Here is a 229,551-nt window from a genome sequence, read left to right on the forward strand (position 1 = left end):
CTTGAATACTTCATTACCTGCCATGGTGAGGTAAATGGAGTTATCAGGATTAACGCGATCGGCGTTAGGCAGCGTTAACAGCTCGCCGTAGCGGCCATCGGCATGCAAGTGCGTGGAGATGATGCCCGGTTCTTCGGACTGCCCCAGCAGCACCGCGCCCGCGCCATCGCCAAAAATAATGATCGTGCCGCGATCGGTTGGATCGCAGGTACGCGCCAGCACATCAGCGCCGATCACCAGCGCATATTTTACGGCGCCCGATTTTACATACTGATCGGCGATGCTCAGCGCATAGGTGAAACCCGCGCACGCTGCTGCAACATCAAATGCCGGGCAGCCTTTGATGCCGAGCATGTTCTGCACCTGGCACGCTGCGCTTGGGAAGGCATGCGTGGCAGAGGTTGTCGCCACCACAATAAGCCCGATCTGTTCTTTATCAATGCCAGCCATCTCAAGCGCTCGCTGAGCGGCTTCGTAGCCCATGGTGGACACAGTTTCGTCTGGCGCGGCGATACGACGTTCACGGATACCTGTGCGCGTGACAATCCACTCGTCAGACGTATCTACCATTTTTTCAAGATCGGCGTTGGTACGCACTTGTTTTGGCAGGTAGCTGCCGGTACCTAAAATCTTCGTATACATGTACGCTCAGTCACTTTTAGCTAATACAGATCCCAGGCGAGCGGCAATCCTCTGAGGGACTTGTCGCTGCACCGCCTGCACTGCCTGTTCAATCGCGACGGTAAATGCTCGCTGATTGGCGGCGCCATGACTCTTAATCACGATGCCGCGCAATCCTAACAGACAGGCGCCATTATACTGGTCGGGGTTGAGGTGACTGAATCGCCGCGTCAGGCTTTTTTGTAACCAACGCTTTAATAAAATCAGCCACCAGGACCTTTTTTTACCTTCTCCCTGCGATTTCAGCAGAGAAAGGAACATTCGTACGACCCCTTCCATGGTCTTCAACGTCACGTTTCCGGTGAAGCCATCACACACTAATACATCCGTTTTGCCCGTCAGCAACTCATTGGCTTCGAGATAACCAATATAGTTGATGGAGGGGACCTGTTTGAGTATTTCCGCAGCGTCGCGGATACTGTCCAGGCCTTTAGTCTCTTCTTCACCAATATTCAGTAAAGCAACGCGGGGATTATTAATCCCGACCACGTCTTCAGCCAGCACCGACCCCATAACGGCAAACTGAGCCAGCATTGTACTATCACAATCCACGTTAGCGCCCAGATCCAGCACCACCGTTTTGCCCTTCTGCTGATGCGGTAATACCGTCACCAGCGCCGGACGCTCAATGCCCTCAATCGGCTTGAGCAATAATTTCGACAGCCCCATCAGCGCGCCAGTATTTCCCGCGCTGACGCAAGCCTGCGCTCGCCCTTCTTTCACCAGCTCCAGCGCCATTCGCATAGAGCTGCCGCGGCTATTACGAATAGCCTGCGATGGCCGGGCATCACTGGCAATAACTGACTGCGCAGGAATAATCTGCAGACGCGAACGTTGTTCAAAGTCAGCTTTTGCAAGTAATGGCGTGATTGTGTCGGGATTACCGACTAAAAGAAGTGTGAGTTGCGAATTAGAATTCAGTGCCTGCAATGCTGCAGGCACTGTCACGGTAGGGCCAAAATCTCCCCCCATGACATCTAACGCCAGGGTTAGACGTGTCAAGGTATCGTCGCAGCCTGGTTCGGTAAACTCCCCGTTTGCACGGGAAAGTTCCTCACTAAGCCTAATCACGCTGACGCGTGATTACTTAGTGATAACCTTGCGGCCGCGGTAGAAACCGTCAGCGGTGATGTGGTGACGCAGGTGTTTCTCACCAGAAGTCTTGTCTACAGACAGGCTGGTAACTGCGGTCAGCGCGTCATGGGAACGACGCATGCCACGTTTGGAACGGGTTGGTTTATTCTGTTGTACGGCCATGGACCTTACTCCTCAATTACTTACGCTTTAAGCTGGCTAATACGGCAAATGGGTTTGGTTTTTGCGCTTCATCAGGCAGTTCCCCAAAGACCATGTCCGCCTCGGACACTTCACAGTGTTCAGAATCATGCACCGGAACGACTGGCAGGGAGAGGATGACTTCATCTTCAACCAGCGCCAGAAGATCGATTTCACCGAATTCGTTAACCTCAATCGGCTCATACGCTTCCGGGAGTGCTTCAGCCTGTTCGTCAGAACGAACCGGACTAAAACAATACGTTGTGTGAACATGCTGTACAAACGGTTTCCCGCAACGCTGACATTCGAGCGTTACCGTCACCTTTGCATCACCGGTTAACACGGCGAGACGCTGGTTGTCGATAGCGAACGACATGGAGCATTCTACATCACTGTCCACACTGACTACAGATTCGGCAATACGCTCAGCCTGATCGGAAGAATAGATTCCTTCGTAATCGAGGCGTTTTTGAGCCGTACGAACCGGATCAAGAGTCAGGGGTAATTTTACCTTTTGCATAGGGCGCGCATATTAACTTTGTAACGTCATAGAGTCAAAGAAAAAGGCAACCAGAGCTGCCTTTTGCCAATTATTCGCACACATTGCGGCCTGTAGTTTAAAATGGCTGGCATCGATACGCTATATCTGGTGATAAAAATATGCCAAATCTCGTCCTTGCTTCCACTTCACCTTATCGCCGAATGCTGCTGGAAAAGCTCGGGATCCCGTTTGAATGCGCTGCGCCGGAGGTGGATGAAACGCCACAGCCGGGCGAGTCACCGCGTCATCTGGTGACCCGTCTCGCGAAAGAGAAAGCACAGTCGCTGGCCGTACGTTACCCCGCACATCTGATTATAGGCTCCGATCAGGTTTGTGTGCTGGACGGCGAAATCACCGGCAAACCGCATACGGAAGAAAACGCCTGCCAGCAGCTGTTGCGTGCGCGAGGCGGTATCGTGACCTTTTATACCGGCCTGGCGCTTTATAATTCGGCTTCCGGTCATCTGCAAACCGAGTGCGAGCCGTTTGATGTGCACTTCCGTCATCTTAGCGAGCAGGAGATTATGGATTATGTGCGTCGGGAACGTCCGCTAAACTGTGCAGGGAGCTTTAAAAGTGAAGGACTAGGGATTGCGTTGTTCGACAAGCTCGATGGCCGCGATCCCAACACGCTGGTGGGGTTGCCGCTGATTGCGCTGTGCCAGATGTTGAGGCGAGAAGAGTGTAATCCGCTGACGATGTGATCCCTGCGGCCTGATGCCCTCACCCCGGCCCTCTCCCACAGGGAGAGGGGGCAAACATAAAAAACGGCAATATACATTGCCGTTTTACATTTACCTTAGCCGCGCAGAACTTTCAGACAGCGTTTGAGCTGCTCATCCAGCGGCGCTTCAATACGGATAACTTCGCCGGTATTAGGATGGGTAAATTTCAGCGCTGCCGCGTGCAGGAACAGACGCGACAGCCCTGTTCCCGCCAGCTGCTTATCAAATTCGCGATCGCCATAGCGGTCATCAAACGCAATCGGATGGCCCGCAAACTGGGTATGGACGCGAATCTGGTGGGTACGCCCCGTCACCGGACTACAGCGCACCAGCGTGGCGAATTCGTAGCGCTCTTCAACTTTAAAGCGCGTCTCAGACGGTTTCCCTTCCTGATTAACACGAACAATGCGCTCGCCGCTTTGCAGAATATTTTTCAGCAGCGGCGCCTGCACCACTTTCACGTGGGACTGCCACTGGCCGCGCACCAGCGCCAGGTAATCTTTCTGCATCCCTTTTTCGCGCAGCTGTTCATGCAGTGAACGCAGCGCAGAACGTTTTTTCGCCACCAGCAGCACGCCAGAGGTATCGCGGTCAAGACGGTGAACCAGTTCGAGGAAACGCGCTTCCGGGCGCAGCGCGCGTAACCCTTCAATCACGCCGAAGCTCAGACCGCTCCCCCCGTGTACCGCCGTTCCGGACGGTTTATTCAGCACCAGAATGTGGTCGTCCTCATAAAGGATAACGTCGCTCAGGGCCGCGACTTTTTGCAGCTTCGGAGAAACGACCTCTTCTTCACGCTCTGCAACACGTACCGGTGGGATCCGGACTTCATCGCCCGCCTCGAGCTTATACTCTGGCTTCACGCGTTTTTTGTTCACCCGCACCTCGCCCTTACGCAAGATGCGATAAATCATACTTTTTGGCACGCCCTTCAACTGGGTGCGCAAAAAATTATCGATACGTTGCCCCGCCTCGTCGTCGGCGATGGCAACCATTTTTACGGCTGGAGTCTCTGTTTTCATGGTTGGCGATTCTAAATAGCGTCAGACATTAGCGCCACTCATTTTTCTATGCTTATATTTACTTTTATCCGGACCACTCCCCTTTCGCGCAATCGATTTGGTGGTTATTAAACCAATCACCCCGTTGAAGTGAAGAAACTGTGAGTAACCGGGTGATAATTGGTAAAAGTCATCTTGCTATAACCCGGCGAGCAGTGGAATAATGAATCCGTTTTCCGCGTTAAATCCGGGTTTTGTAAGGATGTCGACGGAATGACCAATTTTGTCTGACCGATCATCCACGCAGCAATGGCGTAAGACGTATTGATCTTTCAGGCAGTTAGCGGGCTGCGGGTTGCAGTACTTCCCGGTATAAGGATTGTTCTCTGGAGAGTTTTCCCAGGCAATTCCCCTGATAATTGCGCTGTGTTTCCGTATGAAACACAGGCAACCGACACTCTGCGCCTCTTAAGCGAGCGACAACCGTGAGGTTGGCGACGTGAATAGACACGAGGCCATCGGTTCATACCCCGGAAAGCGTCACCTTGCCCGCAGCTTTGTCGTCAATGTAAGAATAACGAGTAAGTTACGATGAAAAGAATGTTAATCAACGCAACTCAGCAAGAAGAGTTGCGTGTCGCCCTTGTGGATGGGCAGCGCCTGTACGATCTGGATATCGAAAGTCCTGGACACGAACAGAAAAAAGCGAACATTTACAAAGGCAAAATCACCCGCATTGAACCAAGCCTTGAAGCTGCATTTGTCGATTACGGTGCTGAGCGTCACGGTTTCCTTCCTCTTAAAGAAATCGCCCGCGAATATTTTCCTGCAAACTACAACTCCCATGGCCGTCCGAACATTAAAGATGTTCTGCGTGAAGGTCAGGAAGTTATCGTCCAGATCGATAAAGAAGAGCGTGGCAACAAAGGCGCCGCACTGACCACCTTTATCAGTCTGGCAGGAAGCTATCTGGTATTGATGCCAAACAACCCGCGTGCGGGTGGCATCTCTCGCCGTATCGAAGGCGATGACCGTACCGAGCTGAAAGAAGCGCTGGCAAGTCTCGAGCTGCCAGACGGCATGGGCCTTATCGTGCGCACCGCAGGCGTCGGCAAATCTGCCGAAGCGTTGCAGTGGGACCTGAGCTTCCGTCTGAAGCACTGGGAAGCCATCAAGAAAGCGGCTGAGAGCCGTCCTGCTCCGTTCCTGATCCACCAGGAAAGCAACGTTATTGTGCGTGCCTTCCGTGATTATCTGCGTCAGGACATCGGTGAAATTCTGATTGATAACCCGAAAGTGCTTGAGCTGGCTCGCCAGCACATCGCCGCGCTGGGTCGCCCGGATTTCACCAGCAAAATTAAACTGTACACCGGTGAAATCCCGCTGTTCAGCCACTATCAGATCGAATCCCAGATCGAGTCTGCCTTCCAGCGTGAAGTGCGTCTGCCGTCCGGCGGTTCTATCGTAATTGATACCACCGAAGCGCTGACCGCTATCGACATCAACTCCGCGCGTGCAACCCGCGGCGGCGACATCGAAGAGACCGCCTTCAACACCAACCTTGAAGCCGCTGATGAAATCGCCCGCCAGCTCCGCCTGCGCGACCTGGGTGGTCTGATTGTTATCGACTTCATCGACATGACCCCGGTTCGCCACCAGCGTGCGGTTGAAAACCGTCTGCGTGAAGCGGTGCGCCAGGATCGCGCACGTATCCAGATTAGCCATATCTCGCGCTTCGGCCTGCTGGAAATGTCCCGTCAGCGTCTGAGCCCGTCACTCGGCGAGTCCAGCCATCACGTCTGCCCGCGCTGTTCCGGTACGGGTACCGTGCGTGACAATGAATCGCTCTCCCTCTCTATTCTGCGTCTGATTGAAGAAGAAGCGCTGAAAGAGAACACCAAAGAGGTTCACGCCATCGTTCCGGTGCCGATTGCCTCCTACCTGCTGAACGAAAAACGTGCAGCGGTAAGCGCAATCGAAGCGCGTCAGGGCGGTGTTCGCTGCATCATCGTGCCAAACGACGAGATGCAAACCCCGCACTATCACGTGCTGCGCGTGCGTAAAGGCGAAGAGACAAGCACCCTCAGCTACCTGCTGCCGAAGCTGCATGAAGAAGAAATGGCGCTGCCATCGGATGAAGAGCCTGCCGAGCGTAAACTGCCTGAGCAGCCTGCATTAGCAACCTTCATCATGCCGGAAGCCCCGCCGGAAGCGACGCTGGAAAAACCAGCGGCAAAACCTGCCGTGCAAAAGGCGGCCCCTGCCGCGCCAAAAGCGCAGCCTGAGCAGCCGGGTCTCCTGAGCCGCATCTTCGGCGCGTTGAAAAAAATATTTGCTGGCGAAGAAGTTCAGCCTGAGCAGCCGAAAGAAGCGCCAAAAGAAGCGAAACCAGAGCGTCAGCAGGACCGTCGTAAGCGTCAGAACAATCGTCGCGATCGTAATGACCGCAACGACCGTAGCGATCGTAACGAGCGCCGTGATAATCGTTCCGAGAACAACGAAGGTCGTGAACAACGCGAGGACAACCGTCGCAACCGTCGCGAGAAGCAACAGCAGAACGTTGAAGATCGTGAGATTCGCCAGCAGGCGGGCGATGAGTCCGAGAAGAGCAAACAGCGTGACGAGCAGCAACCTCGCCGCGAGCGTAACCGTCGTCGTAACGACGAGAAACGCCAGGCCCAGCAGGAAGTCAAAAACCTGAACCGCGAAGCGCCTGTTGAACAGCAGGACACGGAGCAGGAAGAGCGTACTCAGGTTATGCCGCGTCGTAAGCAGCGTCAGCTGACCCAGAAAGTACGTGTGGGTGCTGTTCAGACGGAAGAAAACGACGTTATCGCGGTTGAAGCAGCAGAAAGCACAACGGGTACCCAGGTTGCAAAAGTTGACCTGCCAGCCGTAGTGGAAAATCAGGTTGAGCAGGACGAAAGCAGCGAAAACCGTGACAACGCAGGTATGCCGCGTCGCTCCCGTCGTTCTCCGCGTCACCTGCGCGTGAGCGGCCAGCGTCGTCGTCGCTACCGTGACGAGCGTTACCCGACTCAGTCGCCAATGCCGCTGACCGTGGCGTGCGCGTCACCTGAGATGGCATCCGGTAAAGTCTGGATCCGTTATCCGGTTGCTCGCCCGGAGCAGGCTGTTGAAGAACAGGCTGTGACCGAAGAGGTGATTGCACCGGTAGCAGCGGTGGAAGACGTCGTGACTGAAGCGGCAACCGTGGTTGAACCGCAGGTTGTTGACACGGCGGCACCGCAGGCTGTGGAAGTTGAAACGACCCATCCTGAAGTGATTGCTGCGCCGGTTGATGCCGCCCCGCAGATCATTGCCGAAGAAGATACCGTGGTGGCTGAAGAAGTCGCGGAGGAAGCTGAACCAGTCTCCACAGCAGAAGAGCCCGCAGACGTTGCCGTCGAAACGGTGACGGAAGAGGTTGTTCAGGACGTCGAGATTCAGGTTGAGCCTGTTGTCGAAGAGGTCAAAGAGGCTGAAGTGAAATCCGAGCCGGTTGAGGTCGTTGCCGCTCCAGCGCCTGCTCACGTTGCTACCGCGCCGATGACTCGCGCCCCGGCACCTGAGTATGTACCTGAAGCGCCACGCCATAGCGACTGGGTTCGTCCGGCATTCAACTTCGAAGGCAAAGGTGCTGCCGGTGGTCACAGTGCAACGCACATGGCTACTGCGCCAGCTACTCGTCCTCAGCCTGTTGAATAACGCACGCTAAGACTGAAAGCCGACCTTCGGGTCGGCTTTTTTATGGCTGTTGCAGGGGCTTTCTCATTCCGGTGACCTCCGGCATTATCTGCCGCATCAGCTCCAGAAAACGCCGCAAGCGCGCCGGATAATAACGAGACCAGGGGTAAACCAGATGTACCGGTAACGCTGCCGGCTGCCACTCTGGCAGTAGATGCACCAGTCTTCCTTCCTGAATATCATCCTGTACTGTCCAGCTGGATACCACCGCCACGCCCAGCCCGGTGAGTGCCGTATTGCGCGCCACATACAGGCTGTCGGTACTCAGGCGTGGCGTAATGGTAACCCGCGCCGGGGCAGATGATGCATCGTGGAAAAGCTCCACATGGCGTTGATAAAAAGAGCTGATGGCAATCCAGGGAAGCTGCTGCAAATCTTCCGGCGTTTTAACCGCGGGATAACGGGCCAGTAATTCCGGTGAAGCCACCACCGAGTGCGGCACTTCAGCCAGCAGCACGGACACGGTTGCCGGATCGACTTCCACACCCACCCGAATAGCACAGTCAAGGTTGTCGCCGAGGAAATCAACCGAGCGATCGTTGAGCATCCACTCAACAGAAAGCTGGGGATAGCGCTGTAAAAATTCGGTTAACGGTTTCAGAAGCTGATCCTGGCCAAACGCGTGCGGGGCGCGCACCCTCAGCACCCCAACCGGTTCATCTTCCGTCTGCCCTACCTCGTCTTCTAGCGCCAGCCAGCTGTCAATCACCCGTCGGGCATGCTGATAGCAGCGTTCGCCGTCATCGGTCAGCCGGGTCGTATGGGTTGTGCGCAGCATCAGGCGTACTCCCAGCATGGTCTCAAGCGACTGCAACCGTCGGCTCACCGTGGCCTGGGTTGTTGCCAGCTGACGTGCCGCCGCAGAAAGAGACCCCGCCTCCACAATGCGAACAAACGTTCGCATCAGTTCTACCCGATCTATACGCTCAGACCTTTTCATACCATTTTTACCCATACGCCGTACGTATAAGCGTTTTACCACCGCGCCCGCTACCGTCGCAAGGCGTACTGATAAAAAATAGCCGCACACAACGAATGAGGAACATCTTATGAACACAACCACCACCCGGGCCGTAAGCCGCTGGGTAATCTTAATGCTGGCGCTCGGTGCGGGCTTTAGCGTGGCATCCATCTATTATGCCCAGCCTCTGCTGCCGCTGATGGGCTCAGACCTGCATCTGAGCATCGAAGGCATGGGCATGGTCCCGACGCTCACCCAGGCGGGTTATGCCCTGGGCATCCTGTTTCTGCTCCCGCTCGGCGATCGTCATGACCGCAGAACGCTGATCCTGATAAAAAGTGCGGCCCTGGCGCTGTTCCTGCTGGGTTGTAGCCTGACCGGACAACTGCACTCCCTGCTGCTCACCAGCCTGCTGATTGGCATGGCCGCCACCATGGCGCAGGATATTGTCCCGGCCGCAGCGATCCTCGCGCCGGAAGGTAAACAGGGAAAAACGGTCGGCACGGTGATGACCGGCCTGCTGCTGGGGATTTTGCTCTCCAGAAGCGTGAGCGGCGTGGTGGGTGAGGCCTTTGGCTGGCGGGTGATGTATCAGCTGGCCGCCGCAAGTATTGCCTTTATCGGCGTGGTGATGTGGGCCGTGCTTCCCCGCTTCGCCGTTCACTCCACGCTGAGCTACCCGGCGCTGATGCGCTCCATGGAACACCTCTGGCGCCGCTATCCGGCGCTGCGTCGGGCCGCGCTGGCCCAGGGCTTTCTGTCGATTGCCTTTAGCGCATTCTGGTCAACGCTGGCGGTCATGCTGCTGGAACGGTATCATCTTGGCAGTGCCATAGCGGGTGGATTTGGTATTGCCGGAGCCGCTGGTGCGCTGGCTGCACCGCTGGCAGGGGGTCTGGCAGATAAGCTGGGCGCCGGTAAAGTGACCCAGCTGGGTGCCGCGCTGGTGACCCTCTCGTTTGCCCTGATGTTCATGATGCCGGCACTGGGTGTACACGGTCAGTTGATCCTGATTGCCCTCTCCGCGGTCGGTTTCGATCTCGGCTTGCAGTCCAGCCTCGTGGCCCACCAGAACCTGGTCTACAGCCTTGAGCCGCAGGCCCGCGGACGCCTGAACGCCCTGCTGTTTACCGTCATTTTCATCGGAATGGCGCTGGGTTCGGCATTAGGCAGCAATATCTATACGCTGGCAGGCTGGTCTGGCGTGGTGGCTCTGGCAACCCTGTGTGGTGCCATTGCGCTGGCTATCAGAGTGATTGAAAGCGCCCGGGTGCTGTCCGCACAGGCAGAAAGTGTGTAAAAAAAATGCCCAACCCGGACGGGTTGGGCAGTCAAAACATGCCCAGTTTCAAGACATGTCAAACAGGTCAGAGTCTTATTTGTTCATCTGGAACAAAGACATACCCTGCATATCACTAAAGGCTTTATACGAGGCCTGCAACGCCGCCTGCTGCATGGTGTAGGACGAAATCACCGAGTTCCAGTCCACGTCAACCAGGTTACTCATCTGCTGCGTCTGACCCAGCGCGCGGTCTTCACCCAGAGCGTCCAGCTTGCCCAGCTCATCCAGCTTGATGCCGAGGTCAGCGCGCACGGTCAGCACGTTGTTGAGGGAGTTGCTCAGGCCACGGTTGGCTTTATCAATAGCCGCCGTAAACGCCTCGGCTTTCGTTTCATCCTCCCCAATCGGCGTATTCAGCGCTTCAATTGCGGAGTCGAGGATCTTGAACAAATTCGTTTCCGGCGCACTACCATCTGACTCTGGCTTGGCATTGCTGGTGAAGCTATCGAAAACTTCAGTGCCCGTATGGCTAATTTGCATCGTGCGCGCGGAGTCAACCTGCTGGCTGATTGGCGTTCCGCCGCCCTTATAATCACCCGTCGCCTGGTCGAAAGCCGCCGCTTCGGTCTTGTAACCGGAAAAAATATAGCGACCGTTACCGTCCGTGCTGTTAGCCAGGTTCATGAGCTGATCGCGAATACCTTGCAGGTTCGTGGCCAGCGAAGCGCGGTCATCGTCACTTAACGTACCGTTGCCCGCATTGACAATCTTTTCCTGAGCAGCCTGGATGGCGGTTGTCACTTGCGATAACACGTTCTCTTCCAGCGAGACTTTCGTCGTAGCGAAGGAGCGTGCCAGCGCATACTGGCTGTTTTGCGTTTGAGCCTGAGAGAGCACAACGGCCTGCGAGGCGGCAATCGGATCGTCAGACGGACGGTTGATACGCTTCCCCGTAGACATCTGCTCGCCGTAGCTGAGCCAGAGACTTTGGGAGTTCGTCACGCCGCGCATGCTTTGCTCATACATCATTTGAGTACTAATACGCATTTTTTATGCCTCAGCCTTAGCGGATATTGATCAATGCATCAAACAGCGTGCTCGCCGTTTGCAGCACCTGCGCATTCGCCAGATAGTACTGCTGATAGCGTTGCAGGTTGCCATACTCTTCATCCAGGTTAACCCCGGAGATTGACTGCTGTTGTTTGGTCAGCTGCGTCACCACGTTAACTTTGGTTTCGCTGCTGGTTTTCAGCGACGCCGTGGTGCTGCCCACCGTACTGACCAGCGCGGCATAAGCATCGTTAAAGGTTTTGTTCCCTCCCACCAATTTGGCGCTCTGTAAATCCAGCAGCTTCTGGCCATTGGTATTGTCGCTTTCGCCGCTTCCTTTCGCGGAGGCCATCGCCAGTTTGGATTCGTCGCTGATCGCTACGTCCATATTCACAATGACGTCATTCACCGGTTTGACGATGAAACTGTCTTTATTATCGGCTGAGCCGCTAATCTTAACGTTGAGACCATCAAACGACAGATTACCGCTGGCGTCAGGCTTGGCCGTGAAGCTGGTATTGTCCGACAGACGCGTGATTGTCCAGTCAGTACCGTTGTACTCAACTTTATAGTTTGTCGCCTGGACCTTTGTACTGTCCGTCATCGTGGCCGTAACGGACGCGCTTCCGGTGTTTTTACCGTTACTCAGCACTGCCGGAGAGCCAAAATCAAACAGCTTGCCGCCTGCATCCCCGTTGGCATCAAAGCCAGCCTGGTGCTGGGTATTCATGGCATCCGCAAACGCCAGCGCCATCTGGTTAAGGGTGTTTCGCGCCTGATCCAGATCCTGAGAACGGAACGTTAACAGCCCCCCAAGCGACCCCGTGGTGATCTGTTTTTCTGAGATCTCCACGTTGCCCGCTGCGGTATCCACATACGCAATTGTTGTGCGCGCTGGGTCCGCACTGGATTTCACCGCCGCCAGCTGGCTGGCGTTGCTGCCCTGTACCAGGGTGTAACCGTTGGCGATAGAGATGTTGTAGGTGCCGCCGTCCTGTACGGTGACGTCCACACCGACAATCTTGTTCAGTTCACTCACCAGCTGATCGCGCTGATCGAGCAGTTCATTCGGGGATGCGCCCGCACCGACGCCAGTCAGCCGGGAGATCTGATCGTTAAGATTGGCAATCTGTTTCGCGTAGTTATTGATCTGATCGACGCTGGTAGAAATCGCCGTATTGACCTGCGCATCCTGATCGCGGAGATATTGATCGTTGGTTTTAAACTGGTTTACCAGACCATCCGCCTTCCCGAGTACCGTCTGGCGAGCAGCCGGATCTTCTGCGTTACTCACCAGCGTTTGCAGGCTTTTAAAGAAATCCTGGAGGTTGGCAGAAAGCGAGTTCGTGGTATCAGAAAGCACGTCGTCAATTTTTGACATCTGCTGGTAGCGCGTGGTCAGCCCACTGCTCTGGTTCTGCGCCGCGCGCAGCTGGTTGGTGATAAACGCATCATATTCACGCTGAACACCGGAGACATAGACCCCGTTACCCACCCAGCCACCGCCGGTCAGGGTGCTGTTTGAAGCCCCCAGAATGGTGGTCTGGCGGGTATAACCTGCCACGTTGTAGCTTGAAATATTATTACTGACGGTATTGAGTGCCGACTGCGCAGCACTGAGGCCACTCATGGCGCTGTTAATCAAACTGGACATGGGGGTTCCTTTTATACGTTCAGACACGAGTCCTGATGAAGGTTATCGGCAACCTCCACCGGGACTTGAGAACTTTCAGAACAGATTTTCGAGATCTGTGCTATACGCTTTGCTGACCTTCTCAGACATGGATTTCAGCTGCTGGATCATGCTGGTTAGCTTGCGCGCATAGTTTGGATCGGTCGCGTAGCCAGCATTCTGCAATGCCTGAGCGCCCTGCTCTGGCGTGGCGGCCTGGGTCACGGCGGTGTAGCGCGGATTCCGGCTCAGCAGCCCGACATAATCCGACAACGCTTCCAGATACGAGCTGTAGACGCGGAATTTGGCTTTCACCTTCACTGCCGCACCGTTCTCATATTCGGTGGTGGTGATTTCCGTGGTCGGCCCTTTCCAGCTGGAGGTGGCCTTCACGCCAAAGATGTTGAAGCTCGGCTCGCCGTTCTCCCTGCGGATCTGACGTTGCCCCCAGCCCGACTCCAGCGCCGCCTGCGCCAGAATCAGATGGTGCGGCACGCCGCTCTCTTCACTGGCAAGACGCGCCGGGAGGGAGAGCTGCGCCAGGAAGTCTTTGCTGTCGCCGGAGAGCGGCTCGTCACGCGTTTCTGCCGGTTTCGGCATCGCCTTACGCACCATCTGCGTCAGCGCCTGATTTTGATAACTGGTCACCTTTTCCAGATCAAACTTCAGCGGCACCTGCTGCGGGGCCTCTTCAGGCGGGAGCCCCTGAGCGGCTGCGGTCTGCTTCACAATCATATCCGCCAGGCCGAGCCCCTTTCCGGCGGTCATTTGCTGGGCAATCTGCTGATCGTACATGCTGGTGTAAAGCCGCGTGGAATCACTGCTGAACATGCCATCTTTCGGCAGGGTTTCACGCATGCTTTTCAACATCATCTGTACGAACATGCCTTCCACCTGACGGGCCACCGGGCGGATATTCGCCGCCGGATCCTTGCCCGCTTTGGTTTTCAGCTCGTTGAGCGACTGGGCATCCCAGGCGGCACTGGTCAACAGTTTGCTATCGGTCAGCATTTAGATGATTTCCAGTCTGGCGCGCAGGCAGCCTGCACTTTGCATGGATTGCAGAATGGACATCAGATCCATTGGCGTTGCACCCAGCGCATTCAGAGCACGCACCACGCTGTTCAGGTTGGCGCTGGAGCGCACGCTCTGCAACGAACCGCCGCTCTGTCGCAAATCAATCTGCGTTTGCGGGGTCACTACCGTCTGACCGCCACCAAACGGGGTATCCGGTTGGCTGACGTTGGCCGAGCGGTTAACCGTGACGGAGAGATTGCCCTGCGCCACGGCGCAGCTGTCCAGCGTCACTTCGCGGTTCATCACCACCGAGCCGGTACGGGAGTTGATAATGACTTTCGCATCCTGCACCGGCACGTTCACTTCCATATTCTGGATATCGGCCAACAACCGCACCTGGTTGCTGCTGCCGGTTGACGTGCGGATCTGCACGGTACGGGCATCCAGCGCGGTGGCGCTGCCGTAGCCCCGGCTGCGGTTGATGGTGTCAGCGATCTGCTGCGCCATCGTAAAGTCTTCGTTATTCAGTTGCAGGTTAATGGTGTTGCCGGTGCCGAACTGGGTCGGCAGCTCACGTTCGATGATCGCGCCGTTGGTAATACGTCCCCCGTTCAGCTGGTTCACCTGCACGCTGCTGCCGCCCGCCGACGCGCCTGCTCCGCCAACCAGAATGTTGCCCTGCGCCAGAGCATACACCTGGCTGTCGACGCCTTTCAGCGGCGTCATCAGCAACGTACCGCCGCGCAGGCTTTTGGCGTTACCCATCGACGAGACAACCACGTCGATGGTCTGCCCCTGACGCGCAAAGGCCGGATAAGACGCGGTCACCATCACGGCCGCCACGTTTTTCAGCTGCATGTTGGTCCCGGCCGGTACGGTAATACCGAGCTGCGAGAGCATATTGTTCAGGCTCTGGGTGGTGAACGGCGTCTGGGTCGTCTGGTCACCCGTCCCATCCAGCCCCACCACCAGGCCGTAGCCAATCAGGGAGTTTTCGCGCACGCCCTGCACGCTGGTGAGATCGCGTATGCGATCGGCCTGCGCAACGGTAGCGACCAGCGACAGCGCCACGGCGAAGAGAAATTTATACATAGGTCACCTCGCTTACATCGGCGATAAGTTAAGGAAGAAGCGTTGCAGCCAGCCCATATTTTGCGCTTCGTTGATGTAGCCGTTGCCGACGTACTCAATGCGCGCATCCGCCACCTGGGTGGACGGTACGGTATTGGTGCCGCTGATGGTGCGAGGGTTAACCACACCGGAGAAGCGAATGAATTCCGTACCCTGGTTAATGGCGATCTGTTTTTCGCCCACCACGTGCAGGTTGCCGTTCACCAGAACCTGGTCAACCGTAACCGTCAGCGTTCCGCTGAAGGTGTTGCTGGCGTTCGCACCACCTTTACCGTTAAAGGTGTTGCCGCCGGAGGCTTCCACATCCGCACGGGCGTTGCCGAACAGCCCTTGCAGATAGCGCGGCACGGTGTCGAAGCCAAAATTGGTTTTGCCATCGCGGCTGGCGTTCGCCGACGAGCTCTTACTCGCACTGACGTTTTCCTGCAACACAATGGTCAGCGTATCGCCAACGTTACGCGGACGACGGTCTTCAAACAGCGGCTGATAACCGTAGTTAATCGGCTGCGCGGTCTGGAAAATAGAGCCGTTCACCACCGGCGCGGGGCCGGGAACGGGTTGGGCGGTAGTCGCACCCTGTACCAATGGTTTAGACGGGATCCAGGCACACCCGCTGAGGGTGACGGCCAGAACAGTCAGGATCGGATAACGAAACGCCGCGTTTTTTTGCATTGCCTTCATCTTCGAAAACAGGGAGCCGGTGCGACGTTTACCGCACCGGGCTACACCTTAGAGTTGCGTCAGTTTTTGCAGCATCTGGTCGGTCGTCGACACTGCTTTACTGTTAATTTCATAGGCGCGCTGGACCTGGATCATATTCACCAGCTCTTCCGCCACGTTAACGTTCGAGGTTTCCACATACCCCTGATACAGCAGCCCCGCCCCGTTCAGGCCCGGGGTACTTTCATTTGGCGTGCCGGAAGACTGCGTTTCGGTGTAGAGGTTCTCGCCGATGCTTTCCAGTCCGGTATCGTTCATGAAGGTGGTCAGGTTGAGCTGTCCAACCTGGACCGGCGCGGCCTGACCTTGCTGAGTGACGCTGACGATGCCGTCACGACCAATGGTGATACTCAGCGCGTTCGCCGGTATGGTGATCGCAGGCTGAACCTGGAAACCGCCCGCCGTCACCAGCTGGCCGTTCTGATCCACCTGGAACGAACCATCGCGGGTATAGGCGGAGGTCCCGTCAGGCAGCTGCACCTGGAAGAAACCCTGACCTTTAATGGCAACGTCTTTACTGTTGTTGGTCTGGGACAGGTTGCCCTGGCTGTGCAGACGCTCGGTGGCGACCGGGCGCACGCCGGTACCAATTTGCAGACCGGACGGCAGCGTGGTTTGCTCAGAAGACTGCGCCCCTGGCTGACGAATCGTTTGATAAAGCAAATCTTCGAAAACCGCACGCTGGCGCTTGAAACCATTGGTGCTGACGTTTGCCAGGTTGTTGGCAATCACATCCATATTGGTTTGCTGTGCGTCCAGACCGGTTTTCGCGATCCATAAAGAACTGATCATAGGGAGTCCTGTTAACTCATAGCCAGAAGTTGGTTAGCCTTGCCTGCGTTTTCATCGACGCTGCTGATGATTTTCATCTGCATTTCGAAGCGGCGGGCGCTGGCGATCATGTCGGTCATGGCTTCCACCGGTTTGACGTTACTGCCTTCCAGCACGCCGGACATCACGCGGATGGTCGGGTCGGCCTGTAACGTGGCGCCACGCGTGGCCTGCGCCGCCTGGGTCAGACGGAACATCCCGTCATCGCCACGCTGCACTTCGTTGCCTTCCGCTTTCACCAGCTTCAGACGACCGACAGGCGCAACGGTGTTCGCCGGGTCGCCCGGGTTTAACGCCGAGATCGTCCCGTCTGCCGCAATGGTCAGCTCGGACCCTTCCGGCACCGTCAACGGACCGGCTTCGCCCATCACCGGATGCCCCTGAATCGTCAGCTGCCCGGTGGCGCTTACCTGGATATTACCGTTGCGGGTATACCCTTCCCCGCCGTCCGCCGTTTGCACCGCCAGCCAGCCGTCCTGCTGAAGGGCAACGTCCAGCGGACGCGCGGTGTAATCCATCTGGCCTGGCGTCATGTCGGCGCCCGGCGTGGAGGCGGTGACCAGCGTACGCGTAGGCAATGACAGACCTTCTACCGGCACCGCACGCAGCGCGTTGAGCTGCGCACGAAAACCTGGCGTGGAGGCGTTTGCCAGGTTGCTGGCGGTAACAGCCTGCTGATTGAGCGTCTGGCTTGCTGCGCCCATCGCTGTATATATTGCGTGATCCATTGCGCTTTCCCGTCAGCTGCTTAACGCAGGTTAACCAGCGTGTTGAGGATCTGATCCTGGGTTTTGATGGTCTGCGCGTTGGACTGGTAGTTACGTTGCGCGACGATCATGTTCACCAGCTCTTTACTCAGATCGACGTTGGAGGCTTCCAGCGCGCCGTTAGTCAGCGTGCCGAAGTTACCGGAACCCGCGGTACCCAGCAGGGCAACACCGGAAGACTGCGTGGCAGACCAGACGTTATCCCCTTCGGATTTCAGGCCTTCGTTGTTGGCGAAGTTTGCCAGCACGATCTGGCCCAGCACCTGGGTCTGTTCGTTCGAATAGTTACCGACAACGGTACCGTCATCGTTGATCTGGTAGCTCACCAGATCGCCCGGCTTATAGCCGTTCTGGCTCGTCGCCACGATGTTGTTCGCACCGGTGTTTTGCTGCATGGAGCTCTGGAAACTCAGAGAGAACACGGCAGGATCCGCACCGCTAATGGTGCCTGTAGTGATATTGATAGCTGGGGTGGCATTTGGCGTAGCGCTTATTACGCCAGCAGCATTGTAGTTGTAAACTCCCGCCAGGTTACCGTTGCTGTCGAAGTTCATCTGTGCTGCTTTTCTTGCAGAAGCACCCGCTACGCTTCCATCCTGGGTATACACATCCCATTTGTTGTCAGCTGTTTTGACATAAAACAGGTTCATGTTGTGCGCATTACCCTGGCTGTCAAACACCGTCACGGTGCCTTTCTTGTTGTAAGAGTCAGGGTTGGACGGATCGAAGGCGACGGTTGGCGCGGTATCGGTGGAGTTCAGGTTGATCTGCTGAGAGGCCGTGGTGGTGGACTTCGCCGCCATCAGCGTCGTTGGGATGGAGATCGCCTGCGGATTCGCACCGGTTTGCACCGTAGGCGGCGTGCCGGCAACCGGATAACCGGTTAACTGAAGCCCCTGCATGTTCACCAGGTTACGGTTTTCATCCAGCTTGAACTGGCCGTTGCGGCTGTAGAACACGGAACCGTTGGCATCCACCATACGGAAGAAACCGTTCTGGCTGATGGCGACGTCCAGACCGCGACCGGTGTTGGTGGTCGTCCCGTCGGTGAAGTCCTGGGTGATACCCGCAACCTTCACGCCCAGGCCCACTTTAGAGCCTGCAAACATATCTGCAAAAGACGCAGAACCGGATTTAAAACCATAGGTCGCGGAGTTGGCGATGTTGTTGCCAATGACGTCCAGGTTGGTGGCCGCAGCATTCAGGCCGCTGACCGCTTGAGAAAAGGCCATGACTTACTCCTGATAAGTATTAAGGCTTAGATAATCTGCCGAACTTCGTCGAGTGTGGTGGTACCGGAGGTACCCAAATCCAGTTTGTTGCCATCGCTACCCTTGATGACGCCCTGAACCAGGGCAAACTGTAGCGGCTGAGCCACCAGCTGAGTGGTGCCGTTGCTGGCGCTAATCGCAACCTGATACGAGCCGTTAGGCGCTTTAGTGCCGTCGGTCAGGCTGCCATCCCAGGTAAAGGTATGAACGCCCGCTTTAAGCTCGCCAATCTCAATCGTGCGCACCACGTTGCCGCTGGCGTCTTTGATTGTGGCGGTGACTTTGTCGGCCGGCTGCTGCAACTCAACGCCAAACGGCGTCGTGGTGGTGGTGGACGTGCCATCGGTAGTGCTGGTGCCCGCCAGAATCGTGGTCCCCGGAATCATCACCCCGTGACCGATCAGGTTGGCGGCCTGCAAGGACTGGCTGTTATCGATTTGACCGGAGACCGAGCCGAGCGTGGTGTTCAGTTTCTCAATGCCGCTGACGGTACTGATCTGCGCAAGCTGCGTGGTCAGTTCGTTGTTCTGCATCGGATTGGTCGGGTCCTGATTTTTCAGCTGCGCCACCAGCAGGGTCAGAAAACTGCTCTGTAAATCGGAGGCATTGCTCCCGGTGAGAGAGCTGGAACCGGTCGCACTGCTGGTGCTGTTGACGCCGGTATTTGTCGGGTCATTCACGTTTACGGCGATGGACATGCGTGTCTCCTTTACTGGCCGAGAGTGAGTGTTTTGAGCATCATGCTCTTCACGGTATTAAGCACTTCGACGTTTGCCTGGTAGCTACGCGACGCGGACATGGAGTTCACCATCTCCCCGACCACATCCACGTTCGGCATTTTCACGTAGCCGCTGGCATCCGCGAGCGGGTTGCCTGGCTCGTAAACCAGCTTGTCGGGTGCCTGGCTCTCAACCACGTCCGCCACTTTTACGCCGCCCGTTGCCGCACCCGGTGCAGCATCAACCTGGAAGACAACCTGTTTAGCGCGATACGGTTGCCCGTCAGGGCCGGTCACGCTGTCGGCGTTGGCCAGGTTACTGGCGGCCACGTTCAGTCGTTTGGACTGCGCCGTTAATGCCGAACCGGCGATATCAAAAATATTCAGCAAGGCCATTTACTAATTGCCCCCCTGTAGGACGGTCATCATGCCTTTAATTTGCCCGCCGAGTAGCGTCAGACCTGTCTGGTATTGCAGGCTGTTATCGGCAAACTGTGTGCGCTCCCGGTCCATGTCGACGGTATTGCCATCAAGTGAGGGCTGATCGGGAATACGGTAAAGCAGGTCGGTCGTTGGCGCGGTCATCGCCTGAGCGGGAATATGACGTGAGGATGTCAGGGCCAGTGAGACACCCGTTCCTTCGGCACGTCCACGCTCCATCACTTTTTTGAGTTCACTGGAAAAATCAATATCGCGCGCCTGATACCCGGGGGTATCCGCGTTGGCGATATTGGCGGCTAAAATCTCCTGCCGCTGGGCGCGTAAATTGAGCGCTTCCTGCTGAAAACGTAACGCGGCGTCGAGTTTATCGAGCATGTCTCCTCCGCTGATGAGAAAATTTCAGTTCACAGCTTAAATCTCACCCCGTCTCCCCTATCGACGGAATAAGCGCAAAATGCGTCGCTATTTGTTGCGTTGATGGAAAACCACTGCGGGTAGAATTTGCTAAATTCTGGACATGGTGGAACGTGCGATGCGGACTTTTAAACGTGGCCTGGCGGCGACCCTACTGCTTTTAAGCCCTCTGGTGCAGGCTGAGGGGTTAGAGGACCAGCTCAATGCATTCTTTGCGCAGAAGCTGGCCGGTTTCAGCGATGACGTACGCGTGACCGTGCGCACCCCGCCTAACCTTTATCCTTCCTGCGAAGCCCCGTCATTTAGCGTGACCGGCAGCACCCGCTTATGGGGCAACGTGAACGTGCTGGCGCGTTGCGCCAATGAAAAACGCTACTTACAGGTTGCGGTTCAGGCGACGGGCAATTATGTTGTCGCCGCCGTTCCCATTCCCCGGGGCAGCCTGCTGCAACCTGACAGCGTAACGCTGAAGCGAGGCCGTCTGGATCAGCTTCCACCGCGGACGATGCTGGATATCAACCAGGCTCAGGAGGCGGTCAGCCTGCGCGATGTCGCTCCTGGACAGGCGATACAGCTATCCATGCTGCGCCAGGCGTGGCGGGTGAAAGCGGGACAACAGGTGATGGTGGTCGCCAATGGCGAAGGCTTTAGTATCAACAGTGAAGGAAAAGCGCTGAATAATGCCGCAGTGGCGCAAAATGCCCGGGTCAGAATGTCCTCAGGCCAGGTGGTCAGCGGCACGGTCGGTCCTGATGGGAATATTCTGATTAACCTGTAATCTTTTTAAAGATTTCGCGGCGACTGCCGATAAATATTCAACAAATGATGATGTCAGGCGCAAACGCCGCGAACCCTCGATGAGGACAACACTATGAGCATTGATCGTACATCAGCCCTGAAGCCGGTTAGCACTGTACAACCTCGCGAAACGAATGAGGCTGCCCCGCAAAAAACGCGTCTGGAAAAAACGTCGACGGCTAACAGCACCAGCGTCACGCTGAGCGATGCGCAGTCGAAGCTGATGCAGCCAGGCAGCAGCGATATCAATATGGAACGTGTTGAAGCGCTGAAAACGGCTATCCGTAACGGCGAACTGAAAATGGATACCAGCAAAATCGCTGATGCGCTGATTCAGGACGCACAGAGTTTCCTCCAGAGTAACTAACCGTATGAGTCGACTGTCAGAAATACTGGATCAGATGACGGTGGTCCTGAACGACCTGAAAACGGTGATGGATGCAGAACAGCACCACCTCTCTTCTGGTCAAATCAACGGCAGCGCGTTGCAACGCATAACTGAAGATAAAAGCTCGCTGCTGGCGACCCTGGATTATCTGGAAAAACAGCGACGCGCTGAGCAAGACGCGAAACGCAGCGCCAATGATGAGATCAACGAACGCTGGCAGACCATTACAGAAAAAACCCAGCATCTTCGCGATCTCAACCAGCATAACGGCTGGCTGCTGGAAGGACAGATTATCCGTAATCAGCAGGCGCTTGAAGTGTTAAAGCCCTATAAAGAGCCGGGGCTGTACGGTGCGGATGGTCAGACGGCCACGGCACGTATCACGGGTGGGAAAAAGATTTCGATTTGACGCAGTAGCGGCACGTCATGAAGCGGGGAGCACCTTCTGGTGAACTCCCCTTTTGGCGTTTATACCGTGCGGCGGGTGAACTCTTTCACTTTGAAGCCAAGCACCGCCAGCGTGGCAAAGTACGCCACCACACCGACCACCACCACGGCCATCAGACGCATCAGGCGGTAAGGCATGGTGCCCTGCGCCCACTCAGGCATGACATACAACATGCCAACCAGCGCGGCCGCCATCACCACTACCGCAATCGCCAGACGCAGCAGGAAGCTTGCCCAGCCCGGCTGCGGTGTGAAGATATCCTGCTTGCGCAGCTGCCAGTACAGCAGCCCGGCGTTCAGACAGGCCGCCAGACCAATCGACAATGACAGCCCCGCGTGTTTCAGCGGTCCAATAAACGCCAGGTTCATCAGCTGCGTCATGATCAGCGTCACAATGGCAATCTTAACCGGCGTTTTGATGTCCTGACGTGAATAGAAACCGGGCGCAAGCACCTTCACGACAATCAGCCCCATCAGCCCCACCGAGTAGGCTACGAGCGCACGCTGGGTCATAGCGGCATCAAAGGCGGTGAACTTTCCATACTGGAACAACGACACCGTCAGCGGTTTCGCCAGGATCCCCAGCGCCACCGCGCTTGGCAGCGCCAGCAGAAAACAGAGACGCAGGCCCCAGTCCATCAGGCGGCAGTATTCATCGTGGTTGCCGCTGGCGAAACTTTTCGACAGCGACGGCAGCAGAATAGTCCCCAGCGCCACGCCCAGCACCCCGGATGGAAACTCCATCAGACGATCGGCGTAGTACATCCAGGACACCGAGCCCGACACCAGGAAAGAGGCGAAGATGGTATTGATGATCAGAGAGATCTGGCTAACGGACACGCCGAGTATCGCCGGTCCCATCTGTTTGATAACGCGCATTGCGCCCGCATCTTTGAAATTAATGCGCGGCAGAACCAGCATGCCGATCTTTTTCAGGTGCGGAAGCTGGTAAGCAAGCTGTAACACGCCGCCGACGGTCACGGCCCAGGCCAGCGCCAGCACCGGTGGGTTAAAATGCGGCGCGGCGAACAGCGCAAAGCCAATCATGCTGACGTTGAGGAACGTGGGGGCAAAGGCCGGAACGGAGAAGCGGTTCCAGGTATTCAGGATGGCACCCACCAGCGACGCCAGCGAAATCAGCAGAATATAGGGGAAGGTTATACGCAGCAGTTGGGTGGTCAGGGTAAATTTATCCGCTGTGTCAGCAAAACCCGGCGCCGTCACCATGATCACCCAGGGCGCTGCCAGCATCCCCAGGACGGTCACGATCGCCAGCGCCAGCGTCAGTAATCCGGAAACGTAGGCCACAAAGACGCGGGTGGCATCTTCGCCCTGTTTGCTTTTATATTCTGCGAGGATCGGAACAAATGCCTGTGAAAAGGCCCCTTCGGCAAAAATACGGCGCAGCAGGTTTGGCAGCTTAAAGGCGACGAAAAAGGCGTCAGTCGCCATCCCGGCGCCAAAAACCCTAGCCACAATGGCATCGCGCGCAAAGCCAAGCACGCGGGAAAACATGGTCATCGAGCTGACGGCCGCCAGCGATTTTAATAAGTTCATTAACGTGAAGTTCCACAACCCTACGGATTTCCAGGACGGGCAAGCGTTAGCGCCACCCGGCAAAGCCAACAAGCGGCGCTTAGTCTAACCGGATTTCAACGAATTACTATCGGCAGATGTTACAACGCGTTATTCCGACATGGCTTCGCGCCAGAGTCGTTCCACAATGCGCTGCGCCAGAATAGCCTGCTCCCCGGACGTTTCAGGAACCGTCTGATTCTGCACGCAGGTGATGAAGTGACGCGCGCAGCCCACAAAGCCACGCTGCTCCAGGGTGCTTTGCCAGCCGGGAACCGGTAACGCGACCACGCCATTGCCCTTCTCTTCCCGCCACTCTCGCATATCGGTGACGTCATACAGCGCGCCATCCGTAACGGCCTGCACGGACTCGCGCTGGCTGCCCGCCCGACGATGCATGCTGGTCGTCACCTGCAAATGCTCAACGGCAAAATGATGTTCGGCGTAAACCATCTCACCCTGCTCGTTGGTCAGCAGCGTGCCGCTTTGCAGCTGGGCTTTTCCGTTACTCAGCCACAGGGCCGTATCCACGACGTGGAGATAATCATCCAGCAGCGTGAAGCGCAGGTCGTTAGGCCCCACGCTGTCGGTACGGTGCTTATCCATACGCAGAGAGGCGAACGAGCCGGACTGCGCTTTAAGCTGCTGATAGAGCGGCGCAAAACGGCGGTTGAAGCCGACCATCAGCGTCAGCTTTTTACGCGCGGCCAGCTCAATCAGTCGTTCAGCATCCTGTACATTTTCCGCCAGGGGTTTATCCACGCAGACGTGAACGCCTGCGTTCAGCAACTCGCTCACCACCTGGTAGTGCGTCGCGGTTGAGGTATGCACAAATATCGCATCACATTCACGGGCTAAATCCTGTAGCGAACCGGCATAAGGGATGCGCCAGGTTTTGCAGATGCGCTCTGCTTTCTCGCGGGTGGGCGACCACGCCCCTTGCAGCGTCCAGTCGGACGCGGCGCCTAAAACGGGCAGCCAGGCTTTTTGCGCGATCCCTCCCAGCCCCACAACACCAATGCGTAATGTTGTCACGATTAATCTCCCAGATGTGCGAGTAACGCATCCAGACGCTGCTTCAGCCCGGCAACCTCGTCTTCCAGGGCCGCCACGCGCGCGTTCAGGCTGTCGTTTGATGCTGGCGTGTCGGATTCTACGGCCAGCGCAGAGGGCTCAACGTCGCCGCTAAAAAGGTGCATGTAGCGGCTTTCACGCTTGCCCGGCTCGCGTGGCAGACGCACCACGTAAGGACCGTCCTCGCGTGAGGCTAATCGCTCCAGCGTCTGTTCAACGTCCTGCATATCCTGAAACTCATGCATGCGGGAGGCGCGCGTGCGCAGTTCACCCGGCGTCTGCGCCCCGCGCAGCAGCAGCGTGGTGATCACTGCCACTTCCGCGGCACTGAGTTTTAAATCGCCAAATTCGGAATTACAAAAGCGCTGTTCATATTTAGTGACGCGATTACCGAAGCCGCTGACGATGCGCAGGTAGTGGCGCTTCACCAGCTCATCAAGGATATCCTGCACCTCGTGCTCGCCAAGGTTCATCACCGGCTCACGGTTCGTCTTCTGGTTGCAGGCCATCGTGACGGAATTCACGGACAGAGGATACTGTTCCGGCGTGGTGACCTGCTTTTCCAGAAGGCAGCCGACCACGCGCGCTTCGGCGCCATTTAACTGATATTTCATTTTTTCTCCTTAACGACCCGCGGTCCACTCCTGGGTGGTGAGCGCGGTGAGCACATGGTCCCGCCACTCGCCGTCAATCAGCAGATAATCTTTGGCATAGCCCTCTTTCTCAAACCCCAGGCGGGCCAGCAGATCGCCGCTGCGCTTATTGTGCGGCATGTAGTTGGCCATAATGCGATGGATATGTTGCGTGCGCTGCATGTAGCGAATCGCCGCCGTCAGCGCCTCAAACATGAGCCCCTGCCCCTGCCATTTCTGACCGATGGAATACCCGAGGTAACAGGCGTGAAACGACCCGCGTACCACGTTTGAAAAATTGGCAATGCCAACGATCTCTTTCTCTTCCGGATCGAGAAGCGCGAAATAAAACGCACTTCCCTGTTTATGAAATTCCGCAATCATACTGAGGCGCGCCTGCCAGCCAGAGGGGTAGCAGTGGCTCTCGTCCCGAACGGGTTCCCAGGGTTTTAAAAACTGGCGATTCTCGGCGTAATAATCCGCCAGACGCCAGGCATCACGCTCATGCACCAGACGAACGACCAGCCTGTCCGTCGTCAGACGCACTTTTGGCACATTACTGCGATAGCCAAACATCGTTACCACTCCTTCCCGTCGCTTCTGCTCTGCCTGTTAGCTTTACTATACCTGCGCCTGTGCCTTCTGTGAAAACAGTGACATACCATTTTGATCGCTTTTCACATTTTTCGATGAGAACTCTCTATCAAAGCACCTTTTTGATAAAAAAATATTGTCGCCAGCGGGTATGGGAAAAAGCCCGGCGACACCGCAGAATGTTAGCGTGCTCACCTTTTATTTTCCCTGGAGGGAAAATGTCCCGCGTATCACAGGCCAGGAGCCTGGGTAAATATTTCCTGCTCGTCGATAACATGCTGGTCGTGCTCGGCTTTTTTGTCGTTTTTCCGCTTATATCGATTCGTTTTGTCGATCAAATGGGCTGGGCGGCATTGATGGTCGGGATCGCGCTGGGTCTACGCCAGTTTGTACAACAGGGTCTGGGCGTGTTTGGCGGCGCAATAGCCGACCGCTTCGGCGCGAAACCGATGATCGTCACCGGCATGCTGTTACGTGCGGCGGGATTCGCCACCATGGCAATCGCTCATGAACCCTGGCTGCTGTGGTTCTCCTGTTTCCTTTCCGGGATTGGCGGCACCCTTTTCGACCCACCGCGTACCGCGCTGGTGGTTAAGCTTATCCGTCCGCAACACCGGGGGCGCTTCTTCTCCATTTTGATGATGCAGGACAGCGCTGGCGCGGTGGTGGGCGCCCTGCTGGGAAGCTGGCTGCTGCAATACGATTTCCGCCTGGTCTGCGCCACCGGCGCGGTGTTGTTTATTCTCTGCGCGCTGTTTAACGGTCTGTTTCTGCCCGCGTGGAAGCTGTCGACGGTGAAGGCGCCTGTGCGGGAAGGGCTTGACCGCGTGCTGAGCGATAAACGCTTCGTCACCTATGTGTTAACCCTGACCGGCTACTACATGCTCGCCGTGCAGGTCATGCTGATGCTGCCCATTATGGTTAACGATATTGCCGGCACGCCGGCAGCGGTGAAATGGATGTATGCCATTGAGGCCAGCCTCTCTCTGACGCTGCTCTATCCGATTGCCCGCTGGAGCGAGCGCCGTTTCCGGCTTGAGCACCGTCTGATGGCCGGGCTGTTGCTGATGACGCTGAGCATGATGCCCATCGGCCTGGTGAGTTCGCTTCAGCAACTGTTTATGCTCATCTGCACCTTCTATATTGGCTCAATCATTGCCGAGCCAGCCCGTGAAACGCTGAGCGCGTCACTTGCCGACGCCCGGGCCCGCGGCAGCTACATGGGCTTCAGCCGTCTCGGGCTGGCGCTTGGCGGCGCACTGGGTTACACCGGTGGCGGCTGGCTGTTTGATGCCGGAAAAGCGCTCCATCAGCCGGAGCTGCCGTGGGTCATGCTCGGCATGGTCGGCTTTATGACGCTGATTGCCCTCTGGTGGCAGTTCAGTGATAAACGCAGCACCCGCGGGATGCTGGAGCCTGGCGCCTGACCCTCTTTCACTATCAGTTTTTTCTGCTGGTTTCTGTTGGATCACCCTGACATACTGGCGTATCAGGACAGATGCGCCGATTTTATGTTGAGGAACGCCATGAAAAAGATCGTTATTGCCGCTGCGTTAATTGTCAGTGGTCTGCTGGTGGGATGTAACCAGCTTACGCAGTACACCGTCAGTGAGCAGGAAATTAATCAGGCGCTGGAAAAACATAATAACTTTTCAAAAGATATCGGCGTGCCCGGCCTTGCGGATGCGCATATCGTCCTGACGAATCTCGCCAGCCAGATTGGGCGCGAGGAGCCTAACAAAGTCACCCTTTCCGGCGATGCCAGCCTCGATATGACCTCGCTCTTCGGCAATCAGAAAGCGGATATCAAGCTGAAGCTCAAGGCGCTGCCGGTCTTTAATAAAGAGAAAGGGGCCATTTTCCTGCAAGAGATGGAAATCGTCGATGCAGTTGTGACGCCGGAAAAAATGAAACCGGTGCTGCAAACGCTGATGCCGTATCTCAACCAGTCGTTGCAGAACTACTTTAACCAACAGCCTGCCTATGTTCTGAGCGAAGACAAGAGCAAAGGCGAATCTCTGGCGAAAAAATATGCCAAAGGGATAGAGGTGAAACCGGGTGAAATCATCATCCCTTTCACCGACTAAACACTCCGGGCGCTCAGGCGCCCGTTTTTTTTAACGGAATAGTGTGCAAACGAAAACGTTTCCGCTTATGATTTGTGTCCGGCAAAAACAGCCCTCTTATGACTGATCTCTTTCAAGCCGGAGCTTCCATGACTGTACAATCCCAGGTTCTCAAAATCCGCAGCCCAGACGACTGGCATATCCATCTTCGTGATGGCGACATGCTGAAAACCGTCGTGCCGTATACCAGCGAAATTTATGGCCGTGCGATTGTTATGCCTAACCTGGTTCCGCCAGTCACTACCGTCGAGGCCGCGATTGCCTATCGCCAGCGTATCCTTGACGCCGTTCCGGCCGGACACGATTTTACCCCATTGATGACCTGCTACCTGACGGACTCGCTGGATCCGAATGAAGTTGAGCGCGGGTTTAACGAAGGTGTATTCACCGCCGCGAAGCTCTACCCGGCGAATGCCACCACCAACTCCAGCCATGGGGTGACCAGTATTGATGCCATCATGCCTGTTCTGGAGCGTATGCAAAAACTGGGCATGCCGCTGCTGGTGCACGGGGAAGTGACCCACGCTGACATTGATATTTTCGATCGCGAAGCACGTTTTATCGAAACGGTCATGGAGCCGCTGCGCCAGCGTCTTCCGGGGCTGAAAGTGGTGTTTGAACACATTACGACTAAAGATGCCGCAGAGTATGTCCGGGATGGAAACGAGCTGATTGCCGCCACCATCACCCCGCAGCACCTGATGTTTAACCGTAACCACATGCTGGTGGGCGGCGTTCGCCCACATCTGTATTGTCTGCCGATCCTCAAGCGCAACATCCACCAGCAGGCGCTACGTGAGCTGGTCGCCAGCGGCTTCCCGCGCGCGTTCCTCGGCACGGATTCCGCCCCGCATGCCCGTCACCGTAAAGAGGCGAGCTGCGGCTGTGCAGGCTGTTTTAACGCCCCGACCGCCCTGGCAAGTTACGCAACCGTGTTTGAAGAGATGAATGCGTTAGACCATTTCGAAGCCTTCTGCTCCCTTAACGGCCCGCGTTTCTACGGTCTGCCGGTTAATGACACGTTCATTGAGCTGGAGCGCAAAGAAAGCCAGGTTGAAGCGTCGATTGCGCTCACCGACGATACGCTGATCCCCTTCCTGGCCGGTGAAACCGTAAACTGGACGGTAAAACGCTAAAAAAATCGCGCCCCCTGTTGTCAAACCGACAATATAACTGTATAAATAAACAGTATATTACACAGGGGGCATTTATGCGTATCGAAGTCACCATAGCCAAATCCACCGTCCTGCCTGCTGGCGCACTCGACGCTCTGGCGGGTGAACTATCCCGACGTATTAACAGCACTTTTCCTGAAAACGATGGTGCCGTAACGGTACGTTATGCGACAGCAAACCATCTTTCCGTCATCGGCGGCGCGAAAGAAGACAAAGAACGCATCAGCGAAATTTTGCAGGAAACATGGGAAAGCGCCGACGACTGGTTCATCACTGATTAAAATTTGCTCCCTCATTGTGTTTTTTTGCCGGGTCGCCCCGGCTTTTTTTCGTTTCGTCTCCTGAAAGTTCAAAATATTTCAGCATCTTCTTAGAAAATCGTGAACAAGATGGCGTTTTATTGTTCGAACAATCCTAAAAAGCATAAAAATGTGTTGCTACCCGTTTATTTTTTCCTTCTGAACCCTTATTAATTGATATACTGAAATTGCTTTCAGAAAAACATGCATTGAACCTCAAAGTCGTTGTCTTCTAACACGCATTAAGGGGGTTATAATGGAAAAGAATAGTGAAGTCATCCAGACCCATCCGCTTGTTGGCTGGGATATCAGCACCGTAGACAGCTACGATGCGCTGATGCTGCGTTTGCACTACCAGACCCCAAATCAGCAAAACCGTGATGAAGCGGAAGTTGGACAGACGCTGTGGCTTACAACAGACGTCGCCCGTCAGTTTATCTCTATTTTAGAAGCAGGCATCGCAAAAATAGAATCTGGCGACTATCAGGAAAATGAGTATAAACGGCATTGACCTTATGCCCCTTTTCACTCAACAGGCACCCTCGCGGTGCCTTATTTATTTCGCTCTTGTATAAGCCCACTTAGTTAATTACTCTGCTAACAAAGCGTTAGTAAAGAGAAGCCTATGAAATACGATTTAATCATTATCGGAAGCGGCTCCGTAGGATCTGCCGCCGGTTATTACGCCACGCAGGCGGGTCTGAAAGTGCTGATGATTGACGCCCACCTTCCCCCCCACTCTGAAGGAAGCCATCACGGCGATACCCGTCTGATCCGTCACGCTTACGGTGAAGGTGAACGTTATGTACCGCTGGTGCTTCGGGCTCAGACGCTGTGGGATGAGCTGACCGCCCTCACCGAAGATCGCATTTTTGAGCGCACCGGGGTCGTTAACCTGGGGCCAGCCAGCTCCACGTTTCTGGCGACCGTCGAGGAGAGCGCGAAAGCCTACCGCCTGGACGTCGAGCGTCTGGATGCAAACGGCATCATGGCGCGCTGGCCGGAAATTTCTGTCCCTGACGACTACATTGGGTTGTTTGAAGCCAACTCTGGCGTGCTGCACAGCGAAACGGCCATTAAGACCTGGATTGATCTCGCCGCCAAAGCGGGCTGCGCGCAGTTGTTCAACTGTCCGGTCACGGGCATCACCCACCATGCAGAGGGTTCAACCGTCACCACCTCTGAAGGTGAATATACCGCCACGCGTCTGCTGGTGAGTGCGGGAACGTGGGTGACGAAACTGCTGCCGGACCTGCCCATCCAGCCGGTGCGAAAAGTCTTCTCCTGGTTCCAGTCTGACGGGCGTTACAGCAGCCAGAACAAATTCCCGGCGTTTACAGGCGAGTTACCCAATGGCGACCAGTTCTACGGTTTTCCCTCGGAAAAAGACGCGCTCAAGATTGGCAAACATAACGGCGGGCAGGTAATTTCCTCTGCGGAAGAACGCAAGCCTTACGGTGCTTATCCGCAGGATGGTTCCGAAGCCTTCACATTCCTGCGTAATATCCTGCCGGGCGTAGGCGGGTTGCTTTACGGCGCAGCGTGCACCTACGACAACACCCCGGATGAAGATTTTATCATCGACACCCTGCCGGGACACGATAACACCCTGCTCGTAACCGGGCTCAGCGGTCACGGGTTTAAATTTGCCTCTGTGTTAGGTGAAATCGCCGCCCAGTTTGCGCAGGGGATCGCGCCTTCGTTTGATCTCAAGCCCTTCGCGCTCTCGCGCTTTAACCGATAATACCTCTACAGGCTCCGAATAACCGGGGCCTGTTTAGCGAGAGGGGCATGATGCGCAGACTGGTGAATTACCTTATCAATAACATCCGCGAGCATTTCATGCTCTACATTGTTCTTTGGTCGCTGCTGGCGATCATTGACGTTATCTATATTGTATTCTTCTGAAAATTCTCGCTGACGTTTATTGACACTCCTTTAAATTCATTTAACTTATATTTTTTAAAAAACGTCACCTCAAATTTATTGAACGAAGCGATTGAAATACATTGCGGAAACACATTCAAATTCGCTGAAATAAATTAAATAAAAAACATTATTCATTTTTTTCAGTTGCATTATTTATTTAACCCGTCCATTTTTATTGCTCAGTCATTTGAGAACGGAAATTCATATGCAATGGCGTAACTCCTCCCGTCGCTACGGAATAATATCCATGTGTTTACACTGGCTATTTGCACTTGCCGTCTATGCCATGTTTGGTCTCGGCCTGTGGATGGTGACATTAAGCTATTATGACGGTTGGTATCATCAGGCCCCCGAATTGCACAAAAGCATTGGGGTTCTGCTGATGATGGGTCTGGTTTTTCGCGTGATCTGGCGACATATCTCTCCGCCCCCTCCAGCACCCAAAAGCCATGGCCGACTTACCCGCATAAGCGCTGTTGGCGCACATATCGCACTCTATGCCCTGCTGTTTACCATTCTGATCAGCGGCTATCTTATTTCGACCGCAGACGGTAAACCGATCAGCGTGTTTGGGCTTTTTGACGTCCCAGCCACGCTGGCTGACGCCGGTTCACAGGCTGACACCGCAGGTGTGGTTCATCTGTGGCTGGCATGGAGCGTGGTGATCCTGTCTGTCCTGCATGGCCTTGCGGCCCTGAAACATCACTTTATTGATAAAGACGATACGCTGAAGCGCATGCTTGGCCGTTCGTCAGTTGACTCTGGAGCATAAAATGAAAAAACGCCTGTTGGGTATCGCATTAGGTTCGCTGCTATTTACCACCGGTTCGGCCATTGCCGCTGACTATAAAATTGATAAGGAGGGCCAGCATGCCTTTGTCAATTTCCGTATTCAGCATCTGGGTTACAGCTGGTTATATGGCACATTCAATGATTTCGATGGCACATTTACTTTCGACGAGAAAAACCCTGCTGCCGATAAAGTGAACGTCACCATTAATACCAACAGCGTCGACACTAATCACGCCGAGCGTGATAAACATCTGCGCAGCGCTGAATTTCTGAACGTGGGCAAATTCCCGCAAGCTACTTTCGCGTCGACAGAGGTGAAGAAAGACGGTGATAAGCTCGCTATTACCGGTAATCTGACGCTGAACGGCGTAACAAAACCGGTCACACTGGATGCCAAATTAATTGGACAGGGCGACGATCCGTGGGGTGGCAAACGTGCTGGCTTTGAAGCCGCAGGCAAAATTCATCTGAAAGATTTTAATATCACCACGGATTTAGGCCCGGCATCGCAGGATGTTGAGTTGATTATTTCGGTGGAAGGCGTTCAGCAGAAGTCATAAAACAGGCCCGGCAGGCTTTCGCGCCGCCGGGCAGTGTTTTACTCCGGGTCCGGAATACCCAGTTTGGTATTCAGTCGGCCCCGGGATTTATTAAAGATCTTATTCCCGTTCTCGCGTCCGGCACGGCGACGACGTTGCTCTTCTTCAGGCAAGATACTCTCTTCACTGCACAGCTCGCTACAGCAGCCATTAAACTTCTCGGCACATGCAGGGCACTGAATAAACAGCAGATGACATCCGTCGTTTTTGCAGTTGGTATGCGTATCGCACGGCGTACCGCACTGGTGGCAGTGCGCGATCACGTCCTCTGAAATTCGCTCGCCCATACGCTCGTCAAACACAAAGTTCTTACCGATAAAACGCACCGGTAAACCCTGCTCACGGGCGCGACGGGCATACTCAATGATCCCACCCTCAATGTGCCAGACTTTATTAAACCCGTTGTGCTTCATCCAGGCGCTGGCTTTTTCACAGCGGATCCCCCCGGTGCAGTACATAACGATCTTTTTGTCTTTATGCTCCTGCATCATCTCAACGGCTTTTGGCAGTTGCTCGCGGAAGGTGTCGGCAGGGATTTCCATCGCATTCTCGAAGTGCCCCACTTCATATTCGTAGTGGTTACGCATATCAATGAACACCGCATCCGGATCGTCGAGCATCGCGTTCACTTCAGCGGCCTTCAGGTACTCCCCCACATTAGCGGCATTGAAGCTCGGATCGTCAATGCCATCCGCCACAATACGCTCGCGCACCTTCATGCGCAGCACCCAGAATGATTTACCGTCATCATCCAGCGCAATGTTCAGGCGTAAGCCGTTAAGCGCCGGATCAAACCCGTAAAGGAGGTCGCGGAAGGCGCTGACCTTGCTTTCCGGCACGCTGATCTGCGCGTTAATCCCCTCACGCGCCAGATAGACGCGACCAAACACGTTCAGGGCGGTAAAAGCCTGGTAAAGCGCATCGCGGGTCGCCTGGGGATCATCGATGGTGAAATACTTATAGAAAGAGATCGTTGTGCGCGGTTCGGTTTCGGCCAACATACGCGCTTTCAACATCTCATTCGAAACGCGGTTGTGTAACACTGGCATGGTGTACAAGTCCTGCAATCGTTGAGAAATAAAAATCGGTCGGCATGATATAGCAAACAAAGACAATTTACATCCACACAATTTACGCTACATTTCAGTCAACCTGATTAATCAGACTTAACATTTGCATATTCTTTCATGTTTCGATGACAGACATTTTGGCTATGCCTTAAAAAATGAGACAATATCCTTTCAGGACGTTAGAACACAGGACAGACATGACCCAGTTACCGAAATTTACTGCCGCGCTTTTGCATCCCCGCTATTGGTTAACATGGTCAGGCATTGGCTTGTTGTGGCTAATTGTACAGCTGCCTTATCCCGTCATTTTCCGCATGGGTAAAGGACTGGGCCGCATTGCTCAGCAGTTTATGAAGCGTCGCGCCAGGATCGCGTATCGTAACCTTGAGCTTTGTTTTCCTCAGATGAGTGAATCTGAGCGCCACGACATGGTGATTAAAAACTTCGAATCTGTCGGCATGGGGCTGATGGAGACCGGTATGGCCTGGTTCTGGTCGGATAAACGCATGGCGCGCTGGACGGAAGTGGCCGGGACCGGCATGGAGCCGGTGCATACTCTTCAGGCCAACCAGACTGGCGTCCTGCTGATTGGCGTTCATTTCCTGACGCTCGAAATTGGCGCGCGCATGTTCGGCATGCAGGCGCCGGGTATAGGCGTTTATCGTCCTAACGATAATCCGGTGATCGATTTGATCCAGACCAACGGACGCATGCGCTCCAATAAAAGCATGATCGATCGCAAAGACCTGAAAGGGATGATCCGCGCCCTGAAAGCAGGTGAAGTGGTCTGGTATGCCCCGGATCATGACTATGGCCCGCAATCCAGCGTGTTTGTCCCGTTCTTTGCGGTGGAAGATGCAGCGACGACCACCGGGACCTGGATGCTGGCGCGGATGTCCAAAGCGGCTATCGTGCCGTTTGTGCCGCGCCGTAAACCAGACGGTTCAGGCTATCAGCTCATCATGCTGGAGCCGGAACTCGCGCCACCGCTGATTGATGCAGAAACCACCGCCCGCTGGATGAACGGCGTTGTCGAGAAATGCATTATGCTCGCGCCGGAGCAGTACATGTGGCTGCATCGCCGCTTTAAAACCCGGCCTCAGGGCGTCCCTTCCCGGTATTAACCTGCGTGCGGCCTTCCGGGCCGCATGTTGTTTTAGCTTTAAAAGCTCCCCGTCATTGCGGCAATCATACCCCGGGCGCATAATTAGCAGGCTTATTACCTCACTGTTCACGGTGCCCTGCACCTCATTATGCGGATAGTTATGTCCCCCACAGATGCTCCCATAAACTGGAAACGTAACCTGACGGTTGCGTGGCTGGGTTGTTTTCTTACTGGCGCCGCCTTTAGCCTGGTGATGCCCTTCCTGCCCCTCTACGTTGAACAGCTCGGCGTCACCGGACATAGCGCCCTGAATATGTGGTCCGGCCTGGTGTTCAGCATTACGTTCCTGTTCTCCGCCATTGCGTCGCCTTTCTGGGGTGGGCTGGCGGATCGCAAAGGCCGCAAAATTATGCTGCTGCGCTCCGCGCTCGGCATGGCGATCATTATGCTGCTGATGGGGGTGGCGCAGAATGTCTGGCAGTTCCTGATACTACGCGCGCTTCTGGGCCTGCTCGGGGGATTTATCCCTAACGCCAACGCCCTGATCGCCACCCAAATCCCGCGCCAGAAAAGCGGCTGGGCGTTGGGCACGCTATCCACTGGCGGCGTAAGCGGCGCACTGCTGGGCCCACTGGCGGGCGGGCTGCTGGCCGACCACTACGGACTGCGGCCGGTATTCTTCATTACCGCCAGCGTGCTGTTCCTCTGCTTCCTGGTGACGCTTATCTGTATCCGCGAGAATTTCACGCCCGTGGCCAAAAAAGAGATGCTGCACGCCCGGGATGTGCTGGCCTCGCTGAAAAACCCAAAGCTGGTGCTGAGCCTGTTTGTAACCACCATGATTATCCAGGTGGCCACCGGTTCAATCGCGCCTATACTGACGCTCTACGTACGCGACCTGGCGGGAAACGTCAGCAATATCGCCTTTATCAGCGGCCTAATCGCCTCTGTTCCCGGCGTGGCGGCGCTACTGAGCGCGCCGCGGCTCGGCAAGCTGGGAGACCGTATCGGCCCGGAAAAGATCCTGATCTGCGCCCTGATCGTCTCCGTCCTGCTGCTGATCCCCATGGCGTTGGTGCAGTCTCCGTGGCAGCTCGGCGTCCTGCGCTTCCTGCTGGGGGCTGCGGATGGTGCGCTACTCCCGGCTGTACAGACGCTGCTGGTCTATAACTCCACCAACCAGATAGCCGGTCGTATTTTCAGCTATAACCAGTCGTTTCGCGATCTGGGTAACGTCACCGGACCGCTGGTTGGCGCGGGGATTTCGGCCAGCTTCGGTTTCCGGGCGGTCTTTATCGTGACGGCAGGCGTCGTGCTGTTCAACGCCGTTTATTCGTGGCTCAGCTTATCCCGGGCGCTACGCCCGGCGCGAATAAGACCACATCGTGACGGCTAATTTTCGCATTCATACTTGCAAAATCACATAATCAGCTATTCTTTCCCTGAATACCTTCACGAAAAACAGGGAGACACCAATGACCATGTACGCCACGCTGGAAGAAGCAATTGATGCCGCTCGCGAAGAGTTCCTCGCCGATAATCCCGGCGTTGAGGAAGAAGATGCTGACGTGCAACAACTCAATATCCAAAAATACGTCCTACAGGACGGCGATATTATGTGGCAGGCCGAATTCTTTGCTGATGAAGGTGAAGATGGTGAATGTCTGCCGATACTCAGTGGTGAAGGTGCGCAGGCGGTATTCGACGGCGACTATGACGAAATTGAGTTACGTCAGGAGTGGCTGGAAGAAAATACGCTGCACGAATGGGACGAAGGTGAGTTTCAGCTCGAACCGCCGCTGGATACCGAAGAGGGTCAGGCCGCAGCGGACGAATGGGACGAGCGATAAGTCACCGCTACTCGTAGGGGCCGTGGCTGGCATCGATGGGCAGCAGTAGCGTGTCGAAAATCAGAGAAAACGGCAGATCGAGCACGGTGAGATAGCGCCATGCGGAATCACGGACATCCCACTGTACGCCGGGGTAGTACTGATTCCCGTGGCCCTGCCCGGGGATGGTGCGGCTGATAATGCTGCCGCAACCGCTGAGCAGGCATGCCATCATGACGACAATGATTACTTTCATTTCTGACCTCTAAAAAAATACCGGCGATTAAGCCGGTATTTTATTTGGCGGGTGGCGCTTCGCTTACCCGCCCTACTTAACAACTTACTTCGCCTTCAGGGCCAGCGGATTGTGCTTCACGTCCTTGTAGTAGTTCACCCACGAAGAGTATCTCTCCGGAGAGGACCACACGCGGTAGTGAAGCCGTGCCATCGTCACCGGATCGCTCAACAACACCAGACGACGGTCGCGGTTAAGCTTTTCTGGCGTCTCGTTCAGCGCCTGCTCAACGTGGCGATCGCGGGCGATCTCCAGCACCTGGCTGGCGCGGTGACGCGCCGTCGCCATCGCGGTTGCCAGCGCGTTGAATGACGGGTTAAACACGGCATGCATAAAGCCATCATCCAGCGTGCGTTTGCGGTTCTGCTCCAGATAGGTATCGGTATCCACCAGCACCTGCGGCGGAGAATACTCTTCCGGGATCAGGAACAGCTTCCAGCGTTTGGTACGCAGGCCCACCGTGGAACGGCTGGAGATCACCGATACAAACGGCGACAGGATCAGCGAGAACACAATCGGCGCAAGCCAGAACAGGAAACGCAGATCCAGCCAGGCCATACCAACGGCCCACACCAGGCCCAGCAGCAGCTGAGAGCCGTGGCGCATAAAGGCTTCACTCCACGGCGTAGAGTCATCGTCACGCTGCGGTGAATTCCACACCACTTCCCATCCCAGGAACGCGCTCACCACAAACACCGTATGGAACAGCATACGCACCGGCGCCAGCAGGACCGAGAACAGCACTTCCAGCAGCAGTGAAAGGGTCACGCGGCAGAAACCACCGTACTCCTTCGAACCTTTGCACCAGATCAGAATGATACTGAGCAGCTTAGGCAGGAACAGCAGCACCATGGTCGACGCGAACAGCGCGATCGCCAGCTCCGGACGCCACTGCGGCCACACCGGGAACAGCTGGCGCGGTTGCAGGAAATACTGCGGCTCCGTCAGGGCATGCACAACCTGCAACGCGGTTGAGAGCGCCAGGAACATAAACCACAGCGGCGCAGACAGATAGGACATAACGCCCGTCAGGAACACCGCACGGTGAACAGGGTGCATCCCTTTCACCAGGAACAGGCGGAAGTTCATCAGGTTACCGTGACACCAGCGGCGGTCGCGTTTGAGCTCATCCAGCAGGTTCGGCGGCAGCTCTTCATACGAGCCAGGCAGATCGTAGGCAATCCAGACTCCCCACCCTGCACGACGCATCAGCGCGGCTTCCACAAAGTCATGCGACAGAATGGACCCGGCAAACGACCCTTCACCCGGCAGCGGCGCCAGGGCGCAGTGCTCGATGAATGGCTTCACGCGGATAATGGCGTTGTGGCCCCAGTAGTGGGATTCACCCAGCTGCCAGAAGTGCAGACCGGCAGTAAACAGCGGCCCGTAGACGCGGGTCGCAAACTGCTGGCAGCGCGCATACAGCGTGTCCATACCGGACGCTTTTGGCGAGGACTGAATAATTCCCGCGTTCGGGTTGGCTTCCATCAGACGGACCAGCCCGCTCAGGCAGTCGCCGCTCATCACGGAGTCTGCATCCAGTACCACCATGTAGCTGTACTGGTTACCCCAGCGACGACAGAAGTCATCAATGTTTCCGCTCTTACGCTTAACACGACGACGACGACGACGGTAGAAGATCTGCCCTTCGCCCTGCACCTCGGCAATCAGTTCCATCCAGGCTTTTTGCTCCGCCACGCAGATATCCGGATTGTAGCTGTCGCTCAGGATATAGACGTCGAAATGCGCCGCGTTACCGGTCGCCTTCACGGACTCCCAGGTAGCACGCAGCCCGGCGAATACGCGGTCAACGTCTTCGTTACAGATAGGCATGATCAGCGCGGTACGATGCTCAGGATTGAGGGGCTCATCCCCGACCGTCGACGCGGAAATGCTGTATTTGTCACGCCCCATCAGCAGTTGCAGGAAGCCCATCAGCGCCGTCCAGAACCCGGCGGAGACCCAACAGAACAGCACCGCGAACAGCAGAAGAATGCCGCTCTGTAAAATATACGGCAGCAGCTGCATGAAGGAGACCCAGATATCCTGGCCAATCATGTCAGCAGGGTTAATCAACGCCCAGCCCTGGTACGGCAGAATGGTTTTCATGTACCAGGTGGCGACAACCGTCTGCGCCAGCGTCAGCAGCAGCAGAATGTAACGACGAATCGTTCCCACGGTACGCCATTTCTGCTCGGATGCCTGCTGTTCTTTGGTCAGACGTGACAGATAGCGCGGCGTCACGTCACGCCCACGCAGGCGATCCCAGAAGCGGCCCACCGGGTTGGTGCGCCACGGATCGGGGAACATGGAGGAACGCGTGGCCTTCGGCATCGCCTGTAGCTGGTCACGCCCTTCGTCATCCTTGATTAGCTGCCCTTCTGCCAGCGAGTCCGGCCATGCCTGCTCCAGACGTGCCTTCACTGACCCCAGCGGCGTATCATCATCACGGGAAAAGTGACGATGTTCACCATCCAGCGCGGTGTGAACCGCGCGGATGTCGCTCGCAGGGAGTGCCGCTTTTTCAATGTCCGTCAGCGGCATGGCATCAATATATTCAGATGTATTATTCATTGGCAGGTAGCTGATAGCTCCAGGTTTCACTCAGCGGCTTATCGTTACTGACCAGCGCGGCGCGCATTTCAGTGGTCTGTTTCGGATCTTTCACCTTCACGCGCAGGGTCAAACGCCACCCTTTGGTGACCGGGTTGTAACGCACGGCGTTCTCAACGATTTCACCGTTATCGCCAATGCTGGCCTGTGCCGTCACGGCAGTATCCGGGGCCAGTTTTTTCATATCCTGCCCGGTGAAGTCCACGATAAATGCCAGCGTGCCATCCGGCTGACGAATCAGGTTGGACTGCTTCACGTCACCCGTCGAACGACGCGTCTGCATTACATACGCGTTATCCGGTGCGTGCAGTTTGTCTTCGTCACGGCTGAAGATGATCGCATACTTGAAGTTCATCTCTTTACCGGCTTCCGGCAGCTGATCCGGTGTCCAGTACGCCACAATGTTATCGTTGGTTTCATCGTTAGTTGGAATTTCAACCAGCTCAACCTTGCCTTTACCCCAGTCGCCTTTCGGCGTAACCCAGGCGCTTGGACGCAGATCGTAGCGGTCATCCAGATCTTCAAAGCGGGAGAACTGACGGCCACGTTGCAGCAGACCAAAGCCCTGCGGGTTTTCCATCGCAAAGCTGCTGACGGCGAGGTGTTTCGGGTTGTTCAGCGGACGCCAGATCCACTCGCCGTTACCCGCATGAATGGAGAGGCCATTGGAATCATGCAGTTCAGGACGGAAATTGGTCGCCGGAGAGGGCTGGTTCGGCCCGAACAGGAACATGCTGGTCAGCGGCGCGACGCCCAGTTTGCCCACTTTATCGCGCAGGTAAACTTTAGACTGTACGTCAACCACCGTGTCACGCCCTGGCATGATCACGAAGCGATAAGCGCCTGTCGCACGAGGGGAGTCCAGCAGCGCATAAATTGTCAGACGTTTGTCGGTTGGTTTTGGACGTTCGATCCAGAACTCGCGAAAACGTGGAAATTCTTCACCTGATGGCAGCGCGGTATCAATTGCCAGACCGCGCGCAGAAAGCCCGTACACCTGCCCCGCGCCAATCACGCGGAAGTAGCTGGCGCCAAGCATGCTGACGATTTCGTCGTTTTTATCTTTGCTGTTAATCGGATAAAGCACCTTGAAGCCTGCGAAGCCGAGGTCTTTTACCGTGTCTTTATCGTGTTGCACATCGCCAAAATTGAAATAATCCGGGCTGTACTTGATTTTGCGTACCGCGGTCGCCGTCACTTCGTTGATGGCAACCGGCGTGTCGAAGTACATACCCTGGTGGTAAAATTCAAGCTTGAACGGGGTTTTAATATTGTTCCAGTACGCTTTATCGTGATTGAACTGGATCTGCTGATAGTCCGCGTATTTCATGTCGCGGAAAACGGAGGGCAGGTTACTTTTTGGCGCTTCGTAGCTCTTGCCCGCCATCGATTTAGCCTGTTTTGCGACATCATCGATGTTAAAGGCCAGTGCAGATGAGGTATACAGTGACAACAGCACTGCTACACCCAACCAACGCATTTTCATCATTTGTGGTTTATGTTTCATAATAAGTAAGCACTTCCCCCTTTGTGTGCTTATATCGATCCGATCCATTTTAATGGAAACTCAGGCAATCCGACAACATTATCACTGCTTTGTTCAGCTCGCTGGCTCATGGATTAAGCAAATGAAAGAACCCGCTTTTCACTTTGCGTGCTTATCCTGGAGACAGGGTGTCGGTCTTGGTGTAGGGTTGGCTCCGAATGTAACCATTATGAGCCTTAGGGATAAGGCGAAAAGTCTGAGAATGCGCAAAGTTATATGAGCACAACCCCTGTACAACGTGAATATTTCCTCGACTCGATCCGCGCATGGCTCATGCTATTGGGGATCCCTTTTCATATTTCACTGATCTATTCCAGCCACACCTGGCACGTGAACAGCCAGATGCCCTCCTGGTGGCTGACGCTGTTTAATGATTTTATCCATGCCTTCCGCATGCAGGTGTTTTTTGTCATTTCCGGTTATTTCTCTTACATGCTCTTCTTGCGCTATCCCCTCAAACGATGGTGGAAAGTGCGCGTGGAGCGCGTGGGCATACCGATGTTGACGGCCATTCCGCTGCTGACGCTGCCGCAGTTCATCATGTTGCAGCATGTTAAAGGCAAGGCGGAAAACTGGCCGAATCTCTCCTTCTATGAGAAATACAATACCCTGGTCTGGGAGCTGATTTCCCACCTCTGGTTCCTGCTGGTACTGGTGGTGCTAACCACGGTGAGTTTGTTGATCTTCAGCCAGCTGCGCCAGCGCGCGAGCACCGCATCCTCGACCTTCTTCGCCAACATCACCCTGGGCAAGCTGTCTCTGCTGTTTCTTGCGCTGGGGGTCGCGTATGCCGCCGTCAGGCGTACCCTGCTCATTGTCTACCCTCCCATTCTGAGCGATGGGCTGTTTAATTTCGTGGTGATGCAGACCCTGTTCTACATTCCCTTCTTCCTGATTGGGGCGCTGGCATTTATTCATCCCCGGCTTAAAGCGCTGTTTACCACCCCCTCCCCCTGGTGTGCGGTGGGTGCTGCGCTGGCCTTTGCCGCCTATCTTCTCAATCAGCGCTATGGCAGCGGGGACGCGTGGATGTATGAGACAGAGAGCGTGATAACGATGCTGATGGGCCTGTGGATGGTTAACGTGGTGTTCGCCCTTGGCCATCGTCTGCTGAATTTTAAATCCAGTCGCGTCACCTATTTCGTTAATGCTTCGCTGTTTATCTACCTGGTTCACCATCCGCTGACGCTGTTTTTCGGGGCGTACATAACGCCGCATATCGCCTCGAATGCGCTGGGCTTCTTCACCGGCCTGGTCTTTGTGGTTGGCATTGCCATCGTGTTGTATGAAATCCATCTGCGGATCCCGCTTTTGCGTTTCCTGTTCTCAGGCAAACCTCAGGTTAAAGCGGGATAACAAAACGGCGCCTCCAGGGCGCCGTTTTTGCACTTCAGACATCAAAATGCCTGGCTGCGCGCGGTCAAAATCCGCTGATACAGGTCGGCGGTGTGCTCATCGAAACAGACAAAAATGACTTTTTCCGGCATGGGTTTGAGGGAAAGGTAGTGATAAACGGTATTCACGGCGATTGTAGCTGCCGCTTCCTTTGGATAACCGTACACGCCGGTGCTAATGGCGGGGAACGCCATGGTCTTATACCCGTTATCCGCCGCAAGCCGCAGGCAGTTCCGATACGCCTGCTCCAGAATCTCAGCCTCATGGCGGTCGCCACCGTGCCAGACGGGTCCAACGGTATGGATCACCGCTTTGGCCGGGAGATCGCCTGCAAGCGTAATAACAGCATGCCCCGGCGGGCACTCTCCCTGCTGCTGACGCACGGTTTTGCATGCTTCAAGGAGTTGAGGGCCTGCGGCCCGGTGAATGGCACCGTCCACCCCGCCCCCACCCATCAGGGAGGAATTGGCTGCGTTGACGATCACGTCAACGTGTACCGTCGTGATATCGCCATGAATAACGTCGATTTGCGGTCTCATAAACACCCTCTGCAACCCGCCTTTTTCATCAGTGTATCGCAGAGGGAGAAGGAGAAAAACTGCCGTGAAAAAAACGTCGGTTATCGGTAATCGACCTGAACGACCGCAAGCGTTTTCTGTTCATTCAGGTATTTCATGCTGACAGCGGCCAGAGCTGAATGAGGATGATGGCCCCGGAGCGCCTCGTCATAACTGATGGTATGCGTTTTCATACGGTTATTTTCCGGACAGGAGATCGCAAACTGCTGATGCCGGGGCGTGACTTCGCACGGGTCAGCGACCACCGCGCCACGAAAATGAATCACCCCACCATTTTCTATAGTTGCTGAATAAGCCGGAGATAAAAAAGAGGACAGGATCAGTCCCAGACCAGAAATAATACACGCTGCGGATTTGAACATTATTTGTACTCCTCAATGAAATTCGTCCTTGAGGGGTAAAAACGCTCCGTTATGACGTATCAATTTAAGCAACCCGATGACTGGGTTCTTGATATCAGCATAGCTTACCTGTGCAGCGCCGCCACTTTATTAAATCATTGATTTCATGAATTATTAAAGCGTACTTACCGGTGCGTTCCACTGCTGTGATAAATGAAGCGATTTTCCATCGGAAACGGTGACGATTATTTTTACCGCATCCCCTGAACGAATATTTAAACTGATTCGCGTTAAATCAATCGGCTGATTAGCGGGTATAAAAAGAGTATTTTTCTGCCGCGATGTACTTTGTCCCGCTTGCCCCTGTCGGACAGATAACACCTCAACCTGACATTCGCAGGCGTCTGCCAGCGTGACCTGAGGAATAATGGTTGTCATATTTGCCTGCTGTGAGGTGCTGAACGTTATCTGGCTGGCAAGCGCAGCAAGGAGAATGAAGGTGCTCATGAGATCCTCCCGAAAAAAAACAGGGCACATGCCCTGTTTTTTGGTACAGAATTGAATCAGTACTGATGTGCGGTCGCGTTGTTGCCAAAGCCAACCTGGTGCACAGTCACCGTTGAGCCGGACGCTGTCTGGTCTACCGCCGCGCCGTTGCCGCCGCCGAACTGTTTCACGTTGATCACAGAGTCTTTGCTATTCCACTGGTCGATGGTGGCGCTGTTACCAAAGCCTTTTTGCAGCAGATCGATAGAACTGTCATCAGAGCCCTGACCAACATCTGCGCCGTTACCGCCACCGTGCTGGGTAATGGTCAATTCAGAATCTCGGGCGTCCGTCTGCAAAGCAAGCGCGGAGTTACCGCCGCCGTACTGGTAAATGCTCAGGGTTGAGTCAGGGCCGTTATTGCCGCCACCCCAGCCACCACCGTGGCCGCCGCCAAATTGTGGTACCGCACCTGCGAAAGCACTGCCAGAAACTACGATTGCTGCAATAACTGCCACTTTGAAAAGTTTCATGGTAAACCCCCATCGGATTGATTAAGGCGTCACACATCGCTAGCGTTGAATAACGCGAATAGCCATTTGCGACTGTCTCTGTACTACAACTGCTGTTTTCTGCGTACCATACTGCGTTATATTCGCCCTGTTACCCGAGCCTTTCTGGATAATCATGGCGGTGTTGCCAAAAGCGCCCTGCTTAATACTCGCATCGTTGCCGTTACCGGTCTGATCGATATAAGCAAGGTTATACGTCCCTGACTGATCAACATGCGCGCGGTTATTCCCGCCCTCTTGGGAAATAATGGACAGCAATTTAGAACCGCCCTGGCGTACATCAGCATTATTACCTGAGCCCTGTTGACCAATAATGGCTGCCTGATTGTATGAAGCTTTACTTAATTCATTTATCGCAAAATTATATTCAGAACTGGCTAAATCTGAATCACCTGCGATTACAAACCCAGGCGCACCCAGTAATGTAAACATCATAAACAACATTTTGTTTTTCATGCTGTCACCCTGGACCTGGCTATAAAATAGGTATGTCTTTACCCGTTAACGCGATTCGTTTTGTTAACGCCGCGTTACGGAAAAGAGTATGTCTGCCGAAACATATTTAATATCTCACCCGTGTGCCTTATTTTTATATGCTCATTCACCTCAAAGTCGTAAATCTCGCCTGAAACGACGCGACACACCACTAATGCAGAAATAAATTCTTGTCTGAGCGCCTGGACAACAGCGAGACAGGCTGTCCAACCTGTAGCGGCTTCTACAGACAAACATGGCAATGTCTTTTGCCCGGTGCGTGACACGAAGCAAGTTTTCTTAAGAAAAATTTCCAGCTTAGAGAAGTCTTAACTTTTTAGCTGAGTTCATACTTTTTACCGGCTGGCTTACAATAATTAAAAGCTCAATAATTCAATTCTTTATAATATATTGTATGACTTTCAAAATCTATGCACGTTTATACACCTGTACAACTTTCCCCTTATCTTAAAATCTATTCACCCTGCAAAATACACAACTTAATATCGAATTTTACATTCTGTTACATGATTAACACTTGCTTTAAAGTTTGCAATAGCTAGATTGAAAACAGCAGTACGTTATTTGTTTTTAATTTTACCGCCTCCTTTGGAGGAAGGTTTTTTAACTACACACAGCAGTGCCACACCTGTCAGTACTTCTGGTGCCTTTTTCAATAATACGAGGGCAGCTGCCGGGTGTCATAAATAACGTGGGGTTTCATCATGTTTAATGAAGTCCATAGCTTACCCGGTCATACATTATTGTTGATCACAAAACCTTCCCTACAAGCGACAGCGTTATTGCAGCATTTAAAACAATGTCTCTCGCTTAACGGGAAACTGCATAATATTCAACGTTCTTTTGATGATATCGCTCCTGGCAGCATCATTCTTCTCGATATGATGGAAGCGGATAAAAAACTGGTCCATTACTGGCAGGATAATTTAAGCAGGAAAAACAATAATATCCGCGTATTGTTATTAAATACGCCTGATGAGTATCCTTTCCGCGATATTGAGAGCTGGCCGCATATTAACGGCGTGTTTTACGTCACTGAAGAAGAAAACCGTGTCGTGGAGGGTTTGCAGGGCATATTGCGGGGGGAGTGTTATTTCTCGCAAAAACTGGCCAGCTACCTCATTACCCACTCCGGAAATTATCGCTATAACAGTTCAGAATCTGCACTTCTGACGCACCGTGAGAAAGAGATCCTGAACAAACTGCGTATTGGTGCTTCAAATATTGAAATCGCCCGTTCGTTATTTATCAGCGAAAATACGGTTAAGACGCATCTTTATAATCTTTTCAAAAAGATAGCTGTTAAAAATCGCACGCAGGCGGTGTCGTGGGCAAACGATAACCTCAGGCGTTAATAGCATGAAACGCACCCTAAGTTGGATTGCCGCCGCAGGCATTATGCTTGCTGCCGGAAACCTTCAGGCTGTTGAGGTGGAAGTTCCCGGACTGTTGACCGATCACACCGTCACCTCTGTCGGACACGATTTTTATCGTGCCTTCAGCGATAAGTGGGAAAGCGATTATCCGGGTAACTTAACCATCAACGAACGGCCCAGTGCGCGGTGGGGAAGCTGGATCACAATAACCGCTAATCAGGACGTTATTTACCAGACTTTTTTATTCCCAACGAAAAGAGACTTCGATCAGAACGTCGCTTTCGCGCTGGCACAAACAGAAGAAGCTATTAACCGCCTACAGTTAGACAAAGCCCTTTTGAGCACAGGCGATTTAGCAAAAGATGAGTTCTAGCAACGACACCTATTTCGGAGGCTGTAATGCGTCTCGCACACACAGTGATTTCGTTAATGCTCATTGCGCCGTTGAGCTGGGCCGGAAATATGACATTCCAGTTCCGCAACCCTAATTTTGGCGGCAACCCGAATAACGGAGCCTTTATGCTTAACCAGGCTCAGGCTCAAAACTCCTATAAAGACCCCAGCTATGACGATGATTTCGGTATCGAGACCCCGTCGGCCCTGGATAATTTCACTCAGGCCATCCAGTCGCAAATATTAGGTGGCTTATTAACCAACATTAATACCGGAAAACCCGGCCGGATGGTCACTAACGACTTTATCGTCGATATTGCCAATAAAGACGGGCAGCTTCAGTTAAATGTGACAGACCGAAAAACCGGTAAAACGTCGACAATCCAGGTTTCCGGTTTGCAGACCAGTTCAACTGATTTCTAAACAACCCCAAAATAAGGACAATTATTATGCAGCGCTTTTTTATTTTAGTTGCAGTGTGCTTATTAAGCGGTTGTTTAACTGCCCCGCCAAAAGAAGCCGCTAAACCCACCCTAATGCCTCGTGCCCAGAGCTACCGGGATCTGACACATCTGCCGGTCCCTACCGGGAAGATATTCGTCTCGGTCTATAACATTCAGGATGAGACGGGCCAGTTCAAACCGTATCCGGCCAGTAACTTCTCGACGGCCGTACCGCAGAGCGCCACCGCAATGCTGGTCACCGCCCTGAAAGATTCTCGCTGGTTTATCCCGCTGGAACGTCAGGGGCTGCAAAACCTGCTTAACGAACGAAAAATCATTCGTGCCGCGCAGGAGAATGGTACCGTTGGCGTCAATAACCGCATGCCGCTACAGTCTCTCACCGCAGCCAATATCATGGTGGAAGGCTCGATTATCGGCTACGAAAGTAACGTGAAATCGGGCGGCGCGGGTGCGCGTTACTTTGGCATCGGGGCCGACACGCAGTATCAGCTGGATCAGATTGCCGTCAACCTGCGCGTGGTTAACGTGAGCACGGGTGAGATATTATCCTCCGTGACCACCAGCAAAACGATTCTCTCTTATGAAGTGCAGGCCGGGGTGTTCCGCTTTATCGATTACCAGCGTCTGCTGGAGGGTGAAATTGGCTATACCTCTAACGAGCCGGTCATGCTGTGTCTGATGTCGGCCATCGAAACCGGCGTGATTTTCCTGATTAATGACGGTATCGATCGCGGCTTGTGGGATCTTCAGAACAAAAGTGACGTGAGTAATGCGGTGCTGGTGAAATACCGAGAGATGTCGGTGCCGCCAGAGTCATAATCGGCGGCGCATAAAAAAGGCGAGATTTCCGTCTCGCCTTTTTTTATTTACTTACCGCAGGAACGCTCTGGCTCTTCTCGCGTCGGGCCGCAAGCCAGAGGCCGCTGTTCTTCATGGCGTAGCCAAACAGTAATCCCAGCATGAGCGAAGGGACCACCAGCTTCCAGTCCCCCTGCCCCGCAAAGGTCGCGCAGGCACCCATGAACGTGCCGGGCACAAAGGACAACAGCAGATGTTTTGCCTGAACGCACATCAGGAAGGCCACAATGCCGGTGATGGCGTATCCCAGGATTTCCACATGCGGCGCCAGCGCGCTGCCTTTCATAATGACCAGCGCCCAAATCACACCGCTCATCAGAGTACAGCCGGAGATGAAGAGCCCTTTGAGACCACCCTGCGGGCAGGCGAAATAGGCCGTGCAGCCAAGAAAACCAGCCCAGCTCAACAAGCCGAGAGAAACAGCCACCCAACCCCAGAGGCCGGAGAGGATGCCAGTCGTGATTGCAATACAAAGTAGTATGTTCATGGTGCGCATCTTAGCAGATGCGCACCATAGAAATGAGATCAGAAGCACATTACGTGCAAGTTGAAATGTATCGTTGCAGGATTTTTGTGATTCAAATCACTCTTCGTTCTCTTCTTCCAGCTCGTCCCACATGGCAGCGATGGCGTCACGCGTCAGCGGAGCCAGCGCTCTCCAGAACGGCGAGGTGGCATGGGCTTCAACTTTACCCAGGAAGGTGCCAACCCACGGAAGCAAATACGTTTCGAACAGGGTTTCAATCGCCTCGTTCTCATCATCACCTGCATTATCTTCAATCCAGGAGGCCGCCAGCAGCAGGGTACCGATATGATCGGCAGGCATATCCGTCAGCGGCATGCCCCGTTCTGAAAGAAACGTCCGAACTTCCGCTTCGGTCGCACCTTCCTGCCAGGCAGAACGATACGGCGACACGCGACACTCTTCCCCCACAAACAGCGCGTTGTAATCCGTTGAAATCTGCTGCATATCGCAGCTTTTTTGCAAGCGTTCCAGCAACTCATCCTGTTCCAGCGGCCAGCTCTGCGCCAGTTTACCTTCACGAATCAGGGTAAACAGCGGAACCAGCAGCGGATCCTGCGGCTGGCGGTAATATAAGGTGCCCAGCACGCGGCAAAGGATGGAAAACTCATTCATGTTTTTATTCCGTTATTAATTAAAGATCGGCAAATTCATCAATCGGTGCCATGCCGCGCGACTCAAGGAAGTCGAGCATACGACGCGGCGTGACGTTCAGGATCTGTTCTTCCGGGAAATTCACGTCCCGCAATATTTTCAGGCACTCGCTGAAATCACCCAGCGTGAAGGCCGTGTGTGAATCAGAGCCCAGCGCCACCATGCCGCCCGCGTCACGCACGGCCGCCGCCACTTCGCGGCAGTTGGCTTCACTGCCCTTACGCGAGTGAACAAAGGAGGAGTTGTTAATCTCCAGCGCCACGCGGTGCTTCGCTGCCGCCTGCGCCACGGCCTGAATATCAATCGGGTATTTCGGATTTCCCGGGTGGCTAATAATGTGCACGTTGCCGCTGGCAATAGTGGCAATCATCGCTGCGGTGTTGGTCTCTTTATCCTGGGGCGCAAAGACCGGCTCGTGGAAGCCGGCGAGGATCAGATCTAACGAGGTCAGCATCGGGCCGGTGCAGTCAATCTCACCGTCAGTATTTTTGATGTTCGCTTCGATGCCGCGCAGTATCCCGATACCGTCCACCAGGCGTGGCCAGATACGCATATTCACAAAATGCCAGTAGTGCGGCGCATCCGCCATATCCGGACCGTGATCGGTTATCGCAAACAGTTTAATGCCTTTCAGCTTCGCCTGAGCGATATAATCATGGAGGTTACTGTAAGCGTGGGTACTGGCGACGGTGTGCATATGCAGGTCAACGGGATACATCTTTCTCTCCTCTGCGGTTTTTCCAAAGGATAGCAGTTATCAGCGGCGAATATTAGCAAAAACCCGGCGAACGCCGGGTTTCTCTCAGTAGCCTCGCTGTCTGTCGACCTGTCCGGTCACCGCGTTGCCCTTCTCTATTTCGCTGATGGTATGCGAGATGTACGCCACGGCCTCCGCCGGTCGCGTCACGGCCGCAATATGAGGCGTCATCGCCACGCGCGGATGTGCCCAGAGCGGGCTGTCTGTCGGCAGCGGTTCGCGGCTATAGACATCCAGCATTGCGCCTTTCAGTTTACCGCTATCCAGCGCTTTCAGCAGATCGTCTTCCACAACGTGTACCCCGCGCGCCAGGTTCATTAAGTAGCTGTCTTCTGCCAACTGGTTGAGGAGCGTGCCATTGATAATGCCGACCGTTTCCGCCGTATTCGGCAGCAGGTTAATGAGGACGCGAGTCCCTTTCAGGAACGCCGGGAGTTCGTCCGTTCCGGCAAAGCTCTCGACGCCTGGATAATCCTTACGGCTCCGGCTCCAGCAGCGCAGTGGGAAGCCCCACGGCGCGAGCGCTTCGGCGACTTTCGAACCCAGTACACCCGCGCCGAGGATGCCGATGGTGAAATCTTCATGCTGATAATCAGGAAGCGGTTCCCAGTGGGATTGCTGTTTAAACGCCTGATAATCGTCGAAACGTCGGAACCAGTGCAGCACCTGGCTCACGGCATATTCCTGCATCTGCTGCCCCATACCGGTATCTTCCAGACGAAACAGGGGAATATCCTCCGGCAGCATTTCAGGGTGTGCCTTCAGCTTACTGAGAATGGAATCCACACCCGCACCAAGAGCAAACACCGCCTTCAAACGTCGTCCCTGAAGCATTTCGACCGGGGGATGCCAGACCAGCGCGTAGTCAGCATGTTCCTTATCGCCCTGTTTCCATTCGCGAACGCGTGCGCCAGGCAGTGCCGCCGTAAGCGCGTTAATCCAGTAAGCCGTATCAAAAGTGGGGTGATAGAAGATAATATCCATAGTCATTGCCTTTTATTGCGCTGTTTTATTTTCATTTTCAACTGGCTTGCCAGCATAACAAATTTATCGCTAAACCGCGTTGCTGATAAAAGAGGCGCATTTCGCACATTTCGGAATCAGGTTGCCTGAAGTTTGTCTAAACACGCTAAATTACTGAAAAAGTGGGTTGACGGCAGTACGGCTTTTCCTTACATTAGCGCCCGTCCCGACAACAACGGGATGACAATATGGTGAGGTGTCCGAGTGGCTGAAGGAGCACGCCTGGAAAGTGTGTATACGGCAACGTATCGGGGGTTCGAATCCCCCCCTCACCGCCATATTCAAGACAAGAGCTCGTACGAAAGTACGGGCTTTTTTCTTTTATATTCTCCGTAAGGAGATTCGCTCCCTGCGTTCTTTATGTCGGGTGGCGCTACGCTTACCCGACCTACAAAAAGCTAGTCTTCAACCATCTTTGCATACTCTTCGGTGAGAAAATCCACCAGCGTCCTGACCGATGGCAGCAGGCCGCGCCGGGATGGATACACCGCGTGGATCACTTCCCGTCTGGGTTCCCAGGCATTCAGCACCCGAACAAGTTCACCTGAAGCCAGCTGATCCTTCACCATCAAAATGGGCAGCTGTACCACGCCCACGCCCGCCATCGCCGCCTCCCGCAGCGCCAGCATGTCGGTAGTCACCAGGCGCGGCGTGAAGTGAATTTCTGCCTTTGCGCCCTCCGGCCCGCTCAATTCCCACTTATGCAGGTGCTTGCCCGCCCCCATACTTAACCCCGGCCACTCGCTGAGTTCAGAGGGCATCGCCGGGTTGCCCATCCGTTCAATCAGTGCCGGCCCGGCAACCAGACAGTGCCCCCTGTCCGCCAGCACCCTTAATACCAGATCGCTGTCATCAAACGGGCGCGGACGAACGCGGATCGCCACATCCACCCCCTCCGCCACCAGATCGACCCGGCGATTGGTGGCTTCGAGCTGGAGGTTGATCCCTGGATAGCGCGCCATAAACCGCGCCAGCATGGGCCCCACGTGAACGTGCAGCAAGGTGACAGGACAGGTGATCCGGACCATACCGCGCGGCTCAGCCTGTAAAGCAGCCACCGCCTCCTCCGCAGCTTCAGCTTCCACCAGCATGGCTTTACAGTGCTGATAGAACGTCTGCCCCACCTCCGTCACCGCAAACTGCCGCGTGGTACGTTGGATCAACCGAACGCCCAGGCGTTCTTCCAGCTGCGCAATCCGACGGCTCAGTTTCGACTTAGGCTGATCGAGCGCCCGACCCGCCGCCGCAAAGCCACCATGCTCCACCACCTTCACAAACCATACGAAATCATTGAGATCCTGCATACGCCTCCATTGTTCCATTTAAGGAACAGTGAATGTCATTTTTGCTATCTACCGGGATATTAACCCTGAATATAAGCTAATTCCATCAACAGGACATCAGGAGTTAATCATGAAAAACGTAACAGGCGTGTATACCGCACCTCGGCCGCACTGGGTCGGTGACGGTTTTCCGGTTCGTTCGATGTTTTCTTACCAGACGCACGGCGAGCCCCTGAGCCCGTTCCTGCTGCTGGACTACGCCGGACCGCATACCTTCCCGGCGGACGGCGCGAAACGCGGCGTGGGCGAGCACCCTCATCGCGGTTTTGAAACGGTGACCATCGTCTACTCAGGCGAAGTGGAGCACCGTGATTCCACTGGCAGAGGCGGCGTTATTGGCCCAGGCGATGTGCAGTGGATGACGGCAGGCGCAGGCATTTTGCACGAGGAGTTCCACTCCAGCGCGTTTTCGCAGAAAGGCGGTGAACTGAAAATGATGCAGCTGTGGGTCAACCTGCCCGCTAAAGACAAAATGGCGACGCCTGGCTACCAGAGCATCACTCAGTCGGATATCCCGGTGGTCACCCTGCCGGATAACAGCGGAACATTGCGCGTGATTGCTGGCCGTTTTGGAGAGGTAACCGGCCCGGCGCATACCTTCTCACCGCTGAACGTGTGGGATCTCGCGCTGCGCCAGGGTAGCCATCTGACGCTCAATCAGCCCGAAGGCTGGAGCACGGCGCTGGTTGTCGTTGAAGGCAGCGTGACGGTGAACGGCACCACGCCTGCCGGTGAGGCGCAACTGGTCGTGCTGAGTCAGAGCGGTGACCAACTGCATCTCGAAGCCAGCAGCGATGCCAAAGTGCTGCTGATGGCCGGGGAGCCGCTGAATGAACCCATCGTGGGCTATGGCCCGTTTGTGATGAACAGTAAAACCGAAATTGCCGAGGCTATTCGCGATTTCAACTCCGGCCGCTTTGGCCAAATCTAAACGTAATAAGGAGCGCATTATGTCTACCCCTGCAAACTTCAACGGTGCACGTCCCGTTATTGACGTAAACGATGCCGTTATGCTGCTTATCGATCACCAGAGCGGGCTGTTCCAGACCGTAGGAGACATGCCAATGCCTGAGCTGCGCGCCCGTGCAGCAGCGCTGGCAAAAATCGCCTCGCTGGCGAAGATCCCGGTGATCACCACGGCGTCGGTTCCACAGGGACCGAACGGCCCGCTTATCCCGGAGATCCACGCCAACGCGCCGCACGCACAGTATGTGGCACGCAAGGGTGAGATCAACGCCTGGGATAACCCGGAGTTCGTGGCGGCGGTGAAAGCCACCGGGCGCAAAACGCTGATTATCGCGGGGACGATCACCAGCGTCTGCATGGCCTTCCCGTCCATCAGCGCGGTGGCGGACGGATATAAAGTGTTTGCGGTGATTGATGCCTCCGGCACCTACAGCAAAATGGCGCAGGAGATCACCCTGGCGCGCGTGGTGCAGGCAGGCGTGGTGCCGATGGACACGGCTGCTGTTGCTTCCGAAATTCAGCGCACGTGGAACCGTGAAGATGCGGGTGAATGGGCTGAGGTGTACACACACATCTTCCCGGCCTACCAGCTGCTGATCGAAAGCTACAGCAAAGCGCAGGACGTGGTGAAAAATAGCGAAGTGCTCGATTCGCAGCGTTAATCCTGCGCGCTGCGACATAAGCTGATTAAGGCTTAACCGAACAAGCACGAATGCTGAAAATCTGCTTGACCGTTTTAGCGCAACTCCCTATAGTAGCGCCCCGTTGCCCCCCAAGCGGTCAGGCAGCAAAACAATATGGTGAGGTGTCCGAGTGGCTGAAGGAGCACGCCTGGAAAGTGTGTATACGGCAACGTATCGGGGGTTCGAATCCCCCCCTCACCGCCATATTTGAAGAAGAGCTCGCATGAAAATGCGGGCTTTTTTTTCGCATGTCGCACGCCTTTGGGGGGGATGAGAACCCCCGACCGGGGTTCGACAACTGGCGCAGCCAGTTGGACAGACTGAGAGCGAAGCGAGTCAATCCCCCCGGTGCGACAGGAGCTGCCTCACCTACAAAAAAAGAAAGCCCGTACAAAAGCACGGGCCTGTCTCAACCATTCCTCAGCTATTCAACTTCCCTACCGACTCCTTTCCTTCAGGAGATGAAACCTGCTCAGGCTGAGCACCCGCTTCATCCTTACGCTCCTCCAGCCAGTAATCCGCATTTTTAATCCCCAGCCGAACCGGGTCAAAGTGTGGATCCAACCCCTGTGCATTCTGGATTTCATAATCCTTCAGGCTGGCAAACGCTTTTTTATGCAACAGAACGATGGCAATAATGTTGAGCCATGCCATCAGCCCTACGCCGATATCCCCTAATCCCCAGGCCAGATCCGCGGTGCGTACCGTGCCATATACCGTCGAAGCCATCAGACACAGCTTGAGCAGGAACGTCAGCCACGGGCGATGAATCTTACGGTTGATGTAGGCGATATTCGTTTCAGCGATGTAGTAGTAAGCAATGATCGTGGTGAAGGCAAAGAAGAACAGCGCGATGGCAACAAAGTAATTACCGAAGCCCGGCATCATACTTTCCATTGCCGTCTGGACATATCCCGGTCCTGCGGCCACGCCTGCTATTCCGGTATAGAGCGCTGCGCCGTCGACGCCCTGCACGTTATACAGCCCGGTGATCAACAGCATAAACCCGGTCGCGGAGCAGACAAACAGCGTGTCGATGTACACGGAGAACGCCTGAACCAGCCCCTGTTTCACCGGATGGCTTACGGCCGCCGCCGAGGAGGCATGTGGCCCGGTACCCTGCGCCGCCTCGTTGGAATAGACGCCACGCTTCACGCCCCACATGATGGCCTGGCCCAGAATAGCGCCAAACCCAGCTTCAAGGCCAAAAGCACTTTTCCAGATCAGCAATATAACTGAAGGAAGCTGATCAATATTGATAGCGATAATCACGCACGCCACAATAATATAGCCGAGCGCCATAAACGGAACCACCATGCTGCTAAAGCTGGCAATCCTTTTTACGCCACCAAAAATAATAAAACTCAACAGCACAGCAAGTAACGCCGCCGTGACATTTGGGCTCAGACCAAAAGCAATATCCAGGCTCGCACCAATAGAGTTTGCCTGCACACCTGGCAGTAATAATCCGCAGGAGAAAATCGTTACGATGGCAAATAACCATGCGTACCACTTCACGCCTAACCCTTTCTCAATATAAAAGGCAGGACCACCACGATATTCGCCGTTAATTTTCTCTTTATAAACCTGACCTAACGTAGATTCGACAAAAGCAGAGCTTGCCCCCAAAAATGCCACGATCCACATCCAGAAAAGCGCACCGGGTCCACCAAAGGTAATGGCGGTCGCTACACCGGCAATATTCCCTGTCCCCACGCGGCCCGCCAGCGTCATCGTCAGCGCCTGAAACGACGACACGCCTGCCTCGGTAGGACGCCCCTGAAACATGAGGGTAATCATAAGTTTTATATGCCGTAATTGCAGAAAGCGACTACGCAGCGAGAAATAGAGGCCGACACCCAGACATAAAAATATTAACGCCGGGCTCCAGATAACACCATTAATTGCACTAACCAGTTCGTTCATGTATGACCCTTAGCGTGATGTTCCAGAGGAAACGATCCCCTGGCGAGTTTCTTTTTAGAATTTTGTCTGAACAAGTACGAAACATAGATAATTACCCAAAAGACACCAACTTAATTTTTACTGCTTAGTCATGTTCTGTGACAACATTCACGTTTACTTTTAAACCAATAATTAGCATGATCATTATACTCATAGATATTTTGTGGGTATTATAAATACATATCACATTTCCGTGACCTGTATAAAAAGCGTTCGCAGCAAATTAACAGTAATATTATTATTACCGCAAAACGGGGCGTAAATCCCGTTGAATGCTATAGGAAATAAATATGATTTAAAAAAGCCACGCGTGCAGAGGGAATAAAGGAAGCTTCCCGGCATAACGCCGGGAAGAAATGACTTAAAATGTGAAATGATCTTAGTCGGAGTACACTTCCAGCGTTCGTTGGCACAGCGCTGAGCGGACGCAGTCCTCTTTTGTGAAGCGGACCACCCCTATCATCTCATCTTCCTCAAAACGTGACATGGCATCGCTCAGGCCGGACTTCACGCCCGACGGCAGGTCACACTGGGTAATATCGCCGTTGACGATAACCGTCACGTTCTCCCCGAGGCGCGTTAAAAACATCTTCATTTGCGCAGCGGTCACGTTCTGAGCCTCGTCAAGAATGACGACCGCATTTTCAAATGTACGTCCGCGCATATAGGCGAACGGCGCGATTTCCACCTTGCCAATCTCTGGTCGCAGGCAGTACTGCATAAAGGAAGCGCCCAACCGCTTCACCAGCACGTCATAGACGGGCCTGAAGTACGGGGCAAACTTCTCGGAAATATCGCCGGGCAGGAAGCCCAGATCTTCATCCGCTTGCAGTACCGGACGGGTAACGATGATCCTTTCCACGTCCTTATGAATCAGCGCCTCCGCCGCTTTGGCGGCGCTGATCCAGGTTTTCCCGCATCCGGCTTCCCCGGTTGCAAAGATGACCTGTTTACTCTCGATAGCATTCAGGTAGTGCGCCTGAGCTTCATTCCGCGCCACAATTGGCGATGCATCGCGGCTGTCCCGCGCCATGCCAATGGATTCTACGCCGCTCATCTGCACAAGCGAGGTGACCGATTCTTCTTCACGCTGCTTATGGCTACGTGAATCCCGTCTCAGCACACGTTTTGCTTCACGACGAGCTTTGATCACTGCTTTCTGTCTTCCCATGGATAGCACCTTGAGTTGTTGGTATTCATCACACGCGCCAGCATCGGCACGATTATGCGCACGAACATCAGAGGGTTGGCTTCCTTGTAAGCCATTGCTTGCATTACCGGATGACGATATACAACGGCTACGCGCACCGTTATGCACGTCGGTAGAAAAAGGTTCTTGAGGTGAAGGAGAGAATTTGGTGGTGAAGAAATCGCTGCCGGAGTCTGAGCCTCCGCGCCGGGTACTGCGGTTGATGTGTTTACCTTGTCCAGTACAGGACGCAACCATTCGCGATCTCCATAGTGAGTTAGCATCACTGCCGGGAACTACCGCTGTCTTCACTTAAGTACATCAGGAATTATCATAAATGCAACATTTATTTTACCTGAATGCAACTTTTAGGACTGCCCCTACATGGAAAATCAGTCTTATATAGAAATATTACAGAAATATAACAATAAGATAGTCCTTCGAAAAAATAATGTCCCCGCGAACTGTCGCAGGGACGATTATCAGGCTTCTATCAGACCCTGAGCGAGCCAGGCGTTCGCGTCACGCGCGCCGGGCAGGGCAAAGAAATAGCCGCCGCCGATGGGCTTAATATATTCCTCCAGCGCTTCGCCGTTGAGCCGCTTCTGCACGGTGAGGAATCCCTTCTCCAGATCGTGCTGATAGCAGACAAACAGCAGTCCCATATCAAGCTGACCGGAGTTGGTCACCCCCAGCGAGTAGCTGTAGCCCCTGCGCATCATCAGGCTGGATTGCGTCTCTTTGGTGCGAGGATTGGCGAGGCGAATATGGCTGTCCAGCGCGATGACATCCCCGTTCGGATCACGGGCGTAGTCGGGTTCATCGTGCTCGTGCTTCATGCCGAGCGGTGCTCCGGTTTGCTTATCGCGACCGAAGATAGTTTGCTGCTCTTTCAGCGGCGTGCGGTCCCAGAACTCCACGTGGAACTGAATGATACGCACCGCCTGATAGGTGCCTCCGACCGCCCAGGCCGGTTCGCCCTGATCCGCCGTCACCCATACCACGTTCTTCATCAACGCGGTATTGCTGCTGTCCGGGTTGGCGGTGCCGTCTTTGAAGCCCAGCAGGTTGACCGGCGTCTCTTTCCCTTTACTGCGCGCGGCGTGGTCAGAGATAAAACCTTCCCGCTTCCAGCGCACGCTCAGCAGATCCGGGGTGTGCTTGATAATATCGCGCAGGGCATGGATCACCGTATCCTGGGTATTAGCGCAGATCTGCAAGAGCAGATCGCCGTGGCACAGCGCCGCGTCGAGAGAATCATTCGGGAATCGCGTCATTTTTTGCAGCGCTTTCGGCTTCTGCTTCGCCAGTCCGTAGCGATCATCAAACAGCGATTCCCCCACCGACACGGTGATGGTCAGATTATCGGGAGCGATAAACGCGCCGAGGATGCCGGAATCCATCGGCGGCAGGCGCGGATTCGGTGTTTCCGGTGCGGGACCGCCGGCGGTGAGGAAGGCAATACGCGTGGTCAACAGCCTGAACAGACGCTCAAGGTCGGCTTTATCACTTGCCAGCGAATCGAAAGCCACCAGCATCATCGAGGCCTGCTGCGGCGTCAGGATCCCCGCCTGGTGCTCACCATAAAACGGCTGCGTTTCCATACGCGCATCCGGGGAGAGCGTGCCGGGAGCGCTCTGCGGTTTTGCCGCATGCGCCACCGGACAGCCGCCCGCCAGGGCAAACGCGCCGCCCAGCGCCCCTACCCCTTTTAATAACCGACGTCGGGAAGGTTCCGCCACGTCGTATTCGTCATGCCTGTTCATCGCTTAATCCAGACCCAGTACGCCACGCAGCAGGGAGAGATCTTCCGCCAGCGTCGTAATCGGGCCTTTCAGCGCGTTACGGTCAGCATCGGTCAGCTTGTCGTAGGTTTCGAATCCATCTTTGGTGCGGTATTTCGCCAGGATAGCGTCAACTTTCTTAAAGTTGGCATCCACTTTCGCCAGCAGCTCGCCGTTCTCTTTTTGCAGCTGAGGCCGCAGCAGCTCGACAATTTTCTGTGCGCCGTCGACGTTCGCCTGGAAGTCCCACAGGTCGGTGTGGCTGTAACGATCTTCTTCACCGCTGATTTTGCTGGCGGCCACTTCTTCAATCAGGCCCGCTGCGCCACCCACCACTTTCGACGGTGGGAATGCCAGCTCGCTGATGCGTTTTTGCAGCTCCAGCACGTCGCTGTTGAGCTGCTCGGCGTATTTCTCCATCCCACTGGTGGAGTTATCGCCAAACAGGGCTTTTTCCAGACGGTGGAAGCCGGTGAATTTCGGATCGGTGGCCTTCTGCTCGTAGTCGTCTTCACGGGCGTCAATGCTGCCATCAAGGTCAGAGAATAGTTCGGCAATCGGCTCAATGCGCTCGTAGTGCTGACGGGTAGGCGCATACAGGGATTTCGCTTTTTCGATGTCGCCCGCTTTCACCGCGTCGGTAAAGGCTTTGGTGCCTGCCACCAGGTCCGCTGTCTCTTTGGTGACATAGGCTTTATAGGCGGTAATGGCGTCGCCGAGGCTCAGCAGCGCCGTGCCTTTGGCCGCGTCCGCCGTCGCTGCGCCTTTGACGATCAGCTTACCTTTCGGGTTAGTCAGCAGGCCGCAGGTCATGTCATATTCCCCGGGCTGAAGATTTGCGGTCATCTTCTGGCTGAAGCCCGGCGCGATATTCTCGCGCTCTTCCACCACCATCACGCCTTTCAGGATTTCCCACTCCAGCGCCTTCTGGCTGTGGTTCTGAATAATAAACTGCGTTTTACCGCTGTTAACCGTGATGGTCATCGGCTCGCACTGTTTATCGTTGACGGTGACTTTTACCTGCGGAATATCTGCCGCCTGAGCGGTGAAGGCAGACACGAACAGCGCGGCAATGCCTGCGCATAACGCACTACGACGGAACTGAATGGCCATGACTCTTCCCTTTAAAAGTATGTTGTAACTAAAACAGCACTTACGGCGCTACGCGCGACGCCTGCGAGCCGGTACGCGGCGGCATAGCGAACAGGATCAGCGCCGGAACCAGATAGATAAAGTACATCGCCACTTCGCTGACGCTCGGCGTTTCCTGGTAGCCGAAGATCCCTTCGAGCAGGGTACCGGTCAGTGAATGGGTCGACAGGACGTTGCTGAGATCGAACGCCACGTCCTGGAAGTGGTTCCACAGACCCGCTTCGTGGAAGGCGCGGATCGCCCCTGCCGCCAGCCCTGCGGCCACCAGCAGAATAAACAGGCTGGTCCACTTGAAGAACGCGCCCAGGTTAAGACGAATGCCGCCCCAGTAGAGCAGGAAGCCAAGCACAACCGCCGTGGCCAGCCCGAGCACCGCGCCCAGCGGCGGCCAGATGCCCACGTCCTGCTGAAAAGCCGCGAGCAGGAAGAACACAGACTCCAGGCCTTCACGCGCCACGGCGAAAAAGACCATCATGATCAGCGCCCAGCCGTGGTGGTTGCCTTTTTGCAGGGCGTTATCCACCGCCTGCTCAAGCTGTACCTTCACGTTACGGGAGACCTTGCGCATCCAGAACACCATCCAGGTGAGGATCACCACCGCAATCACGGCGACGATCCCTTCAAACAGCTCCTGCTCTTTCTGCGGGAACTCCCCGGTGGTTTCGTTGATGAGGATACCGAGGCCCAGGCAGAGCGCCGCAGCAAGGAAAACCCCAACCCACATGACGCCAATCCAGCGTCCGCGCTGGGTACGCTTCAGATAACTGGCGATAAGGCTAACAATCAGGGCCGCTTCAAGGCCTTCACGTAACATAATGAGAAAAGGAACAAACATGCCGACACCTTAAATGTTTATCGCGGTCAACTGATGCAAAGAAAAGTAAATTCTTGTGATAGTGATTATCATTACGGCAACAAGAAAAACAAGCGAAATGTGTTGAGTTTTGATGACCAGATGTAAACGCATTGCGGAGTAATAATTGCCTGAGTAACCGTTACGTTTATAAGGTATAACGAAAATGCCCATTTACGGTTAACCGGGGCTGTGGCTAAATGTCCGCCTCGAAAACCAACTGAAAATAAGCCATGTTTAAAATTGTCCATTTCCTGCTGGCGCTGGTGATTATTCTTGCGCTCGCCTGGCTGGTGAGTTTCGACCGCCGAAAAATTCGTATTCGTTTCGTTTTACAGCTGATCGTGATCGAAATCGCGCTGGCGTTCTTTTTCCTCCACGCAGAAAGCGGCCTGTTTATTATTAAATACGTTTCCGGTTTCTTTGAGTCGCTGCTTAAATTCGCTGCCGAAGGGACGAATTTTGTCTTTGGCGGGATGGGTGAAAAAGGGCTGGCGTTCATTTTCCTTGGCGTGCTCTGCCCCATTATTTTTATCTCGGCGCTGATTGGTATTCTTCAGCACTGGCGTATTCTGCCGATCTTTATTCGGGTGATCGGGACGCTGCTGTCAAAACTGAACGGCATGGGCAAGCTGGAATCCTTTAACGCGGTGAGTTCGCTGATCCTCGGTCAGTCGGAAAACTTCATTGCCTACAAAGGCGTGCTGGGCGATCTCTCCTCGCGTCGTCTGTTTACGATGGCTGCCACGGCCATGTCGACGGTTTCGCTGTCGATTGTCGGGGCCTATATGACTATGCTCGACGCCAGGTTTGTCGTCGCGGCGCTGATCCTGAACATGTTCAGCACCTTTATTATTCTTTCGGTCATTAACCCGGTCCGCCCGGAAGCGGAGCCGGATATCAGGCTGGAAAAACTGCACGAATCCCAGAGCTTCTTTGAAATGCTGGGCGAGTATATTCTGGCCGGTTTTAAGGTGGCGATGATTATTCTGGCGATGCTGATTGGCTTTATCGCCCTTATTAGCGCCATTAACGCCCTCTTCTCCGGCATATTTGGCATGAGCTTCCAGCAGATTCTGGGTTATGTGTTTTATCCGCTGGCGTGGCTTATTGGTATTCCGCTGAGCGATGCCTTAAGCGCGGGGAGCATTATGGCAACTAAACTGGTGGCGAATGAATTTGTGGCGATGATCGAGCTGCAAAAAATAGCCCATCAAATGTCACCGCGCGGGCTGGGGATTTTGTCCGTGTTCCTGGTATCGTTCGCTAACTTCGCTTCCATTGGCATTGTGGCGGGGGCAATAAAAGGTCTGAATGAGCAACAGGGTAACGTGGTGTCACGGTTTGGTTTACGCCTTGTATACGGGGCAACGCTGGTAAGCCTGCTGTCGGCGAGCTTTGCGGGGTTGGTGCTGTAAGTTTTGTGCCCGGCGGCGCTTCGCTTGCACGGGCCTACGATACAACAACGGCGGGTTATCCCGCCGTTTTCATTAAAACTGCACGCACACCGGCTGGTCGACCCGCATCACCGACTCCTGCGCGAAGCGTGATTTATAAATTCCGCGCAACGCTTCGATGTTCTTCTCGCTCTGCGCATCTTTACCGTGGATCAGCATCAATGCCTTGCTCGGCTCGCGCGCCACTTTTCCATCATTCCCCAGCCACTGACCGCGCGCATCAAATACCGTTAAACCATCGCGAAAGCGTGGCGTCACGTCCTGGTCGACAAACTGCTGCCATTCGTTGCCTGTGATTTGCGCCCCGGCAGGACGGTTTAAGCCGAAATAAAGCGTGGTCTGCTGCATCTGATTTTCTGCTTTGCAGGTTTCCACCGCCGCGTGCTGTGCGGGTGCGCTACAGCCCGCCAGCATCACGAATGCTGCCACCATTAACCCTGTTTTAATTCTCATTGATGAAGACTCACATAGATGAAAGGACTATCCCCTCTCCCCACCGGGGAGAGGGTTAGGGTGAGGGGAAAATTACTCAGCCTGGAGCTTAGACGGCGGCGCTGAGTGATAGTGCGCGTCCGCCTCCGCAAAGCGTTTCTGCATAGACGCAGACGGCGCTTTACCCAGCAGGCTAAACACCACGATACCGAGGCTGCCGAAGATGAAGCCCGGAATGATTTCGTACAGGCCCAGCCACGCGAACTGTTTCCAGACGATAACGGTTACCGCACCGATAATCATCCCCGCCAGCGCGCCGTTGCGGGTCATGCGTGACCACAGTACAGAGAACAGCACCACCGGACCAAATGCCGCACCGAAGCCCGCCCAGGCGTAGCTCACCAGCCCCAGGACGCGGTTTTCCGGGTTTGCCGCCAGCGCAATCGCCACCAGCGCAACCACCAGCACCATAAAGCGCCCTACCCACACCAGCTCTTTCTGGCTCGCGCCCTTACGCAGGAACGCTTTGTAGAGGTCTTCGGTGATGGCGCTGGAGCACACCAGCAGCTGACAGCTCAGGGTGGACATCACCGCCGCGAGGATCGCGGAGAGCAGAATACCGGCAATCCACGGGTTGAACAGGATCTGCGCCAGCTCGATGAATACGCGCTCGGCGTTCTGGTTCACCGCGCCCGCCTGCGCCGGGTTGTTGTTGAAGTACGCGATACCGAAGAAGCCGACCGCACACGCCCCCGCCAGACACAGGATCATCCACGTCATGCTGATGCGACGCGCGTGAACGATGGTGTGGTGAGAATCCGCCGCCATGAAGCGCGCCAGAATGTGCGGCTGGCCGAAGTAGCCCAGGCCCCAGCCCATCAGAGAGACAATGGCGACGAAGTTCAGCCCTTTCAGCATATCGACGTTTTCGATGCTCTTCTGCTTGATCACTTCCAGCGATTCGCCAAAGCCGCCGACGGTGAAAATGACAATCACCGGAGTCAGGATCAGGGCGAAGATCATCAGGCTCGCCTGCACGGTATCGGTCCAGCTTACCGCCAGGAATCCGCCCACGAAGGTATAGAGGATGGTTGCTGCGGCGCCGGCCCACAGGGCGGTTTCATAGCTCATGCCGAAGGTGCTTTCGAACAGGCGCGCGCCCGCCACGATGCCGGAGGCACAGTAGATGGTGAAGAACAGCAGGATCACCACCGCGGAGATAATGCGCAGGATACGGCTGTTATCTTCAAAGCGTCCGGTGAAGTAGTCCGGCAGCGTCAGGGCGTTGTTGTTGGCTTCGGTGTGCACGCGCAGACGGCCTGCCACCAGCTTCCAGTTGATCCACGCGCCGACGGTCAGACCGATGGCGATCCAGCTTTCGGAGATACCGGAGATGAAAATCGCGCCCGGCAGCCCCATCAGCAGCCAGCCGCTCATGTCGGAAGCGCCCGCAGAGAGTGCGGTGACCATCGGGCCTAAGCTGCGCCCGCCGAGGATGTAGTCGTCAAAGTTTTTAGTGGAACGCCATGCCAAAAACCCTATCAGGATCATGCCAAAAATATAAACGAGAAATGTCACCAGCATCGGTGTGCTAATAGCCATTCAAATTCTCCAAAATGTCGAGCGACAACCGTCCGGGTTGCCTTGTTATGTCATCACCGGAACGTAGTGATGTGTGTATGTGTTTCCGTTGGGCGCGCTATCCTGCCGTATACGCATCCCACTGACAAACGATTTAACACTGCATTTACATGAATTTCATCCCTGGTTTTATACGTCTTTCCTATAGGTTGCACTCGCTCACGCTTTTACGGGTTGCACCTTTAAAAAGTGTTAAGCTCCGCATAAAAACTGGGCTCCGAAACCGCCGCACGTTCTTTTTCACAGCCAACTAATCGTTAACAATCCATTCATTTTCCAGCTTGCAGACCAGGTCACATTTAACACGGTTGCACAAAGTTGCAACATGGTGGATATTTCACGCTATCAACAGAACGCTATTACAGAACAACAGGAGTTTTGGCATGGGGATGACCACCATGGGGGTTAAGCTGGATGACGCTACCCGCGAACGGATTAAAACCGCTGCGACCCGCATCGACCGCACACCGCACTGGTTAATCAAGCAGGCGATTTTTAACTATCTGGAAAGACTGGAGAGTGAAGAAGGTCTGCCAGAGCTGCCTGCCCTGCTGGCGGGTGCAGCGAACGAAAGCGAAGAGGCCGCGACGGCCGTTGAAGAGAACCACCAGCCGTTCCTGGAATTTGCCGAGCAGATCCTGCCGCAGTCCGTCAGCCGCGCCGCCATTACCGGCGCCTACCGCCGTGCCGAAACCGACGCCGTGCCGATGCTCCTGGAGCAGGCGCGCCTGCCGGAAGCCGTTGCCGCTCAGGCGCACAGCCTCGCGTATCAGCTCGCCGACAAGCTGCGTAACCAGAAAACCGCCAGCGGACGCGCCGGTATGGTGCAGGGTCTGTTGCAGGAGTTCTCCCTCTCCTCGCAGGAAGGCGTGGCGCTGATGTGTCTGGCGGAAGCGCTGCTGCGTATTCCGGATAAAGCCACCCGCGATGCCCTGATCCGCGACAAAATCAGTAACGGCAACTGGCACTCCCACATTGGCCGCAGTCCGTCCCTGTTCGTTAACGCCGCCACCTGGGGCCTGCTGTTTACCGGCAAGCTGGTCTCCACCCATAACGAAGCCAACCTGTCGCGCTCTCTGAACCGCATCATCGGCAAGAGCGGCGAGCCGCTGATCCGCAAGGGCGTGGACATGGCGATGCGCCTGATGGGCGAGCAGTTCGTCACCGGGGAAACCATTGCCGAAGCGCTGGCGAACGCCCGCAAGCTGGAAGACAAAGGCTTCCGCTACTCCTACGACATGCTGGGTGAAGCGGCGCTGACCGCCGCCGACGCGCAGGCCTACATGGTCTCTTACCAGCAGGCGATCCACGCCATCGGTAAAGCGTCCAACGGTCGCGGTATTTATGAAGGTCCGGGCATCTCTATCAAGCTTTCCGCCCTGCACCCGCGCTACAGCCGTGCGCAGTACGACCGGGTGATGGAAGAACTCTACCCGCGCCTGAAGTCCCTGACCCTGCTGGCGCGCCAGTATGACATCGGCATCAACATCGACGCCGAAGAGGCGGACCGTCTGGAGATCTCCCTCGACCTGCTGGAAAAACTGTGCTTCGAGCCGGAGCTGGCGGGCTGGAACGGGATTGGTTTCGTTATCCAGGCTTACCAGAAACGCTGTCCGTTCGTCATTGACTACCTGATTGACCTGGCCAGCCGCAGCCGTCGCCGCCTGATGATCCGTCTGGTGAAGGGCGCCTACTGGGACAGCGAAATCAAACGCGCCCAGATGGAAGGTCTGGAAGGTTATCCGGTCTATACCCGCAAGGTCTATACCGACGTCTCTTACCTCGCCTGCGCGAAAAAACTGCTCGGCGTGCCGAACCTGATTTATCCTCAGTTCGCCACCCACAACGCCCACACCCTGGCGGCGATCTACAGCCTCGCGGGTCAGAACTACTATCCGGGCCAGTACGAGTTCCAGTGCCTGCACGGCATGGGTGAACCGCTGTACGAGCAAGTGACCGGTAAAGTGGCCGACGGCAAGCTAAACCGTCCGTGCCGAATCTATGCCCCGGTAGGTACCCACGAAACTCTGCTGGCCTACCTGGTGCGTCGTCTGCTGGAGAACGGGGCGAACACCTCCTTCGTTAACCGCATCGCCGATACCACCCTGCCGCTGGACGAACTGGTGGCCGATCCGGTACAGGCCGTTGAGAAGATGGCGGCGCAGGAGGGCCAGATTGGTCTGCCGCATCCGAAGATTGCCCTGCCGCGCGAGCTGTATGGTGCAGGCCGCGTCAACTCGGCGGGTCTGGATCTCGCCAACGAACACCGTCTGGCGTCGCTCTCTTCCGCCCTGCTTAACAGCGCATTGCAGAAGTGGCAGGCCAGGCCGATCCTTGAGCAGTCCGTTGAGGACGGTGAAATGCAGCCGGTGATCAACCCGGCAGAGCCGAAGGATATCGTCGGCTACGTGCGTGAAGCCACGGAAGCGGAAGTGGAGCAGGCCCTGGAGAGCGCGGTGAACAACGCGCCAATCTGGTTTGCCACCCCGCCGCAGGAGCGTGCCGCCATTCTGGAACGCGCGGCGGTGCTGATGGAAGATCAGATGCAGCAGCTTATCGGCATTCTGGTGCGTGAAGCGGGTAAAACCTTCAGCAACGCCATCGCCGAAGTGCGCGAGGCGGTCGACTTCCTGCACTACTACGCCGGTCAGGTGCGCGATGATTTCGACAACGAAACCCACCGTCCGCTCGGCCCGGTGGTGTGTATCAGCCCGTGGAACTTCCCGCTGGCGATCTTCACCGGCCAGATTGCCGCGGCGCTGGCCGCAGGCAACAGCGTGCTGGCGAAACCGGCAGAGCAGACCCCGCTGATTGCCGCCCAGGGCATTAGCATTCTGCTGGAAGCGGGCGTACCGGCGGGCGTGGTGCAGCTGCTGCCAGGGCGCGGTGAAACGGTCGGGGCCAAACTGACCTCCGATAACCGAGTACGCGGCGTGATGTTTACCGGTTCTACCGAAGTGGCCTCCCTGCTACAACGCAACATCGCCACCCGTCTGGATGCGCAGGGCCGTCCTACCCCGCTGATCGCTGAAACCGGCGGCATGAACGCCATGATCGTGGACTCCTCCGCGCTCACCGAGCAGGTCGTCGTTGACGTGCTGGCCTCTGCTTTCGACAGCGCGGGCCAACGCTGTTCCGCCCTGCGCGTACTGTGCTTACAGGATGACGTGGCTGACCACACGCTGAAGATGCTGCGCGGTGCGATGGCGGAATGCCGCATGGGCAACCCGGGCCGTCTCACCACCGACATCGGGCCGGTGATCGACGCGGAAGCCAAAGCCAACATTGAAAATCACATTCAGACCATGCGTGCCAAAGGCCGTCCGGTGTTCCAGGCGGTGCGCGAGAACAGCGAAGATGCCCGCGAGTGGCAGACCGGCACCTTCGTGCCGCCAACGCTGATTGAGCTGGCAAGCTTCGACGAGCTGAAAAAAGAGGTCTTCGGTCCGGTACTGCACGTGGTGCGCTACAACCGTAACAACCTCAACGAGCTGATCGATCAGATCAACGCTTCGGGTTACGGCCTGACGCTTGGCGTGCATACCCGTATCGACGAAACCATTGCCCAGGTGACCGGCAATGCTAAAGTCGGCAACCTGTACGTCAACCGCAACATGGTTGGCGCGGTCGTGGGCGTGCAGCCGTTCGGCGGTGAAGGTCTCTCCGGCACCGGCCCGAAAGCGGGCGGTCCGCTCTATCTGTACCGCCTGCTGGCAAACCGTCCGGAAAATGCGCTGGGCGTGACGCTGGCGCGTCAGGACGCGGAATATCCGGTGGATGCGCAGGTGAAAGCCGTGCTGACCCAGCCGCTGGACGCGCTGATTAAGTGGGCTGAAAATCGTCCCGAGCTGCATGCGATTGCACAGCAGTACGGCGAGCTGGCGCAGGCGGGAACACAGCGTCTGCTGCCGGGTCCTACCGGTGAGCGCAACACCTGGACGCTGATGCCGCGCGAGCGTGTGCTGTGCGTGGCGGACAACGAGGAGGATGCGCTGGTGCAGCTGGCAGCCGCAACGGCAACGGGCTGTGAGGTGCTGTGGCCGGAAGATGCCCTGCATCGAGACCTCGCCAAACAGTTGCCAAAAGCGGTCTCGGCCCGCATTCGCTTTGCGAAGGCCGATGCCCTGCTGACCCAGCCGTTTGACGCGGTGATCTACCACGGTGATTCCGACCAGCTGCGCGAACTGTGCGAGCAGGTTGCGGCCCGCAGCGGTGCCATCGTTTCCGTGCAGGGCTTTGCGCGCGGGGAAACCAACCTGCTGCTGGAGCGTCTGTACGTTGAGCGCTCGCTCAGCGTTAACACCGCGGCGGCGGGCGGTAACGCCAGCCTGATGACAATCGGTTAATCGTGTAAACTCTCCCCGGTGACGCTACGCTTACCGGGGCTACAAAATAGCCCAGGCCGGATAAGCACAGCGTATCCGGCTTTTTTACATGGAGGGGATGATGAAAAGAGTATTTCTCGCAGGTGCAGCCCTGCTCATGAGCGCCAGCACGCTGGCCGACGAGTGCGATAACGCGACCACCCAGCTTGAACTGAACACCTGTAGCGCGCAGCAGTACCAGGCCGCCGATAAAAAGCTCAACGAGACGTATCAGGCCGCCATCAAACGTGCGGCAGCGCCTCAGCGCGATCTACTGAAAAAGGCGCAGCAGGCGTGGATTAGCCTGCGCGACGCGGACTGTGCGTTTATCGGTTCGGGTACGGAAGGCGGGAGCGTTCAGCCAATGATTGTTAACCAGTGTCTGGCGGAGAAAACCGCGGAGCGCGAAGCGTTTCTGGCCACGCTGATGCAGTGTGAAGAGGGCGACTTAAGCTGTCCTCTTCCGCCGGGAAACTAGCGCACGCGGATCCCTTCGATAATCATCCGCTGTACGTTTTCCAGGGTGCTCTGGAAAAACGCCTCGTCCTGGAGCGTTTTACCGGTCACCGCCTCGACCTGGGCCGCGAAGTCAGCGTAGTGCTGGGTTGAGGCCCAAATCATGAAGATCAGATGATGCGGATCGACGGGCGCCAGTTTTCCGCTGGCGACCCATCCGGCAATAATGGCCGATTTATCGTCCACCAGCTGCTTTAAATCGCCGGTCAGCTCCGCCTGCAACAGCGGCGCGCCCTGCAACATCTCCAGGCAGAACAGCCTTGATGCCTGCGGGTAATCACGCGATACCTCCAGCTTCAGGCGTATGTACTCCTCTATCGCCACCAGCGGGGCCAGCTCTTCGCGAAATGCTTTAAGTGGTGCGAGCCAGATATCCAGGATCTGCTGCATCACCGCCACATACAGCGCCTCTTTCGACGGGTAGTAGTAGAGCAGATTGGTCTTGGACACCCCGGCCTGCTCCGCCACCTGCTCAAGGCGCGTACCGTGAATACCAAACTGCGAAAATGTCTCCAGCGCGGCGCTGAGGATCGCCTGTTTCTTGGCGCTCACCGCCTGCGAACGTTTACCGGGTGTTTTCACTGCGCCTTGTGTCATTTTCGCTCTCCATTTTCTGTCCTGCGCTCAGCATAGCAAAACCCCCGTCTCGCCACGACCTTCTGCACCCTCAGCGCGCATGAGTGCCTGTTTTCTGTGCAATGATTTTGACCATCCAGTCCACATTTTCGCTGTTAATTTTAACAACCATCATTTAACACATTAATAACAAAGCGATTTTCAAAACTGGCACTGCCTTTGCAAAAACATCGTGACACCTGCGACGTAATGAAGAGAGGTTCGTGATGAAAATTGGCGTATTTGTACCGATCGGCAACAACGGCTGGCTTATCTCGACCACTGCCCCGCAATACATGCCGACCTTTGAGCTGAATAAAGCCATCGTGCAGAAAGCGGAGCACTACCACTTCGACTTTGCGCTCTCGATGATCAAGCTGCGCGGTTTCGGCGGTAAGACCGAATTCTGGGACCACAACCTGGAGTCTTTCACCCTGATGGCGGGCCTGGCGGCGGTAACCTCGCGCATCCAGATTTACGCCACCGCCGCCACCCTTACCCTTCCCCCGGCAATCGTGGCGCGGATGGCCTCCACCATCGACTCCATCTCCGGCGGGCGCTTTGGCGTTAACCTGGTCACCGGCTGGCAAAAGCCGGAGTACGAGCAGATGGGGATCTGGCCGGGGGACGATTACTTCTCCCGTCGCTACGACTACCTGACTGAATATGTGCAGGTGCTGCGCGATCTATGGGGCACCGGCAAAAGCGATTTCAAAGGCGACTTCTTTACCATGAACGACTGCCGCGTCAGCCCGCAGCCGTCGGTGCCGATGAAGGTGATATGCGCCGGACAGAGCGACGCGGGAATGGAATTCTCGGCGAAATACGCCGACTTCAACTTCTGCTTCGGCAAAGGCGTTAACACCCCGGCCGCCTTCGCGCCCACCGCGGCACGCATGAAAGCGGCCGCCGACAAAACCGGGCGCGACGTGGGCTCCTACGTGCTGTTTATGGTGATTGCCGACGAAACCGACGACGCCGCGCGCGCCAAATGGGAACGATACAAGGACGGCGCGGATGACGAAGCGCTGAGCTGGCTTACCGAGCAGAGCCAGAAGGATACCCGCTCCGGCGCGGACACCAACGTTCGCCAGATGGCCGACCCGACGTCTGCCGTCAATATCAACATGGGCACCCTGGTTGGCTCGTATGCCAGCGTGGCCAGAATGCTCGACGAAGTGGCTGCCGTGCCCGGCGCCGAAGGCGTGCTGCTGACCTTCGATGATTTTCTCACCGGCGTGGAAACTTTCGGCGAGCGCATTCAGCCGCTGATGCAGTGCCGCGCCCACATCCCTGCCGTGACGAAGGAGGTGGCGTAATGACGACCCTCAACGCTCGCCCGGAAGCCATTACCTTTGACGCGCAGCGCAGCGCGCTGATCGTGGTGGATATGCAAAACGCCTATGCCAGTAAAGGCGGGTATCTGGATCTGGCCGGGTTTGACGTCTCCACCACGCAGCCGGTGATTGAGAACATCAAAACCGCCGTGAGCGCCGCACGTGCTGCGGGCATGCTGATCGTCTGGTTCCAGAACGGCTGGGACGACCAGTACGTCGAGGCTGGCGGTCCCGGCTCACCCAACTTTCACAAATCCAACGCCCTGAAAACCATGCGCCAACGGCCCGAACTCCAGGGCACGCTGCTGGCGAAAGGCGGCTGGGATTATCAGCTGGTGGATGAGCTGGTACCGGAATCCGGCGATATCGTGCTGCCGAAACCGCGCTACAGCGGCTTTTTCAATACCCCGCTCGACAGCCTGCTGCGCAGCCGGGGCATTCGCCATCTGGTCTTTACGGGCATTGCCACCAACGTGTGCGTGGAGTCGACCCTGCGCGACGGCTTTTTCCTCGAGTATTTTGGGGTGGTGCTGGAGGATGCCACCCATCAGGCCGGGCCGGATTTTGCCCAGAAAGCCGCCCTGTTCAATATCGAAACCTTTTTTGGCTGGGTCAGTAACGTCAATGATTTCTGCGACGCGCTGGATCCCCCGCTCGCCCGCATCGCCTGAGGAGAACCGCTATGCCGAAATCCGTGATTATTCCGCCGGGCACCAGCACCCCGATTGCCCCGTTTGTCCCCGGCACCCTCGCCGACGGCGTGGTGTATGTCTCGGGCACGCTGCCGTTTGATAAAGACAACAACGTGGTGTTTATCGATGACCCAAAGGCGCAAACCCGCCACGTGCTGGAGACAATCAAAACCGTGATCGAAACGGCGGGTGGGACGATGGAGGACGTGACCTTCAACAGCATCTTTATCACCGACTGGAAAAACTACGCCGCGATTAACGAGATTTACGCGGAGTTTTTCCCCGGCGATAAACCGGCGCGGTTTTGCATCCAGTGCGGGCTGGTAAAGCCCGAAGCGCTGGTTGAAATTGCCACCGTTGCGCACATCGCGAAGTGAGGCGGCCATGATACTGTCCATTTCACCGCCCCCCTTTGCGGGCGCGCCCGTGGTGGTACTGATTGCCGGGCTCGGCGGCAGCGGCAGCTACTGGCTGCCCCAGCTCGCCGTGCTGGGGCAGGAGTATCAGGTGGTGTGCTACGACCAGCGGGGCACGGGGAACAACCCGGATACCCTGCCGGAAGACTACACCCTCGCACACATGGCCGACGAGCTTGCGCTGGCGTTAGCCGGGGCCGGGATCGCCCGTTACTGCGTGGTCGGCCACGCGCTGGGGGCGCTGGTCGGTCTGCGGCTGGCTATCGATAAGCCCGACGCCCTCACCGCGCTGGTCTGCGTCAACGGCTGGCTGACCCTCAATGCCCATACCCGCCGCTGTTTTGACGTTCGCGAACGTCTGCTGCATGCGGGCGGGGCGCAGGCGTGGGTAGAGGCACAGCCGTTGTTCCTCTACCCGGCAGACTGGATGGCCGCCCGCGCCCCGCGGCTGGAGGCCGAGGACGCGCTGGCGCTGGCCCATTTTCAGGGCAAAGCCAATCTGCTGCGCAGGCTGGATGCCCTGAAACAGGCCGATTTCAGCCGCCACGCTGCACGCGTTCGCTGCCCCATGCAGATTATCTGTTCCACCGACGATCTGCTGGTGCCGTCCGTCTGCTCCGCTGAACTGCACGCCGCTCTCCCGCACGCCCGCAAAACGGTCATGCGCCAGGGCGGGCATGCCTGCAATGTGACCGTGCCGGACATCTTTAACACTCTGCTGCTGAACGGGCTTGCCAGCCTGCTGCACAGCCCAGAACCCGCTTTGTAAGGAGCTTGAATGAGCGAAGCCATCACGCCCGCCGCGCTGGAAACGCTGTTTACCGGCGCACGTACCCATAACGGCTGGCTGGATATACCGGTCAGTGACGAGACGCTGCGCGAGATTTATGACCTGATGAAATGGGGGCCGACGTCCGCCAACTGCTCCCCGGCGCGCATTGTGTTTGTGCGAAGCCCGGAAGGAAAAGAGAAGCTGCGCCCGGCGCTCTCCAGCGGCAACCTTGAGAAAACGCTCACTGCCCCGGTCACGGCGATTGTCGCCTGGGACAGCGAGTTTTATGAGCGCCTGCCTGAACTGTTCCCACACGGCGATGCCAGAAGCTGGTTTACCTCCAGCCCCGCGCTGGCGGAAGAGACCGCCTTTCGCAACAGCTCAATGCAGGCCGCGTACCTGATTTTCGCCTGCCGCGCGCTCGGGCTGGACACCGGGCCGATGTCGGGTTTTGACCGGGAAAAAGTGGACGCGGCCTTTTTCACGGGCACGCTACTCAAAAGCAATCTGCTGATTAACATCGGCTATGGCGATACGACCAAACTGTACGGACGCCTGCCGCGTCTGGCCTTTGACGATGCCTGCGGGCTGGCGTAAGGAGCGAACGTGATGACACCGGATAAACAAACCTTTCGCGACGCCATGGCCTGCGTCGGCGCAGCGGTCAATATCATCACCACCGACGGCCCCGCGGGAATGGCGGGCTTCACCGCCAGCGCGGTATGCAGCGTCACGGATTCCCCGCCTACCCTGCTGGTGTGCCTGAACCGCGGCGCGTCGGTCTGGCCGATTTTCAGCGAGAACCGCACCCTGTGCGTTAACACGCTGAGTGCCGGACAGGAGCCTTTATCCAACCTGTTTGGCGGGAAAACGCCGATGGCGGACCGCTTTGCCGCTGCCCGCTGGCAGACAGGCGACACGGGCTGCCCGCGTCTGGAAAATGCGCTGGCCTCGTTCGACTGCCGTATCAGCCAGGTGGTGAGCGTTGGCACTCACGACATTCTGTTTTGCGACATTGTATCCATCGTACGCCACCCGGCGCCGCAAGGGCTGGTGTGGTTCGACCGCGGCTATCACGCGCTTATGCGACCCGCCTGTTAATCCGCATTCAGGAGACAGATCATGTTCGGACTTCCCCACTGGCAGTTGAAATCGACCTCCACAGAAGAAGGCGTGGTCGCGCCGGATGAAAGGCTCCCGCTCGGGCAGACCATGGTGATGGGCGTGCAGCATGCGGTCGCGATGTTTGGTGCGACGGTGCTGATGCCCATGCTGATGGGGCTGGATCCTAACCTCGCCATTTTGATGTCGGGTATGGGTACCCTGCTGTTCTTTTTTGTCACCGGCGGGCGTGTGCCCAGCTATCTGGGCTCCAGCGCCGTCTTCGTGGGGGTGGTCATTGCAGCGACCGGGTTTAACGGTCAGGGTATTAACCCCAACCTGAGCGTGGCCCTCGGCGGCATTATCGCCTGTGGGCTGGTCTACACCCTGACCGGTCTGGTGGTGATGAAAGTCGGCACGCGCTGGATCGAGCGGATGATGCCCCCCGTCGTCACCGGGGCGGTGGTGATGGCGATAGGCCTGAACCTCGCGCCGATTGCGGTGAAGAGCGTTTCCGGCTCACCATTTGAAAGCTGGATGGCGGTGATAACGGTGCTGTGCATCGGCGTGGTGGCGGTCTTTACGCGCGGCATGATCCAACGGCTGCTGATCCTGGTCGGGCTGATTGCGGCCTGTCTGGTCTACGCGCTGCTGGCGAACGTGTTCGGTCTCGGCAAACCGGTTGATTTCACACTGATTCACCAGGCCGCCTGGTTCGGCCTGCCGCAGATAACCTCACCCACCTTTAACGCTCAGGCGATGATGCTCATCGCGCCTGTCGCGGTGATTCTGGTGGCTGAAAACCTGGGCCACCTGAAAGCCGTAGCGGGAATGACCGGGCGCAATATGGATCCGTATATGGGGCGGGCGTTTGTGGGAGACGGTCTGGCGACCATGCTCTCCGGCTCGGTCGGCGGCAGCGGCGTGACCACCTACGCGGAAAACATCGGCGTGATGGCAGTGACCAAAGTCTATTCGACGCTGGTCTTCGTGGCGGCGGCGGTGATGGCGATGCTGCTCGGTTTTTCCCCAAAATTCGGCGCATTGATCCACACCATCCCGGCCCCCGTGATTGGCGGCGCCTCGATTGTGGTATTTGGTCTGATTGCCGTCGCGGGGGCACGCATCTGGGTGCAGAACCATGTTGATCTGAGCCAGAACGGTAACCTGATCATGGTGGCGGTAACGCTGGTGCTGGGGGCGGGTGATTTCGCCCTGACGCTGGGCGGGTTTACGGTGGGCGGGATTGGCACGGCGACCTTCGGCGCGATCCTGCTCAACGCCCTGCTGAGCCGCCGGAAAAGGGATGTACCGCAAGGAAAAGCCATCACCCGCTCCACCTGAAATACGTGCCGCTTTCTTGCCGGGTGACGCTACGCTTACCCGGCCTACAATTGGCAAGTAGGCCCGCGCAAGCGAAGCGCCGCCGGGCTAAACGAGCAGGCTGCGCGTTATTAGCTATCTGCCCCTTGTTCAGCGCTCAATCCGGCAGTCGCCTTACGTCGTTTTTTTAACTTCAACTCGCTCACCAGCACCCCGGCGATAATAAACGCCGCGCCCACCAGCGCCAGCAGGGGCAGACGCTCCCCGGCGAGTCGCCCGAAAATACCCGCCCACACCGGTTCACCGGTATAAATGACCGTCGCCCGTGTCGGGGATACGCTGCGCTGCGCCCAGTTCATGGTGACCTGGATAATGGCGCTGAAAATGCCCAGCCCCAGCGCCACGACGATAAGCCCGGTAGACATCGGCGGGACGGACTCCCCTGCCGGCACCATCGTCGCGAACGCCACCAGCGACGCGGTGGTAAGCTGCACCACCGTCACCCGCTTGACGTCCACTTTTCCTGCCCAGGCGCTAATCAGGATAATTTCTGCCGCAATGGCGACGGCCCCCACCAGAGTGATGATCTCCCCCGGCCCCAGCGCCAGCAGATTATTTTCCGGCCCGGCTAATAAAATAAGGCCGATGAACGCCAGCACGATGCCAATGCACGACATCAAGCCCGGCATTCTGCCGAGGCACAACCACTGCAACAGCGGCACCAGCGGTACGTACATGGCGGTGATGAAGGCGGATTTACTGCTGGAGATAGACTGGAGCCCCCACGTTTGCAGGCTGTAGCCCATGGCAATCGCCACGCCAATGGCGACACCCGCTTTAAGCTCTCTCAGGGTCAACCCGCGCAGGGTTTTCAGCGAAATAAGCGCCACGGCAATCGCCGCGGTTGCAAAGCGCAGCCCCACGAAGAAAAACGGATCGCTCATCGTGACCGCGTACTGAACGGCAAGAAAGGTTCCGCCCCAGAACATGGTGATCAAAATCAGGATGGCTTCCTGAGGCTTAATGGAGAAGGTAAAACGGGAAACGGACATGGGACACCAGCACGAAGAATCAATCCTGTAGTGTGCGATGCCTTTGATGACAGTTCAATGTAGCAGACATAAAAAAACCGCCGGGAAACCCGGCGGCAGGGAGTTAACCCGGCGTACTACTTGTTGCTGCCGTGGCTATTTTTACCCCCTTTTTTACCAGCCTCTGATGCGCGCTGAGGGTCGTTTTTAAAGTTGCCCCCGCTAGACTGGCCACCTTTACGACCTGCTTCTGATGCTCTTTCACGGTCTTCAGCGAAATTACCTGAACCACCACGATGGTTTGCCATCTCTAACCTCCAGAGTGTGAAACATTAGACATCATATTGCATTCAGTAAAAGAGGATTCTTTCACCTCGCGGCTCAAGGACAGTGCCTTTATCTGTGCCGCGTGAAACTAAGCTTAGTGTAATGCGGCTATCCGGCAAGCGAGAGGTAATATTCTGCAACATGATCTCAGCCTTTCGTATGAAATGTCGGGGAAGTCATTCATAAGCCGTTCTTATATTTTGAAAAATCCGCGCCGCGAAAGTTGTTTCATTTTGCTACAAGGCGCATAACCAAAAGATATTGTTATATATCAAAGAAATGCCGTTCATTTTTGCAGTCTGGCTGTGATGTCATATCTTTAAAGGAACGCAGCGATCCGCTGTAAGAAAAACCAACGAGGAGTGATGCAAAATGGCAAAAGTTCTGGTGCTCTATTATTCCATGTATGGACACATTGAAACCATGGCTCACGCAGTAGCAGAAGGCGCAAACAGAGTAGACGGCGTTGAGGTCGTGGTTAAACGCGTACCGGAAACCATGCAGGCGGAAGCCTTCGCCAAAGCCGGGGGGAAAACACAAAACGCCCCGGTCGCCACCCCGCAGGAGCTCGCGGACTATGATGCCATTATCTTCGGCACCCCGACCCGCTTCGGCAATATGTCCGGCCAGATGCGCACCTTCCTCGACCAGACGGGCGGGCTCTGGGCCTCCGGCGCGTTATACGGCAAGCTGGCCAGCGTGTTCAGCTCTACCGGCACGGGCGGCGGCCAGGAGCAGACGATCACCTCCACCTGGACTACCCTTGCCCATCATGGGATGGTGATTGTGCCGATTGGCTACGGCGCGCAGGAACTGTTCGATGTTTCCCAGGTTCGTGGCGGGACACCGTATGGCGCGACAACCATTGCCGGTGGGGATGGGTCACGTCAGCCAAGCAATGAAGAACTTTCAATCGCCCGCTATCAGGGTGAATACGTCGCGGGTCTTGCAAAAAAACTGAACGGCTAACCCAACAGGAGGACAAGTATGCCAACTCAAGAATCCAAAGCTCACCACGTGGGCGAATGGGCAAGTTTACGCAATACCTCTCCGGAGATTGCCGAAGCCATCTTTGAAGTCGCCAATTATGACGAAAAGCTGGCTGAGCAGATTTGGGAAGAAGGCAACGATGAAGTGCTGGTTCGCGCCTTCGAAAAAACCGACAAAGACTCGCTGTTCTGGGGCGAGCAAACCATCGAACGTAAAAACGTCTGAACGTTCCCCCCGCCCACGCGGGGGGTTATCTTCTATTTCGCCGCGTTGTTCATCACCGCATTGAATTTATCGACAGGACAGAAGCCGTTGCCATCCACCGGACAGCCCTTCAGCTCCAGCGTCACGCGCTGCGCAGGGGATTGCAGCGACAGTACGCTGGCGTTACGCAGTTGCTCTGAACTCTGGTAGACATACTCAATTTTCATCAGCTCCTGATTAGTGTTTTTGTCATGCCAGCGCTGGAAGACAATTTTACCGCCAATCGGGGTTCTTTCCTGCTGGTCGTGCAGCTGATAAGGCCTGAAGTCCAGCGCGGTCAGCAGCGAGGCGATGTTAGAGTCGTGCCCCACCAGCAGGGTGATTTTTGGCGCTTTTGCCTGGTCGGTCACCAGCGCTTTATCAATGTACTTCACCAGCGGTTTAGCCACGTTCTGCGCCACCTCCGTCGACGTAAACAGCGAGTCCTGATAGCCGTTTTTCAGCTTCGACAGCACGCGCCACTGCTGATCGGTTTTGATTTCCCCCCAGGCCACCTGGTCTGTCGGGAAGCCTTCGTAATACTGTAGCGTGAACGCATCCACCAGCGAGTTACCCACCTTCAGCGGCCCGGAGACGCCCGGTTCTTTTTCATAATCGGCGCTGAACGTATCTTTCGCCTCCGTCAGGGAGCAGACTTTTTTCTCCTTGCAGGACGGCGAGTCGCTGTAGTTTGTCAGCTGTTCCAGCAGTTTGTAGCTTTCATCCAGCTGCATTTTCTGCCGTTCCGTCTCCATCGCTTTCAGCGCTTTCTCGCGAAACTCAGGGGAGTTATCGGTAATGACCGGATTGAAGGTGGGGTCCATGGTGCCCATTTTTTCCTGGTGATGCACAGGAACATCGCACCCGGGGAACGCGCCGGTGATAAAGAACTGTGCGGTCGCCACGGTGCGCTGGAGGCTGTTGGCGTAGGCATAGACGGTATCCGCTGGCGGGCATTCACCCGTCTTCACCATCCCCTGCTCTGCCAGCCACTCGCGCATATAGTGACCCATATACACTTCCAGTACGCCACCTTTGGTGGTGAGCTGTCCACCCGGGACGTCCCACTCCGGCCACTGCTTCGGCGTGGACTGCTCCAGCACGCTGCCGTTATTGGCAAGCGGCGCGCGCAGGTTGTGGCGGCTCATGATGAGCACCTGTTCCAGCTGATAGCCGTCCGGCGTGTCCTGCGCCTGTGCGCCAAAGGTCACGGAAAGGGTACATGCCACGGCAACTGCGAGTAGTGCTTTTCTCATCCCTAATTCCTCACACGTTTTTAATGTCGCCCTGAGTGTGACAGATCCGTGACAGGTTTTTCGGGAAGCATTTCTCAAACTGATGATTAACGTGCTTACGGCGTGTGCCGATGAGTTTTATAAAAAAACCATACCCCACCGGAGAATTCGCTGTGAAACGTACCCGCCTTGAAGAGAGCACCTGCCCCGTCGCCCGTTCGCTGGATATTATCGGCGACTGGTGGTCGCTGCTGATTGTTCGCGACGCGCGCTACGGGGTCGCAGTCGATATTCTGGTGGCCTATCTCACCGATGAAGCGGGGATCCGCGCTACGTAAAACAGTAGCCTAACGCTGAAGCTGGTCACCGTATTCGCTCATCCAGGCGGCCAGCGGCGAGAGTGCGTCCTGAAGGGTTAGCCCCAGCTCGGTGATCTGATACTCCACGCGCGGCGGGATCTCCGGGTAGACCGTTCGCGTCACCAGACCGCGCTGCTCAAACAGGCGCAGCTGCTTCGTCAGCTCTTTCTGGGTGATGGGGGCAGCGGCACGCAGCAGATCGCCAAAGCGAACGGGCGTATTGAACACAATCAGGCGATAGAGAATGGGGATCGCCCACTTACCGGAAATCAGATTCACAAACTGCGTCATCGGGCAGGTATACGCCTCAGATTTTTTTTCGCAGCACGCTTCCAGCAGCTCTGCCATTTCACACCTCTTGCCTCGTTAGTATCCAGTTGGTACCTGGTTTCCTTTCGATACTAACGTTTCTATAGTGCTTTCTCCAGAGACATTTCAGGAGAAGAACATGGGTCGTTTAACCGATAAGTATACGTTGATTACCGGCGGCACCAGCGGTATCGGTCTCGCCACCGCGCAGGCGTTTATCGCCGAAGGGGCGCGCGTCGCCGTGACCGGACGCAACCCGGATACCCTCGCCGAAGCAGAGCGCATTCTGGGCGATAAGGCCTGGGTGATCCCAACCGACGCAGGCGATATTTCGTTGCAAAAAGCGCTGGCGGAGTCCCTCACCGCCCGCTGGCCACGCCTGGATGCGGTCTTTCTCAACGCCGGTGACGTAACGCACGCGCCGCTGGAAGTCTGGCAGGAAGAGGCCTGGGACCGTCTGATGAACATCAACCTGAAGGGACCGTTCTTTTTAATTCAGGCGCTGCTGCCGCTGCTGAATAACCCATCCTCGGTGATCCTCTGCGGCTCCGTGAGCGCGCGCATCGGCCTGCCCACCAGCAGCGCGTATGCCGCGAGCAAGGCCGCCCTGCTGTCGCTGGCGCGTACACTGTCGGCGGAGCTGCTGCCGCGCGGGATCCGCGTCAACGGTCTGAGTCCCGGTCCGGTGGAAACCCCGGCGTTTACGAAAACGGGCTTAAGCGACGAGGCGCTTAACGCGATGATGGCAGAGGTCATTAAGCTGGTGCCGCTGGGCAGAATGGGCTCGACGACCGAGCTGGCAAAAGCCGCACTCTATCTGGCCTCCGACGAGTCGAGCTACACGGTGGGAACGGAACTGCTGGTGGACGGCGGAATGGGGAGCCTGTAATTCAAAAGGCGCTGATGCCGGTGACCGCGCCGACATACAGCGCCGCCCACGCACAGGCGGAAAGCAGGCTGACGGCGTAGACCTTGACGGCGTTCAGCCTGAGCATCCCGGCCGCCAGCGGAACGATGTAACGCAACACCGCCAGGAAGCGCGACGTAAAAAGCACGATGACCCCGTTCTTTTGCAGCTGATGCTGGACCCGCAGGAACTTATTGGCATGCTTTGAGGTGAAGCGCGTGACCATCCGGGTATGCCCCATCAGTTGGCCGATATGGTAATTCAGCATCGAACCTGCCGTTGCCCCCATCACTACGGCGAGCCACGTCAGCGCAGGATGCATGCTCCCCTGGCTGACGGTAATACCCGCCAGCAGCATCACCGACGCAGGCGGCAGCACGGAGGAGATCAGCACCGTCGATTTGCTCAGCGCCATCACGAATAACAGCACAAACAGATGTGCCGGATACAGCGCAAAATGATTCAGCAGGTTATCAACCCATGCCATTTTCCCCTCCCCCGCTAATAATTTAATTGTCCATTTAAAATGAATAACCTTAAATAAACCCTCAACATTTTATTAATAAGATTTACCTAAACCGTTCTTAAACATTATTTAATTTTCTGAGCACTAAATTTAAACAGGCGTATTATCCCTCTCGTTTTACAACGATCTCGTTATGGCGAGGCTCCTGTACAAATACACGTTATCGCTCTGGTGGGTTCGAGAGAACCGGCACAGGGTAAAACAGGCACTGTCGAATCAAGGCTTTGTCAGTATAACTTCCCTTGTGGGATACGGTGTACAGTGCTGAACCCAGGACGTGGGGATCTCCTTTCCGACATGCCCTGTCTTGCTCGCCCCTGAGAGATTTTATTATTCAAAGGGAATTTACTATGTCTTACGCTATTCACAACCAAAACCTGGCTTTTAATGACAGCGCCATCGCGCAATATATGAATACCGATTTTATCGTTATCGATATTTCATTATGCGTAGCTCTGGCACGCGAGCAGTTCTTTGAAAAATTAAAAGATGATGATATTCCGTCGCATATTTTTATCGAAGATAACGGTCGCCTCGCGGGTTTAATCGCCGTACGCAAATTATTGCAGGCCACGGACACCGTGCAGCCTGTTAAGGGGTTGATGATATCGGATTTTATTCAGCTCAAACCGGAAGATGAGCGGGCGGATGTCGCCGGGCTGCTGGCGCACGCGGGTGCGGATGTAGTGCCGGTGGTGACCCACGGCAAGCTGGTGGGCTGCCTTACCGAGCGTGAAATCGCCCATCTGCTGGAAGATGACGTTACTGAAGATGCCCAGCTTCAGGGGGCGACGCTGCCGCTGGAGAAGCCCTATCTGGAAACCAGCGCCTTCAGCCTGTGGAAGAAACGCTCCGTCTGGCTGCTGCTGTTTGTTGCGGAAGCGTATACCAGTTCGGTGATCCAGCATTTTGAAGAGGCGCTGGAATCTGCCATCGCGCTGGCGTTCTTTATTCCGCTGCTGATTGGCACCGGCGGAAACAGCGGGACGCAGATCACCTCGACGCTGGTGCGCGCCATGGCGCTGGGTGAAGTCCACCTTCGCGATGTGGGTCGCGTGCTGCGCAAAGAGATCAGCACCTCGTTAATGATTGCCGCCACGCTGGGTCTGGCGGGCTGCGTTCGCGCCTGGATGATGGGTATTGGGATGGAAATCACGCTCATCGTCAGCCTGACGCTGGTCTGCATTACGCTGTGGAGCGCCATCGTCTCGTCGGTGATCCCGATGGTACTGAAACGCTGCAAAATCGATCCGGCGGTGGTCTCCGCACCGTTTATCGCCACGCTAATCGACGGGACCGGGCTGATTATCTACTTCAAAATCGCGCAGTATACGCTGGGGCTGGAATAACGAAAAAACCCTGCGATATTGCTATCGCAGGGTTTTCGAATTTGGCGGAAGCGTAGAGATTCGAACTCTAGAACCCTTTCGGGTCGCCGGTTTTCAAGACCGGTGCCTTCAACCGCTCGGCCACGCTTCCAAAGTGAGGCGCACTATAAACATCTCTGAGCATGATGTAAAGCACGAAATTGCATAACATTACACGTCTTCCGTCCTCCCCTTCCGCCCCGCTGATTTCTTCGTCATCGGCTGGCTAAAATGTAAACATTTATTTTTACATTCATAACGTTTATTAGATTCGCAGGTGGTCATTTAGACTCTTTTTCGTACAACACCCATTAACCGTGGATCACTGCGATAAGAGATTAGCCATGACTTTATTTAACGACGATTATGAATTTTTTATTTATCAGTGATAACTACTACCTTTGCCAGGGTGTATCAAGCTCCCTGACATCAACCCATTTGATTCGCGATGACGCGGATATTCACGATCTTGATGGGGTCGATCAGGCGATGGATTTTATCATTGCGATTGAACAGGATAAGTTACGCAATAAAACCATTCGGCAGGTCAAAAAAGTTAAGCGTGATTACATTGTCCTGATGCATGAGATAGAAGCCAACCGCGCAGTGAGAATCGATAATATTATCTATTCGTCGATGCATTTTACTGCTCACCCTTTTCAGCAGCTGATGCGCTTTTACCGGGCGCTCAGAACACACTCCTTTACGCGACGCGAATATGACGTGCTGAAGCTGTTTCATTTGGAAAACCATGAGATCGCGAAAAAGCTGCAATTGTCACAAAAAACGACCAGCACCTACCGCGTGAGGATCCTCGAGAAATTAAATATGCGCTCAAAAAACATTCTGGCGATGACCCGTGTAAAATCGGCGATCGTCGATTAAAAGCTGTGACATTTTGCCTTGCCACGGAAAAACCGGGCCGTCACGTTTCGCCCTGAGGGGGTTTGGCTGGCGCGGTATACCAGTTCTCTTTGGCAACCATTACGCTGCCCTCTGGCTGCATAACAAAATTCGGGGACATGATCTGCACGTTAAATTCGTTAAACACATCCTGTATCTGGCTATGCAGTTCATTGCGGGCAACCGCGAGGGACTGTTCGGGCAGCAGACGGACCTGCAATTCGTAAGCGATATACCAGTCCATTAACCCTAACTGGCGTACCAGCGGCGGCACGGAAAGGTCAATCCCTTTTGCCCGTTTCGCGGCCAGCTCCAGCATGGCATGCACCTGACGCCATGGGGTGTCATAACCGATCGTGACGCTGACCGTCAGATTGAGGCTGCCATCGGGCTGTAGCGCGCTCAGATTGGTGATCTTACCGCTCACCACCACCGCGTTGGGCACGGTAACGACATAATTTTCCCGGGTAATAATTTTGGTCGCCAGCATGCCAATTTCACTGACCTTGCCTTCGTTATCCGCCACCCGAATGACATCGCCTTTGCGCAGAGCGCGGGAGTAAATCAGGACCAGACCGCTCATGGCATGGTTCATCACCCCTGCCGAGCCCAGCGTTAACATCAGGCCAAAGAAGACGCTAATACCTTTAAACGCCAGCGAGTTCGCACCGGGAAGAAACGGCCAGGCGGCGGAGAGAGCAAATAGCCAGACGGCAACGGAAATGAGCTTACGGGTAGCCCCCACGGTTTCCGGATGTACGCCGGGAAGTTGCAGACGACCAGCCTCCACCTGATTGAGCACCATCCTGAGAAGCTTCAGAATAAATGCGGTAATGAGGAAAATGATCAGCACAATCGTCAGCCCCGGCAAGGCCGAGACAATCGCCAGGGCGATTTGCTGCACCACGCGAAGCGTCCAGTCTCCCAGCGACGTGCCCCACACCCGCGTCCACGGAAACAGACTGAATGCCCAGCTCAGCCAGACGTAAAAGCCGATCAACCCCAGCAGGAACATCAGCAAGGCGTAAAGCCGAATCTCAATTGCGCCAATGTACCGCCGCCAGCTTTGCGGCACCCGGCTGCGATTCTCCACAATACGCCGACGGTAGACGCGCCGGAACCAGCGCCAGGATCGCCACGCGCCGTAGCAGAGCAGCAACAGCGCCAGCAGGCCAGCGGCTGTTTTTACCGTCGACAGCGCCAGCCAGCCGGTATCGTATTGATCGCGCAGCGCCATCCTTTGCGCTTCCATGCGCGCCAGCACGCGCTGTGCGGCCTGATCGAGGGTAAGATCGTCCCCTTCGTCCAAATCCCCTTCCGTCAGCAGCATCACAGGTTTCCCGTTCATCACTATTAGCCGTCCCTGCTGGTTATAGCGGGTCACGGGGACGATGCTGAGCGGCTCACGCACATCCGCCTCGGTAAAATTGCGCAGGGTGTTGCGGATGCGTAAAACGCGTTCTTCCGGCGTGGTCAGGCCAAATTTCGCCTGGAGCATGACGATGGGCTGATGGAAGATGTAGACCGTTCGGGCGCGCTCCTGCTCCGTAGGCGCCTGGCGGGGCTCTGCGGCATACGATGAGAAGGCGCTCAGGGCGGCAAAACAGAACGCAAACGCGAGCAGGATCTTTTTCATCCTTACTACCCCAGGTCAGAAATCTTGTTATTTTTCAGGCAACCCGCGAATGCCAGGTGGGTATGTTGAGAATAGTCCAGCCTTTCGTTTCTGCAACAAGCGACGGTGAGCGTGTTGCTCTCAGTCACAATATATGTATTATGTTATAACATAACAATTTTGGATTGCGTTCTATGTTACTTAAAAATGGGTTATTTCTGGCTTCACTGCTCTTCATGGCGCCTGCCACTTTCGCCGCAACCACCTGGCCCCTCACGATTGAAAATTGCGGCGTTAAGCAGACCTTTACGCAGGCTCCTCAGCGCGTCGTGACCGTGGGTCAGCATGAAACAGAATTACTGCTCGCACTGGGGCTGGAGAAAACGATCGCCGCGACGTCAGTCTGGTTCGGCAAGCTCCCACCCACGCTGGAGGATGCCGGGAAAAACCTCCCCCGGCTTGCGGATAATTCCCCCTCCTTTGAGGCCGTGGTAGGACAGAAACCTGAACTCGTTCTCGCACAGTATCACTGGCACATTGGTCCGCAGGGAGAAGTGGGAACCCGTGAGCAGTTTGCGTCGCTGGGGATTAATACGTGGATCTCCCCTGCCGACTGCACGGATAAAACGGTAACGGAAACCTCAAACGCAGACGGAGCACGTAGCGCGCCGTTTTCACTGGCGGAAATTACACGGGAAGTGACAGATCTGGCGACGATTTTTGATGTTTCCGCGCGAGGTGAGCAGCTCAATCGTGCGCTGGCGGAGCGTATTAAAAAGGCCCAGGCGCGCGCCTCCGCGAAACCGCTTAGCGTTGTATTCTGGTTCTCCAGCAGCCGTCTGAATGGCGATCCCTGGGTGGCCGGGAATTACGGCGCGCCTGGCTGGATCAGCCGCACGCTGGGGTTGAAGAACATTATTGACTCTCACGACGAATGGCCCGCTGTAACGTGGGAACATATAGCCCGCTCGCAGCCGGACGTGATTGTTATCGCCGGGATGTCCCGCAGGCTCTACCCTGCCGATGACGTTGAGGTAAAAAAAGCGTTCTTGCGCAGTGACCCGGTGACAAAGAACATGCCTGCGGTCAGGAACAACCACATCATCGTGGTGCCAGCGATGTCGTTAAACCCTTCATTGCGTAACGTCGATGCGGTTGAGCTTATCAGCGATCGGCTGGCTTCTTTCCAGGATGAACAATGAGTCATTTCGCTTTTGACCGCCGCCAGCAGGGTTTACTGGCAGCAGGTGCCATGGCGCTGCCGCTGATGCTGGTCTTTGCCGCCAGTATCGGTGATATGCCGGTGTCGTATGCCAGTACCGGGAAAGCGATCCTCAACGGACTGGGTTTGACCTCTTATGCTTTGCCGCAAACGGAGGAAGGTATCGTCTGGCAATATCGCATGAGCCGGGCAGTAATGGCCGCGTGCAACGGCGGCGGCCTGGCGTTGTGCGGGCTGGTGTTACAGTCGATCCTGCGTAACCCTCTGGCTGAGCCTTATCTGCTGGGGATTTCCGCGGGCGCATCGCTGGGGGCCGTCTGCGTGATGCTTCTCGGCATCGGGGGGAGCGTGATTGGCGTAAGCAGCGGTGCGTTTGTCGGCTCGTGCGCCGCCTTTGCGCTCATCATGGTGATTACGAACGGGATGAGTGAAAGCCCGTCGCGCATTTTGCTGGCTGGCATTGCGGGCACCCAGCTCTTCAACGCCATGACCGCGTACGTCGTCAGTACGTCCGCCAATGCCGAGCAGTCCCGTAGCGTCATGTTCTGGCTTCTGGGAAGTCTGAGCGGCGTGCGCTGGCCTGACGCGCTGCTGGCGCTGGCCGTTACGCTTGCGGGTTTACTGGTGGTATTGCTCTTTTCACGGGCGCTGGACACCTTCACCTTCGGGGATGAGGTCTCCACCACGCTGGGGATCCCGGTTACCGCCGTGCGTATTGTCTTATTGCTGACCTGTGCCATTGTTACCGCAACGCTGGTGAGCGCCACGGGCGCAGTGGGGTTTGTCGGGCTGGTCATTCCCCATGTAACGCGCATGCTATGTGGGCCGGGCCATCGTCTATCTATCCCGCTGACGTTTCTTATCGGCGCCCACTTTATGATCCTCGCCGATATCGTCTCACGCACGCTGATTGTGCACCAGGTTCTGCCCATCGGGGTGGTGACTGCGCTGGTGGGCGCCCCCGTCTTTGTGGCGTTGCTTTATCAAAACCGAAAGGAGCATCCATGAATATTACTGTGGCCGGGTTAACCGTAACCCGACAAGCGCAGACGGTGCTTAAGGATATCGATCTCGACCTGCCATCCGGGCAGATTATCGGCCTGTTAGGGCCAAACGGCTCGGGCAAGTCGACGCTGCTGCGCTGTCTCGCCGGGCTGTTTCCACGACTCAGTGAACGCGTGGCGCTTAATGGCACAACGCTAGGCATGATGCCGCTGAAAAAACGCGCGCAGCACATGGCGTTTGTCCCGCAACATGCTGAGGTCGACGGAGAACTGACCGTTGAGGACATTGTCAGACTGGGGCGTACGCCCTACCGGAAAACATTCCAGAAAACCTCGCGCGACGATGAGGCTGCGGTTGAGCAGGCGATTGGCCTGATGCAGTTATGCCGCTTACGCCAGCGGCGATGGCACTCTTTGTCTGGCGGAGAACGCCAGCGAAGCCAGATAGCCCGCGCGCTGGCCCAGCAGCCGCAGGTGCTGTTGCTCGATGAACCGACAAACCACCTGGACATTCAGCACCAGCTGGAGCTGATGCGGCTCGTTTCACAGCTGCCGCTTACGGTGGTGGTTGCACTGCACGATCTCAATCTTGCGGCCAATTATTGCCAGCGTCTGATCCTCCTGAAGGCCGGGCAGATCGCCGCCACGGGCGCGCCAGAAGCGGTTCTGACGCCGGCAAACATCGAGGACACCTGGTGCGTAAAAGCTCAGGTCTGCAAGGCCGACGCCGGGATCACGATAAGCTATAACATGGTGGCATGACGGAAGCCTGGCGCAAAAGCAAAAACCCCTGCGATATTGCTATCGCAGGGGTTTCGAATTTGGCGGAAGCGTAGAGATTCGAACTCTAGAACCCTTTCGGGTCGCCGGTTTTCAAGACCGGTGCCTTCAACCGCTCGGCCACGCTTCCTAAGTGAGGCGAACTATAAACACCTCACCGCGCGCTGTAAAGAGTGCGCGCATTCGTTCGCTTTAAAAATAGCCAAAATGCGTTTAATCGGTTGAATAGACGACAGATTGGCCGTTTTGGCAGCATAATATCCACTGCGGATCGTTAGTGCTTTTTGATGTACATATCTTTAGTGTAGTAGTACCCGAGCTTGTCTGGCGTGAAGCCCCCTACCCACGGTTTCACCAGGTGCGTGCGCACGTAATGATAGACCGGGATCGCCGGTACATCCCGTCCCAGCAGATCTTCTGCCTGCTGGTAGAATTTACCGCGCTCCTCCGCCGTTTTCGATTTCGCCGCGTTCACCAGTGCCCGATCGTAGTCCGGATTGCTGTACTGAGTGGTGTTTTGGCTGTCCCCGGTACGGAAGTTGTTCAGGAAGGTTGCCGCATCGTCGTAATCGGCAATCCAGGCGTAGCGTACCGCGTCAAAGTTATGGGTGTGCATGGTATCAAGCATGGTTTTCCACTCCTGATTTTGCAGCTTCGCCTCCACGCCGAGGTTCTTCTTCCACATTGAGCTGGCGGCAATGGCAATACGCTGGTGCGATTCCGAGGTGTTATAGAGGAGATTAAAGCTGAGCGGATGGCTGTCGTTAAATCCGGCTTCGGCCAGCAGCTTTTTCGCCTCGGCAATGCGTTTATCCATCGGCCAGCTGGCGTAATCCGGGTTCTGGAGCTTGACGCCGCCAATATCCGGCTGGCTGATCAGCCATGCCGGGCGCTGGCCCTGCCCTAATACTTTCCCGGCGATGATGTCTTTATCCAGCGCCAGGTTCAGCGCCTTGCGCACGCGGGCGTCGTTGAACGGCGGCCGGGTGGTGTTGAACTGATAATAATAGGTGGCAAGCTGCGGTGAAACGTCCAGCTCGCTCCCCAGCGTTTTCTTCAGCTGAGCAAACTGGTTGATCGGCACCGTGTAAACAATGTCGATTTCGCCCGCTTTGTAGCGGTTGACGTCAGCAGCTTCAGAGGAAATGGGCAGATAGGTCACCTTGTTGATGACGGTATGTTCGTTATCCCAATATTTCGGGTTACGCACCGCCACAATGCGTTCGTTAACCACCCACTGTGACAGTTTATAGGCCCCGCTGCTGACGAAGTGCTCCGGTTTGGTCCACTTATCACCGAAACGGCCTACCAGGACTTTATCAATTGGCACCAGAGACGGGTGAGCCAGCATCGCCAGGAAAGCGGCGTTAGGTTGCGTGAGCGTAACTTCCAGCGTGGTGTCATTGATGGCTTTCACCGCCAGCGACTCGGGCGCTTTTTTGCCTTCTGCGATATCAGTGCCGTTGACGATACGCATACTACCGGGATAGCTGGCATACGGAGAGGCGGTTTTCGGGTCGACCAGCCGCTGCCAGCTCCAGACAATATCTTCCGCGGTGATGGGGGTTCCATCGCTCCAGGTAATGCCCGGACGCAGATGGAACGTCCAGACGGTGTTGTCTTTATTTTCCCATTTCTCCGCCAGGCGCGGCTGGATTTCACCTGCCGGAGAGACGCTGACCAGCCCGTCGAATAAATCGCTGATAATATTGAATTCGACATCGCTTTCGACTTTATGCGGGTCGAGCGAGGCGGGTTCACTGCCGTTGTTCCTGACCAGTTCCTGCTTATCTGCCAGCTGGGTTCCTGCCGGCACGTTAGCCGCCCAGGTTGCCGTGCTGGCGCACAGGATCCCTGCGGTTAACAAAGAGAGTGTAAAGTGCGTGCGTGTTTGTGGTTTCATTTCCTTCGCCTTATTGTCTGTTTTTATGACGATCCGGAAATAACTCTTAGCGGCCTTAGGGAAATAACGCAATATTTTTCAGTGACCTATAAGAGGTTGATCTGAATACGCCCTACAAACCGCACTTCATTCTGAGTATAAAGGCTTTGCCAGAATAAAAAACCAGTATAATCCCTAAGGGGCTGAGTAAAGATGGGTAAAACCACTTTGCGTCTGCCGCGCCGTTTCCTATTCTTTGCGCTAATTACATCTGTCATAAGAGAGTGACTCATGGATCGTATAATTACTTCTTCACGCGACCGCACATCGCTACTCAGCACCCATAAGGTGCTGCGCAATACCTATTTCATGCTCAGCCTGACGCTGGCGTTTTCGGCGATTACCGCGACGGCCAGCACCGTACTGATGCTGCCTTCTCCGGGCCTGATCCTCACGCTGGTAGGTATGTACGGTCTGATGTTCCTGACCTACAAAACCGCGGATAAACCGGTGGGTATTCTCTCCGCGTTCGCCTTTACCGGCTTCCTGGGCTACATTCTGGGGCCAATCCTGAATGCCTATCTGTCTGCCGGAATGGGCGACGTGATTGGTATGGCGCTGGGCGGTACCGCGCTGGTGTTCTTCTGCTGCTCGGCCTACGTGCTGACCACCCGTAAGGACATGTCCTTCCTTGGCGGTATGCTGATGGCAGGTATCGTGATTGTGCTGGTCGGTATGCTGGCGAACATCTTCCTGCAATTGCCTGCGCTGCATCTGGCAATCAGCGCGGTGTTTATCCTGATTTCATCCGGCGCAATCCTGTATGAAACCAGCAACATCATTCACGGCGGTGAGACGAACTATATCCGCGCCACCGTGAGCCTGTATGTGTCGCTGTACAACATTTTTGTCAGCCTGCTGAGCATCCTGGGCTTCGCCAGCCGCGATTAACTCACCGTGCTGTGAACAGGGCCCCGCTTATGCGGGGCTTTGTTTTTTTGGTAGACTTAGGCGGTTTTTGACTAACGTGTGAATGAATATGTTGAGTTTTGAAGGCAAAGAGATCGAAACCGATAACGACGGTTATCTGAAAGAGAGCAGCCAGTGGAGCGAAGCGCTGGCGGAGAAAATTGCGGAAAACGAAGGAATTACCCTCTCCCCGGAACACTGGGAAGTGGTGCGCTTCGTGCGAGAATTTTACCTTGAATTCAACACCTCGCCGGCTATCCGCATGCTGGTCAAAGCCATGGCGAATAAATTTGGCGAAGAGAAAGGCAACAGCCGTTATCTGTATCGCCTGTTTCCGAAAGGCCCGGCTAAACAGGCGACAAAAATCGCCGGCCTGCCAAAGCCGGTAAAATGCATTTAATAGCGAATACTGAAGTTAGCGTATTCCCGGTCGGGTTGATGCGGTTCCGTTAGCACCTTATCAACCCGCGCGCTGCGCGGTCCGCCCGCTTTCAGCCACGCCACCAGCTTCTCAACCCGATCCGCCTCACCGCAGGCCACAACCTCCACGCTGCCATCATCCATGTTACGCGCATACCCTGTCAGCCCGAGCTGAAGGGCTTCGCGCTGGGTGCTGTAGCGGAATCCGACGCCCTGTACAAGGCCATGAACCCAGGCAATGGTGCAAACATTTGACATCATCCTTCTCCTTATCCGACTGGCGCGTTGCATTTCCTCACTGAAGTCGGGAAAATGGCGGCCATTTCATTGGAATCGACAGAATAGCAAATTATGAGTGTACGTTTAGTGTTAGCCAAAGGGCGCGAGAAGTCATTACTGCGCCGTCATCCCTGGGTCTTTTCCGGCGCGGTTGCCCGCATGGAAGGTAAAGCCAGCCTCGGTGAAACCATCGATATTGTTGACCATCAGGGGAAATGGTTAGCACGCGGCGCATACTCGCCAGCATCTCAGATCCGCGCGCGCGTCTGGACGTTCGATAAAGAAGAAACCATCGATATCGACTTCTTTGTCCGTCGTTTGCAACAGGCGCAGCAGTGGCGCGAGTGGCTGGCAAAGCGTGACGGGCTGGACAGCTATCGTCTGATTGCCGGAGAGTCCGACGGGCTGCCGGGCGTGACCATTGACCGCTTCGGCAATTTCCTGGTGTTGCAGCTGCTGAGCGCCGGGGCGGAATACCAGCGTGCCGCGCTGATTAGCGCCCTGCAAACCCTGTTCCCGGAATGTGCCATTTACGACCGCAGCGACGTGGCGGTACGTAAAAAAGAGGGCATGGAGCTGACGCAAGGCCCGGTCACCGGCGAACTGCCGCCTGCCCTGCTGCCTATCGAAGAACATGGCATGAAGCTGCTGGTGGATATCCAGGGCGGCCATAAGACCGGTTATTACCTCGACCAGCGTGACAGCCGTCTGGCAACGCGCCAGTACGTTGCCGATAAACGCGTGCTGAACTGCTTCTCTTATACCGGCGGCTTTGCGGTCTCTGCCCTGATGGGCGGCTGTGCTCAGGTGGTGAGCGTCGACACCTCACAGGAAGCGCTGGACGTGGCGAAGCAGAACGTTGAGCTGAATAAGCTGGATCTGAGCAAAGCGGAGTTTGTGCGCGACGACGTATTCAAACTGCTGCGTAAATACCGCGACCAGGGCGAGAAATTTGACGTCATCGTGATGGACCCGCCGAAGTTTGTTGAAAACAAAAGCCAGCTGATGGGCGCCTGCCGTGGCTATAAAGACATCAACATGCTGGCGATCCAGCTGCTGAACCCGGGCGGCGTGCTGCTGACGTTCTCCTGCTCTGGCCTGATGACGACAGATTTATTCCAAAAAATCATCGCCGATGCCGCAATAGATGCGGGTCGTGATGTACAATTTATAGAGCAGTTCCGTCAGGCCGCCGATCACCCGGTGATCGCTACCTACCCGGAAGGGCTGTATCTGAAAGGGTTTGCCTGTCGCGTCATGTAACTTGAAAAGAGAAATATTGCCCGCACATAGTGTGTATGTAATGTTTCCCGGGAGGTGACTATGATTGCCAGCAAATTCGGTATCGGCCAGCAGGTCCGCCACACCTTGCTTGGATATTTGGGTGTGGTCGTGGATATCGACCCGGAGTATTCCCTTGATGAACCGTCAGCAGACGATCTGGCCGTTGACGCAGCGCTTCGCGCCGCGCCCTGGTATCATGTGGTTATGGAGGGCGACGATGGTCAGCCTGTCCATACCTATCTTGCCGAAGCGCAGCTGAGTGGTGAACTACAGGATGAGCATCCGGAACAACCCACTATGGACGAGCTTGCTCAGACCATCCGCAAACAGTTACAGGCACCAAGACTGCGCAACTAAAGGTGTAAAAAAGCCCGTCAAACGGGCTTTTTTTATTTTGCCAGCCCCAGACGGGGAATATCGATTGCCGGACAGCGATCCATCACCACCTTCAGCCCGGCATCGCGCGCCAGCACGGCCGCCTGCTCATTAATCACGCCCAGCTGCATCCACAGCGTTTTCGCGCCGATGGCAATCGCCTCCTGCGCCACGCCCCAGGCCGCCTCTGAATTGCGAAAAACGTCCACCATATCCACCTTTTCCGGCACGTCCGCGAGCGTCGCATAGCCCTGCTGGCCCAGCAGCGTTTTCCCCGCCACCTTCGGCGAGACCGGGATCACGTGATAACCCTGATCCAGAAGGTATTTCATGACCCGATAGCTTGGGCGATCCGGTTTATCGCTCGCGCCGACCAGCGCAATAGTGCGCGTGGACGTCAGAATTTCGACAATGTCGTTCTCTTTCATGCTTTTCCTCCTGGCTTTTTTCAAAGTGTACGTCAAAGCGGACATCTCAACCACGTATCCCATACAGAAGTATGAGGGCAAAACGGCAGAATATGTCTATATGTTAGTAAACGTGTTTGTCGAAAACTTTTGATACATTCTTACCGGGTAGTTTGTCTACAGGAGTCTGCTATGAAAACCGGCATTGCCTGGGCTATGGTTGCGTTAATCATGCCGGTTTGTGTTTTCGCAACCACCCTCAGACTCTCAACCGACATTGACCTGCTGGTGCTGGACGGGAAAAAAGTCTCCAGCTCCCTGCTGCGGGGTGCAGACAGTATCGAGCTGGATAACGGCCCGCACCAGGTGGTTTTTCGGGTGGAAAAGACCATTCGCCTCGCCGACAACGAACAGCAGGTGTACATTTCGCCTCCGCTGGTGGTCAGCTTTAATACCCAGCGTATCAGCCAGGTCAATTTTCGTCTCCCGCGCCTTGAGACAGAAAAGGAGTCACTGGCATTTGATGCCTCGCCGCGCATTGAACTGGTGGACGGGGACTCCATGCCCATCCCGGTAAAACTGGATATTCTGGCGCTGACAAAAAGGCCAAAGGGAACAGACTATGAAGCGGACACCGAGACCTACAACAGGGCCAGCAGGCGCGCCTCGCTGCCCCAGTTCGCCACCATGATGGCGGATGACAGTACCCTGCTTTCGGGCGTATCGGAGCTGGATGTACTCCCCCCTCAGTCGCAGACCCTTACTGAGCAACGCCTCAAGTTCTGGTTCCAGAATGCCGATCCGGACACGCGCGCCCGTTTTCTGCAATGGGCGAAGCAACAACCTTCGTCGTAAGCCACATTTTTTCGTCCTTTCTCTTGCAGCATCAGCCAGTTCCCGTCATCGTGTAACGAGGTAACCTCACGGATAAGATTATGGAACTGACAACACGCACACTTCCGGCGCGCAAGCACATTGCTCTGGTTGCGCACGATCACTGTAAACAAATGCTGCTTAACTGGGTTCGTCGCCATCAGCCTCTTTTACAGCATCATGCCCTTTCTGCCACGGGAACAACCGGCAACCTGATCCACCGCGAAACCGGTCTGGAAGTGAATGCCATGCTGAGCGGCCCGATGGGGGGTGACCAGCAGGTAGGTGCTCAGATTTCAGAAGGTAAAATTGACGTTCTGATTTTCTTCTGGGATCCGCTGAACGCGGTTCCGCATGATCCGGACGTTAAAGCGCTGCTGCGTCTGGCGACGGTGTGGAACATTCCGGTAGCCACCAATCTTTCAACGGCAGATTTCATCATTGAATCGCCGCAGTTTAACGATCCGGTGGAGATTTTGATCCCGGATTATCAGCGTTATCTTGCGGAGAGACTGAAGTAGTTTTTTGCCCGGTGGCGCTGCGCTTACCGGGCCTACAGAATTTGCCCGGCGCGTTACGGCTTTCTCGCCACCGGCACGTCAATACTTTTCAAAATATCGACAAACACCGACGGCTCCTCTTTGTTGAACAAGAGCCACACGCGATGGCGCGCGCGGGTTATCGCCACGTACAGTAAACGCCGCTCCTCTGCATCCGGGAAATCTTCCGGAACAGGTAATAACGCCTCTTCCATCACGGATTCCCGCGCCGGTGCAGGGAAACCGTCGCTCCCCTCTTTTAGCCCCACCACAATCACGTAGTCGGCCTGCTGCCCTTTACTGGCGTGAATGGTCATAAAATCGAGCTGAAGTTTTGGCCAGCGCGTCGCCGCTTTTTCCAGCGCCGTCGGCTTGAGGTGATGATAACGCGCCAGGACCAGAATGCGCTCATCCGGTTTCGCATAGCCGCTCAGTTTATCCAGCAGCGGTTCCAGCTGATCGTCCGCCAGCAGCGTGACGGCCTTTTTATCACCCGACGTCAGGCTGTTAAGCGGTTTCGACAGCTGGTGCGGGTTCTGCTGAATAAAACGGTTGGCTATTTCGCCAATCCGCGCGTTGAAGCGGTAGGTGGTGTCCAGATCGCTGCGATCGCCTTCCCCAAAATAGTGGTGGAAGGCCGTCGTGAGGGATAGTTGCGCCCCGCTGAAACGGTAGATAGCCTGCCAGTCATCGCCCACGGCAAACAGCGACGTGTGTTTATTCTGCGCCCGCAGCGCCGAAAGCAGCGCAGCGCGCTGCGGCGAGATATCCTGAAACTCATCCACCAGAATGTGTTTCCACGGGCTGACGAAGCGCCCTTTCTCCAGAATGATGATGGCCTGATGGATCAGCCCCGAAAAATCGACCGCGTTTTCGTCTTTCAGCGCGGTTTTCCACGCTTTCAGCATCGGCGCCATCAGCTTAACCCGTTTAGAAAACACAGCGCGGATCGACTCCGGTGCGCTTTCTATCATCTCCGCCTGAGAGCCGCCGTGCATGCGCATCAGGCTTACCCACCGGTCGAGACGAGAGCCCAGCCGGCGCGCCAGCTTTTCATCCTGCCAGAAGCTGCCCTCCGGCACCTCCCAGTTGAGTTCCTCTTCAAGCCACTGACGCCAGCCTTTCGCCTGCGCCTTTTTTTCACTGCACTGCTGACGCCATGCCTTGATAAACAGCGCCTGGCGAGCCTGAGCGTCATTTTCCAGTTTGCTGACAACAGGAACTTTTTTGCTGCCCTGTTGAATGATGTGTAAAGCGAGGGAGTGGAACGTGCGCGCCGAGATATCCTGGGTATGCAAACGCGCCTGAATGCGCTCATCCATCTCCTGCGCAGCCTTGCGACCAAAGGCCAGCAGCAAAATCTGGTCTGCAACCGCCTCGCCCGTTGTCAGAAGCCAACCCGCGCGCGCCACCAGCACCGACGTTTTGCCGCTCCCGGCACCTGCCAGCACCAATAAAGACTGCTCGCCATTCACCACGGCGCGCGCCTGGGCAGGATTGAGGGGCGATGACTCCACCGTGCTGAAGAAGTCGGCATATTGCGTAAGCATCGCCTCAGTCCAGGCCTGGTTATGCGCCAGACGGCTTTTCTCGATATCGCTCAGCCAGGCCTGGCACTTTCGCCACGCGTCGCGGCAGTTATCAAATTCCTCAAGCCGCGCCACCGGTAAAGGCAATGCCGTCAGCGCCTGGGCGATTTTTTGCTGAAGCCCGGCGGTTTGCTGGCGCGTCAGCCACTTCTGCTGCGTATTGCTTAGCGCGATATCGTCCAGCACCTGTTGCAGAACCTGTGCGGCAATCACGCTCATCTCCTGGCTCCACTGCTGCCAGCGCGTGTTCAGATGATGGTGGAAGCGTTGGGTTTCCGCCCACTCGGTCCCGTGGAGTCGCACCACTTTGTCTGCCGGCAGGACGAACTCCAGCTCCCCCCATACCAGCCCTCGTTTACAATGAATGGCCAGTAGCTGATTAAACGGAATAAGGTATTCGTGGCGTTCACCGGAGACTTTCACTCCTGCATTGAGCAGGACAATCTTGTCGTAAGGGTGCTGCGCCAGGCGTTTGCCCATTGAAGTTGCTTTCAGTTCCATATCCTGCCGGATCCACGAGGTCATAATTTGTCAGACAGTTTAACTGCCAGTTTTAAGGTGCTCCAGCCCAAAAAAACGTTACAATCACCGGGCGTTAATCATATCGAAGGAAATGAGGGTTTATGCGTACCGTTCTGAATGTGTTGAATTTTGTCCTTGGCGGTTTTGCCACCACCCTTTCCTGGCTTTTTGCCACTCTGGTGAGCATCGTGCTCATCTTCACCCTTCCGCTGACGCGCTCCTGCTGGGAAATCACCAAACTGTCCCTCGTTCCTTATGGAAATGAAGCCGTACACGTGGATGAGCTGGAGCCGGAAAGAAAAAATGCCTTCATGAATACCGGCGGCACGCTGCTGAATATTTTATGGCTGATCTTCTTTGGCTGGTGGTTGTGTCTGATGCATATCTTCGCCGGTATCGCCCAGTGCATCACGATTATAGGCATTCCGGTTGGCATTGCTAATTTCAAAATTGCTACCATCGCCCTGTGGCCGGTAGGACGCCGTGTTGTCCCGGTCGAAGTCGCGCAAGCCGCGCGTGAAGCCAACGCCCGTCGCCGTTTTCAGTAATAAGGACTGGCCGCACTCATGCTAAGCCCCCTGCTTCGTCGCTATACGTGGAACAGTAACTGGCTGTATAACGTCAGGATCTTTATCGCCCTCTGCGGCACCGTCGCTCTGCCGTGGTGGCTAAATGATGTGAAGCTCACCATCCCCCTCACGCTTGGGGTGGTGGCCGGCGCGCTGGCGGATCTCGACGACCGCCTGGCCGGTCGTTTGCGTAATCTGGTCATTACGCTGGTCTGCTTCTTTATTGCTTCCACCTCCGTTGAGCTGCTTTTCCCCTGGCCCTGGCTGTTTGCCTTAGGGCTGACGGTGTCCACCAGCGGCTTCATTTTGCTCGGCGGCCTCGGGCAACGCTACGCCACTATCGCGTTTGGCGCCCTGCTGATTGCCATTTACACCATGCTGGGCGTCTCTCTTTACGATCAGTGGTATCAACAACCGGTCCTGCTGCTGTTGGGCGCTATCTGGTATAACCTGCTGACCTTAACCGGGCATCTTATTTTTCCGGTTCGTGCCTTACAGGACAACATTGCCCGCAGTTACGAACAGCTGGCCCACTATCTGGAGCTGAAATCCCGGCTGTTTGATCCGGATATTGAAGAGGACAGCCAGGCGCCCCTGTACGATCTGGCGCTGGCAAATGGCCAACTGGTCGCCACGCTGAATCAGACCAAAGCGTCTCTGCTCACCCGTCTGCGCGGCGATCGCGGTCAGCGCGGTACCCGGCGCACACTGCACTACTACTTTGTCGCCCAGGATATTCACGAGCGCGCCAGCTCCTCGCATGTGCAGTACGCTGACCTGCGCGAGAAATTCCGCTACAGCGACGTGATGTTCCGTTTCCAGCGCCTGCTGTCGATGCAGTCTCAGGCCTGCCAGCAACTTGCGCGCTCAATACTGCTGCGCACGCCCTATCAGCACGATCCTCGCTTTGAACGCGCATTCAGTCATCTGGATGCGGCCCTCGATCGCGTTCAGGCCAGTGGGACATCGCCGGAACAGTTCAAAGCCCTGGGATTCTTGCTCAACAACCTGAGAGCCATCGATGCTCAGCTCGCCACCATTGAGTCTGAACAGGCGATGGCAATGCCGGGCAATGACGCCGACAACCAGCTTGCCGACGACAGTCTCAACGGTTTCAGCGATATGTGGCTGCGCCTGAGCCGTCATTTTACGCCGGAATCCGCCCTCTTTCGCCATGCGGTAAGGATGTCGCTGGTTCTGTGCGTCGGCTACGCGTTTATCCAGATAACAGGGTTGCACCACGGTTACTGGATCCTGCTGACCAGCCTGTTTGTCTGCCAGCCGAACTATAACGCTACCCGCCATCGGCTCGCGCTGCGTATTGTCGGGACATTAGTCGGGGTCGCCATCGGGCTGCCGGTGCTCTACTTTGTGCCATCCGTAGAAGGGCAACTGATCCTGATCGTGATTACCGGTGTACTGTTTTTCGCCTTCCGCAATGTGCAGTACGCCCACGCCACGATGTTCATCACGCTGCTGGTGCTGCTCTGCTTCAATCTGCTGGGTGAAGGCTTTGAAGTGGCCCTCCCCCGCGTGATCGACACGCTAATCGGCTGCGCCATTGCCTGGGCGGCGGTGAGCTTTATCTGGCCGGACTGGCGTTTTCGTAACTTACCGCGCGTGTCCGACAGAGCGATGAACGCTAACTGCCGCTATCTGGATGCTATTCTTGAGCAATACCATCAGGGTCGCGATAACCGTCTGGCCTATCGGATTGCCCGTCGCGATGCGCATAACACGGACGCAGAGCTGGCTTCCGTTGTCTCGAATATGTCGACTGAGCCGCGCGCCACGGCAGAAATCCGGGAGACAGCCTTCCGCCTGCTGTGTCTGAACCACACGTTCACCAGCTATATCTCTACCCTTGGCGCCCACCGTGAGAAACTGACAAATCCGGGCATCCTGGCGCTGCTGGACGACGCCGTTTGCTACGTTGATGATGCGCTTCATCATCAACCTGCGGATGAGCCACGGGTTCACCAGGCACTGGATGAACTGGTGCAACGTATCGCACACCTTGATCCTGGCACCGACAACAAAGCTCCGCTGGTCCTACAGCAAATTGGCCTGCTTATCGCTTTGCTGCCGGAAATTTGTCGGCTGCGACAGAAGATCGCTACCTGGCGGAATGATGGCCCTGCGACTCAGGCAGCGCATTAAACCACTCCATAAGCTCCCGGCGAATATCCGCCGGGAGTGCCGCTTCATGTAACCCTTCGATGGCGCCTTCAAGCGCGAACAATACCCGGATACTCAGCGCTTTATTCTTAGAGCGCATTTTCAGCCAGCTCGTCTTCGCCCCCAACTGTCGTAGCGTCTCTTCATTGGTAATGCCCGCCTCCATAAGCAGGACCTCAATCTGAAAGGTCAGGTTCGGCAGATCCTTAAGCCGGTTACGCTGATGGCGCTGGTAGCGCTCTTTCCTGGCGGCATCGAGCGCAAACGAGGAGAGCTGAAGCAGCTTTTCCCTGTTTTGCCACAGACCTTCATCCACACGGTAGTAATTAAGCAGCACTGGCCGTCCTCGTTTCATCAGGGTCAGAAAAGAGGAGGCGTTTTTTACACAGTATTTTGCACTTTGCTCACAGGCGCGAAGGTACAGCTCGCCGTCAGACACCATCGCGAACACCGCTTCATCCACGGCCAGGGTATAACCGCCAAACAGGGCACGATGATGAATTTCGCCCAGCGGAGAGAGGTATTCCTGAGATTGATAAATCCGATCATAAGATATCTTTTTCATGATAATTCCATTAAAAATCATACAGTAAACACGATATTTCTTACTAACGGATCCGTTAGCAGGAAAATAGGCAACTTATTGCCGTTGGGCAAGATGATTTTTTCAGGTTCACCAGGAATGGATGAAATTTGCGAGTCGCTTTCCGAAAATGAGGTTGATCTTTATGCACACAGGGGTTACTGTATATCCATACAGTAACTACAGGGCTGGAATGAATATGTACACTTCAGGCTATGCAAATCACTTAACACCTTCCACTTCTGCCGCAGGCAATGCTGCGCAGAATTCTATCGGGCGTGTATCGACAGGGCTTATCAGTGAAGTGGTTTACCGTGAAGACCAGCCGCTGTTAACACAACTCTTACTCCTGCCGCTTTTGCAGCAGCTCGGGCAACAGTCTCGCTGGCAGCTCTGGCTGACGCCACAGCAAAAATTAAGTCGTGAATGGGTTCAGTCGGCTGGCCTGCCGTTAGCGAAGGTGATGCAGATTAATCAACTCTCCCCTTGCGATACGGTCGAGTCGATGGTCCGGGCATTACGTACCGGGAACTATAGCGTCGTGATTGGGTGGTTGCCTGAGGATCTGTCGCAAGAGGAACATTTGCGTCTGTCTGAAGCGGCTGAAGAAGGTAATGCGATGGGTTTCATCATGCGGCCGGTTCGTGGAGATTCCTATCGCAGAGGACAACATCCCGGGCTAAAAATTCACTCAAATGTGTACCATTGAGTCATTTTAAGAGTTTTCCTGGAATTTTTTTCGACCACGGTATGCAAAAAAAGTTCAACGCGTCAAAACTGCGGCAAGGCTTGTCTGACGCGGTTCTCGTTAATTTTACTGCACAAAATTCGTTCAAAAATTGTTAAATATTAGGTATACGGAACTTTTTTTTTCATATGCCTGACGGACTTCACACTTGTAAGTTTTCAGCTACGTTGTAGACTTTACATCGCCAGGGGTGCTCGGCCTAAGCCGAAGATATCGGTAGGTTTATATTTGACCACGCCCCCCGGTGAAGGATTTAACCGTGATTCCTCCGATGGAGATATTCATGGCAAATTTTGGATGATAACGAGGCGCAAAAAATGAAAAAGACAGCTATCGCGATTGCAGTGGCACTGGCTGGCTTCGCTACCGTAGCGCAGGCCGCTCCGAAAGATAATACCTGGTATGCAGGTGGTAAACTGGGCTGGTCTCAGTTCCATGACACCGGTTGGTACAACAGCAGCCTGAACAACGATGGCCCTACTCACGAGAGCCAGCTGGGTGCAGGTGCGTTCGGTGGCTATCAGGTTAACCCGTATGTTGGCTTTGAAATGGGTTACGACTGGTTAGGTCGTATGCCTTACAAAGGCGACAACGTAAATGGCGCTTTCAAAGCTCAAGGCGTACAGCTGACCGCTAAACTGGGTTACCCAGTGACTGACGATCTGGACGTGTACACCCGTCTGGGCGGCATGGTATGGCGTGCAGACTCCAGCAACAGCATCGCTGGTGACGACCACGACACTGGTGTTTCCCCAGTATTCGCTGGTGGCGTTGAGTGGGCAATGACCCGTGACATCGCTACCCGTCTGGAATACCAGTGGGTTAACAACATCGGTGACGGTGCTACCGTTGGCGTTCGTCCAGACAACGGCATGCTGAGCGTTGGTGTTTCTTACCGTTTCGGTCAGCAGGAAGATGCGCCAGTCGTAGCTCCAGCTCCGGCTCCAGCTCCAGAAGTACAGACCAAGCACTTCACTCTGAAGTCTGACGTTCTGTTCAACTTCAACAAAGCTACCCTGAAACCAGAAGGTCAGCAGGCACTGGATCAGCTGTACACCCAGCTGAGCAACTTGGATCCTAAAGACGGTTCTGTAGTGGTTCTGGGCTTCACCGACCGTATCGGTTCTGACGCTTACAACCAGGGTCTGTCTGAGAAACGTGCTCAGTCTGTAGTTGATTACCTGGTATCTAAAGGTATCCCAGCTAACAAGATCTCCCCACGTGGTATGGGCGAATCTAACCCAGTTACCGGTTCTACCTGTGACAACGTGAAACCACGCGCTGCACTGATCGACTGCCTGGCACCAGATCGTCGCGTAGAGATCGAAGTTAAAGGTATCAAAGACGTTGTAACTCAGCCTGCGGCATAAGTTATCGTATTATAAAAAAACCCCGCGATGCGGGGTTTTTTATTATCTGAAGAAAAGTAAAAAGCTTATTTTTTACCTAACAGTGCCTGTAGATCGTTCTTCAGCGTCGACATCTGGCTGGCATACTTCTCTTTGTGCTCGGCATCTTCAATCAGCTGCACCACCGTTTCCGACAGGGTTTTCCCGCGCCGCTGCGCAAGCCCGGCCAGACGCTGCCAGACCATGAACTCCAGGTCGATGGATTTCTTACGGGTGTGCTGATGCTCGGCATTGAAATGCCGTTTACGACGAGCACGGATAGTTTGCTTCATCCGGTTTAACAAGGCCGGATTAATGTGTTTCTCAATCCAGCCGTTGACCTGTACCGGTTCGTTTTCGAGGGTCAGCAACATATCCACAGCTTCTTGTGCCGCGCTGGCTTCGATGTAGCAGGTGATCAGCTCCCCTTCACGGTGCTTTTTGACCAGGTACTTCCATTTCCAGCCGCTTTCGAGGTTTTCCAGTTGTTGATATTTCATTGCGATCTCAGTGTTACCGTGTAACTCTGTTCAGAATATCAGTTTTTTGGCAATCTGCTGAAAAGAAATCATATCCTGTGAAACGCCGCAGGCGATCCGCATGACGAAAACCCGAATCCTGATTGGGCAGAGTGCGCCGCTTACGGTATACTCCACGGTTTTACTTCTGACTAAAAAACATCAACTTTGACCATTACGAAACTTGCATGGCGTGACCTGGTTCCGGATACCGAGAGCTATCAGGAGCTGTTTGCACAGCCAGACCTCACAAAAGAACACGAATTCATACTTAGCGATACACAACCGCGTTTGCATTACGCGCTGGAGCAGATGTCATCCCCATGGGCTACATCTCCTTTCATGCTGCTCAAAGCCCCGGAAGAAGCCGAGTATCTGACGCTTCTCGGTGATGCCATGCGCCAGTTGCATCCAAAAACGAATGCCGTTTTTGGTGGTCAGTATCATATTGCCGGACGTGACGTGACCTTCGAACCTGCCACGCAGGCAGACGGACAATTCGCTGCAAAAGGCGAAGTGATCACCGCCAACTGGGTGGAAGCAGAACAGCTGTTCGGCTGCCTTCGTCAGTTCAATGGCGATGTGTCACTGCAACCCGGTCTGGTACACCGCGCGAACGGCGGCGTGTTGCTCATCTCCCTTCGCACCCTGCTTGCACAGCCTCTCCTGTGGATGCGCCTGAAAACGGTGGTGACGCAGCAACGTTTTGACTGGGTAGGCTACGACGATTCACGTCCGCTGCCTGTTTCCATTCCGTCTATGCCGCTGTCGCTGACCGTCGTGCTGACGGGTGACCGTGAATCTCTGGCTGATTTCCAGGAAATGGAGCCAGAACTCGCGGAGCAGGCGGTTTACAGCGAATTTGAAGACAATATTCAGATCGCCGATGCCGATGACATGGCGCAGTGGTGTCAGTGGGTTATGGCCGTGGCGGAACGTTTCGCGCTGCCCTCGCCTGCCGAGGATGCGTGGCCGGGCTTAATCCGCGAGGCCGTACGCTACACTGGCGATCAGGAAACCCTGCCGCTCTGCCCGCTCTGGATCGGTAAACAGCTGCGTGAAGTGGGCGTTATCAGCGGCAACGGTCCGTTTACCGGCGAGCAGCTTAGCCAGATGCTGGCCCAGCGTGAATGGCGTGAAGGTTATCTTGCTGACCGTATGCAGGATGAAATTCTGCTGGAACAGATTCTGGTGGAGACCGAAGGCGAACGTATCGGGCAAATCAACGCCTTGTCCGTCATCGAGTTCCCCGGACACCCACGCGCCTTTGGCGAGCCTTCCCGTATCAGCTGTGTCGTGCACATTGGCGACGGCGAATTTACCGATATCGAACGCAAGGCCGAACTGGGTGGAAACATTCATGCCAAAGGCATGATGATCATGCAGGCATTCCTGATGTCTGAACTTCAGCTGGAGCAGCAGATCCCCTTCTCTGCCTCGTTGACCTTTGAACAGTCCTACAGTGAAGTCGACGGCGATAGCGCCTCGATGGCGGAGCTGTGCGCCGTGATCAGCGCGCTTGCAGACGTACCGATTAATCAGAATATTGCGATTACCGGTTCCGTGGATCAGTTTGGTCGTGCCCAACCGGTGGGTGGACTGAATGAGAAAATCGAAGGCTTCTTCGCTATCTGCCAGCAGCGCGGTTTAAACGGCAAACAGGGCGTGATTATTCCGGCACCTAACGCTCGCCATTTGAGCCTGAGCCAGGCGATTCTGGATGCGGTAGAGCAGGAACAATTCGCCGTCTGGGCCATCGAAGGGGTTGAGGATGCTCTACCCTTACTGACAAACCTGGTCTGGGACGGCGAAGGCCAGACAACCCTGATGCAGACCATTCAGGAACGTATAGCTCAGGCGACACAGCAGGATGCTCGTCATCGTTATCCGTGGCCGTTACGCTGGTTAAGTTGGTTTAGTGCTAACTGATCGGACTTGTTCAGCGTACACGTGTTAGCTATCCTGCGTCCTTCACTAAAATAAGGCTTACTGAGAACATGGTAGATAAACGCGAATCCTATACTAAAGAAGACCTTCTTGCCTCTGGTCGCGGTGAACTGTTTGGTGCGAAAGGCCCGCAGTTACCGGCCCCAAATATGCTGATGATGGACCGTGTCGTGAAAATGACCGAAACCGGCGGCAACTTTGATAAGGGTTACGTAGAAGCAGAACTCGATATCAACCCGGACCTGTGGTTCTTCGGTTGCCACTTTATTGGCGATCCGGTAATGCCTGGCTGCCTGGGCCTCGATGCCATGTGGCAGCTGGTTGGCTTCTATCTGGGCTGGCTTGGCGGTGAAGGTAAAGGCCGTGCGCTGGGCGTAGGCGAAGTGAAATTCACCGGTCAGGTTCTGCCTACCGCGAAGAAAGTCACCTACCGTATCCATTTCAAACGCATCGTTAACCGCCGCCTGATTATGGGCCTGGCGGACGGTGAAGTGCTGGTAGATGGTCGTCTTATCTATACTGCGAACGACCTGAAAGTGGGTCTGTTCCAGGATACCTCCGCTTTCTGATAACGGCATTTAGCCCCTTCCAGAAAGGCGAAACCTCCGCATTGCGGAGGTTTCTTTTTAAAGAGACGGTATCAAGCAAGTACTGCCCTGTCTCCGATGGCTTCTCGCCAGCCCCCTAGCCATTGGGACCTTTGATTCAGGGCCTGATAGGGACACATTTCTTTTGAACGTCCGGCGATGCCAGCCTGATAACCACGTTGATGAGCCCTTTCCAGGCGATCTCGTTTCTGTCTCTTCATGCCTCGTTTCCCTCATTCTTTTGTCTGGTGGAAAGAAAACAGTGATTGCAATATGTGCAAGCACAGTTAACGAATACCCCGAATCGGCGTCAGCGTCAACGTTCAAAATTCATACGGGTGTCATATTTGTGAGCTACATGGAAGATCGTTTGTACAAAAAATGTGACGCGGGACAAGTAACAAACTGAACATAAAACGAAAAAAAAGCCGCAATCAGCAAGAAGCTGAGTGCGGCTTTCGTCGATGAATTTTACTTATGGCAGCCGGGAAATCTCTCTTGCGATAGCAGCCGACTCCTGTGCCCACCCCTGCGCAAGCACTTTCACCATTTCGTCATAGCCATCTTTCTGCTGCTTCAGTTCCAGATGGAAAGGACGCTTAATCAGCTGGCCCTGATGATTCAAGAGCCACTCCCCGCTGATAACAACCGCACCATCATAGCGGCCATGGAATCCCGTCACGTTAACATTCAGGGTATCCTGATCGCTTCCCAGAGGCTGCGAGGCGACTACCCAACCAGGGAGCTGGCTGCTCAGATTCGCCACCAGCGTATTGCGTAGCTGCTGATCCAGCGGGCTGGCCCACAGGTTATTGTTGGCGATAACGTACTGCACATCGCTGGTCTGGTAGACCACCCCGTTGCCCGCCAGATAATCTGGCACGGCAACCTGTTCAACCCACAGCAGACGGCTGCCCTGCGAGGTGCTACTCTGCGCACCGGATTGCGCGCTTAACGGAAACTGGTAGTAGCTTTTGTTATCGCTTCCAGAGCTACAGGCCGTTAATACCAGTGCGCCTGCGATGATTAGCCATTTTTTCATTGTTTCGCCCTCTTAGGCTCAGGATCCTTTTTGTCTTTCGCTTCAAACACCAGCGCGTTGCTCTTTTCATTGAGCGTTTTCAGAACGGGCTGTAGCTCGCGTAAAACCTGATCAAGACGTTGCATATCCGCCACCATCTTGTTGTAAGCCGCTGAGCCCGGCTGGAAGCCCTGCATACTGCGATTCAGTTCGCGCAACGTTTTCTGCATATCCTGCGGCAGCTGCTGCATGGACTGGTTGGCGGTGATCTTGTTGATATTATCCAGCGTGGTTTGCAGACGTTGCATCGTCGCCTGGCTCTGATGCAGTGATCCCGTCGCGGCCTCAAGCATTGGATTCAGCGGCAGATTGTTGATCTTATCCAGCGTTTCCATCAGGCGCTGTTGGATCTGCGCCAGGCCACTGCTGACCGTAGGAATAATTTTGTAGCCGCCAAATTCACGGATCCCCGTCATTGGTGGCGCTTTTGGATAGAAGTCCATATCGACATATAACGCCCCTGTGACCAGGTTGCCAGTTTTCAGCGAGCCACGCAGACCGCGATTCATCAGATCGCTGATATGCTCCCCAATATCCTGGTCCTCGCCTATCTGGTTAATCAAACGCTCAGGCTCAATGCGGATCAGCACCGGAATACGATAATCATCATCAAGCATCTGCTTGAGTCCCGGAACAAAGTAAGGCACTTGTCCCACGGTCCCCAGACGGATACCGCGGAACTCAACTGGCGCCCCAGGCTGCAAGCCGCGTACAGAGTCCTTAAAGAACATCAGGTAGTCGATGTGATCGGTATAGAGCGCATCCTGAATGCTTTTTTGATCGTCAAACAGCCTGAAGGCGGTTTTCTCCGCCACCGGTTGTCCCAGATCGATACCTTCCGGCACATCAAAACTGACGCCCCCACCAAACAGCGTGGTGAGTGAACCCATCTCAACGCGCATCCCCGCAGAGGTGAGATCTACCGCGATCCCGCTGTCTTTCCAGAAGCGAACGTTGCTGGTCACCAGGCGGTCATTAGGCGCATTGATAAAAAGCTGATAGCTGATGGTCCGTTTTTGCGGATCGAAGGTGCTTGTTTCAACCGAACCGACGCGATATCCACGGAACAGCACCGGATCGCCCGGCGAGAGCTGGCCCGCTTTTTTGCTGTCCAGAATAACGCGGATCCCTTTTGCATCCGGTGGCGCAAGCGGCGGTGAATCCAGCAGCTGATAGTTTGCTGGCTGGGCGCCTTTGTTGCCGGGCTGGAGTTCGATGTAGGCCCCTGACAATAGCGTCCCTAAGCCGCTGATCCCTTCTCTTCCGACCTGCGGTTTCACGACCCAAAAAACAGAATCTTCATGGAGCAGTTTTTCCATGCCGGCATTCAGGCGGGCCTTGATTTCAACATGGGTTAAATCATCCGTCAGGGTCGCGCTTTCCACGACACCCACATCCACGCTGCGGCTCTTGATGGTGGTTTTTCCGCCCTCAATCCCCTCTGCATTGGTGGTAATTAGCGTGACTTCCGGTCCCTGATGGCTGTAATGATAAAACAGGATCCATGCACCGATCAGCGCGGTCACGATGGGGAAAATCCACACCGGCGACCAGTTTCTGACCTTCTGCACTTTAGCCTCTCCACTCTTATTTTCCATGCTCTTACTCTTCCTCATGGCTTGAATCGGGCTCACGATCCCACGATAAACGAGGGTCGAAGGTCATGGCCGCAAACATGGTCATAATGACGACCAACGCAAACATCAGCGCCCCCATAGCGGGATAAATACTCATCAGCCCCCCCATACGCACCAGCGCTGAGAGAACCGCAATCACGAACACGTCAATCATCGACCAGCGGCCAACAAATTCCACGACCTCATAAATCAGATGCATACGCTCGCTGTCTCGCTTACCGTGCCCTTTTGCATCCCAGCAAAGCCAGGCAATGGCAATCATCTTTAAGGTCGGAACCATAATACTGGCGAGGAATATGACGCCTGCTACAGGGTAAGACCCCTCGCTCCACAGCAAAATCACCCCGGCCAGTATGGTCGAGGGCATTCTGTCGCCGAGCAGATCGGTGATCATGATCGGCAAGATATTGGCGGGCAGATAGAGCATGACAGAGGTCACCAGCAGCGCCATGGTCCATTGCAGGCTATTTTTACGCCGGACGTGACCTTTTGTTTCACAGCGCGGACACACCTCGACATCCGCGGGCAGCACGGCGGTGCAGCACGAGCAGGAGCGAAGCCCCTGACGGATACCCGGTACGCCCACCTTTACCGTCTGCGAAAGCGTCGGCGCCGGGGCAATATCGTCCCAGGCCCAGCGTCGGTCCACGCACTGGAACGCGCGCAGTTGTAGCACGCAGTACAGACACCACGGAATAAAGCTGCTGCCAATCCCCACATCGCCGTAGGCCATCAGCTTCACGAAGCTGACCAGGATACCCGCGAGAAAAATTTCCGCCATCCCCCAGCTTTTCAACTGGAACAGGATCCGCGCGAGTTTGATTTTAAGGACAGTGGGCATCCTGACGCGGTTGACCAGCAGCAGAATGACGACCAGGCAAAAAGCCGGGACGATCTGCACGAAAAGAAGAAAGAAGGTGCCAAGGCTGGCGTAATCTTCCGAGAACATCACGCCTGGTATTTCCAGTAAATCCACCTGGCTGGTCATCCCGCCCACTTTCATATAGATGAAAGGGAAGAGATTGGAGAGCAGTAACATGAATAAGGCTGCCAGCGCATAAGCCGTAGGACGCTGCCTTGGCGCGTCCCACTCGGTCGTCAGCGTAGCGCCGCAGCGCGGGCAGGCAGCCTTATGTCCGTGACCAAGCTCTGGCAACGCCACGAGCATATCGCATTGCGAGCATAATATATGCCGATCGGCATGGTGCTGGTCACACATAGATTATCCCTGTTTATGCGCCGTTTTTCAGAGACTCAAGGTACTCCCAGCGCTCAAATGCCTCTTCCAGCGCCTGTTCAGCCTGGGAGAGTTCAGCCAATACTTTCTGAGTATAGTCGTGAGGCTGCGTAAAGAATGACGCATCAGCGACCTGGATTTGCAGTGCTTCCAGTGCAGCTTCCAGCTCTTCCAGACGCTGCGGCAGCCCTTCCAGCTCGCGCTGCAAGTTATAACTCATTTTAGCAGGAGACTTTTTGACAGTTTCTGCCTTTGCAACAACAGGTTCAGCGACATTTTTGGTCTTCGCCTGTTTTTGCGCCAGCGACTGCGATTGCTGTCCACGCGCGTCATGATAGCCGCCCACATATTGCCCGATGCGCCCTTTGCCTTCGAAGATCCAGCACTCGGTCACGGTGTTATCGACAAACTGACGATCGTGGCTGACCAGCATTACGGTTCCCTGATAACCATCAATCAACTCTTCCAGCAGTTCCAGCGTTTCGACATCCAGATCGTTAGTCGGTTCATCGAGAATCAATAAGTTACTGGGTTTCAGGAACAGACGCGCCAGCAAAAGACGGTTACGTTCTCCCCCGGACAGCGCGCGCACCGGCGTCATAGCGCGTTTCGGGTGGAACAGGAAGTCCTGAAGGTAGCCCAGCACGTGACGCGGCTTGCCATTAACCATGACCTCCTGTTTACCCTCGGCGAGGTTATCCATCACCGTACGGTCTGGATCCAGCTCGGCGCGGTGCTGGTCGAAGTACGCCACTTCCAGTTTGGTACCGCAGTGGATACGACCGCTGTCGGCCTGGAGCTGACCGAGCATCAGTTTCAGCAGTGTGGTTTTACCGCACCCGTTCGGGCCGATCAGCGCAATTTTGTCGCCGCGCTGAACCTGAGCGGAGAAATCGCTCACCAGCACTTTGCCGTCAACCGAATAATTCACGTTCTCCATTTCGAAGACAATCTTGCCCGAGCGGGACGCCTCTTCCACCTGCATTTTGGCGCTACCCATGACTTCGCGGCGTTCGCTACGTTCGCGGCGCATCGCCTTCAGGGCGCGAACGCGGCCTTCGTTACGGGTACGACGCGCTTTAATGCCCTGACGGATCCATACCTCTTCCTGGGCCAGCTTGCGGTCGAACTCGGCGTTTTGCAGCTCTTCCACGCGCAGGTTTTCTTCTTTCTCCAGCAGATAGGTATCGTAATCGCCCGGATAGGTCACCAGCTTGCCGCGATCAAGATCGACAATGCGCGTGGCCATGTTGCGGATGAACGAACGGTCGTGGGAGATGAAGATAATGGTACCGTTAAAGGTTTTCAGGAACCCTTCCAGCCAGTCAATCGCTTCGATATCCAGGTGGTTCGTCGGTTCGTCCAGCAGCAGCACCTTAGGCCCGCTCACCAGGGCACGACCCAGCGCCGCTTTACGCAGCCAGCCGCCGGAGAGCGCCGACAGCTCCATATCCGCTTCCAGGCCAAGCTGGGCCAGCACTTCGTTAATGCGGTTTTCCAGCTGCCACAGGCCGTGGTGATCGAGCATCTCCTGCACTTTTGCCAGCTCGTTGAGATTCTTGTCGCTCGGGTCCGTCATCACCAGATGCGAAATCTCGTGGTAACGCTTGAGGTATTCCGCCTGCTCTGAAATCCCTTCGGCCACAAAATCGTACACGCTGCCGGTGACGTTACGCGGCGGATCCTGTTGCAGACGAGAGACGATCAGATCCTGCTCGTAAACAATACGGCCGTCATCCAGCCCCTGCTCACGGTTGAGGATTTTCATCAGCGTCGATTTACCTGCGCCGTTACGGCCCACCAGACAGACGCGCTCGTTATCTTCGATATGCAGCTCTGCATTATCGAGAAGCGGTGAGTCGCTGAAAGAGAGCCACGCGCCGTGCATACTAATTAAAGACATTTATTTTTCCTTTCAGACCGCGGAGATCAGCCAGCAGTTGTGGATTTGACGGTTACGGGCAAAGTCCTGAGACAGCGTTTTTTGGCTGATTTCTTGTGCTTTCAGTCCCAGTTCGGCCAGGCCGTCGTGATCCATGCGGAATCCGCGCTTGTTATTTGAGAACATAATGGTGCCGCCTTTACGCAGCAGACGCTTCAGGTCGGTCATCAGGCGCAGGTGATCGCGTTGAACATCAAAGCTATCCTCCATACGCTTGGAGTTAGAGAAGGTCGGCGGATCGATAAAGATCAGGTCAAACTGCTCGTCGGTATCGCGCAGCCAGCCCAGCACGTCGGCCTGTAACAGGCGATGCTGACGGCCGGTTAAGCCGTTAAGACGCAGGTTGCGCTCTGCCCACTCCAGATAAGTCCGGGACATATCTACCGTGGTGGTGCTACGCGCGCCGCCAAGCCCCGCATGAACGCTGGCGCTGCCGGTATAGGAGAACAGGTTCAGGAAGTCTTTCCCCTTGCTCATCTGGCCCAGCATGCGGCGGGCGATACGGTGATCGAGGAACAGGCCGGTATCAAGGTAGTCGGTCAGGTTAACCCACAGGCGCGCGTTATATTCGCCCACTTCGAGGAAGTCGCCTTTCTCGCCCATCTTCTGATACTGATTTTTACCTTTCTGACGCTCACGGGTTTTCAGCACCAGCTTGTTTGGAGAAATGCCAAGTACGGCGATGGTGGCCGCAATCACATCCAGCATACGCTGACGCGCTTTTTGCGCATCGATAGTTTTCGGCGGGGCGTATTCCTGAACCACCACCCAGTCCGCATAGCGGTCAACCGCCACGTTGTACTCGGGCAGGTCAGCGTCGTACAGGCGATAACATTCGATGCCTTCTTGCTTCGCCCACTTCTCAAATTTCTTCAGGTTTTTGCGCAGGCGGTTGGCGTAATCTTCCGCCACGCCTGACGGTTTGCTATCCGCCGCTATCTCTGCCAGATGGTAGTTTTTCTGCACGCAGTCCAGCGGGCCGTTTTTCGCTTTGAACTGGCGATCGGCACGCAATTGCAGGCAGCTCAGCAGCTCCGGCGAGGCGCTAAACAGGGAGAGGTTCCAGCCGCCGAAATGCGCTTTCATGTTGCGGCCCAGCAGGCTGTGCAGTGCAATCAGCGCCGGCTCGCTGTCCAGACGCTCACCATACGGCGGGTTGCTGATCACCGTACCGTACGGGCCTTTTGGCAGAGGATTGGTCAGGTTCGCCACGTCCTTCACCTCGAAGGTCACCAGCTCGCCGATACCGGCACGACGGGCGTTGCTGCGCGCGCGTTCAATCACCCGTGCATCGCTGTCCGAACCGTAAAAGTGAGAGGTGTACTCCGCCAGCCCTTTACGGGCGCGGGTCTGCGCATCGTCTTTGACCTCTTTCCAGATGGCCTCATCGTGCTGCGCCCAGCCTTTGAAGCCCCAGTGGCCGCGGTGCAGCCCTGGCGCACGGTCGGTGGCCAGCATCGCGGCTTCAATCAGCAGCGTACCGGAACCGCACATCGGATCGAGCAGCGGCGTACCTGGCTGCCATCCGGAGCGCATCACGATAGCGGCAGCCAGCGTTTCTTTGATCGGCGCCATTCCGGTGCGATCGCGATAGCCGCGCAGATGCAGGCCTGCGCCACTCAGATCCAGGGAAATACTGGCCGTATCGCCGTTCAGCCAGACGTTGATACGCAGATCCGGGTTTTCACGGTCAACGTTCGGACGTTCTTTATTGCGACGCGTGAAGCAGTCCACAATGGCGTCCTTAACGCGCAGGGCACCATACTGGCTGTTGCGGATCTCATCGTTGACGCCGTTGAAATGCACCGCAAAGGTAGCGTCCGGGGTGAAGATCTCTGTCCAGTCGATCATCTGTACGCCGGTGTAGAGATCAAGATCGCTGTAGACCTTGCACTCTTTCATCGGCAGCATGATGCGCGACGCCAGACGGCTCCACATCAGGCTCTGGTAAATAAGCCGCGTGTCGCCCTCAAAATGGACACCACCCTGAACCACCCGGCACTCTTTCGCGCCCAGGGCTTCCAGTTCAGTTTTTAACAGCTCTTCCAGCCCACGGGCCGTACTGGCAAACAGAGAATTCATATCGTCACTTTTACTCATAGAAAATTGTCGCGCATTATAGCTAATATGGCGTGTATGTCATAAAGTTGAAGGCTTATTTTATTTAGCGGGAGTGTGCAGTGGCGACGTTATCCAGGCTTTTTATTCATCCGGTGAAATCCATGCGCGGCATCGGCGTCTCTCACGCGCTGGCCGATATGAGCGGATTCGCCTTCGATCGTATTTTTATGGTCACCGAGCCTGACGGTACGTTTATCACCGCACGTCAGTTCCCGCAGATGGTTCGCTTTACCCCTTCCCCGCTTCATGACGGGCTGCATTTGACTGCGCCGGACGGTTCAAGCGTCGTGATCCGCTTTGCTGATTTTGCGCCGCTTGATGCGCCAACGGAAGTGTGGGGCAATCATTTTACCGCGCGTATCGCGCCGGATAACATTAACCAGTGGCTGAGCGGCTTTTTCTCCCGTGACGTTCAGCTGCGCTGGGTTGGGCCTGCGCTGACCCGTCGCGTGAAGCGCCACGATGCGGTTCCTCTCTCCTTCGCGGATGGTTTTCCCTTCCTGCTGACCAGCGAGGCCTCGCTGCGTGATTTACAAAATCGTTGCAAAGCCAGCGTGCAGATGGAGCAGTTTCGCCCGAATCTGGTGGTGACCGGAGCGAATGCCTGGGATGAAGATACCTGGAAAGTGATCCGCATCGGCAGCGTTATTTTTGATGTCGTGAAGCCGTGCAGCCGCTGTATTTTTACCACCGTCAGCCCGGAGAAAGGCCAGAAACACCCTTCCGGCGAACCGCTGAAAACCTTGCAGTCATTTCGTACCGCGCAGGATAACGGTGATGTCGACTTCGGCCAGAACCTGATCCCCCGCTCCAGCGGCGTGATCCGCGTGGGCGACGAGGTCGAAATTCTCACCCGCGGGCCTGCCAGGGTGTACGGCGCAGGTCAGGAAGAAGAGATGGTTGACGTTGTCACCAACGTCGCTTCCGCGGTGGATATTCACTGGGAAGGCAAAGTTATCCGTGGTAACAATCAGCAGGTGCTACTGGAACAGCTGGAACAGGCAGGTATCCGCGTACCGTATTCCTGTCGCGCGGGGGTTTGCGGATGCTGTCGCATTAAACTGGTCGATGGTGAAGTAAGTGCCCTGAAGAAATCTGCGATTGGCAGTGACGGCACGATCCTGTGCTGTAGCTGTGTCCCGAAAACATCCGTACAGCTGGAAGCTTAAACTGCCTGTTCAAGGCTGAAGGAATCAACGCGCAGCTGTGGCTTCAGCCTGTCATTCATCACTTTGATGGCATCACCTAACTGCATAACTCGCCCGGCAATGGTCACGCCGGGTTGGGCCAGCAAACAGAGCGCAGCGTTTTCACCGGGTTCAACCACCAGCAAATTCACCTCTTCTTCGGTATCGCTCAGATTGACGCTCGCCGCATCGCCGATAGCCGGGGTCCAGCACATGCCGTGGGCGAGAAAATGCCAGCTTTTCGGCATTTGCGGTTTCAGGAAACGGATCGCCACCAGCGCATTTAGTACCAGTTCAGCGCGCTGTTCTTTGGAGAGATCGAACTCGCGGCATTTTTCTTCAAAAGAGAAATAGAGTGCAGCGTCGTCAACGCAAAAGCCTGAGGGAGCAAACGCGTCTGGCGTTAACATTCGGCGCGCAAAACGAGAGCGAAACAACATGCCATTGGCTAAGTCGAGCATCATACGGTCATGCTCGTCACAAAAATACCAGCGCCAGTTATCGTCAGGTTTAATTCGCATGTTTCTCTCCCGTCCCCTAAACGTCCTGTACTAAAAATGTCCTGTTTGCCGCTTCGCTTATAACACTAGTAATAAAAGACTATAATGTTTAAATAAGCAACAATGACGGAATATAAAACAACCAGGGCTGGAAATAAAGCCCTGGTTGTCTGATTAAGAGAAAAGATTAGATATGCGTGACGATTTCTTTAATCAGCGGCGGCCCTTTAAAAATAAAGCCGGAATAAATTTGCACCAGCGATGCACCTGCCGCCATCTTCTCACGTGCAGCGATGACAGAGTCAATGCCACCCACGCCAATAATCGGCAGCTGACCTTTTAATTCTGCGGAGAGTGCGCGAATAATTTCGGTGCTTTTTAATTGTACCGGACGGCCACTTAATCCACCCGCTTCGTCACAGTTTTTCATTCCCTGAACGAGAGAGCGATCGAGTGTTGTATTGGTTGCAATCACACCATCAATATTATGGCGAACTAAACTGTCGGCAACCTGGATCAATTCTTCTGCCGAAAGATCCGGGGCGATCTTAACCGCGACCGGAACATATTTATGGTGGATCGCCTGTAGCGCCGTTTGTTTATTTTTAATGGCGCTAAGAAGATCGTCGAGCGCTTCGCCATATTGTAATGAACGCAGCCCTGGGGTGTTAGGCGAAGATATATTCACCGCAATATAACCGGCATAGGCATAGACTTTTTCCATACAAATCAGATAGTCATCTTTACCCTGCTCGACCGGCGTGTCTTTATTTTTGCCAATATTAATACCCAGCACGCCATCAAAATGGGCTTTCTTAACGTTCTCAACCAGATGATCGACGCCAAGGTTATTAAAGCCCATGCGGTTGATCAGCCCCTCGGCTTCAACCAGGCGAAACAGACGTGGCTTGTCATTTCCCGGCTGCGGACGCGGCGTCACCGTCCCGATTTCGATCGAGCCAAAGCCCATCGCACCGAGTGCATCAATGCATTCGCCATTTTTGTCCAGACCGGCCGCCAGGCCCAGTGGATTTTTGAAAGTCAGGCCCATGCACTGAACTGGTTTTTCCGGCACGTTTTGACGCACCAGCGCGGCCAGAGGCGTTCCTGTAATACGGCGTAACTGCTGAAATGTAAATTCATGAGCGCGCTCAGGATCGAGCTGGAAAAGGGCTTTACGAACGAAGGGGTAGTACATGAACTCTCCTGGATTCCCGGTGTGCAAACCGGGAGGGGATTATGTGCGATTCCGCCCGGAAAGGGAATTGACCTGTGGCAAAAAAAGCCACGTAAAACGCAATCGTTTACTTATCGGTTCGCTTCTTATGCATTTTTCTGCATTCATCCTGAGGATAAATCATTTAGTGGAATAACCACGCAATGTCACACTCCTGAAAATTGTTATGAATGTTAGATAAAAGCAAACAATTAGTTATAAGGAGCAACCATGCGCGTCATTACCCTGGCCGGAAGCCCCCGCTTCCCCTCTCGCTCCAGCGCACTGCTGGAATACGCTCGCGAAAAGCTTAATGCTCTGGATGTCGAAGTGTGTCACTGGAATTTGCACAATTTCGCGCCTGAAGATCTGCTCTACGCCCGTTTCGACAGCCCGGCGCTGAAAACCCTGATCGAACAACTTAAGAGTGCTGACGGGCTGGTCGTCGCGACACCGATTTATAAAGCCTCTTTTTCCGGCGCACTGAAAACGCTGCTCGATCTGCTGCCCGAACGCGCGCTGGACGGTAAGGTCGTCCTGCCGCTGGCCACAGGCGGTACGGTAGCTCATTTACTGGCGGTGGATTATGCCCTCAAGCCGGTTCTGAACGCGCTGAAAGCGCAGGAGATCCTGCATGGCGTCTTCGCTGACGACTCACAGGTAATCGACTACCAGCATAAACCCCATTTCACGCCGAATCTGCAAACCCGCCTCGACAGTGCGCTCGAAACCTTCTGGCACGCCCTGAACCGTCGGGATCGCCACGCGGCAGCATTTCATCAATCACAAGGAGTGGCGCATGTTTAAAACAGTTACCCGTATCGGGCTGGCAGGTCTGCTGGCAGTGGCGTCGCTGGCTCAGGCGGCGGAGAAAGCGCCGGAGAGCCTGCGTATCGGTTATCAGAAAGGCAGCGTCAGCATGGTGTTGGCGAAAAGCCATGCGTTGCTTGAGAAGCGTTTCCCGGAGACCAAATTCTCATGGGTCGAGTTCCCTGCCGGACCACAGATGCTGGAGGCGCTGAACGTCGGGAGTATTGATTTAGGCAGCACCGGCGATATCCCGCCGATCTTTGCGCAGGCTGCCGGGGCGGATCTGGTTTACGTTGGCGTTGAGCCCGCCAAGCCGAAGGCAGAGGTTATTTTGGTGCCCGAAAACAGCGAGATCAAAAGCGTCGCCGACCTCAAAGGCCATAAGGTTGCTTTCCAGAAAGGTTCAAGCTCGCACAACCTGCTGCTGCGCGCGTTGCAGGAGGCCGGCCTAAAATTCACCGATATCCAGCCCGTTTACCTGACGCCTGCCGATGCGCGCGCGGCGTTTCAGCAAAAAAATGTTGATGCCTGGGCTATCTGGGATCCGTACTACTCCGCCGCACTGTTGCAGGGCGGTGTGCGGGTGCTGAAAGACGGCACCACCCTGAAGCAGACCGGTTCGTTCTACCTGGCGGCACGTCCTTACGCTGAGAAAAATGGCGCATTTATTCAGCAGGTGCTGGATACCTTCTCTCAGGCCGATGCGCTGACCCAAAGCCAGCGTCAGCAGAGCATCACGCTGCTGGCAAAAACCATGGGCCTGCCTGAACCGGTGATCGCCACCTATCTTGACCACCGTCCTCCCACCACCATAGCACCGGTTGACGCCCACGTTGCCGCTCTCCAGCAGCAAACGGCAGACCTCTTTTATCAAAACCGCCTGGTTCCAAAGCAGGTGAATATTCGCGAACGCATCTGGCAACCCGCTGGCATTGAAGGAAAAAAATCATGAGTCTGAATCTTTTCTGGTTTTTACCCACCCACGGTGATGGACACTATCTTGGCACAGAAGAAGGCGCCCGCCCGGTCGATCACGGCTATCTCCAGCAGATCGCCCAGGCGGCAGACCGCATCGGTTTTACCGGGGTACTGATCCCGACGGGCCGCTCGTGTGAGGATGCGTGGCTGGTTGCCGCGTCAATGATCCCCGTCACCCAGCGCCTGAAATTCCTGGTAGCCTTGCGCCCGAGCGTGGTGTCGCCAACCGTCGCGGCGCGTCAGGCGGCAACGCTGGACAGGCTTTCCAACGGCCGTGCGCTGTTCAACCTGGTGACGGGCAGCGATCCGCAGGAGCTGGCGGGCGATGGCGTCTTTCTCGATCATACCGAGCGCTATGAAGCCTCCGCAGAGTTCACCCGCGTCTGGCGACGTCTGCTGGAAGGGGAAACCGTCACCTTCGAAGGGAAACATATCCACGTTCGCAATGCGCAGCTCTACTTCCCGCCGGTACAGCAGCCGCGCCCTCCTCTCTATTTCGGCGGATCGTCGGACGTGGCGCAGGAGCTGGCGGCTGAGCAGGTCGATCTCTATCTGACCTGGGGCGAGCCACCGGAGCTGGTGAAAGAGAAAATTGCTCAGGTACGCGCTAAAGCCGCAGAACATGGCCGTACGGTACGCTTCGGCATTCGCCTGCACGTGATCGTCCGCGAAACCAACGACGAGGCCTGGCAAGCCGCCGACCGTCTGCTCGCTCATCTGGACGACGACACTATCGCTAAAGCACAGGCGGCGTTTGCCAAAACCGACTCCGTGGGCCAGCATCGGATGGCTTCCCTGCACAACGGCAAGCGTGAAAATCTTGAGATCAGCCCGAACCTGTGGGCCGGGGTAGGTCTGGTGCGCGGCGGCGCCGGCACGGCACTGGTCGGCGACGGTCCAACCGTAGCGGCACGCATTAATGAATACGCGGCGCTGGGGATCGACAGCTTTATCCTGTCTGGCTACCCACATCTGGAGGAGGCGTACAAGGTGGGTGAACTGCTGTTCCCGCACCTGGATGTCGCTATCCCGGAAATTCCGCAGCCACGTCAGCTTCAGTTGCAGGGCGAAGCCGTGGCGAACGCGTTTATCCCGAGAAAAGTCGCGCAAAGCTAAGGAGCCACCATGTCTGCAACCGCACAAAAATGGCTGCTGCGCGCCGCGCCGTGGTTTCTGCCCGTCGGCATTGTCTTCGTCTGGCAACTGGCGTCTTCAACTGGCTGGCTGTCGAGCCGCATTTTGCCCTCTCCGGAGGGCGTTGTGGAAGCGTTCTGGTCGCTAAGCGCCAGCGGTGAGCTGTGGCAACATCTTGCCATCAGCTCCTGGCGCGCGGTAATTGGCTTTTCGATTGGCGGAAGCATCGGCCTGACGCTGGGGCTGATCAGCGGCCTGTCACGCTGGGGTGAGCGGCTACTGGATACCTCCGTTCAGATGCTGCGCAACGTGCCGCATCTGGCGCTTATTCCGCTGGTTATCCTGTGGTTTGGCATTGATGAGAGCGCCAAAATTTTCCTCGTGGCGCTGGGAACGTTATTCCCGATTTATATCAATACCTGGCATGGGATCCGTAATATCGATCGCGGTCTGGTGGAGATGGCCCGCAGCTATGGCCTGTCAGGTTTTGCCCTGTTTACCCATGTGATCCTGCCGGGCGCCCTGCCCTCCATTATGGTTGGGGTGCGTTTTGCGCTCGGCCTGATGTGGCTAACCCTGATCGTGGCGGAAACCATTTCGGCTAACTCCGGCATTGGTTATCTGGCGATGAACGCCCGCGAGTTCCTGCAAACGGACGTGGTGGTGGTTGCCATTATCCTTTATGCCCTGCTCGGCAAACTTGCGGACGTCAGCGCCCAGTGGCTGGAACGTAGCTGGCTGCGCTGGAACCCGGCCTACACCGCTCAGGAGGCGAAAGCATGAATACTGCACGACTGAACCAGGGAACACCGTTACTGCTGAACGGCGTGACCAAACGCTACGGCGACAACACCATTCTGAATGCACTGGATCTGCATATTCCTGCCGGACAGTTTGTGGCCGTTGTCGGCCGCAGCGGTGGCGGCAAGAGTACCCTGCTGCGTCTTTTAGCCGGGCTGGAAGCGCCAAACAGCGGTGACATTCTGGCAGGCACTACGCCGCTGGCCACGATTCAGGATGATACGCGCATGATGTTTCAGGACGCGCGTCTGCTGCCGTGGAAAACGGTGATGGATAACGTCGGGCTGGGCCTGAAGGGCAGCTGGCGGGAGGACGCCCGGCAGGCACTCGCTGCGGTAGGGCTGGAGAATCGCGCGGGAGAGTGGCCTGCGGCCCTGTCGGGTGGACAAAAGCAGCGCGTAGCGCTGGCACGCGCGCTGATTCACCGTCCCGGCCTGTTGCTGCTTGATGAACCGCTCGGCGCGCTTGATGCGCTGACGCGGATCGAGATGCAGGATCTGATTGAAACCCTCTGGCAGACGCACGGCTTTACGGTGCTGCTGGTGACGCATGATGTCAGTGAAGCCGTGGCAATGGCAGACAGGGTGCTGTTAATAGAAGAGGGCAAAATTGGTCTGGATCTGACGGTAGATATTCCACGTCCTCGCCGCGTGGGATCGGCCAGACTGGCGGAGCTGGAAGCCGAAGTACTGGATCGGGTGATGAAACGTGGGGAAGCGGAGATTCAGCGGATAAAGGCTAATGCCTGATGCCCTCACCCCGGCCCTCTCCCACAGGGAGAGGGAGAAAACCGATGCCCCGCGACCCCACGTAGGCCCGGTAAGCGTAGCGCCACCGGGCTTTTTTACATCAGGCCAGCGCCTTAGCAATCTTCTCGTACAGATCGCCAGACAGATTTTCCAGCCCTTTCAGCTGCTCAAGCGCGGCGCGCATTTTCGCCTGACGCTGCGCATCGTAACGTTTCAGGCGGATCAGCGGCTCAATCAGACGAGACGCCACCTGCGGGTTACGGCTGTTCAGCTCGGTCAGCATTTCAACCATGAACTGATAACCGCTGCCGTCTTCGGCATGGAACGCGGCCGGGTTGCTGCTGGCGAAGGCACCAATCAGAGAGCGGACGCGGTTCGGGTTGCTCATGGTGAACGAACGGTGCTTCAGCAGGCTGCGTACTTTGCTGAGTACATCGGCTGCCGGGCTGGTGGCCTGAAGGATGAACCACTTGTCCATCACCAGACCATCCTGATGCCACTTGTCGTCGTACTCCTGCATCAGCGCATCGCGGCACGGTAGCTCGGCGGCAACGCTTGCGGCCAGCGCGGCCAGGGCATCCGTCATGTTATCGGCTTCGTGGTACTGCTTGCTGACCAGCGTGTTCGCCAGCTCTGCCTCACCAAACGCCAGATAGCGCAGGCAGGTATTGCGCAGGGAACGTTTACCGATATCCGCATGTTCCACCCGATACGCGTCCAGCTTGTTGGCGTTGTAAATGGCGAGGAACTCATCTGCCAGTTCGGTCGCCAGCGTGCGGGTCAGCGCTTCACGCACGGCGACGATGGCAATCGGGTCGATGATGTCAAACAGCTCGGCGATTTCAGTCGCAGAAGGCAGCGTTAAAATTTCAGCCGCCAGCGCCGGGTCAATGTTCTCATCCAGCAGGATGGCACGGAACGCGTCTGCCACATGAACCGGCAGCGTCAGCGGCTGGCCCTGCTGGTAACGGTTGACGTTCAGCTTGATGTAGGTCGCCAGCAGGCTTTGTGCCGCATCCCAGCGCGAGAAATCGTTGCGCGCGTGACGCATCAGGAACGTCAGCTGCTGATCGCTCCACTTATATTCGAGTTTCACCGGCGCGGAGAATTCGCACAGCAGGGCAGGAACGGGCTGGAAATAGACGTTATCGAAGATAAAGGTCTGCTCTGCCTGGGTCACGTTCAGCACGTTATGCACCGGGTGGCCGCCCTTCTGTAACGGGATCACGTTGCCTTCGTTGTCGTATAGCTCAACGCTGAACGGAATGTGCAGCGGATGTTTCTCTTCCTGCTCGGCCGTTGGCGGCGTGCGCTGGCTGATGGTCAGCGTGTACTGCTCGGTTTCCGGGTTGTAGTCGTCTTTGACCGTCACGATCGGCGTACCGGCCTGGCTGTACCAGCGGCGGAAATGAGACAGATCGACGTTAGAGGCGTCTTCCATCGCCTGAACAAAATCGTCGCAGGTGGCCGCACTGCCGTCGTGACGCTCAAAGTAAAGCTGCATCCCTTTCTGGAAATTCTCTTCACCCAGCAGGGTGTGGATCATACGGATAATTTCAGCGCCTTTTTCATACACCGTCAGGGTGTAGAAGTTATTCATCTCAATGACTTTATCCGGGCGGATCGGGTGCGCCATTGGGCTGGCATCTTCTGCAAATTGCAGACCACGCATGGTGCGCACGTTGTTGATGCGGTTCACCGCCCGCGATCCCAGATCGGAGCTGAACTCCTGATCGCGGAAGACGGTTAAGCCCTCTTTCAGGCTCAGCTGGAACCAGTCGCGACAGGTGACGCGGTTCCCGGTCCAGTTATGGAAATATTCGTGGCCGATAACGCGTTCGATATCGAGGTAATCTTTATCCGTGGCGGTATCGGTACGCGCCAGCACGTATTTAGAGTTAAAGATGTTAAGACCTTTATTCTCCATCGCGCCCATGTTGAAGAAATCGACCGCAACGATCATATAGATGTCGAGGTCATATTCGAGGCCAAAGCGCGTTTCATCCCACTTCATGGAGTTGATGAGGGAAGTCATTGCCCACGGTGCGCGGTCAAGGTTGCCACGGTCCACGAACAGCTCCAGCGCGACTTCACGGCCAGAGCGCGTTTTAAAGGTGTCGCGCAGGACATCGAAATCTCCCGCCACCAGCGCAAACAGATAGCAGGGTTTCGGGAACGGATCCTGCCACTGTACCCAGTGACGGCCATTCTCCAGTTCCCCTTCACCAATCCGGTTGCCGTTGGAAAGCAGGTACGGGTACAGCGTTTTGTCGGCAATAATTTTGGTGGTAAAGCGCGCCAGGACGTCCGGGCGATCCAGATACCAGGTAATGTGGCGGAAACCTTCGGCTTCACACTGGGTACACAGGGCTACGCCTGACTGGTAAAGTCCTTCCAGCGCGGTATTGGCGGCAGGGCTAATTTCATTCACGATGCGCAGGGTAAAGCGTTCCGGCAGGTTGTCGATGACCAGCTGGTTGCCTTCTTCTTTATAGTCTGACCAGGCTTCATCGTTAATATGCAGGGAAACCAGCGTCAGGTCTTCACCATCCAGACGCAGCGGCACGGCTGTCGCGCTCTGGCGCGTCACCTGGCTTACCGCCGTCACCACGGTTTTTGTGGCATCCAGGTCGAAAGTCAGATCGATATCGCTTATCAGGTATTCCGGCGCACGATAGTCGTGGCGGTATTTAGCTTGTGGCTGTTGTGTCATAGAAAACCTTATGCATCGTTTGTCGAGTAACGATTCAATATATTCCTGTTGTGTAAAACGCGCTATGCAGAATGTTCATCTTTTCAGGCACAACGCCCTTTTTAGCTACATTTTTATAACACGGGGCACGAAATGCTCTCGACCATAAAGTGTGCTTATGTTGTGATCGGGGTTCAATAAATCACTAAACAGGGTATACTCCGGAGTTGTTTATTGTACTAAACGCTCCCGTGAGAGGATGCTACAGCGCACCTATGACTCAATTCGCTTCTCCGGTTCTGCATACGTTGCTGGATACCGACGCGTACAAGCTGCATATGCAGCAAGCCGTGTTTCACCACTATCATGATGTCCATGTTGCGGCGGAATTTCGCTGCCGGGGTGACGACTTGCTGGGTATCTACGCAGATTCCATTCGTGAACAGGTCGAGGCCATGCAGCATCTGGCGCTCACCGATGACGAATATCAGTGGCTTTCAGGCCTGCCTTTCTTTAAAGCGGATTATCTGAACTGGCTGCGTGAGTTCCGCTATAACCCGGAACAGGTCACCGTCACCAATGATAACGGCAAGCTGGACATTCGTCTGACCGGCCCGTGGCGTGAGGTGATCATGTGGGAAGTGCCGCTTCTGGCCGTGATCAGCGAGCTGGCCCACCGCTATCGCTCCCCTGAAACCGGTGTGACGCAGGCGGTTGCCGCTCTGGAGAATAAACTCGTTGAGTTTTCCAGACTGACCGAAGGGCTGGATATGTCCCGATTCCGTCTGATGGACTTTGGCACGCGCCGCCGCTTCTCTCGCGAGGTTCAGGAAGCCATTGTCAGACGTCTGCAACAGGAGCCGTGGTTCGTTGGCACCAGTAACTACGATCTGGCACGTCGCCTTGATTTAACGCCTATGGGCACCCAGGCGCACGAATGGTTCCAGGCGCACCAGCAGATCAGCCCTGACCTTGCCAACAGCCAGCGCGCCGCCCTCGCCGCGTGGCTAGAGGAATACCCGGATCGGCTGGGTATTGCCCTTACCGACTGCATTACCATGGACGCGTTCCTGCGCGACTTTGGCCCTGAGTTTGCCGAACGCTACCAGGGTTTGCGCCATGATTCCGGGGACCCGGTTGAATGGGGTGAGAAAGCCATCGCCCATTACGAAAAACTGGGCATCGACCCCATGAGTAAGGTGCTGGTCTTCTCCGATAACCTTGACCTGGCGAAAGCCGTCGACCTTTATCGCCATTTCTCATCGCGGGTGAACCTGAGTTTCGGGATTGGTACGCGGTTAACCTGTGATATTCCTCAGGTGAAACCGCTGAACATCGTCATAAAACTGGTGGAATGTAACGGTAAGCCGGTCGCGAAGCTCTCCGACAGTCCGGGCAAAACCATCTGCCATGACAAAGCGTTTGTCCGCGCATTACGTAAAGCCTTCGATCTGCCTCAGGTTAAAAAAGCCAGCTAACGGCTTCGGGGGAGCCTTCATGGCTCCCCTTCTCTTATTAATTTCTTATTTCTTCTCTTAAGACGGTGAAATTTACTTGTCTGATAGCGGATGGCAGGTAACATAGATATCCCCCCTATAAGGGCGGACAAGTGTTTATTTTTTCCGACTATTAACAGAGAGAATATTATGAGCGTTGTGCCTGTAGCCGACGTACTCCAGGGCCGTGTCGCCGTTGACCAGGAGGTCACCGTGCGCGGATGGGTGCGTACTCGCCGAGATTCTAAAGCTGGCATCTCCTTCCTCGCCGTCTATGACGGTTCCTGCTTTGATCCTGTACAGGCCGTCATTAATAATTCTCTGCCCAATTACAATGATGACGTTCTGCACCTGACAACCGGCTGTTCCGTGATCGTCACCGGTGTTGTGGTGGCCTCTCCGGGCCAGGGTCAGAGCTACGAAATTCAGGCGACCTCGGTGGAAGTGACCGGCTGGGTTGAAGATCCTGACACCTACCCGATGGCTGCAAAGCGTCACAGCATCGAATATCTGCGTGAAGTCGCGCACCTGCGTCCGCGCACCAACCTGATTGGTGCGGTTGCCCGCGTGCGTCATACGCTGGCGCAGGCGCTGCATCGTTTCTTTGACGAGCAGGGTTACTTCTGGGTTTCTACTCCGCTGATCACGGCTTCCGATACCGAAGGCGCAGGTGAAATGTTCCGCGTTTCAACGCTGGATATGGAAAACCTGCCGCGTACGCCGGAAGGTAAAGTCGATTACGACAAAGACTTCTTTGGTAAAGAAGCCTTCCTGACGGTTTCCGGCCAGCTCAACGGTGAAACCTACGCCTGTGCGCTGTCTAAGATCTATACCTTCGGCCCAACCTTCCGTGCGGAAAACTCCAACACCAGCCGTCACCTGGCGGAATTCTGGATGCTGGAGCCGGAAGTGGCCTTTGCCGATCTGAATGACGCGGCAGCCCTGGCAGAAGCGATGCTGAAATACGTGTTTAAAGCCGTTCTCGAAGAGCGCGCAGACGACATGAAATTCTTCGCTGAGCGTGTCGATAACGACGCCATCGCCCGTCTTGAGCGCTTCGTCTCCGCAGACTTCGCGCAGGTGGATTACACCGACGCGGTCGCAATCCTGGAAAAATGCGGTGAGAAATTCGAAAACCCGGTTTACTGGGGCGTGGATCTCTCCTCCGAGCACGAACGTTATCTGGCAGAGAAGCACTTTAAAGCACCGGTTGTGGTGAAAAACTATCCGAAAGACATTAAGGCGTTCTATATGCGCCTTAACGAAGACGGTAAAACCGTTGCCGCGATGGATGTCCTGGCGCCGGGCATTGGTGAGATCATCGGTGGCTCCCAGCGTGAAGAGCGCCTGGATGTGCTGGACGCGCGTATGCAGGAGATGGGCCTTAACCCGGCGGACTACAGCTGGTATCGCGATCTCCGTCGCTACGGCACCGTTCCACACTCCGGCTTTGGCCTGGGCTTCGAACGTCTGATTGCTTACGTAACAGGTGTTCAGAACGTACGTGATGTGATTCCGTTCCCACGCACACCGCGTAACGCAAGTTTCTAACCGACCAAATCATTAATGGCCAGCAAATGCTGGCCATTATTTTATCCTGCAATGTCAGTTTTCGTCAGTCAGAAGTAAGCGTCTTTAAACCACAACCCCGCTATTACCTCTACCTGTTACGTTTTGTTTCCACGAAATATCCTGAGACAAAAAAATAACCCCATTCTTATTGCGCTTAAAACAATTCTTACGCATTAGCATAAAAAACAACCAATTTCACAGCCATCTGGATGGCTTTTGTCGATCATAAGAAAAAATGAGCCGTTTAACTTCTGTTTATACGAAAGGCCTTTAGCTAAATTAAACATAAGGAAATCATATATATAAGAATAAAGCGGATGTTTAATTCGCCAGGCGGCACTGAAATTTGAGGTGCTTCACAAAGTTCCCAAAAATACATATTTAGTTACACATATTTTCTTTTGGTAACTGAATCTTGAAGATTGTAGCACTTTCAGTGTAGCGAAACGGTTCTATGAATGGAAAGATGCCTGTCAGACACATAAAGACACCTAACTCTCATCAATAGTTCCGGAAATATTTATTGACAGAATTTATTGGCGGCAGTGGCGAGTGTCATAAAAAAACCAATGAGGGTAATAAATAATGATGAAGCGCAATATCCTGGCAGTGGTAGTCCCTGCCCTGCTGGTAGCCGGTGCAGCAAACGCTGCTGAAATCTATAACAAAGACGGCAACAAATTAGATCTTTACGGGAAAGCAGTTGGCCTGCATTACTTCTCTGATTACGCGGGCAACGATGGCGACAACACTTACGCGCGTCTGGGCTTCAAAGGTGAAACTCAGATCAACGATCAGCTGACTGGCTACGGTCAGTGGGAATACAACTTCCAGGGTAACAACTCTGAAGGTGGCGATGCACAGAACGGCAACAAAACCCGTCTGGCATTCGCAGGTCTGAAATTTGGTGACGCAGGCTCCTTCGACTACGGTCGTAACTACGGTCTGGTCTATGACGCAATCGGCATCACCGATATGCTGCCTGAGTTCGGCGGCGACACCGGCGCGAGCGATAACTTCTTCGCAGGCCGTACGGGTGGTCTGGCGACTTACCGTAACAGCAACTTCTTCGGCCTGGTTGACGGTCTGAACTTTGGTGTTCAGTACCTGGGCAAAAATGAACGTGATGACGCAGTACGTTCCAACGGTGACGGCTGGGCAACCTCTCTGAGCTATGATTTCGACGGTTTCGGCATTGTGGGTGCTTATGGTGCAGCTGACCGTACCAACAACCAGCAGACGCTGGATTGGGGTAAAGGCGACAAAGCTGAGCAGTGGGCAACCGGCCTGAAATATGACGCGAACAACATCTACCTGGCAGCTATTTATGGCGAAATGCGTAACGCAGCGCGTCTGGGCAGCCGTGGTTTCGCTAACAAGTCTCAGGACTTCTCTGTCGTCGCTCAGTACCAGTTCGATTTCGGTCTGCGTCCATCCATCGCTTACTACAAATCTAAAGCGAAAGACGTAGAAGGTATCGGTGACGAAGACTACATCAACTACATCGACGTTGGTGCGACATACTACTTCAACAAAAACATGTCTACCTATGTTGACTATCAGATCAACCAGCTGAAAGATGACAACAAGCTGGGCATCAACAACGACGACATCGTGGCTCTGGGTCTGGTTTACCAGTTCTAATCAGCACACCTCGTTGTTATATGCTTAATGAACAGGGCTTCGGCCCTGTTTTTTTATTCCTGAGAGAAAATAATAGCGACTTTTGAAAAGCCGCACGCTTTTCGTCGCAAACGGTTGGCATTTTGTAAATCTACCGTTAACCTGATAGCGGATTTCACTTCTGTAATCACAATGGAACTTCGTCATGTTTGAGAACATTACTGCCGCTCCTGCCGACCCAATTCTGGGCCTGGCCGATCTGTTTCGTGCCGACGACCGCCCTGGCAAAATCAACCTGGGTATTGGTGTATATAAAGATGAAACCGGCAAAACTCCGGTACTGACCAGCGTCAAAAAAGCTGAGCAGTATCTGCTGGAAAACGAAACCACCAAAAACTACCTCGGTATTGATGGTATCCCTGAATTTGGTCGCTGCACCCAGGAGCTGCTGTTCGGCAAAGGCAGCACCATTGTGAGCGAAAAACGCGCCCGCACGGCGCAGACCCCAGGCGGTACCGGCGCACTGCGCGTGGCGGCAGATTTCCTGGCGAAAAACACCTCTGTGAAGCGTGTGTGGGTAAGCAATCCAAGCTGGCCGAACCACAAGAGCGTTTTTAATTCTGCGGGTCTGGAAGTGCGTGAATACGCCTACTACGACGCGGCAAACCACGCGCTGGATTTCGACGGTCTGCTGGCCAGCCTGAGCGAAGCCCAGGCGGGCGATGTGGTGCTGTTCCACGGCTGCTGCCATAACCCAACCGGTATCGATCCTACGCTTGAGCAGTGGGAACAGCTGGCTAAGCTGTCCGTTGAAAAAGGCTGGCTGCCGCTGTTCGACTTCGCTTACCAGGGCTTTGCCCGTGGTCTGGAAGAAGATGCAGAAGGTCTGCGCGCATTCGCCGCCGTGCATCAGGAGCTGATTGTCGCAAGCTCCTATTCCAAGAACTTTGGTCTGTATAACGAGCGTGTCGGCGCCTGTACGCTGGTGGCTGCTGACGAAGCAACCGTCGATCGCGCATTCAGCCAGATGAAGTCCGTGATCCGCGCTAACTACTCTAACCCACCGGCACACGGTGCGTCTGTGGTCGCGACGATCCTGAGCAACGATGCGCTGCGCGCAATCTGGGAGCAAGAGCTGAACGATATGCGTCAGCGCATTCAGCGCATGCGTCTGCTGTTTGTGAACACGCTGGCTGAGAAAGGCGCTGACCGTGACTTCAGCTTCATCATCAAGCAGAACGGCATGTTCTCCTTCAGCGGCCTGACCAAAGAGCAGGTGCTGCGCCTGCGTGAAGAGTTTGGCGTGTATGCCGTTGCCTCTGGCCGCGTGAACGTTGCAGGTATGACGCCTGACAACATGGCGCCGCTGTGCGAAGCCATTGTCGCGGTGCTGTAATCTGCACCCATAAAAAAAGCCTGCATCGCGCAGGCTTTTTTATTTAATTGGGATTACCAGACAGGCATTTCATCCTGAAGGAACGGGTTATGCAACCGCTCATCGCCCAGCGTCGACATCGGTCCGTGTCCAGGGATAAACGTCACATCATCACCTAACGGTAATAACTTCTGCTTAATCGACTGAATCAGCTGACCGTGATCGCCGCGTGGGAAATCACTGCGTCCTACGCCCCCTTTGAAAATCACGTCACCGGAAATCAGCAGGCGCGACACGTCATCAAAGAAGACAATATGGCCGGGCGTATGCCCGGGGCAATGCAACACCTGTAAAGTTACATTCCCTACGTTAACGCGATCGCCTTCGTTCAGCCAGCGGTCCGGTGTCAGTGGCTGACACTCATCCAGACCAAACATACGGCTTTGGGCAGGCAGCCCCTGAAGCCAGAACTCATCTTCTTTTTCCGGGCCGATAATCGGCACACCGTAGTGTTCAGCCAGTTCAGCCGCTGCACCCACATGGTCGAGATGGCCATGGGTGAGTAAAATCTGCATCAGCGTTACACCGCTGGCAGCGACTTCCTGCTTGATTGCCCCGGCGTCTCCACCGGGATCGACAAGCGCGGCCAGTTTAGTTTGTTCACACCAGATCAATGAACAGTTCTGTGAGAACGCGGTAACCGGAATAATACGATAGTTCATACTGCTCCTGTGTTTCGTTATTACCAGTGCCGAACCGGCCCGGTATCAATATGCACAAAGTTGCTACGTGGGTAGTATCCTACACCACCTGCGCGCATAGATAACGCCGCTTTGCGAATATTGGCTAACGAAACGCCTTCAATATGGAAATCCATCGCCTGCCCTTTAGTGTGATAGCTTTTTTTCGCTACCCCACGGCTGTGGGCGCGCAGCTCATTGTTGGTATCCAGAGAGCGATAGCCAGAAATGAGTTGCACCGGCCTTTTGGTCCCCAGCAGTCCCTGCAAGCGGTAAAGCTGATCGAATAATCCAGGGTCGATGGCTTTGATTTTATTCGCGCGGAAATCACGGAAAAAATGGTTGAGTCTTGCTAATTCATCCTGAATATAGCCTCTGCCATCGAAAAATTCCGCTTTAAGCGTCTCACCAGTATGCAGATTGTTGAGCGTTAAAATACGCGGACGAGGTGTCGAGAGGGTGGCAAATGCTGGCGTCGGAAGGATGGCTGCTGCGCCCAGCGCAACGCCACCTAACGCCAGCAATTTGCGGCGATTAGCGTCAAATTTGTCCATGATAATCAGGTCTACAGGTAAAAGAAATTGTCAATATGCTTAGCGCACGAAGGGCACCATAACTGGCAAAGCCTGCTACGTCAAGGCGCCCAACCCCAGTGAATACGCGGCTTGCAGCCAGATCGCCTCATATTCACCATAACTTACGACAATCATTTTTACCGAACTACTTCATTTACCTGATTAATTGTTCCGCTTTTGGCAAAATTTGTGCGCCGGATCGCGCTGTCAGATCATAATTGTAAATATCTGTACGATACTGGGTGCGTCCGTCCGCGCCTACAAACGCCGTCAGATAGTAAAGATTGACCGGAATATTGTGGCGAATATTGACGTAACGCGTATCCCCCTGCTTCAGGGCATCTGATATCCGCGCATCGTTCCAGCCTGCATCCTGCAACAGCATATTCGCCAGCTCGGAGGCCTTGTTCACGCGAACACAGCCCGAGCTGAGCGCGCGTGCATCTTTCTGGAACAGATTATGGTTCGGGGTATCATGCAGGTAGATAGCATCCGAACTTGGCATATTGAATTTGTAACGTCCCAGCGAGTTATGTGCGCCAGGTGCCTGCTGGAAACGGAACGGCAGGTTCGAAGGCGTAATCGTTGACCAGTCGACCATCCAGGGGTCAATCGCTTCTTTGCTGTTCCAGCCACGCATCACCGTATAGTTATGTCGCTCCAGATAACCCGGGTCATTCCATACCTTAGGCAGGATATCTTTGCGCGCCAGCGTCGGCGGCACGTTCCACGGCGGGTTAACCACCACGTTATTCAGCGCGCTGCTCATCATTGGCGTTTTACGGTCAGGTCGGCCGACAATCACGCGGGACGCCAGAACTTCGCTACCGTCCTGATAGTAGACCAGGGAGTACGCCGGAATGTTGACCATAATGCCGGTGGATAACGTGCCCGGCAGCAAGCGCAAGCGCTGGATATTCAACGCCAGCACCCCTGCCCGCTGGGCCGGAGAGACGTTCAGCCAGTCGCGAGTAGATGGACCAATCACGCCGTCAGCGCCAAGCCCCTGCGCGGCCTGGAACTGCTTCACTGCGGCGACCAGCTCGCGATCGTAAGCGGCGGGCTTATTGCTCAACGCAACGGCCGTTTTCTCTTTTACCGGCGCCGACGGGCTGACGACCGCATTTTGCGTCTCGTCACCGGGCAGAGCAATTTTAGGGCCGCTGTCAAGAATGCCGGAGCGTTTCATAATTTCGCGGATCGCAGGCACATCGCTGCTCCACTGCCCCGGACGCAGCGTTGTGGTGCCACGCAGCTGAGGCCACGGGCGGGAATCCGCGACCAGCTCAAGAAGCGACTGATGCATCGTGGCATATTGCGGATGGGCAGGCGCAAGGCTTGCGATAAAGCGCGGCAGTTCGCCGTTATCCAGCGACAGCTGCCACTGATTAATTACGGACAGCGCAGGCGTCGCCAGCTTGTACGGTTTACTGCTGTATAACCAGCGGTTGCCGTTCACCGAAATCCCCGCCACAAACTGTAAGTAGCCCATCATGGCATCAGACAGCACCACGTCACGCGCCTGTCCGGAAACGGCAGGGTCGGTCAGGAGCTCAACCCAGGTCGTGAACTGCGGCTGAAAACCTGCAATCGCCACTTCAGCCAGTTGCTGCTGGAAGGCACGTACCGCCTCGCGATTTTCCCACATCGGTTTCATATCGCGCGCAGCGTAAAGCAGCGTGAGCTGGTTAATATAAGCGGGAGTATAGCCCGAGGGCAGGCCGGTCATAAGCTGCTGGCGTAATGATTCAGTATCGATGCCTTCCGGCAGCGGTTTAATGCCGGCCATGATGGCCGTCGCCGGAGACTGATCCAGCGGTTGTGACAGCGACGTCGGCTGCGCGCCCATCGTCGCGGAGCTGTCAGTCGGTACAATTTCAGGCTCATCGGCCTGAGCGGTAAACAGTGGAGCAAACATCACTGTCAGGCACAAACTCAGCGCAGACAGCTGACGACCACGATTTTTCTTAAGCAACATCCCTTGCCCCCTGTTTTTCACGACATGCCCATTATTCTGGAGCTTTCCTTCAGTATAGAAAGGCATACTCGCTGCTGCCTTACCTTATGTAAAGAAGTTTAAAGATAACGCAGCCCTGAACACAAGTTAAGTGAATAAAAAAAGCGGCGCATGAGCGCCGCTATTTGTCGCACCCCGGGTTAAGAGGCGTCAGCCGTGCCCGGTAATGACTCCGGTGGCTGCGGGGCGAAACCACGCAGGCCCACGACGTGTACGTGTTCACTGTTCTGAAACACCTTACGCACCAGCTTATAGGTTGTCCCTTTTTCCGGACTGATGTTTTCCGGCGCCGCGATGATGAGCTGCATATCGAGTCGCTCGCAAAGCTCAAACAGCGTGGCGATGGAGCGGGCGTCGAGACGCGCGGCTTCATCGAGGAACAGCAGACGGCATGGCGAGATGTCTTTGCCGCGCAGACGACGCGCTTCATCTTCCCAGCTCTGCACCACCATCACCAGAATCGACATACCGGTACCGATGGCTTCACCGGTAGAGAGCGCACCGGATTCCGCGCGCAGCCAGCCGTCTGAGCCACGGTTAACCTCAACTTCCATTTCCAGATAGTTGCGGTAGTCCAGCAGCTCCTCGCCGATGGTTTGCGGCGTACGCTGGCCCATGTCAATCTGCGGATTCAGACGCTGATATAGCTTCGCCAGCGCTTCGGAGAAGGTCAGGCGGTTACTGTTGAACAGATCCTGATGCTGTTCGTGCTGTTCAGACAACACGTCCAGCAGCGTGGAGTGCGCCTCACGCACGTTCACGTTCAGCCGCACGCTGTTGACCTGGCCAAACGACACGCTTTGCAGGCCCTGGTTCAGCTGACGGATACGGTTCTGCTCGCGCTGAATGGTTTTACGAATAATATTCGCCACGCTGCGGGAGCTGATTGCCAGCTTCTGCTCGCGGGAGGTCAGCTCCTCCGTCAGTCGGCCCAGCTCGATCTCCATCTGTTCGATCGCTTCCACCGGATCGTCGGTACGGATGATGTCCTGACGAATACGCTCGCGTAAGTGCTGATAAACCGCCACGAAGAACTGAATTTTGCGCTCAGGACGCTTCGGATCTTCGGACATACGCAGCACGTCGCGCAGGTGTTCGTTATCCGCCACCGCCAGACGCAGCGCCCCCAGCGCCTTATCCGACATAGAGCGCAGTTCATCGGCTGACAGGTACGCCAGCTCGCGACGATGCAGACGACGCTCCACGTTGTTATCTTTCACCATGCGCATCACCGCGCACCACCCCGCCTTCGCGGTCACAACCTGTTCACGCATCTCATGATAGTCACGCTCCAGCTTGCGCAGGCGTCGCGTCAGGTTGTCCATCTCTGCTTCACAGAAGGTCAGCGCTTTTTCCAGCTGATTACGACGCGCGCGGTTGTTACTGAGCTGAGCATGCAGCTCATCGCGGCGAATACGCGCCCGCTCTTCTGCACCGCTGTCGGCGCGCACGCCGATGTCCTGCAACTCTTTATGCAGATCGTTTAACAGCTCTTTCTTGGTGTCGAAGGAGCTTTTCAGCGAGGCCATGACCTGGCTGTACTGGCTCAGCTGTGCGGCGTGAGTACGCATCGCTTCACGGGCGCGCGTACGCTCTGCTTCGGCCTGCTCAAGACGCTCGCGCAGCTTTTCATTAAGATCACTGTTCCCGCTCAGCATTTCTGCTGAATCGGAGTAGCCGAAGTGTGCGCGACGTTGCACCACTTCCGTCAGGGCAAACGCCTGCTGACGCGCTTCGCGCTGCACCTGCTGTGACCAGGCGTAATCTTCTTTTAACTGCTCAAACTGTTCCGGGTCGCTCTGGAGAACGGAAACCATCGGCTCCAGTTTTGCCAGCTGATTGCCGTGCTGCTGCACAAAGCGCGCCGCTTCCTGCGCTTCGTCCAGACGTTCCTGAATTTCGTCCACGCGGTCGGCGAGCGTATCGTCCGCCAGCAGGTTCAGGCGCGGCAGGATGCGGTTAAGGGCCGCAACGCCCTCTTTCGCCTGCTCGAACTGCACGCGGCTTTGCTGGTTGTCATTTTCATGGCTGGCAAGCGCACGCTCCAGCTCACCACGGCGGGTGTTGAGCTTGCGGATTTCAGCTTCCGGATCGGGCTCAAAGGCAACGCCCAGGTGGCTGCCGATAAAGCGGCTGAAAGCCTGATGCAGACGCTGCGTTTTTTGAACATCAAACGACAGGGTTGCAAAACGTTCAGAAAGCGTTTCGCGCTCAGCGTGCAGGCTTTCAATACGGTTTTCACGCGCGGCGCGGCCAAACAGCGGCAGTTCCGGGAAGCGCGAATAGCGCCACTGGCGATCGGCGATTTTCACCACCACCGCTTTTTCCAGCTCGTCGACGCTGAATACGCTGTCATCAAACGACTGCGGATCCCCTTCGATGAGGTAGAGATCTTCCGGGCAGTCTTCCAGCCCTGCAAGCTGGTCCGAAATCAGCGACAGATCCGGCACCACAATCGCGTTACGGGATGGACCGTACAGCGCGGAGAAGTACGGCGCATCGTCCAGGCCGACATCGTCGTAAATTTCAGACAGCAGCACGCCGCCGAAACGCTCGGCTAAGGCATTCAGGCGCGGATCTTCTGAGCCGCCAGGCTGGCTTAAACGCTCGATCTCTTCATCGACGTCACGCTTGCGCGCACCCACTTCGTCACGCTCAACAATCGCTTCACGCTCGCGCTCCAGCAGCTGTTGCATGTACTCGGTGACGTCCTGGCTGGAGGCAAACTCCTGGCCACACTGTTCGCTGAGCTGGTTCAGGCTGCTTTGTGCAGCCAGCCAGATCGGCGCACGCTGTAAGAGCGTCTTCGAACGCGACTGAAGCTGTTCCAGCTCCTGACGCAGCGTCATGCGCTGTTCGCTGGCGTTCGATACGGTATCCGACAGGGCCGCAATACGCGCTTCCAGCTCCTGGTGCAGGGCCTCAAGCTCGTCGAAATCGTAATTTTTACCCTGACGCTTGCAGAATTCCGCCAGCAGACGCTCGGCTTCCTGCTGTTCACGCAGACGCTGTTCCAGCTCGTTCAGGCGCATGCGCAGCGGCTGCACCTGTTCGGCCAGATGGCGTTGATTGACGCCGTCGCGCAGCAGCTCACGGGCAACGTCCCACGCTTCGTTACGCGCCAGCGGACCGTTGATCGCCACCACCAGCTGGTACGCCTGCTCAAACTGGCTATGCGCCGTTTGCGCCACGCTCATTTTCTGATCGAGAGAAAGCAGTTTCTCAGTGGCTTCCTGCTCTTTGGCCTGGAAGGTATCCAGCCATTCGTCAGCGCTTTCCGGGGTCAGGTCCGGCAGATGGCACAGCTCTTTGGCACGCTGCAACGCCTGCAACGCCTGGTTGTACTGAATCGCACGCGTCTGCTGCACGTCCAGCGCCTGCTGGTAATCAGCAAGCTGGCTTTTCAGCTCATCCACTTCCAGCTCGGCGGCTTCCGCGCGGGCTTCGTTCTCTTCCTGCAATTCGGCAGCTTCGGCCACCACTTCATTTTGCTCTTCAAGACGAATTTGCAGCTCATCCAGATCGGCTTCATAGCGCTCGATTTTTTCCTGCTGACGCAGCGCGGTCTGCACCAGGTTCAGGTGATCGCTGGCCGCCTGGTAATCGGCTTCCAGATCCCCTTCCGCACCGTTGTGCTCGCCCAGTTCGCGCGCCATTTCGACATGCTTATACTGCTCAGCCACCAGCTGTTTGCGGGAGGTAAACAGCTCGCGGCGATACTCCAGCGCCTGGTCGAGATGAATACGGCGCTCGTTGGCGTGGCGCATATAGTCCGCCGCCACGTAGTTGGTGGCTTCGCTGATCAGGTGCTTAAACAGGTCGCGGTCAGACTGTGTGACGCGAATCGCTTCCAGCGTCATGCGGTTTTCACGCAGCGCGGCTTCCATATCCTGGAAGGCCTTACGCACGCCGCTGTTTTCCGGCAGCAGGTAGTCGCGCAGGGAGCGAGTAATGGCGCTGGAGATACCGCCGTACAGGGAGGCTTCAATCAGACGGTAGTATTTACTACGATCTGACGCGCTGCGCAGACGACGGGCTACCACGCCGAGATCGAACATCAGAGAGTGATAGTCGGTAATGGAGTTAAACTGCTTAAACTGCACGCCTTCGATAGCTTCCAGCTTGTCTTTCAGCTCCTGGAGCGTGAGGACGCGCGCCTGACGTTCATTCAGGGTTTCCGTCAGCAGCGCGGTCGGCTGTACGGAGGTTGGTAGTCCCTGGATCGCAAACGGTTTGATATCTACTTTACGGTCGCGGCCAGCAACCTGTTGCAGACGCACGCCTACAACCACGCGCTGATGGCGGGAGTTGATCACGTCCAGCACTGAATAACAGACGCCCGCTTTCAGCTTACCGTGCAGACCTTTATCACGAGAGCCGCTCGTGGCGCCCGCTTCAGTGGTGTTACGGAAGTGCAGCAGGGTCAGGTCAGGGATCAGCGCCGTCACGAAGGCCGCCATGGTGGTGGATTTACCCGCCCCGTTACCGCCGGAGAGCGTTGTCACCAGCTCATCCAGATCGAATGTTCGGGCAAAGAAGCCGTTCCAGTTGATCAGCGTTAGTGAGCGAAATTTACCGCGTTCAATCATTACTCTTCCTCCCCGCTATCCGGCTGATTCTCTTCGTGCTCGTCATTGAGCTGCAAATGGTTTTCCACCGGCATCGCTTCACCGTCACGGATCATGCGCAGCTGCGCTTCACGCGCATCGTCACCCGCACGCACGTCGGCGCCAAAACGGAAGACCGATTCGGTAATACGGAACTTGCTGCTGTCGTGACCCATGAACCAGACCATTCCCAGACGGCGCAGACGGTTCAGGGAAGAGCGAACTTTTTCCTGTAATTTCTGACGGTCCAGATCGGACCCCGTTGAGCGGTTATTCACCAGCTTGAGCAGCTTGCTTTCATCCGCCAGCGACAGCAGCTCATCGTAAAGCTCCTGCTGGGTGAAGATCCCTTCATTCGCCAGACGTTCCGGGCTGAGATAGAGGTAGCAGAGAATTTTGCCGACCATCATATCCAGTTCGGAAAGCACCGAGCGCGGAATAAGCGTGGTAGAGCGCGGACGCAGGTAGAAAAAACCTTCCGGCGCGCGGATCAGCTCAACGTTATAGCGAGCGTAAAACTCTTCCAGGTACTCCTGAAAGTCCATCAAAAAGGCGTGATTATCCAGCTCGTCAAGGCCAATGTGACGACCGGCACGCAGCTGGCTATCCAGCGCCGGAAACAACGGATTCGCCAGCGCCTGTGCCAGCTTAACTGGCATCACGTGTTCAATATTTGTCAATGACATGCGCCTGTACCTTGGCTCCGTAATCGTTAATCGGCTGCCACTTCGGCGGCAGTCCGGTGAAATCGGCTTGTGCGATGCCCAGGCGCACCGCCTGGTCTACAACAATGCGGGCAACATCGAAGTGGCGCGCGCGCGGATACTGCGCCAGATAGTCGCGTACCACGAGGCCAAGATCCAGCGGTGCTTGTCTGGTTTTGTAGACAGCGAGCTGTTCTTCGATCATCGCCGCAAGCTGCTCGCGAATTTCGTTAAATTCTTCGTATTCCAGATCCGGTGGCAGTTCACCGGTGACCTCTTCATCACGCAGCGCCATCTCTTCGTCGCGCATATCCAGCAGACGATCGGCGTTGGCGTAGGTCAGCGCCCACGGCGCATCGAAGTAGGTCTGTACCGACTGGCGCAGACGTTGAGCAAAGACGCGATTCTTATCCATATCGATGGCGGTACGGATAAATTTATGCACGTGGCGGTCGTAACCGATCCACAGGTCGATCGACTGCTGGCCCCAGCTGATAATGCGGTCAAGCTTGCTCTGCAAATCAAACACCAGACGGTCGATAAAATGCAGATCGTCGTGCGCCATCGTCGCGTCCTGAATGCGTAGCAGATTGGCCTGTAGCTTATCTCCCGCCGCCTCCAGCGTATCCTGCAACTCACGCAGCGTACCCGACGTTTCTGACAGCAAGAGTTCACAGCTGGAGATGGCCGCACGCCAGTCTTTATTAAGCAGTTGAGCGATATCGTCTTTCACCTGCTGCTGCTGTTCGTCCATCAGACGTTGAGTCAGATCGATACTGTCGAAAATCTCGGCGACCGAATATTTCAGCGGCGCGTAAACGTTGCGATGCCAGTGGAATTCGTCACCGTTTTCATCAGCCGCGTCGGCGGCACGCTTCAGCTCACCTGCAACAATAGAGAGCTGCATGGAGAGACGCAGCGTGGAAAATTCGCGCTGGCGGATGTAATAGTCGGTAATGCCAATGCCCAGTGGCGTAAGACGATAGATGGCGTTTCCTTCCGCCTGCTCGCTGGTAAAGCGGTTCAGCAGACGTTGACGCACCATATCATTGATTGCGTTGTTGGCACGCACGCTAATGGTTTCGCTGGTTTGCTCAAACGCATCACTGACGTGGCGGAACGCATCCACCAGTTCGCCTTCACTCATTTCGCCATCCAGGCGTTCGCCGTTTAGCGTCGCAACCGCCAGCAGGAATGAGAGTCTGTCTACCGGCAGCGAGATGGAGAAATCGTTTTTCCTGGCCCAGGCAACCAGTTCGGGGACTGTCTGGGAAAATTCACTCATAGATTATCCTTGCATCTGCGGCTTGCGCGCGGTGACGTGTATATAGCGGCCAAGGCTCAGATAAGGCTCCTGGCGGCAGTACCGCGTCTCTATTTCTGTTAAGGCGTCTAAACAGTCATCCTGTTTTTGTTTATCACGCAGATAATCATGAAACACCCTCACGCCGGTTTTGCCGGTAATTTCCCAACCGATCTCCTCCAGCCAGCCATAGACCTGCTGCGGTTCACGGGGGAAATCCGGTGAAAGCGTGCGTCGTTTCTTTTTATACATGCCCTGCTGTACATAGCCAAAATTGCCGACCAGCACGTTTCGCATTAGCAGGCCGTTGGCATTGTAAAACATCAGCGATAACGCACCGCCCGGGCGCAACATCGACCACAGCGTTTTTAACATCGCTTGTGGTTCGGCGATCCATTCGAGCACAGCATGAAACAATATCAGATCAATCTGCGTTTCCAAATGCTGCGGAATGTCCTGAGCGGCGCAATGTATAAAATGCATGTTGTCGCTCACACCTTTCTCTTCTGCCGCTCGCCCTGCACGCGCAACCATCTCGGCAGAAAGATCGCAAAGCGTGACGTGATGTCCCCGCTGCGCCATCAGAATTGCAGTCTGACCTTCCCCACCGCCGGCATCCAGCACGCGCAACGGTCGGTCACCGAATTCAGCCAGCAGCTTGTCCAGATCCTGCCAGAGGATCGTCTGACGAAGCTGACCTTTGGTGGTGCCATAAATGTTGCGCGAAAACTTTTCCGCGATGTCATCAAAATTGCGATCCCGCATTGGGAGGGTTCCACTCACTGCAAAACCGCTATTTTGTCACACCCGCGCGGAGAATGAACCACTCTGGTGTAATATCACCGACAATCGCCTGCTGTATGGTTAAAAAAGGAACCAAAAAGGATGCTTTTTACCCTAAAAAAATATATCGGAGGCATGATGCTTCCCCTTCCCCTGCTGTTGCTTCTCATCGCGCTGGGGCTGGCATTGATATGGTTTAGCCGCTTTCAGAAAAGCGGTAAATCCCTCGTTACCGTGGGCTGGCTGGCGCTGCTGTTACTCAGCCTGCAACCGGTCGCTGACGGTTTATTACGTCCGATTGAAAACACCTACCCGACATGGCAGGGAAATCAGAAGGTGGGCTATATCGTCGTGCTGGGCGGCGGGTATACCTGGGATCCGAACTGGGCGCCCAGCTCGAACCTGATCAACAACAGCCTGCCGCGCCTGAACGAGGGGATCCGCCTGTGGCTGGCCAATCCTGGATCGAAGATGATCTTCACGGGCGCTGCGGCAAAAACCAACCCGGTCAGTACCGCTGAAGCAGGAGCAAGAGTGGCTGAATCGCTTGGCGTACCGCGTTCCGCCATCATCACGCTGGATAGCCCAAAAGATACCGAAGAAGAGGCGGCGGCGGTGAAACAGGCCATCGGTGATGTACCGTTCCTGCTGGTGACCTCTGCTTCACACCTGCCGCGCGCAATGATTTTCTTTGAGAAGCAGGGCCTGCATCCGCTTCCTGCTCCGGCAAACCAGATGGCTATTGACGCCCCGCTCAATCCGTGGGAACGGATAATCCCGTCCCCGGTATGGCTGATGCACAGCGATCGCGTCGGCTACGAGACGCTTGGCCGCCTCTGGCAGTGGCTCAAAGGTTCGTCAGGCAAGCCAGGGCAGGAGTGATTTTGCGGCCAGATCGAAACTGGCGCGATTAAAGCGCCCGGTGTTGACCAGCTGCGCCACCTCATCCCAGAGAAGATAGAGCCAGCGTCGCCAGAGAAAGGCCTCCGCAACGGGGGCGCGCTGAAGATAGTGCCAGAGCAAATCTTCCGCCGCCCCGCCCTCGCTCAGCCTGAACAGTTCGTACTCGCGCGGCGCCCAGAGCATGATCCCCGGCCCGACCATCGCCAGCAGCTGGTCGCTGCGCGAGTCTTTAAGCATACTGCGCAGCGTGAAATTGCCGTGAACCAGCACGCAGTTGTCGTTAAAGCCCTCAAACAGCGTCGGCAGACACTCCCGGGTGCGGAATAAAATACGTTTGTCCTGCATCGTTAAACCGGTGTTGTTGAACTGGTTCAGCGTGCCCCACAGCACTTCAACACGCTGGCGATACCACAGCGGCCACAGGTTTTCCTGCGTGCTGTCCACCGCGCCAACAAGACCCCGGCTGTCCTGCCGATGCCAGGCAAGCAGAGCCTCGACAATCTGATCTTTCAGCTGTTCCCAGCGCTCCGGTGTACGCGTCGGGGCTTCAACAGAAACCCCGCGTAAACGCTCGATAAGCAGAACATCCGGGCCGGGATGCTCCTCATGGGTCATCACGCCGTAGACCGTCGGCATGCGGACAGTCCCTTCCCGCGCCAGCATCGACATTTTCCAGGCCAGCTGTCTGGCGACGCCCGGCGAGGTAAAACTTCTGGCCATCAGCGGCATGGGGTTTCCCTGACTGTCGTACAACGACCAGAGTGCGGTGTCGGCCTTTTCATTCACGCATTCCACCCGGCTTAGCTTTTCGCCAAGGAGATGGCTGAGTTCAGCACGCAGCTGTTCCATATGAGATTACCCCCATTAAGACTACTGCTTTTATAATGAGCGCGCGAAACCCGGATGTCACCCGGTAGAGATCAATAATGAAAAAGAAAAGGAAAATAGCCAGGCGGGAGAGCATCCCCCCAGACGAGGGGATGCCAGCGAATTAACGCATTTCGACGCGTACGCGCTCGAGATCTTCAGGGGTATCCACGCCGGTGCCTGGGATTTCCTGGGCAACCGCAACGTGAATTTTCTCGCCGTACCACAGCACGCGAAGCTGTTCGAGCATTTCAATATGCTCCAGCGGGCTTGGTGCCCAGACGACGTAGCGACGAATAAAGCCGGCGCGGTAGCCGTAAATACCGATGTGGCGCAGGAAGGTTTCGCCGATTGTCTCTTTCGATTGCGCGAAACGATCGCGATCCCACGGAATGGTGGCGCGGGAGAAATAGAGCGCGTAGCCCTCTGCGTCCATGACCACTTTCACCGCATTCGGATTGAACGCCTCTTCAGCGTGGTGAATCGGCACCGCGAGGGTCGCCATCCCGACCTGACGCTGAGCCAGGTTGTCGGCCACCTGACGGATAATCGCCGCCGGGATCATCGGCTCATCGCCCTGCACGTTCACAATCACCGTCTCGTCGCTGAAACCGCATTTTTCGACGACTTCCGCCAGGCGCTCGGTGCCTGACTGATGATCGGCACGGGTCATGCACACTTCCCCACCCGCGGCCTCAACCGCGCGCGCAACATCCGGGTGATCGGTGGCGACGATGACGCGTCCGGCGCCCGATTCGCGTGCCCGTTCAAGGACATGCACAATCATCGGTTTGCCATTGATATCCACCAGCGGTTTACCTGGCAGGCGCGTTGAAGCATAACGCGCAGGGATAATGACAACAAAACTCATGGTTTGATCTCTTCTGCCACCAGGGAACGGGCTTCATTTTCCAGCAGGACCGGAATACCGTCACGCAGCGGGAACGCCAGGCTGTCCAGTTTGCAAATCAGCTCTTGTTTATCCTGGCTGTAATACAGTTTGCCGTTGCACACCGGGCAGGCAATAATTTCAAGTAAACGGTGATCCATAGTTCCTCCGTATGGGTAATCGCTAAAGCTTATCACATTCCCTTTTCAGGGAGTGCCTGTTTCCCAGCCACCTCGACAGGTCGTAAACAGCCCCGCAGGCACGCGACCGAGTACAATTTCATGCGCCCCCTGCCAGCGGGCAAATTCACTGAGCGCAGTCGTTAACCCTTTTTCCAGGCCAGCCGTCACCTTTATGCCCTCTTCAAGCCAGAGCGCGATAATTTCAAGCATGCCGGTTTTACGGTGCATTTTAGCGTCCATGCGCCCGACTAGCTGGCCTTTGTGCAGCAGCGGCAAAACAAAATAACCATACTGCCGCCTGGGCGCCGGAGTGTAGCATTCCAGACGGTAGCTGAAATTAAACAACTGCCCGGCCCGCTTTCTGTCCCAGACAACGGGGTCGAACGGCGACAGCACGGCACTGTGGGTCGCCTGGAGTTTGCCCTCCTGCGCCTGCGCCAGCAGAGGGAACAAATCCGCATGCAACCACATTTCACCTAACGACTCTACCGAGACCGGCATGACGCGCTGTTCGCGCTGCCACGATTCCAGCAGTGGTTTTAGCTGCGGCTGACGCAGACGATAATAATCCGCCAGCCACTGTGGACGGAAGATGCCAAGGCTGCGGGCGCTATTCCCGAGCATGATGGCTTCGGCAGCGTCCTGAGACAGCAGGTCACGCGTATCGTCCCAGTGAGGCATAACGCGGTGTGTGAGGTCATAGACGCGCTGAAAGTTGCGACGCTCGACCACCATCACTTTGCCCGACGTAAACAGCCCTTCAAGATGGCGTTTGTGCGGTTTCCACTCCCACCATCCGCTTGCGCCTTTTCGCGGGTGTTCAAAATCCGCGGAGCGTACCGGCCCGTTTTCCTGAATATGGGCAATCAGTTGCTCTATTTCATCCGCGTGTTCCACCATCCACTCCTGACGGTATTTCCAGCCCATTTTGTCCGGGGCGAGCATGCGGTGACGCACCAGTGCAAAATCGCTGCGCGGGAGAAAACAGGCTTCGTGCGCCCAGTATTCCATCAGTTCGCCCTGACTTAGCGCATTATCCAGCCACTGCGGAGGATAGTTTCCCAGGCGGCTAAACAGGACCAGATACGGGCTACGCGCCACGATGTTAATGGTGTCGATTTGCAGCAACGACATGCGTTGCACGGTAGAGAGGATATCCGCTGGCTGCGCGCGGCGACGGGGCTTTTTCAGAAGCCCCTGGGCGGCAAGATGCAAGTTTCGTGCGGCTGCAAGTGAGAGTTGCGGTAGAGACATGCGTTTTCCTGTCAGTCAAAGCGCCACCGGAACCGCGTAGAAGTTACTGCACTAACGCGAGCAGTTCCTTGAGCAAATGTTCCGGCTGTTCGCCGCTGAGTTCAGCGTCAACCGGCAGATACCACCAGTTTTCTTTCGCAAAGGCCCGGCATTTTACCGCGTCTTTTTCCGTCATGATCAGCGTCTGTCCCGGCGTTGCCAGCCTTTCAACCTCTTCGGCAACTAACGCCTGGTGATCGGCGAGCGGCACCCGTTTATCAAGCTTTGCGCCGCACTGCTCCAGCGTTGCGAAGAAACGCGGCGGATGACCTATACCGGCCATCGCAACCAGATGTTCCAGTTGCGCGACGTCTTTACGCACGCCGGTCAACATATTCACGGCCTGTCCGGGACGAAGATGCATCGGGATTTCGCCCGCTCTGGCTTCACCACCGTTTACAATCACAGCATCGACGCTCTTCAGGCGCGACGCACGCTCACGCATTGGACCGGCTGGCAGCCACCAGCCGTTGCCAAAACGCCGCACGCCGTCAATGACCACGATCTCTTTGTCACGCGCCAGCGCGTAATGCTGCAAACCATCATCGGTAATAACGATTTGTACGTCATGCTCCGCAAGCAGTGCCTTTACGGCATCACTGCGCACCGGCGATACCGCAACCGGCGCGCCTGTACGCTGGTAAATCAGTACCGGCTCATCGCCGGCTTCAGCGGTTGTCGTAGCTGGGCTCAGCACCAGTGGATACTGCGCCGCTTTACCACCGTAACCGCGTGAGACAACTCCCGGGCGGATACCGCGCCTCTGGAGCTGTTCTACCAGCCAGATCACCACCGGGGTTTTGCCGTTTCCACCCGCCGTCAGGTTGCCGACCACCACCACCGGTACCGGTGCGCGCCAGGCGCGCTTGATCCCGAGGCGATAAAGCAGACGAATAGCACCGCTCACCAGGCCATACAGCCAGGAGAGCGGGAGAAGCAGCACCCACAGAGGGGATTCCCCCGACCAGATGCGTGCAATCATTGACCGAACTGCATTTTATGAAGCTGCGCGTAAACACCACGCTGTTCCAGCAGGTCCGCATGGCTGCCGCGTTCAACGATCACGCCATCTTCCACCACCACGATTTCGTCAGCCTGTTCGATGGTCGACAGACGGTGCGCAATAACCAGCGAGGTACGGTTTTTCTGTAATTCATCCAGAGCCGACTGGATAGCTCGTTCAGATTCCGTATCCAGTGCGGACGTTGCTTCATCGAGGATCAGAATCGGGCTGTTGCGCAGCAGCGCACGGGCAATCGCGATACGCTGACGCTGACCACCTGAGAGCAGCACCCCGTTTTCGCCAATGATCGTATCCAGACCGTTATCCATTTTGTTAATGAAGTCCATCGCATAGGCCATACGCGCCGCATTCTCAATCTCTTCACGGCTGTACTCTTCGGTACGGGCATACGCAATGTTGTTCGCCACTGTATCGTTGAACAGATGCACGTTCTGCGAGACCAGCGCGACCTGGTTACGCAGCGACTGGAGGGTATATTCCCGCAGGTCGTGACCATCAAGCAGGATCTCGCCCTGGTCGATATCGTAGAAACGGGTAATCAGGCTGGCAATGGTCGACTTGCCCGAACCGGAACGACCGACCAGCGCAACGGTTTTACCCGCCGGGATGGACAGGCTGATATCACGCAGCGCCGGCACTTCGCGGCCTGGATAGGTAAAGGTGACGTTACGGAATTCCAGGTCGCCTTTAGCGCGCTCGATCACGCGTGTACCTTCATCTTTTTCCTGTTCGGAATCGAGGATGCTGAACAGCGTCTGACAGGCTGCCATCCCGCGCTGGAACTGGGCGTTGACGTTAGTCAGCGATTTCAGCGGACGCATCAGCGCAATCATGGATGAGAACACCACCGTAATGGTACCCGCAGTCAGGGTTTCCATGACGCTCGGGAAACTGGCGGCATACAGGACGAAGGCCAGGGCCAGAGAGGCAATCAGCTGAATGATCGGATCGGAAATCGACGAGGCCGATACCATTTTCATTCCTTGCAGGCGCATTCTGTTGCTGACCTTGTCAAAGCGTTTGGTTTCGACTTCCTGACCGCCGAAAATCAACACTTCCTTATGGCCTTTCAGCATCTGCTCGGCGCTGGTAGTCACCTGCCCCATCGTATTCTGCATATTTTTACTGATGTTGCGAAAACGCTTTGATACCACGCGGATCGCGATGGAGACAATCGGCGCCAGCACAATAAGGATCAGCGACAGTTGCCAGCTGTAATAGAACATCATCGCGAACAGGCCGATGATGGATGCGCCTTCACGCACAACGGTAATCAGTGCGCTGGAAGAGGACGACGCCACCTGCTCTGAATCGTAGGTAATACGCGACAGCAGGGTGCCGGTTGACTGTTTGTCAAAGAATGAGACCGGCATCCCCATCATATGACTGAATAATCGACGGCGCATGGTCATCACCACTTTACCGGATACCCAGGAGATGCAGTAGCTGGATACATAGCTGGAGATTCCGCGTAAGATCATCAGCCCAATAACCACCAGCGGCATCCATAGCAGCACTGAACGATCCGTTTTACCGAAACCGTCATCCAGTAACGGTTTGAGAAGCGATAACATAAACGTATCGCTGGCTGCGTTGAGGATTAACGCTACGCCCGCCACGATCAAGCCTGTTTTGAAAGGAGCAATCATCGGCCAGAGCCGGCGGAACGTTTGCCACGTGGAGAGATCTTTGTCGTTATGCATTCAAAAAACCAGCATTTGTTGAAATAGCCGCATATTCTACCCGTTATCTACGGGCGCGCCAAACCACTGATGATACCAACGCGGTAAATAGTGTTCGCGTAAGCGACGAATTTGCCGACTATGGTGCGAAAAGGTCACAGATATCTGCCCGGAATGCGGGGTATCAAGCCAGAGATATCCCTCCGTTCGATAGCGCCGGACCACTTTAATAGAAGGGAAACGCCACGCGTTATAGCGAGCCATCGAGGCCAACGAAACCTGCCCCTCTACGCGCTGTAGCAACGGTGTTGAAGATGACGTGTTACTTCCATGATGCGGCACCTGGATCAGTGTAGACGCAAGCTGACGCCAGCGATGGCTTAGCATTGCCAGTTCTGCCTGCGCTTCAATGTCTCCGGTCAGTAACACGCTCTGTTCGCCGTCATCGATTTTTACCACACAGGAGCGGTTGTTACCTTTCGCCGAGGTGTTTTCGGGTGGCCAGTGCACGGAGAACGTTAAACCCTGCCACTGCCATCGCTGTCCTCGAAAGCACGGAAGATGTCCGGACCAGGATAAGGGGCTCCTGATCCACATTGCGGGCCAGGCAGCTTTTAGCGATGCCAGTCCCCCCGCGTGGTCGAGATGTTCATGGCTCAGGATCGCCCCTTCCGGTTTCAGATGATGCCAGCGTAGCCAGGGGATAATCAGCTGCTGCGCACTGTCCCCACCGGGCCATGCCAGCCCGGTGTCATACAGAATGGCCTTCCCGTGACGCTCAATGACCATCGCCATCCCCTGCCCTACATCCAGCATATGCAGGGACCAGCTGTCTGTTTTAACCCTGTGCCAGAGGGGAAAGGCCAGCACCACGCTGCCTGCCAGACAGACTGCGGGTGCTGCGCTGAAGGCCCTGAATCGCCAGCCAATGACCAGCAGCCACGGCAGTAACGTCAGGTATTGCCAGCGTTCATCAACGTCCTGCCAGCCATTCGGTAAACGCATCAATAGCCAGAAAAGCCCTGCCAGAGATTTATCAGTAGCCAGCCAGACAATACTTTCCAGCGCAGCGACCGGAAACAGATGCAGAAACATGCCGAGCAGGATCAGCGGAACTGAGATAAACGTGACCAGAGGAACGGCAAACAGGTTCGCCACCAGCGAGGAGAGGCTGAAACCATGGAAAATCAGGACCTGAAGCGGCAACAGAAGCAGCAGCATTCCAACCTGCAAATACACTAGCGTCGCCAGCGGCCGCAGGCACCGGCCACGTTGCCAGTGCGGGAGAGGCAACCACTGATACCAAAAAATAAGCGCGGCGACCGCAAACGCTGACAACGCCAGGCTTTGTGACAGTACCGCCAGTGGGTCGAAAATCAGGATCGCCGCCACGCAGGTAAGCCATACCTGCCAGGGCGACCACTGGCGACCACTCATTTTTAATGCAGCCAGTACCACAAGCGCGATAACCGTGCGCAGCGCGGGCGGCTGCAAGCCCGTTAGCCATGCGTAAAACGCGGCAAAAATCAGCCCTGCCAGCAAGGGGATTTGCCAGATAATCCAGCGGCCCGGCAGGAAGAACTGAATGCCCCGCGCCAGAAACCAGATGACAGAAGCGGCCAGCGCAATATGTAATCCCGAGATTGCCATCAGATGCATCGTTCCGGTATCACGCATCAGGATTTTTATCTCCCGCGAGACCGACAGCCGCTCTCCCATCCCCAGCCCCAGGATCACGGATCCCCACTGATATGCTGAAAGAGTATTCTGTAGTGATGTCAGGTATTGCGCACGCAGACTACAGCCTTCGTCAACGAGCGCCGCATGGGTAAACCGTCCACTCAGCGTCTGGTGTCGGGCAAAGGCATTTTTCTGTGAATCATAGCCGCCATCGTTGAGTTCTCCGTGTACCGCCCTGAACCGCAGGGTCATTGCCCAGCGTTGACCCACGCAGACGTTTTGCGGCAGATAGTTGCCATACAGCGCCACGCCCATGGCAGCCCACACGCGTTCTCCATTGAGGCTGACAATCCTTCCCTGATGCATCGTTGCGCCGTCCGTTGCGGTAATGACCACCTCGGCCTGCTGCGGTGCTTGCGTTAAATAGTTCATCGGCCACACGCTTTCCTGAGCGGCCAGGATCCCCCAGCACATAAAAAGCAATGCGAGTCCTGAAAACCTGAGCCATTTTCTCTGCTGTACGGATAACGCAATTCCTGCGGCAATCAGCAACCAGACAAGATGCAAATCTGGCAAAACGGGTAACCAATAGAGCGGGATTATGGCCAGAATGGCGCACATACTGATAACGTGGATCCCCATCTTCACCTCCATGTTTCAGGCGATTATGCGGCGGGACTGATGCGTCGTCAGACAGGAAAGACGTGATTTACAGCAGGCGCTGCAACGTTTTTAAGCGCTTACAGCAAAGAGAAAATTAAAATGCGGCGCGTATTCAGAAATGCAGGGGCGGGATACAAAAAAAGCACCCTAAGGTGCTTTCTTTAAACTCAGTTTAACCCTGATGATTAAACTCAGTTACCGTAAATATTGGCGCGATCGCGCAGTTCTTTACCCGGCTTAAAGTGCGGAACATACTTTCCTTCCAGCTCCACTTTATCGCCAGTCTTCGGGTTACGCCCGGTACGTGGTGCACGATAGTGCAGAGAAAAACTACCGAAACCGCGGATTTCAATGCGCTCGCCCTGGGCAAGAGTGGTAGCCATATGCTCCAGCATCTCTTTAACGGCATCTTCCACAGCCTTGGCAGGGATATGCGGTTGCTGACTGGCAAGTCTTTCAATCAATTCTGACTTGGTCATGATTCCTCCGGTTCCTTTCAAACCCATTAGCTGAACAGCTTATTAAACAAGGGCGGCCGTAGCCGCCCTTTGTTATTGATTACAGGACGAATCCTGCAATCTGTCAAGTCTGCTCTCCATCCTTCGCGCTGTAAATGCGTTACAGCTCAAATGATGGTGCGAACCTGAACTTACTCGCCTTTAGCTGCTTTGAAAGCTTCAGCCATTGCGTTGTTAGAGAAGTTTGCATCTTCCTGTTTGTTCACAGTTGCGATTGCATCTTTCTCATCAGCTTCGTCTTTAGCACGAACAGACAGGCTGATTGCACGGTTCTTACGGTCAACACCGGTGAACTTAGCTTCAACGTCGTCACCAACGCTCAGAACCAGAGTTGCATCTTCAACGCGGTCACGTGAAGCTTCGGAAGCGCGCAGGTAACCTTCAACGCCGTCAGCCAGTTCTACGGTTGCGCCTTTAGCGTCAACAGCAGTCACTTTACCGTTTACGATTGCGCCTTTCTTGTTCAGTGCAACCCAGTTGTTGAACGGATCTTCTGCGAGCTGTTTAACGCCCAGGGAGATACGCTCACGCTCTGCGTCAACTTGCAGAACAACTGCTGCGATTTCGTCGCCTTTTTTGTATTCACGAACTGCTTCTTCGCCTGCAACGTTCCAGGAGATGTCAGACAGGTGAACCAGGCCATCGATGCCGCCGTCCAGGCCGATGAAGATACCGAAGTCAGTGATAGACTTGATTTTACCTTCAACACGGTCGCCCTTGTTGTGGGTTTCCGCGAACTGCTGCCATGGGTTGTTTTTGCACTGCTTCAGGCCCAGGGAGATACGACGACGTTCTTCGTCGATATCCAGAACCATCACTTCCACTACATCACCAACGTTAACAACTTTGGATGGGTGGATGTTTTTGTTGGTCCAGTCCATTTCGGAAACGTGCACCAGACCTTCAACGCCTTCTTCGATTTCAACGAAGCAGCCGTAGTCAGTCAGGTTGGTAACGCGACCAGTCAGTTTAGTACCTTCTGGGTAACGCTTAGCGATAGCTACCCATGGATCTTCGCCCAGCTGTTTCAGGCCGAGGGATACACGAGTACGCTCGCGGTCGAACTTCAGCACTTTAACAGTGATTTCGTCGCCCACGTTCACGATTTCGCTTGGGTGCTTAACGCGTTTCCACGCCATGTCGGTGATGTGCAGCAGGCCATCAACGCCGCCCAGGTCAACGAATGCGCCGTAGTCAGTGAGGTTCTTAACGATACCTTTGACTTCCATGCCTTCCTGCAGGTTTTCCAGCAGCTGATCGCGTTCTGCGCTGTTTTCGGATTCGATAACGGCACGACGGGAAACAACAACGTTGTTACGCTTCTGGTCCAGCTTGATTACTTTGAACTCAAGCTCTTTGCCTTCGAGGTGCAGGGTGTCACGGACTGGACGAACGTCTACCAGAGAACCTGGCAGGAACGCACGAATACCATTCAGCTCAACAGTGAAGCCACCTTTAACTTTGCCGTTGATAACACCGACCACAGTTTCAGCTTCTTCGTAAGCTTTTTCCAGCGTGATCCATGCTTCGTGACGTTTAGCTTTCTCACGAGACAGCAGGGTTTCGCCGAAGCCGTCTTCTACTGCGTCCAGAGCAACGTCAACTTCGTCACCAACCTGGATTTCCAGCTCGCCCTGGGCGTTTTTGAACTGCTCAGCCGGGATGGCAGACTCAGATTTCAGACCGGCGTCAACCAGTACAACGTCTTTGTCGATAGCAACAACAACGCCACGAACGATGGAACCCGGACGGGTTTCGATTTCTTTTAAGGATTCTTCAAACAGTTGAGCAAAAGATTCAGTCATGTTTAATCTTCAGGTTAATATTAACGTCCACCTGGCTCCGTGCCGGATGGGGTTGTTTCACATACCCGCCGTCAATCCATTGCAGCGGGGGTACTGCTAAATCGGTCGCGATTACGCGAGTGCCAGTTTTTGGCGCGCATATTGTAGCGCTTTTTCAATCACTTGCTCAATAGTTAAACTGGTTGAATCCAGCACTAATGCGTCTTGCGCGGGAACAAGTGGTGCGACGGCGCGGTTACGATCGCGGTCATCGCGCTCTTTTATCTCGGATAAAAGGCGATCAAAGTTAACACTAAACCCCTTTTCCTGCAACTGAAGCATGCGGCGTTGAGCACGTTCTTCTGAAGAGGCGTCAAGGAAAATTTTCACTGGCGCATCGGGGAATACCACGGTTCCCATGTCGCGGCCGTCGGCGATCAGCCCCGGCGCTTCACGGAAACCGCGCTGGCGACGTAACAGCGCTTCACGAACGCGTGGGAAAGCCGCCACCTGAGAGGCCGCATTGGCCACTTCTTGCGTACGGATTTCACCGCTGACATCTTCCCCTTCCAGGATCACTTCAAGGTTGCCATCGGTCGAGACAAAGCGCACATCCAGATGCGCAGCCAGCGGTACCAGCGCTTCTTCAGACGCAACATCCACATGATGATGCAGCGCAGCCAGCGCCAGCACGCGATAGATTGCTCCCGAATCTAAAAGATGCCATTGCAATGCTTCCGCCATCGCTTTGCACAGAGTACCTTTCCCTGCGCCACTTGGCCCATCAATGGTGATTACCGGGGCAATTGCCGTCATCTTTTTCTCCTTAATTAAGGCATACCGTTTACATGAACGCCGCGCATTATACGCGCCAACGTGCGCAACTGTTACCTTTGCGTGCAAATTACGGAATGATTGAAGCAGAGTGTAGAAGAAATGAAAGAGGATGAGTGTCAGAAAGCGTAAGGAAATGCCGCATCAGGTGATGCGGCATACGATCATCAGGCCAGGGTGCTAATGCGCGCCAGCTGTTCGAAGTAGTCCGGGAACGTTTTTGCCGTACACTTCGGATCAAGGATAGTGACTGGCGTATCTGACAACGCCACCAGCGAGAAACACATCGCCATGCGGTGATCGTTGTAGGTACCAATTTCTGCAAATTGCAGTTTTGCCGGCGGCGTGACGCGAATGTAGTCTTCGCCCTCTTCTACCTCGGCCCCCACTTTACGCAGCTCGGTTGCCATCGCGAACAGGCGGTCCGTCTCTTTCACACGCCAGTTGTAAATGTTTCGCAGCGTGGTGGTGCCTTTCGCAAACAGCGCAGCGGTGGCAATGGTCATCGCCGCATCCGGAATATGGTTCATATCCATATCGATGGCGTTCAGCTCACCGTGGGTGCAGGAGATGAAGTCATCGCCCCAGGTCACCACCGCGCCCATTTTTTCCAGCACGTCAGCAAAACGGATATCGCCCTGCACGCTGTTGCGGCCAATGCCCGTCACTTTAACCGTACCGCCTTTAATCGCGCCTGCGGCAAGGAAATAGGAGGCGGATGAAGCATCGCCTTCAACCAGGTAGTGGCCCGGCGACTGGTACTGCTGCCCACCGCGAACCACGAAACGCTGATAAGACTGGTTTTCCACCTCAACACCAAAGGTGTTCATCAGGTGCAGGGTGATATCAATGTACGGCTTAGAAACCAGGTCGCCTTTAATGCTGATGACGGTGTCCTGTGGTGCCAGCGGTGCGGTCATCAGCAGCGCGGTCAGGAACTGGCTGGAAACGCTACCGTCAACCTCAACATTGCCGCCAGTGAATCCCCCGCGCAGACGCAGGGGCGGGTAATTTTCCTGCTCAAGATAATCAATCTGCGCGCCGCCCTGACGCAGGGCATCCACCAGATGGCCGATCGGACGCTCTTTCATTCGCGGCTCACCGGTCAGCACAATATCGTTACTCCCCAGACACAGCGCAGCGGCCAGAGGACGCATCGCGGTACCGGCGTTACCCAGGAAAAGCTTCAGCGCTTCAGCAGAATGTAACGCGCCGCCGTTACCGGTGACTTCACAACGGGTACGATCGTCAGACAGCGCGTACTGAACGCCCAACGCTTTCAGTGCATTGAGCATATGGCGCACGTCATCGCTGTCCAGCAGATTAGTGAGGACGGTGGTGCCGTTTGCCAGAGCTGCCAGCAGCAGAGCGCGGTTCGAGACACTTTTTGAACCAGGCAGATTAATGGTGCCATCTACCCGCGCGATAGGTTGTAACGTCAGGGATTCCATGAAACTCAACTCTCAACTCAACATAATAAAAACCCCGCAGGAACGCTGCGGGGGTGAAAAACAGCCAATTAACCGTGACGACGTTCGAAGTCGATCATGAAATCAGTCAGGGCTTTAACGCCCTCCAGCGGCATGGCGTTATAGATAGAGGCGCGCATTCCGCCTACCACACGGTGGCCTTTCAGCGCATGCAGACCCGCCGCGAAGGACTCTTCCAGGAACACATTATCCAGGTTGCTGTCCGCCAGCTGGAACGGCACGTTCATGCGCGAACGGTTAGTTTTGGCGACATCGTTACGGTAGAAATCGCTCTTGTCGATCACGCCGTACAGCAGTTCAGCCTTTTGCTGATTGATCTTATCCATCTGCGCCACACCGCCTTTTTGCTTCAGCCATTTGAAGACCAGGCCGGAGAGATACCAGGCAAACGTTGGTGGGGTGTTGAACATGGAATCGTTGTCGTTCAGGACGGTGTAATCCAGAATTGACGGGCAAGACTTATGGGCTTTCCCCAGCAGGTCTTCACGCACAATAACGATAGTCAGACCCGCAGGACCGATGTTTTTCTGGGCACCCGCGTAGATGACGCCGTAGCGGCTGACATCCAGCGGGGTGGACAGAATGGTTGAAGAGAGATCCGCCGTCACAATGACATTTTCGCCAAAGTCTGGCTCTTCGTGAATGGCAATACCGTCGATGGTTTCGTTCGGGCAGTAGTGAAGATACGCGGCGTTGTCAGAAAGCTGCCACTCACTCATCGGCTTCACGGCGCGCAGACCGTCAACGGTCACTTTGGCATCGATGACATTCGGCGTGCAATATTTGTGCGCTTCTTTTACCGCACTGGCCGCCCAGTAGCCGGCATCAACGTAATCAGCGGTGGTTTTGTCGCCCAGTAGATTGAGCGGGATACCCGCAAACTGGCCGCGTCCACCGCCATGACAGAACAATACTTTGTAGTTCGAGGGAATGTTCAGCAGATCGCGAAAATCCTTTTCTGCTTCTTCCGCCACCTGAATAAACGCTTTACCCCGGTGGCTGACTTCCATCACCGACGTACCCAGACCGTTCCAGTCACACAGCTCCTGTTGAGCCTGTTTGAGCACGTCTGCCGGTAACATTGCCGGACCTGAACTGAAATTAAAGACTTGAGCCATTTCCCCTCACCACGCTAAAAGCCATAAGTTATAACTGTGGATATCGGTTTTATCATTCAGTGACACGCGCCGCAATGTCTAAAACTGATGGCCGAAGAAATGTGCCCCTCGTCACACAATACAATCTGCCGTACCGTTGTCACAAAACCGACAAAATCGCTGTCAGGTGTTACGTTTAGCCCGGCTAACCTTCGTCCATTCTGGATTCGTACAGCGGGGGCATAATTGATGATCGCCCGCCTGCATAACCACGACATGACTACATTTTATGCAGGCGTACTCGCCCGCTTCAGGTACAGTTTTGTATCGCTCGATGAGCATATCCGGCAGGATGCACAGGCCGGGCTTCACCTCATCGTCGGAATAGTAATAGACGCTGATTTGACCATTCGTTTCCATAATCGCCAGACGCACCTGCCCCAGTTGCTCAACGCTGCTCAAACGGAGTTCCATAAAGAACTCAAACTCCGTCATATTGGCGCTTTGCACATTCTCCCAGGCCAGTTGACCATCTTCGACAATCACCACCGGCTTCCCTTCGAGCAGATCTTCCAGTTTCTCACTTTTCGACATCAGCCACATGACCAGCCGGTACAGCAGTGCAAGCGTCACGAAGACGATAAAGACCGGCACCATCGGCACATCGTCATAAAAGGCAACGTCCCCTGCCGCCGACCCCAGCGTCAGGATGATCAGCACTTCAAACAGCGACATCTGCCGCACGCCGCGACGTCCGGTGATTTTCAGAAACAGGAAAACGAGTACAAAGGTGTACAGGCTGCGCAGCGCTACTTCGCCTAAAAACTCAGGAGGGACTTTATCAAACGCCATCCGCTGGAGATCGAAAGCTTTCATTTTTTTATGCCTTAACAGTAGGTTACTGCTTATAAGCATAGTCCAGCCATTTATTTTCGCCGGAGATAGCACCCGTCACGCAAAACCCGTATCATTGCGCGCTTTACGTACGATAAAAGTGAACGCCATGACTCAAACGTTTATCCCCGGCAAAGACGCCGCTCTGGAAGATTCCATCGCTCGCTTCCAGCAGAAACTGACCGACCTGGGCTTTAATATCGAAGAAGCCTCCTGGCTGAATCCGGTGCCTCACGTCTGGTCCGTGCATATTCGCGACAAAGACTGTGCGCTGTGCTTTACCAACGGTAAAGGCGCGACCAAAAAAGCGGCACTGGCCTCTGCGCTGGGTGAGTATTTTGAGCGTCTGTCCACCAACTACTTCTTCGCCGACTTCTGGCTGGGCGAAACTATTGCCAACGGTCCGTTCGTTCACTATCCGAACGAAAAATGGTTCCCGCTGACCGAAAACGATGAACTGCCGGAAGGCATTCTCGATGCCCGCCTGCGCGCGTTCTACGATCCGGAAAACGAACTGACCGGCAGCATGTTGATCGACCTGCAATCCGGCAATGAGGATCGTGGGATCTGCGCCCTGCCGTTCACCCGTCAGTCTGACGAGCAGACCGTTTATATCCCGATGAACATCGTCGGCAACCTGTATGTGTCTAACGGCATGTCTGCCGGTAATACCCGCAACGAAGCGCGCGTGCAGGGATTGTCTGAAGTTTTCGAGCGTCATATCAAAAACCGCATTATTGCTGAATCCATCAGCCTGCCGGAGATCCCGGCTGACGTGCTGGCGCGCTACCCGGGCGTGGTGGAATCCATCGCCAAACTGGAAGCAGAAGGTTTCCCAATCTTTGCTTATGACGGCTCTCTGGGCGGCAAATATCCGGTTATCTGCGTGGTACTGTTCAACCCGGCAAATGGCACCTGCTTCGCCTCCTTCGGCGCGCACCCGGACTTCGGCGTGGCGCTGGAGCGTACCGTAACCGAACTGCTGCAAGGTCGTAGCCTGAAAGATCTCGATGTCTTTACTCCGCCAACCTTTGATGACGAAGAAGTCGCCGAGCACACCAACCTCGAAACACACTTCATCGACTCCAGCGGTTTGATCTCCTGGGATATGTTCAAACAGGACGCGGACTATCCGTTCGTGGACTGGAGCTTTGCCGGTACGACGGAAGAAGAATTCGCCACCCTGATGGCGATCTTCAACGCGGAAGATCAGGAAGTTTACATTGCCGACTATGAACACCTCGGCGTTTACGCGTGCCGTATTATTGTGCCAGGTATGTCGGACATTTATCCGGCAGAAGATCTGTGGCTGGCGAACAACAGCATGGGCGCGCATCTGCGTGAAACCCTGCTGGCCCTGCCAGGCAGCGAGTGGGATAAAGAAGATTATCTGAACCTGATCGCCCAGCTGGACGAAGAAGGACACGATGATTTCACCCGCGTGCGCGAACTGCTGGGTCTGGCGACCGGAAAAGATAACGGCTGGTACACCCTGCGCATCGGCGAGCTGAAAGCGATGCTGGCGCTGGCGGGCGGCGATCTGGATCAGGCTTTGGCCTGGACCGAGTGGACGATGGAGTTTAACCAGTCCGTCTTCTCCGCCGAGCGCACTAACTATTACCGTTGCCTGCAAACGCTGCTCCTGCTTTCTCAGGAAGACGACCGCGAGCCATTGCAGTATCTGAACGCCTTTGTACGTATGTACGGTGCGGATGCCGTTGAAGCTGCCAGCGCGGCGCTGAGCGGTGAAGAACCATTCTACGGCCTGCAAGCGGTTGACAACGATCTGAAAGCCTTCCCGGCGCATCAGTCACTGCTGAATGCGTATGAAAAATTGCAGAAGGCAAAAGCCGCTTACTGGTCAAAATAAGCGCATATAACATTAATGGCTGTAGGCGTATTCAATCGCCTGAGCTATATTACGGGGCAATTTCATTGCCCCTTTTTTTTTATTTTTCCGCAATGACGTTTAATTGTAATAATTAAGTTAACCACGGGTAAATATAAAAACGCTTACCTGAGCTTTACTGTTACTAATTATAATAAATACTCCATTTTAATTAACTGTTCCACGGGAGGTTGAAGGAAAAAATTCAACTCTTTTCATAACTTTTAAAATTTATTTTTATACGGATAATCAAATACTTACTCCGCTTTTGCTGTAAAACCATACACACTGCGGGCCTATAAGCCAGGCGAGATATGATCTATATCAATTTCTCTTCTATAATGCTTTGTTAGTATCTCGTCGCCGACTTAATAAAGAGAGAGTTAGTGTGAAAGCTGACAACCCTTTTGATCTATTACTCCCCGCTGCGATGGCGAAAGTTGCCGAAGAAGCGGGTGTCTACAAAGCCACGAAACATCCGATGACGACGTTCTTTCTGGCCATTACGGCTGGGGTGTTCATCTCCATCGCTTTCGTCTTCTATATCACAGCCACCACCGGCACTGCCGGGATGCCTTTCGGCATAGCGAAACTGATTGGTGGTATTTGCTTCTCACTGGGCCTGATTCTCTGCGTCATCTGCGGCGCCGACCTCTTCACCTCAACGGTGCTGATTGTGGTGGCAAAAGCCAGCGGAAGAATTACCTGGGGTCAACTGGGGCGCAACTGGCTCAACGTTTACGTTGGCAACCTGATTGGCTGTCTGCTCTTTGTTCTGTTGATGTGGCTCTCTGGCGAGTATATGACCGCCAACGGCGGCTGGGGGCTTAACGTCCTGCAAACCGCCGACCACAAAATGCACCATACATTTATCGAAGCTGTTGCTCTCGGCATCCTCGCAAACCTGATGGTCTGCCTGGCGGTCTGGATGAGCTACTCTGGTCGTAGCCTGATGGATAAAGCCATGATTATGGTTCTGCCGGTTGCGATGTTTGTTGCCAGCGGCTTTGAGCACAGTATTGCGAATATGTTCATGATCCCGATGGGGATTGTTATCCGCAACTTTGCAAGCCCGGAGTTCTGGACTGCTGTAGGTTCAACCCCGGAAAGTTTTTCACACCTGACTATTATGAACTTCATTACTGATAACCTGATCCCCGTCACTATCGGGAACATTATCGGTGGGGGTCTGTTAGTTGGGTTGACATACTGGGTCATTTACCTGCGTGGCGGCGATCATCATTAATGGTTGTCTCAGGCAGTAAATAAAAAATCCACTTAAGAAGGTAGGTGTTACATGTCCGAGCTTAATGAAAAGTTAGCCACAGCCTGGGAAGGTTTTACGAAAGGTGACTGGCAGAATGAAGTCAACGTCCGTGACTTCATTCAGAAAAACTATACCCCGTATGAAGGTGACGAATCCTTCCTGGCTGGTGCGACTGACGCAACCACCAAGCTGTGGGACAGCGTAATGGAAGGCGTTAAACTGGAAAACCGCACTCACGCGCCAGTTGATTTTGACACCTCCGTTGCTTCTACCATCACTTCTCACGATGCTGGCTACATCAACAAAGCCCTTGAGAAAATCGTTGGTCTGCAAACTGAAGCACCACTGAAACGCGCAATCATCCCGTTCGGTGGTATCAAAATGGTTGAAGGTTCCTGCAAAGCGTATAACCGCGAGCTGGACCCAATGCTGAAAAAAATCTTCACCGAATACCGTAAAACCCATAACCAGGGCGTATTCGATGTTTACACCAAAGACATTCTGAACTGCCGTAAATCTGGCGTTCTGACCGGTCTGCCAGATGCCTATGGCCGTGGCCGTATCATCGGTGACTACCGTCGCGTTGCGCTGTACGGTATCGACTTCCTGATGAAAGACAAATACGCACAGTTCGTCTCTCTCCAGTCTGACCTGGAAAACGGCGTAAACCTGGAAGCGACTATCCGTCTGCGTGAAGAGATCGCTGAACAGCACCGTGCGCTGGGTCAGATCAAAGAGATGGCGGCTAAATACGGCTGCGATATCTCTGGTCCTGCAACCAACGCTCAGGAAGCTATCCAGTGGACCTACTTCGGCTACCTGGCCGCTGTTAAGTCTCAGAACGGTGCAGCAATGTCCTTCGGCCGCGTATCCACCTTCCTGGATGCGTACATCGAACGTGACCTGAAAGCAGGCAAAATCACCGAACAAGACGCTCAGGAAATGATTGACCACTTGGTCATGAAACTGCGTATGGTTCGCTTCCTGCGTACCCCAGAATATGATGAGCTGTTCTCTGGTGACCCAATCTGGGCAACCGAATCTATCGGCGGTATGGGCGTAGACGGCCGTACTCTGGTAACCAAAAACAGCTTCCGCTTCCTGAACACCCTGTACACCATGGGTCCTTCTCCGGAGCCGAACATCACCGTTCTGTGGTCTGAAAAACTGCCTCTGAACTTCAAGAAATTCGCCGCTAAAGTGTCCATCGACACCTCTTCTCTGCAATACGAGAACGATGACCTGATGCGTCCTGACTTCAACAACGATGACTACGCTATCGCTTGCTGCGTAAGTCCAATGGTTGTTGGTAAGCAAATGCAGTTCTTCGGTGCGCGTGCAAACCTGGCGAAAACCATGCTGTACGCAATCAACGGCGGCGTTGATGAAAAACTGAAAATGCAGGTTGGTCCTAAGTCTGAACCGATCAAAGGCGACGTGCTGAACTATGACGAAGTCATGGAGCGCATGGACCACTTCATGGACTGGCTGGCTAAACAGTACGTGACCGCGCTGAACGTTATCCACTACATGCACGACAAGTACAGCTACGAAGCCTCTCTGATGGCGCTGCACGACCGTGACGTCGTTCGCACCATGGCGTGTGGTATCGCAGGTCTGTCCGTTGCTGCTGACTCCCTGTCTGCAATCAAATATGCGAAAGTTAAACCAATTCGGGACGAAGATGGTCTGGCTATCGACTTCGAAATCGAAGGCGAATATCCGCAGTTTGGTAACAACGACGCTCGCGTTGATGACATGGCGGTTGACCTGGTAGAACGTTTCATGAAGAAAATTCAGAAACTCACTACCTATCGTAACGCTATCCCGACTCAGTCTGTTCTGACCATCACCTCTAACGTTGTGTATGGTAAGAAAACCGGTAACACCCCAGACGGTCGTCGTGCTGGCGCGCCATTCGGCCCAGGTGCTAACCCAATGCACGGTCGTGACCAGAAAGGTGCGGTTGCCTCTCTGACCTCCGTTGCTAAACTGCCGTTTGCTTACGCGAAAGATGGTATCTCTTACACCTTCTCTATCGTGCCAAACGCGCTGGGTAAAGACGACGAAGTGCGTAAAACTAACCTGGCGGGTCTGATGGATGGTTACTTCCACCACGAAGCGTCCATCGAAGGTGGTCAGCACCTGAACGTGAACGTGATGAACCGTGAAATGCTGCTCGACGCGATGGAACATCCTGAGAAATATCCTCAGCTGACCATCCGCGTATCTGGCTACGCAGTACGTTTTAACTCCCTGACGAAAGAACAGCAGCAGGACGTTATTACCCGTACTTTCACTCAGTCCATGTAAGTGGAATTGACTGAAATCACGCGTTAAAAAGCGTACAATAAAGGCTCCACGCAAGTGGGGCCTTTTTAACACCCTCGCTTCATCAGTCTCTTTTGTCCGCTATCTATACTTAATGGATAACAGCCAAAACAGACTCGACATAGCCTTTGAGCTGTGCATCTACATAGGCCCCCGGATGGGCCAAATTCGGAGATATCACCGCAATGTCAATTATTGGTCGCATTCACTCCTTTGAATCCTGTGGCACCGTCGATGGCCCGGGGATCCGCTTTATCACTTTCTTCCAGGGCTGCCTGATGCGCTGCCTGTACTGCCATAACCGTGACACCTGGGACACCCATGGCGGTAAAGAAGTCACCGTTGAGGATCTGATGAAAGAGGTGGTGACCTATCGCCACTTCATGAACGCGTCCGGCGGTGGCGTGACGGCATCCGGCGGTGAAGCCATTCTTCAGGCTGAATTTGTGCGCGACTGGTTCCGCGCCTGCCACAAAGAAGGCATTCATACCTGCCTCGACACCAACGGCTTTGTGCGCCGTTACGATCCGGTTATTGATGAACTGCTTGAAGTGACCGATCTGGTGATGCTCGATCTCAAGCAGATGAACGATGAGATCCACCAGAATCTGGTTGGCGTTTCAAACCACCGTACGCTGGAATTTGCCAAATACATTGCCAATAAAGGCGTCAAGACCTGGATCCGCTACGTGGTGGTGCCGGGCTGGTCAGATGATGATGACTCTGCACATCGTCTGGGTGAATTTACCCGGGATATGGGTAACGTGGAGAAAATTGAACTCCTGCCCTATCACGAACTGGGTAAACATAAATGGGTGGCGATGGGTGAAGAGTACAAACTCGATGGCGTGAAGCCGCCGAAAAAAGAGACGATGGAGCGCGTCAAAGGTATTCTTGAGCAGTATGGCCACAAGGTCATGTATTAACGAAAAGGCCCGGTGAAAACCGGGCCTTTTTATATTCTATTTAAAGACGCCATTAATAACGGAAGTCACAATCGCCGTACTCAGCGCAATTAAGACCAGGTCGTCACCTACCACGCGCCATTCATAGCCCGGATAGGAAGGAAGCTGACCCAGCATATCGGCTGGCACGGTTTTCTTCGCAATGCCCGGAGGCAGTGGCTTACCGCGCGCCAGGTTTTTCGCAATTCCCGGAGGCAGAGAGTCGTAGCCTGTTAAGCCGTAATTCAGTGCCAGATGGCGGGCATGATCGAAGCTCACGCGAGCATCCACATCATTACCGACATCTTTGCTGTTTTTAAAGCTCTTATCCGATTTCCCAGGGTTATCCTGACCGTTATTGTGTTTATTACCATGGTTACCAGCGTTCCCGTTACCATGATTGCCGCTATTACCTTGTCCGCCACCGTTTCCGTAACCACCGCCATTCCCGTTTCCTGGATTAGCCATGGCCGGAACCGTTGCAAACGTTAAAGCCAACACTACGGCAAGTGCGGTAGTGGAAAAACGACGAGTAGACATGATGGCTGCCTTTTAGTGGTAAACTCATTTGAATTATCGCCAGGCAGTAAAAACTCACAATAAGTAAAAGTCTTATATGTGACAGGGACAAAAAAGCCTGTCATCGACAGGCTTTTAATAAGTCATGCATGGGCCACTGGCGTTGGATGTTCGCCCACTTTGCGCAGCAGCATTAACAGATAAATAAACGACACGCTGGCGATCATAATAAACAGCAGATTGTCAGAATAATTTTGCATGAGCATAGCGGTAAAAGTCGGCCCCAGTAAACTGCCGATGGTGTAACTCAGCAACAAAGCCTGGTTCATTGCAACCAACTGGTGATGCTCAACTTTCTCACAGGCCCAGGCCATCGCGACCGGATAGAGCGTAAAGCCCGCAGCTCCCAGAATGAACAGCGCAGGCGCCATTGCGGCGTTGCTGAGCATGGCGAGACAGCCCATGATGACCACGAAAACCTGGACGCGCAGCACCAGCAGACGACCAAAGCGGTCCGCCAGGCGGCCAATCGGCCACTGCCCGACAATCCCCGCGCTGACCATCACCGCCATCCAGAAACCGATCCCGGAATCACTGACGCCCTGATGGTTAAGATAGAGCGGCATCAGGCCATAGAGCGAGCCCAGCACAATCCCGGAAATAATGCAGCCGTTAACCCCCAGACGCGCCTGGCGCAGTCTCAGCATCGGCCAGACGTGGGTAGCTTCCTGATGCTCGCTGTTTTGATTCACAATGCGGGTAAAGAGCAGCGGCAGGATCGCCGCCAGAACCATGCCCGTCACCCACGGCAGCACGCTCATCAGGTCGGTTGGCAGTTTGCTGACCATCAGCTGTCCCAGAACGGTACCGACGTAGTAAACCATCATATAGGCCGCCAGCAGACGCCCGCGATTACGGGACGTTCCGCTGCACATTAGCGCACTTTCAACCACCACCCAGATCATGGCGCAGCCGACGCCCGCAATAAAGCGCCAGACCATCCAGCTCCAGAAGCCGACCATGAGGCCTAAACCGGCGCAGCCGACGGCAAAGATCAGCGACGCCAGATAATAACTGCGGTTAAAACCAAAGCGCTTAATAAGGCTGCCCGTTAATAAGGTGCCCAGCAGATTGCCCGTAAAAAAGGACGAGCTAACCATACCCACCTGCCAGGTCGGTAAGTTTTCATGGGCGAGCCATAGCGGGACGAGTGTGTTTAACACCGCGATCGCCAGGGTCAGCAAAAGCAGGCCACAGAGCAACAAAAGCACCGGGCGGGTATAGGTGGTCATGGATTAAAAACCGTGAGGAAGTTCAGATTTCGTGCGCATCATGCCACTGGCAAAAACAAAGTCAATCCACCGATTCAGGCGTCACGCACGTTATGCGCCTTGTCGATTTAAAAAACTCATCCTGCTAATGCAAAGCCTGCTACTGATATTAATTATCTATTTGTTTTTATTTATTTCCGGGAATTTTTACAACGAAACATCAGTCGAAAAATTTCATGAATGAAAAAAGAAAAGCCGGGCGCTATGTCCCGGCTTTTTATAACAAAATCTAAAATTAGCTGGCGATAGCCATACCGACCGTCATATGCAGACCGTAAAATACGCCGCGACCAATTAACTCCCCTGCCAGCACCAGCACAAAGGCCAGGGACAGTAACGGCAGCGCAGGCGAGTAACCTTTAAGCTGAGGGGCAATCCAGCACACCAGCGCCGCCGTCAGCAGCACCACACGCCAGGCCATCAGCGAACCGTAATCCGGCACCAGCGCCGAAGCCTGCTGGATAGAGCTGTGAATGGTCGCCAGCTCCGCTCCCTGCATGAGCGCGACAACGGTACTGATTACCAGCGCCAGCAGCGAGACCGCGGGCAGCAGGCGCATCGCCCAACCATTAATGCCAGCCACACGCAGCAGCAGATAACCCAGCAGCGGCCCGCCAATAAACATGGTCAGGAAGAAGCTCATCGGCGTCCAGACGCTGTACCAGGTCGGAACGGTATCGATGGTGTTGTACACCCGGACCATCATCCAGACGAAGACAACGCCCAGTACCATGGTGACGATGAGCCACAACGCGCGTAACCCTGACGGCAGCTTTTTCACCGCTGCCAGTAACCACCCCAGCCCGCCAACGGCAAAGAAGATTGCCCCGCTGGCAATCTCGTTACTCAGCGAAGAGGCACCTACGCGGTTCAGGGAGTTGAACGCGCGCATCGGTGAGCCCAGGTGCAGCGTAGAGGCGATAAACCCAATGCCCATCAACACCCACAGGCCAAACATGCTTAACACCAAACGCTGCTGCTGTTCAGCATTGAGGTTCCCTTTTAACAGCGCCAGCGCAAGGACGATAAACCCGCCCGCCACGCACTGCCCAAAGACCGTGAAGATCATCAGCGGCCATTCATGCCATCCACTTCCCATCTCACACCTCCTTCGGGTTTGCCAGGTAGCCGGTGGTGTCACCCGTCGGACGGCTGTTGGCGTTAGGTTTAATCACAATACTCGGCTTCGTGAAGTGCGCAGACGGCAGCGGCGCGACGGCAGCAAGCTGACCGTGTTTTTTGCGCAGCTCCTCAATCGGGCCAAAGTCCAGCGCGCGCAGCGGGCAGGACTCGACGCAGATGGGCTTTTTGCCGTCCGCCACGCGGCTGTGGCAGCCGTCGCACTTGGTCATGTGGCCTTTGGCGGCATTGTACTGCGGCGCGCCGTACGGACAGGCCATGTGGCAGTAGCGACAGCCGATGCAGACATCCTCGTCCACCACCACAAAACCGTCGTCGCGCTTGTGCATTGCCCCGCTCGGGCAGACCTTGGTGCAGGCCGGATCTTCGCAGTGGTTGCAGGCAATCGACAGGTAATAGGCGAAGACATCCTGATGCCAGACGCCGTTGTCCTCCTGCCAGTCGCCGCCCGCGTATTCATAAATACGACGGAAGCTAACGTCCGGGGTCAGATCTTTGTAATCCTTGCAGGCCAGCTCGCAGGTTTTGCACCCGGTGCAGCGGCTGGAATCAATAAAAAATCCATACTGGGTTGTCATCGGTTACTCCTTACGCCTTTTCAACCTGAACGAGGTTTGTGTGGGATGGGTTGCCCTTCGCCAGCGGCGACGGACGCTGCGTAGTGAGAACGTTGATGCAGCCCGCCTGATCGATACGGTTCGCATCCGGGTTATACCAGGCCCCTTCCCCCAGCGCGACAACGCCAGGCATCATACGCGGAGTCACTTTAGCTTCGATATGCACTTCGCCACGTCCGTTGAAGATACGTACGCGATCGCCATTACTGATGCCGCGCGCTTTCGCATCCATCGGGTTGATCCACATCTCCTGTCGGCAGGCCGCTTTCAGTACGTCAACGTTGCCGTAGGTGGAGTGAACACGCGCTTTGTAGTGGAAACCGGTCAACTGAAGCGGGAATTTCGCCGTCAGCGGATCGTTGTAGTTTTCGAAGCCTGGCGTATAAATCGGCAGCGGATCGATAACATCCCCTTCCGGCAATTCCCACGTTGCAGCAATTTTTGCCAGCTCTTCGGAGTAGATCTCGATTTTGCCCGACGGCGTGGTCAGCGGATTGGCCTGCGGATCGTCGCGGAAGGCTTTATACGCCACGTGATGCCCTTCGGGATCGCGCTGCTTGTACATGCCCTGCTTGCGGAAGGTATCGAAGTCCGGCAGGTCAGGAATGGCTTTGCGTGAGAGCTCGTGCAGATGGCGCATCCACCCTTCCTGAGTACGTCCTTCAGTGAACTGCTGCTCAACGCCAAGACGTTTCGCCAGCTCGGAAGTCATCTCATAAATGGTTTTGCACTCGAAGCGCGGTTTGATGGCCTGGTCAGTGAAGATCACATAGGACATGTTGCCGCAGGAGGCGTCCAGCGCGAAATCCATCTGCTCAGACGCGGTGCAGTCTGGAAGCAGAATATCGGCATACTTCGCCGATGAGGTCATGTGGCAGTCGATCACCACAATCATTTCGCACTTCTTGTCGTCCTGCAAAATTTCATGGGTGCGGTTGATTTCAGAGTGCTGGTTGATCAGGCAGTTACCGGCGTAGTTCCAGATCATTTTGATCGGCACGTCCAGCTTATCTTTGCCCCGAACACCGTCACGCAGCGCGGTCATTTCCGGGCCGCGCTCGATCGCGTCCGTCCACATAAACATGGAGATGCTGGTCTGAACCGGGTTATCCAGCGTTGGCATACGTTCAAACGGGACTTCATACGAGCCTTCACGCGCCCCGCTATTACCGCCGTGAATACCAACGTTGCCAGTCAGAATCGAGAGCATAGAAATAGCGCGGGTGGCAATTTCGCCGTTCGCGTGACGCTGTGGTCCCCATCCCTGGCTGATATAAGCCGGTTTTGCTGAACCAATTTCACGGGCCAGCTGAACAATACGCTCGACTGGAATGCCGGTAATGGTGGATGCCCACTCAGGGGTTTTCGCTACCCCGTCGCTGCCCTGACCAAGAATGTACGCTTTGTAATGCCCGTTAGCCGGTGCGCTGGCTGGCAGGGTCTTCTCGTCATAACCAACGCAGTATTTATCAAGGAACGGCTGATCGACGAGGTTTTCAGTGATCATCACATACGCCAGCGCATTGACCAGCGCCGCATCGGTACCAGGGCGAATAGGGATCCACTCGTCTTCACGTCCCGCGCCGGTATCGGTATAGCGCGGATCGACGATGATCATACGTGCGTTGGATTTGGCGCGCGCCTGCTCAAGATAATAGGTTACCCCACCGCCGCTCATCCGGGTTTCGCCTGGGTTGTTACCGAACAACACCACCAGTTTACTGTTTTCGATATCCGACGGGCTGTTACCGTCTGCCCAGCCGCCGTAGGTGTAGTTCAGACCCGCAGCAATCTGTGCGGAAGAGTAGTCGCCGTAATGATTGAGATAGCCGCCGCAGCAGTTCATCAGGCGCGCCACCAGCGTTTTACCCGGCGGCCAGGAGCGGGTCATGGTACCGCCCAGCGTCCCGGTGCCGTAGTTGAGGTAGATGGATTCGTTGCCATACTCTTTGATCAGGCGCTGCATGTTAGTCGCGATAATATCGTAGGCTTCGTCCCAGCTAATACGCTCGAACTTCCCTTCCCCACGCTTACCGACGCGCTTCATTGGGTATTTCAGACGATCCGGGTTATAAACGCGACGGCGCATTGAACGGCCACGCAGACAGGCACGAACCTGATGTAACCCTTCGTAGTTATCATCGCCGGTATTGTCTGTTTCGACATATTTGATTTCACCGTCCACAACATGCATACGCAGAGGACAACGGCTACCACAGTTAACGGTACAGGCACTCCACACCACTTTTTCCGGGGCTGAAGCGGGAGACAGAGCCTCCGCCGCCGACGCCAGACGGGTAAAAGGGAGCGTAAAGGCGCTGCTGGCAACCGCCAGACCGCCTATTGCCGTGGTTTTCATCAACCCACGGCGAGTGACCTCGGCAGCCATTAACGCTTCAGGCGCTTTGATTTTCATAAAGACTCACTTTGGTTGCTCACAAAGAAAAGAGAGGCGGCGTAAACCGCTATGTAGTTTTATTTATAACGAATTACAACGTTACTGGTGTTTTATGCTAACTTTCGTTCGGAGAAGTATTACTACTTTAGAGTGAGGAGGTATTGCGTCGTATCAATTCAGAGGGATAAAAAAAGCGCCCGAAGGCGCTTTTATGCATGAATGCAAAATCATTAGCCGATGTACTGCTGACCTTTCATGTATGGACGCAGCACTTCTGGGATCTCAATACGTCCATCAGCCTGCTGGTAGTTTTCCAGCACAGCAACCAGCGTACGGCCTACTGCCAGACCGGAACCGTTCAGGGTATGAACCAGACGGGTTTTCTTGTCAGATTTGCTGCGGCAACGCGCCTGCATACGACGCGCCTGGAAATCCCAGACGTTGGAGCAGGAGGAGATTTCACGGTAGGTGTTCTGCGCAGGCACCCAGACTTCAAGGTCGAAGGTTTTGCAGGCACCGAAGCCCATGTCGCCGGTGCACAGCGCCATACGGCGGTACGGCAGGCCCAGCAGCTCCAGCACTTTCTCAGCATGACCGGTCATCTCTTCCAGCGCGTCCATAGACTCTTCCGGACGAACGATCTGCACCATCTCAACTTTATCGAACTGGTGCATACGGATCAGACCGCGCGTATCGCGACCGTAAGAACCGGCTTCAGAACGGAAACATGGAGAGTGCGCGGTCAGTTTGATTGGCAGATCGTCTTCGTCGATGATCTCATCACGCACGAGGTTGGTCAGCGGCACTTCCGCGGTTGGGATCAGCGCGTAGTTGCTGCTGTCTGCTTCCTCGTCCAGCGGACGGGTGTGGAACAGATCGCCGGCAAATTTCGGCAACTGGCCGGTACCGTACAGCGTATCGTGGTTAACCAGATACGGAACGTAGGTTTCGCTGTAGCCGTGCTGCTCGGTGTGCAGATCCAGCATGAACTGCGCCAGAGCGCGGTGCAGATGGGCAATTTGACCTTTCATGACCACAAAGCGAGAACCCGTCAGCTTAACCGCAGCCGCAAAGTCCAGGCCCGCATGCATTTCGCCCAGCGTCACGTGATCGCGCACCTCGAAGTCAAACTCGCGAGGCGTGCCCCAGCGTTTCACTTCAACGTTGTCGTTTTCGTCTTTGCCGACAGGCACGCTGTCGTCAGGAATGTTCGGGATCGCCAGAGCGATATCACGAATTTCAGCCTGAAGAACATCCAGTTCAGCTTTCGCCTGATCCAGCTCTTCACCCAGTTTGTTCACTTCCAGGCGTAATGGCTCAATATCTTCCCCGCGCGCTTTCGCCTGGCCAATGGATTTCGATCGAGAATTACGCTCTGCTTGCAGATTTTCAGTTTGTACCTGCAAAACTTTACGACGCTCTTCAAGAGCGCGCAGCTTATCTACATCCAGCTTAAAGCCCCGGCGTGCCAGTTTTTCAGCGACTGCGTCTGGCTCATTACGCAGCAGATTGGGATCGAGCATGCTTATCCTGTGCTTATCGAATTAAAAAAGGAAAAAGTGACCACAGCCTGCGGCCACAGAGATATATTGCCAACATTACCGCAACGATTGAACTAACGGTAGCGTTTTATAGGGCTATTTTGATCCTGTCCGGCAAGCCAGGCGAGCTTTTCGCCAATCTTACCCTCAAGACCTCTGTTTGTGGGATGATAATAGCGGGTTTGTGCCATCTCCTGCGGGAAATACTCTTCCCCGGCGGCGTAGGCATTGGGTTCATCATGGGCGTAGCGATACTCCTGCCCATACCCCATCTCTTTCATCAATTTAGTTGGCGCATTGCGCAGATGAACCGGCACATCGTAGTCCGGACGTTCACGTGCATCTGACATCGCCGCTTTGAAGGCGGTATACACCGCGTTACTTTTCGGCGCGCAGGCCAGATAGACAATTGCCTGCGCAATGGCACGCTCACCTTCCGCGGGTCCGACGCGGGTAAAGCAGTCCCAGGCGGAAATAGCGACCTGCATGGCGCGTGGATCGGCATTACCGACATCTTCTGACGCGATGGCCAGGCAGCGACGCGCGACATATAACGGATCGCCACCGGCGGTAATGATACGCGCGTACCAGTAGAGCGCCGCATCCGGGGCGCTGCCGCGCACGGACTTATGTAATGCCGAGATCAGGTCGTAAAAACGATCGCCTTTATTATCGAAGCGTGCGCTGAGCTCACCGGCTATTTCGGTCAGCAGCTCCTGCTTTAGCACCCGCTTTCCGGCATCATCCACTTCGGCCATATCGGCCATCATTTCCAGCGTATTCAGCGCCCGACGCGCATCGCCGTTGACCAGTTCAGCGATCGCACGACGCGTGTCGTCCGGCAGAACGATATCCTGTCCGCCGTAACCCCGCGCTTTGTCCTCCATCGCCTGGGTCAGAACCTTTTCGATATCCTCTGTGGTCAGGGATTTAAGCAGGTAAACGCGGGCGCGGGAAAGGAGCGCAGAGTTCAGCTCAAACGACGGGTTTTCCGTGGTTGCGCCGATGAAGAAAATCGTGCCGTCTTCAATGTGCGGCAGAAACGCATCCTGTTGGCTCTTGTTGAAGCGGTGGACTTCATCAACAAAAAGAATGGTGCGGCGCCCGGCATTACGGTTTTGCCGCGCGCGCTCGATCGCCTCACGAATCTCCTTTACGCCGGAGGTAACCGCCGAGATGCGCTCAACGTCCGCGTTAGCATAGCGGGCGATCACTTCAGCGAGGGTTGTTTTGCCGGTGCCGGGTGGCCCCCAGAGGATCATGGAGTGCAGATGCCCGGCCTCTATGGCGCGCGGCAAGGGTTTCCCCGCAGCCAGCAGGTGTTGCTGGCCGATGTACTGCGCTAAATTTTCTGGCCGCATACGGGCGGCCAGAGGTTGAAACGCATTATCTGAAAAATCGAGCGACAGGTTGCTCACTCATGCCTCTTACTTATTACGTTGGTCGTCCACCGTTACGCCCTGCGGCGGGGTAAAGGTGAATTTCGAAGCATCTACAGCGCCGTTTTGCTGAGACTTAAGCTGATAGCTACTGCGCTGATCGTCCTGCTCAACCGCACCGAACTGATTAATGGTACCGTTGCTGCTCACGTTAATGGTGAACTGCTTCAGGTTACCGTTGCTGCCTTTTGGCGTCAGGACGAACTCATCACCGTTTTGTTTAATGTTGTACTGCTGCCAGTCGCTGGACTGGTTACGGGCAATGAGCATAAACGGCGTATTGCTGGTCGCGTCTTTCAGCCAGGTGGCGGTCGCCTGCTCAACAAACGGATTGTAGAACCATAAGGTTTTCCCGTCGGACACCAGCACGCTTTCATCCGGCTGGGTCATGTGCCAGTTGAAGAGATTCGGGCGTTTCACCCACAAATCCCCCTGACCTTCCTGCACCGCGTTGCCACTGCCGTCAGTCACTTTTTGCGTGAAGCTGGCGTGGAAGCTGCTCACTTTATCCAGTCGGCTTTTAAGGTCGCTGGCTGCATCAGCCCAGACGCTGCTGGCAACAAAACTGGAGAGTAATGCACAGACGATGGCGATTTTTTTCATTGTTATTCCTTAAAATACGTCTTCCCGATATGGGGGTTCCGTTTCTATTCTGGACCTGCCCGAAGGCAGGCGACAGAAGAATATGCTTAATTTTTGCTGATTTACCCTTCTTTGCAATCGCTGAAGGTTAATCAAACGGCGGTGGCGCCAGCACCTCACGGTTACCGTTATGCCCCTGTTCGCTCACAATACCCTGGGCTTCCATCTGCTCGATAATACGCGCCGCGCGGTTGTAGCCAATACGGAACTGGCGCTGGACGCCGGAGATGGACGCCTTACGTTTTTCGGTAACGAAATTAACCGCCTGGTCAAATAACGGATCCAGCTCTTCGCCGCCGTCAAAACCACCGCCGCCACCTTCGCTTTCACTGTCGGAGGTGATGCCGTCAACGTATTGCGGCCGACCGCGCGCTTTCCAGTCCTGCACCACCGCGTGCACTTCCTGGTCGCGAACAAATGCACCGTGGACACGCACCGGCGAGGTGGAGTTCGGGCCGGAATAGAGCATATCACCCATCCCCAGCAGCGACTCTGCACCACCCTGGTCCAGGATAGTACGCGAGTCAATTTTACTCGACACGGTAAACGCGATACGGGTCGGGATGTTTGCCTTAATAAGTCCGGTGATAACGTCTACGGACGGACGCTGCGTTGCAAGCACCAGGTGGATGCCCGCCGCACGCGCTTTCTGTGCCAGACGCGCAATCAGCTCTTCCACTTTCTTGCCAACGGTCATCATCAGGTCGGCGAATTCATCCACCAGCACCACGATGTAAGGCAGTTTTTCCAGCACCGGATGCTGGGCATCCATGCTGTCACCCGGCTTCCAGTATGGGTCCGGAATCGGACGGCCCATACGTGCAGCCTCAGCGATTTTCTCGTTATAACCGGCCAGGTTACGCACGCCCAGCGCCGACATCAGCTTGTAGCGACGCTCCATTTCATTGACGCTCCAGCGCAATGCGTTGGCAGCGTCCTTCATGTCGGTCACTACTTCCGTTAACAGGTGCGGAATGCCTTCGTAGACGGACAGTTCAAGCATTTTCGGGTCGATCATGATGAAACGCACATCTTCAGGCTGCGCTTTGTAGAGCATACTAAGGATCATGGCGTTCACCCCGACCGATTTACCGGAGCCGGTGGTACCCGCAACCAGCAGGTGCGGCATCTTCGCGAGATCGGCAACCACCGGATCGCCAGCGATATCTTTACCCAACACCACGGTGAGAGGGGACGGGTTGTCGCGGAATTTGGTGTTATCCAGAACTTCACGCAGATAAACGGTCTGGCGTTTCTTGTTTGGCAGCTCAAGGCCAACGTAAGGCTTACCTGGGATCACTTCCACCACGCGTACCGCCACGGTCGACAGAGAACGCGCCAGGTCACGGGACAGGTTAGAAATACGCGCCGCTTTTACGCCTGGCGCCAGGTTCAGTTCGAAACGGGTGATTACCGGGCCAGGTGAGTAGTTCACCACGTCCGCTTTAATACGGAAGTCAGCCAGACGCGCTTCCACCAGACGGGCCATCTGCTCAAGGGCAAAAGTATCCACCGGTTCGACTTCCGCTGGCGGCGGCGTTAACAGATCCAGCGACGGCAACGGCGTACTTGGTCGTTGCAGCGGACGGCTGTCTCCGTTACGCATCAGCAGCGGGTGAATCAGGCTTTCCTGCGGCTGTGGTGCTGGCTGCTGGAACTGCGGCTGCGGCGGTTGGGCCGGCGGTGTATGCGGCTGCGCATAAGCCTGCGGCGCTGGCTGTTGTGGCTGCGCATTAACCTGCGGCGCTGGCGCCTGGCGCACCGGTTCCGCTTCTGGCATCACGCTCGGCGTGAACAGCGGTTCGCTCGGACCGTCATCCACCAGATCTTTCATCGGTGAAAATTCAAAATCCGAGAGCGAGAACGGGTTTGCCCCCGAAGGCTGCTCACCGGAATAACGTTGCTGTTGCGTGGCCGCAAACTGACGCGCTAATTCCGCTTCGGCAGCATCATCTTCATCCTGCTGAGAATGAACATCGTGTTGGTACTCATTCCCGTAGCGTTGAGTCTGCTGGGCGGCAAACTGACGCGCCAGCTCATCCTGATGCAGTTCGTCGGCATCATCTTCGTAGTCGGACTCACGGGCTTTTTCTTCCGCCATACGCTGGGAAGGCAGTTTAATGCCATAAGAGGCCAGCTCCCGGCGCGTCGGTACGCGCACGCGATTAGGACGCGGCAATTGTGGACCAATGCCCTCTTTTACCTGAGGACGCGGCGCACCATCGGTTGCCGGGCTGAATAGCGGAGCGGACGCGGCAGCGGCAGCGGCTGCCGTTGCCTGCTTCACGGTTTCCGCTCTCGACGCAACGGCTGGCGCTGGGTCTACAGGTGCAACGCTCGCAGAAGGCGCTTTTACAACAGACTCCTGCACCGGCTCAGGCACGGGCTGATACCAGGCGGCAAGCTGCTCGCGCTCTCGGGCACGGCGCTCTTCCACCTCTTCAAAATAGTACAATGGCGGACGGGATGGCTTCGCTTCCTCCACCACTTCGGGTTCAGACACCGGCGCAACGTATGGCTGTTCAGGTTCAGCAGGTTCGGGCGTATAAGCCTGATACGGCTGTTGCGGCTCGCTGGCAGGCTCAGGCGGCTGATACGGTTGCTGCTGCACAGGAATATAGCTTTCAGGCTCCGGCGCAATGGTCGGTTCAGGCGTATGGACGCCTGGCGCAGTCTGCCAGTCTACCTGCGGTTGCTGGATCGCGGACTCCGGTGCCGGAACAGGCGAGGACGGCATCACGGCTTCAACAGGCGCAACATGGGCCTGCGCAGCCGTCGTTGCGGCAGCAGCAGCGGCTACCGGTTCAGTCACGGAATGACCATGCAACAGCGGATCGTATTCGTCATACTCACCCGGCGTAGCTCGATGACCAGAGAACAACACATCATCAGGATCGACGGCCGCGCCGCGATACTCAATCTGCTCCTCTTCATCCATACGTTTGCCGGAGAAAAGCGCGGCATCCGTTTTACGGCCTAACGGGTTAGCGAATTTTTCAGCAACGCGCTGGCGGCGTGCCAGAGCACCGCGCAGAATACGGGCACGGCGGGATTCACGACGCTGCACAGGTGCCTCGTCTTCCTCTTCGTACTCATCTTCATATTCATCTTCATCGACCCACGTATCATCACGACGGGTGCGATTGCTGGCAAACGTCAGCAGAGTCAGAATAAAGCTGCCGATTTTTTCGGCAATGCTCACCCAAGACCAGCCGGTAAACAGCGTCAGGCCCGCTGCCCAGATACAAAGCAGCGCCAGCGTGCCGCCGCTGCTGTGAAGCATCGGTTGCAGCGCGGAGCTCAACAGGCTGCCAATCACCCCGCCTGAGGCGAAGTACCAGATGTCATCGGCGTTGATCGCCGCCAGTCCGCAGGAGGTGAGGATCAGTGCCAGGGCGCCAATCAGGCGCAGCGAAACGGCAAAATAATCGATGTAGTCGTCGTTCTGTCGATGACGCCAGGCAAACCAGCATCCGCCAATAATGATGACGGGAAGGGTATAGGCCATCACACCGAAAATGAAGAAGAGCGTGTCCGCAAGCCAGGCGCCGGGAACGCCGCCTAAATTATGGATAGGCTCATGCCATGCGGTTTGCGACCAGCTAGGGTCTGAGGGGTTGAAACTGAGTAAGGCAGCCATCAGCCAGACGGCAAAAAGGGCAATAACAATCAGTAACGCCTCAAGGAGACGACGTCCGCTGCTTAGCTTAGATAATGTGACTTCTTTGTCTTCAGTGTATTCCTGGCTCAAGAAAGGCTCTCCAGGTATCAGGCATGTCCTGCCTGTGTGCTAAAACGGACAACAGCGCCGGGACTCCCCGGCACTGTTGCTGTATGGATTAACAGGAGTGTAATCAAACTACACTGATTTTGCACCTGTTCCGTGTTAGCGCGTCTTAATAACCAGACGATTGCTCTGTTTGACCTCTTCCATCACCACATAAGTACGGGTGTCGTTCACGCCTGGCAGACGCAGCAGGGTTTCACCCAGCAGCTTACGGTAGGCGGACATATCAGGCACACGGGTTTTCAACAGGTAGTCAAAATCACCGGAAACCAGATGACACTCTTGAATTTCTTCAAGTTTTTGTACAGCGGCGTTAAATTGCTCAAACACATCTGGTGCACCACGATTCAGAGTAATCTCAACAAATACCAGAAGTGAGGCATCCAGATAATGCGGGTTCAGCAGAGCCGTATAGCCCTGAATAAAACCCTGTCTTTCCAGTCGACGCACACGCTCAAGGCACGGCGTCGGGGAAAGTCCCACACGTTTTGAAAGCTCGACGTTGGAAATACGCCCATCCTTTTGCAATTCATTAAGAATGTTACGATCGATACGGTCGAGATCTTTGCCAGGGCGCTTCTTGCTATCTACCATTATTATTGTCTCTCTGTATTCCTTCCCTACTCCTGCCTGGACCCTGTGCACATCACTGTTCAGAGCCTGGACCCGTTATTCATCACATCGCCTGGTTATGTATTAGACGCGATGTAGATTCGGGTTCTGCGGTAAGAAGACCGTTGCCCGAAAGCAGTCACAGACATCACGTATGGCGTCTGTCCACACCATGCGTAGATTTCACTGACCCGGTAAAAATGGCATTTCCGTGCATGTCTATGCGGCATGCAGTTCGTGCGTCTTTTTTTCTTCCTTGAATGTTTTCGCAAAAGCGCAGGGGATTGTCAAAGCAAAACATCGATTTTTAGTACAACATGCCGGATATTCATTACGGAGGGGTATTAATCCTCATTTTATTGCCTTATAAACGCGCGGTTTTCAGTAGCAGAAGTGATGTGACCGCCTCTGACCCATAGGGCGCGTCTATTGCATATATCGGAAGCAAAACTCTCCTGCTCTTTTTTTACGGCAACAAATTCCCTACAATCCAGCCCATTGCCTGCCAACAACAATGGGGATCTCATGGGCACGACCAAACACAGTAAGCTGCTAATCCTTGGTTCTGGACCTGCGGGATATACCGCAGCGGTCTATGCTGCACGCGCTAACCTGCAACCGGTACTGATCACCGGGATGGAAAAAGGCGGTCAGCTGACCACCACCACGGAAGTGGAAAACTGGCCTGGCGACCCGAACGACCTGACCGGGCCGCTGCTGATGGAGCGCATGCACGAGCATGCCGCCAAATTCGAAACCGAAATCCTGTTCGACCACATCAATAAAGTGGATTTGCAGAACCGTCCGTTCCGCCTGACGGGTGACAGCGGCGAATACACCTGCGATGCGCTGATCATCGCCACCGGCGCCTCTGCCCGCTATCTCGGCCTGCCGTCTGAAGAAGCGTTCAAAGGCCGCGGCGTGTCAGCCTGCGCGACCTGCGACGGTTTCTTCTATCGCAACCAGAAAGTTGCGGTTATCGGCGGCGGCAACACCGCTGTGGAAGAAGCGCTGTATCTGGCAAATATTGCCTCAGAAGTACACCTGATTCACCGTCGCGACACCTTCCGCGCGGAGAAGATCCTGATTAAACGCCTGATGGACAAAGTGGCGAGCGGCAACATTGTGCTGCATACCAACCGTACGCTGGAAGAAGTGACTGGCGATCAGATGGGCGTGGCGGGACTGCGTATCCGTGATACCCAGAACACCGATAACGTCGAAACGCTGGAAGTGGCAGGCCTGTTTGTGGCAATCGGTCACAGCCCGAACACGGCTATCTTTGAAGGCCAGCTGGAGCTGGAGAACGGCTACATCAAAGTGCAGTCTGGCATTCACGGCAACGCCACCCAGACCAGCGTTCCGGGTGTCTTCGCAGCTGGCGACGTGATGGACCATATTTATCGTCAGGCGATCACCTCTGCGGGCACCGGTTGTATGGCCGCGCTGGACGCAGAACGCTACCTGGACGGGCTGGCTGAACAAGGCAAATAATCTTTACAAGTCAGTAACAAACGTAAATAAAGGCGGCCACTGGTCGCCTTTATTTTTGCTCGCGTGTAACATGCAGAGGTCTAATTTCTTATAACGTCACCTGCAAAGTACGCAATGGAAAAAACCCGTCAACAAGAGTTAACCCGCTGGCTGAAACAGCAAAGCGTTCTGTCCCGCCGCTGGCTTATGATTTCCCGCGTTTTGGGATTCATCAGCGGTCTGTTGATTGTTGCCCAGGCATGGCTGCTGGCCCGCATTCTCAACCATATGATCATGGAGAACATCCCGCGCGAAGCGCTGCTGTTGCCGTTTATCGTTCTGGTGCTGGTTTTCGTTCTGCGTGCGTGGGTGGTCTGGCTGCGCGAGCGGGTTGGGTTCCACGCCGGGCAGCACATCCGCTATGAGATTCGCCGCAAGGTACTCGATCGGCTTTCGGAAGCCGGACCTGCGTGGATCCAGGGTAAGCCAGCCGGCAGCTGGGCGACGCTGATCCTTGAGCAAATCGACGATATGCACGATTACTACGCGCGTTATCTTCCCCAGATGGCGCTGGCGGTGTTTGTGCCCCTGATGATTGTTATCGCCATCTTCCCTGTTAACTGGGTGGCGGCGTTGATCCTGCTAGGCACCGCCCCGCTCATCCCGCTGTTTATGGCGATGGTCGGCATGGGCGCGGCAGATGCTAACCGTCGTAACTTCCTGGCGCTGGGTCGGTTGAGCGGTCATTTCCTGGACCGTCTGCGCGGAATGGAAACCCTGCGGATCTTCGGTCGTGGTGAAGCGGAAACCGAAAACATTCGCCTGGCGTCGCAGGATTTCCGTCAGCGCACCATGGAAGTGTTGCGCATGGCCTTTCTCTCTTCTGGCGTGCTCGAATTTTTCACCTCCCTGTCGATTGCGCTGGTGGCGGTTTACTTTGGCTTCTCCTACCTCGGCGCGCTGGACTTTGGCCACTACGGTACGGCGGTCACGCTTTCCGCCGGGTTCCTGGCGCTGATCCTGGCCCCGGAATTTTTCCAGCCGCTTCGCGATCTCGGCACCTTTTACCATGCCAAAGCGCAGGCGGTGGGTGCTGCCGACAGCCTGAAAACCTTCATGGAAACGCCGCTGGCGAATCCGGAGCGTGGTGAGGTAACGCTGAATACGAACGATCCGGTGACCATTGAAGCACAGGATTTTTCTGTTCTGTCGCCTGAAGGCAAAGTGCTGGCCGGTCCGCTGAACTTTACCCTGCCTGCCGGGCAACGTGTGGTGCTGGTGGGTACCAGCGGCTCAGGTAAAAGCTCATTGTTGAATGCTCTGTCAGGTTTTATGGCGTACACCGGATCGCTGCGTATCAACAAAACGGAGCTGCGCGAGCTCGATCCTGATGCCTGGCGTAAACAGCTGAGTTGGGTGGGGCAAAACCCTCAGCTGCCAGCTCCGACGCTGCGCGAGAATGTGCTGCTGGCACGCCCGGATGCGCGTGAAGATGAGCTGCAATCGGTCCTCGACCGCGCCTGGGTCAGCGAGTTTCTGCCGCTGCTTGCGCAGGGTGTCGATACCGTCATTGGCGATCAGTCTGCCGGGCTGTCAGTTGGCCAGGCACAGCGCGTCGCGGTCGCCCGTGCGCTGCTCAATCCCTCTTCGCTAATGCTGCTGGACGAACCTGCGGCCAGCCTGGACGCTCACAGCGAGCAGCGCGTGATGGATGCGCTTAACGCAGCCTCACGCCAGCAAACCACCCTGATGGTGACTCACCAGCTGGAAGGTATTGCCGACTGGGATCAGATCTGGGTGATGGAAAACGGACACATTGTTGAACAAGGCGATTACGCCGCGCTTGTTGCCGCGCAGGGGCCGTTTGCGACCCTGCTGGCGAACCGTCAGGAGGATATCTGATGCGCGCCCTGCTTCCGTATCTTGCACTGTATAAACGCCACAAATGGATGCTGACACTCGGGATCGTGCTGGCGATCGTTACTCTGCTGGCCAGCATCGGTCTGCTTACGCTTTCCGGCTGGTTCCTCTCCGCGTCTGCGGCCGCAGGCTTTGCCGGGCTGTACAGCTTTAACTACATGCTGCCTGCCGCCGGGGTGCGCGGCACGGCGATTACGCGAACTGCCGGACGCTACTTCGAACGTCTGGTCAGCCACGACGCGACCTTCCGCGTGCTGCAACACCTGCGTATTTACACCTTCAGCAAACTGCTGCCCCTCTCCCCTGCCGGGCTGGCACGTTTTCGACAGGGCGAATTACTCAACCGCGTGGTCGCAGATGTGGATACGCTGGATCACCTCTATCTGCGCGTCATTTCACCTATGGTGGGCGCGTTTGTAGTGATTGTCGTGGTCACGCTGGGGTTGAGTTTCCTGGATGTTCCCATCGCACTGACGCTCGGCGGCATCATGCTGATGACGCTGATTATTCTGCCGCCCCTGTTTTATCGTGCAGGTAAAACCACCGGGGAAAACCTGACGCGCCTGCGAGGGGAATATCGCCAGCAGCTCACCGCCTGGTTGCAGGGACAGGCCGAGCTCACCCTTTTTGGTGCCAGCAAACGGTACCGCGCCCGCATGGAAAATACGGAGCTGAACTGGCATGAAGCCCAGCGGCGCCAGTCTGAACTGACCGCGTTCTCCCAGGCGCTGATGATGTTAATTGGTGGGATTGCCGTTATCGCCATGCTCTGGATGGCCTCCGGTGGCGTGGGCGGTAACGCGCAGCCTGGCCCGCTGATTGCGCTGTTTGTTTTCTGTGCCCTGGCAGCCTTTGAAGCCTTAGCCCCGGTCACGGGCGCCTTTCAGCATCTCGGCCAGGTGATTGCCTCTGCGCTGCGCATTACGGATATTGCCGAGCAGGAGCCGGAAGTGAAGTTCAGCGCGGGTCAAACCGCTGTGCCAGAGCAGGTCGCGCTGACGCTCAGCAATGTCACTTTCGCCTACGACAAGCAGGCGCAAAACGCGCTGGAAGACATCACCCTTTCTGTTGATGCCGGGCAGCGCATTGCGATCCTTGGCCGTACGGGATGTGGGAAATCGACACTTCTGCAACTTCTCACGCGCGCGTGGGACCCACAGCAGGGCGAGATTCTGTTTAACGACGTTCCGCTGTCTGGTTTTAGCGAAGCGGCCTTGCGTAAAACGGTCAGCGTCGTGCCCCAGCGGGTGCATCTGTTCAGCGCTACGCTGCGCGATAATCTTCTTCTGGCGGCACCAGACGCCTCCGACGATACGCTGCGGGCAATGCTGGAGCAGGTTGGGCTGCACAAGCTGCTTGAAGACGACGGGTTGAACAGCTGGCTGGGTGAAGGGGGTCGACAGCTTTCCGGCGGCGAACTGCGTCGTCTGGCCATTGCGCGTGCGCTGCTGCACGATGCGCCGCTGATGCTGCTGGATGAACCGACAGAAGGACTGGATGCCACGACAGAGAGCCAAATCCTTGATTTACTGGCGAATGTGATGAAAGGTAAAACCGTGCTGATGGTCACGCACCGTCTGCGAGGGCTGGTGAATTTCGATCAGATAATTGTGATGGACAACGGACACATAATTGAGCAAGGTAGTCACGCAGAGCTGCTGGCAAAACAAGGTCGCTACTACCAGTTTAAACAGCGCCTGTAGACTATATTTGTAGCGTCCTCTCTCGCGTACTGGAGTTCTGTTGTCATGCGCCTGGTGCAGCTTTCTCGCCATAATATTGCGTTCCCTTCTCCGGAGGGGGCGCTGCGTGAACCTAACGGCTTGCTGGCTCTGGGCGGCGATCTCAGCCCGGCACGGCTCTTAATGGCTTACCAGCGCGGCATCTTTCCGTGGTTTTCTCCTGGCGACCCGATCTTATGGTGGTCTCCTGACCCGCGAGCCGTACTGTGGCCTGGGCAGTTTCACCTGAGCCGCAGCATGAAGCGTTTTCATGCAAAATCACCCTTTCGCGTCACGCTTAATCACGCCTTCGGCCAGGTTATCGAAGGCTGCGCTGAAGATCGTCTAGAAGGCACCTGGATAACCCGCGATATCATTATCGCCTATCACCAGCTTCATGAGCTGGGTTACGCGCATTCGATCGAAGTGTGGAGCGGCGACGACCTCGTCGGTGGCATGTACGGCGTGGCGCAGGGTACGCTGTTCTGCGGCGAGTCGATGTTCTCCCGCTCCACGAATGCGTCGAAAACCGCGCTGCTGGTTTTTAGCCAGGAATTTGCCCGACGTGGAGGACAGTTAATGGATTGTCAGGTGCTGAATGAGCATACCGCCTCGCTCGGCGCCGTTGAAATCTCCCGCCGACACTATATCGAACACCTGGAACAGTGCCGAAAGGAGACCCTACCACGCGATTTTTGGGTTCCCAGAACGCTCTTTATACCCAATGCCTAAATGTTTTCCGCATATTTTTTATGAGGGTGTTATAATTACGCCGCAGAGTAGCTTCTGCCTGTTGCCCCGCCGCCGTTTGGGACCCTCGCTTCAGATAACGTCCTTACGTTTATCCTGTCGTCTCCCCTTTACGAATGCGCTTTCCGTTCGGTTGTACCGTGACGCTTGGGCAATACGCTGAGACTGTTTTGCTGCGTTTTAAACGCGCAATTCTTTACTTAATTGAGGAATTTCGGCATTATCTTGCCGGTTCAAAACTTGGTAGTGATACCCCAGAGGATTAGATGGCCAAAGAAGACAATATTGAAATGCAGGGTACCGTACTTGATACGTTGCCTAATACCATGTTTCGCGTAGAACTGGAAAACGGTCACGTGGTAACTGCGCACATCTCCGGTAAAATGCGCAAAAACTATATCCGCATTTTGACGGGCGACAAAGTGACTGTTGAACTGACCCCGTACGACCTGAGCAAAGGCCGCATTGTCTTCCGTAGTCGCTAATTGTTTTCGCCTGTAATGGCAGATAAATATTTAAAAGGTCGGGACAATCCCGGCCTTTTTTATTTATGGCTTTAGTGTGGCTGTTCAGGAAGAGGTTTTTTAGTGCGGTCTGATGCCCTCACCCTGACCCTCTCCCACAGGGAGAGGGAGAAAAGCGGACACAAAAAAGCCGGGTTAAAAACCCGGCTTTTACACTAAAGAAAATCAGTGAGCCGCTTCCGGCTTGTGCTTCGCCGCACTCTGGAAATCGTACGTCAGTTCGTTCTTCGCCTGATCCAGCCCCACCGTTACCTGGCCGCCGTCCACCAGCGAGCCAAACAGCAGCTCGTTTGCCAGCGGTTTCTTCAGGTTGTCCTGAATCACGCGCGCCATCGGACGGGCGCCCATCGCACGGTCGTAGCCTTTCTCAGCCAGCCAGTTGCGGGCCTCCTGGCTCACTTCCAGCGACACGCCTTTCTGATCCAGCTGAACCTGCAACTCGACGATGAACTTGTCCACCACCTGATGAATCACCTCGGTAGACAGATGATCGAACCAGATAATGTTGTCCAGACGGTTACGGAACTCCGGCGTGAAGATCTTCTTGATCTCTTCCATCGCATCGGTGCTGTTATCCTGGTGGATCAGGCCGATGGATTTACGCTCGGTTTCCCGCACGCCCGCGTTGGTGGTCATCACCAGCACCACGTTGCGGAAATCGGCCTTGCGCCCGTTGTTATCGGTCAGCGTCCCGTTGTCCATCACCTGCAACAGGATGTTGAACACGTCCGGATGCGCTTTCTCGATTTCATCGAGCAACAGTACCGCGTGCGGATGCTTGATAACCGCGTCCGTAAGCAGGCCGCCCTGGTCAAAGCCCACGTATCCCGGAGGCGCACCAATCAAACGGCTGACGGTATGACGCTCCATATACTCGGACATATCAAAGCGCAGCAGCTCAATGCCCAGCGCTTTGGAAAGCTGAACCGTCACCTCGGTTTTACCCACCCCGGTCGGGCCGGCGAACAGGAAGGAACCAACCGGCTTGTGGTCATGCCCCAGGCCAGCACGGGCCATCTTGATCGCTTCGGTTAAGGCCTCAATGGCTTTATCCTGACCAAAGACCAGCATTTTCAGGCGATTGCCGAGGGTGCGCAGCGTATCACGGTCGCTCTGAGAAACGCTCTTCTCAGGAATACGCGCGATGCGGGCCACCACGGACTCGATATCCGCCACATTCACGGTTTTCTTACGCTTGCTGGCTGGCATCAGGCGTGCACGCGCACCCGCCTCATCAATCACGTCGATCGCTTTATCCGGCAGATGACGATCGTTGATGTATTTCACCGCCAGTTCCACCGCCGCACGGACCGCTTTCGCGGTGTAACGCACGTCGTGGTGTGCTTCGTACTTGGTTTTCAGGCCATTGATGATCTGCACCGTTTCGTCAACCGACGGCTCGGTAACGTCGATTTTCTGGAAACGACGCGCCAGCGCACGATCCTTCTCAAAGATGTTGCTGAACTCCTGGTACGTCGTGGAGCCCATCACGCGGATCTTGCCGCTGGAGAGCAGCGGTTTGATCAGGTTAGCGGCATCCACCTGGCCACCGGAGGCCGCACCTGCGCCGATGATGGTGTGGATCTCATCGATAAACAGGATGCTGTTGGTGTCCTGCTCCAGCTGTTTTAACAGCGCTTTGAAACGTTTTTCGAAATCACCGCGGTATTTGGTGCCCGCCAGCAGCGAGCCAATATCCAGCGAGTAGATGGTACAGTCGGCAATCACTTCCGGCACGTCGCCCTGCACAATGCGCCAGGCCAGCCCTTCGGCAATCGCGGTTTTACCCACGCCAGATTCCCCCACCAGCAGCGGGTTGTTCTTACGGCGACGGCACAGCACCTGGATGGCACGCTCCAGCTCTTTGTCGCGGCCAATCAGCGGGTCGATACCGCCAACGCGAGCAAGCTGGTTAAGGTTGGTGGTGAAGTTTTCCATACGATCCTCCCCGCCTGCTTGCTCTTCATTGCTGTTGATCTGTCCGCTGGGATCCGATGCCTGGTTAGGCTCGTCTTTTCGCGTTCCGTGAGAGATGAAGTTGACCACGTCGAGCCGGCTGACTTCGTGTTTACGCAGCAGGTAGGCCGCCTGGGACTCCTGCTCGCTGAAGATGGCGACCAGGACATTGGCACCAGTCACTTCGCTACGTCCGGAAGACTGGACGTGGAAAACCGCGCGCTGCAACACGCGCTGGAAGCTGAGCGTCGGCTGCGTGTCGCGCTCTTCTTCACTGGCTGGCAGCACCGGTGTAGTTTGTTCGATGAAGGCTTCGAGTTCCTGACGTAGCGCCACCAGATCCACGGAGCAGGCTTCCAGCGCTTCGCGGGCAGATGGGTTGCTAAGCAGTGCGAGCAGCAGGTGCTCGACGGTCATAAACTCATGTCGGTGCTCACGCGCTCTGGCGAAAGCCATGTTTAAACTGAGTTCCAGTTCTTGATTGAGCATAGGCACCTCCCCCAATTTTATGCCTTATCAGGCCTTTTCCAGCGTACACAGCAACGGATGCTCGTTCTCCCTTGCATAGTCGTTCACCATCGCTACTTTGGTTTCCGCAACCTCGGCAGTAAAGATGCCGCAGATCGCTTTGCCACGATAATGAACGGTAAGCATCAGTTGCGTTGCACGTTCAACATCATAAGAAAAGAACTTTTGTAGCACGTCAATAACAAATTCCATCGGCGTGTAATCATCGTTCATTAACATAACTTTATACATAGATGGCGGTTTTAGCGCGTCGCGCACTTTATCTTCCGCCAGCTGGTCAAAATCCAGCCAATCGTTGGTCTTACCCATTATGCATAACCACTTTGAATCTACCTCAGATGTTAGATAACAATCATCTATTACTGTCATCCGCGATGTCTGTCACAAACTGTTGCAATAGCGTTAACTGCCTCAAATTTTGGTTGATTATTGTCCCAACTCCAGCGCCAAACGCTTGACGGCTTCTTCCGTTTCTCTAAATTGTACAAGCGTGAGTTGGCGAGGTTTTGAACAGCCCCCACTCCACCACCGGTTCATTCCATCTTAATTTATAAGATTTACGAAGGATGTCGAAGCATGGAAATGGGTACTGTTAAGTGGTTCAACAACGCCAAGGGGTTTGGCTTCATTTGCCCCGAAGGCGGCGGCGAGGATATCTTCGCTCACTATTCCACCATTCAGATGGATGGTTACAGGACGCTCAAAGCCGGGCAGTCCGTCCGGTTCGATGTACACCAGGGGCCAAAAGGCAATCACGCCAGTCTTATCGTGCCCGTTGAAGCAGAAACGGTTGCATAGCTCTCTGATTCATTGTGTACACCCCGCAGGCAAAATGCCAGCCCGATCGGCTGGCATTTTTATTTTCGGGTTATTCCCGCGCCAGCGCATCCACCGGATCCAGCCGCGCCGCGTTTCGTGCCGGCAGCCAGCCAAACAAAATGCCGGTAAAGGTGGAGCACAAAAACGCGGTGAGGATCGCCATCGGTGAGAAGCCAATCTCCCACCCCGGTAAAAAGAGCTGGAGCGCGAAGGCGATCATCATCGAGAGCGCAATCCCCATCGCGCCTCCCACCAGACACACCAGCACCGCTTCAATCAAAAATTGCTGGAGCACATCGCTGGCTCTGGCCCCGACCGCCATGCGAATGCCGATCTCCCGCGTACGTTCGGTCACCGACACCAGCATAATGTTCATCACCCCTATCCCGCCGACGACCAGCGAAATCACCGCCACCAGCGTCAGGAACAGCTGAAGAGTACGTGTGGTCTTTTCGGCCGTTTTCAAGAGGCCGTCCATGTTCCAGGTGAAGAAATCCTTTTTCCCGTGGCGCAACGTTAACAGCCGCTCGAGCTGCTGTTCCGCCAGCGCGCTGTCGTAGCCCTCTTTCACTCGCACGGTAATGGAGTTGAGCCAGGACTGTCCCATAATGCGCCCGGAAATGGTGCTGTACGGCAGCCAGACGCGCAGGATCTTGCTGCTGCCAAACATGGACTGTTTCTCTTCCGCCACACCAATCACCGTGGCGGGCATGTTACCCACCAGGATCACTTCCCCCACCACACGGGTTTTATTGGGGAAAAGCTGTCTGCGCGAGTTAGCGTCTAACACCACCACCTGCGCCCTGCCCGCCAGCTGTTCCGCGTTGAAGGTCGCCCCTTCGCTGAAGGTCATGCCGTAGACGTTGAAGTAATCTCCGCTGACGCCGTTAGCGCTGGCCGCCACGTCGATGTTGCCGTAGCGCAGACGCAGGTTTTGCGACACGGCAGGCGTGGCGGAGTTCACCCACGGCTGCTTCTGAATAGCCGCCAGATCGTCGTATTTCAGCGCCTGCTGATACTGCGGCTCGTCGTCGCCAAAATCTTTGCCGGGGTAAACGTCGATGGTGTTAGTCCCGATGGCGCGAATATCCGCCAGCACCAGCTGTTTCGCCGCATCGCCCACCACCACAATCGACACCACCGAGGCAATACCGATAATGATGCCGAGCATGGTCAGCAGGGTGCGCATTTTGTTGGCCGCCATCGCCAGCCAGGCCATGGTCAGCGCTTCACGAAAGCCGCTGGAGAACTGTCCCCAGCCGGTGGACGCAGGTAAGGCTTCTTTCGGCGCCGCCGCTCTGGACTGACGTGGCGGCGGGTTGCTGACCAGCTCGCCGTCGTGGATCTCAATGATGCGTTCCGCCTGCGCTGCCACCTGCGGATCGTGGGTGACAATAATCACCGTATGCCCCTGATCGCGCAGCTGATGCAGGATCGCCATCACCTCTTCACCGGAATGGCTGTCGAGCGCACCGGTTGGCTCATCAGCGAGGATCACCTGTCCGCCGTTCATCAGCGCGCGGGCAATACTCACGCGCTGCTGCTGACCGCCTGAAAGCTGCGAAGGCTGATAATCAACACGCTCCGCCAGCCCAAGACGCGTTAACAGCGCCTTCGCGCGTTCAAGGCGTTTTTTGCGCTCGACGCCCGCATACACCGCTGGCACCTCCACGTTCTGCGCCGCGCTCAGGTGTGAAAGCAGATGGTAACGCTGAAAAATAAAGCCAAAATGCTCGCGACGCAGCTTCGCCAGCGCGTCGCCGTCCAGGGTGGAAACATCCGTCCCGGCCACGCGATAGGTGCCGCTGGTGGGCTTATCCAGACAGCCAAGAATGTTCATCAGCGTTGATTTACCCGAGCCCGACGCCCCGACAATCGCCACCATCTCACCGGCTTCAACGCGCAGGGAGATGCCCTTCAGCACCTCCACCGGCCCGTCGCCGGACGGATAGCTGCGACGAATGTCATTCAGCTCAAGCAGCGCCGTCATTGCGCGGCTCCGGGCAGGGTTTCGCTGGTGACCACTTCCTCACCCTCTTCCAGCCCTTTTACCACCACCACATCGGTGTCGTTACGTGCGCCAATCACCACTTCCCGCTCGCGGCTTTCGCCGTTGCGCAGCACTTTCACCTTGTAGCGATTGTCCCCGGCGGATTCACCCAGCGCGGAGAGCGGAACCGTCAGCACGTTTTTCACGCCGGTCAGCTGGATATGCACCTGGGCGGTCATGTCCAGACGCAGCACGCCCTGCGGGTTTGGCACCTCAAAACGCGCATAGTAGAAGATAGCGTCGTTGACCTTCTCCGGCGTCGGCAGGATATCTTTCAGCACCCCTTCATAGCGGGTTTGCGGATCGCCCAGCACCGTAAACCAGGCTTTCTGCCCCGGCTTAAGGTGAATGACGTCCGCTTCGGATACCTGGGCTTTCACCAGCATGGTGCTCATATCCGCCAGGGTCAGGATGTTCGGCGCCTGCTGCGCGGCGATGACCGTCTGGCCTTGCAGGGTGGTTATCTGCGTCACTTCCCCGGCCATTGGCGCAACGATTTGCGTGTAATCGAGGTTGGTTTTCGCCGTATCCAGCGAGGCCTGATTCCGTTTGATTTGCGCATCGATGGTGCCAATCTGCGCCTGCTTCACCGCCAGCTCCGTGGCGGCTGTGTCCAGATCCTGTTTCGAGATAGCCTGCGTTTTCGCCAGCGCCTGCTGGCGCGTCAGGGTGACCTGAGCGAGATTACGCTCCGCCTGAGCCTGCGCGCGCTGCGCGCGCAGCTCCATCAGCGTCGCTTCCACTTCGCGGATTTGGTTTTGCGCCTGCTCAGGATCGATCACGCCCAGCAGCTGGCCTTTTTTAACCTTATCGCCAATCTCAACTGACAGGGTTTTAAGCTGACCGCTGACCTGCGCGCCCACGTCAACCTTACGCAGGGCATCCAGTTTCCCCGTCGCCAGCACGTTTTGTTGCAGCTCGCCCGGACGAACAATCAGCGTTTGATACTGTGGTACCGGCGCGTTCAGTACCTTCCATAACCAGAATCCGCCCGCTAACACCACTACCGCCAGCAGCAGAAACAGCTTTCTGCGTTTTCCCTTCAGGTTCATAAATATTCCAAATAATTGTTCTGGCTATCATCACCGTTGATTTTATCTAAACCACTCCTCAACGAAACCCCCGATCCCCGTAATCGTCGGGAATTGTTTACCCGATGTTGATAAAGCGCCTGCTGAAATAGCGATATTCCACCAGAAGCAGGATCTAACATGTCTTCCATCGTCGATACACCTTATTCAACGCTGCCCCAGCCTAAATCGGGCTGGCAACTGTTTAAAAGCCTGGCATCGGGTTCCCTCACGCCGGGGCTGGCGTGGCAAAATCCGGCCTATCGACGTAAGTTTATGTTGCGCTCGCTGGCAACGCCGTTCACCACTGCGCGCCTGCTTGGAAACCTTGCAAAACAGCCCCGTCTGATGCAGATCCTGCGCGTGCAGCCCGGCCTGCCGTGCCGCCTGCACCGGCCGTGGCTGACCGTCAATATGGGCCGCCAGACTACGCTGGACGCACTGAACGATCACTATGAGATGATGAGCCGCCATCTTCCGGCGTCGCTGCTGAACGGCTACCTCTCCAGCCAGGGCATCACGCTGGTGACGTTAACGGGCAAAGAGGAGCAGCAGTTTAGCGTTCGCCTGAGCGCGGATGCGTTTCTGGACAAAGAAGGGGAAGCGACCCTCACTTTTTGCGACCACCAGAACACGGTGCTGGCCGAGCTGACCTTTACGCTGTGCACATACCAGGGCAAGCCAACGCTCTTCATCGGCGGAATGCAGGGGGCGAAAGCGCATGTCCCGCACGAGCACATTCAGCTGGCGACCAAAGCCTGTCACGGACTGTTCCCAAAACGTCTGCTGGTTGAAGCGGTCATGACGCTGGCAGGCGCCTTCCCGGTCGAGCAGATCCTCGCGGTGAGTAACGCCACCCACATCTACCGCAGCTGGCGCTATCGCAAGAAAAAAGAGGGAAAATTGCTGGCTGACTATGACAGCTTCTGGCGCTCCCTTGGCGGACAGCAGCAGGATAACGGCAACTTTGCCCTGCCACTGACCATGCCACGCAAACCGATGGAAGAGATTGCGAGTAAAAAACGGTCCGAATACCGCCGCCGCTATGCCCTGCTTGATAGCCTGATCCAACAGGTTTCGCAGGCGACTGCCCGTTAATCGGCCCTCCCGCGAGCCAGCCAGAGGACGCGGGAGAACATTTTACGCAGCAGCGTGGGCACCGACTCCACGCCTCGCCTGCCCGCTTCCGTCGCAACTTCAATGGCCAAATCCGGTTTTGACGACCGATGGATAGCTTTGGCAATCACCCGGCGCATATTCATGGGCACATCTACCGGGATCATCGCCACGCGGTGAAAGACGTCGTCAAATCCCTGGCGGTACATAAAGTGCTCCATGTCCATCGCAGGCAGCGCGGTCAGATGTTCCCGCTCCTCTTCACGATCGTTATTGAGCAGGCTGCGCACGGTCGCCGCATATTTTTTACCCGCCTCATCGCCATCCACCAGTACGTGCCACTCTATCCCCATCCGGCGCGCAAATTTGATCAGCGGTTTTAAGCCAGACTGAGCAAATTCGATCACTTTGATCCCTTCGGCGTCAAAGTGGTGTCCGCACTGGCGAGCCAGCTCGTTTATCACCCAGGTTTCCGTTTCCCCTTCCACCAGCAACCAGCAGCGGGCAAACAGGGAAGAGGCACGGTTAAAACGGATATGAAACGCAATTCGTCGGCCATCTTCGGCATTTAACCCGCCGGGTCCGAGCCGGTAAGCGGTGACCCGCGACGATTCACGCACCAGGCGGCAGACATACTCCACCGGCGTCAGAGAGAGCAGCTCTCCGGAATTCGTGGTGGTGACTCGCTGCAACGGCAGCAAATTAAGAAGATGCCATGCCACGGAAAGCATAATCGGGTGCAGCCGCGTTTCCGGATCTTCCACCAGCAGCAGCGGGCGCGCGTCCCGATCCAGGCGCACCGTCCCTTTCGCCTGTAAAAGCGTGGAGAATAATCCCAGCAGGATCACCCGATGCGTGCGCCCGCCGGGGCGGTCGATCATGCGGTTGATAATATCGAGATAGCGCCAGCTTCGTTGTTCATCGTGCGAGCGGCGACGCATCAGACGGTGGCGCGCCTGCCCCGTTCCCTGCTCGGAGAAATAGTGCTCCAGCAGTTGCACCATGGCAGACAGTCCCTGACGGATCTGGCCGTCGGTGAGGTTCTGCGGCCGTGAGACCAGTTCACGGGCGAGGAAATCCAGTTCGCGGGCGGTCACCTCCACCTCGGGCATATTCGGCACGGTGCCGTTACGAATCCGCCGCATAAAGCGCGCGTCTCGTAAGCGCAGCACGGGGGAGAGGCGGATAAGATGGCGGGCAAGCTCGTCAATATTATCGAGCGGGATCGGATTTCCCTTCTCATCAAGAAATTCACGCAGGGTTAACACCCCGTCGTTTTGCGCCATTTCGCCCTCAAGGCGATAGAAAATACGCTGGAAACCATCTTCACAGGGCACCCAGCAGGGCGACATAGGCCGAAAACGACGCACGCGATGGCGTCCGGGCTCGGATTCGCGGAAGGTCAGAATGATATGCAGGTGTTTCTCGCGTCCGTTGACATCCCCTGGCGGAAACCAGAAGTCATCATGAACGAAGTGGTACAAGTTCTCTTCGGGCGAAAGTAGCAGCGTCAGGGCATCCAGCAGGCTGGATTTACCCCAGGCGTTTTCGCCTATCAGGACGTTGTTCTGTTCCAGTTGCAGCGACAGGCGGTTAATCCCGCGAAACCCGACAATCTCCACACGTTCGAGTAGCATACATCCCCCGCAATTCGGCCACTTTTTCCTTCAAGTTATCAGCAGTATAGCGGCAGGCTGTGGGTCACGACAGCAGAATATACGCCCCCTTAATTATTGGGCTATGCTCTTATTACCTCCGATCTGAACAAGGATTGACATCACATTGCCTTAAATCAAATTTAGTGAATTTATTTGAGTGGCGAAGGGATGTTGATGGTTTCAAAATACTGGCTCTTTGAGTCGTCATCCCTTTATGGCGATATAACCCGCGCGCAGGAATGGGCGCGGACGTTTATTATTGAGGTGGTTATGTTCAGAAAATTAGCGGCAGAATGCTTTGGTACATTCTGGCTGGTGTTTGGTGGCTGCGGTAGCGCAGTACTGGCAGCCGCATTTCCGGAATTAGGTATTGGCTTTGTCGGCGTCGCGCTGGCATTCGGCTTAACTGTATTAACCATGGCATTCGCCGTGGGGCATATTTCCGGCGGTCATTTCAACCCGGCCGTCACATTAGGATTATGGGCGGGCGGACGTTTCCCGGCGAAAGATATTATTGGCTATATTATTGCCCAGGTTATTGGCGGTATTATTGCCGCGGCGGTGCTGTACGTAATTGCCAGCGGAAAAGCCGGGTTTGACGCCGCGGCCAGCGGATTTGCGTCGAACGGCTTCGGCGAACACTCTCCAGGCGGCTACTCGATGCTGTCTGCCATCGTGATTGAAATTGTGCTCACCGCAGGCTTCCTGTTGGTGATCCACGGCGCAACGGACAAATACGCGCCTGCGGGCTTTGCCCCCATCGCTATTGGTCTGGCGTTGACGCTGATCCACCTCATCTCCATTCCGGTGACCAACACCTCCGTTAACCCGGCGCGCAGCACCGCGGTGGCTATTTTCCAGGGCGGCTGGGCGCTTGAACAGCTGTGGCTGTTCTGGGTGATGCCAATTATCGGCGGTATTCTGGGCGGCGTGCTGTATCGCACCCTGCTGGAAAAACGCGATTAATTAAGTGCGGTCTGTAATGTCGGGTAGCGCTAAAGCTTACCCGACCTACGTTAGTGTGCACTTTGTAGGCCGGGTAAGGCGCAGCCACCACCCGGCTTTTTTTGTAGCTTTACCTCACAGCCTTTATTGGGTAGTGTCTCTGGCGCTTAACTGATACTCAAAAGGACCGGCTGTTCATGTTCTCAGGACTCCTCATCATTCTTCTGCCCCTGATTGTGGGCTACCTTATTCCGCTGCGTCATGAATCGGCCTTAAAGCTTATTAATCGCTTTCTCAGCTGGATTGTTTACGTCATTCTGTTCTTTATGGGGATCAGCCTGGCCTTCCTGGATAATCTGGCGACGAACTTGCTTTCCATCCTGCATTATTCTGCGGTTACGGTAGTGGTTATTCTGCTGTGCAATATTGCTGCGCTGTTCTGGCTGGAACGCACTATTCCCTGGAAAAATCACCACCATCAGGAAAAGCTTCCCTCCCGTATTGCGATGGCGCTGGAATCATTAAAACTGTGCGGCGTGGTGGTACTCGGTTTTTTACTGGGTCTGACCGGCTGGGCATTTTTACAGCACGCAACGGAAGCCAGCGAATATACGCTTATTTTCCTGCTCTTCCTGATTGGTATTCAGCTGCGAAATAATGGCATGACGCTGAAACAGATTGTCCTTAACCGCCGGGGCATGATGGTTGCCGTTATCGTTGTGGCCAGCTCACTGGCGGGGGGAGTGATTAACGCCTTTATTCTCGATCTGCCGCTGAAAACCAGCCTGGCGATGGCGTCCGGTTTCGGCTGGTATTCGCTCTCCGGTATTCTGCTGACCGAATCGTTTGGTCCGGTGATCGGCAGCGCCGCCTTCTTTAACGATCTGGCGCGCGAGCTGATAGCCATCATGCTGATCCCCGGCCTGGTACGCCGCAGCCGCTCTACCGCGCTGGGCCTGTGCGGGGCCACCTCAATGGACTTTACCCTGCCGGTATTACAGCGCTCGGGAGGGCTGGAGATGGTTCCTGCCGCCATCGTACACGGTTTTATTCTGAGCCTGCTGGTACCCATTTTGATGGCGTTCTTCTCAGCCTGATACTGCTTTGGCGGTAGTGAACCTGCCGCCAAAATTGCGCTAAATCAATAACCCTCCACTTAGTATAAGAAAGCACTTTTCTCCGTTGTGGCACAGGCATAACCTTAAACATGTATCTCAAATATAACTTTAACAGGTGTGATTATGTTTTGTGTGCAATGTGAACAAACCATCCGTACCCCAGCAGGCAACGGCTGCTCTTACGCGCAGGGTATGTGCGGCAAAACCGCAGAAACGTCCGATCTCCAGGATCTGCTGATTGCGGCGCTGCAAGGCTTGTCCGCCTGGGCCTTCAAAGCCCGTGAATATGGCATTGTTGATCACTATGTCGACAGCTTTGCGCCGCGCGCATTTTTCTCCACGCTGACCAACGTTAACTTCGATTCTCCACGCATTGTGGGCTATGCCCGCGAAGCGATTGCCCTGCGTGAAGCCCTGAAAGCGCAGTGCCTGAATGCCGACGCCAGCGCCCGCGTGGACAACCCGATGGCGGAGCTACAGCTGGTGAGCGACGACCTGGGCGAGCTACAGCGTCAGGCCGCAGAATTTACTCCCAATAAAGACAAAGCGGCGATTGGCGAAAACATCCTCGGCCTGCGCCTGCTGTGCCTGTACGGTCTGAAAGGTGCTGCGGCCTATATGGAACACGCGCACGTACTCGGCCAGTACGACAACGCTATTTACGCCCAGTACCACAAAATCATGGCCTGGCTGGGCACCTGGCCTTCCGATATGAACGCCCTGCTGGAATGCTCGATGGAAATCGGCCAGATGAACTTCAAAGTGATGAGCATTCTGGATGCCGGTGAAACCAGCACCTACGGCCACCCAACGCCAACGCAGGTCAACGTCAAAGCGACCGAAGGCAAATGCATCCTGATCTCCGGTCATGACCTGAAAGATCTCTACAACCTGCTGAAGCAGACCGAAGGCACCGGCGTTAACGTTTATACCCACGGCGAAATGCTGCCCGCGCACGGCTACCCGGAGCTGCGTAAATTTAAGCATCTGATCGGTAACTACGGCAGCGGCTGGCAGAACCAGCAGGTGGAGTTCGCCCGCTTCCCTGGCCCAATCGTCATGACCTCTAACTGCATCATCGACCCGACCGTCGGCGCGTATGACGACCGTATCTGGACCCGCAGCATCGTCGGCTGGCCGGGCGTGAGCCACCTTGAAGGCGACGATTTCGGTCCGGTTATCGCTCAGGCGCAGCAGATGGCAGGCTTCCCGTACAGCGAAATTCCGCACCTCATCACCGTCGGTTTTGGTCGTGAAACCCTGCTGGGTGCGGCGGATTCCCTGATTGACCTCGTCAGCCGTGAAAAACTGCGTCACATCTTCCTGATCGGCGGCTGTGACGGCGCGCGCGGGGAACGTAACTACTTCACCGATTTCGCCACCCGCGTACCGGAAGACTGTCTGATCCTGACCCTGGCCTGCGGTAAGTACCGTTTCAACAAGCTGGACTTCGGCAACATCGAAGGTCTGCCGCGCCTGGTGGATGCGGGTCAGTGTAACGATGCATATTCAGCCATCATTCTGGCGGTCACGTTGGCAGAGAAACTGGGCTGCGGCGTGAACGATCTGCCGCTGTCGCTGGTGCTCTCCTGGTTCGAGCAGAAAGCGATCGTTATCCTGTTGACCCTGCTCTCTCTCGGCGTGACCAACATCGTCACCGGGCCGACCGCGCCAGGCTTCCTGACGCCGGACCTGCTGGCCATCCTGAACGAGAAATTTGGTCTGCGTTCTGTGACCAACGTTGAAGATGATATGAAGCAACTGCTGAGCGCGTAAGGAGTAACTCATGACCATGCCAACCTCACAATGTCCGTGGCGGATGCAGGTTCATCACATCCATCAGGAGACGCCGGATGTGTGGACGCTGTCGCTGCTGTGCCATGACTATTATCCGTACCGCGCGGGCCAGTATGCGCTGGTGAGCGTGCGTAATTCGGCGGATACTCTGCGCGCCTACACGATCTCCTCCACGCCGGGCGTGAGCGAGTACATTACGCTCACCGTTCGTCGTATTGATGACGGCGCAGGATCCGAGTGGCTGACCCGGGACGTGAAGCGCGGGGATTACATCTGGCTGTCTGACGCGCAGGGCGAGTTTACCTGTGACGACAAGACGGAAGATAAATTCCTGCTGCTGGCGGCGGGTTGTGGCGTGACGCCGATTATGTCGATGCGTCGCTGGCTGGCGAAATACCGACCTCAGGCCAACGTGCAGGTGATTTTCAGCGTTCGTTCCCCGGAAGATGTGATTTTTGCCGAAGAATGGCGCAACTATCCGGTGACGCTGGTGGCTGAGCACAACGCGACGCACGGTTTTGTCGCGGGGCGCCTGAGCCGAGAGCTGCTGCAAAGCGTGCCGGATATTGCGAACCGTATCGTGATGACCTGCGGCCCGGCGCCGTACATGGAGATCGTGGAGAAAGAAGTGAAAGCGCTCGGCGTGACCCGCTTCTTCAAAGAGCAGTTCTTCACGCCTGTAGCGGAAGCGGCGACCAGCGGGATGAAGTTCACGAAGCTGCAACCGGCGCAGACCTTCTTTGGCCGCGTGGGCACCACGCTGCTTGAAGCGCTGGAAAGCAACAACGTACCGGTGGCAGCGGCCTGTCGCGCCGGGGTGTGCGGTTGCTGTAAGACCAAAGTGGTTTCCGGTGAGTACACGGTCACCAGCACCATGACGCTGACCGACGCGGAAATCGCGGAGGGCTATGTGCTGGCATGTTCGTGCCATCCGCAGGGCGATCTTGTGCTCGCATAATCTGTCGTGGTTCACCTGTAGGCCCGGTAAGCATCAGCGCCACCGGGCTTTTTTGTCCGTGCAGGCCAGCTCATTTGCCTTTGTGACTCCTGTAGGCCCGGTAAGCGTCAGCGCCACCGGGCTTTTTGCCGGGTGGCACTACGTTTACCCGGCCTACATTGTGCCTACTGCCTGTACGGCAGCCCGTTATTTTTTTGACTTTGCCAGGCACGTCGCGCAGAAAAACCACCTGTACTTAAGGAATACTGAGCAGGCAATACAGCGACTTTCTTCTAAGCTTGTAAGCGATATCACAAAAAGGAGACGGACAACCATGAAACAAACTGTGGCTGCATACATAGCGAAAACCCTTGAGCAGGCTGGCGTAAAGCGTATCTGGGGCGTCACTGGCGATTCTCTGAACGGACTCAGCGATAGCCTTAACAAGATGAAAACTATTGAGTGGATGCCCACCCGCCATGAAGAAGTCGCCGCCTTTGCCGCCGGTGCCGAAGCGCAGCTTACGGGTGAACTCGCCGTCTGTGCAGGTTCCTGCGGACCGGGAAACCTGCACCTCATCAACGGTCTGTTCGACTGTCACCGCAACCATGTTCCGGTGCTGGCGATTGCGGCTCACATTCCGTCATCTGAAATCGGTAGCGGCTATTTTCAGGAGACGCATCCGCAGGAGCTGTTCCGTGAATGCAGCCACTATTGCGAGCTGGTCTCATCGCCGGAGCAGATCCCACAGGTGCTGGCGATAGCCATGCGTAAGGCGATCCTGAATCGCGGGGTTTCGGTGGTTGTGCTGCCGGGGGACGTGGCGCTGAAGGCCGCACCTGAAACCGCCACCACCCACTGGTACTCTGCGCCCCAGCCAACCATTACCCCTGCCGAAGAAGAGCTGAAAAAGCTGGCACAGCTGCTGCGATACTCCAGCAATATCGCCCTGATGTGCGGCAGCGGCTGCGCCGGCGCGCATAAAGAGCTGGTGGAATTTGCCGGTAAGCTGAAGGCGCCAGTTGTGCACGCCCTGCGCGGGAAAGAGCACGTTGAATACGATAACCCGTACGATGTCGGCATGACCGGGCTGATCGGTTTTTCCAGCGGCTTCCACACCATGATGAACGCCGACACGCTGATCCTGCTCGGCACCCAGTTCCCGTACCGCGCGTTCTACCCGACGGATGCCAAAATTATCCAGATCGACATTAATCCCGGCAGCATCGGCGCGCACAGCAAGGTGGATATGGCGCTTATCGGCGATATCAAATCCACCCTCGCCGCCCTGCTGCCGCTGCTGGAAGAAAAAACGGACCGCAAATTCCTCGATAAAGCCCTGAGCGATTATCGCGATGCGCGCAAGGGGCTGGACGATCTCGCCAAACCGAGCGAAAAAGCGATCCACCCGCAGTATCTGGCGCAGCAGATCAGCCACTTCGCCGACGACGATGCCATCTTCACCTGCGACGTAGGAACGCCCACCGTCTGGGCCGCGCGCTATCTGAAAATGAACGGCAAACGTCGCCTGCTTGGGTCGTTCAACCATGGCTCAATGGCCAACGCCATGCCGCAGGCGCTGGGTGCAAAGGCGACGGCACCGGAACGTCAGGTGGTGGCGATGTGCGGCGACGGCGGGTTCAGTATGCTGATGGGGGATTTCCTGTCGGTGGCGCAGATGAAGCTTCCGCTCAAAATCGTGGTCTTTAACAACAGCGTTCTGGGCTTCGTGGCGATGGAGATGAAGGCCGGAGGCTACCTCACGGACGGCACCGAACTGCACGACACCAACTTCGCCCGCATCGCCGAAGCCTGCGGTATCACCGGTATTAGGGTGGAGAAAGCCTCAGAGGTGGACGACGCCCTGCAACGCGCCTTCGCCATCGACGGCCCGGTGCTGGTGGATGTGGTGGTCGCCAAAGAAGAGCTGGCGATCCCGCCTCAAATCAAGCTGGAACAGGCCAAAGGTTTTAGCCTCTACATGCTGCGCGCCATCATCAGCGGGCGCGGTGACGAAGTGATCGAACTAGCAAAAACCAACTGGCTCAGGTAAAACATTTCACAAGACCTCTTAAATTAAAGGGATGTGAAATGATTGATTTACGTAGTGATACCGTTACCCGTCCGGGCCGCGCCATGCTCGAAGAGATGATGGCCGCCCCGGTCGGGGACGACGTCTACGGCGATGACCCGACGGTCAACGAACTCCAGCGCTATGCGGCAGAGCTGAGCGGTAAAGAGGCTGCCCTGTTCCTGCCCACCGGCACGCAGGCTAACCTGGTGGCGCTGCTCAGCCACTGCGAGCGCGGCGAGGAGTATATCGTCGGCCAGGGGGCGCATAACTACCTGTACGAAGCCGGCGGTGCGGCGGTGCTTGGCAGCATCCAGCCGCAGCCGATCGATGCCGCACCCGACGGTACGCTGCCGCTGGACAAAGTCGCGGCGAAAATCAAAGCCGACGATATTCACTTCGCCCGCACTAAACTGCTGAGCCTCGAAAACACCCATAACGGTAAAGTCCTGCCGCGCGAATACCTGAAAGCGGCATGGGACTTTACCCGCGAGCGTAAGCTCGGCCTGCACGTTGACGGCGCACGTATCTTCAACGCCGTGGTGGAGTACGGCTGCGAGCTGAAAGCGATCACCCAATATTGCGACTCGTTCACCATTTGCCTCTCTAAAGGGCTGGGTACGCCGGTAGGTTCCCTGCTGGTTGGCAGCGCGGACTACATCAGGCGCGCCAACCGCTGGCGCAAAATGACCGGCGGCGGGATGCGTCAGGCGGGTATTCTGGCGGCTGCCGGACTGTACGCCCTGAAAAATAACGTGTCACGCCTGAAAGACGATCACGACAATGCGGCGTGGATGGCAGCGCAGCTGCGTGAAATCGGCGCTGATGTCATGCGTCACGACACTAACATGCTGTTTGTCCGCGTCGGCGATGAGCATGCTGCCGCGCTGGGCGACTTTATGAAAGCCCGAGGCGTGCTGATTAACGCCTCCCCGGTCGTACGGCTGGTGATGCACCTTGACGTTAACCGCGAGCAGCTGACCGAGGTGGTGGAACACTGGCAGGCATTTTTACAGCGTTAAGGAGCATACCGTGCCGCAACGTATTCTGGTGCTCGGCGCCAGCGGGTATATCGGTCAGCATCTGACCACTGCGTTAAGCCAGCAGGGGCACCAGGTGCTGGCAGCGGCACGTAACACGGAACGCCTGCAAAAGCTACATTTGCCTGGCGTGACGTGTCACAACGTTGACCTTAGCTGGCCGAAAGCGCTTCCTGCGCTGCTGGAAGGGGTCGATACGCTTTACTACCTTGTCCACAGCATGGGCGAAGGCGGCGATTTTATCGCCCACGAGCGTCAGGTGGCGATGAACGTTCGTGATGCGCTGCTGCAAACGCCGGTGAAGCAGGTGATTTTTTTAAGCTCGCTCCAGGCGCCTGAGCACGAGCAGTCAGACCATCTGCGCGCCCGACAGCTGACGGCAGAAACGCTGCGGAGCGCCCGTATCCCCGTTACCGAACTGCGGGCAGGGATCATCGTCGGCGCGGGGTCCGCCGCGTTCGAAGTGATGCGCGATATGGTCTACAACCTGCCCGTGCTGACGCCGCCGCGCTGGGTACGCTCGCGCACCACGCCCATTGCGCTGGAGAATTTACTCCACTATCTGGTGGCATTGCTGGATCACCCGGCGGAGCAGCATCGCGTGCTGGAGGCGGCAGGTCCGGAAGTGCTGAGCTATCAGGCGCAGTTCGAACATTTTATGCGGGTGAGTGGCCGCCACCGCTGGCTGATCCCCATCCCCTTCCCGACCCGCTGGATATCGGTGTGGTTTTTGAATGTGATCACCTCCGTGCCGCCGACGACCGCCAAAGCGCTTATCCAGGGGTTGAAGCACGATCTGCTGGCGGACGATCTCGCGCTGCGCGCCTTAATTCCCCAGGAACTCATCCGCTTTGACGACGCGGTGCGCAACACGCTGAAAGAGGAAGAGAAGCTGGTGAACTCCAGCGACTGGGGTTATGACGCGCAGGCGTTTGCCCGCTGGCGGCCCGAGTACGGCTATTATCCGAAACAGGCGGGCTGTACGGTAAAAACCACGGCCAGCCTGGCAGCGCTGTGGGAAGTTGTGAACCAGATCGGCGGCAAAGAGCGCTATTTCTTCGGCAATATTCTGTGGCAAACGCGCGGCGCGCTGGATCTGCTGGTCGGTCACCGGCTGGCAAAAGGCCGCCCTGCCCATCCCTGGCTGAAGGTGGGCGATACCGTCGACAGCTGGAAAGTGATTATTGTTGAGCCGGAAAAACAGCTGGCGCTGCTGTTTGGCATGAAGGCGCCGGGGCTGGGGCGGCTCTGCTTCACCCTCAAGGACAACGGCGACCATCGTGAACTGGACGTTCGGGCATGGTGGCATCCTCACGGAATGCCGGGTCTGTTTTACTGGTTGCTGATGATCCCGGCACACCTGTTTATCTTCCGCGGAATGGCGAAACGGATTGCGCAACTGGCAGAGGAAAAGCGGGAAAATAACTAAATAAAACTCTTAATCTTTCACCTTTCCCATTGCAACACATCGTAATTCACGAAAGAATGCGCACGAAATTCTTTTCAACACAGTGGATTGTTATGAAGGTACTGGTTACCGGGGCGACCAGCGGCTTAGGCCGAAATGCGGTCGAGTTTCTGCGCAACAAAGGCATCAGCGTGAGGGCCACCGGTCGCAATGAGGCGATGGGTAAGCTCCTGCAAAAAATGGGCGCTGAATTTGTCCATGCCGATCTGACGGAGCTGGTCTCCTCTCAGGCCAAGGTGATGCTCGCCGGTATCGATACGCTGTGGCACTGCTCCAGTTTTACCTCTCCGTGGGGTACCCAGGAAGCCTTTGATCTCGCCAACGTGCGCGCCACGCGTCGTCTGGGCGAATGGGCCGTCGCCTGGGGCGTGCGTAACTTTATTCATATCTCCTCCCCGTCGCTCTATTTCGACTATCACCACCATCGTGATATTCAGGAAGATTTCCGCCCGGCGCGCTTCGCCTGTGAGTTTGCCCGCAGCAAAGCGGCGGGCGAAGAGGTGATCGACCTGCTGGCCCAGTCAAACCCGCACACCCGCTTTACCGTGCTGCGTCCGCAGAGCCTGTTTGGGCCGCACGACAAAGTCTTTATCCCGCGACTGGCCCAGATGATGCACCACTACGGCAGCGTGCTGTTACCGCGCGGCGGCGATGCGCTGGTGGACATGACCTATTACGAAAATGCCGTTCACGCCATGTGGCTGGCGAGCCAGCCGGAATGCGATAAGCTGGTGTCGGGCCGCGCGTACAACATCACCAACGGCGAACCCTGTACCCTGCGCAGCATTGTGCAAAGGCTGATTGACGAGTTAAAAATCGACTGCCGGATCCGTTCTGTTCCTTACCCGATGCTGGACATGATTGCCCGCAGCATGGAGCGCTTTGGCAGTAAATCGGCGAAAGAGCCTGCGCTGACGCATTACGGTGTGTCGAAGCTCAACTTTGATTTTACGCTGGATATTTCGCGGGCGGAGAACGAGCTGGGATATAAACCGATTGTATCGCTGGATGAAGGGATAGTGCGTACGGCGGCGTGGTTACGGGATCACGGGAAGTTGCACCGGTAAGCGTTCCAGCCTCATGTAGGCCGGGTAAGCGCAGCGCCACCCGGCAAAAAACAGAGAGTGCGGACTGATGCCTTCACCCCGGCCCTCTCCCACAGGGAGAGGGTGCAGACACTAAAACGGCAACCCTGGGGGTTGCCGTTTGCTGTTTATAATGCCGTCCAGGCTTCAGCCCATGCCAGACCTGCGCCAGGTTCATAGTACGTCGGCGCATTGTTACACCAGCCGCTGTACGGGAACGGTTTGCACTGGAACAGTTTACCGTGGTTGTTCACGATATCACCGGCGTTGTACTTGCTATTCGCGCTCCATGCCGGGTAAGACGTATCTTCTCCGGATGGCGTTGCCGCTTTCGCTTTCACGTTCAGCAGGTAAGACGTGGTGCTGCTCAGTTCGCCATCGCTGACGGTCAGGCTCACTTCATACTGCTGCGCCGTCGCAGACTCTGGCGCTGTAAAGGTCACAACCGCTTTGTCCTGACCGGTAACAGTCTGACCATCCTGGGAACGCCAGGTATACGTCAGCGTGTTACCATCTGGATCGGTAGAGCCTTCGGCGCTCAGAGAAACCTGCGCACCCGCTTCCACTGCACCGATCGGACCGGCAATCTGCGCAACCGGCGCGTGGTTCACCACAACCGGCGTTTCATCCGGCGTTGGGGTTGGTGCCGGCGTTTCATCCGGCGTTGGGGTTGGTGCCGGCGTTTCATCGTCGGATGGCGTCGGTGTTGGCGTGACCGGCGTTTCGTCCGGGGTCTCGGAAGAACCCTCGTCGTTAACAATTTTCACGTTAAAGAAGTGCTGCACGCACTTGCTGTAGTCACCGTCTTTAAATGCGCTGAACGGGGTCTGGTAACCCACCAGCTGGCAAGAGTAGGTTTTGCCGTCCGGGGTATCCGCGCTCCATCCCCAGTCCTGTTCCCAGTAAATCTTCAGGGCGCCTGCGCCACCTTCGTCGAACTGCTTCATGTTAGCGCAACCCAACACTTCGTTCGCCGGAACAGGCACTTTCAGGTAGTTCGCGAACTCTTTGTAATACTTGATACGGTTTTGAGACTGCGCAATTTCAGTCGGGCCGCCGCACTCAACGCCGCCGTTGATGATTTGGGTGGTCACACCAAAGCCCGGAACCAGACCGTTGGCTTTATCGTGATCGTTCGGCTGCCATGTACCGTCGATCACCTGCAACATGCTTGGTTTTGGCGGCTGCGGATAGGCGAAGAAGAAGATCGCACTCGCCAGGTTCAGCCAGGTGTCCGCCACCAGCTCAGGTTTGTCGAGCAGCGTACGCACGTCGCCGTACATCGCTTCAGAGAATGGACCGTAGTTGTAATTGTAGGACAACTGTTTCGCACCACGACCGAAGTAGCTCAGGAAATCGCCGTCTTTATCTTTACCGCAAGGCCAGGTCTGCCCCTGCCAGACGTCCGGGTTACATTCGCCGTTATAACCGCCCTTCTGCCCTTCGCTCCAGCCCATTTCACGTACGTGGACCAGCGCCTGACGCCATTCGGCTTCCGGACGCCAGCTTTCGTGGCCGCCGGTCTCCTGGGCAAAGTGGGCAAACATGGTGGCCAGCTCTTTGCGGCAGATGGCGTCGCTGTCACGACCGTCATTGTAGGTCTTACACAGCGCCGGGAATTTACCCACGGCTTTCAGGAAGTTGCTGTAGGTATAGGCCTGCGCGCGCAGCGGGAAGAGATATTCCCAGTCGCTGGCTTTCACAATCCCTTCAACGCGCTTAACGTTGTCCGGGTTCGCCGCCCGGCCTGGCTCAATCAATTCAACCTGCGCGTTATCCAGCGTCTGGATGGTCTCTTTAACCGAAGCCATCAGCGGGAAGTCCGTCAGTTCCTTCTCTTTCTTCGCCAGATCGCTGGCTTTGATGGTGTACGGCTCACTGCTGGTCTCCTTCAGGTTAGCAGCCTGAGCCATGAGTGGCGCCACGCAGGCTCCCGCAATGAGTACACTCAGTAACGTCCTTTTGTTCATTTCAGTTTTCCTGTTCGTTTAAAATTAAATGTTAAAATCCCGGCTTAGGTATTACTCCGTTAATACATAAACCACATTCAGCTGTTTTCACTTTTCGAAGAACACCTTCAGGAATTCTTCAAAAATAAAAAACGTTAATAACGTGCTGCTAATTTGAGTTGCTGATATTTGGCCCAGACCTTATGGGCATATTTCATCCTCTGCGGATAATTTTCTTTTTTCAGTCCGGCGTTATACGCGCCAACGGCTTCCCAGTTATAGCCATACACCCTGATCATCCCGGCGAGGATAGAAGCCCCGACCATGATCGAAGTACATGGCTCCGTGATTAACCGGTATTCGTCGATTCCTCTGCTTTCCAGCGCGGTAAAATGCGAACTGTTGATTTGCATCAGCCCGACATCCCGCGTGCCATCGCGGTTTTGCCCAACCGCATACGGGTTCATTCCGGATTCCACATTCGCTATCGCGTACAGTAAATAAGGGTCGACATGATAATAATGCGCCGCTTTATTCCAACAGTTTGCCAGAGCGCTTTGGCTTATTATCAATAACAACAAAATCAACTTTTTCATTTTTACCTGCTGACAGTTTCGGTTATTTCTCCTTACCAACATCCTGTAAAATGAATTTTGAATCACTCCCCCTCTAAAAGGGGGAGTCATTAATGGGTTAGATTATTTGCAGTCTGTTGATGCGCCTTCTTTTACCCATACGTCGCTGTTGGCTGGGTTATCACCACGGGTCCACCATTTCGCACGGTAAACGTTTCCTTCATAGGTGGTAGTGTCGCCGCCGTTGTAGACCAGGTCAGAACGCCAGTTCATCTTCACGTTGCTCACCAGCTCCCATGCATCCACACCGAAGCCAGGCTGATTGCCCTGGGTCCAGTACTTCGCTTTCCACACCAGATGGTCGAAGCTTACGGTATCGCCACCGTTGTAGATTTTGCTGGATTCCCACGCCGCATATTTGCTGGCGTTAGCATCCACAGGTGCATCGCAGCTCCCTTTGTCAGACGGTGGAGTCACATCATCAGCCGGAGGGGTAACGTCATCCGCCGGGTTAGTGTCTTCGTCATCTGGCACAGGTGCAGGCGCCGCTTTCGGATTCACGGTGACCTGGACGTTAGACTGCACGCTGGTCTTACCGTCGCTCACCACCACGCTCAGGGTGTAGGTAGACGTCGAGCTCACTTCCGGCGCAGTGATGTTCACGTTCGCGGAGTCAGTCCCGGTAGCGTGCATATCTGCTGGTACACTCCAGGCGTAGGTCAACGCATCTCCGTCTGGATCCGCGGCCTGGGCATGCAGCGCATAGGTTTCACCTGATTCAAGCGTGATCGCTTCCATTGGGTTTAAAACCGGTGCCTGGTTAGCTTTCGGCGCCTTGTTCACCACCTGGATATCAATCGCGTTGCTCAGGCCTTTTGCATCGGTCACCGTCAGGCGGAACACCATGGTCTGGTCGGACGTCGCGGCGGCAACGTTAAAGGTCGCTTTCGCTTTGGTGCTGTTGGTGATGGTGACCGACGGACCAGAGACCTGGGTCCATTTGTAGGTAATCGCATCGCCATCAGGATCGCTTGAAGCAGAGCCATCGAGCGTGACGGTTACCGGGCCAGACACGTTCTGGTCGGCAGAGGACGCGATTGGCGCGTGGTTGGTGACCACCGGATCAACCGGCGTAGCGTCGCCGCCCAGCAGGCTTTCGTTCATCGCGTTCAGGATGTCACCGGTGTCAGAGTCGATAGACCATGCGAACAGGCCACCCAGTTTATTCGCCAGAACATACTTACCTTTCGCCGTGGTTGAACGCGCATCTTCATACGTGATCAGGTCGCCGGTAGTTTTGTTGAAGACGTAAGGGGCTTCCGCATCAGCGTCGTAGCCGTATTCCCAGCCTGGTTTGCCTTTGTATTCGTTAACGATCTGACGATAGTCAACCACACCGGGTTCCCAGGTCCCTTTCACCATACCTGTAGCGGTGCCGGTGAAAAAATTGTTACCGGTGTAGCCATGCACGCCGGTCCAGCCGCGGCCATACATTCCCGCACCCACCACGATCTTGCCTGGTTGTACGCCCTGGGAAAGCAGCGCGTTAACGCCATTTTCAGTGGTGTAGTCAGTGTCCGGACGCCATGCTGGCGCGCGCAGCGCCGCCTGGTGGCCGAGAACGGTGTTGCTCCAGCCGCCGTAGAAGTCATAGCTCATCAGGAAGATGTGGTCGAGGTACTGCTGAGCGGCAGTGTAATCCACGTCTTCGATCTTATCGCGGCCTGCACCGATGGCGCTGGTCAGTTCATAGGTACGGCCCGTCTGTGCAGACAGCTCGTTCAGCATGGTGCGCAGGTCATGCATCAGCGCGGTATAGGTCGCTTTATCCTGCTGCGGATTGCCCAGGTTTTCGCTCACACCGCCGCCGCCAGGGAATTCCCAGTCGATATCCACGCCGTCAAAGAATTTCCAGGTCTGGAGGAACTCTTTCACAGAAGAGACAAAGCGTGCGCGGATAGCCGGGTCACCCATGTGGAAGAAGGGATCGGAGAGCGTCCAGCCGCCGATAGATGGCAGCACTTTCAGGTCCGGATGCGCTTTTTTCAGCGCCATCAGCTGGCCAAAGTTACCTTTATACGGGTCGTCCCAGCCGGAGACGCCAGCCTGTGGTTTTTGCAGCGCAGCCCATGGGTCGTGGATCGCCACGGTATAGTCAGGTCGGCCCTTACAGTCGTTCTGGAGCACGCGGAAGCTGTTGCCGCCTTCAATGGTTTTCAGGCCGTCGTTGATGCCGTCACCGCCACAGATTGGAATGAAGCCGTAAAGAATGTGGTTGAGGTTTGCCGCAGGGATCTTATCAACCGGGAAGTTACGGTCATAAACGCCCCACTCCGGGAAGTAGGCCGCAACCACTTTATCGGTATGCTTCGCAAACGCTTTGTTATTCTCTTTGGGAGACGTATTCAGCGGCAGCAGGTGGCTACCGTCGGTGTCTGCCACAATAATCAGCTTGCTGGCGCTTTTCGCACAGCCGCTGGCGTTACAGACTTCAACCTGCTCCTGATAACGCCCGCCTTTTTTCACTTTAAACGTTGCAGAGCCCGTCGCGCCGGCTGCGCCGGTCCATACGGTTTGTCCGTCCAGCAGAACTTTCGCTGAAGTTGGCGCATCACCACTCCAGACGTTCCACTCAACTTTTACATCCACGCCATCGTTATGCACTTTGACAAGATTGTTATAATCCTGGGCAGCCTGATCCACTTCCACCAGGGCAAATTTGTCATTGCCATAGCCGATCGTCGGTGCACCTGGCGCTGCTGCAAATGCGGAGCTGGTTGCCGCCGCAATAAAGAGCGCCAGATATTTTGGCTTCATAAATTTCATTTTTATTTCCTGATAAATTTATTCGTAACGTAATAACCCATGTCTTCCGTGAGATCATGGATGCATTTCGCGTAATGCGTATTTAACCAACGTGAGTGTCGTGAACAAAAAATTGTTGCTGCGTTGTATTCCTCCATTAAAAGATACAAGCCCAAATTCCGTGTAGCTTATATCCTTTACGATACACTGAGCATAAAGAGACGTCCTTCTCTTCTACCATCGAAAAAACTCATAAAAAATCTTGACCTGTATATTTAAAATGTGAAAGCAAATTGCTGACTCATAAATACCCCTATTCCAGCAAAGGCGAGATAAGGACCAAAAGAAATAGTGAGGTTATTTTTATTTAAATTATTTACGGCGAAATAACCGACAATACCGCTTAACGCTGCCGCCAGTTCAATGGAGGGCAACGCCTGCCAGCCGCACCAGGCGCCCAGCGCCGCCAGTAGCTTAAAATCCCCGTAACCCAGACCTTCTCGTCCCGTGATCAGACGAAAAGCCCAGTAGAGCAGCCAGAGCGACAGATAGCCCGCCACTGCGCCGAACAGCGCATCGCGTAGCGGCAACGTGTGGTCAAACGCATGGAGCACTAACCCCGCCCACAGCAGCGGCTGGGTCAGGCAGTCCGGAAGCAGCTGGTGCTGCCAGTCGATCATGGCCAGCGGCAGTAAAAAAGCCGCCAGTAACCACAAAGAGAACAGCGCCTGAACGTCCGGCATGCACCAGGCCGTGATGCCAAAAAACAAGGCGGAGATCAGTTCGACCAGAAAGAGTCGCAGCGGGATCGCGCTGCCGCACTGGTGGCAGCGTCCCCGTAATAACAGCCAGCTGAGCAGCGGGATGTTTTCCCACGCGGCAAGTGCGTGCTGGCACACCGGACAGTACGAGGCCGGAAAGAGCAGATTGCCACTCCCCTCCTCATCCATCACCATCCCCGGTACGCGCTCGGCGACAACGCCAAGAAAACTGCCCACAATGCCGCCCAGGATCGCACTCATTATCGGGAACCCTACCGGGCAGGCGTCCCGCATCAGCGAAAAGGTATTCATGCGTTTCTTGACCAGGTGAGCTGCACCTGAGCTTTTACGTCGCTGAGGTGGTCCACCGGCGTGAGGTTTATTTTTTGCAGTCTCACGCCGGTGGTCTGATTAATTTCGCGCAGCCAGCTTTTTAATTCATAAACATTCACCCGATTCACCACGAACGATAAAGTTTGTCCCTCCTGGCGCATATCCGTCAGTGAAAGGTTAATTTCATGGGCGCTGTTCTCGACCACCGTACGCGGATTATTCGTTTTGACTATCTGGACCTGAAGATGATTTTTATCAATTTCACTGCGCATCCAGTTAAGGGTTTCTTTTTGTCTTTTAAGCGTCGACTTACTATTTTGAATCATATTATCCAGGGGGATCACTCCCGTGTAATACACCGCTGCCCCCACAATGGCAACGGCACATATTTTTAAAATAATTTTTTCCCGGGTGCTGTAATTCTGATAGCGTGACTTCAGCTGCGCGATTCGCTCTTTCATTTATGTTTCCCTGCGATCATGGCGGTATACGGTTCGGTTGTTGAAACAGGCTGTAAGGTAAAATCAAAATTCTCACTGGTCTGGTTAACAAACGCCTGCAACGCGGGCTGGTTTTGCGCGCTGACGCTCAGCGTCAGGGTGTTTTGCTGCGCATCGTATTCCAGCAGCTCGATCTCCATCGCAGGGACTGACTGCCGGGCTTTCTCCAGCTCATCAAGCTGAAGAAAGAATCCCTTGCTCTGTTTTTTCAGGCTTTGACCAAAGTGATATTTGATATTGGTCTGCTGGCGCATGCTGGGGAAATGGTGCTGATAAACCTGGACGATCTCCTCCTGCACCCGATTTTCCTGCTGCACCAGCATCCAGGCCATTGCAATGCGTGGCCCCAGCAGCAGAGCAACAGACAGCACACCCACCGCCACCATCGCGGCTTTCATACTTTTCGCCGCCCGCCCATGACCGGCCTTAAGGCTGAATTCACCGTGAAGCAGGTTAACGCGGCAGGTTTGCCACTGCGGCTGAATCAGTGCCAGCGGATGCTGCCAGGCATGCTGCACGTCAACGTGCACCTTCGCAGGCGCATCGCCGTAACACCATACTTCCCCGACCCCGGCTTTCTGCATTAACAGCGGCAACAGGGTTGCCTCCATTTCACCTGCCACATGGGGCGATAAACGCAGCCAGTAGCTATCATCCTGTGCGACCAGCGTGCTGCCCCCTGTCGTCACGGGTAGCAGCCAGGCATCAGGCAGGGCCTGAATCACGTTTAATCCGGCCTCCTGACAGCGGGTTAATGCCGCGCGCAGGCGGTCGGCGTCAATGGCCACGGCGTCGACGTCGGCGCCTTTTTTGTGGAGTACCGTCCAGTGGAGGTTGTCCACGTCGCCAATCAGCGTCTCTTCCGCCATCCACGAGAAGGCCATCGCCTGAGAAGCCATCTTTTTCGGCAGCGTAAAATGGCGGAAAATCATGTCGCTGGCGGGCAACAGGAGACAAACGCGCGTAGCCAGGGGATGTTCGGCCAGCATCTCCAGGCTGTCGACCACCTCGTCGCGCTCGCTGCCGGACTCACACCACATTATTTTCCCGCCCTCGCGGCTGTCGGGACGAACAAAAAGTACCTGTTTCATAACGTTCTACTTTTCTTATTCAATCATTCGGTAACGACGCTGCCACGTCACGATCTCACCGGCTTCGTTATTCACCTGAAGCTGGCTGACCACGCGAAGCGTTAATTCATCGGTATTGCCGGTGTAATTCACGCGGAAGTACCGGCTGTTTATAGAAAATTGATCCGCCACCTGCGGGAGATCGTCTTTTAACTGCGGGAAGGCCTGCTCCAGCGCTTTGCTGAACGCTTCCATATTTTCCCAGCCCGATTCCGGACGCGCATCCAGCAGGCGAACGGCGTCATCCCGCGTCAGTTTTCCGGGGAACATGGCCGCCAGCACGGCGGCCTGTTCCGGTTGCAGGGTGTTGACATCGACCTTGCTGGCAGCGTCCGGCAGCGCGCATAACAGCTTGCTCACCTTCGGATACGCCGTAACAGGGAACGCCGGCAGCAGTTTGATTTCCGCGATGCTGCGCATCATCTGATTTGCCGGTTGCCGCGCGGGCACGACGCCAGCCCACGCATCGCTTTCGGCCCCCTCCTTCGCCGTGGTGCTGTCACCATCGAGATAATCCACCAGCTGGAAATAGACCGCCTCCGCCGTGCCCGGGCTGAGGCCGCTTTCCGTCAGAAGTTGTTCAACAATCCGCGCTTTACGCGGTGTTTCCGCCACCGCGGGAGCGCTTTGCCCCTGGGGTGCGATGTCGGCGGTCAACAGGTTATTGACGTTAAAGCAGTCCTGCGCATCTTCCACCTGGCTCACGACCGTATAGTCCTCACCCTGCGTCTCCAGCGGCTGATGCCAGTCGCCGTCCAGGGCCAGCGGCTTGCTCTCGCCGCTGGCGTCGGTCTGTAACCGGTCCTTCACCACTTTTTCCTGGGTCTGCATCGCCCAGCGCAGCTGCTGCTGGCTTACCTGATAATGCGTTTTCTGCAAATTACGGCAGAACTGCTGGCTGATTTTGGCGGCCAGCGCCGACATCATCACCAGCAAAATCAGCACCACCAGCAGGGCGACGCCCTGTTGTTGACGGATTCGGTTCATGGTCTGGTCTCCGGCGAAGGCGCTGGCGCTGCGGCAGCGGCCACCTCCGGCATATCACCCGGTGTAGTGAACACCCAGCGCCAGGTATCCCCGTTTTCCATCGTCAACGTAACCTCCACGCCGTCCGGCAGATGGGCGGCGTCGTGCCAGGCTGTCAGCCAGCCCTGACGATAAAACCGCCACTGCAATGATTTTACGCCGCTGACAATCGGCACCTCGTCAGGCTTAACGTCCGCCGGAACGTCAATGACCGGCCAGACATCGCGATGCAAACGCCCCTCTTCCAGCCGCCAGCGCACGCGCTCCAGCTGGACCGTTCCGCTCACGCCATTCAGGGTGGTCAGTTCAAGAGCATCGCCCTCCTGACGAAACAGCTCCGGCTCATTACGCGGGGCGCGCGCCTGAAGCTGGAAAAAATCACGCTCCATCAGACTCCAGGCGCGCTGAAGCTGGTTGAGCTTTGCGGCGCTGGCATCGGTGGCCGAGCTGGTACGCATCGCGCCGTCCAGAATTTGCCAGGCCAGGGTGCTGATCACCGCGAAGATAGTCAGCGCAATCATGATCTCCAGCAGGGTAAATCCGCGCTGGCGTCGCGTTTTCTTCACTTGCTCTCTCCCGGCGGAATGATGCGCAGGGAGATAACCGGCTGGCTCTCATCGCTTTCCGCATATACGCGTAGGGTATTCGCCCAGACGTTGTCGGCGGTTTTCACCCGCTGCTTACGCCAGTTCCAGCTGCGCCCGCCCATGATTTCCGTCCCCTGCTGTTCAGCATCCGGGAAGTCGGTTCGGGTGAGCTGTGCTTCCGCCAGCTGATTTTCCGCCACCCAACTGGCCTGCAAGGTATCGGCCAGGCCATGGGTAAAACGCACGTTCAGGGAGACCGAGTTCATCAGTGCCAGCGCGGCGGTGGAGAAAATCACCAGAGCGACCATCACCTCCAGCAGCGTCATCCCCTTTTGCTTTTTGTTGCCGTTAGCCATCGTTTTCTACCGATACCGGCGCCGCACCGTGCGACACCACGCGGAAATGGTGCTGTTTGTCGTAACTTTGCAGCGTCAGCGTAAAGCGGCTGATTTCACCGTCCGGTAAAAAGATCACCTGCGGCTCGGACGTCACCGTCGCGGCCAGGCGCTGCGGCGAGAGCGACACGTGCATCTCTTCCGGAAAATCACCTTTGGTGTTAATGCGTCCGGCAGATAATGGCACCCAGTGACGCTCGCCATTTTTATCGGCGATCGTCACCAGCTGATATTTATCGGTGGTGATCACCAGCCCGACAATATTTCCGTCCATCACCGCACGGTCTGAACCATAATCAACGAGCGCTTTTAATTGCTGGCCAAATATATCCGCGCCGCTGCGCGAAGGAATGGTGGATACCACCATCATGGCGCAACTGGCAAATATCACCAGCGCCAGAATAATTTCCAGCAACGTAAAGCCGCGTTGATTTTTCATTATTTCTCTTTCTTATCCAGAGACCAGTTGGTAATGTCATCGGCGGTATTGGCTTCGCCGTCCGGACCGGCTGAGAAGACGTCCACCGCGCCGTGTTCACCCGGGCTTACCAGAATATAATCATTGCCCCAGGGGTCCTGCGGCAGGCGACGGATATAGCCGTCCGTGCGGTAGCCGTTCGGGATTGGCGCGATTTCAGGTTTGGTCACCAGCGCCTGCAAACCCTGCTCTGTGGTCGGGTAGCGGTGGTTATCCAGCTTGTACATATCCAGCGAGCCTTCGAGCGCGACAATATCGCTGGTTGCTTTTTGCGTATCAGCTTTTTCCTTATTGCCCATTAAATTTGGCACCACCATACTCGCCAGTACGCCGAGAATAACAATAACCACCATTAATTCGAGCAATGTAAAGCCCGCCTGGCGAGCCAGGTTTTTACGTTTTAAAGCCATGATTTAACCTACCATATTATTAAGTTGCAGAAGCGGTTGTAATATTGACAGCACGATGAATAAAACAATCGTCGCCATGGATACCACCAGCGCCGGTTCAAAGACCGACAGCGTTAATGTAATTCGATGTTGTAAGGCCGATTCCTGGTTTTCCGCCGCGCGGTCCATTAAATTACCTAATTCCCCGCTCTCTTCGCCGGAGGCAATCATATACAGCATGGTGGGCGGGAATAATTTCGCCTGTTCCAGCGCCGCATACAGCGACGCCCCCTGGCGCACGGTGTCGGCGGCCTGCTCCAGCACCTGCCGGGCATAGAGGTTTTCGAGACCGTCCATCGCGATATACATCCCCTCCAGCAGCGGCACGCTACTGGCCTGCAAAATGCTCAGGGTACGGATATAGCGGGCGCTGTTGATGACGCAGACCAGCTTTTTAATCGGCGAGCCGTTCACCAGCCAGCTGTGCCAGCGATAACGGTTTTTGGCATTCCTCAGCCAGGTTTTGAAGCCGATAAAGCCGCCGCCCAGAATGCCCACAATATAAATGCCCCAGGCTTGCAGGAAATCACTGACCGCAATCAGCGTCCGGGTGGTGATCGGCAGCTGCTGCTTCATGTGGGTGAACTGCTCAATCACCTGCGGCACCACCGCCACCAGCAGGATGCTGATAACCGCGATGGCGACCACGGTGAGGGTTATCGGGTAGACCATTGCCTGCGTCAGCTTGCTTTTCATCTTCTGGCGCTGCTCGTTGTACTCCGCCAGCTTTTCCAGCACGTCGCCCAGGTGACCGGTCTTCTCCCCGGCCATCACCAGCGTGCAGTAAAGCTTGTCGAAGGTGCGCGGAAACTGGCTGAAGGCATCGAACAGGGTGTGGCCTTCCACCACCTTCTCGCGGATCTCCACCACCATCGCCGCCAGCTTTTTGTCTTCCGTCTGCTTCGAGATCGCTTTCAGCGCGCTCTCCAGCGGCAGCGCGGCGTTGACCAGCGTCGAAAGCTGACGGGTAAACATCGACAGCACCGGAGTAGAGAGCTTCACCCCGGTTTTCGCTTTCCCGCCAGCCGCCGTTTCGCGGGTTTCGGTGATGCTGACGGGCATCAGCTTTTGCTCGCGAAGCCACTGGCGAACCTGCTTCTGCCCCTCGGCCTGTAACGTCCCGCGCTGTGTTTTCCCCGCGGCATCTGTTGCCGTCCAGGCGTAGAAAGCCATTACGCATCCCCTCCACGTTCGGCGGTGACGCGCATGACCTCTTCCAGAGACGTCACGCCGCCGATCACCTTCAGCAGCCCGTTTTCACGCAGGCTGTAGGCATGCTTAAAAAGCTGCGTTTCGAGGGACATTTCGTCCTTATCTTCATGGATGGCGCGGCGCATGGCGCTGTCCACCACCAGGAATTCATGGATACCGGCGCGGCCCTGATAGCCGCTCTGACGGCAGTGTTCGCACCCCACCGCGCGGTAAATCGCGTCTGGCGGCGCGGCCATAAAGCTGAACAGCGCTTTTTCATTGGCGTCCAGCGGACTGGTGGTCCGGCAGTGCGTACACAGCCGACGCACCAGACGCTGGGCAATGACACCGAGCAGCGATGAACCGATTAAGAAGGACTCCAGCCCCATATCCCGCAGACGGGTTATCGCCCCTGCGGCACTGTTGGTGTGCAGCGTCGACATCACCAGGTGACCGGTCAGCGACGCCTGCACCGCAATCTGGGCGGTCTCACCGTCGCGAATTTCCCCGATCATCACCACGTCCGGGTCCTGACGCAGAATGGCGCGCAGCCCGCGGGCAAAGGTCATGTCCACGCGCGGGTTAACCTGCGTCTGCCCCACCCCTTCCAGCTCGTACTCAATCGGGTCTTCCACGGTCAGAATGTTGCGTTCGTGGCCGTTCAGCGCCGAAAGAATGGCGTACAGCGTGGTACTTTTACCGGAACCCGTCGGGCCGGTAACGAGGATGATCCCGTGCGGGCGGTCGATCAGCCCTTTCAGCTTCTCCAGCTCTTCATCAATCAGCCCCAGCTTGTTGATGTCGGGCTTGAGATTGCTTTTATCGAGCAGGCGCATCACCACGCGCTCGCCGTACTGGGACGGAATGGTCGAGACGCGCACGTCGATGGCCTTGCGACCGATGCGCAGGGAGATACGGCCATCCTGCGGGAGGCGTTTCTCGGCGATGTCGAGTTTCGACATCACCTTGATACGCGACACCAGCAGCGGGGCGAGCTTACGCGCCGGTTGCAGCACCGGGCGCAGCACGCCGTCAACGCGAAAGCGTATGCTCAGGGTGCGCTCGAAGGTTTCGATATGAATATCTGACGCGCCCTCCTTCACCGCCTCGCCGAGAATGGCGTTGATCAGGCGGATCACCGGCGAGTTTTCATCGTTATCGAGCAAATCTTCGTTATCCGGGATCTCCTCGGTTAACGCCATCAGATCGATATCCGCGTCCATGTCGTCCACCAGCTGCTGCGACACGCCGCTGCTCTGCTGCCAGATTTTGGCCAGCATCTCGTCAAACGCTTCCGGCGCCAGGGTAACTGGGACAAACGCGCGTCCCAGCACCCGACGCACCTCCAGCAGCGCTAACGCCGGGGTGTCCTCACGGATATAGACGTCATTGTTGTAAAGCAGAACGCCGTTTTCTTTTGCGTAGTTGCTGCTACACAGGGTTTTAGTCAGTTCGTCCACGTTTCCCCTCCGCCTTACTCTTTAAACGGATTGCGTGCCGCGTGGGTTTTCACGGGTGCAGTGCTGGCGGCAGGAAACGCTGGCAGTACGGCGTTGTCGCTCGGCTCGACAATACCGAGCTTTTTCTCTTCCACGCGCTGCATCTGGCGCACCCGGATCTGGTCGTATTTCTCTTTCGAGGCTGCGCTGTAGTTGTCGTCGTCACGCAGGACGGTGGTATGAATAAACACCATCAGGTTGCGTTTAGAGGTATCCTGCGAGGTGTAGCGGAACAGCTGCCCGACCAGCGGGATATCGCCGAGCAGCGGCACTTTGGAGACCGACTGTTTGGTCACATTTTCCATCAGGCCGCCGAGCACCACCGTCTGGCCACTGTGGACCATCACTTCGTTATTAATCGTGCGCGTGTTGAAGGTTGGGCCGAGGCTGGAATCTTCCGTTGCGCTGTTGTCGACGCTGGATACTTCCTGCTCAATCTTCAGGTGGATCATGTCGCCATCGTTGATTTGCGGCACAATCTTCAGCTTGGTCCCCACGGTTTTACGCTCAACCGAGTTAAAGACGTTGTCGCCGCTGGTGGTTTGCGAACCGGAAAGCACCGGCACATCCTGACCGACGTTGAACGACGCTTCTTTATTATCCAGCGTGACCACGCTTGGCGTGGAGAGGATGTCGTTTTTACCGTCGGTGGAGAGCGCGGTCACCAGCGCACCGAAATCACCGTTAAAGAAGCCGGTCGCAAGGCCCGTGAAGCTCGCCCCTTTCATGGTGCCATTTTTAATCTGGCTGATTGGCAGGCCGGTAGCGCCAAACTGCACGCCGCCGTGCTTGCTCGTCCACTGCACGCCAAGATCCAGGCCGTTGCCGTCCTGCACTTCGGCAATGATCGCTTCCACCAGCACCTGCGGACGGCGAATATCCAGCTTGTCGATCACCTTCTCCAGGGAGTTCATCACGTTAGGCTGCGCGGTGATCACCAGGGAGTTGGTCGACTCGTCGGCGGTAATGTTCAGGTCTGTTGAGGCGCTCGCGGTTTTCGCTTTGGCCGCGCCCGGCTTGTCTTTCAGCTGCTCGCCAATCCCCGTCAGCACCGGTACCACTTTGGTGGCGCTGGCATATTTGAGGTAGAAGACGCGGGTGTTCCCCTCGTTATTCTGCTCGCGATCCAGCTGATGGATAAGGGAACGGGTACGCGCGCGCGCATCTTCCGAGCCGCTGATCACCAGGCTATTGGTTTCGTCATCCGCCACCACCTTGGTCGCCAGCTGCGGCGCATTCTGCCCCTTCTGCTCTTCGTTGTTGAGGTTATTCAACATATCCGAAAGCTCTTTGGCAGAGGCAAAGCGCAGCGGGATGATTTCGCGGCGCTGAATACCGTCTTTATCGACGCGCTGAACCAGATCCACCAGGCGGTTCACCACCGAGGCTTTACCGGTTAACAGCAGGACGTTGGACGGCTCAAAGTGGACCACATTCCCGATGCCGGTGGCATCGTTGAGCTGACGCAGCAGCGGGGCCAGCTCGCGAACGGGTACGTTTTCCATACGCACCACGCGGGTGATAATCTCGTCACCTTTGCCCGGGTTCTTGCTGTCTGCCAGCGGCGCACCGGCGGTACGCGCTACGCTTGAGCGCACCACTTTGACCATGCCGTTGTCCATCGGGATCACCGACAGGCCGTAGAGATCCAGCACGCTCAGGAAGAACTGGTAATACTCATCCTCCGTCAGCACGTTGTAGGTTCTGACCGAGACGGTTCCCTGGACGGACGGATCGACCAGAATAGTTTTGTTGAGATTGCGACCTACCGTATCGATAAACTCGCGAATATCAGTATTTTTAAAACTTGCGCTAAAGTTAGCTGCAAGCAGCGAACTGGAATATAACGACAATGCGGTCAGCGCCACGCACGCCCAGGGAAATTTTTTCATGTCTGCACACTTATTAATTGTTTAGAACATTAACCCGAATATTTTCAAGGTGAGCGTGACGTCGTACGATGACCTCCGCTTCTTTCATTTTCGACCAGTTGGCAATAATGCTTTTCGCTTTTGCTTCATCGGTCATATCGACAGAGTTAACCTGAATCGCCACATCGCCTTTTTCCAGACCTGACTGACTGTAAAAGGCGGAGGCATTCCTTGGGTTTATCCTGTAGCCTTCCAGTCGGCCTTTTTCAATGATGGGTTTTAACACCAGATAATCATCAAGATGCACACTCTCTGCGCCAGCATCTTTCGTCGATTTTGTAACCGGGCCGCTCTCCACGCCCCCCTTAAAATAGTCCGGTTTATTTAACGCCAGTACCTGCGTAGCACCTTCATAATTAACCACCACATTATCTTTGTTTATTTCCTGAATAAATGCGTCGTTAAACCCGGCGAGCGGTTCACCCTCGCGGTAGCTTCGCTGGCCGCCCGGGGTTTTGATGACAGCGAAGGAGAGCCAGGCGTCATCACTGCGCACAATGCCTTCAATCTCCGCCGCCAGCGGGGGTTTTGCCGCAGCCGATAAGTTATCCTGACGGACGGCAGCCGTAAAAAGCGTGAAGGGTTTGTCTTCGCGCGTTTTTTTCAGCGGCTGTAGGTCAGAATTAGCAAACTTATTCATAACTTTTTTATAATCTTTAAAGGTGAGATAGCCTTGCTGGCCACAAAAAATGAGCAGCAAAAACATAATACAAGGCGTTATCCACCGTGACAGAAATGAGAACCTCATTTTTTATCCGGCCTATAGCAAAGCAAAAATAAGCAGCGTCATACTGCGCCAATATGGAGGAAAATAGTAATAAGCTGTTGCAAACGCGACCACTGACTTCGCCACCAACTTTCATAAAGAAAAATATTGACCGTATAAATTCCAGATGTTAGGCGCAGCCGGCTGGATATTTTTACTCTGTCTGCAAATTGACCGCTCAGGGGCATTACCTTACTTTCTGCTGCTGTTGCTATTCCTAATCAGAGACGGTAAGTCGTTATGTATCAGAGCCACTTTAATTTTAAAAATCCGCCATTCAGGACAATCACCCGTTTATCCGGTGATTTTCTGGTGCCTTATCATCAGGACGTGTTCAACCTGCTGAAAGAGAAAACCCAGCTGGCGGGAATTATCGGGCTTTTTTGCGACGACGCTCCGCTTCTGGGTCTGTTCATCGACGCGCTGAAAGCCAGCAACCATACCGTTCTTGCCATCAACGCGTTTCCCAAACTGAGTGCCAGTAGCCTGCTGTACAAACTCAACCCGGGAACGAAAGCGATTAAAGATCGCATGCAGGCGGTGGATGCCGTCCTGCGCCAGTGGCAGGAGGGGAAAGCGAAATCCAGAGTAGTGACGATCGCCCATGCCGAAGCCATGAAGGAGAGCTGCCGTGAAGTCCTGGGAACGCTGCTCACGCGCGCCCAGGAGCTGAACTTCCGGCTCGCCGTGGTACTGACGGGCACTGCGGATCAGGAGATCCTGCTAAAGCAACCTGAACTGCGCGAATATACGCACACGCATCATGCCCTGCGCCCCCTGACCTGCCGCGAATACCTGAGCTATGTTCAGGCCCAGTGCGAAGAACACGGCTGCGAAAACTCGCCGTTGCCGCCTGCCCGCGTGCGCAAAATGCACACGCTGACCAAAGGCAATATCAGCAAACTGAATGCGCTGGCGCACCTGTCAATGCTCGCCGCCTGGACGGAACGCGCGGCGCAGGTCAGCCCACGTCATTTACGTCTGGCGGCGGGAGAGATCCTGCCCGCCCAAAAACACGGTAAGCGCCTGGCGACCGTGGGGCTGTTTGCGTCCGTGCTGTTTGCCGCCTGCGGCTGGTATTTGACCTCATCGATCGGCGCACGCCTGCCGATCCAGCTGCCGGTGCCCGTCAGCTGGAAACAGCAATCGCTAAAAGTCGAAGCGCCCGTAGTGCCGGTTATCGACAACGAAATAGTTAATCAGCCGGATGCGATGCATCAGTTGTATCTCATGTGGGGGTATGACGCCTCGGCCGAAGATGCGCTGTGCCAGAACGCCGCCAAAGTGAACCTGATGTGTAAACAGGGGAACGCGTCGCCGGAGACGCTGGCGCAGGAAGGGTATCCGTGGGTCAGTGAACTGAAAACCAGCGGCCATCTTAACTATGCGGTGGTCGCCAGGGTCGGGGACACGTCCATTGACCTGTTAATGAATAACCGGACCTGGCAGGTGAGTCGCAGCTGGTTTAACCGGCACGCGACCGGCAACTTCACCCAGCTGCACCGCCTGACACCGGAAGGTAAAGACGCGATCGGCGCGGCCAGCGACAGCAAAGATATGGCCTGGCTGGATCAGCAATTAAGCCTGGCGCTGAGCCAGCCCGAAACGCATGCCCGGATCTGGACCACAGAGATGATGAAACGCACCCGCGAGTTCCAGCAAAAAATGCATCTGCACGTGGATGGTATCCCCGGTGAAGATACGCTGATGCAGCTGATGCGCGTGACCAACAGCACGCCGGGCGTACTGATTCAGACCACCCGCACCACCCCGGACGCGAAAATGCAGGAGAAGAAAGCCTAATGTCGACCATCTGTCTTGCGGCCCAGCGCAGCTATACAACCGGGGAAGCGGTCTGGTTTTCGTACCGTCTCCCCAGCCTGAAAAACATATTCGGCAAAACAGCGTTATGGCTGGTCGGGCTTTGCGTCATGCTGGTTGTCGGCCTGTATATGCACGTCTACTGGAACCTGCGCCACCCGGCGCCTGAACCGGTCAACGCCAGCGTTGCTAAACCGGAAACGCAGCTTTCGGATATGCATTACGTGTACGTGAGTAAACCGTTCCCGCAGCCTAAAGCTGCGCCAGTGCCAGTTGATGTTCCATCGATGCAGGATCTGCCGATCAACAGTGATGATGGCGACTGGCAGCAGGCGCCCGACGGCGCGGTGCCACACGACGCCTCGCGGGATACCTTACCCGGGACCGAAGCGCATGAGCACGATAACGCTCCCGCCAGCACGGGCAGTGAAGAGTCATCATTAACAGAATTATTTAAGCAGGCGCTAAAAGAGCAGGAGCAGGATTATTCTCAAGGAAAAATTCCCGCGCCGCCGGTTGACGAAACGCAGGATAATTCACAAGCCAGTGTAAAAAACAGTGGAAATAGCCGTTCTCCTTTCAGTGAAAAAGGAGACGGCGGGAGCAGGTATTAATATTTTTCAGGCAGTGCGGTAAGGTTAAGCAGTCGACCTTTTTCCACCACAATATATTGACCCTTTTTCAGATCGGAGAGGATTTTAATAATAGTGCTACGTGCCAGGTTAGTGTATTCCTGAATGTAATCATAAACGTTAATATCACGCTGTTGTTGAACAATCAGGTCGTTAATCTCATATAAAAATTCGCGGACAACGGAATACGCACTGCGGGCAACCAGAACATCATCACGTTTGCTCAGCATGCAGATGTACCAGGAAAGGACTTTGGTCAGTTCTGGCCACAGATTTTTTTCGGTCATCAGCTGGGCGAAGACCTCTTTCTTGATCGAGCGAACAACCGTATTCGTCCGAACAAGGCCGTACATATGGGTGGCGTTGTAATACATTGACGACAGGCCGAAAATGCATTGCCCGGTGACGGTGAACATGCACAGTTCATCAGATTCACGTCGAAATTCGACTTCACCGCTGACGATAATATGAATATAGCCGGAATCAGAGGTGGAAATTTTCTGCCATTTTTTTAACGTTCTTTCTTCAACGCCTGAGGTTGCAGAAATGATCTTTTCCATTTCATGTTGCGGACGTAATTTTTTTCCATAGATGCTTAACATTGTTATACCCGATTTAAGATGTGATTTTTAAAAAGCATGGCCACGGTGTTGTTACCGAGCCATAAATATTTTTCCTGATGAAAACGTCAAGAATAAACAAAAAAAGAGTGAAGCTTTTTATTAATTCGCCAAATTACTTAGCGCGCTATGTGTCCATCTTAAATCGGGATAATTTTAAGTCAATTAACTAAAAATGAAATGAGTTTGTACTTAGGATTAATCTGATAGAAACTTGCTAAAATATACTCATTCGGGGGTAATCCGAAGGTTTACCCCTGCCCGTATTTCTCTAAAAGTGCTTCAGCAATCGCCATGGTTTCAACATCTGCAACGCCACTCCATAACTGCGGACGGAAATGCATCTGGAAAACCATGATGATGCGTTTTTGCTGTTCGGGCGTACTGTTTTCTGGCACCTCGTAACCGTAGCGCGCCAGCAAATCGAGCAGTGCTGCGGTATCAACCTGCTGATAATGCGGTCGCCCGTTGATATAAAAATTCACGCGCCCCGGATCGGGCCAGGCTCCGATACCCTGCTGCGCCAGTTCGCGCCAAGGAAACAGTGGCCCAGGATCGTCTTTACGCTGCGGGGCGATATCCGAGTGTGCCACCACGTTCTGCGGTTTAATGTCGTAGCGGGCGATGATGTCTCTGGCAAGCGGGATCAGCGCCGCAATTTGCCCCGGTTCGAAGGGGGTAAAGGTTTTCACGTCACCGGTTTTCCGCCAGCCGCGGTTTTCCAGCTCAATGCCGACGGAGGTATCATTTATGCGGTTGGTGCCACGCCAGAAGCTGATGCCCGCATGCCAGGCCAGTTCGCTCTCCGGGACCAGCTGCCAGATACGCGGTTTGCCCTGCGGAACTGGCGGCTTTGCGGGGATGAGATAGTGAGAGCTGACGTTTTTATCGGTCAGGGTCGCAAGCGAGGTGTCGAAATCATCGGCGGTGTAGTGAATAACCAGCACCTTTATACGCGGGTAGGCCGCCTGCGCCTGATGGCGCGTATCCAGCTCGTACGCGCCTTTATCAACAATGCCCTCTTCCGAGGCGCATCCTGCCAGCAACATCGCCAGCAGGAGGGTTGAGAGCGAACGCTTCATCGACGGGTTTTCACCGCCGTACCGCTTACGCTCACCATCAGCATGCTGGCATCTTTCCCGACCGTTTCGTAGTCGATATCAATGCCCACCACCGCATCCGCGCCCAGCGCTTTGGCCTGCTCGCCCAGCTCCTTAAAAGCAATCTCGCGCGCCTTACGCAGCTCTTTCTCGTACGCGCCGGAACGACCGCCGACGATATCCCGAATGCCGGCAAAGAAATCGCGGAAAATGTTGGCGCCCAGAATCGCCTCACCGGTGACCACGCCGCAGTACTCGGTAATCGGTTGACCTTCCAGGGTTGGCGTTGTTGAAAATTGCATACTTTCTCTCCTTCTTTAGCGTTCAATGCGTTAGCGACAGCATTATCGGTTCGTTACGCTATGATTGAAAGGATAGTTAATAAATAAGGAAATCAACATGCGCTACTCTGCTTTAACGCTTTTAGTGCCATGCGCGCTGGTGCTCAGCGCCTGCACAACGCCGGTCACGCCAGCCTTTAAGGATATCGGAACCCGCAGCGGCCCTTGTATTGAGGGTGGCCCGGATGCCGTGGCGCAACAATTTTATGATTACCGTATTCAGCATCGCGGTAATGACCTGACCGCCCTGCGCCCGTACCTGAGCGATAATCTGGCGAAACTGCTCACCGACGCTTCGCGCGATCCGCAGCACAACGCCCTGCTGTCATCCGATCCGTTCTCCAGCCGCGCCACGCTGCCGGACAGCGCCGACGTCGCCAGCGCGTCCACCATACCGAATACCGACGCACGCAATATTCCCCTGCGCGTGAAGCTCACCCAGGGGACGCAAACCTGGCAGGATGAGGTGCTGATGATCCGTGAAGGCCAGTGCTGGGCAATAGACGATGTGCGCTACATTGGCGGCAGCGTTCATGCCCCGGCGGGCACCCTTCGCCAGTCGATCGAGAACCGCTAACGCCTCCGTTCAATAAACGTTAACCCCGTAAAATGTCCGGCATTTCCTGCGGAATGCCGACATTTATACTCGCCCCCCTTTCCCGTCGCTATTTTGTGCTATGTTTAAGAGGAAACACGGGTTATATTTAACTTTTAACGCAGAAATATTGCATAACTATTCTGTCAACGGTACTATCTGCGGCCTCAATTGCTATAGATTGCCTGGATGAGTAAAGACTGCCCCGATGAGTATTAAACTAAACGGCATTAACTGCTTCTACGGCGCACACCAGGCGCTGTTCGACATTACGCTGAGTTGCCCGGAGGGCGAAACGCTGGTTTTGCTCGGCCCAAGCGGCGCGGGAAAAAGCTCCCTTCTGCGTGTTCTTAATCTGCTTGAAATGCCCCGTTCGGGGACACTGGCCATCGCCGGTAACCATTTTGACTTCGCGAAAACCCCGTCTGATAAAGCGATTCGTGAACTGCGTCAAAACGTGGGCATGGTTTTCCAGCAATACAATCTCTGGCCGCATCTGACGGTGGTGCAAAACCTGATTGAAGCCCCGTGCCGCGTGCTTGGCTTAAGCAAAGACCAGGCGATGGCGCGTGCGGAAAAGCTGCTGGAACGTCTGCGTCTGAAACCGTACAGCGACCGGTATCCTTTACACCTCTCTGGTGGTCAGCAACAGCGTGTGGCGATCGCCCGTGCGCTGATGATGGAGCCGGCGGTGCTGCTGTTTGACGAGCCAACCGCGGCGCTGGACCCGGAAATTACCGCCCAGATCGTGAGCATCATTCGTGAGCTGGCGGAAACCAACATTACCCAGGTCATCGTGACCCACGAGGTGGAAGTGGCGCGCAAAACCGCCAGCCGCGTGGTCTATATGGAAAACGGGTATATCGTTGAGCAGGGTGACGCGAGCTGCTTCACTAACCCGCAAACCGATGCCTTCAAAAACTACTTATCACACTGATGTGTTAGGGAAACTATAATGAAAAAAGTATTGATTGCCGCGCTGCTTGCTAGCGTCAGCCTTTCCGCTACCGCAGCCCAGACCATCCGTTTCGCCACTGAAGCGTCCTACCCTCCGTTTGAATCCATTGATGCGAACAACAAGATTGTTGGCTTCGACGTGGACCTGGCAAATGCCCTGTGTAAAGAGATCGACGCGACCTGTACCTTCAGCAACCAGGCGTTCGACAGCCTGATCCCAAGCCTGAAGTTCCGCCGTATCGACGCCGTGATGGCCGGTATGGACATCACGCCTGAGCGTGAAAAGCAGGTTCTGTTCACCACCCCTTACTATGACAACTCGGCCCTGTTCATCGGTCAGAAAGGTAAATACGCCTCCGTTGACCTGCTGAAAGGCAAGAAAGTCGGCGTGCAGAACGGCACCACGCACCAGAAATTCATCATGGATAAGCATCCGGAAATCACCACCGTGCCGTATGACAGCTACCAGAATGCGAAGCTAGACCTGCAAAACGGTCGTATCGATGCGGTGTTCGGGGACACGGCTGTCGTGACTGAATGGCTGAAAGCGAACGACAAGCTGGCCGCCGTGGGTGACAAGGTGACCGATAAAGACTACTTCGGTACAGGTCTGGGTATTGCCGTACGTCAGGGCAATACCGAGTTGCAGCAGAAATTCAACGCTGCGCTGGAAAAAGTGAAGAAAGACGGCACCTACGAAACCATCTACAAAAAATGGTTCCAGAAGTAATTCCTGATGAATGAAATTTTTCCTTTAGCAAGCGCCGCCGGGATGACCGTCGGCCTTGCCGTTTGTGCACTGATTATCGGCCTCGCACTGGCGATGTTCTTTGCGGTGTGGGAGTCCGTTAAGTGGCGCCCTGTCGCATGGCTCGGTTCAGCGCTGGTGACTGTGCTGCGTGGACTGCCGGAAATTCTGGTGGTCCTGTTTATCTATTTCGGCTCCTCACAGCTGCTGTTAACGCTGTCGGACGGCTTCACGATTAATCTCGGCTTTGCGCAGATCCCGGTGCAGATGCAGATTGAGAACTTCGACGTCAGCCCGTTCCTGTGCGGCGTGATTGCGCTCTCCCTGCTCTATTCGGCCTATGCGTCACAAACGCTGCGCGGCGCGCTGAAAGCGGTACCGCAGGGTCAATGGGAATCCGGCCAGGCGCTGGGTCTGTCGAAAGCGGCGATCTTCTTCCGCCTCGTGATGCCGCAGATGTGGCGTCATGCCCTGCCAGGGCTGGGTAACCAGTGGCTGGTACTGCTGAAAGATACCGCGCTGGTGAGCCTGATCAGCGTGAACGATTTGATGCTGCAAACCAAAAGTATTGCCACCCGTACCCAGGAGCCGTTTACCTGGTACATTGTGGCGGCGGCGATCTACCTGGTGATCACGTTGCTGAGCCAGTACGTTCTGAAGCGTATTGATCTGCGCGCAACGCGTTTTGAACGGAGACCAGGCTGATGCTGGATTATTTACCCGAACTGATGAAAGGGCTGCACACCAGCCTGACGCTGACCGTCGCGTCTATCATCGTGGCGCTGATCCTGGCGCTGATCTTCACCATCGTCCTGACGCTGAAAACGCCGGTGCTGGTGTGGATTGTACGTGGCTACATTACGCTCTTCACCGGAACGCCGCTGCTGGTGCAGATCTTCCTGATTTACTACGGCCCGGGCCAGTTCCCGTCGTTACAGGAATATCCGGTTATCTGGCATATGCTCTCTGAGCCATGGCTCTGCGCCCTGATTGCCCTCTCCCTGAACAGCGCGGCCTATACCTCGCAGCTGTTCTACGGCGCCATTCGCGCGATCCCGGAAGGCCAGTGGCAGTCCTGCGGGGCGCTGGGCATGAGCAAGAAGGATACGCTGGCGATCCTGCTGCCCTACGCCTTTAAGCGCGCGCTCTCTTCCTATTCCAACGAAGTCGTTCTGGTGTTCAAAAGTACCTCTCTGGCCTACACCATCACCCTGATGGAAGTGATGGGCCACGGACAGCTGCTGTACGGACGCACCTACGACGTGATGGTGTTCGGTGCGGCGGGTCTGGTCTATCTGGTGGTCAACGGTCTGCTGACCCTGATGATGCGTCTTATCGAGCGTAAGGCGCTGGCGTTTGAGCGCAGAAATTAATCGACTTAATGCATAAAGCTATTTTCGTAGTGCGGGTAACCTGATGGGTTACCCGCATTTTTTTATGCATTAAATAATATTTAATCATATTTATTGCATATAAATTCATTGAGTGGCATTGTACATCCATGCCGCAGACACGGCGCATAATGACAAGATTGACAGACGGGAGCATTACAATGAACAAGTTAGTTCTGGCCGCATTACTCGCAACCTTCGCCGCTGGCGCATCCGCCGCCGATAAAATCAATTTCGGCGTTTCTGCCACCTATCCGCCGTTTGAATCGCTGGATGCAAGCAACCAGATCGTCGGCTTCGACATCGACCTGGCGAAAGCGCTGTGCAAGCAGATGCAGGCCGACTGCACCTTTACTAACCACGCATTTGACAGCCTGATCCCGTCCCTGAAATTTAAAAAGTACGACGCGGTGATCTCCGGCATGGACATCACGCCAGAGCGCAGCAAGCAGGTCGCGTTCACCGACCCGTACTACGCGAACTCTGCGGTGGTGATTGCGAAGAAAGGGGCTTATAAATCTTTCGACGAGCTGAAAGGCAAACGCATCGGCATGGAGAACGGCACCACGCACCAGAAATACCTCCAGGACAAGCATCCTGAAGTGAAAACCGTGGCCTACGACAGCTACCAGAACGCCATTATCGACCTGAAAAATGGCCGTATTGATGGCGTATTTGGCGACACCGCGGTCGTGAATGAGTGGCTGAAAACCAACCCGCAGCTGGGTACAGCGACGGAGAAAGTGACCGATCCGCAGTATTTCGGCACTGGCCTCGGTATTGCCGTGCGTCCGGATAACAAGGCTCTGCTTGAGAAACTGAACGGCGCGCTGAAAGCGATCAAAGCTGACGGCACATACCAGAAAATCAGCGAGCAGTGGTTCCCGCAATAACCTTTTTTGCCGGGTGACCTGGCCTACGGGGGTGGTCTGTAGGCCGGGTAAGGCGAAGCCGCCACCCGGCAATTTCTTAAAGCGGCACAAAGAACCTGAACCGTGCCCCGCTCACGGACTCCATCAGCCTGATCCCCCCGCCGTGCAGCTCCAGCATTCTTTTCACGATTAACAACCCTAACCCGCCCCGGTGCTCCCGCGAGGCCTGCGGATTTAACGCTGACGGACGCTGGAACAGATCGTCCCGTAATGCGGCATCAACACCCGTTCCGCTGTCGGCCACTTCAACCTGTAACCGGTCGTTCTCCTGCCACACCGCCAGACGAATGTCTCCACCTGCTGGGGTATGGCGTATCGCATTATCCAGCAGATTCGTCACCACCCGTTCAATCATGGAAACATCGGCCAACACCAGCGGCAGCGGACCCGGGACGTCAATGTGCAGATTTAACTCACGCGTGCGGGCAGCGAGTTCAAACTTTTGCGCCACGTCGGAAATCAGTTCAGCCATGGCAAAACGCTCGCGCTGGGGCTTGATGCCGCCGTGCTCAAGACGCGCCAGCTCGAACAGCTGCTGCGACAGATGGCGTACCTTTTGCCCCTGACGCAGCGCGGTAGCGAGGTACTGCTGATGCTCCTGCGGCGACAGCGTTGCGGATTTCAGCGACAGCGTTTCCAGATAACCCAGCAGCGACGTCAGCGGGGTGCGTAAGTCGTGCGAAATGTTGGCGATAAACTCCCGGCGCTGGCGGTCGCTGTCGGCCAGCCGATCCC

At 55.5% G+C, this 229,551-nt stretch carries 211 protein-coding genes, 4 tRNA genes, 1 pseudogene and 1 riboswitch (2 of these 217 only partly in view); of the genes and pseudogenes, 96 read left to right on the plus strand and 120 right to left on the minus strand.

The features are described 5' to 3' along the window. The 4 genes from SK58_RS15355 to yceD form a co-directional block, all read right to left on the minus strand. Positions 1-642, minus strand: partial view of a beta-ketoacyl-ACP synthase III gene (locus tag SK58_RS15355; protein WP_017384725.1) — the 5' portion only. 312 nt of this gene lie to the left of the window's left edge; the window shows 642 of its 954 coding nt (coding positions 1-642); the start codon lies at positions 640-642; its stop codon lies beyond the left edge, outside the window. A gap of 6 nt (positions 643-648) precedes the next feature. After that, positions 649-1,683 (minus strand): phosphate acyltransferase PlsX, encoded by a 1,035-nt coding sequence (plsX, locus tag SK58_RS15360; protein WP_017693638.1) that lies wholly within the window; start codon positions 1,681-1,683, stop codon positions 649-651. A gap of 81 nt (positions 1,684-1,764) precedes the next feature. After that, the gene (gene rpmF / locus SK58_RS15365; RefSeq protein WP_003857964.1) at positions 1,765-1,938 is read right to left on the minus strand and encodes a 50S ribosomal protein L32; all 174 of its coding nucleotides are present in this window, start codon (positions 1,936-1,938) and stop codon (positions 1,765-1,767) included. Between the two features lie 16 nt (positions 1,939-1,954). After that, on the minus strand, positions 1,955-2,476 hold the full coding sequence (gene yceD / locus SK58_RS15370; protein ID WP_003857966.1) for a 23S rRNA accumulation protein YceD: 522 nt from the start codon (positions 2,474-2,476) through the stop codon (positions 1,955-1,957). A gap of 140 nt (positions 2,477-2,616) precedes the next feature. On the opposite strand from yceD, the gene SK58_RS15375 reads away from it, so the two are divergent. Beyond that, the gene (locus tag SK58_RS15375) at positions 2,617-3,201 is read left to right on the plus strand and encodes a Maf family protein (RefSeq protein ID WP_017693639.1); all 585 of its coding nucleotides are present in this window, start codon (positions 2,617-2,619) and stop codon (positions 3,199-3,201) included. A gap of 95 nt (positions 3,202-3,296) precedes the next feature. On the opposite strand, the gene rluC is transcribed toward SK58_RS15375, so the two are convergent. After that, on the minus strand, positions 3,297-4,244 hold the full coding sequence (gene rluC / locus SK58_RS15380; protein ID WP_003857970.1) for a 23S rRNA pseudouridine(955/2504/2580) synthase RluC: 948 nt from the start codon (positions 4,242-4,244) through the stop codon (positions 3,297-3,299). Between the two features lie 570 nt (positions 4,245-4,814). Here rluC and rne point away from each other — a divergent pair. Further along, on the plus strand, positions 4,815-7,931 hold the full coding sequence (gene rne, locus SK58_RS15385; protein WP_048220176.1) for a ribonuclease E: 3,117 nt from the start codon (positions 4,815-4,817) through the stop codon (positions 7,929-7,931). A gap of 40 nt (positions 7,932-7,971) precedes the next feature. Here rne and SK58_RS15390 read toward each other — a convergent pair whose 3' ends face one another. After that, positions 7,972-8,925 (minus strand): LysR family transcriptional regulator, encoded by a 954-nt coding sequence (locus tag SK58_RS15390; RefSeq protein WP_048220177.1) that lies wholly within the window; start codon positions 8,923-8,925, stop codon positions 7,972-7,974. 94 nt (positions 8,926-9,019) lie between these two features. Here SK58_RS15390 and SK58_RS15395 point away from each other — a divergent pair, with 94 nt between their 5' ends. Beyond that, positions 9,020-10,231 (plus strand): MFS transporter, encoded by a 1,212-nt coding sequence (locus tag SK58_RS15395; RefSeq protein WP_048220178.1) that lies wholly within the window; start codon positions 9,020-9,022, stop codon positions 10,229-10,231. 75 nt (positions 10,232-10,306) lie between these two features. Here the strand turns inward: SK58_RS15395 and flgL are convergent, their stop codons facing one another. The 11 genes from flgL to flgB all read right to left on the minus strand — a co-directional run bounded on the left by flgL (position 10,307) and on the right by flgB (position 20,206). Beyond that, on the minus strand, positions 10,307-11,260 hold the full coding sequence (flgL, locus tag SK58_RS15400; protein ID WP_048220179.1) for a flagellar hook-associated protein FlgL: 954 nt from the start codon (positions 11,258-11,260) through the stop codon (positions 10,307-10,309). 16 nt (positions 11,261-11,276) lie between these two features. Next, on the minus strand, positions 11,277-12,917 hold the full coding sequence (gene flgK, locus SK58_RS15405) for a flagellar hook-associated protein FlgK (RefSeq protein ID WP_047729163.1): 1,641 nt from the start codon (positions 12,915-12,917) through the stop codon (positions 11,277-11,279). A 75-nt stretch (positions 12,918-12,992) separates the two neighbouring features. Next, positions 12,993-13,946: a flagellar assembly peptidoglycan hydrolase FlgJ gene (flgJ, locus tag SK58_RS15410; RefSeq protein ID WP_032104080.1), complete on the minus strand. Its 954-nt coding sequence runs from the start codon at positions 13,944-13,946 to the stop codon at positions 12,993-12,995. Further along, positions 13,947-15,044, minus strand: coding sequence for a flagellar basal body P-ring protein FlgI (locus SK58_RS15415; RefSeq protein ID WP_017384733.1), 1,098 nt, complete (start codon positions 15,042-15,044; stop codon positions 13,947-13,949). A 12-nt stretch (positions 15,045-15,056) separates the two neighbouring features. After that, positions 15,057-15,755, minus strand: coding sequence for a flagellar basal body L-ring protein FlgH (gene flgH / locus SK58_RS15420; protein ID WP_003857987.1), 699 nt, complete (start codon positions 15,753-15,755; stop codon positions 15,057-15,059). Between the two features lie 57 nt (positions 15,756-15,812). Next, positions 15,813-16,595 carry a flagellar basal-body rod protein FlgG gene (gene flgG, locus SK58_RS15425; RefSeq protein ID WP_000625853.1) on the minus strand — a complete coding sequence of 261 codons (783 nt, stop codon included), beginning with the start codon at positions 16,593-16,595 and terminating at the stop codon, positions 15,813-15,815. Positions 16,596-16,606: 11 nt separating this feature from the next. Beyond that, the gene (locus tag SK58_RS15430) at positions 16,607-17,362 is read right to left on the minus strand and encodes a flagellar basal body rod protein FlgF (RefSeq protein ID WP_003857990.1); all 756 of its coding nucleotides are present in this window, start codon (positions 17,360-17,362) and stop codon (positions 16,607-16,609) included. Between the two features lie 20 nt (positions 17,363-17,382). Beyond that, complete coding sequence (flgE, locus tag SK58_RS15435) at positions 17,383-18,633, minus strand: flagellar hook protein FlgE (RefSeq protein WP_045615689.1); 1,251 nt, start codon at positions 18,631-18,633, stop codon at positions 17,383-17,385. A gap of 26 nt (positions 18,634-18,659) precedes the next feature. Beyond that, a complete protein-coding gene (gene flgD / locus SK58_RS15440; protein ID WP_003857994.1) occupies positions 18,660-19,370 on the minus strand; it encodes a flagellar hook assembly protein FlgD in 711 nt (236 codons plus the stop codon). 11 nt (positions 19,371-19,381) lie between these two features. Beyond that, on the minus strand, positions 19,382-19,786 hold the full coding sequence (gene flgC, locus SK58_RS15445) for a flagellar basal body rod protein FlgC (RefSeq protein ID WP_003857997.1): 405 nt from the start codon (positions 19,784-19,786) through the stop codon (positions 19,382-19,384). A 3-nt stretch (positions 19,787-19,789) separates the two neighbouring features. Next, entirely contained in the window at positions 19,790-20,206 is a 417-nt protein-coding gene (flgB, locus tag SK58_RS15450; RefSeq protein WP_003857999.1) for a flagellar basal body rod protein FlgB, read from the minus strand. 157 nt (positions 20,207-20,363) lie between these two features. Between flgB and flgA the strand changes: the two genes are divergently transcribed. The 3 genes from flgA (at position 20,364) to flgN (ending at position 21,840) form a co-directional block, all read left to right on the plus strand. Continuing rightward, on the plus strand, positions 20,364-21,023 hold the full coding sequence (gene flgA / locus SK58_RS15455; protein ID WP_023296301.1) for a flagellar basal body P-ring formation chaperone FlgA: 660 nt from the start codon (positions 20,364-20,366) through the stop codon (positions 21,021-21,023). 93 nt (positions 21,024-21,116) lie between these two features. After that, a complete protein-coding gene (flgM, locus tag SK58_RS15460) occupies positions 21,117-21,410 on the plus strand; it encodes a flagellar biosynthesis anti-sigma factor FlgM (RefSeq protein WP_003858002.1) in 294 nt (97 codons plus the stop codon). A 4-nt stretch (positions 21,411-21,414) separates the two neighbouring features. Then, the gene (gene flgN / locus SK58_RS15465) at positions 21,415-21,840 is read left to right on the plus strand and encodes a flagella biosynthesis chaperone FlgN (protein WP_003858003.1); all 426 of its coding nucleotides are present in this window, start codon (positions 21,415-21,417) and stop codon (positions 21,838-21,840) included. A gap of 59 nt (positions 21,841-21,899) precedes the next feature. On the opposite strand, the gene murJ is transcribed toward flgN, so the two are convergent. The 4 genes from murJ to rimJ all read right to left on the minus strand — a co-directional run bounded on the left by murJ (position 21,900) and on the right by rimJ (position 25,735). Beyond that, positions 21,900-23,435 carry a murein biosynthesis integral membrane protein MurJ gene (gene murJ, locus SK58_RS15470; protein ID WP_023303424.1) on the minus strand — a complete coding sequence of 512 codons (1,536 nt, stop codon included), beginning with the start codon at positions 23,433-23,435 and terminating at the stop codon, positions 21,900-21,902. Between the two features lie 129 nt (positions 23,436-23,564). Further along, on the minus strand, positions 23,565-24,488 hold the full coding sequence (locus SK58_RS15475; RefSeq protein ID WP_048220180.1) for a Gfo/Idh/MocA family protein: 924 nt from the start codon (positions 24,486-24,488) through the stop codon (positions 23,565-23,567). A 2-nt stretch (positions 24,489-24,490) separates the two neighbouring features. Next, a complete protein-coding gene (locus tag SK58_RS15480; RefSeq protein WP_048220181.1) occupies positions 24,491-25,141 on the minus strand; it encodes a YceH family protein in 651 nt (216 codons plus the stop codon). A 9-nt stretch (positions 25,142-25,150) separates the two neighbouring features. Then, the gene (gene rimJ, locus SK58_RS15485; RefSeq protein ID WP_003858007.1) at positions 25,151-25,735 is read right to left on the minus strand and encodes a ribosomal protein S5-alanine N-acetyltransferase; all 585 of its coding nucleotides are present in this window, start codon (positions 25,733-25,735) and stop codon (positions 25,151-25,153) included. A 236-nt stretch (positions 25,736-25,971) separates the two neighbouring features. On the opposite strand from rimJ, the gene mdtH reads away from it, so the two are divergent. The 9 genes from mdtH (at position 25,972) to SK58_RS15530 (ending at position 32,634) form a co-directional block, all read left to right on the plus strand. After that, complete coding sequence (gene mdtH, locus SK58_RS15490) at positions 25,972-27,180, plus strand: multidrug efflux MFS transporter MdtH (RefSeq protein WP_023303422.1); 1,209 nt, start codon at positions 25,972-25,974, stop codon at positions 27,178-27,180. Between the two features lie 99 nt (positions 27,181-27,279). Next, the gene (locus SK58_RS15495; RefSeq protein WP_017384739.1) at positions 27,280-27,840 is read left to right on the plus strand and encodes a lipoprotein; all 561 of its coding nucleotides are present in this window, start codon (positions 27,280-27,282) and stop codon (positions 27,838-27,840) included. Between the two features lie 128 nt (positions 27,841-27,968). Further along, a complete protein-coding gene (gene pyrC / locus SK58_RS15500; RefSeq protein ID WP_048220182.1) occupies positions 27,969-29,015 on the plus strand; it encodes a dihydroorotase in 1,047 nt (348 codons plus the stop codon). A 74-nt stretch (positions 29,016-29,089) separates the two neighbouring features. Further along, on the plus strand, positions 29,090-29,335 hold the full coding sequence (gene dinI / locus SK58_RS15505) for a DNA damage-inducible protein I (RefSeq protein WP_003858011.1): 246 nt from the start codon (positions 29,090-29,092) through the stop codon (positions 29,333-29,335). Positions 29,336-29,609: 274 nt separating this feature from the next. After that, positions 29,610-29,864: a biofilm formation regulator BssS gene (gene bssS, locus SK58_RS15510; protein WP_015570838.1), complete on the plus strand. Its 255-nt coding sequence runs from the start codon at positions 29,610-29,612 to the stop codon at positions 29,862-29,864. Positions 29,865-29,978: 114 nt separating this feature from the next. Continuing rightward, on the plus strand, positions 29,979-31,097 hold the full coding sequence (solA, locus tag SK58_RS15515; RefSeq protein ID WP_017693647.1) for an N-methyl-L-tryptophan oxidase: 1,119 nt from the start codon (positions 29,979-29,981) through the stop codon (positions 31,095-31,097). 50 nt (positions 31,098-31,147) lie between these two features. Next, on the plus strand, positions 31,148-31,261 hold the full coding sequence (locus SK58_RS15520) for a YceO family protein (RefSeq protein ID WP_003858014.1): 114 nt from the start codon (positions 31,148-31,150) through the stop codon (positions 31,259-31,261). 226 nt (positions 31,262-31,487) lie between these two features. After that, positions 31,488-32,054: a cytochrome b gene (locus SK58_RS15525; protein WP_017693648.1), complete on the plus strand. Its 567-nt coding sequence runs from the start codon at positions 31,488-31,490 to the stop codon at positions 32,052-32,054. Position 32,055: 1 nt separating this feature from the next. Continuing rightward, on the plus strand, positions 32,056-32,634 hold the full coding sequence (locus tag SK58_RS15530; RefSeq protein ID WP_017384744.1) for a YceI family protein: 579 nt from the start codon (positions 32,056-32,058) through the stop codon (positions 32,632-32,634). 38 nt (positions 32,635-32,672) lie between these two features. Here SK58_RS15530 and SK58_RS15535 read toward each other — a convergent pair whose 3' ends face one another. Further along, complete coding sequence (locus tag SK58_RS15535) at positions 32,673-33,722, minus strand: oxygen-dependent tRNA uridine(34) hydroxylase TrhO (RefSeq protein WP_015570841.1); 1,050 nt, start codon at positions 33,720-33,722, stop codon at positions 32,673-32,675. Between the two features lie 218 nt (positions 33,723-33,940). Between SK58_RS15535 and SK58_RS15540 the strand changes: the two genes are divergently transcribed. From SK58_RS15540 to SK58_RS15550, 3 genes are all read left to right on the plus strand, one after another. After that, on the plus strand, positions 33,941-34,867 hold the full coding sequence (locus SK58_RS15540) for a Kdo(2)-lipid IV(A) acyltransferase (RefSeq protein ID WP_017693649.1): 927 nt from the start codon (positions 33,941-33,943) through the stop codon (positions 34,865-34,867). Positions 34,868-35,008: 141 nt separating this feature from the next. After that, complete coding sequence (mdtG, locus tag SK58_RS15545) at positions 35,009-36,244, plus strand: multidrug efflux MFS transporter MdtG (protein WP_017693650.1); 1,236 nt, start codon at positions 35,009-35,011, stop codon at positions 36,242-36,244. A gap of 79 nt (positions 36,245-36,323) precedes the next feature. Next, positions 36,324-36,698 carry a MysB family protein gene (locus SK58_RS15550; protein ID WP_015570844.1) on the plus strand — a complete coding sequence of 125 codons (375 nt, stop codon included), beginning with the start codon at positions 36,324-36,326 and terminating at the stop codon, positions 36,696-36,698. Between the two features lie 7 nt (positions 36,699-36,705). Here the strand turns inward: SK58_RS15550 and SK58_RS15555 are convergent, their stop codons facing one another. The 3 genes from SK58_RS15555 to mdoG all read right to left on the minus strand — a co-directional run bounded on the left by SK58_RS15555 (position 36,706) and on the right by mdoG (position 41,092). After that, on the minus strand, positions 36,706-36,933 hold the full coding sequence (locus SK58_RS15555; RefSeq protein WP_003858030.1) for a YceK/YidQ family lipoprotein: 228 nt from the start codon (positions 36,931-36,933) through the stop codon (positions 36,706-36,708). An 84-nt stretch (positions 36,934-37,017) separates the two neighbouring features. Beyond that, the gene (gene mdoH, locus SK58_RS15560) at positions 37,018-39,546 is read right to left on the minus strand and encodes a glucans biosynthesis glucosyltransferase MdoH (RefSeq protein WP_048220183.1); all 2,529 of its coding nucleotides are present in this window, start codon (positions 39,544-39,546) and stop codon (positions 37,018-37,020) included. Beyond that, positions 39,539-41,092 (minus strand): glucans biosynthesis protein MdoG, encoded by a 1,554-nt coding sequence (mdoG, locus tag SK58_RS15565; RefSeq protein WP_048220184.1) that lies wholly within the window; start codon positions 41,090-41,092, stop codon positions 39,539-39,541. The genes mdoH and mdoG overlap by 8 nt, the downstream gene beginning before the upstream one ends. 255 nt (positions 41,093-41,347) lie before the next feature. Here mdoG and mdoC point away from each other — a divergent pair, with 255 nt between their 5' ends. Beyond that, positions 41,348-42,487 (plus strand): glucans biosynthesis protein MdoC, encoded by a 1,140-nt coding sequence (gene mdoC, locus SK58_RS15570; protein WP_017384749.1) that lies wholly within the window; start codon positions 41,348-41,350, stop codon positions 42,485-42,487. Positions 42,488-42,528: 41 nt separating this feature from the next. Here the strand turns inward: mdoC and ymdB are convergent, their stop codons facing one another. The 5 genes from ymdB to csgB form a co-directional block, all read right to left on the minus strand. Next, entirely contained in the window at positions 42,529-43,065 is a 537-nt protein-coding gene (gene ymdB / locus SK58_RS15575; RefSeq protein WP_015570849.1) for an O-acetyl-ADP-ribose deacetylase, read from the minus strand. An 80-nt stretch (positions 43,066-43,145) separates the two neighbouring features. Beyond that, complete coding sequence (locus SK58_RS15580) at positions 43,146-43,466, minus strand: type 1 fimbrial protein (protein ID WP_017384751.1); 321 nt, start codon at positions 43,464-43,466, stop codon at positions 43,146-43,148. 153 nt (positions 43,467-43,619) lie between these two features. After that, on the minus strand, positions 43,620-43,952 hold the full coding sequence (gene csgC, locus SK58_RS15585) for a curli assembly chaperone CsgC (protein ID WP_017384752.1): 333 nt from the start codon (positions 43,950-43,952) through the stop codon (positions 43,620-43,622). 56 nt (positions 43,953-44,008) lie between these two features. Next, entirely contained in the window at positions 44,009-44,464 is a 456-nt protein-coding gene (gene csgA, locus SK58_RS15590) for a curli major subunit CsgA (RefSeq protein ID WP_003858043.1), read from the minus strand. Between the two features lie 39 nt (positions 44,465-44,503). After that, the gene (gene csgB / locus SK58_RS15595) at positions 44,504-44,959 is read right to left on the minus strand and encodes a curli minor subunit CsgB (protein WP_017384753.1); all 456 of its coding nucleotides are present in this window, start codon (positions 44,957-44,959) and stop codon (positions 44,504-44,506) included. Positions 44,960-45,702: 743 nt separating this feature from the next. Between csgB and csgD the strand changes: the two genes are divergently transcribed. The 4 genes from csgD to csgG are packed head-to-tail and all read left to right on the plus strand — an operon-like array spanning position 45,703 to position 48,050. After that, positions 45,703-46,353, plus strand: a complete 651-nt coding sequence (csgD, locus tag SK58_RS15600) for a biofilm master transcriptional regulator CsgD (RefSeq protein ID WP_017384754.1) — start codon at positions 45,703-45,705, stop codon at positions 46,351-46,353. Positions 46,354-46,357: 4 nt separating this feature from the next. After that, the gene (csgE, locus tag SK58_RS15605; protein WP_003858052.1) at positions 46,358-46,747 is read left to right on the plus strand and encodes a curli production assembly/transport protein CsgE; all 390 of its coding nucleotides are present in this window, start codon (positions 46,358-46,360) and stop codon (positions 46,745-46,747) included. A 26-nt stretch (positions 46,748-46,773) separates the two neighbouring features. Beyond that, positions 46,774-47,190 carry a curli production assembly/transport protein CsgF gene (csgF, locus tag SK58_RS15610; RefSeq protein WP_003858054.1) on the plus strand — a complete coding sequence of 139 codons (417 nt, stop codon included), beginning with the start codon at positions 46,774-46,776 and terminating at the stop codon, positions 47,188-47,190. A gap of 26 nt (positions 47,191-47,216) precedes the next feature. Next, on the plus strand, positions 47,217-48,050 hold the full coding sequence (gene csgG / locus SK58_RS15615; protein WP_003858055.1) for a curli production assembly/transport protein CsgG: 834 nt from the start codon (positions 47,217-47,219) through the stop codon (positions 48,048-48,050). 43 nt (positions 48,051-48,093) lie between these two features. Here the strand turns inward: csgG and SK58_RS15620 are convergent, their stop codons facing one another. From SK58_RS15620 to ghrA, 4 genes are all read right to left on the minus strand, one after another. After that, entirely contained in the window at positions 48,094-48,576 is a 483-nt protein-coding gene (locus tag SK58_RS15620) for a DUF1097 domain-containing protein (protein ID WP_072159654.1), read from the minus strand. 96 nt (positions 48,577-48,672) lie between these two features. After that, positions 48,673-49,227 (minus strand): TorD/DmsD family molecular chaperone, encoded by a 555-nt coding sequence (locus SK58_RS15625; RefSeq protein ID WP_023296296.1) that lies wholly within the window; start codon positions 49,225-49,227, stop codon positions 48,673-48,675. Positions 49,228-49,246: 19 nt separating this feature from the next. Further along, positions 49,247-49,984, minus strand: coding sequence for a phosphatase (locus SK58_RS15630; protein WP_003858061.1), 738 nt, complete (start codon positions 49,982-49,984; stop codon positions 49,247-49,249). 84 nt (positions 49,985-50,068) lie between these two features. Further along, positions 50,069-51,007, minus strand: coding sequence for a glyoxylate/hydroxypyruvate reductase GhrA (ghrA, locus tag SK58_RS15635; RefSeq protein ID WP_045338817.1), 939 nt, complete (start codon positions 51,005-51,007; stop codon positions 50,069-50,071). A gap of 229 nt (positions 51,008-51,236) precedes the next feature. On the opposite strand from ghrA, the gene SK58_RS15640 reads away from it, so the two are divergent. Then, positions 51,237-51,324: transfer RNA gene (locus SK58_RS15640), tRNA-Ser, on the plus strand. Between the two features lie 120 nt (positions 51,325-51,444). On the opposite strand, the gene SK58_RS15645 is transcribed toward SK58_RS15640, so the two are convergent. Continuing rightward, positions 51,445-52,350, minus strand: a complete 906-nt coding sequence (locus SK58_RS15645) for a LysR family transcriptional regulator (RefSeq protein WP_017384759.1) — start codon at positions 52,348-52,350, stop codon at positions 51,445-51,447. Between the two features lie 109 nt (positions 52,351-52,459). Between SK58_RS15645 and SK58_RS15650 the strand changes: the two genes are divergently transcribed. The 3 genes from SK58_RS15650 (at position 52,460) to SK58_RS15660 (ending at position 54,242) form a co-directional block, all read left to right on the plus strand. Then, positions 52,460-53,320, plus strand: coding sequence for a pirin family protein (locus SK58_RS15650; protein ID WP_048220185.1), 861 nt, complete (start codon positions 52,460-52,462; stop codon positions 53,318-53,320). 19 nt (positions 53,321-53,339) lie between these two features. After that, a complete protein-coding gene (locus SK58_RS15655; RefSeq protein WP_003858068.1) occupies positions 53,340-54,017 on the plus strand; it encodes an isochorismatase family protein in 678 nt (225 codons plus the stop codon). Between the two features lie 137 nt (positions 54,018-54,154). Further along, positions 54,155-54,242, plus strand: a tRNA-Ser gene (locus SK58_RS15660). Between the two features lie 216 nt (positions 54,243-54,458). Here SK58_RS15660 and SK58_RS15665 read toward each other — a convergent pair. From SK58_RS15665 to efeU, 5 genes are all read right to left on the minus strand, one after another. Then, entirely contained in the window at positions 54,459-55,964 is a 1,506-nt protein-coding gene (locus tag SK58_RS15665; protein ID WP_045338039.1) for an alanine/glycine:cation symporter family protein, read from the minus strand. Between the two features lie 418 nt (positions 55,965-56,382). Beyond that, on the minus strand, positions 56,383-57,174 hold the full coding sequence (gene phoH / locus SK58_RS15670; RefSeq protein ID WP_048220186.1) for a phosphate starvation-inducible protein PhoH: 792 nt from the start codon (positions 57,172-57,174) through the stop codon (positions 56,383-56,385). A gap of 500 nt (positions 57,175-57,674) precedes the next feature. After that, positions 57,675-58,958 (minus strand): iron uptake transporter deferrochelatase/peroxidase subunit, encoded by a 1,284-nt coding sequence (gene efeB / locus SK58_RS15675; RefSeq protein ID WP_048220187.1) that lies wholly within the window; start codon positions 58,956-58,958, stop codon positions 57,675-57,677. Positions 58,959-58,961: 3 nt separating this feature from the next. Beyond that, positions 58,962-60,089 (minus strand): iron uptake system protein EfeO, encoded by a 1,128-nt coding sequence (efeO, locus tag SK58_RS15680; RefSeq protein ID WP_017384764.1) that lies wholly within the window; start codon positions 60,087-60,089, stop codon positions 58,962-58,964. Between the two features lie 40 nt (positions 60,090-60,129). Further along, the gene (efeU, locus tag SK58_RS15685) at positions 60,130-60,963 is read right to left on the minus strand and encodes an iron uptake transporter permease EfeU (RefSeq protein WP_023296293.1); all 834 of its coding nucleotides are present in this window, start codon (positions 60,961-60,963) and stop codon (positions 60,130-60,132) included. A 251-nt stretch (positions 60,964-61,214) separates the two neighbouring features. On the opposite strand from efeU, the gene SK58_RS15690 reads away from it, so the two are divergent. Beyond that, positions 61,215-62,399 (plus strand): NupC/NupG family nucleoside CNT transporter, encoded by a 1,185-nt coding sequence (locus tag SK58_RS15690; RefSeq protein WP_015570861.1) that lies wholly within the window; start codon positions 61,215-61,217, stop codon positions 62,397-62,399. A 72-nt stretch (positions 62,400-62,471) separates the two neighbouring features. Here the strand turns inward: SK58_RS15690 and SK58_RS15695 are convergent, their stop codons facing one another. Together SK58_RS15695 and putP are read right to left on the minus strand one after the other, a co-directional pair. Beyond that, a complete protein-coding gene (locus tag SK58_RS15695; RefSeq protein WP_023296292.1) occupies positions 62,472-62,891 on the minus strand; it encodes a DUF3574 domain-containing protein in 420 nt (139 codons plus the stop codon). 72 nt (positions 62,892-62,963) lie between these two features. Continuing rightward, entirely contained in the window at positions 62,964-64,472 is a 1,509-nt protein-coding gene (gene putP / locus SK58_RS15700) for a sodium/proline symporter PutP (protein WP_017384768.1), read from the minus strand. A gap of 422 nt (positions 64,473-64,894) precedes the next feature. On the opposite strand from putP, the gene putA reads away from it, so the two are divergent. Then, the gene (gene putA / locus SK58_RS15705) at positions 64,895-68,857 is read left to right on the plus strand and encodes a trifunctional transcriptional regulator/proline dehydrogenase/L-glutamate gamma-semialdehyde dehydrogenase (protein WP_032647945.1); all 3,963 of its coding nucleotides are present in this window, start codon (positions 64,895-64,897) and stop codon (positions 68,855-68,857) included. 100 nt (positions 68,858-68,957) lie between these two features. Then, positions 68,958-69,353, plus strand: a complete 396-nt coding sequence (locus tag SK58_RS15710) for a lysozyme inhibitor LprI family protein (protein WP_048220188.1) — start codon at positions 68,958-68,960, stop codon at positions 69,351-69,353. Here SK58_RS15710 and rutR read toward each other — a convergent pair. Next, positions 69,350-69,988, minus strand: a complete 639-nt coding sequence (gene rutR / locus SK58_RS15715) for an HTH-type transcriptional regulator RutR (protein WP_023324433.1) — start codon at positions 69,986-69,988, stop codon at positions 69,350-69,352. The genes SK58_RS15710 and rutR overlap by 4 nt on opposite strands. Positions 69,989-70,233: 245 nt before the next feature. On the opposite strand from rutR, the gene rutA reads away from it, so the two are divergent. From rutA to rutG, 7 genes are read left to right on the plus strand one after another with little or no spacing between them, the layout of a single operon-like run. Beyond that, positions 70,234-71,325 (plus strand): pyrimidine utilization protein A, encoded by a 1,092-nt coding sequence (gene rutA, locus SK58_RS15720; protein ID WP_003858092.1) that lies wholly within the window; start codon positions 70,234-70,236, stop codon positions 71,323-71,325. Next, positions 71,325-72,014, plus strand: a complete 690-nt coding sequence (rutB, locus tag SK58_RS15725) for a pyrimidine utilization protein B (RefSeq protein ID WP_045911600.1) — start codon at positions 71,325-71,327, stop codon at positions 72,012-72,014. Before rutA ends, rutB begins: the two co-directional genes overlap by 1 nt. A gap of 11 nt (positions 72,015-72,025) precedes the next feature. Next, on the plus strand, positions 72,026-72,412 hold the full coding sequence (rutC, locus tag SK58_RS15730; protein ID WP_015570870.1) for a pyrimidine utilization protein C: 387 nt from the start codon (positions 72,026-72,028) through the stop codon (positions 72,410-72,412). A 7-nt stretch (positions 72,413-72,419) separates the two neighbouring features. Continuing rightward, on the plus strand, positions 72,420-73,220 hold the full coding sequence (gene rutD, locus SK58_RS15735; RefSeq protein ID WP_048220189.1) for a pyrimidine utilization protein D: 801 nt from the start codon (positions 72,420-72,422) through the stop codon (positions 73,218-73,220). A 9-nt stretch (positions 73,221-73,229) separates the two neighbouring features. Beyond that, entirely contained in the window at positions 73,230-73,820 is a 591-nt protein-coding gene (locus SK58_RS15740; RefSeq protein ID WP_017693662.1) for a malonic semialdehyde reductase, read from the plus strand. A 12-nt stretch (positions 73,821-73,832) separates the two neighbouring features. Beyond that, positions 73,833-74,324 (plus strand): NADH-dependent FMN reductase RutF, encoded by a 492-nt coding sequence (rutF, locus tag SK58_RS15745; RefSeq protein WP_032673178.1) that lies wholly within the window; start codon positions 73,833-73,835, stop codon positions 74,322-74,324. Between the two features lie 21 nt (positions 74,325-74,345). After that, on the plus strand, positions 74,346-75,668 hold the full coding sequence (rutG, locus tag SK58_RS15750) for a pyrimidine utilization transport protein G (protein WP_048220190.1): 1,323 nt from the start codon (positions 74,346-74,348) through the stop codon (positions 75,666-75,668). Between the two features lie 110 nt (positions 75,669-75,778). Here the strand turns inward: rutG and SK58_RS15755 are convergent, their stop codons facing one another. Together SK58_RS15755 and SK58_RS15760 are read right to left on the minus strand one after the other, a co-directional pair. Next, complete coding sequence (locus SK58_RS15755) at positions 75,779-76,699, minus strand: DMT family transporter (protein WP_017384777.1); 921 nt, start codon at positions 76,697-76,699, stop codon at positions 75,779-75,781. 116 nt (positions 76,700-76,815) lie between these two features. Further along, positions 76,816-76,986 carry a con-10 family general stress protein gene (locus tag SK58_RS15760; RefSeq protein WP_001273664.1) on the minus strand — a complete coding sequence of 57 codons (171 nt, stop codon included), beginning with the start codon at positions 76,984-76,986 and terminating at the stop codon, positions 76,816-76,818. Between the two features lie 391 nt (positions 76,987-77,377). On the opposite strand from SK58_RS15760, the gene wrbA reads away from it, so the two are divergent. Continuing rightward, the gene (gene wrbA / locus SK58_RS15765; RefSeq protein ID WP_006809323.1) at positions 77,378-77,974 is read left to right on the plus strand and encodes an NAD(P)H:quinone oxidoreductase; all 597 of its coding nucleotides are present in this window, start codon (positions 77,378-77,380) and stop codon (positions 77,972-77,974) included. A gap of 18 nt (positions 77,975-77,992) precedes the next feature. Then, the gene (locus SK58_RS15770; RefSeq protein WP_006809324.1) at positions 77,993-78,220 is read left to right on the plus strand and encodes a YccJ family protein; all 228 of its coding nucleotides are present in this window, start codon (positions 77,993-77,995) and stop codon (positions 78,218-78,220) included. 32 nt (positions 78,221-78,252) lie between these two features. Here SK58_RS15770 and agp read toward each other — a convergent pair whose 3' ends face one another. Then, complete coding sequence (gene agp, locus SK58_RS15775) at positions 78,253-79,494, minus strand: bifunctional glucose-1-phosphatase/inositol phosphatase (RefSeq protein WP_017384778.1); 1,242 nt, start codon at positions 79,492-79,494, stop codon at positions 78,253-78,255. 152 nt (positions 79,495-79,646) lie between these two features. On the opposite strand from agp, the pseudogene SK58_RS23220 reads away from it, so the two are divergent. Beyond that, positions 79,647-79,754: pseudogene (locus SK58_RS23220) on the plus strand (winged helix-turn-helix transcriptional regulator); the annotation flags it as partial. Between the two features lie 66 nt (positions 79,755-79,820). On the opposite strand, the gene SK58_RS15785 reads toward SK58_RS23220, so the two are convergent. Then, entirely contained in the window at positions 79,821-80,180 is a 360-nt protein-coding gene (locus tag SK58_RS15785; protein WP_017384779.1) for a winged helix-turn-helix transcriptional regulator, read from the minus strand. Positions 80,181-80,280: 100 nt separating this feature from the next. On the opposite strand from SK58_RS15785, the gene SK58_RS15790 reads away from it, so the two are divergent. Beyond that, the gene (locus SK58_RS15790; protein ID WP_048220191.1) at positions 80,281-81,030 is read left to right on the plus strand and encodes an SDR family oxidoreductase; all 750 of its coding nucleotides are present in this window, start codon (positions 80,281-80,283) and stop codon (positions 81,028-81,030) included. A gap of 1 nt (position 81,031) precedes the next feature. Here the strand turns inward: SK58_RS15790 and SK58_RS15795 are convergent, their stop codons facing one another. Further along, positions 81,032-81,535 carry a DedA family protein gene (locus SK58_RS15795; protein WP_017384781.1) on the minus strand — a complete coding sequence of 168 codons (504 nt, stop codon included), beginning with the start codon at positions 81,533-81,535 and terminating at the stop codon, positions 81,032-81,034. 159 nt (positions 81,536-81,694) lie between these two features. After that, a riboswitch (M-box (ykoK) riboswitch) is annotated at positions 81,695-81,864 on the plus strand. Between the two features lie 60 nt (positions 81,865-81,924). Between SK58_RS15795 and SK58_RS15800 the strand changes: the two genes are divergently transcribed. Beyond that, complete coding sequence (locus SK58_RS15800) at positions 81,925-82,923, plus strand: magnesium transporter (RefSeq protein WP_048220192.1); 999 nt, start codon at positions 81,925-81,927, stop codon at positions 82,921-82,923. A gap of 42 nt (positions 82,924-82,965) precedes the next feature. Here SK58_RS15800 and SK58_RS15805 read toward each other — a convergent pair. Next, positions 82,966-83,053, minus strand: a tRNA-Ser gene (locus SK58_RS15805). A gap of 254 nt (positions 83,054-83,307) precedes the next feature. Between SK58_RS15805 and SK58_RS15810 the strand changes: the two genes are divergently transcribed. Beyond that, positions 83,308-83,826: a LuxR C-terminal-related transcriptional regulator gene (locus SK58_RS15810; RefSeq protein ID WP_023303404.1), complete on the plus strand. Its 519-nt coding sequence runs from the start codon at positions 83,308-83,310 to the stop codon at positions 83,824-83,826. Positions 83,827-83,866: 40 nt separating this feature from the next. Here the strand turns inward: SK58_RS15810 and SK58_RS15815 are convergent, their stop codons facing one another. After that, positions 83,867-85,480, minus strand: a complete 1,614-nt coding sequence (locus tag SK58_RS15815; protein WP_048220193.1) for a mechanosensitive ion channel family protein — start codon at positions 85,478-85,480, stop codon at positions 83,867-83,869. Positions 85,481-85,653: 173 nt separating this feature from the next. Here SK58_RS15815 and SK58_RS15820 point away from each other — a divergent pair, with 173 nt between their 5' ends. The 3 genes from SK58_RS15820 to SK58_RS15830 are packed head-to-tail and all read left to right on the plus strand — an operon-like array spanning position 85,654 to position 88,447. Further along, entirely contained in the window at positions 85,654-86,661 is a 1,008-nt protein-coding gene (locus SK58_RS15820; RefSeq protein ID WP_017384784.1) for an ABC transporter substrate-binding protein, read from the plus strand. Further along, positions 86,658-87,689 carry a FecCD family ABC transporter permease gene (locus tag SK58_RS15825; RefSeq protein ID WP_017384785.1) on the plus strand — a complete coding sequence of 344 codons (1,032 nt, stop codon included), beginning with the start codon at positions 86,658-86,660 and terminating at the stop codon, positions 87,687-87,689. The genes SK58_RS15820 and SK58_RS15825 overlap by 4 nt, the downstream gene beginning before the upstream one ends. Further along, the gene (locus SK58_RS15830) at positions 87,686-88,447 is read left to right on the plus strand and encodes an ABC transporter ATP-binding protein (protein WP_015570887.1); all 762 of its coding nucleotides are present in this window, start codon (positions 87,686-87,688) and stop codon (positions 88,445-88,447) included. Before SK58_RS15825 ends, SK58_RS15830 begins: the two co-directional genes overlap by 4 nt. A gap of 60 nt (positions 88,448-88,507) precedes the next feature. Here the strand turns inward: SK58_RS15830 and SK58_RS15835 are convergent. Both SK58_RS15835 and SK58_RS15840 read right to left on the minus strand, forming a co-directional pair. Continuing rightward, positions 88,508-88,595 (minus strand) — tRNA-Ser (locus tag SK58_RS15835). Positions 88,596-88,739: 144 nt separating this feature from the next. Further along, positions 88,740-90,368 (minus strand): ABC transporter substrate-binding protein, encoded by a 1,629-nt coding sequence (locus SK58_RS15840; protein WP_047735081.1) that lies wholly within the window; start codon positions 90,366-90,368, stop codon positions 88,740-88,742. 270 nt (positions 90,369-90,638) lie between these two features. Between SK58_RS15840 and yccA the strand changes: the two genes are divergently transcribed. Beyond that, on the plus strand, positions 90,639-91,298 hold the full coding sequence (yccA, locus tag SK58_RS15845; protein ID WP_003858127.1) for an FtsH protease modulator YccA: 660 nt from the start codon (positions 90,639-90,641) through the stop codon (positions 91,296-91,298). Positions 91,299-91,386: 88 nt separating this feature from the next. Continuing rightward, positions 91,387-91,716, plus strand: coding sequence for a sulfurtransferase TusE (gene tusE, locus SK58_RS15850; protein WP_003858129.1), 330 nt, complete (start codon positions 91,387-91,389; stop codon positions 91,714-91,716). Here the strand turns inward: tusE and yccX are convergent. Continuing rightward, entirely contained in the window at positions 91,713-91,994 is a 282-nt protein-coding gene (yccX, locus tag SK58_RS15855) for an acylphosphatase (protein ID WP_023296278.1), read from the minus strand. The genes tusE and yccX overlap by 4 nt on opposite strands. Positions 91,995-92,087: 93 nt before the next feature. Here yccX and rlmI point away from each other — a divergent pair, with 93 nt between their 5' ends. Both rlmI and hspQ read left to right on the plus strand, forming a co-directional pair. Continuing rightward, the gene (gene rlmI, locus SK58_RS15860; RefSeq protein WP_015570890.1) at positions 92,088-93,278 is read left to right on the plus strand and encodes a 23S rRNA (cytosine(1962)-C(5))-methyltransferase RlmI; all 1,191 of its coding nucleotides are present in this window, start codon (positions 92,088-92,090) and stop codon (positions 93,276-93,278) included. A 60-nt stretch (positions 93,279-93,338) separates the two neighbouring features. Further along, positions 93,339-93,656, plus strand: coding sequence for a heat shock protein HspQ (gene hspQ, locus SK58_RS15865; protein ID WP_017693678.1), 318 nt, complete (start codon positions 93,339-93,341; stop codon positions 93,654-93,656). Positions 93,657-93,688: 32 nt separating this feature from the next. Here the strand turns inward: hspQ and SK58_RS15870 are convergent, their stop codons facing one another. Next, complete coding sequence (locus SK58_RS15870; RefSeq protein ID WP_006809337.1) at positions 93,689-94,102, minus strand: CoA-binding protein; 414 nt, start codon at positions 94,100-94,102, stop codon at positions 93,689-93,691. A 171-nt stretch (positions 94,103-94,273) separates the two neighbouring features. Here SK58_RS15870 and SK58_RS15875 point away from each other — a divergent pair, with 171 nt between their 5' ends. After that, on the plus strand, positions 94,274-94,936 hold the full coding sequence (locus SK58_RS15875; protein ID WP_015570892.1) for a curli synthesis inhibitor: 663 nt from the start codon (positions 94,274-94,276) through the stop codon (positions 94,934-94,936). Positions 94,937-95,016: 80 nt separating this feature from the next. Continuing rightward, positions 95,017-95,475: a methylglyoxal synthase gene (gene mgsA / locus SK58_RS15880; protein WP_003858146.1), complete on the plus strand. Its 459-nt coding sequence runs from the start codon at positions 95,017-95,019 to the stop codon at positions 95,473-95,475. A gap of 53 nt (positions 95,476-95,528) precedes the next feature. On the opposite strand, the gene helD is transcribed toward mgsA, so the two are convergent. After that, the gene (helD, locus tag SK58_RS15885; RefSeq protein ID WP_032653161.1) at positions 95,529-97,583 is read right to left on the minus strand and encodes a DNA helicase IV; all 2,055 of its coding nucleotides are present in this window, start codon (positions 97,581-97,583) and stop codon (positions 95,529-95,531) included. A 122-nt stretch (positions 97,584-97,705) separates the two neighbouring features. On the opposite strand from helD, the gene SK58_RS15890 reads away from it, so the two are divergent. Continuing rightward, positions 97,706-98,152, plus strand: coding sequence for a YccF domain-containing protein (locus SK58_RS15890; RefSeq protein WP_015570894.1), 447 nt, complete (start codon positions 97,706-97,708; stop codon positions 98,150-98,152). A gap of 18 nt (positions 98,153-98,170) precedes the next feature. Further along, a complete protein-coding gene (gene yccS / locus SK58_RS15895) occupies positions 98,171-100,333 on the plus strand; it encodes a YccS family putative transporter (RefSeq protein WP_048220194.1) in 2,163 nt (720 codons plus the stop codon). Here the strand turns inward: yccS and SK58_RS15900 are convergent. Then, a complete protein-coding gene (locus SK58_RS15900) occupies positions 100,290-100,916 on the minus strand; it encodes a TfoX/Sxy family DNA transformation protein (RefSeq protein WP_017384804.1) in 627 nt (208 codons plus the stop codon). The genes yccS and SK58_RS15900 overlap by 44 nt on opposite strands. 217 nt (positions 100,917-101,133) lie before the next feature. Between SK58_RS15900 and sulA the strand changes: the two genes are divergently transcribed. Together sulA and ompA are read left to right on the plus strand one after the other, a co-directional pair. Further along, positions 101,134-101,643, plus strand: coding sequence for an SOS-induced cell division inhibitor SulA (sulA, locus tag SK58_RS15905; RefSeq protein ID WP_032104231.1), 510 nt, complete (start codon positions 101,134-101,136; stop codon positions 101,641-101,643). 356 nt (positions 101,644-101,999) lie between these two features. Further along, on the plus strand, positions 102,000-103,052 hold the full coding sequence (gene ompA / locus SK58_RS15910) for a porin OmpA (protein ID WP_017694761.1): 1,053 nt from the start codon (positions 102,000-102,002) through the stop codon (positions 103,050-103,052). Between the two features lie 65 nt (positions 103,053-103,117). Here ompA and matP read toward each other — a convergent pair whose 3' ends face one another. Next, a complete protein-coding gene (matP, locus tag SK58_RS15915; protein WP_006809347.1) occupies positions 103,118-103,570 on the minus strand; it encodes a macrodomain Ter protein MatP in 453 nt (150 codons plus the stop codon). A 186-nt stretch (positions 103,571-103,756) separates the two neighbouring features. Here matP and SK58_RS15920 point away from each other — a divergent pair, with 186 nt between their 5' ends. Next, a complete protein-coding gene (locus tag SK58_RS15920; RefSeq protein WP_023296273.1) occupies positions 103,757-105,517 on the plus strand; it encodes an AAA family ATPase in 1,761 nt (586 codons plus the stop codon). A 68-nt stretch (positions 105,518-105,585) separates the two neighbouring features. Then, positions 105,586-106,104, plus strand: a complete 519-nt coding sequence (fabA, locus tag SK58_RS15925) for a bifunctional 3-hydroxydecanoyl-ACP dehydratase/trans-2-decenoyl-ACP isomerase (protein ID WP_000227926.1) — start codon at positions 105,586-105,588, stop codon at positions 106,102-106,104. A 71-nt stretch (positions 106,105-106,175) separates the two neighbouring features. Here the strand turns inward: fabA and rmf are convergent, their stop codons facing one another. From rmf to rlmKL, 6 genes are all read right to left on the minus strand, one after another. Then, a complete protein-coding gene (gene rmf, locus SK58_RS15930) occupies positions 106,176-106,343 on the minus strand; it encodes a ribosome modulation factor (RefSeq protein WP_003858162.1) in 168 nt (55 codons plus the stop codon). A 254-nt stretch (positions 106,344-106,597) separates the two neighbouring features. Beyond that, entirely contained in the window at positions 106,598-107,164 is a 567-nt protein-coding gene (gene pqiC, locus SK58_RS15935; RefSeq protein ID WP_048220195.1) for a membrane integrity-associated transporter subunit PqiC, read from the minus strand. Continuing rightward, positions 107,161-108,801 carry an intermembrane transport protein PqiB gene (pqiB, locus tag SK58_RS15940; RefSeq protein WP_015570901.1) on the minus strand — a complete coding sequence of 547 codons (1,641 nt, stop codon included), beginning with the start codon at positions 108,799-108,801 and terminating at the stop codon, positions 107,161-107,163. Before pqiB ends, pqiC begins: the two co-directional genes overlap by 4 nt. A gap of 4 nt (positions 108,802-108,805) precedes the next feature. Then, positions 108,806-110,059: a membrane integrity-associated transporter subunit PqiA gene (pqiA, locus tag SK58_RS15945; protein ID WP_017693685.1), complete on the minus strand. Its 1,254-nt coding sequence runs from the start codon at positions 110,057-110,059 to the stop codon at positions 108,806-108,808. Between the two features lie 13 nt (positions 110,060-110,072). Further along, positions 110,073-111,980: an ABC transporter ATP-binding protein gene (locus SK58_RS15950; RefSeq protein ID WP_047719337.1), complete on the minus strand. Its 1,908-nt coding sequence runs from the start codon at positions 111,978-111,980 to the stop codon at positions 110,073-110,075. 12 nt (positions 111,981-111,992) lie between these two features. Further along, the gene (rlmKL, locus tag SK58_RS15955; RefSeq protein WP_045897374.1) at positions 111,993-114,101 is read right to left on the minus strand and encodes a bifunctional 23S rRNA (guanine(2069)-N(7))-methyltransferase RlmK/23S rRNA (guanine(2445)-N(2))-methyltransferase RlmL; all 2,109 of its coding nucleotides are present in this window, start codon (positions 114,099-114,101) and stop codon (positions 111,993-111,995) included. Between the two features lie 98 nt (positions 114,102-114,199). Here rlmKL and SK58_RS15960 point away from each other — a divergent pair, with 98 nt between their 5' ends. Next, a complete protein-coding gene (locus tag SK58_RS15960; RefSeq protein WP_023296268.1) occupies positions 114,200-115,309 on the plus strand; it encodes a YcbX family protein in 1,110 nt (369 codons plus the stop codon). On the opposite strand, the gene zapC is transcribed toward SK58_RS15960, so the two are convergent. Continuing rightward, positions 115,306-115,848: a cell division protein ZapC gene (gene zapC / locus SK58_RS15965; protein WP_015570906.1), complete on the minus strand. Its 543-nt coding sequence runs from the start codon at positions 115,846-115,848 to the stop codon at positions 115,306-115,308. The two genes, SK58_RS15960 and zapC, sit on opposite strands and share 4 nt — an antisense overlap. Positions 115,849-116,014: 166 nt before the next feature. Beyond that, on the minus strand, positions 116,015-117,025 hold the full coding sequence (gene pyrD, locus SK58_RS15970) for a quinone-dependent dihydroorotate dehydrogenase (protein WP_015570907.1): 1,011 nt from the start codon (positions 117,023-117,025) through the stop codon (positions 116,015-116,017). Between the two features lie 249 nt (positions 117,026-117,274). Here pyrD and ssuE point away from each other — a divergent pair, with 249 nt between their 5' ends. The 5 genes from ssuE to ssuB are packed head-to-tail and all read left to right on the plus strand — an operon-like array spanning position 117,275 to position 121,515. Continuing rightward, positions 117,275-117,850 (plus strand): NADPH-dependent FMN reductase, encoded by a 576-nt coding sequence (ssuE, locus tag SK58_RS15975; RefSeq protein WP_003858180.1) that lies wholly within the window; start codon positions 117,275-117,277, stop codon positions 117,848-117,850. After that, positions 117,843-118,805 (plus strand): sulfonate ABC transporter substrate-binding protein, encoded by a 963-nt coding sequence (locus SK58_RS15980; protein ID WP_023303399.1) that lies wholly within the window; start codon positions 117,843-117,845, stop codon positions 118,803-118,805. Before ssuE ends, SK58_RS15980 begins: the two co-directional genes overlap by 8 nt. Next, positions 118,802-119,947 (plus strand): FMNH2-dependent alkanesulfonate monooxygenase, encoded by a 1,146-nt coding sequence (ssuD, locus tag SK58_RS15985; RefSeq protein ID WP_045333942.1) that lies wholly within the window; start codon positions 118,802-118,804, stop codon positions 119,945-119,947. Before SK58_RS15980 ends, ssuD begins: the two co-directional genes overlap by 4 nt. Positions 119,948-119,956: 9 nt before the next feature. Continuing rightward, the gene (gene ssuC / locus SK58_RS15990) at positions 119,957-120,748 is read left to right on the plus strand and encodes an aliphatic sulfonate ABC transporter permease SsuC (RefSeq protein ID WP_045333940.1); all 792 of its coding nucleotides are present in this window, start codon (positions 119,957-119,959) and stop codon (positions 120,746-120,748) included. Further along, positions 120,745-121,515, plus strand: a complete 771-nt coding sequence (gene ssuB / locus SK58_RS15995) for an aliphatic sulfonates ABC transporter ATP-binding protein (protein ID WP_015570909.1) — start codon at positions 120,745-120,747, stop codon at positions 121,513-121,515. Before ssuC ends, ssuB begins: the two co-directional genes overlap by 4 nt. A 100-nt stretch (positions 121,516-121,615) precedes the next feature. Here the strand turns inward: ssuB and pepN are convergent, their stop codons facing one another. Continuing rightward, positions 121,616-124,228 carry an aminopeptidase N gene (gene pepN, locus SK58_RS16000; RefSeq protein WP_015570910.1) on the minus strand — a complete coding sequence of 871 codons (2,613 nt, stop codon included), beginning with the start codon at positions 124,226-124,228 and terminating at the stop codon, positions 121,616-121,618. A 254-nt stretch (positions 124,229-124,482) separates the two neighbouring features. Between pepN and pncB the strand changes: the two genes are divergently transcribed. The 4 genes from pncB to SK58_RS16020 all read left to right on the plus strand — a co-directional run bounded on the left by pncB (position 124,483) and on the right by SK58_RS16020 (position 130,294). Further along, positions 124,483-125,685 carry a nicotinate phosphoribosyltransferase gene (gene pncB, locus SK58_RS16005; protein ID WP_015570954.1) on the plus strand — a complete coding sequence of 401 codons (1,203 nt, stop codon included), beginning with the start codon at positions 124,483-124,485 and terminating at the stop codon, positions 125,683-125,685. Between the two features lie 168 nt (positions 125,686-125,853). Continuing rightward, the gene (asnS, locus tag SK58_RS16010) at positions 125,854-127,254 is read left to right on the plus strand and encodes an asparagine--tRNA ligase (protein ID WP_015570955.1); all 1,401 of its coding nucleotides are present in this window, start codon (positions 125,854-125,856) and stop codon (positions 127,252-127,254) included. Positions 127,255-127,860: 606 nt separating this feature from the next. Continuing rightward, positions 127,861-128,919, plus strand: coding sequence for a porin OmpF (ompF, locus tag SK58_RS16015; RefSeq protein ID WP_015570956.1), 1,059 nt, complete (start codon positions 127,861-127,863; stop codon positions 128,917-128,919). Between the two features lie 184 nt (positions 128,920-129,103). Then, positions 129,104-130,294, plus strand: a complete 1,191-nt coding sequence (locus tag SK58_RS16020; RefSeq protein WP_017384820.1) for an amino acid aminotransferase — start codon at positions 129,104-129,106, stop codon at positions 130,292-130,294. A gap of 53 nt (positions 130,295-130,347) precedes the next feature. Here SK58_RS16020 and SK58_RS16025 read toward each other — a convergent pair whose 3' ends face one another. From SK58_RS16025 to cmoM, 7 genes are all read right to left on the minus strand, one after another. Beyond that, positions 130,348-130,995, minus strand: a complete 648-nt coding sequence (locus SK58_RS16025) for an MBL fold metallo-hydrolase (RefSeq protein WP_045907425.1) — start codon at positions 130,993-130,995, stop codon at positions 130,348-130,350. Positions 130,996-131,015: 20 nt separating this feature from the next. After that, a complete protein-coding gene (locus tag SK58_RS16030; RefSeq protein WP_003858202.1) occupies positions 131,016-131,567 on the minus strand; it encodes a YcbK family protein in 552 nt (183 codons plus the stop codon). Between the two features lie 175 nt (positions 131,568-131,742). Further along, positions 131,743-133,566: a L,D-transpeptidase gene (gene ldtD, locus SK58_RS16035; protein ID WP_047062305.1), complete on the minus strand. Its 1,824-nt coding sequence runs from the start codon at positions 133,564-133,566 to the stop codon at positions 131,743-131,745. A 179-nt stretch (positions 133,567-133,745) separates the two neighbouring features. Further along, positions 133,746-138,194 carry a chromosome partition protein MukB gene (mukB, locus tag SK58_RS16040; protein ID WP_017693693.1) on the minus strand — a complete coding sequence of 1,483 codons (4,449 nt, stop codon included), beginning with the start codon at positions 138,192-138,194 and terminating at the stop codon, positions 133,746-133,748. Continuing rightward, positions 138,194-138,898 (minus strand): chromosome partition protein MukE, encoded by a 705-nt coding sequence (gene mukE, locus SK58_RS16045; protein ID WP_017384823.1) that lies wholly within the window; start codon positions 138,896-138,898, stop codon positions 138,194-138,196. Before mukE ends, mukB begins: the two co-directional genes overlap by 1 nt. Further along, positions 138,879-140,201: a chromosome partition protein MukF gene (gene mukF, locus SK58_RS16050; RefSeq protein WP_015570962.1), complete on the minus strand. Its 1,323-nt coding sequence runs from the start codon at positions 140,199-140,201 to the stop codon at positions 138,879-138,881. Before mukF ends, mukE begins: the two co-directional genes overlap by 20 nt. A gap of 3 nt (positions 140,202-140,204) precedes the next feature. After that, positions 140,205-140,984 carry a tRNA uridine 5-oxyacetic acid(34) methyltransferase CmoM gene (gene cmoM / locus SK58_RS16055; RefSeq protein WP_048220196.1) on the minus strand — a complete coding sequence of 260 codons (780 nt, stop codon included), beginning with the start codon at positions 140,982-140,984 and terminating at the stop codon, positions 140,205-140,207. 120 nt (positions 140,985-141,104) lie between these two features. On the opposite strand from cmoM, the gene elyC reads away from it, so the two are divergent. Beyond that, the gene (gene elyC / locus SK58_RS16060; protein WP_015570963.1) at positions 141,105-141,884 is read left to right on the plus strand and encodes an envelope biogenesis factor ElyC; all 780 of its coding nucleotides are present in this window, start codon (positions 141,105-141,107) and stop codon (positions 141,882-141,884) included. Here elyC and SK58_RS16065 read toward each other — a convergent pair. The 13 genes from SK58_RS16065 to SK58_RS16125 all read right to left on the minus strand — a co-directional run bounded on the left by SK58_RS16065 (position 141,861) and on the right by SK58_RS16125 (position 156,784). Continuing rightward, positions 141,861-142,754, minus strand: a complete 894-nt coding sequence (locus tag SK58_RS16065; RefSeq protein ID WP_003858216.1) for a YcbJ family phosphotransferase — start codon at positions 142,752-142,754, stop codon at positions 141,861-141,863. The two genes, elyC and SK58_RS16065, sit on opposite strands and share 24 nt — an antisense overlap. Before the next feature lie 142 nt (positions 142,755-142,896). After that, positions 142,897-143,643, minus strand: coding sequence for a 3-deoxy-manno-octulosonate cytidylyltransferase (gene kdsB / locus SK58_RS16070; RefSeq protein WP_017693695.1), 747 nt, complete (start codon positions 143,641-143,643; stop codon positions 142,897-142,899). After that, positions 143,640-143,822: a protein YcaR gene (gene ycaR, locus SK58_RS16075; RefSeq protein ID WP_003858220.1), complete on the minus strand. Its 183-nt coding sequence runs from the start codon at positions 143,820-143,822 to the stop codon at positions 143,640-143,642. Before ycaR ends, kdsB begins: the two co-directional genes overlap by 4 nt. A gap of 45 nt (positions 143,823-143,867) precedes the next feature. Beyond that, positions 143,868-145,097 (minus strand): winged helix-turn-helix domain-containing protein, encoded by a 1,230-nt coding sequence (locus SK58_RS16080; RefSeq protein WP_032671220.1) that lies wholly within the window; start codon positions 145,095-145,097, stop codon positions 143,868-143,870. A 43-nt stretch (positions 145,098-145,140) separates the two neighbouring features. Then, positions 145,141-146,118: a tetraacyldisaccharide 4'-kinase gene (gene lpxK / locus SK58_RS16085; RefSeq protein ID WP_017693696.1), complete on the minus strand. Its 978-nt coding sequence runs from the start codon at positions 146,116-146,118 to the stop codon at positions 145,141-145,143. Next, a complete protein-coding gene (gene msbA / locus SK58_RS16090; RefSeq protein WP_017693697.1) occupies positions 146,115-147,863 on the minus strand; it encodes a lipid A ABC transporter ATP-binding protein/permease MsbA in 1,749 nt (582 codons plus the stop codon). The genes lpxK and msbA overlap by 4 nt, the downstream gene beginning before the upstream one ends. 36 nt (positions 147,864-147,899) lie before the next feature. After that, positions 147,900-150,164, minus strand: coding sequence for a ComEC family protein (locus tag SK58_RS16095; protein WP_045338015.1), 2,265 nt, complete (start codon positions 150,162-150,164; stop codon positions 147,900-147,902). 212 nt (positions 150,165-150,376) lie between these two features. Further along, the gene (gene ihfB, locus SK58_RS16100) at positions 150,377-150,664 is read right to left on the minus strand and encodes an integration host factor subunit beta (protein WP_003858233.1); all 288 of its coding nucleotides are present in this window, start codon (positions 150,662-150,664) and stop codon (positions 150,377-150,379) included. 170 nt (positions 150,665-150,834) lie between these two features. Next, positions 150,835-152,508 carry a 30S ribosomal protein S1 gene (rpsA, locus tag SK58_RS16105; RefSeq protein ID WP_003858235.1) on the minus strand — a complete coding sequence of 558 codons (1,674 nt, stop codon included), beginning with the start codon at positions 152,506-152,508 and terminating at the stop codon, positions 150,835-150,837. Positions 152,509-152,619: 111 nt separating this feature from the next. After that, positions 152,620-153,303: a (d)CMP kinase gene (gene cmk, locus SK58_RS16110; protein WP_015570968.1), complete on the minus strand. Its 684-nt coding sequence runs from the start codon at positions 153,301-153,303 to the stop codon at positions 152,620-152,622. 185 nt (positions 153,304-153,488) lie between these two features. Further along, a complete protein-coding gene (aroA, locus tag SK58_RS16115; protein ID WP_017693699.1) occupies positions 153,489-154,772 on the minus strand; it encodes a 3-phosphoshikimate 1-carboxyvinyltransferase in 1,284 nt (427 codons plus the stop codon). Positions 154,773-154,840: 68 nt separating this feature from the next. Further along, a complete protein-coding gene (serC, locus tag SK58_RS16120; protein WP_017384829.1) occupies positions 154,841-155,929 on the minus strand; it encodes a 3-phosphoserine/phosphohydroxythreonine transaminase in 1,089 nt (362 codons plus the stop codon). A gap of 162 nt (positions 155,930-156,091) precedes the next feature. Then, entirely contained in the window at positions 156,092-156,784 is a 693-nt protein-coding gene (locus SK58_RS16125) for a DUF421 domain-containing protein (RefSeq protein WP_017693700.1), read from the minus strand. A 127-nt stretch (positions 156,785-156,911) separates the two neighbouring features. Here SK58_RS16125 and ycaO point away from each other — a divergent pair, with 127 nt between their 5' ends. From ycaO to pflA, 4 genes are all read left to right on the plus strand, one after another. After that, a complete protein-coding gene (ycaO, locus tag SK58_RS16130) occupies positions 156,912-158,672 on the plus strand; it encodes a 30S ribosomal protein S12 methylthiotransferase accessory factor YcaO (RefSeq protein ID WP_015570974.1) in 1,761 nt (586 codons plus the stop codon). 406 nt (positions 158,673-159,078) lie between these two features. Then, entirely contained in the window at positions 159,079-159,936 is an 858-nt protein-coding gene (gene focA, locus SK58_RS16135) for a formate transporter FocA (RefSeq protein ID WP_017384832.1), read from the plus strand. 51 nt (positions 159,937-159,987) lie between these two features. Beyond that, the gene (gene pflB / locus SK58_RS16140; protein ID WP_015570975.1) at positions 159,988-162,270 is read left to right on the plus strand and encodes a formate C-acetyltransferase; all 2,283 of its coding nucleotides are present in this window, start codon (positions 159,988-159,990) and stop codon (positions 162,268-162,270) included. Between the two features lie 203 nt (positions 162,271-162,473). Then, positions 162,474-163,214 carry a pyruvate formate lyase 1-activating protein gene (gene pflA, locus SK58_RS16145; RefSeq protein ID WP_003858250.1) on the plus strand — a complete coding sequence of 247 codons (741 nt, stop codon included), beginning with the start codon at positions 162,474-162,476 and terminating at the stop codon, positions 163,212-163,214. A gap of 36 nt (positions 163,215-163,250) precedes the next feature. On the opposite strand, the gene SK58_RS16150 is transcribed toward pflA, so the two are convergent. The 10 genes from SK58_RS16150 to lrp form a co-directional block, all read right to left on the minus strand. Next, entirely contained in the window at positions 163,251-163,772 is a 522-nt protein-coding gene (locus SK58_RS16150; protein WP_017693702.1) for an anti-virulence regulator CigR family protein, read from the minus strand. A 122-nt stretch (positions 163,773-163,894) separates the two neighbouring features. Then, the gene (locus SK58_RS16155; RefSeq protein WP_003858254.1) at positions 163,895-165,043 is read right to left on the minus strand and encodes an MFS transporter; all 1,149 of its coding nucleotides are present in this window, start codon (positions 165,041-165,043) and stop codon (positions 163,895-163,897) included. A 274-nt stretch (positions 165,044-165,317) separates the two neighbouring features. Then, the gene (locus SK58_RS16160) at positions 165,318-166,181 is read right to left on the minus strand and encodes a dimethyl sulfoxide reductase anchor subunit family protein (protein ID WP_017693703.1); all 864 of its coding nucleotides are present in this window, start codon (positions 166,179-166,181) and stop codon (positions 165,318-165,320) included. A 1-nt stretch (position 166,182) separates the two neighbouring features. Further along, positions 166,183-166,800, minus strand: a complete 618-nt coding sequence (locus SK58_RS16165; protein WP_017384835.1) for a DMSO/selenate family reductase complex B subunit — start codon at positions 166,798-166,800, stop codon at positions 166,183-166,185. A 10-nt stretch (positions 166,801-166,810) separates the two neighbouring features. Next, entirely contained in the window at positions 166,811-169,255 is a 2,445-nt protein-coding gene (gene dmsA / locus SK58_RS16170; RefSeq protein WP_015570977.1) for a dimethylsulfoxide reductase subunit A, read from the minus strand. Between the two features lie 212 nt (positions 169,256-169,467). Further along, positions 169,468-170,760 carry a serine--tRNA ligase gene (gene serS, locus SK58_RS16175; protein ID WP_008499983.1) on the minus strand — a complete coding sequence of 431 codons (1,293 nt, stop codon included), beginning with the start codon at positions 170,758-170,760 and terminating at the stop codon, positions 169,468-169,470. A gap of 92 nt (positions 170,761-170,852) precedes the next feature. Beyond that, positions 170,853-172,196, minus strand: a complete 1,344-nt coding sequence (gene rarA, locus SK58_RS16180) for a replication-associated recombination protein RarA (protein WP_048220197.1) — start codon at positions 172,194-172,196, stop codon at positions 170,853-170,855. A gap of 9 nt (positions 172,197-172,205) precedes the next feature. Next, the gene (gene lolA, locus SK58_RS16185) at positions 172,206-172,820 is read right to left on the minus strand and encodes an outer membrane lipoprotein periplasmic chaperone LolA (RefSeq protein ID WP_017384837.1); all 615 of its coding nucleotides are present in this window, start codon (positions 172,818-172,820) and stop codon (positions 172,206-172,208) included. 127 nt (positions 172,821-172,947) lie between these two features. Further along, a complete protein-coding gene (locus SK58_RS16190; RefSeq protein WP_048220198.1) occupies positions 172,948-176,610 on the minus strand; it encodes a DNA translocase FtsK 4TM domain-containing protein in 3,663 nt (1,220 codons plus the stop codon). A gap of 135 nt (positions 176,611-176,745) precedes the next feature. Beyond that, positions 176,746-177,240, minus strand: coding sequence for a leucine-responsive transcriptional regulator Lrp (gene lrp / locus SK58_RS16195; RefSeq protein WP_000228469.1), 495 nt, complete (start codon positions 177,238-177,240; stop codon positions 176,746-176,748). Positions 177,241-177,783: 543 nt separating this feature from the next. On the opposite strand from lrp, the gene trxB reads away from it, so the two are divergent. The 5 genes from trxB to infA all read left to right on the plus strand — a co-directional run bounded on the left by trxB (position 177,784) and on the right by infA (position 183,607). Continuing rightward, positions 177,784-178,752 (plus strand): thioredoxin-disulfide reductase, encoded by a 969-nt coding sequence (gene trxB, locus SK58_RS16200; protein WP_003858303.1) that lies wholly within the window; start codon positions 177,784-177,786, stop codon positions 178,750-178,752. A gap of 114 nt (positions 178,753-178,866) precedes the next feature. Continuing rightward, positions 178,867-180,633 carry a heme ABC transporter permease/ATP-binding protein CydD gene (gene cydD, locus SK58_RS16205; protein ID WP_015570980.1) on the plus strand — a complete coding sequence of 589 codons (1,767 nt, stop codon included), beginning with the start codon at positions 178,867-178,869 and terminating at the stop codon, positions 180,631-180,633. Continuing rightward, complete coding sequence (gene cydC / locus SK58_RS16210) at positions 180,633-182,354, plus strand: heme ABC transporter ATP-binding protein/permease CydC (protein ID WP_045334219.1); 1,722 nt, start codon at positions 180,633-180,635, stop codon at positions 182,352-182,354. Before cydD ends, cydC begins: the two co-directional genes overlap by 1 nt. 45 nt (positions 182,355-182,399) lie before the next feature. After that, positions 182,400-183,104 (plus strand): leucyl/phenylalanyl-tRNA--protein transferase, encoded by a 705-nt coding sequence (aat, locus tag SK58_RS16215; RefSeq protein ID WP_017693706.1) that lies wholly within the window; start codon positions 182,400-182,402, stop codon positions 183,102-183,104. A gap of 284 nt (positions 183,105-183,388) precedes the next feature. Then, complete coding sequence (infA, locus tag SK58_RS16220) at positions 183,389-183,607, plus strand: translation initiation factor IF-1 (RefSeq protein WP_002211347.1); 219 nt, start codon at positions 183,389-183,391, stop codon at positions 183,605-183,607. Positions 183,608-183,811: 204 nt separating this feature from the next. Here the strand turns inward: infA and clpA are convergent, their stop codons facing one another. Next, on the minus strand, positions 183,812-186,091 hold the full coding sequence (gene clpA, locus SK58_RS16225) for an ATP-dependent Clp protease ATP-binding subunit ClpA (protein ID WP_006809407.1): 2,280 nt from the start codon (positions 186,089-186,091) through the stop codon (positions 183,812-183,814). Positions 186,092-186,118: 27 nt separating this feature from the next. Further along, entirely contained in the window at positions 186,119-186,439 is a 321-nt protein-coding gene (gene clpS, locus SK58_RS16230) for an ATP-dependent Clp protease adapter ClpS (protein ID WP_006174393.1), read from the minus strand. A gap of 267 nt (positions 186,440-186,706) precedes the next feature. On the opposite strand from clpS, the gene cspD reads away from it, so the two are divergent. Further along, positions 186,707-186,928, plus strand: a complete 222-nt coding sequence (cspD, locus tag SK58_RS16235; RefSeq protein ID WP_006809408.1) for a cold shock-like protein CspD — start codon at positions 186,707-186,709, stop codon at positions 186,926-186,928. Positions 186,929-186,998: 70 nt separating this feature from the next. Here cspD and macB read toward each other — a convergent pair whose 3' ends face one another. Next, positions 186,999-188,939, minus strand: a complete 1,941-nt coding sequence (gene macB, locus SK58_RS16240; protein WP_015570984.1) for a macrolide ABC transporter ATP-binding protein/permease MacB — start codon at positions 188,937-188,939, stop codon at positions 186,999-187,001. After that, positions 188,936-190,051, minus strand: coding sequence for a macrolide transporter subunit MacA (macA, locus tag SK58_RS16245; protein ID WP_015570985.1), 1,116 nt, complete (start codon positions 190,049-190,051; stop codon positions 188,936-188,938). Before macA ends, macB begins: the two co-directional genes overlap by 4 nt. Before the next feature lie 159 nt (positions 190,052-190,210). Between macA and SK58_RS16250 the strand changes: the two genes are divergently transcribed. Continuing rightward, positions 190,211-191,167, plus strand: a complete 957-nt coding sequence (locus SK58_RS16250) for a VirK/YbjX family protein (RefSeq protein WP_017693707.1) — start codon at positions 190,211-190,213, stop codon at positions 191,165-191,167. On the opposite strand, the gene SK58_RS16255 is transcribed toward SK58_RS16250, so the two are convergent. Continuing rightward, positions 191,164-192,822 carry an ATP-dependent endonuclease gene (locus SK58_RS16255; RefSeq protein ID WP_017693708.1) on the minus strand — a complete coding sequence of 553 codons (1,659 nt, stop codon included), beginning with the start codon at positions 192,820-192,822 and terminating at the stop codon, positions 191,164-191,166. The genes SK58_RS16250 and SK58_RS16255 overlap by 4 nt on opposite strands. Before the next feature lie 291 nt (positions 192,823-193,113). Here SK58_RS16255 and aqpZ point away from each other — a divergent pair, with 291 nt between their 5' ends. From aqpZ to SK58_RS16295, 8 genes are all read left to right on the plus strand, one after another. Next, positions 193,114-193,809 carry an aquaporin Z gene (gene aqpZ, locus SK58_RS16260; RefSeq protein WP_026080729.1) on the plus strand — a complete coding sequence of 232 codons (696 nt, stop codon included), beginning with the start codon at positions 193,114-193,116 and terminating at the stop codon, positions 193,807-193,809. Positions 193,810-193,985: 176 nt separating this feature from the next. Continuing rightward, positions 193,986-194,885 (plus strand): LysO family transporter, encoded by a 900-nt coding sequence (locus SK58_RS16265; protein WP_015570988.1) that lies wholly within the window; start codon positions 193,986-193,988, stop codon positions 194,883-194,885. A 144-nt stretch (positions 194,886-195,029) separates the two neighbouring features. Further along, the gene (gene hcp / locus SK58_RS16270) at positions 195,030-196,682 is read left to right on the plus strand and encodes a hydroxylamine reductase (protein WP_017384847.1); all 1,653 of its coding nucleotides are present in this window, start codon (positions 195,030-195,032) and stop codon (positions 196,680-196,682) included. Positions 196,683-196,692: 10 nt separating this feature from the next. Continuing rightward, positions 196,693-197,661, plus strand: coding sequence for an NADH oxidoreductase (gene hcr / locus SK58_RS16275; RefSeq protein ID WP_017693710.1), 969 nt, complete (start codon positions 196,693-196,695; stop codon positions 197,659-197,661). A 313-nt stretch (positions 197,662-197,974) separates the two neighbouring features. Continuing rightward, a complete protein-coding gene (gene poxB, locus SK58_RS16280) occupies positions 197,975-199,693 on the plus strand; it encodes a ubiquinone-dependent pyruvate dehydrogenase (RefSeq protein WP_017693711.1) in 1,719 nt (572 codons plus the stop codon). A gap of 38 nt (positions 199,694-199,731) precedes the next feature. Next, positions 199,732-200,733, plus strand: coding sequence for a low-specificity L-threonine aldolase (gene ltaE / locus SK58_RS16285; protein WP_023296208.1), 1,002 nt, complete (start codon positions 199,732-199,734; stop codon positions 200,731-200,733). A gap of 10 nt (positions 200,734-200,743) precedes the next feature. Beyond that, on the plus strand, positions 200,744-202,180 hold the full coding sequence (locus SK58_RS16290) for an SDR family oxidoreductase (protein WP_023303382.1): 1,437 nt from the start codon (positions 200,744-200,746) through the stop codon (positions 202,178-202,180). Positions 202,181-202,272: 92 nt separating this feature from the next. After that, positions 202,273-203,286 (plus strand): NAD-dependent epimerase/dehydratase family protein, encoded by a 1,014-nt coding sequence (locus SK58_RS16295; protein WP_017384852.1) that lies wholly within the window; start codon positions 202,273-202,275, stop codon positions 203,284-203,286. Between the two features lie 146 nt (positions 203,287-203,432). Here SK58_RS16295 and SK58_RS16300 read toward each other — a convergent pair whose 3' ends face one another. From SK58_RS16300 to gspC, 15 genes are all read right to left on the minus strand, one after another. Then, positions 203,433-205,274, minus strand: coding sequence for a glycoside hydrolase family 19 protein (locus SK58_RS16300; protein ID WP_048220199.1), 1,842 nt, complete (start codon positions 205,272-205,274; stop codon positions 203,433-203,435). Between the two features lie 134 nt (positions 205,275-205,408). Beyond that, positions 205,409-205,849: a type III secretion system invasion protein IagB gene (iagB, locus tag SK58_RS16305; protein ID WP_017384854.1), complete on the minus strand. Its 441-nt coding sequence runs from the start codon at positions 205,847-205,849 to the stop codon at positions 205,409-205,411. Positions 205,850-205,951: 102 nt separating this feature from the next. After that, a complete protein-coding gene (locus SK58_RS16310) occupies positions 205,952-208,654 on the minus strand; it encodes a glycosyl hydrolase family 18 protein (protein WP_048220200.1) in 2,703 nt (900 codons plus the stop codon). Between the two features lie 254 nt (positions 208,655-208,908). Then, the gene (locus SK58_RS16315) at positions 208,909-209,706 is read right to left on the minus strand and encodes a prepilin peptidase (protein ID WP_048220201.1); all 798 of its coding nucleotides are present in this window, start codon (positions 209,704-209,706) and stop codon (positions 208,909-208,911) included. Beyond that, positions 209,703-210,188: a type II secretion system protein GspM gene (gene gspM, locus SK58_RS16320; RefSeq protein WP_045341351.1), complete on the minus strand. Its 486-nt coding sequence runs from the start codon at positions 210,186-210,188 to the stop codon at positions 209,703-209,705. Before gspM ends, SK58_RS16315 begins: the two co-directional genes overlap by 4 nt. Next, positions 210,185-211,318 carry a type II secretion system protein GspL gene (gene gspL, locus SK58_RS16325; RefSeq protein ID WP_048220202.1) on the minus strand — a complete coding sequence of 378 codons (1,134 nt, stop codon included), beginning with the start codon at positions 211,316-211,318 and terminating at the stop codon, positions 210,185-210,187. Before gspL ends, gspM begins: the two co-directional genes overlap by 4 nt. Before the next feature lie 15 nt (positions 211,319-211,333). Then, complete coding sequence (gene gspK / locus SK58_RS16330) at positions 211,334-212,344, minus strand: type II secretion system minor pseudopilin GspK (protein WP_017693718.1); 1,011 nt, start codon at positions 212,342-212,344, stop codon at positions 211,334-211,336. Further along, positions 212,341-212,949, minus strand: a complete 609-nt coding sequence (gene gspJ, locus SK58_RS16335; RefSeq protein ID WP_017693719.1) for a type II secretion system minor pseudopilin GspJ — start codon at positions 212,947-212,949, stop codon at positions 212,341-212,343. The genes gspK and gspJ overlap by 4 nt, the downstream gene beginning before the upstream one ends. Next, positions 212,946-213,326, minus strand: a complete 381-nt coding sequence (gene gspI, locus SK58_RS16340) for a type II secretion system minor pseudopilin GspI (RefSeq protein ID WP_015571001.1) — start codon at positions 213,324-213,326, stop codon at positions 212,946-212,948. The genes gspJ and gspI overlap by 4 nt, the downstream gene beginning before the upstream one ends. Next, a complete protein-coding gene (gene gspH, locus SK58_RS16345; protein WP_047718683.1) occupies positions 213,319-213,804 on the minus strand; it encodes a type II secretion system minor pseudopilin GspH in 486 nt (161 codons plus the stop codon). The genes gspI and gspH overlap by 8 nt, the downstream gene beginning before the upstream one ends. After that, a complete protein-coding gene (gene gspG / locus SK58_RS16350; protein ID WP_047051793.1) occupies positions 213,804-214,253 on the minus strand; it encodes a type II secretion system major pseudopilin GspG in 450 nt (149 codons plus the stop codon). The genes gspH and gspG overlap by 1 nt, the downstream gene beginning before the upstream one ends. A 3-nt stretch (positions 214,254-214,256) precedes the next feature. Beyond that, complete coding sequence (gspF, locus tag SK58_RS16355) at positions 214,257-215,465, minus strand: type II secretion system inner membrane protein GspF (RefSeq protein ID WP_048220203.1); 1,209 nt, start codon at positions 215,463-215,465, stop codon at positions 214,257-214,259. Next, on the minus strand, positions 215,465-216,943 hold the full coding sequence (gene gspE / locus SK58_RS16360; RefSeq protein ID WP_023303376.1) for a type II secretion system ATPase GspE: 1,479 nt from the start codon (positions 216,941-216,943) through the stop codon (positions 215,465-215,467). Before gspE ends, gspF begins: the two co-directional genes overlap by 1 nt. A 14-nt stretch (positions 216,944-216,957) precedes the next feature. Next, positions 216,958-218,874 carry a type II secretion system secretin GspD gene (gene gspD, locus SK58_RS16365; RefSeq protein WP_015571003.1) on the minus strand — a complete coding sequence of 639 codons (1,917 nt, stop codon included), beginning with the start codon at positions 218,872-218,874 and terminating at the stop codon, positions 216,958-216,960. 13 nt (positions 218,875-218,887) lie between these two features. Continuing rightward, positions 218,888-219,619, minus strand: a complete 732-nt coding sequence (gspC, locus tag SK58_RS16370; RefSeq protein WP_047733068.1) for a type II secretion system protein GspC — start codon at positions 219,617-219,619, stop codon at positions 218,888-218,890. A gap of 300 nt (positions 219,620-219,919) precedes the next feature. Between gspC and SK58_RS16375 the strand changes: the two genes are divergently transcribed. Next, positions 219,920-221,482 carry an ExeA family protein gene (locus SK58_RS16375; protein WP_047733066.1) on the plus strand — a complete coding sequence of 521 codons (1,563 nt, stop codon included), beginning with the start codon at positions 219,920-219,922 and terminating at the stop codon, positions 221,480-221,482. Continuing rightward, a complete protein-coding gene (locus SK58_RS16380; protein ID WP_048220204.1) occupies positions 221,482-222,114 on the plus strand; it encodes a hypothetical protein in 633 nt (210 codons plus the stop codon). Before SK58_RS16375 ends, SK58_RS16380 begins: the two co-directional genes overlap by 1 nt. Here SK58_RS16380 and SK58_RS16385 read toward each other — a convergent pair. The 3 genes from SK58_RS16385 to SK58_RS16395 all read right to left on the minus strand — a co-directional run bounded on the left by SK58_RS16385 (position 222,111) and on the right by SK58_RS16395 (position 224,154). Further along, on the minus strand, positions 222,111-222,734 hold the full coding sequence (locus tag SK58_RS16385) for a helix-turn-helix domain-containing protein (protein WP_017693726.1): 624 nt from the start codon (positions 222,732-222,734) through the stop codon (positions 222,111-222,113). The two genes, SK58_RS16380 and SK58_RS16385, sit on opposite strands and share 4 nt — an antisense overlap. Positions 222,735-223,003: 269 nt before the next feature. Further along, the gene (locus tag SK58_RS16390; protein ID WP_048220205.1) at positions 223,004-223,834 is read right to left on the minus strand and encodes an N-acetylmuramoyl-L-alanine amidase; all 831 of its coding nucleotides are present in this window, start codon (positions 223,832-223,834) and stop codon (positions 223,004-223,006) included. Then, a complete protein-coding gene (locus tag SK58_RS16395) occupies positions 223,831-224,154 on the minus strand; it encodes a heavy metal-binding domain-containing protein (protein ID WP_006174327.1) in 324 nt (107 codons plus the stop codon). The genes SK58_RS16390 and SK58_RS16395 overlap by 4 nt, the downstream gene beginning before the upstream one ends. A 97-nt stretch (positions 224,155-224,251) precedes the next feature. Between SK58_RS16395 and SK58_RS16400 the strand changes: the two genes are divergently transcribed. The 6 genes from SK58_RS16400 (at position 224,252) to artJ (ending at position 228,777) form a co-directional block, all read left to right on the plus strand. Further along, positions 224,252-224,770 (plus strand): lipoprotein, encoded by a 519-nt coding sequence (locus SK58_RS16400; RefSeq protein ID WP_015571007.1) that lies wholly within the window; start codon positions 224,252-224,254, stop codon positions 224,768-224,770. A gap of 226 nt (positions 224,771-224,996) precedes the next feature. Next, positions 224,997-225,725, plus strand: coding sequence for an arginine ABC transporter ATP-binding protein ArtP (artP, locus tag SK58_RS16405; protein ID WP_006809439.1), 729 nt, complete (start codon positions 224,997-224,999; stop codon positions 225,723-225,725). Between the two features lie 18 nt (positions 225,726-225,743). Continuing rightward, positions 225,744-226,475, plus strand: coding sequence for an arginine ABC transporter substrate-binding protein ArtI (gene artI, locus SK58_RS16410; RefSeq protein WP_006174322.1), 732 nt, complete (start codon positions 225,744-225,746; stop codon positions 226,473-226,475). Between the two features lie 6 nt (positions 226,476-226,481). Beyond that, complete coding sequence (artQ, locus tag SK58_RS16415) at positions 226,482-227,198, plus strand: arginine ABC transporter permease ArtQ (protein ID WP_048220206.1); 717 nt, start codon at positions 226,482-226,484, stop codon at positions 227,196-227,198. Continuing rightward, positions 227,198-227,866 carry an arginine ABC transporter permease ArtM gene (gene artM / locus SK58_RS16420; protein WP_048220207.1) on the plus strand — a complete coding sequence of 223 codons (669 nt, stop codon included), beginning with the start codon at positions 227,198-227,200 and terminating at the stop codon, positions 227,864-227,866. Before artQ ends, artM begins: the two co-directional genes overlap by 1 nt. A gap of 179 nt (positions 227,867-228,045) precedes the next feature. Continuing rightward, positions 228,046-228,777, plus strand: a complete 732-nt coding sequence (gene artJ, locus SK58_RS16425) for an arginine ABC transporter substrate-binding protein ArtJ (RefSeq protein WP_048220208.1) — start codon at positions 228,046-228,048, stop codon at positions 228,775-228,777. Positions 228,778-228,853: 76 nt separating this feature from the next. Here artJ and SK58_RS16430 read toward each other — a convergent pair whose 3' ends face one another. Next, on the minus strand, positions 228,854-229,551 hold the end of the coding sequence (locus SK58_RS16430; protein WP_048220209.1) for a sensor histidine kinase. The gene runs 772 nt beyond the window's last position; 698 of the gene's 1,470 nt are visible here — the last part of the coding sequence; the start codon falls outside the window, past its right edge — the gene reads right to left on this strand; the stop codon is at positions 228,854-228,856.

This window comes from Enterobacter sp. BIDMC93, assembly GCF_001037805.1.
GTDB lineage: Bacteria > Pseudomonadota > Gammaproteobacteria > Enterobacterales > Enterobacteriaceae > Enterobacter > Enterobacter hormaechei_C.

What these genes read in the sequence shown, in the direction of transcription:
- rpmF (WP_003857964.1), bottom strand. Translation starts at nt 1,938, where the DNA reads ATGGCCGTACAACAGAATAAACCAACCCGTTCCAAACGTGGCATGCGT.
- yceD (WP_003857966.1), bottom strand. Translation starts at nt 2,476, where the DNA reads ATGCAAAAGGTAAAATTACCCCTGACTCTTGATCCGGTTCGTACGGCT.
- SK58_RS15375 (WP_017693639.1), top strand. Translation starts at nt 2,617, where the DNA reads ATGCCAAATCTCGTCCTTGCTTCCACTTCACCTTATCGCCGAATGCTG.
- rluC (WP_003857970.1), bottom strand. Translation starts at nt 4,244, where the DNA reads ATGAAAACAGAGACTCCAGCCGTAAAAATGGTTGCCATCGCCGACGAC.
- rne (WP_048220176.1), top strand. Translation starts at nt 4,815, where the DNA reads ATGAAAAGAATGTTAATCAACGCAACTCAGCAAGAAGAGTTGCGTGTC.
- SK58_RS15390 (WP_048220177.1), bottom strand. Translation starts at nt 8,925, where the DNA reads ATGGGTAAAAATGGTATGAAAAGGTCTGAGCGTATAGATCGGGTAGAA.
- SK58_RS15395 (WP_048220178.1), top strand. Translation starts at nt 9,020, where the DNA reads ATGAACACAACCACCACCCGGGCCGTAAGCCGCTGGGTAATCTTAATG.
- flgL (WP_048220179.1), bottom strand. Translation starts at nt 11,260, where the DNA reads ATGCGTATTAGTACTCAAATGATGTATGAGCAAAGCATGCGCGGCGTG.
- flgK (WP_047729163.1), bottom strand. Translation starts at nt 12,917, where the DNA reads ATGTCCAGTTTGATTAACAGCGCCATGAGTGGCCTCAGTGCTGCGCAG.
- flgJ (WP_032104080.1), bottom strand. Translation starts at nt 13,946, where the DNA reads ATGCTGACCGATAGCAAACTGTTGACCAGTGCCGCCTGGGATGCCCAG.
- SK58_RS15415 (WP_017384733.1), bottom strand. Translation starts at nt 15,044, where the DNA reads ATGTATAAATTTCTCTTCGCCGTGGCGCTGTCGCTGGTCGCTACCGTT.
- flgH (WP_003857987.1), bottom strand. Translation starts at nt 15,755, where the DNA reads ATGCAAAAAAACGCGGCGTTTCGTTATCCGATCCTGACTGTTCTGGCC.
- flgG (WP_000625853.1), bottom strand. Translation starts at nt 16,595, where the DNA reads ATGATCAGTTCTTTATGGATCGCGAAAACCGGTCTGGACGCACAGCAA.
- SK58_RS15430 (WP_003857990.1), bottom strand. Translation starts at nt 17,362, where the DNA reads ATGGATCACGCAATATATACAGCGATGGGCGCAGCAAGCCAGACGCTC.
- flgE (WP_045615689.1), bottom strand. Translation starts at nt 18,633, where the DNA reads ATGGCCTTTTCTCAAGCGGTCAGCGGCCTGAATGCTGCGGCCACCAAC.
- flgD (WP_003857994.1), bottom strand. Translation starts at nt 19,370, where the DNA reads ATGTCCATCGCCGTAAACGTGAATGACCCGACAAATACCGGCGTCAAC.
- flgC (WP_003857997.1), bottom strand. Translation starts at nt 19,786, where the DNA reads ATGGCCTTGCTGAATATTTTTGATATCGCCGGTTCGGCATTAACGGCG.
- flgB (WP_003857999.1), bottom strand. Translation starts at nt 20,206, where the DNA reads ATGCTCGATAAACTCGACGCCGCGTTACGTTTTCAGCAGGAAGCGCTC.
- flgA (WP_023296301.1), top strand. Translation starts at nt 20,364, where the DNA reads ATGCGGACTTTTAAACGTGGCCTGGCGGCGACCCTACTGCTTTTAAGC.
- flgM (WP_003858002.1), top strand. Translation starts at nt 21,117, where the DNA reads ATGAGCATTGATCGTACATCAGCCCTGAAGCCGGTTAGCACTGTACAA.
- flgN (WP_003858003.1), top strand. Translation starts at nt 21,415, where the DNA reads ATGAGTCGACTGTCAGAAATACTGGATCAGATGACGGTGGTCCTGAAC.
- murJ (WP_023303424.1), bottom strand. Translation starts at nt 23,435, where the DNA reads ATGAACTTATTAAAATCGCTGGCGGCCGTCAGCTCGATGACCATGTTT.
- SK58_RS15480 (WP_048220181.1), bottom strand. Translation starts at nt 25,141, where the DNA reads ATGAAATATCAGTTAAATGGCGCCGAAGCGCGCGTGGTCGGCTGCCTT.
- rimJ (WP_003858007.1), bottom strand. Translation starts at nt 25,735, where the DNA reads ATGTTTGGCTATCGCAGTAATGTGCCAAAAGTGCGTCTGACGACGGAC.
- mdtH (WP_023303422.1), top strand. Translation starts at nt 25,972, where the DNA reads ATGTCCCGCGTATCACAGGCCAGGAGCCTGGGTAAATATTTCCTGCTC.
- SK58_RS15495 (WP_017384739.1), top strand. Translation starts at nt 27,280, where the DNA reads ATGAAAAAGATCGTTATTGCCGCTGCGTTAATTGTCAGTGGTCTGCTG.
- pyrC (WP_048220182.1), top strand. Translation starts at nt 27,969, where the DNA reads ATGACTGTACAATCCCAGGTTCTCAAAATCCGCAGCCCAGACGACTGG.
- dinI (WP_003858011.1), top strand. Translation starts at nt 29,090, where the DNA reads ATGCGTATCGAAGTCACCATAGCCAAATCCACCGTCCTGCCTGCTGGC.
- bssS (WP_015570838.1), top strand. Translation starts at nt 29,610, where the DNA reads ATGGAAAAGAATAGTGAAGTCATCCAGACCCATCCGCTTGTTGGCTGG.
- solA (WP_017693647.1), top strand. Translation starts at nt 29,979, where the DNA reads ATGAAATACGATTTAATCATTATCGGAAGCGGCTCCGTAGGATCTGCC.
- SK58_RS15520 (WP_003858014.1), top strand. Translation starts at nt 31,148, where the DNA reads ATGCGCAGACTGGTGAATTACCTTATCAATAACATCCGCGAGCATTTC.
- SK58_RS15525 (WP_017693648.1), top strand. Translation starts at nt 31,488, where the DNA reads ATGCAATGGCGTAACTCCTCCCGTCGCTACGGAATAATATCCATGTGT.
- SK58_RS15530 (WP_017384744.1), top strand. Translation starts at nt 32,056, where the DNA reads ATGAAAAAACGCCTGTTGGGTATCGCATTAGGTTCGCTGCTATTTACC.
- SK58_RS15535 (WP_015570841.1), bottom strand. Translation starts at nt 33,722, where the DNA reads ATGCCAGTGTTACACAACCGCGTTTCGAATGAGATGTTGAAAGCGCGT.
- SK58_RS15540 (WP_017693649.1), top strand. Translation starts at nt 33,941, where the DNA reads ATGACCCAGTTACCGAAATTTACTGCCGCGCTTTTGCATCCCCGCTAT.
- mdtG (WP_017693650.1), top strand. Translation starts at nt 35,009, where the DNA reads ATGTCCCCCACAGATGCTCCCATAAACTGGAAACGTAACCTGACGGTT.
- SK58_RS15550 (WP_015570844.1), top strand. Translation starts at nt 36,324, where the DNA reads ATGACCATGTACGCCACGCTGGAAGAAGCAATTGATGCCGCTCGCGAA.
- SK58_RS15555 (WP_003858030.1), bottom strand. Translation starts at nt 36,933, where the DNA reads ATGAAAGTAATCATTGTCGTCATGATGGCATGCCTGCTCAGCGGTTGC.
- mdoH (WP_048220183.1), bottom strand. Translation starts at nt 39,546, where the DNA reads ATGAATAATACATCTGAATATATTGATGCCATGCCGCTGACGGACATT.
- mdoG (WP_048220184.1), bottom strand. Translation starts at nt 41,092, where the DNA reads ATGAAACATAAACCACAAATGATGAAAATGCGTTGGTTGGGTGTAGCA.
- mdoC (WP_017384749.1), top strand. Translation starts at nt 41,348, where the DNA reads ATGAGCACAACCCCTGTACAACGTGAATATTTCCTCGACTCGATCCGC.
- ymdB (WP_015570849.1), bottom strand. Translation starts at nt 43,065, where the DNA reads ATGAGACCGCAAATCGACGTTATTCATGGCGATATCACGACGGTACAC.
- SK58_RS15580 (WP_017384751.1), bottom strand. Translation starts at nt 43,466, where the DNA reads ATGTTCAAATCCGCAGCGTGTATTATTTCTGGTCTGGGACTGATCCTG.
- csgC (WP_017384752.1), bottom strand. Translation starts at nt 43,952, where the DNA reads ATGAGCACCTTCATTCTCCTTGCTGCGCTTGCCAGCCAGATAACGTTC.
- csgA (WP_003858043.1), bottom strand. Translation starts at nt 44,464, where the DNA reads ATGAAACTTTTCAAAGTGGCAGTTATTGCAGCAATCGTAGTTTCTGGC.
- csgB (WP_017384753.1), bottom strand. Translation starts at nt 44,959, where the DNA reads ATGAAAAACAAAATGTTGTTTATGATGTTTACATTACTGGGTGCGCCT.
- csgD (WP_017384754.1), top strand. Translation starts at nt 45,703, where the DNA reads ATGTTTAATGAAGTCCATAGCTTACCCGGTCATACATTATTGTTGATC.
- csgE (WP_003858052.1), top strand. Translation starts at nt 46,358, where the DNA reads ATGAAACGCACCCTAAGTTGGATTGCCGCCGCAGGCATTATGCTTGCT.
- csgF (WP_003858054.1), top strand. Translation starts at nt 46,774, where the DNA reads ATGCGTCTCGCACACACAGTGATTTCGTTAATGCTCATTGCGCCGTTG.
- csgG (WP_003858055.1), top strand. Translation starts at nt 47,217, where the DNA reads ATGCAGCGCTTTTTTATTTTAGTTGCAGTGTGCTTATTAAGCGGTTGT.
- SK58_RS15620 (WP_072159654.1), bottom strand. Translation starts at nt 48,576, where the DNA reads ATGAACATACTACTTTGTATTGCAATCACGACTGGCATCCTCTCCGGC.
- SK58_RS15625 (WP_023296296.1), bottom strand. Translation starts at nt 49,227, where the DNA reads ATGAATGAGTTTTCCATCCTTTGCCGCGTGCTGGGCACCTTATATTAC.
- SK58_RS15630 (WP_003858061.1), bottom strand. Translation starts at nt 49,984, where the DNA reads ATGTATCCCGTTGACCTGCATATGCACACCGTCGCCAGTACCCACGCT.
- ghrA (WP_045338817.1), bottom strand. Translation starts at nt 51,007, where the DNA reads ATGGATATTATCTTCTATCACCCCACTTTTGATACGGCTTACTGGATT.
- SK58_RS15645 (WP_017384759.1), bottom strand. Translation starts at nt 52,350, where the DNA reads ATGCAGGATCTCAATGATTTCGTATGGTTTGTGAAGGTGGTGGAGCAT.
- SK58_RS15650 (WP_048220185.1), top strand. Translation starts at nt 52,460, where the DNA reads ATGAAAAACGTAACAGGCGTGTATACCGCACCTCGGCCGCACTGGGTC.
- SK58_RS15655 (WP_003858068.1), top strand. Translation starts at nt 53,340, where the DNA reads ATGTCTACCCCTGCAAACTTCAACGGTGCACGTCCCGTTATTGACGTA.
- SK58_RS15665 (WP_045338039.1), bottom strand. Translation starts at nt 55,964, where the DNA reads ATGAACGAACTGGTTAGTGCAATTAATGGTGTTATCTGGAGCCCGGCG.
- phoH (WP_048220186.1), bottom strand. Translation starts at nt 57,174, where the DNA reads ATGGGAAGACAGAAAGCAGTGATCAAAGCTCGTCGTGAAGCAAAACGT.
- efeB (WP_048220187.1), bottom strand. Translation starts at nt 58,958, where the DNA reads ATGAACAGGCATGACGAATACGACGTGGCGGAACCTTCCCGACGTCGG.
- efeO (WP_017384764.1), bottom strand. Translation starts at nt 60,089, where the DNA reads ATGGCCATTCAGTTCCGTCGTAGTGCGTTATGCGCAGGCATTGCCGCG.
- efeU (WP_023296293.1), bottom strand. Translation starts at nt 60,963, where the DNA reads ATGTTTGTTCCTTTTCTCATTATGTTACGTGAAGGCCTTGAAGCGGCC.
- SK58_RS15690 (WP_015570861.1), top strand. Translation starts at nt 61,215, where the DNA reads ATGTTTAAAATTGTCCATTTCCTGCTGGCGCTGGTGATTATTCTTGCG.
- SK58_RS15695 (WP_023296292.1), bottom strand. Translation starts at nt 62,891, where the DNA reads ATGAGAATTAAAACAGGGTTAATGGTGGCAGCATTCGTGATGCTGGCG.
- putP (WP_017384768.1), bottom strand. Translation starts at nt 64,472, where the DNA reads ATGGCTATTAGCACACCGATGCTGGTGACATTTCTCGTTTATATTTTT.
- putA (WP_032647945.1), top strand. Translation starts at nt 64,895, where the DNA reads ATGGGGATGACCACCATGGGGGTTAAGCTGGATGACGCTACCCGCGAA.
- SK58_RS15710 (WP_048220188.1), top strand. Translation starts at nt 68,958, where the DNA reads ATGAAAAGAGTATTTCTCGCAGGTGCAGCCCTGCTCATGAGCGCCAGC.
- rutR (WP_023324433.1), bottom strand. Translation starts at nt 69,988, where the DNA reads ATGACACAAGGCGCAGTGAAAACACCCGGTAAACGTTCGCAGGCGGTG.
- rutA (WP_003858092.1), top strand. Translation starts at nt 70,234, where the DNA reads ATGAAAATTGGCGTATTTGTACCGATCGGCAACAACGGCTGGCTTATC.
- rutB (WP_045911600.1), top strand. Translation starts at nt 71,325, where the DNA reads ATGACGACCCTCAACGCTCGCCCGGAAGCCATTACCTTTGACGCGCAG.
- rutC (WP_015570870.1), top strand. Translation starts at nt 72,026, where the DNA reads ATGCCGAAATCCGTGATTATTCCGCCGGGCACCAGCACCCCGATTGCC.
- rutD (WP_048220189.1), top strand. Translation starts at nt 72,420, where the DNA reads ATGATACTGTCCATTTCACCGCCCCCCTTTGCGGGCGCGCCCGTGGTG.
- SK58_RS15740 (WP_017693662.1), top strand. Translation starts at nt 73,230, where the DNA reads ATGAGCGAAGCCATCACGCCCGCCGCGCTGGAAACGCTGTTTACCGGC.
- rutF (WP_032673178.1), top strand. Translation starts at nt 73,833, where the DNA reads ATGACACCGGATAAACAAACCTTTCGCGACGCCATGGCCTGCGTCGGC.
- rutG (WP_048220190.1), top strand. Translation starts at nt 74,346, where the DNA reads ATGTTCGGACTTCCCCACTGGCAGTTGAAATCGACCTCCACAGAAGAA.
- SK58_RS15755 (WP_017384777.1), bottom strand. Translation starts at nt 76,699, where the DNA reads ATGTCCGTTTCCCGTTTTACCTTCTCCATTAAGCCTCAGGAAGCCATC.
- SK58_RS15760 (WP_001273664.1), bottom strand. Translation starts at nt 76,986, where the DNA reads ATGGCAAACCATCGTGGTGGTTCAGGTAATTTCGCTGAAGACCGTGAA.
- wrbA (WP_006809323.1), top strand. Translation starts at nt 77,378, where the DNA reads ATGGCAAAAGTTCTGGTGCTCTATTATTCCATGTATGGACACATTGAA.
- SK58_RS15770 (WP_006809324.1), top strand. Translation starts at nt 77,993, where the DNA reads ATGCCAACTCAAGAATCCAAAGCTCACCACGTGGGCGAATGGGCAAGT.
- agp (WP_017384778.1), bottom strand. Translation starts at nt 79,494, where the DNA reads ATGAGAAAAGCACTACTCGCAGTTGCCGTGGCATGTACCCTTTCCGTG.
- SK58_RS15785 (WP_017384779.1), bottom strand. Translation starts at nt 80,180, where the DNA reads ATGGCAGAGCTGCTGGAAGCGTGCTGCGAAAAAAAATCTGAGGCGTAT.
- SK58_RS15790 (WP_048220191.1), top strand. Translation starts at nt 80,281, where the DNA reads ATGGGTCGTTTAACCGATAAGTATACGTTGATTACCGGCGGCACCAGC.
- SK58_RS15795 (WP_017384781.1), bottom strand. Translation starts at nt 81,535, where the DNA reads ATGGCATGGGTTGATAACCTGCTGAATCATTTTGCGCTGTATCCGGCA.
- SK58_RS15800 (WP_048220192.1), top strand. Translation starts at nt 81,925, where the DNA reads ATGTCTTACGCTATTCACAACCAAAACCTGGCTTTTAATGACAGCGCC.
- SK58_RS15810 (WP_023303404.1), top strand. Translation starts at nt 83,308, where the DNA reads ATGAATTTTTTATTTATCAGTGATAACTACTACCTTTGCCAGGGTGTA.
- SK58_RS15815 (WP_048220193.1), bottom strand. Translation starts at nt 85,480, where the DNA reads ATGAAAAAGATCCTGCTCGCGTTTGCGTTCTGTTTTGCCGCCCTGAGC.
- SK58_RS15820 (WP_017384784.1), top strand. Translation starts at nt 85,654, where the DNA reads ATGTTACTTAAAAATGGGTTATTTCTGGCTTCACTGCTCTTCATGGCG.
- SK58_RS15825 (WP_017384785.1), top strand. Translation starts at nt 86,658, where the DNA reads ATGAGTCATTTCGCTTTTGACCGCCGCCAGCAGGGTTTACTGGCAGCA.
- SK58_RS15830 (WP_015570887.1), top strand. Translation starts at nt 87,686, where the DNA reads ATGAATATTACTGTGGCCGGGTTAACCGTAACCCGACAAGCGCAGACG.
- SK58_RS15840 (WP_047735081.1), bottom strand. Translation starts at nt 90,368, where the DNA reads ATGAAACCACAAACACGCACGCACTTTACACTCTCTTTGTTAACCGCA.
- yccA (WP_003858127.1), top strand. Translation starts at nt 90,639, where the DNA reads ATGGATCGTATAATTACTTCTTCACGCGACCGCACATCGCTACTCAGC.
- tusE (WP_003858129.1), top strand. Translation starts at nt 91,387, where the DNA reads ATGTTGAGTTTTGAAGGCAAAGAGATCGAAACCGATAACGACGGTTAT.
- yccX (WP_023296278.1), bottom strand. Translation starts at nt 91,994, where the DNA reads ATGTCAAATGTTTGCACCATTGCCTGGGTTCATGGCCTTGTACAGGGC.
- rlmI (WP_015570890.1), top strand. Translation starts at nt 92,088, where the DNA reads ATGAGTGTACGTTTAGTGTTAGCCAAAGGGCGCGAGAAGTCATTACTG.
- hspQ (WP_017693678.1), top strand. Translation starts at nt 93,339, where the DNA reads ATGATTGCCAGCAAATTCGGTATCGGCCAGCAGGTCCGCCACACCTTG.
- SK58_RS15870 (WP_006809337.1), bottom strand. Translation starts at nt 94,102, where the DNA reads ATGAAAGAGAACGACATTGTCGAAATTCTGACGTCCACGCGCACTATT.
- SK58_RS15875 (WP_015570892.1), top strand. Translation starts at nt 94,274, where the DNA reads ATGAAAACCGGCATTGCCTGGGCTATGGTTGCGTTAATCATGCCGGTT.
- mgsA (WP_003858146.1), top strand. Translation starts at nt 95,017, where the DNA reads ATGGAACTGACAACACGCACACTTCCGGCGCGCAAGCACATTGCTCTG.
- helD (WP_032653161.1), bottom strand. Translation starts at nt 97,583, where the DNA reads ATGGAACTGAAAGCAACTTCAATGGGCAAACGCCTGGCGCAGCACCCT.
- SK58_RS15890 (WP_015570894.1), top strand. Translation starts at nt 97,706, where the DNA reads ATGCGTACCGTTCTGAATGTGTTGAATTTTGTCCTTGGCGGTTTTGCC.
- yccS (WP_048220194.1), top strand. Translation starts at nt 98,171, where the DNA reads ATGCTAAGCCCCCTGCTTCGTCGCTATACGTGGAACAGTAACTGGCTG.
- SK58_RS15900 (WP_017384804.1), bottom strand. Translation starts at nt 100,916, where the DNA reads ATGAAAAAGATATCTTATGATCGGATTTATCAATCTCAGGAATACCTC.
- sulA (WP_032104231.1), top strand. Translation starts at nt 101,134, where the DNA reads ATGTACACTTCAGGCTATGCAAATCACTTAACACCTTCCACTTCTGCC.
- ompA (WP_017694761.1), top strand. Translation starts at nt 102,000, where the DNA reads ATGAAAAAGACAGCTATCGCGATTGCAGTGGCACTGGCTGGCTTCGCT.
- matP (WP_006809347.1), bottom strand. Translation starts at nt 103,570, where the DNA reads ATGAAATATCAACAACTGGAAAACCTCGAAAGCGGCTGGAAATGGAAG.
- fabA (WP_000227926.1), top strand. Translation starts at nt 105,586, where the DNA reads ATGGTAGATAAACGCGAATCCTATACTAAAGAAGACCTTCTTGCCTCT.
- rmf (WP_003858162.1), bottom strand. Translation starts at nt 106,343, where the DNA reads ATGAAGAGACAGAAACGAGATCGCCTGGAAAGGGCTCATCAACGTGGT.
- pqiC (WP_048220195.1), bottom strand. Translation starts at nt 107,164, where the DNA reads ATGAAAAAATGGCTAATCATCGCAGGCGCACTGGTATTAACGGCCTGT.
- pqiB (WP_015570901.1), bottom strand. Translation starts at nt 108,801, where the DNA reads ATGGAAAATAAGAGTGGAGAGGCTAAAGTGCAGAAGGTCAGAAACTGG.
- pqiA (WP_017693685.1), bottom strand. Translation starts at nt 110,059, where the DNA reads ATGTGTGACCAGCACCATGCCGATCGGCATATATTATGCTCGCAATGC.
- SK58_RS15950 (WP_047719337.1), bottom strand. Translation starts at nt 111,980, where the DNA reads ATGTCTTTAATTAGTATGCACGGCGCGTGGCTCTCTTTCAGCGACTCA.
- rlmKL (WP_045897374.1), bottom strand. Translation starts at nt 114,101, where the DNA reads ATGAATTCTCTGTTTGCCAGTACGGCCCGTGGGCTGGAAGAGCTGTTA.
- zapC (WP_015570906.1), bottom strand. Translation starts at nt 115,848, where the DNA reads ATGCGAATTAAACCTGACGATAACTGGCGCTGGTATTTTTGTGACGAG.
- pyrD (WP_015570907.1), bottom strand. Translation starts at nt 117,025, where the DNA reads ATGTACTACCCCTTCGTTCGTAAAGCCCTTTTCCAGCTCGATCCTGAG.
- ssuE (WP_003858180.1), top strand. Translation starts at nt 117,275, where the DNA reads ATGCGCGTCATTACCCTGGCCGGAAGCCCCCGCTTCCCCTCTCGCTCC.
- SK58_RS15980 (WP_023303399.1), top strand. Translation starts at nt 117,843, where the DNA reads ATGTTTAAAACAGTTACCCGTATCGGGCTGGCAGGTCTGCTGGCAGTG.
- ssuD (WP_045333942.1), top strand. Translation starts at nt 118,802, where the DNA reads ATGAGTCTGAATCTTTTCTGGTTTTTACCCACCCACGGTGATGGACAC.
- ssuC (WP_045333940.1), top strand. Translation starts at nt 119,957, where the DNA reads ATGTCTGCAACCGCACAAAAATGGCTGCTGCGCGCCGCGCCGTGGTTT.
- ssuB (WP_015570909.1), top strand. Translation starts at nt 120,745, where the DNA reads ATGAATACTGCACGACTGAACCAGGGAACACCGTTACTGCTGAACGGC.
- pepN (WP_015570910.1), bottom strand. Translation starts at nt 124,228, where the DNA reads ATGACACAACAGCCACAAGCTAAATACCGCCACGACTATCGTGCGCCG.
- pncB (WP_015570954.1), top strand. Translation starts at nt 124,483, where the DNA reads ATGACTCAATTCGCTTCTCCGGTTCTGCATACGTTGCTGGATACCGAC.
- asnS (WP_015570955.1), top strand. Translation starts at nt 125,854, where the DNA reads ATGAGCGTTGTGCCTGTAGCCGACGTACTCCAGGGCCGTGTCGCCGTT.
- ompF (WP_015570956.1), top strand. Translation starts at nt 127,861, where the DNA reads ATGATGAAGCGCAATATCCTGGCAGTGGTAGTCCCTGCCCTGCTGGTA.
- SK58_RS16020 (WP_017384820.1), top strand. Translation starts at nt 129,104, where the DNA reads ATGTTTGAGAACATTACTGCCGCTCCTGCCGACCCAATTCTGGGCCTG.
- SK58_RS16025 (WP_045907425.1), bottom strand. Translation starts at nt 130,995, where the DNA reads ATGAACTATCGTATTATTCCGGTTACCGCGTTCTCACAGAACTGTTCA.
- SK58_RS16030 (WP_003858202.1), bottom strand. Translation starts at nt 131,567, where the DNA reads ATGGACAAATTTGACGCTAATCGCCGCAAATTGCTGGCGTTAGGTGGC.
- ldtD (WP_047062305.1), bottom strand. Translation starts at nt 133,566, where the DNA reads ATGTTGCTTAAGAAAAATCGTGGTCGTCAGCTGTCTGCGCTGAGTTTG.
- mukB (WP_017693693.1), bottom strand. Translation starts at nt 138,194, where the DNA reads ATGATTGAACGCGGTAAATTTCGCTCACTAACGCTGATCAACTGGAAC.
- mukE (WP_017384823.1), bottom strand. Translation starts at nt 138,898, where the DNA reads ATGTCATTGACAAATATTGAACACGTGATGCCAGTTAAGCTGGCACAG.
- mukF (WP_015570962.1), bottom strand. Translation starts at nt 140,201, where the DNA reads ATGAGTGAATTTTCCCAGACAGTCCCCGAACTGGTTGCCTGGGCCAGG.
- cmoM (WP_048220196.1), bottom strand. Translation starts at nt 140,984, where the DNA reads ATGCGGGATCGCAATTTTGATGACATCGCGGAAAAGTTTTCGCGCAAC.
- elyC (WP_015570963.1), top strand. Translation starts at nt 141,105, where the DNA reads ATGCTTTTTACCCTAAAAAAATATATCGGAGGCATGATGCTTCCCCTT.
- SK58_RS16065 (WP_003858216.1), bottom strand. Translation starts at nt 142,754, where the DNA reads ATGGAACAGCTGCGTGCTGAACTCAGCCATCTCCTTGGCGAAAAGCTA.
- kdsB (WP_017693695.1), bottom strand. Translation starts at nt 143,643, where the DNA reads ATGAGTTTTGTTGTCATTATCCCTGCGCGTTATGCTTCAACGCGCCTG.
- ycaR (WP_003858220.1), bottom strand. Translation starts at nt 143,822, where the DNA reads ATGGATCACCGTTTACTTGAAATTATTGCCTGCCCGGTGTGCAACGGC.
- SK58_RS16080 (WP_032671220.1), bottom strand. Translation starts at nt 145,097, where the DNA reads ATGTCTCTACCGCAACTCTCACTTGCAGCCGCACGAAACTTGCATCTT.
- lpxK (WP_017693696.1), bottom strand. Translation starts at nt 146,118, where the DNA reads ATGATTGCACGCATCTGGTCGGGGGAATCCCCTCTGTGGGTGCTGCTT.
- msbA (WP_017693697.1), bottom strand. Translation starts at nt 147,863, where the DNA reads ATGCATAACGACAAAGATCTCTCCACGTGGCAAACGTTCCGCCGGCTC.
- SK58_RS16095 (WP_045338015.1), bottom strand. Translation starts at nt 150,164, where the DNA reads ATGGGGATCCACGTTATCAGTATGTGCGCCATTCTGGCCATAATCCCG.
- ihfB (WP_003858233.1), bottom strand. Translation starts at nt 150,664, where the DNA reads ATGACCAAGTCAGAATTGATTGAAAGACTTGCCAGTCAGCAACCGCAT.
- rpsA (WP_003858235.1), bottom strand. Translation starts at nt 152,508, where the DNA reads ATGACTGAATCTTTTGCTCAACTGTTTGAAGAATCCTTAAAAGAAATC.
- cmk (WP_015570968.1), bottom strand. Translation starts at nt 153,303, where the DNA reads ATGACGGCAATTGCCCCGGTAATCACCATTGATGGGCCAAGTGGCGCA.
- aroA (WP_017693699.1), bottom strand. Translation starts at nt 154,772, where the DNA reads ATGGAATCCCTGACGTTACAACCTATCGCGCGGGTAGATGGCACCATT.
- serC (WP_017384829.1), bottom strand. Translation starts at nt 155,929, where the DNA reads ATGGCTCAAGTCTTTAATTTCAGTTCAGGTCCGGCAATGTTACCGGCA.
- SK58_RS16125 (WP_017693700.1), bottom strand. Translation starts at nt 156,784, where the DNA reads ATGAAAGCTTTCGATCTCCAGCGGATGGCGTTTGATAAAGTCCCTCCT.
- ycaO (WP_015570974.1), top strand. Translation starts at nt 156,912, where the DNA reads ATGACTCAAACGTTTATCCCCGGCAAAGACGCCGCTCTGGAAGATTCC.
- pflB (WP_015570975.1), top strand. Translation starts at nt 159,988, where the DNA reads ATGTCCGAGCTTAATGAAAAGTTAGCCACAGCCTGGGAAGGTTTTACG.
- pflA (WP_003858250.1), top strand. Translation starts at nt 162,474, where the DNA reads ATGTCAATTATTGGTCGCATTCACTCCTTTGAATCCTGTGGCACCGTC.
- SK58_RS16150 (WP_017693702.1), bottom strand. Translation starts at nt 163,772, where the DNA reads ATGTCTACTCGTCGTTTTTCCACTACCGCACTTGCCGTAGTGTTGGCT.
- SK58_RS16155 (WP_003858254.1), bottom strand. Translation starts at nt 165,043, where the DNA reads ATGACCACCTATACCCGCCCGGTGCTTTTGTTGCTCTGTGGCCTGCTT.
- SK58_RS16160 (WP_017693703.1), bottom strand. Translation starts at nt 166,181, where the DNA reads ATGGGAAGTGGATGGCATGAATGGCCGCTGATGATCTTCACGGTCTTT.
- SK58_RS16165 (WP_017384835.1), bottom strand. Translation starts at nt 166,800, where the DNA reads ATGACAACCCAGTATGGATTTTTTATTGATTCCAGCCGCTGCACCGGG.
- dmsA (WP_015570977.1), bottom strand. Translation starts at nt 169,255, where the DNA reads ATGAAAATCAAAGCGCCTGAAGCGTTAATGGCTGCCGAGGTCACTCGC.
- serS (WP_008499983.1), bottom strand. Translation starts at nt 170,760, where the DNA reads ATGCTCGATCCCAATCTGCTGCGTAATGAGCCAGACGCAGTCGCTGAA.
- lolA (WP_017384837.1), bottom strand. Translation starts at nt 172,820, where the DNA reads ATGAAAAAAATCGCCATCGTCTGTGCATTACTCTCCAGTTTTGTTGCC.
- lrp (WP_000228469.1), bottom strand. Translation starts at nt 177,240, where the DNA reads ATGGTAGATAGCAAGAAGCGCCCTGGCAAAGATCTCGACCGTATCGAT.
- trxB (WP_003858303.1), top strand. Translation starts at nt 177,784, where the DNA reads ATGGGCACGACCAAACACAGTAAGCTGCTAATCCTTGGTTCTGGACCT.
- cydD (WP_015570980.1), top strand. Translation starts at nt 178,867, where the DNA reads ATGGAAAAAACCCGTCAACAAGAGTTAACCCGCTGGCTGAAACAGCAA.
- cydC (WP_045334219.1), top strand. Translation starts at nt 180,633, where the DNA reads ATGCGCGCCCTGCTTCCGTATCTTGCACTGTATAAACGCCACAAATGG.
- aat (WP_017693706.1), top strand. Translation starts at nt 182,400, where the DNA reads ATGCGCCTGGTGCAGCTTTCTCGCCATAATATTGCGTTCCCTTCTCCG.
- infA (WP_002211347.1), top strand. Translation starts at nt 183,389, where the DNA reads ATGGCCAAAGAAGACAATATTGAAATGCAGGGTACCGTACTTGATACG.
- clpA (WP_006809407.1), bottom strand. Translation starts at nt 186,091, where the DNA reads ATGCTCAATCAAGAACTGGAACTCAGTTTAAACATGGCTTTCGCCAGA.
- clpS (WP_006174393.1), bottom strand. Translation starts at nt 186,439, where the DNA reads ATGGGTAAGACCAACGATTGGCTGGATTTTGACCAGCTGGCGGAAGAT.
- cspD (WP_006809408.1), top strand. Translation starts at nt 186,707, where the DNA reads ATGGAAATGGGTACTGTTAAGTGGTTCAACAACGCCAAGGGGTTTGGC.
- macB (WP_015570984.1), bottom strand. Translation starts at nt 188,939, where the DNA reads ATGACGGCGCTGCTTGAGCTGAATGACATTCGTCGCAGCTATCCGTCC.
- macA (WP_015570985.1), bottom strand. Translation starts at nt 190,051, where the DNA reads ATGAACCTGAAGGGAAAACGCAGAAAGCTGTTTCTGCTGCTGGCGGTA.
- SK58_RS16250 (WP_017693707.1), top strand. Translation starts at nt 190,211, where the DNA reads ATGTCTTCCATCGTCGATACACCTTATTCAACGCTGCCCCAGCCTAAA.
- SK58_RS16255 (WP_017693708.1), bottom strand. Translation starts at nt 192,822, where the DNA reads ATGCTACTCGAACGTGTGGAGATTGTCGGGTTTCGCGGGATTAACCGC.
- aqpZ (WP_026080729.1), top strand. Translation starts at nt 193,114, where the DNA reads ATGTTCAGAAAATTAGCGGCAGAATGCTTTGGTACATTCTGGCTGGTG.
- SK58_RS16265 (WP_015570988.1), top strand. Translation starts at nt 193,986, where the DNA reads ATGTTCTCAGGACTCCTCATCATTCTTCTGCCCCTGATTGTGGGCTAC.
- hcp (WP_017384847.1), top strand. Translation starts at nt 195,030, where the DNA reads ATGTTTTGTGTGCAATGTGAACAAACCATCCGTACCCCAGCAGGCAAC.
- hcr (WP_017693710.1), top strand. Translation starts at nt 196,693, where the DNA reads ATGACCATGCCAACCTCACAATGTCCGTGGCGGATGCAGGTTCATCAC.
- poxB (WP_017693711.1), top strand. Translation starts at nt 197,975, where the DNA reads ATGAAACAAACTGTGGCTGCATACATAGCGAAAACCCTTGAGCAGGCT.
- ltaE (WP_023296208.1), top strand. Translation starts at nt 199,732, where the DNA reads ATGATTGATTTACGTAGTGATACCGTTACCCGTCCGGGCCGCGCCATG.
- SK58_RS16295 (WP_017384852.1), top strand. Translation starts at nt 202,273, where the DNA reads ATGAAGGTACTGGTTACCGGGGCGACCAGCGGCTTAGGCCGAAATGCG.
- SK58_RS16300 (WP_048220199.1), bottom strand. Translation starts at nt 205,274, where the DNA reads ATGAACAAAAGGACGTTACTGAGTGTACTCATTGCGGGAGCCTGCGTG.
- iagB (WP_017384854.1), bottom strand. Translation starts at nt 205,849, where the DNA reads ATGAAAAAGTTGATTTTGTTGTTATTGATAATAAGCCAAAGCGCTCTG.
- SK58_RS16310 (WP_048220200.1), bottom strand. Translation starts at nt 208,654, where the DNA reads ATGAAATTTATGAAGCCAAAATATCTGGCGCTCTTTATTGCGGCGGCA.
- SK58_RS16315 (WP_048220201.1), bottom strand. Translation starts at nt 209,706, where the DNA reads ATGAATACCTTTTCGCTGATGCGGGACGCCTGCCCGGTAGGGTTCCCG.
- gspM (WP_045341351.1), bottom strand. Translation starts at nt 210,188, where the DNA reads ATGAAAGAGCGAATCGCGCAGCTGAAGTCACGCTATCAGAATTACAGC.
- gspL (WP_048220202.1), bottom strand. Translation starts at nt 211,318, where the DNA reads ATGAAACAGGTACTTTTTGTTCGTCCCGACAGCCGCGAGGGCGGGAAA.
- gspK (WP_017693718.1), bottom strand. Translation starts at nt 212,344, where the DNA reads ATGAACCGAATCCGTCAACAACAGGGCGTCGCCCTGCTGGTGGTGCTG.
- gspI (WP_015571001.1), bottom strand. Translation starts at nt 213,326, where the DNA reads ATGGCTAACGGCAACAAAAAGCAAAAGGGGATGACGCTGCTGGAGGTG.
- gspH (WP_047718683.1), bottom strand. Translation starts at nt 213,804, where the DNA reads ATGAAAAATCAACGCGGCTTTACGTTGCTGGAAATTATTCTGGCGCTG.
- gspG (WP_047051793.1), bottom strand. Translation starts at nt 214,253, where the DNA reads ATGGCTTTAAAACGTAAAAACCTGGCTCGCCAGGCGGGCTTTACATTG.
- gspF (WP_048220203.1), bottom strand. Translation starts at nt 215,465, where the DNA reads ATGGCTTTCTACGCCTGGACGGCAACAGATGCCGCGGGGAAAACACAG.
- gspD (WP_015571003.1), bottom strand. Translation starts at nt 218,874, where the DNA reads ATGAAAAAATTTCCCTGGGCGTGCGTGGCGCTGACCGCATTGTCGTTA.
- gspC (WP_047733068.1), bottom strand. Translation starts at nt 219,619, where the DNA reads ATGTTTTTGCTGCTCATTTTTTGTGGCCAGCAAGGCTATCTCACCTTT.
- SK58_RS16375 (WP_047733066.1), top strand. Translation starts at nt 219,920, where the DNA reads ATGTATCAGAGCCACTTTAATTTTAAAAATCCGCCATTCAGGACAATC.
- SK58_RS16380 (WP_048220204.1), top strand. Translation starts at nt 221,482, where the DNA reads ATGTCGACCATCTGTCTTGCGGCCCAGCGCAGCTATACAACCGGGGAA.
- SK58_RS16385 (WP_017693726.1), bottom strand. Translation starts at nt 222,734, where the DNA reads ATGTTAAGCATCTATGGAAAAAAATTACGTCCGCAACATGAAATGGAA.
- SK58_RS16390 (WP_048220205.1), bottom strand. Translation starts at nt 223,834, where the DNA reads ATGAAGCGTTCGCTCTCAACCCTCCTGCTGGCGATGTTGCTGGCAGGA.
- SK58_RS16395 (WP_006174327.1), bottom strand. Translation starts at nt 224,154, where the DNA reads ATGCAATTTTCAACAACGCCAACCCTGGAAGGTCAACCGATTACCGAG.
- SK58_RS16400 (WP_015571007.1), top strand. Translation starts at nt 224,252, where the DNA reads ATGCGCTACTCTGCTTTAACGCTTTTAGTGCCATGCGCGCTGGTGCTC.
- artP (WP_006809439.1), top strand. Translation starts at nt 224,997, where the DNA reads ATGAGTATTAAACTAAACGGCATTAACTGCTTCTACGGCGCACACCAG.
- artI (WP_006174322.1), top strand. Translation starts at nt 225,744, where the DNA reads ATGAAAAAAGTATTGATTGCCGCGCTGCTTGCTAGCGTCAGCCTTTCC.
- artQ (WP_048220206.1), top strand. Translation starts at nt 226,482, where the DNA reads ATGAATGAAATTTTTCCTTTAGCAAGCGCCGCCGGGATGACCGTCGGC.
- artM (WP_048220207.1), top strand. Translation starts at nt 227,198, where the DNA reads ATGCTGGATTATTTACCCGAACTGATGAAAGGGCTGCACACCAGCCTG.
- artJ (WP_048220208.1), top strand. Translation starts at nt 228,046, where the DNA reads ATGAACAAGTTAGTTCTGGCCGCATTACTCGCAACCTTCGCCGCTGGC.